At 35.3% G+C, this 230,686-nt stretch carries 193 protein-coding genes, 1 tRNA gene, 26 pseudogenes and 1 riboswitch (2 of these 221 cut by a window edge); of the genes and pseudogenes, 107 read left to right on the top strand and 113 right to left on the bottom strand.

Annotation, left to right across the window (positions count from 1 at the left end; translation table 11 throughout):
• The 19 genes and pseudogenes from AAGD74_RS04970 to AAGD74_RS04880 form a co-directional block, all read right to left on the bottom strand.
• Positions 1–359: the start of an IS66-like element ISWen3 family transposase gene (locus tag AAGD74_RS04970; RefSeq protein WP_341810574.1), read on the bottom strand. 1,024 nt of this gene lie to the left of the window's left edge; only the first 359 of its 1,383 coding nucleotides appear in the window; it begins with the start codon at positions 357–359; its stop codon lies beyond the left edge, outside the window.
• A gap of 77 nt (positions 360–436) precedes the next feature.
• Positions 437–970: pseudogene (locus AAGD74_RS04965) on the bottom strand (baseplate J/gp47 family protein); the annotation flags it as partial.
• 2 nt (positions 971–972) lie between these two features.
• Complete coding sequence (locus AAGD74_RS04960) at positions 973–1,308, bottom strand: GPW/gp25 family protein (RefSeq protein WP_338482368.1); 336 nt, start codon at positions 1,306–1,308, stop codon at positions 973–975.
• A gap of 7 nt (positions 1,309–1,315) precedes the next feature.
• A complete protein-coding gene (locus tag AAGD74_RS04955; protein ID WP_338482369.1) occupies positions 1,316–2,353 on the bottom strand; it encodes a YhcG family protein in 1,038 nt (345 codons plus the stop codon).
• A 29-nt stretch (positions 2,354–2,382) separates the two neighbouring features.
• Positions 2,383–2,637 (bottom strand): PAAR domain-containing protein, encoded by a 255-nt coding sequence (locus AAGD74_RS04950; RefSeq protein ID WP_019236415.1) that lies wholly within the window; start codon positions 2,635–2,637, stop codon positions 2,383–2,385.
• A complete protein-coding gene (locus tag AAGD74_RS04945; RefSeq protein ID WP_338482370.1) occupies positions 2,638–3,102 on the bottom strand; it encodes a phage baseplate assembly protein V in 465 nt (154 codons plus the stop codon).
• Positions 3,089–3,568: a hypothetical protein gene (locus tag AAGD74_RS04940; RefSeq protein ID WP_264377062.1), complete on the bottom strand. Its 480-nt coding sequence runs from the start codon at positions 3,566–3,568 to the stop codon at positions 3,089–3,091. The genes AAGD74_RS04945 and AAGD74_RS04940 overlap by 14 nt, the downstream gene beginning before the upstream one ends.
• Complete coding sequence (locus tag AAGD74_RS04935) at positions 3,565–4,056, bottom strand: phage tail protein (RefSeq protein WP_410529911.1); 492 nt, start codon at positions 4,054–4,056, stop codon at positions 3,565–3,567. The genes AAGD74_RS04940 and AAGD74_RS04935 overlap by 4 nt, the downstream gene beginning before the upstream one ends.
• A 19-nt stretch (positions 4,057–4,075) precedes the next feature.
• Positions 4,076–4,387: a hypothetical protein gene (locus AAGD74_RS04930; RefSeq protein WP_264377060.1), complete on the bottom strand. Its 312-nt coding sequence runs from the start codon at positions 4,385–4,387 to the stop codon at positions 4,076–4,078.
• On the bottom strand, positions 4,387–5,391 hold the full coding sequence (locus AAGD74_RS04925; protein WP_338482372.1) for a major capsid protein: 1,005 nt from the start codon (positions 5,389–5,391) through the stop codon (positions 4,387–4,389). Before AAGD74_RS04925 ends, AAGD74_RS04930 begins: the two co-directional genes overlap by 1 nt.
• A gap of 44 nt (positions 5,392–5,435) precedes the next feature.
• Entirely contained in the window at positions 5,436–5,795 is a 360-nt protein-coding gene (locus tag AAGD74_RS04920; protein ID WP_264377324.1) for a head decoration protein, read from the bottom strand.
• A gap of 69 nt (positions 5,796–5,864) precedes the next feature.
• Positions 5,865–6,890, bottom strand: a complete 1,026-nt coding sequence (locus AAGD74_RS04915) for a S49 family peptidase (RefSeq protein WP_341810573.1) — start codon at positions 6,888–6,890, stop codon at positions 5,865–5,867.
• A 23-nt stretch (positions 6,891–6,913) separates the two neighbouring features.
• Entirely contained in the window at positions 6,914–8,311 is a 1,398-nt protein-coding gene (locus tag AAGD74_RS04910) for a phage portal protein (protein ID WP_341810572.1), read from the bottom strand.
• A complete protein-coding gene (locus tag AAGD74_RS04905) occupies positions 8,308–9,012 on the bottom strand; it encodes a glycoside hydrolase family 25 protein (RefSeq protein ID WP_338976667.1) in 705 nt (234 codons plus the stop codon). Before AAGD74_RS04905 ends, AAGD74_RS04910 begins: the two co-directional genes overlap by 4 nt.
• Positions 9,009–9,233, bottom strand: coding sequence for a gpW family head-tail joining protein (locus tag AAGD74_RS04900; RefSeq protein WP_338977196.1), 225 nt, complete (start codon positions 9,231–9,233; stop codon positions 9,009–9,011). The genes AAGD74_RS04905 and AAGD74_RS04900 overlap by 4 nt, the downstream gene beginning before the upstream one ends.
• A 1-nt stretch (position 9,234) precedes the next feature.
• Entirely contained in the window at positions 9,235–11,058 is a 1,824-nt protein-coding gene (locus AAGD74_RS04895) for a phage terminase large subunit family protein (protein ID WP_341810571.1), read from the bottom strand.
• Positions 11,055–12,536, bottom strand: a complete 1,482-nt coding sequence (locus tag AAGD74_RS04890) for an ankyrin repeat domain-containing protein (RefSeq protein ID WP_010082188.1) — start codon at positions 12,534–12,536, stop codon at positions 11,055–11,057. The genes AAGD74_RS04895 and AAGD74_RS04890 overlap by 4 nt, the downstream gene beginning before the upstream one ends.
• Positions 12,537–12,539: 3 nt before the next feature.
• Complete coding sequence (locus AAGD74_RS04885) at positions 12,540–13,019, bottom strand: hypothetical protein (protein WP_264378236.1); 480 nt, start codon at positions 13,017–13,019, stop codon at positions 12,540–12,542.
• A 32-nt stretch (positions 13,020–13,051) separates the two neighbouring features.
• Positions 13,052–13,732, bottom strand: a pseudogene (locus AAGD74_RS04880) (DNA-methyltransferase); the annotation flags it as partial.
• A gap of 56 nt (positions 13,733–13,788) precedes the next feature.
• Between AAGD74_RS04880 and AAGD74_RS04875 the strand changes: the two are divergent.
• The 3 genes and pseudogenes from AAGD74_RS04875 to AAGD74_RS04865 form a co-directional block, all read left to right on the top strand.
• Positions 13,789–14,621, top strand: a protein-coding gene (locus AAGD74_RS04875) for an IS5-like element ISWpi1 family transposase (RefSeq protein ID WP_236514306.1) whose coding sequence is annotated in 2 segments (ribosomal slippage) — positions 13,789–14,158 and positions 14,158–14,621 — 834 coding nt in all. Because the reading frame shifts where the segments join, the coding sequence is not laid out codon by codon here.
• Between the two features lie 109 nt (positions 14,622–14,730).
• A protein-coding gene (locus tag AAGD74_RS04870) for an IS630 family transposase (protein WP_265029767.1) occupies positions 14,731–15,742 on the top strand; the annotation gives its coding sequence in 2 pieces (ribosomal slippage) (positions 14,731–15,192 and positions 15,194–15,742; 1,011 coding nt in all).
• Between the two features lie 8 nt (positions 15,743–15,750).
• A pseudogene (locus AAGD74_RS04865) lies at positions 15,751–15,981 on the top strand (transposase); the annotation flags it as partial.
• Here AAGD74_RS04865 and AAGD74_RS04860 read toward each other — a convergent pair.
• Positions 15,961–16,530, bottom strand: a complete 570-nt coding sequence (locus tag AAGD74_RS04860) for a pyrimidine dimer DNA glycosylase/endonuclease V (protein ID WP_338482350.1) — start codon at positions 16,528–16,530, stop codon at positions 15,961–15,963. The pseudogene AAGD74_RS04865 and the gene AAGD74_RS04860 sit on opposite strands and share 21 nt — an antisense overlap.
• A 20-nt stretch (positions 16,531–16,550) precedes the next feature.
• Entirely contained in the window at positions 16,551–17,495 is a 945-nt protein-coding gene (locus AAGD74_RS04855) for an Rpn family recombination-promoting nuclease/putative transposase (protein ID WP_338482349.1), read from the bottom strand.
• Between the two features lie 129 nt (positions 17,496–17,624).
• Here AAGD74_RS04855 and AAGD74_RS04850 point away from each other — a divergent pair, with 129 nt between their 5' ends.
• From AAGD74_RS04850 to AAGD74_RS04810, 9 genes are all read left to right on the top strand, one after another.
• Entirely contained in the window at positions 17,625–18,530 is a 906-nt protein-coding gene (locus tag AAGD74_RS04850) for a helix-turn-helix transcriptional regulator (protein WP_341810570.1), read from the top strand.
• Between the two features lie 185 nt (positions 18,531–18,715).
• A complete protein-coding gene (locus tag AAGD74_RS04845) occupies positions 18,716–19,384 on the top strand; it encodes a RadC family protein (protein ID WP_341810531.1) in 669 nt (222 codons plus the stop codon).
• 201 nt (positions 19,385–19,585) lie between these two features.
• On the top strand, positions 19,586–20,536 hold the full coding sequence (locus tag AAGD74_RS04840) for an IS481 family transposase (protein WP_338482200.1): 951 nt from the start codon (positions 19,586–19,588) through the stop codon (positions 20,534–20,536).
• A gap of 850 nt (positions 20,537–21,386) precedes the next feature.
• The gene (gene coxB, locus AAGD74_RS04835) at positions 21,387–22,151 is read left to right on the top strand and encodes a cytochrome c oxidase subunit II (RefSeq protein WP_338482201.1); all 765 of its coding nucleotides are present in this window, start codon (positions 21,387–21,389) and stop codon (positions 22,149–22,151) included.
• Between the two features lie 15 nt (positions 22,152–22,166).
• Positions 22,167–23,717, top strand: coding sequence for a cytochrome c oxidase subunit I (gene ctaD / locus AAGD74_RS04830; RefSeq protein ID WP_236514833.1), 1,551 nt, complete (start codon positions 22,167–22,169; stop codon positions 23,715–23,717).
• A gap of 1 nt (position 23,718) precedes the next feature.
• Positions 23,719–24,606 (top strand): heme o synthase, encoded by an 888-nt coding sequence (locus AAGD74_RS04825; protein WP_077188168.1) that lies wholly within the window; start codon positions 23,719–23,721, stop codon positions 24,604–24,606.
• Positions 24,607–24,781: 175 nt separating this feature from the next.
• On the top strand, positions 24,782–25,219 hold the full coding sequence (gene rnhA, locus AAGD74_RS04820) for a ribonuclease HI (protein ID WP_077188167.1): 438 nt from the start codon (positions 24,782–24,784) through the stop codon (positions 25,217–25,219).
• Entirely contained in the window at positions 25,212–28,361 is a 3,150-nt protein-coding gene (locus tag AAGD74_RS04815; RefSeq protein WP_341810569.1) for an AsmA-like C-terminal domain-containing protein, read from the top strand. The genes rnhA and AAGD74_RS04815 overlap by 8 nt, the downstream gene beginning before the upstream one ends.
• A gap of 214 nt (positions 28,362–28,575) precedes the next feature.
• Positions 28,576–28,698 carry a hypothetical protein gene (locus AAGD74_RS04810; RefSeq protein ID WP_255703183.1) on the top strand — a complete coding sequence of 41 codons (123 nt, stop codon included), beginning with the start codon at positions 28,576–28,578 and terminating at the stop codon, positions 28,696–28,698.
• Between the two features lie 100 nt (positions 28,699–28,798).
• Here AAGD74_RS04810 and AAGD74_RS04805 read toward each other — a convergent pair whose 3' ends face one another.
• The 3 genes from AAGD74_RS04805 to AAGD74_RS04795 all read right to left on the bottom strand — a co-directional run bounded on the left by AAGD74_RS04805 (position 28,799) and on the right by AAGD74_RS04795 (position 32,443).
• Entirely contained in the window at positions 28,799–30,181 is a 1,383-nt protein-coding gene (locus AAGD74_RS04805) for an IS66-like element ISWen3 family transposase (RefSeq protein ID WP_007548562.1), read from the bottom strand.
• A 230-nt stretch (positions 30,182–30,411) separates the two neighbouring features.
• Positions 30,412–32,061, bottom strand: coding sequence for a chaperonin GroEL (gene groL, locus AAGD74_RS04800; RefSeq protein WP_010962503.1), 1,650 nt, complete (start codon positions 32,059–32,061; stop codon positions 30,412–30,414).
• A gap of 100 nt (positions 32,062–32,161) precedes the next feature.
• Entirely contained in the window at positions 32,162–32,443 is a 282-nt protein-coding gene (locus AAGD74_RS04795) for a co-chaperone GroES (protein WP_338482810.1), read from the bottom strand.
• 167 nt (positions 32,444–32,610) lie between these two features.
• On the opposite strand from AAGD74_RS04795, the gene AAGD74_RS04790 reads away from it, so the two are divergent.
• The 3 genes and pseudogenes from AAGD74_RS04790 to AAGD74_RS04780 all read left to right on the top strand — a co-directional run.
• On the top strand, positions 32,611–33,417 hold the full coding sequence (locus AAGD74_RS04790; RefSeq protein ID WP_341810568.1) for a folate-binding protein: 807 nt from the start codon (positions 32,611–32,613) through the stop codon (positions 33,415–33,417).
• A 259-nt stretch (positions 33,418–33,676) separates the two neighbouring features.
• Positions 33,677–34,987: an IS4 family transposase gene (locus AAGD74_RS04785; protein ID WP_341810567.1), complete on the top strand. Its 1,311-nt coding sequence runs from the start codon at positions 33,677–33,679 to the stop codon at positions 34,985–34,987.
• Between the two features lie 79 nt (positions 34,988–35,066).
• Positions 35,067–35,324 (top strand): annotated as a pseudogene (locus AAGD74_RS04780) (IS256 family transposase); the annotation flags it as partial.
• A 54-nt stretch (positions 35,325–35,378) separates the two neighbouring features.
• Here the strand turns inward: AAGD74_RS04780 and recJ are convergent.
• On the bottom strand, positions 35,379–37,118 hold the full coding sequence (gene recJ, locus AAGD74_RS04775) for a single-stranded-DNA-specific exonuclease RecJ (RefSeq protein ID WP_338482205.1): 1,740 nt from the start codon (positions 37,116–37,118) through the stop codon (positions 35,379–35,381).
• Positions 37,119–37,178: 60 nt separating this feature from the next.
• Positions 37,179–37,412 carry a hypothetical protein gene (locus AAGD74_RS04770; protein WP_010962507.1) on the bottom strand — a complete coding sequence of 78 codons (234 nt, stop codon included), beginning with the start codon at positions 37,410–37,412 and terminating at the stop codon, positions 37,179–37,181.
• A gap of 176 nt (positions 37,413–37,588) precedes the next feature.
• On the opposite strand from AAGD74_RS04770, the gene AAGD74_RS04765 reads away from it, so the two are divergent.
• Positions 37,589–37,918: a transposase gene (locus AAGD74_RS04765; RefSeq protein ID WP_007548762.1), complete on the top strand. Its 330-nt coding sequence runs from the start codon at positions 37,589–37,591 to the stop codon at positions 37,916–37,918.
• Positions 37,902–38,537, top strand: coding sequence for a transposase (locus tag AAGD74_RS04760; protein ID WP_341810566.1), 636 nt, complete (start codon positions 37,902–37,904; stop codon positions 38,535–38,537). Before AAGD74_RS04765 ends, AAGD74_RS04760 begins: the two co-directional genes overlap by 17 nt.
• A gap of 734 nt (positions 38,538–39,271) precedes the next feature.
• Here AAGD74_RS04760 and AAGD74_RS04755 read toward each other — a convergent pair.
• The 7 genes from AAGD74_RS04755 to AAGD74_RS04725 form a co-directional block, all read right to left on the bottom strand.
• Positions 39,272–40,531 (bottom strand): cbb3-type cytochrome c oxidase subunit I, encoded by a 1,260-nt coding sequence (locus tag AAGD74_RS04755; RefSeq protein WP_338482811.1) that lies wholly within the window; start codon positions 40,529–40,531, stop codon positions 39,272–39,274.
• A 34-nt stretch (positions 40,532–40,565) separates the two neighbouring features.
• Positions 40,566–41,861, bottom strand: coding sequence for a Na+/H+ antiporter NhaC family protein (locus tag AAGD74_RS04750; protein ID WP_077188578.1), 1,296 nt, complete (start codon positions 41,859–41,861; stop codon positions 40,566–40,568).
• A 289-nt stretch (positions 41,862–42,150) separates the two neighbouring features.
• A complete protein-coding gene (lon, locus tag AAGD74_RS04745) occupies positions 42,151–44,604 on the bottom strand; it encodes an endopeptidase La (RefSeq protein ID WP_341810565.1) in 2,454 nt (817 codons plus the stop codon).
• A 15-nt stretch (positions 44,605–44,619) separates the two neighbouring features.
• Positions 44,620–45,897: an ATP-dependent Clp protease ATP-binding subunit ClpX gene (gene clpX / locus AAGD74_RS04740; RefSeq protein WP_338482209.1), complete on the bottom strand. Its 1,278-nt coding sequence runs from the start codon at positions 45,895–45,897 to the stop codon at positions 44,620–44,622.
• Positions 45,897–46,523 (bottom strand): ATP-dependent Clp endopeptidase proteolytic subunit ClpP, encoded by a 627-nt coding sequence (clpP, locus tag AAGD74_RS04735; RefSeq protein ID WP_006280254.1) that lies wholly within the window; start codon positions 46,521–46,523, stop codon positions 45,897–45,899. Before clpP ends, clpX begins: the two co-directional genes overlap by 1 nt.
• 11 nt (positions 46,524–46,534) lie before the next feature.
• Entirely contained in the window at positions 46,535–47,869 is a 1,335-nt protein-coding gene (gene tig / locus AAGD74_RS04730) for a trigger factor (protein WP_338482812.1), read from the bottom strand.
• Positions 47,870–48,027: 158 nt separating this feature from the next.
• Positions 48,028–48,109: transfer RNA gene (locus AAGD74_RS04725), tRNA-Leu, on the bottom strand.
• Between the two features lie 140 nt (positions 48,110–48,249).
• On the opposite strand from AAGD74_RS04725, the gene AAGD74_RS04720 reads away from it, so the two are divergent.
• Together AAGD74_RS04720 and gshB are read left to right on the top strand one after the other, a co-directional pair.
• Complete coding sequence (locus tag AAGD74_RS04720; RefSeq protein WP_006279461.1) at positions 48,250–48,846, top strand: BON domain-containing protein; 597 nt, start codon at positions 48,250–48,252, stop codon at positions 48,844–48,846.
• 60 nt (positions 48,847–48,906) lie between these two features.
• Complete coding sequence (gene gshB, locus AAGD74_RS04715; protein WP_015589118.1) at positions 48,907–49,836, top strand: glutathione synthase; 930 nt, start codon at positions 48,907–48,909, stop codon at positions 49,834–49,836.
• Here the strand turns inward: gshB and murG are convergent.
• Positions 49,821–50,852 carry an undecaprenyldiphospho-muramoylpentapeptide beta-N-acetylglucosaminyltransferase gene (gene murG / locus AAGD74_RS04710; protein WP_338482211.1) on the bottom strand — a complete coding sequence of 344 codons (1,032 nt, stop codon included), beginning with the start codon at positions 50,850–50,852 and terminating at the stop codon, positions 49,821–49,823. The two genes, gshB and murG, sit on opposite strands and share 16 nt — an antisense overlap.
• 69 nt (positions 50,853–50,921) lie before the next feature.
• Here murG and AAGD74_RS04705 point away from each other — a divergent pair, with 69 nt between their 5' ends.
• On the top strand, positions 50,922–51,314 hold the full coding sequence (locus tag AAGD74_RS04705; RefSeq protein ID WP_006279962.1) for a hypothetical protein: 393 nt from the start codon (positions 50,922–50,924) through the stop codon (positions 51,312–51,314).
• Positions 51,315–51,319: 5 nt separating this feature from the next.
• Here AAGD74_RS04705 and lpdA read toward each other — a convergent pair whose 3' ends face one another.
• The 5 genes from lpdA to AAGD74_RS04680 all read right to left on the bottom strand — a co-directional run bounded on the left by lpdA (position 51,320) and on the right by AAGD74_RS04680 (position 54,888).
• Complete coding sequence (lpdA, locus tag AAGD74_RS04700) at positions 51,320–52,693, bottom strand: dihydrolipoyl dehydrogenase (protein ID WP_077188576.1); 1,374 nt, start codon at positions 52,691–52,693, stop codon at positions 51,320–51,322.
• A gap of 75 nt (positions 52,694–52,768) precedes the next feature.
• The gene (locus AAGD74_RS04695; RefSeq protein ID WP_338482212.1) at positions 52,769–53,428 is read right to left on the bottom strand and encodes a transposase; all 660 of its coding nucleotides are present in this window, start codon (positions 53,426–53,428) and stop codon (positions 52,769–52,771) included.
• 6 nt (positions 53,429–53,434) lie between these two features.
• Positions 53,435–54,267 (bottom strand): IS5-like element ISWpi1 family transposase gene (locus tag AAGD74_RS04690; RefSeq protein ID WP_338482219.1). Its coding sequence is split into 2 segments (ribosomal slippage): positions 53,435–53,898 and positions 53,898–54,267, totalling 834 coding nucleotides; the frame shifts between segments, so codons are not numbered across the junction.
• Between the two features lie 27 nt (positions 54,268–54,294).
• Positions 54,295–54,456 carry a transposase gene (locus AAGD74_RS04685; RefSeq protein WP_341810774.1) on the bottom strand — a complete coding sequence of 54 codons (162 nt, stop codon included), beginning with the start codon at positions 54,454–54,456 and terminating at the stop codon, positions 54,295–54,297.
• 147 nt (positions 54,457–54,603) lie between these two features.
• Positions 54,604–54,888, bottom strand: a complete 285-nt coding sequence (locus AAGD74_RS04680) for a transposase (protein WP_038198869.1) — start codon at positions 54,886–54,888, stop codon at positions 54,604–54,606.
• An 85-nt stretch (positions 54,889–54,973) separates the two neighbouring features.
• On the opposite strand from AAGD74_RS04680, the gene AAGD74_RS04675 reads away from it, so the two are divergent.
• On the top strand, positions 54,974–55,567 hold the full coding sequence (locus AAGD74_RS04675) for a hypothetical protein (protein WP_231115873.1): 594 nt from the start codon (positions 54,974–54,976) through the stop codon (positions 55,565–55,567).
• Positions 55,568–55,747: 180 nt separating this feature from the next.
• Here AAGD74_RS04675 and gatA read toward each other — a convergent pair whose 3' ends face one another.
• Positions 55,748–57,217, bottom strand: a complete 1,470-nt coding sequence (gatA, locus tag AAGD74_RS04670) for an Asp-tRNA(Asn)/Glu-tRNA(Gln) amidotransferase subunit GatA (RefSeq protein WP_044471200.1) — start codon at positions 57,215–57,217, stop codon at positions 55,748–55,750.
• A gap of 255 nt (positions 57,218–57,472) precedes the next feature.
• A protein-coding gene (locus tag AAGD74_RS04665; protein ID WP_265029767.1) for an IS630 family transposase occupies positions 57,473–58,484 on the bottom strand; the annotation gives its coding sequence in 2 pieces (ribosomal slippage) (positions 57,473–58,021 and positions 58,023–58,484; 1,011 coding nt in all).
• A gap of 144 nt (positions 58,485–58,628) precedes the next feature.
• Between AAGD74_RS04665 and AAGD74_RS04660 the strand changes: the two genes are divergently transcribed.
• A protein-coding gene (locus AAGD74_RS04660) for an IS5-like element ISWpi1 family transposase (RefSeq protein ID WP_236514306.1) occupies positions 58,629–59,461 on the top strand; the annotation gives its coding sequence in 2 pieces (ribosomal slippage) (positions 58,629–58,998 and positions 58,998–59,461; 834 coding nt in all).
• 348 nt (positions 59,462–59,809) lie between these two features.
• Here AAGD74_RS04660 and bioA read toward each other — a convergent pair.
• The 5 genes from bioA to AAGD74_RS04635 are packed head-to-tail and all read right to left on the bottom strand — an operon-like array spanning position 59,810 to position 64,208.
• Positions 59,810–61,093 carry an adenosylmethionine--8-amino-7-oxononanoate transaminase gene (gene bioA / locus AAGD74_RS04655; RefSeq protein WP_341810564.1) on the bottom strand — a complete coding sequence of 428 codons (1,284 nt, stop codon included), beginning with the start codon at positions 61,091–61,093 and terminating at the stop codon, positions 59,810–59,812.
• A complete protein-coding gene (gene bioD, locus AAGD74_RS04650; RefSeq protein WP_338482353.1) occupies positions 61,090–61,701 on the bottom strand; it encodes a dethiobiotin synthase in 612 nt (203 codons plus the stop codon). Before bioD ends, bioA begins: the two co-directional genes overlap by 4 nt.
• Positions 61,686–62,444 (bottom strand): methyltransferase domain-containing protein, encoded by a 759-nt coding sequence (locus tag AAGD74_RS04645; protein WP_338482354.1) that lies wholly within the window; start codon positions 62,442–62,444, stop codon positions 61,686–61,688. The genes bioD and AAGD74_RS04645 overlap by 16 nt, the downstream gene beginning before the upstream one ends.
• A complete protein-coding gene (locus tag AAGD74_RS04640; RefSeq protein ID WP_338482355.1) occupies positions 62,413–63,069 on the bottom strand; it encodes a hypothetical protein in 657 nt (218 codons plus the stop codon). The genes AAGD74_RS04645 and AAGD74_RS04640 overlap by 32 nt, the downstream gene beginning before the upstream one ends.
• A complete protein-coding gene (locus AAGD74_RS04635; protein WP_341810563.1) occupies positions 63,066–64,208 on the bottom strand; it encodes an 8-amino-7-oxononanoate synthase in 1,143 nt (380 codons plus the stop codon). The genes AAGD74_RS04640 and AAGD74_RS04635 overlap by 4 nt, the downstream gene beginning before the upstream one ends.
• A 12-nt stretch (positions 64,209–64,220) precedes the next feature.
• Here AAGD74_RS04635 and bioB point away from each other — a divergent pair, with 12 nt between their 5' ends.
• Positions 64,221–65,171, top strand: a complete 951-nt coding sequence (gene bioB / locus AAGD74_RS04630; RefSeq protein ID WP_353285964.1) for a biotin synthase BioB — start codon at positions 64,221–64,223, stop codon at positions 65,169–65,171.
• A gap of 324 nt (positions 65,172–65,495) precedes the next feature.
• Here bioB and AAGD74_RS04625 read toward each other — a convergent pair whose 3' ends face one another.
• Both AAGD74_RS04625 and AAGD74_RS04620 read right to left on the bottom strand, forming a co-directional pair.
• Positions 65,496–66,497 carry an IS481 family transposase gene (locus AAGD74_RS04625; RefSeq protein ID WP_341810562.1) on the bottom strand — a complete coding sequence of 334 codons (1,002 nt, stop codon included), beginning with the start codon at positions 66,495–66,497 and terminating at the stop codon, positions 65,496–65,498.
• Between the two features lie 403 nt (positions 66,498–66,900).
• Positions 66,901–68,244, bottom strand: coding sequence for an alanine:cation symporter family protein (locus AAGD74_RS04620; RefSeq protein ID WP_038198671.1), 1,344 nt, complete (start codon positions 68,242–68,244; stop codon positions 66,901–66,903).
• 711 nt (positions 68,245–68,955) lie between these two features.
• On the opposite strand from AAGD74_RS04620, the gene AAGD74_RS04615 reads away from it, so the two are divergent.
• Together AAGD74_RS04615 and AAGD74_RS04610 are read left to right on the top strand one after the other, a co-directional pair.
• The gene (locus AAGD74_RS04615; protein WP_007548762.1) at positions 68,956–69,285 is read left to right on the top strand and encodes a transposase; all 330 of its coding nucleotides are present in this window, start codon (positions 68,956–68,958) and stop codon (positions 69,283–69,285) included.
• The gene (locus tag AAGD74_RS04610) at positions 69,269–69,904 is read left to right on the top strand and encodes a transposase (protein ID WP_341810561.1); all 636 of its coding nucleotides are present in this window, start codon (positions 69,269–69,271) and stop codon (positions 69,902–69,904) included. The genes AAGD74_RS04615 and AAGD74_RS04610 overlap by 17 nt, the downstream gene beginning before the upstream one ends.
• A gap of 265 nt (positions 69,905–70,169) precedes the next feature.
• Here AAGD74_RS04610 and AAGD74_RS04605 read toward each other — a convergent pair whose 3' ends face one another.
• From AAGD74_RS04605 to AAGD74_RS04575, 7 genes and pseudogenes are all read right to left on the bottom strand, one after another.
• The gene (locus AAGD74_RS04605) at positions 70,170–70,541 is read right to left on the bottom strand and encodes a protein-disulfide reductase DsbD domain-containing protein (protein WP_341810773.1); all 372 of its coding nucleotides are present in this window, start codon (positions 70,539–70,541) and stop codon (positions 70,170–70,172) included.
• 82 nt (positions 70,542–70,623) lie between these two features.
• Positions 70,624–71,635, bottom strand: a protein-coding gene (locus tag AAGD74_RS04600) for an IS630 family transposase (protein ID WP_265029767.1) whose coding sequence is annotated in 2 segments (ribosomal slippage) — positions 70,624–71,172 and positions 71,174–71,635 — 1,011 coding nt in all. Because the reading frame shifts where the segments join, the coding sequence is not laid out codon by codon here.
• A 448-nt stretch (positions 71,636–72,083) separates the two neighbouring features.
• On the bottom strand, positions 72,084–72,272 hold the full coding sequence (locus AAGD74_RS04595; RefSeq protein ID WP_341810560.1) for a hypothetical protein: 189 nt from the start codon (positions 72,270–72,272) through the stop codon (positions 72,084–72,086).
• A pseudogene (locus AAGD74_RS04590) lies at positions 72,265–73,097 on the bottom strand (IS5 family transposase). The gene AAGD74_RS04595 and the pseudogene AAGD74_RS04590 overlap by 8 nt, the downstream one beginning before the upstream one ends.
• Positions 73,098–73,155: 58 nt before the next feature.
• On the bottom strand, positions 73,156–73,491 hold the full coding sequence (locus tag AAGD74_RS04585; RefSeq protein WP_341810559.1) for a hypothetical protein: 336 nt from the start codon (positions 73,489–73,491) through the stop codon (positions 73,156–73,158).
• 122 nt (positions 73,492–73,613) lie between these two features.
• A complete protein-coding gene (locus AAGD74_RS04580) occupies positions 73,614–73,943 on the bottom strand; it encodes a transposase (protein WP_338482297.1) in 330 nt (109 codons plus the stop codon).
• Between the two features lie 585 nt (positions 73,944–74,528).
• The gene (locus AAGD74_RS04575) at positions 74,529–75,743 is read right to left on the bottom strand and encodes a hypothetical protein (RefSeq protein WP_341810558.1); all 1,215 of its coding nucleotides are present in this window, start codon (positions 75,741–75,743) and stop codon (positions 74,529–74,531) included.
• A gap of 80 nt (positions 75,744–75,823) precedes the next feature.
• Between AAGD74_RS04575 and AAGD74_RS04570 the strand changes: the two are divergent.
• Positions 75,824–76,768, top strand: a pseudogene (locus AAGD74_RS04570) (IS481 family transposase); the annotation flags it as partial.
• Between the two features lie 360 nt (positions 76,769–77,128).
• On the opposite strand, the gene AAGD74_RS04565 reads toward AAGD74_RS04570, so the two are convergent.
• From AAGD74_RS04565 to AAGD74_RS04555, 3 genes are all read right to left on the bottom strand, one after another.
• Positions 77,129–78,550 carry a hypothetical protein gene (locus tag AAGD74_RS04565; RefSeq protein ID WP_341810535.1) on the bottom strand — a complete coding sequence of 474 codons (1,422 nt, stop codon included), beginning with the start codon at positions 78,548–78,550 and terminating at the stop codon, positions 77,129–77,131.
• Between the two features lie 66 nt (positions 78,551–78,616).
• Entirely contained in the window at positions 78,617–81,097 is a 2,481-nt protein-coding gene (locus AAGD74_RS04560) for a valine--tRNA ligase (protein WP_236514798.1), read from the bottom strand.
• 247 nt (positions 81,098–81,344) lie between these two features.
• A protein-coding gene (locus AAGD74_RS04555; RefSeq protein WP_338482219.1) for an IS5-like element ISWpi1 family transposase occupies positions 81,345–82,177 on the bottom strand; the annotation gives its coding sequence in 2 pieces (ribosomal slippage) (positions 81,345–81,808 and positions 81,808–82,177; 834 coding nt in all).
• A gap of 144 nt (positions 82,178–82,321) precedes the next feature.
• Here AAGD74_RS04555 and AAGD74_RS04550 point away from each other — a divergent pair.
• Together AAGD74_RS04550 and AAGD74_RS04545 are read left to right on the top strand one after the other, a co-directional pair.
• Positions 82,322–82,486 (top strand): annotated as a pseudogene (locus AAGD74_RS04550) (IS630 family transposase); the annotation flags it as partial.
• An 80-nt stretch (positions 82,487–82,566) separates the two neighbouring features.
• Positions 82,567–83,076, top strand: a pseudogene (locus tag AAGD74_RS04545) (DUF6444 domain-containing protein); the annotation flags it as partial.
• A gap of 63 nt (positions 83,077–83,139) precedes the next feature.
• Here AAGD74_RS04545 and tnpA (AAGD74_RS04540) read toward each other — a convergent pair.
• Complete coding sequence (tnpA, locus tag AAGD74_RS04540) at positions 83,140–83,577, bottom strand: IS200/IS605 family transposase (protein WP_265024376.1); 438 nt, start codon at positions 83,575–83,577, stop codon at positions 83,140–83,142.
• Between the two features lie 85 nt (positions 83,578–83,662).
• Between tnpA (AAGD74_RS04540) and AAGD74_RS04535 the strand changes: the two are divergent.
• From AAGD74_RS04535 to AAGD74_RS04525, 3 genes and pseudogenes are all read left to right on the top strand, one after another.
• A pseudogene (locus AAGD74_RS04535) lies at positions 83,663–84,541 on the top strand (IS66-like element ISWen3 family transposase); the annotation flags it as partial.
• Between the two features lie 21 nt (positions 84,542–84,562).
• Positions 84,563–85,415: pseudogene (locus AAGD74_RS04530) on the top strand (IS630 family transposase); the annotation flags it as partial.
• Positions 85,416–85,418: 3 nt separating this feature from the next.
• The gene (locus AAGD74_RS04525; RefSeq protein ID WP_341810557.1) at positions 85,419–85,697 is read left to right on the top strand and encodes a hypothetical protein; all 279 of its coding nucleotides are present in this window, start codon (positions 85,419–85,421) and stop codon (positions 85,695–85,697) included.
• Here the strand turns inward: AAGD74_RS04525 and AAGD74_RS04520 are convergent.
• The 3 genes from AAGD74_RS04520 to AAGD74_RS04510 form a co-directional block, all read right to left on the bottom strand.
• Positions 85,689–86,285, bottom strand: a complete 597-nt coding sequence (locus AAGD74_RS04520; protein ID WP_007550161.1) for a Maf family nucleotide pyrophosphatase — start codon at positions 86,283–86,285, stop codon at positions 85,689–85,691. The genes AAGD74_RS04525 and AAGD74_RS04520 overlap by 9 nt on opposite strands.
• Positions 86,263–86,526: a translation initiation factor IF-1 gene (gene infA, locus AAGD74_RS04515; protein ID WP_007550159.1), complete on the bottom strand. Its 264-nt coding sequence runs from the start codon at positions 86,524–86,526 to the stop codon at positions 86,263–86,265. The genes AAGD74_RS04520 and infA overlap by 23 nt, the downstream gene beginning before the upstream one ends.
• Before the next feature lie 112 nt (positions 86,527–86,638).
• A complete protein-coding gene (locus tag AAGD74_RS04510; RefSeq protein WP_341810556.1) occupies positions 86,639–87,841 on the bottom strand; it encodes a hypothetical protein in 1,203 nt (400 codons plus the stop codon).
• A 60-nt stretch (positions 87,842–87,901) separates the two neighbouring features.
• On the opposite strand from AAGD74_RS04510, the gene tnpA (AAGD74_RS04505) reads away from it, so the two are divergent.
• On the top strand, positions 87,902–88,339 hold the full coding sequence (tnpA, locus tag AAGD74_RS04505; protein ID WP_265024376.1) for an IS200/IS605 family transposase: 438 nt from the start codon (positions 87,902–87,904) through the stop codon (positions 88,337–88,339).
• Between the two features lie 10 nt (positions 88,340–88,349).
• On the opposite strand, the gene AAGD74_RS04500 is transcribed toward tnpA (AAGD74_RS04505), so the two are convergent.
• The 3 genes and pseudogenes from AAGD74_RS04500 to AAGD74_RS04490 form a co-directional block, all read right to left on the bottom strand.
• Positions 88,350–89,669: a hypothetical protein gene (locus AAGD74_RS04500; protein ID WP_341810555.1), complete on the bottom strand. Its 1,320-nt coding sequence runs from the start codon at positions 89,667–89,669 to the stop codon at positions 88,350–88,352.
• 186 nt (positions 89,670–89,855) lie between these two features.
• Positions 89,856–90,688, bottom strand: a pseudogene (locus AAGD74_RS04495) (IS5 family transposase).
• A 59-nt stretch (positions 90,689–90,747) separates the two neighbouring features.
• A pseudogene (locus AAGD74_RS04490) lies at positions 90,748–91,641 on the bottom strand (MFS transporter); the annotation flags it as partial.
• Positions 91,642–92,104: 463 nt separating this feature from the next.
• Here AAGD74_RS04490 and AAGD74_RS04485 point away from each other — a divergent pair.
• The 5 genes and pseudogenes from AAGD74_RS04485 to AAGD74_RS04470 form a co-directional block, all read left to right on the top strand.
• On the top strand, positions 92,105–93,034 hold the full coding sequence (locus AAGD74_RS04485; RefSeq protein ID WP_006279391.1) for an AEC family transporter: 930 nt from the start codon (positions 92,105–92,107) through the stop codon (positions 93,032–93,034).
• 209 nt (positions 93,035–93,243) lie between these two features.
• A complete protein-coding gene (locus AAGD74_RS04480; RefSeq protein WP_007548354.1) occupies positions 93,244–93,378 on the top strand; it encodes an IS3 family transposase in 135 nt (44 codons plus the stop codon).
• Positions 93,379–93,970: 592 nt separating this feature from the next.
• Positions 93,971–94,141 (top strand): DDE-type integrase/transposase/recombinase, encoded by a 171-nt coding sequence (locus tag AAGD74_RS07315; RefSeq protein ID WP_080717647.1) that lies wholly within the window; start codon positions 93,971–93,973, stop codon positions 94,139–94,141.
• 256 nt (positions 94,142–94,397) lie between these two features.
• Entirely contained in the window at positions 94,398–95,729 is a 1,332-nt protein-coding gene (rmuC, locus tag AAGD74_RS04475; RefSeq protein WP_077188164.1) for a DNA recombination protein RmuC, read from the top strand.
• Between the two features lie 83 nt (positions 95,730–95,812).
• Positions 95,813–96,007, top strand: a pseudogene (locus AAGD74_RS04470) (IS256 family transposase); the annotation flags it as partial.
• A gap of 760 nt (positions 96,008–96,767) precedes the next feature.
• On the opposite strand, the gene AAGD74_RS04465 reads toward AAGD74_RS04470, so the two are convergent.
• Positions 96,768–97,940: an NADH-quinone oxidoreductase subunit D gene (locus AAGD74_RS04465; protein ID WP_077188163.1), complete on the bottom strand. Its 1,173-nt coding sequence runs from the start codon at positions 97,938–97,940 to the stop codon at positions 96,768–96,770.
• Between the two features lie 275 nt (positions 97,941–98,215).
• Between AAGD74_RS04465 and AAGD74_RS04460 the strand changes: the two genes are divergently transcribed.
• From AAGD74_RS04460 to folD, 5 genes are all read left to right on the top strand, one after another.
• Positions 98,216–99,394 (top strand): aspartate aminotransferase family protein, encoded by a 1,179-nt coding sequence (locus AAGD74_RS04460; protein WP_038249924.1) that lies wholly within the window; start codon positions 98,216–98,218, stop codon positions 99,392–99,394.
• Between the two features lie 88 nt (positions 99,395–99,482).
• Positions 99,483–100,808 (top strand): HlyC/CorC family transporter, encoded by a 1,326-nt coding sequence (locus tag AAGD74_RS04455; RefSeq protein ID WP_338482285.1) that lies wholly within the window; start codon positions 99,483–99,485, stop codon positions 100,806–100,808.
• Positions 100,780–101,046, top strand: coding sequence for a DUF2312 domain-containing protein (locus tag AAGD74_RS04450; protein ID WP_010082293.1), 267 nt, complete (start codon positions 100,780–100,782; stop codon positions 101,044–101,046). The genes AAGD74_RS04455 and AAGD74_RS04450 overlap by 29 nt, the downstream gene beginning before the upstream one ends.
• Positions 101,039–101,614, top strand: coding sequence for a UbiX family flavin prenyltransferase (locus AAGD74_RS04445; RefSeq protein WP_006280027.1), 576 nt, complete (start codon positions 101,039–101,041; stop codon positions 101,612–101,614). Before AAGD74_RS04450 ends, AAGD74_RS04445 begins: the two co-directional genes overlap by 8 nt.
• Positions 101,598–102,476, top strand: coding sequence for a bifunctional methylenetetrahydrofolate dehydrogenase/methenyltetrahydrofolate cyclohydrolase FolD (gene folD / locus AAGD74_RS04440; RefSeq protein ID WP_338482283.1), 879 nt, complete (start codon positions 101,598–101,600; stop codon positions 102,474–102,476). Before AAGD74_RS04445 ends, folD begins: the two co-directional genes overlap by 17 nt.
• A 399-nt stretch (positions 102,477–102,875) precedes the next feature.
• Here the strand turns inward: folD and AAGD74_RS04435 are convergent.
• The 5 genes from AAGD74_RS04435 to AAGD74_RS04415 all read right to left on the bottom strand — a co-directional run bounded on the left by AAGD74_RS04435 (position 102,876) and on the right by AAGD74_RS04415 (position 105,165).
• Positions 102,876–103,887 (bottom strand): IS630 family transposase gene (locus AAGD74_RS04435; RefSeq protein ID WP_265029767.1). Its coding sequence is split into 2 segments (ribosomal slippage): positions 102,876–103,424 and positions 103,426–103,887, totalling 1,011 coding nucleotides; the frame shifts between segments, so codons are not numbered across the junction.
• Positions 103,888–104,105: 218 nt separating this feature from the next.
• Positions 104,106–104,270 carry an IS3 family transposase gene (locus AAGD74_RS04430; protein ID WP_010082072.1) on the bottom strand — a complete coding sequence of 55 codons (165 nt, stop codon included), beginning with the start codon at positions 104,268–104,270 and terminating at the stop codon, positions 104,106–104,108.
• A complete protein-coding gene (locus AAGD74_RS04425; RefSeq protein ID WP_010082071.1) occupies positions 104,263–104,424 on the bottom strand; it encodes a DDE-type integrase/transposase/recombinase in 162 nt (53 codons plus the stop codon). Before AAGD74_RS04425 ends, AAGD74_RS04430 begins: the two co-directional genes overlap by 8 nt.
• 3 nt (positions 104,425–104,427) lie before the next feature.
• Positions 104,428–104,724, bottom strand: coding sequence for an IS3 family transposase (locus AAGD74_RS04420; RefSeq protein ID WP_094189604.1), 297 nt, complete (start codon positions 104,722–104,724; stop codon positions 104,428–104,430).
• Positions 104,725–104,901: 177 nt separating this feature from the next.
• Positions 104,902–105,165, bottom strand: a complete 264-nt coding sequence (locus tag AAGD74_RS04415; protein WP_338482282.1) for a transposase — start codon at positions 105,163–105,165, stop codon at positions 104,902–104,904.
• 104 nt (positions 105,166–105,269) lie between these two features.
• Here AAGD74_RS04415 and AAGD74_RS04410 point away from each other — a divergent pair, with 104 nt between their 5' ends.
• From AAGD74_RS04410 to AAGD74_RS04380, 7 genes are all read left to right on the top strand, one after another.
• The gene (locus AAGD74_RS04410; protein WP_006280029.1) at positions 105,270–105,455 is read left to right on the top strand and encodes a hypothetical protein; all 186 of its coding nucleotides are present in this window, start codon (positions 105,270–105,272) and stop codon (positions 105,453–105,455) included.
• Positions 105,436–105,777: a hypothetical protein gene (locus AAGD74_RS04405; RefSeq protein ID WP_065095098.1), complete on the top strand. Its 342-nt coding sequence runs from the start codon at positions 105,436–105,438 to the stop codon at positions 105,775–105,777. Before AAGD74_RS04410 ends, AAGD74_RS04405 begins: the two co-directional genes overlap by 20 nt.
• 39 nt (positions 105,778–105,816) lie before the next feature.
• Complete coding sequence (fsa, locus tag AAGD74_RS04400; RefSeq protein ID WP_236515101.1) at positions 105,817–106,458, top strand: fructose-6-phosphate aldolase; 642 nt, start codon at positions 105,817–105,819, stop codon at positions 106,456–106,458.
• Between the two features lie 336 nt (positions 106,459–106,794).
• On the top strand, positions 106,795–106,935 hold the full coding sequence (locus AAGD74_RS04395; protein ID WP_265040557.1) for a hypothetical protein: 141 nt from the start codon (positions 106,795–106,797) through the stop codon (positions 106,933–106,935).
• The gene (locus tag AAGD74_RS04390; RefSeq protein WP_341810554.1) at positions 106,911–107,336 is read left to right on the top strand and encodes an ankyrin repeat domain-containing protein; all 426 of its coding nucleotides are present in this window, start codon (positions 106,911–106,913) and stop codon (positions 107,334–107,336) included. The genes AAGD74_RS04395 and AAGD74_RS04390 overlap by 25 nt, the downstream gene beginning before the upstream one ends.
• On the top strand, positions 107,311–107,694 hold the full coding sequence (locus tag AAGD74_RS04385) for an ankyrin repeat domain-containing protein (RefSeq protein WP_341810553.1): 384 nt from the start codon (positions 107,311–107,313) through the stop codon (positions 107,692–107,694). The genes AAGD74_RS04390 and AAGD74_RS04385 overlap by 26 nt, the downstream gene beginning before the upstream one ends.
• A 45-nt stretch (positions 107,695–107,739) precedes the next feature.
• Positions 107,740–109,122: an IS66-like element ISWen3 family transposase gene (locus tag AAGD74_RS04380; RefSeq protein ID WP_341810549.1), complete on the top strand. Its 1,383-nt coding sequence runs from the start codon at positions 107,740–107,742 to the stop codon at positions 109,120–109,122.
• Between the two features lie 141 nt (positions 109,123–109,263).
• On the opposite strand, the gene secA is transcribed toward AAGD74_RS04380, so the two are convergent.
• Positions 109,264–111,924 (bottom strand): preprotein translocase subunit SecA, encoded by a 2,661-nt coding sequence (gene secA, locus AAGD74_RS04375; protein WP_341810552.1) that lies wholly within the window; start codon positions 111,922–111,924, stop codon positions 109,264–109,266.
• 219 nt (positions 111,925–112,143) lie between these two features.
• On the opposite strand from secA, the gene AAGD74_RS04370 reads away from it, so the two are divergent.
• The 3 genes and pseudogenes from AAGD74_RS04370 (at position 112,144) to AAGD74_RS04360 (ending at position 115,596) form a co-directional block, all read left to right on the top strand.
• The gene (locus AAGD74_RS04370) at positions 112,144–114,840 is read left to right on the top strand and encodes a tetratricopeptide repeat protein (RefSeq protein WP_341810551.1); all 2,697 of its coding nucleotides are present in this window, start codon (positions 112,144–112,146) and stop codon (positions 114,838–114,840) included.
• A pseudogene (locus AAGD74_RS04365) lies at positions 114,761–115,414 on the top strand (tetratricopeptide repeat protein); the annotation flags it as partial. The gene AAGD74_RS04370 and the pseudogene AAGD74_RS04365, both read left to right, overlap by 80 nt.
• A 62-nt stretch (positions 115,415–115,476) precedes the next feature.
• Entirely contained in the window at positions 115,477–115,596 is a 120-nt protein-coding gene (locus AAGD74_RS04360) for a tetratricopeptide repeat protein (RefSeq protein ID WP_338482275.1), read from the top strand.
• A 38-nt stretch (positions 115,597–115,634) separates the two neighbouring features.
• Here the strand turns inward: AAGD74_RS04360 and odhB are convergent, their stop codons facing one another.
• Positions 115,635–116,807 carry a 2-oxoglutarate dehydrogenase complex dihydrolipoyllysine-residue succinyltransferase gene (gene odhB, locus AAGD74_RS04355; RefSeq protein ID WP_077188159.1) on the bottom strand — a complete coding sequence of 391 codons (1,173 nt, stop codon included), beginning with the start codon at positions 116,805–116,807 and terminating at the stop codon, positions 115,635–115,637.
• 1,038 nt (positions 116,808–117,845) lie between these two features.
• Between odhB and hemC the strand changes: the two genes are divergently transcribed.
• Both hemC and murB read left to right on the top strand, forming a co-directional pair.
• Positions 117,846–118,724, top strand: coding sequence for a hydroxymethylbilane synthase (gene hemC, locus AAGD74_RS04350; protein WP_341810550.1), 879 nt, complete (start codon positions 117,846–117,848; stop codon positions 118,722–118,724).
• On the top strand, positions 118,715–119,602 hold the full coding sequence (gene murB, locus AAGD74_RS04345; protein ID WP_236515092.1) for a UDP-N-acetylmuramate dehydrogenase: 888 nt from the start codon (positions 118,715–118,717) through the stop codon (positions 119,600–119,602). The genes hemC and murB overlap by 10 nt, the downstream gene beginning before the upstream one ends.
• Positions 119,603–119,776: 174 nt before the next feature.
• On the opposite strand, the gene AAGD74_RS04340 is transcribed toward murB, so the two are convergent.
• Positions 119,777–120,609, bottom strand: a protein-coding gene (locus tag AAGD74_RS04340; protein ID WP_338482219.1) for an IS5-like element ISWpi1 family transposase whose coding sequence is annotated in 2 segments (ribosomal slippage) — positions 119,777–120,240 and positions 120,240–120,609 — 834 coding nt in all. Because the reading frame shifts where the segments join, the coding sequence is not laid out codon by codon here.
• A gap of 212 nt (positions 120,610–120,821) precedes the next feature.
• Between AAGD74_RS04340 and mtaB the strand changes: the two genes are divergently transcribed.
• Together mtaB and AAGD74_RS04330 are read left to right on the top strand one after the other, a co-directional pair.
• Entirely contained in the window at positions 120,822–122,048 is a 1,227-nt protein-coding gene (mtaB, locus tag AAGD74_RS04335; RefSeq protein WP_338482272.1) for a tRNA (N(6)-L-threonylcarbamoyladenosine(37)-C(2))-methylthiotransferase MtaB, read from the top strand.
• A 66-nt stretch (positions 122,049–122,114) separates the two neighbouring features.
• On the top strand, positions 122,115–123,053 hold the full coding sequence (locus AAGD74_RS04330) for a P44/Msp2 family outer membrane protein (RefSeq protein ID WP_049973647.1): 939 nt from the start codon (positions 122,115–122,117) through the stop codon (positions 123,051–123,053).
• Positions 123,054–123,060: 7 nt separating this feature from the next.
• Here AAGD74_RS04330 and AAGD74_RS04325 read toward each other — a convergent pair whose 3' ends face one another.
• Entirely contained in the window at positions 123,061–124,548 is a 1,488-nt protein-coding gene (locus AAGD74_RS04325) for a type II secretion system protein GspD (protein WP_077188083.1), read from the bottom strand.
• Between the two features lie 142 nt (positions 124,549–124,690).
• Here AAGD74_RS04325 and AAGD74_RS04320 point away from each other — a divergent pair, with 142 nt between their 5' ends.
• Positions 124,691–126,073: an IS66-like element ISWen3 family transposase gene (locus AAGD74_RS04320; protein ID WP_341810549.1), complete on the top strand. Its 1,383-nt coding sequence runs from the start codon at positions 124,691–124,693 to the stop codon at positions 126,071–126,073.
• 99 nt (positions 126,074–126,172) lie between these two features.
• Here the strand turns inward: AAGD74_RS04320 and AAGD74_RS04315 are convergent, their stop codons facing one another.
• Positions 126,173–127,537, bottom strand: a complete 1,365-nt coding sequence (locus AAGD74_RS04315; RefSeq protein ID WP_338482271.1) for an ankyrin repeat domain-containing protein — start codon at positions 127,535–127,537, stop codon at positions 126,173–126,175.
• 766 nt (positions 127,538–128,303) lie between these two features.
• A complete protein-coding gene (locus AAGD74_RS04310) occupies positions 128,304–128,978 on the bottom strand; it encodes a septal ring lytic transglycosylase RlpA family protein (protein WP_341810548.1) in 675 nt (224 codons plus the stop codon).
• A gap of 26 nt (positions 128,979–129,004) precedes the next feature.
• Between AAGD74_RS04310 and murC the strand changes: the two genes are divergently transcribed.
• From murC to fumC, 5 genes and pseudogenes are all read left to right on the top strand, one after another.
• A complete protein-coding gene (gene murC / locus AAGD74_RS04305) occupies positions 129,005–130,519 on the top strand; it encodes a UDP-N-acetylmuramate--L-alanine ligase (RefSeq protein WP_236514979.1) in 1,515 nt (504 codons plus the stop codon).
• 193 nt (positions 130,520–130,712) lie between these two features.
• A pseudogene (locus tag AAGD74_RS07310) lies at positions 130,713–130,829 on the top strand (WPE palindromic element domain-containing protein); the annotation flags it as partial.
• 128 nt (positions 130,830–130,957) lie between these two features.
• Positions 130,958–132,232, top strand: a complete 1,275-nt coding sequence (eno, locus tag AAGD74_RS04295) for a phosphopyruvate hydratase (RefSeq protein ID WP_341810546.1) — start codon at positions 130,958–130,960, stop codon at positions 132,230–132,232.
• A complete protein-coding gene (gene cgtA, locus AAGD74_RS04290; RefSeq protein WP_006280016.1) occupies positions 132,220–133,242 on the top strand; it encodes an Obg family GTPase CgtA in 1,023 nt (340 codons plus the stop codon). Before eno ends, cgtA begins: the two co-directional genes overlap by 13 nt.
• 392 nt (positions 133,243–133,634) lie before the next feature.
• The gene (gene fumC / locus AAGD74_RS04285; protein WP_077188081.1) at positions 133,635–135,029 is read left to right on the top strand and encodes a class II fumarate hydratase; all 1,395 of its coding nucleotides are present in this window, start codon (positions 133,635–133,637) and stop codon (positions 135,027–135,029) included.
• A gap of 194 nt (positions 135,030–135,223) precedes the next feature.
• Here the strand turns inward: fumC and grxD are convergent, their stop codons facing one another.
• Positions 135,224–135,547, bottom strand: coding sequence for a Grx4 family monothiol glutaredoxin (gene grxD, locus AAGD74_RS04280; RefSeq protein ID WP_006280013.1), 324 nt, complete (start codon positions 135,545–135,547; stop codon positions 135,224–135,226).
• Between the two features lie 15 nt (positions 135,548–135,562).
• On the bottom strand, positions 135,563–135,781 hold the full coding sequence (locus AAGD74_RS04275; protein WP_006280012.1) for a BolA/IbaG family iron-sulfur metabolism protein: 219 nt from the start codon (positions 135,779–135,781) through the stop codon (positions 135,563–135,565).
• Positions 135,782–135,910: 129 nt separating this feature from the next.
• On the opposite strand from AAGD74_RS04275, the gene AAGD74_RS04270 reads away from it, so the two are divergent.
• On the top strand, positions 135,911–136,819 hold the full coding sequence (locus AAGD74_RS04270; protein ID WP_341810545.1) for a P44/Msp2 family outer membrane protein: 909 nt from the start codon (positions 135,911–135,913) through the stop codon (positions 136,817–136,819).
• Between the two features lie 14 nt (positions 136,820–136,833).
• Here AAGD74_RS04270 and AAGD74_RS04265 read toward each other — a convergent pair whose 3' ends face one another.
• Positions 136,834–138,156 carry a malic enzyme-like NAD(P)-binding protein gene (locus tag AAGD74_RS04265; RefSeq protein WP_077188090.1) on the bottom strand — a complete coding sequence of 441 codons (1,323 nt, stop codon included), beginning with the start codon at positions 138,154–138,156 and terminating at the stop codon, positions 136,834–136,836.
• Between the two features lie 134 nt (positions 138,157–138,290).
• Between AAGD74_RS04265 and pgsA the strand changes: the two genes are divergently transcribed.
• From pgsA to lepA, 11 genes are all read left to right on the top strand, one after another.
• Positions 138,291–138,833, top strand: coding sequence for a CDP-diacylglycerol--glycerol-3-phosphate 3-phosphatidyltransferase (gene pgsA / locus AAGD74_RS04260; RefSeq protein WP_077188089.1), 543 nt, complete (start codon positions 138,291–138,293; stop codon positions 138,831–138,833).
• A 111-nt stretch (positions 138,834–138,944) separates the two neighbouring features.
• Positions 138,945–139,127 carry a hypothetical protein gene (locus AAGD74_RS04255; RefSeq protein WP_242049539.1) on the top strand — a complete coding sequence of 61 codons (183 nt, stop codon included), beginning with the start codon at positions 138,945–138,947 and terminating at the stop codon, positions 139,125–139,127.
• Between the two features lie 22 nt (positions 139,128–139,149).
• The gene (locus AAGD74_RS04250) at positions 139,150–139,887 is read left to right on the top strand and encodes a hypothetical protein (protein WP_341810544.1); all 738 of its coding nucleotides are present in this window, start codon (positions 139,150–139,152) and stop codon (positions 139,885–139,887) included.
• 60 nt (positions 139,888–139,947) lie between these two features.
• Positions 139,948–140,655 (top strand): outer membrane protein assembly factor BamD, encoded by a 708-nt coding sequence (locus tag AAGD74_RS04245; RefSeq protein WP_236514973.1) that lies wholly within the window; start codon positions 139,948–139,950, stop codon positions 140,653–140,655.
• A gap of 59 nt (positions 140,656–140,714) precedes the next feature.
• Positions 140,715–141,449, top strand: coding sequence for a YebC/PmpR family DNA-binding transcriptional regulator (locus AAGD74_RS04240; protein WP_006280005.1), 735 nt, complete (start codon positions 140,715–140,717; stop codon positions 141,447–141,449).
• A 3-nt stretch (positions 141,450–141,452) separates the two neighbouring features.
• The gene (locus tag AAGD74_RS04235; protein WP_006280004.1) at positions 141,453–142,349 is read left to right on the top strand and encodes a M23 family metallopeptidase; all 897 of its coding nucleotides are present in this window, start codon (positions 141,453–141,455) and stop codon (positions 142,347–142,349) included.
• Positions 142,350–142,356: 7 nt separating this feature from the next.
• Complete coding sequence (locus AAGD74_RS04230; protein ID WP_077188091.1) at positions 142,357–143,202, top strand: SPFH domain-containing protein; 846 nt, start codon at positions 142,357–142,359, stop codon at positions 143,200–143,202.
• Positions 143,203–143,278: 76 nt separating this feature from the next.
• A riboswitch (TPP riboswitch) is annotated at positions 143,279–143,381 on the top strand.
• Positions 143,370–143,645 carry a SemiSWEET family sugar transporter gene (locus AAGD74_RS04225; RefSeq protein ID WP_006280002.1) on the top strand — a complete coding sequence of 92 codons (276 nt, stop codon included), beginning with the start codon at positions 143,370–143,372 and terminating at the stop codon, positions 143,643–143,645. It overlaps the preceding riboswitch by 12 nt.
• Positions 143,626–144,318 (top strand): thiamine diphosphokinase, encoded by a 693-nt coding sequence (locus tag AAGD74_RS04220; protein ID WP_006280001.1) that lies wholly within the window; start codon positions 143,626–143,628, stop codon positions 144,316–144,318. The genes AAGD74_RS04225 and AAGD74_RS04220 overlap by 20 nt, the downstream gene beginning before the upstream one ends.
• Before the next feature lie 917 nt (positions 144,319–145,235).
• Positions 145,236–146,639 carry a malonyl-CoA decarboxylase gene (locus AAGD74_RS04215; RefSeq protein ID WP_236514865.1) on the top strand — a complete coding sequence of 468 codons (1,404 nt, stop codon included), beginning with the start codon at positions 145,236–145,238 and terminating at the stop codon, positions 146,637–146,639.
• Positions 146,640–146,714: 75 nt separating this feature from the next.
• A complete protein-coding gene (gene lepA / locus AAGD74_RS04210; protein WP_236514878.1) occupies positions 146,715–148,511 on the top strand; it encodes a translation elongation factor 4 in 1,797 nt (598 codons plus the stop codon).
• 107 nt (positions 148,512–148,618) lie between these two features.
• Here lepA and AAGD74_RS04205 read toward each other — a convergent pair.
• Positions 148,619–149,451 (bottom strand): IS5-like element ISWpi1 family transposase gene (locus AAGD74_RS04205; protein WP_338482219.1). Its coding sequence is split into 2 segments (ribosomal slippage): positions 148,619–149,082 and positions 149,082–149,451, totalling 834 coding nucleotides; the frame shifts between segments, so codons are not numbered across the junction.
• 546 nt (positions 149,452–149,997) lie between these two features.
• On the opposite strand from AAGD74_RS04205, the gene AAGD74_RS04200 reads away from it, so the two are divergent.
• Positions 149,998–150,372 (top strand): TrbC/VirB2 family protein, encoded by a 375-nt coding sequence (locus AAGD74_RS04200; RefSeq protein ID WP_341810543.1) that lies wholly within the window; start codon positions 149,998–150,000, stop codon positions 150,370–150,372.
• Here the strand turns inward: AAGD74_RS04200 and AAGD74_RS04195 are convergent.
• Positions 150,348–151,346: a pyruvate dehydrogenase complex E1 component subunit beta gene (locus AAGD74_RS04195; RefSeq protein ID WP_006279663.1), complete on the bottom strand. Its 999-nt coding sequence runs from the start codon at positions 151,344–151,346 to the stop codon at positions 150,348–150,350. The two genes, AAGD74_RS04200 and AAGD74_RS04195, sit on opposite strands and share 25 nt — an antisense overlap.
• A 240-nt stretch (positions 151,347–151,586) precedes the next feature.
• The gene (locus AAGD74_RS04190) at positions 151,587–152,684 is read right to left on the bottom strand and encodes an ATP-binding protein (RefSeq protein WP_265040839.1); all 1,098 of its coding nucleotides are present in this window, start codon (positions 152,682–152,684) and stop codon (positions 151,587–151,589) included.
• 1,191 nt (positions 152,685–153,875) lie between these two features.
• On the opposite strand from AAGD74_RS04190, the gene AAGD74_RS04185 reads away from it, so the two are divergent.
• Positions 153,876–155,081, top strand: a complete 1,206-nt coding sequence (locus tag AAGD74_RS04185) for an MFS transporter (RefSeq protein WP_410529910.1) — start codon at positions 153,876–153,878, stop codon at positions 155,079–155,081.
• A gap of 285 nt (positions 155,082–155,366) precedes the next feature.
• Here AAGD74_RS04185 and AAGD74_RS07305 read toward each other — a convergent pair whose 3' ends face one another.
• The 5 genes from AAGD74_RS07305 to secG all read right to left on the bottom strand — a co-directional run bounded on the left by AAGD74_RS07305 (position 155,367) and on the right by secG (position 159,105).
• Positions 155,367–155,543 (bottom strand): hypothetical protein, encoded by a 177-nt coding sequence (locus AAGD74_RS07305; RefSeq protein WP_265041098.1) that lies wholly within the window; start codon positions 155,541–155,543, stop codon positions 155,367–155,369.
• A 22-nt stretch (positions 155,544–155,565) separates the two neighbouring features.
• Positions 155,566–156,336, bottom strand: coding sequence for a transposase (locus tag AAGD74_RS04180; protein ID WP_341810541.1), 771 nt, complete (start codon positions 156,334–156,336; stop codon positions 155,566–155,568).
• Between the two features lie 408 nt (positions 156,337–156,744).
• Positions 156,745–157,155, bottom strand: coding sequence for a nucleoside deaminase (locus tag AAGD74_RS04175; RefSeq protein WP_338482254.1), 411 nt, complete (start codon positions 157,153–157,155; stop codon positions 156,745–156,747).
• Positions 157,156–157,180: 25 nt separating this feature from the next.
• Positions 157,181–158,785 (bottom strand): CTP synthase, encoded by a 1,605-nt coding sequence (locus tag AAGD74_RS04170; RefSeq protein WP_341810540.1) that lies wholly within the window; start codon positions 158,783–158,785, stop codon positions 157,181–157,183.
• Positions 158,785–159,105: a preprotein translocase subunit SecG gene (gene secG / locus AAGD74_RS04165; RefSeq protein ID WP_010962615.1), complete on the bottom strand. Its 321-nt coding sequence runs from the start codon at positions 159,103–159,105 to the stop codon at positions 158,785–158,787. The genes AAGD74_RS04170 and secG overlap by 1 nt, the downstream gene beginning before the upstream one ends.
• 144 nt (positions 159,106–159,249) lie before the next feature.
• Between secG and AAGD74_RS04160 the strand changes: the two are divergent.
• Positions 159,250–159,624: pseudogene (locus AAGD74_RS04160) on the top strand (IS5-like element ISWpi1 family transposase); the annotation flags it as partial.
• A 22-nt stretch (positions 159,625–159,646) separates the two neighbouring features.
• On the opposite strand, the pseudogene AAGD74_RS04155 reads toward AAGD74_RS04160, so the two are convergent.
• Positions 159,647–160,063 (bottom strand): annotated as a pseudogene (locus AAGD74_RS04155) (IS5-like element ISWpi1 family transposase); the annotation flags it as partial.
• Positions 160,064–160,120: 57 nt separating this feature from the next.
• On the opposite strand from AAGD74_RS04155, the pseudogene AAGD74_RS04150 reads away from it, so the two are divergent.
• The 3 genes and pseudogenes from AAGD74_RS04150 to AAGD74_RS04140 form a co-directional block, all read left to right on the top strand.
• Positions 160,121–161,065, top strand: a pseudogene (locus AAGD74_RS04150) (IS481 family transposase); the annotation flags it as partial.
• 999 nt (positions 161,066–162,064) lie between these two features.
• Complete coding sequence (gene pyrF / locus AAGD74_RS04145; RefSeq protein WP_006279404.1) at positions 162,065–162,739, top strand: orotidine-5'-phosphate decarboxylase; 675 nt, start codon at positions 162,065–162,067, stop codon at positions 162,737–162,739.
• A 49-nt stretch (positions 162,740–162,788) separates the two neighbouring features.
• A complete protein-coding gene (locus AAGD74_RS04140; protein ID WP_341810539.1) occupies positions 162,789–163,454 on the top strand; it encodes a hypothetical protein in 666 nt (221 codons plus the stop codon).
• Here AAGD74_RS04140 and AAGD74_RS04135 read toward each other — a convergent pair.
• The 4 genes from AAGD74_RS04135 to AAGD74_RS04120 form a co-directional block, all read right to left on the bottom strand.
• On the bottom strand, positions 163,409–164,380 hold the full coding sequence (locus AAGD74_RS04135) for an IS481 family transposase (protein ID WP_341810538.1): 972 nt from the start codon (positions 164,378–164,380) through the stop codon (positions 163,409–163,411). The genes AAGD74_RS04140 and AAGD74_RS04135 overlap by 46 nt on opposite strands.
• A gap of 131 nt (positions 164,381–164,511) precedes the next feature.
• Complete coding sequence (locus tag AAGD74_RS04130) at positions 164,512–165,807, bottom strand: Na+/H+ antiporter NhaC family protein (protein WP_236514769.1); 1,296 nt, start codon at positions 165,805–165,807, stop codon at positions 164,512–164,514.
• 1,123 nt (positions 165,808–166,930) lie between these two features.
• Complete coding sequence (ccmA, locus tag AAGD74_RS04125; protein WP_006279892.1) at positions 166,931–167,554, bottom strand: heme ABC exporter ATP-binding protein CcmA; 624 nt, start codon at positions 167,552–167,554, stop codon at positions 166,931–166,933.
• Between the two features lie 3 nt (positions 167,555–167,557).
• Positions 167,558–167,989, bottom strand: a complete 432-nt coding sequence (locus tag AAGD74_RS04120; RefSeq protein WP_341810537.1) for a hypothetical protein — start codon at positions 167,987–167,989, stop codon at positions 167,558–167,560.
• Positions 167,990–168,185: 196 nt separating this feature from the next.
• On the opposite strand from AAGD74_RS04120, the gene aspS reads away from it, so the two are divergent.
• On the top strand, positions 168,186–169,988 hold the full coding sequence (aspS, locus tag AAGD74_RS04115; protein WP_006279890.1) for an aspartate--tRNA ligase: 1,803 nt from the start codon (positions 168,186–168,188) through the stop codon (positions 169,986–169,988).
• 61 nt (positions 169,989–170,049) lie between these two features.
• Positions 170,050–171,312 (top strand): MFS transporter, encoded by a 1,263-nt coding sequence (locus tag AAGD74_RS04110; protein WP_236514771.1) that lies wholly within the window; start codon positions 170,050–170,052, stop codon positions 171,310–171,312.
• A gap of 7 nt (positions 171,313–171,319) precedes the next feature.
• On the opposite strand, the gene AAGD74_RS04105 is transcribed toward AAGD74_RS04110, so the two are convergent.
• Positions 171,320–172,243: an RluA family pseudouridine synthase gene (locus AAGD74_RS04105; RefSeq protein WP_006279888.1), complete on the bottom strand. Its 924-nt coding sequence runs from the start codon at positions 172,241–172,243 to the stop codon at positions 171,320–171,322.
• A 408-nt stretch (positions 172,244–172,651) separates the two neighbouring features.
• Positions 172,652–173,632, bottom strand: coding sequence for a pyruvate dehydrogenase (acetyl-transferring) E1 component subunit alpha (gene pdhA / locus AAGD74_RS04100; RefSeq protein WP_006279887.1), 981 nt, complete (start codon positions 173,630–173,632; stop codon positions 172,652–172,654).
• Positions 173,633–173,687: 55 nt separating this feature from the next.
• On the opposite strand from pdhA, the gene hemJ reads away from it, so the two are divergent.
• Entirely contained in the window at positions 173,688–174,116 is a 429-nt protein-coding gene (gene hemJ / locus AAGD74_RS04095) for a protoporphyrinogen oxidase HemJ (protein WP_006279885.1), read from the top strand.
• Between the two features lie 196 nt (positions 174,117–174,312).
• Here the strand turns inward: hemJ and AAGD74_RS04090 are convergent, their stop codons facing one another.
• The gene (locus AAGD74_RS04090) at positions 174,313–174,912 is read right to left on the bottom strand and encodes a transposase (protein ID WP_341810536.1); all 600 of its coding nucleotides are present in this window, start codon (positions 174,910–174,912) and stop codon (positions 174,313–174,315) included.
• Complete coding sequence (locus AAGD74_RS04085; RefSeq protein ID WP_007548762.1) at positions 174,896–175,225, bottom strand: transposase; 330 nt, start codon at positions 175,223–175,225, stop codon at positions 174,896–174,898. Before AAGD74_RS04085 ends, AAGD74_RS04090 begins: the two co-directional genes overlap by 17 nt.
• Before the next feature lie 142 nt (positions 175,226–175,367).
• Here AAGD74_RS04085 and miaB point away from each other — a divergent pair, with 142 nt between their 5' ends.
• On the top strand, positions 175,368–176,687 hold the full coding sequence (gene miaB, locus AAGD74_RS04080) for a tRNA (N6-isopentenyl adenosine(37)-C2)-methylthiotransferase MiaB (RefSeq protein WP_006279599.1): 1,320 nt from the start codon (positions 175,368–175,370) through the stop codon (positions 176,685–176,687).
• A 56-nt stretch (positions 176,688–176,743) separates the two neighbouring features.
• Here the strand turns inward: miaB and AAGD74_RS04075 are convergent, their stop codons facing one another.
• Together AAGD74_RS04075 and prfB are read right to left on the bottom strand one after the other, a co-directional pair.
• The gene (locus AAGD74_RS04075) at positions 176,744–178,126 is read right to left on the bottom strand and encodes an IS66-like element ISWen3 family transposase (protein WP_007548562.1); all 1,383 of its coding nucleotides are present in this window, start codon (positions 178,124–178,126) and stop codon (positions 176,744–176,746) included.
• A gap of 188 nt (positions 178,127–178,314) precedes the next feature.
• Positions 178,315–179,419, bottom strand: a protein-coding gene (prfB, locus tag AAGD74_RS04070) for a peptide chain release factor 2 (RefSeq protein WP_141456981.1) whose coding sequence is annotated in 2 segments (ribosomal slippage) — positions 178,315–179,343 and positions 179,345–179,419 — 1,104 coding nt in all. Because the reading frame shifts where the segments join, the coding sequence is not laid out codon by codon here.
• A gap of 153 nt (positions 179,420–179,572) precedes the next feature.
• On the opposite strand from prfB, the gene mgtE reads away from it, so the two are divergent.
• Positions 179,573–180,943, top strand: coding sequence for a magnesium transporter (mgtE, locus tag AAGD74_RS04065; RefSeq protein WP_006280192.1), 1,371 nt, complete (start codon positions 179,573–179,575; stop codon positions 180,941–180,943).
• Between the two features lie 202 nt (positions 180,944–181,145).
• On the opposite strand, the pseudogene AAGD74_RS04060 reads toward mgtE, so the two are convergent.
• Positions 181,146–181,556, bottom strand: a pseudogene (locus AAGD74_RS04060) (IS66 family transposase); the annotation flags it as partial.
• Positions 181,557–181,581: 25 nt separating this feature from the next.
• A protein-coding gene (locus AAGD74_RS04055) for an IS5-like element ISWpi1 family transposase (protein WP_338482219.1) occupies positions 181,582–182,414 on the bottom strand; the annotation gives its coding sequence in 2 pieces (ribosomal slippage) (positions 181,582–182,045 and positions 182,045–182,414; 834 coding nt in all).
• Between the two features lie 144 nt (positions 182,415–182,558).
• Here AAGD74_RS04055 and AAGD74_RS04050 point away from each other — a divergent pair.
• From AAGD74_RS04050 to AAGD74_RS04035, 4 genes are all read left to right on the top strand, one after another.
• A protein-coding gene (locus AAGD74_RS04050) for an IS630 family transposase (RefSeq protein ID WP_265029767.1) occupies positions 182,559–183,570 on the top strand; the annotation gives its coding sequence in 2 pieces (ribosomal slippage) (positions 182,559–183,020 and positions 183,022–183,570; 1,011 coding nt in all).
• Positions 183,571–183,641: 71 nt separating this feature from the next.
• Positions 183,642–184,474, top strand: a protein-coding gene (locus tag AAGD74_RS04045; protein ID WP_338482219.1) for an IS5-like element ISWpi1 family transposase whose coding sequence is annotated in 2 segments (ribosomal slippage) — positions 183,642–184,011 and positions 184,011–184,474 — 834 coding nt in all. Because the reading frame shifts where the segments join, the coding sequence is not laid out codon by codon here.
• Positions 184,475–184,721: 247 nt separating this feature from the next.
• On the top strand, positions 184,722–187,202 hold the full coding sequence (locus AAGD74_RS04040; RefSeq protein ID WP_236514798.1) for a valine--tRNA ligase: 2,481 nt from the start codon (positions 184,722–184,724) through the stop codon (positions 187,200–187,202).
• A 66-nt stretch (positions 187,203–187,268) separates the two neighbouring features.
• Positions 187,269–188,690 carry a hypothetical protein gene (locus tag AAGD74_RS04035; RefSeq protein ID WP_341810535.1) on the top strand — a complete coding sequence of 474 codons (1,422 nt, stop codon included), beginning with the start codon at positions 187,269–187,271 and terminating at the stop codon, positions 188,688–188,690.
• Between the two features lie 210 nt (positions 188,691–188,900).
• Here AAGD74_RS04035 and AAGD74_RS04030 read toward each other — a convergent pair whose 3' ends face one another.
• On the bottom strand, positions 188,901–189,065 hold the full coding sequence (locus AAGD74_RS04030; protein WP_338482251.1) for a hypothetical protein: 165 nt from the start codon (positions 189,063–189,065) through the stop codon (positions 188,901–188,903).
• Between the two features lie 41 nt (positions 189,066–189,106).
• Between AAGD74_RS04030 and AAGD74_RS04025 the strand changes: the two genes are divergently transcribed.
• A protein-coding gene (locus AAGD74_RS04025) for an IS5-like element ISWpi1 family transposase (RefSeq protein ID WP_338482219.1) occupies positions 189,107–189,939 on the top strand; the annotation gives its coding sequence in 2 pieces (ribosomal slippage) (positions 189,107–189,476 and positions 189,476–189,939; 834 coding nt in all).
• Positions 189,940–190,189: 250 nt separating this feature from the next.
• Complete coding sequence (locus AAGD74_RS04020) at positions 190,190–190,693, top strand: hypothetical protein (protein ID WP_341810534.1); 504 nt, start codon at positions 190,190–190,192, stop codon at positions 190,691–190,693.
• Between the two features lie 41 nt (positions 190,694–190,734).
• Here the strand turns inward: AAGD74_RS04020 and AAGD74_RS07300 are convergent.
• Positions 190,735–190,779, bottom strand: a pseudogene (locus AAGD74_RS07300) (hypothetical protein); the annotation flags it as partial.
• A gap of 121 nt (positions 190,780–190,900) precedes the next feature.
• Here AAGD74_RS07300 and AAGD74_RS04010 point away from each other — a divergent pair.
• Positions 190,901–192,132 (top strand): annotated as a pseudogene (locus tag AAGD74_RS04010) (IS256 family transposase).
• A gap of 159 nt (positions 192,133–192,291) precedes the next feature.
• A complete protein-coding gene (locus AAGD74_RS04005) occupies positions 192,292–193,674 on the top strand; it encodes an IS66-like element ISWen3 family transposase (protein ID WP_007548562.1) in 1,383 nt (460 codons plus the stop codon).
• Positions 193,675–193,801: 127 nt separating this feature from the next.
• On the opposite strand, the gene AAGD74_RS04000 is transcribed toward AAGD74_RS04005, so the two are convergent.
• Complete coding sequence (locus tag AAGD74_RS04000) at positions 193,802–195,892, bottom strand: hypothetical protein (RefSeq protein WP_338482757.1); 2,091 nt, start codon at positions 195,890–195,892, stop codon at positions 193,802–193,804.
• A 734-nt stretch (positions 195,893–196,626) separates the two neighbouring features.
• Positions 196,627–196,956 (bottom strand): transposase, encoded by a 330-nt coding sequence (locus AAGD74_RS03995; protein ID WP_341810772.1) that lies wholly within the window; start codon positions 196,954–196,956, stop codon positions 196,627–196,629.
• Positions 196,957–197,077: 121 nt separating this feature from the next.
• Here AAGD74_RS03995 and AAGD74_RS03990 point away from each other — a divergent pair.
• Both AAGD74_RS03990 and AAGD74_RS03985 read left to right on the top strand, forming a co-directional pair.
• Positions 197,078–198,309: pseudogene (locus tag AAGD74_RS03990) on the top strand (IS256 family transposase).
• A 159-nt stretch (positions 198,310–198,468) separates the two neighbouring features.
• Positions 198,469–199,851: an IS66-like element ISWen3 family transposase gene (locus AAGD74_RS03985; protein WP_007548562.1), complete on the top strand. Its 1,383-nt coding sequence runs from the start codon at positions 198,469–198,471 to the stop codon at positions 199,849–199,851.
• Between the two features lie 127 nt (positions 199,852–199,978).
• Here the strand turns inward: AAGD74_RS03985 and AAGD74_RS03980 are convergent, their stop codons facing one another.
• Positions 199,979–202,069: a hypothetical protein gene (locus tag AAGD74_RS03980; RefSeq protein WP_338482757.1), complete on the bottom strand. Its 2,091-nt coding sequence runs from the start codon at positions 202,067–202,069 to the stop codon at positions 199,979–199,981.
• A 734-nt stretch (positions 202,070–202,803) separates the two neighbouring features.
• The gene (locus tag AAGD74_RS03975; RefSeq protein WP_341810772.1) at positions 202,804–203,133 is read right to left on the bottom strand and encodes a transposase; all 330 of its coding nucleotides are present in this window, start codon (positions 203,131–203,133) and stop codon (positions 202,804–202,806) included.
• Between the two features lie 121 nt (positions 203,134–203,254).
• Between AAGD74_RS03975 and AAGD74_RS03970 the strand changes: the two are divergent.
• Together AAGD74_RS03970 and AAGD74_RS03965 are read left to right on the top strand one after the other, a co-directional pair.
• Positions 203,255–204,486, top strand: a pseudogene (locus tag AAGD74_RS03970) (IS256 family transposase).
• Between the two features lie 159 nt (positions 204,487–204,645).
• The gene (locus AAGD74_RS03965) at positions 204,646–206,028 is read left to right on the top strand and encodes an IS66-like element ISWen3 family transposase (RefSeq protein WP_007548562.1); all 1,383 of its coding nucleotides are present in this window, start codon (positions 204,646–204,648) and stop codon (positions 206,026–206,028) included.
• Positions 206,029–206,155: 127 nt separating this feature from the next.
• Here AAGD74_RS03965 and AAGD74_RS03960 read toward each other — a convergent pair whose 3' ends face one another.
• Positions 206,156–208,246, bottom strand: a complete 2,091-nt coding sequence (locus tag AAGD74_RS03960; protein WP_338482757.1) for a hypothetical protein — start codon at positions 208,244–208,246, stop codon at positions 206,156–206,158.
• Positions 208,247–208,980: 734 nt separating this feature from the next.
• On the bottom strand, positions 208,981–209,310 hold the full coding sequence (locus tag AAGD74_RS03955; RefSeq protein WP_341810772.1) for a transposase: 330 nt from the start codon (positions 209,308–209,310) through the stop codon (positions 208,981–208,983).
• Positions 209,311–209,431: 121 nt separating this feature from the next.
• Between AAGD74_RS03955 and AAGD74_RS03950 the strand changes: the two are divergent.
• Together AAGD74_RS03950 and AAGD74_RS03945 are read left to right on the top strand one after the other, a co-directional pair.
• Positions 209,432–210,663: pseudogene (locus AAGD74_RS03950) on the top strand (IS256 family transposase).
• 159 nt (positions 210,664–210,822) lie between these two features.
• Entirely contained in the window at positions 210,823–212,205 is a 1,383-nt protein-coding gene (locus AAGD74_RS03945) for an IS66-like element ISWen3 family transposase (RefSeq protein ID WP_007548562.1), read from the top strand.
• Between the two features lie 127 nt (positions 212,206–212,332).
• Here AAGD74_RS03945 and AAGD74_RS03940 read toward each other — a convergent pair whose 3' ends face one another.
• Positions 212,333–214,423 (bottom strand): hypothetical protein, encoded by a 2,091-nt coding sequence (locus AAGD74_RS03940; RefSeq protein ID WP_338482757.1) that lies wholly within the window; start codon positions 214,421–214,423, stop codon positions 212,333–212,335.
• 734 nt (positions 214,424–215,157) lie between these two features.
• A complete protein-coding gene (locus AAGD74_RS03935; protein ID WP_341810772.1) occupies positions 215,158–215,487 on the bottom strand; it encodes a transposase in 330 nt (109 codons plus the stop codon).
• A 119-nt stretch (positions 215,488–215,606) separates the two neighbouring features.
• Here AAGD74_RS03935 and AAGD74_RS03930 point away from each other — a divergent pair.
• The 4 genes and pseudogenes from AAGD74_RS03930 to AAGD74_RS03915 all read left to right on the top strand — a co-directional run.
• Positions 215,607–216,661, top strand: a pseudogene (locus AAGD74_RS03930) (IS256 family transposase); the annotation flags it as partial.
• A gap of 76 nt (positions 216,662–216,737) precedes the next feature.
• Positions 216,738–217,570 (top strand): annotated as a pseudogene (locus AAGD74_RS03925) (transposase family protein).
• Between the two features lie 133 nt (positions 217,571–217,703).
• The gene (locus tag AAGD74_RS03920) at positions 217,704–223,661 is read left to right on the top strand and encodes an ankyrin repeat domain-containing protein (RefSeq protein WP_341810533.1); all 5,958 of its coding nucleotides are present in this window, start codon (positions 217,704–217,706) and stop codon (positions 223,659–223,661) included.
• Positions 223,662–223,812: 151 nt separating this feature from the next.
• A complete protein-coding gene (locus tag AAGD74_RS03915; protein ID WP_338482314.1) occupies positions 223,813–224,772 on the top strand; it encodes an IS5 family transposase in 960 nt (319 codons plus the stop codon).
• 114 nt (positions 224,773–224,886) lie between these two features.
• On the opposite strand, the gene AAGD74_RS03910 is transcribed toward AAGD74_RS03915, so the two are convergent.
• Complete coding sequence (locus AAGD74_RS03910; RefSeq protein WP_338977051.1) at positions 224,887–225,804, bottom strand: Rpn family recombination-promoting nuclease/putative transposase; 918 nt, start codon at positions 225,802–225,804, stop codon at positions 224,887–224,889.
• A gap of 160 nt (positions 225,805–225,964) precedes the next feature.
• Between AAGD74_RS03910 and AAGD74_RS03905 the strand changes: the two genes are divergently transcribed.
• The 3 genes from AAGD74_RS03905 (at position 225,965) to AAGD74_RS03895 (ending at position 228,911) form a co-directional block, all read left to right on the top strand.
• The gene (locus AAGD74_RS03905) at positions 225,965–226,816 is read left to right on the top strand and encodes a helix-turn-helix transcriptional regulator (protein ID WP_341810532.1); all 852 of its coding nucleotides are present in this window, start codon (positions 225,965–225,967) and stop codon (positions 226,814–226,816) included.
• Between the two features lie 186 nt (positions 226,817–227,002).
• Entirely contained in the window at positions 227,003–227,671 is a 669-nt protein-coding gene (locus AAGD74_RS03900; RefSeq protein ID WP_341810531.1) for a RadC family protein, read from the top strand.
• Between the two features lie 331 nt (positions 227,672–228,002).
• On the top strand, positions 228,003–228,911 hold the full coding sequence (locus AAGD74_RS03895; RefSeq protein WP_338977056.1) for a hypothetical protein: 909 nt from the start codon (positions 228,003–228,005) through the stop codon (positions 228,909–228,911).
• On the opposite strand, the gene tnpC is transcribed toward AAGD74_RS03895, so the two are convergent.
• Positions 228,799–230,163, bottom strand: a complete 1,365-nt coding sequence (tnpC, locus tag AAGD74_RS03890; RefSeq protein ID WP_338977059.1) for an IS66 family transposase — start codon at positions 230,161–230,163, stop codon at positions 228,799–228,801. The two genes, AAGD74_RS03895 and tnpC, sit on opposite strands and share 113 nt — an antisense overlap.
• Positions 230,164–230,456: 293 nt before the next feature.
• Here tnpC and AAGD74_RS03885 point away from each other — a divergent pair, with 293 nt between their 5' ends.
• On the top strand, positions 230,457–230,686 hold the 5' portion of the coding sequence (locus AAGD74_RS03885) for a hypothetical protein (RefSeq protein WP_341810530.1). Its footprint extends 13 nt past the window's final position; 230 of the gene's 243 nt are visible here — the first part of the coding sequence; the start codon lies at positions 230,457–230,459; its stop codon lies beyond the right edge, outside the window.

Below are 230,686 nucleotides of genomic sequence, written 5' to 3'. Positions count from 1 at the left end.
TATGGTTTTTCACATATTGCAATTTCTCCTCCGAATTCGCAAGTATTAGGCAACTCTATCTTTACTACTTTATCTGCATCCATGTTGGCGCGAAAACTTCCTTTATGACCAACCTGACCGCCAATATTCCTTTCGCTTTTCGGCTTATTCTTTTTTATTTTATACAACTCTTTGGAACTTGGTATTGATGAATTTTTTGAGCTTAAACCGAGTCTTTCTCTTAACTCAGCATTTTCTATCTTTAAAGCCTTATTTTCTGCTTTTAAACTTTCATTCTCTTTTTCCAATCTTTCTATTTTTGCTTCTAACCTTTCTATTTTTTGCTGTAAATTTTTGCAAAGTTCTAAAAGGTTTACCATATTATTTCACTTTTGCTCTATGATTATCTTTTTAGATCACCTTGTCTACCTTATTCTGCCACTCCGCTGAACGGATACCCTATCACTGTTACTGTATCTGTTAAAACCCTTATATCATCTCTAGTAACTTGCTTTCTTACAATTTCAAGTAGCTCTTCTAACACTATGCCAGTTTGTGTTGATAAGATTGAAATTTGTACTTTTCCTGGTATAGGTGATTCTACTAGTGCATCTTTTACTCTACTATCTGCTGACAGTGCATGATATTTATAATATTCCTTACTTCCTCCTGTTGACCAACCTGCTATTTTTGCTTTTACCCTCTTTCTAAATCTTTCATCCTCTTCTTCTTTTTCTCTCTCTACTCCATAAAATTCAGCCAAATTATCAAGATCTTCTCCCCTTGCAAATTTCAGTAAATTACTCTTTACTGCTTCGTTCATCCTTTGTCTGAGCAAAAGTTCTCGCCATGCTGCTACCTCCAGAATCTTTATTGCTGGATCGGATTCTACTAACGCTGAAAAGGTTTCATCTCTACACACTAACTCCTCCTTCATTCTGGAAAAGATTTCCTCATAGCTTAGTTTTTCAATAATATTAGATGTCTGCATTTCTAAACAACTATTCCACTAATACCTATGAATTTGCCTTCTGAAAGATACATACCTTCAAGTACAAGAGTCATTTTTCCTTCTTTAGCTTCAGCAATCTTTACTTTTTCTAACTTAAATCTCTTCTCAAATTTCCCCAGTGCTTCTGCTGTTGCTGCATAGATTTCCAAAGTTAAATCTCTATTTATTGGCTTATCTACTAATTCAAATAGTCTTGACCCATAATCTCTCCTCATTATTCTACTGTTAATAGGAGTGGTCAGTATATCAATTATCGATTGCTTTAAGTGCTCTATTCCCTCTAATTCTTTCCCTGTTTTAGCATCCATTCCTTTCATATATTTTTCATGGATTTGACTTAATACTTGCATGTTTTTCACGTGCTATAGAAATAGCCTTTCTCAACTTCTTTTCAAGAATTTCTTTAGAAGGAAGCTGTGTTAAATACTGTGCAACATGAATATTAGAGCCTTCGAGTTCAAGATATTCTATATCCTCTTGATCCTTATCAGCACATAAAATAATCCCTAACGGTTTTTCTTCACCTGCTTTTCGTTCATTTTTATCTAACCAATTTAAATACCATTCCATCTGTCCTTTATAAGCTGGTTCAAAGCGACCTATTTTTAGTTCTATTGCTATAAGGCGTTTTAATCCTCTGTGAAAAAATAGCAGGTCCAAATACCTGTCAGTTGTTTTAGTACTCATCCTTTTTTGACGTGTTACAAAACAAAAATCATTTCCAAACTCTTGTAAAAATTTTGTCAATTCATCCAAGATTGTATTTTCTAGATCAGTCTCACTATAACTTGATGGCAATTCCATGAAGCTAAGGAAGTATGGGTCATGAAAAATGAATTCTGGTGCTAACATATTTTCTTCACGTAAATTTTTTATACTCCTTCTTATAAACTCTTCAGTTTTTTTTGCTAGCGCTGTACGTTCATACAACATAGTATCGATTTTACTACGTAGTGCCCTAACACTCCACCTTTCAATACGACACATTTCTATATAATAATTACGCTTCAGCTCATCAGAAATTGCAATAATTTCTACAAAATGTGACCAACTCAATTGTTGTGACAGTGTCGCGACAATTTCTTGATCAGAAAAGAATTTAGAAAATTGCACCATACGAAATAATGACGCTCTATCAAAACCACGTCCATATTTAATCTGAAGTTCTTTTGCAAGTTGGGAGATGATTTGCTTCCCATAATCTGCACGTTTGTGCTTTAGGATATCTTGATCAATTCTAGAGCCAATTTCCCAGTTTAACAATACTAGAGTAGAATTGAATTGAACAGAAAGATGATTTTTTGCTCTATCTATTAAATTACTAATGTCTCCTAATAGGCTAGTAGTTATATCCATATTCATAACTTTATTTTTGATAAGTATAGCATATTTTATCCTGAAAAAATGTTACTGCTACCACTGATCACCTTGGAACCACAAGAAACCATATCACCAACTCTTCCCACTCCAAACCCATTTGCAAACACTGTTTTTGATCCTTCAGTTAATACTCTACCTTCTGTAAAATTATCTCCTTTTCGGCAAACTGGCTTACCATTTACAAAAACATTGTTACTGCCACTAACGCAAAAATGTAGTGTTGCTTCTGCACAATGATCTCCTACTCGCACAACCGATTTATTCATTTAATTAAGGTTTATTTTATCTGCCTTCAATTTTATTCCACTTTTTGTCATTTCTATTCTCGATCCCCCAGCTTTCAGTGTTATTTTGTCTACTACTTCAATCTCTAAATGATGCTTACCTTTATCATATGTAAACTTCGTCCCATCTTGAAATTTTATACTATTTATTTCTTTTTTATTCTCTGGTGCAGGATATTTTTCCTGATATATTCCTGCTAACACCACTCCTAATGATAGTTCACCAAGAGGAGAAAATACCATAACCTGTTCATCGATATCTGGCGGAGACCAATCTCTATCTTTTCCTGCTTTACTTGTTATCCACGGTAAATAATCTGTTAAAAATTCTCCTATTTTCACTCTTACTTTTGCTTTTTCATAATCTATTTCTTTTACAATTCCTATACGAATAACGTTTGCTAGCTTCCTATTCAGCTCTGAAATCGCAAAACTATGATCCAACATTTATATTTTCTACGTTTATTGTATGTGGTTTAATTTTCCCCTCTTCCCATACTGATTTACCTAAATGAAGCTGATGACTCCAATCAACCATCCACACCAAATATGCATCTAATTCGGGTCTAAATCCATCAGGCTCTGCAGAAAGAAATTCAGCCGGAGATACATTCTTTTCCCAGGTATTCTTGTTCACTACTCTTGCAACCTCAGCAGCTAATGTTCTGACAATAATAGGGGCATTTTCTATAGTACTATCAACTACTATTCTTGCCTCAAATCTTACCCTCAGAGCTAGTTCACCTGTTCCTGGATCACTTCCTTTTTCAAGACTACTAAGTTCTACTAATACCGCTGGTGCTAACAGTTCTTTTCTTATCGTCGGGTATACTTCGCATGTTTGTATAGTTAGGATTTCTTTCTTCAGTGTAGTACAAATTGCTTGATGTAAATCTATCCAGAACTTTGTCATACCTTTAAAATATAGTTTAGCTCATGCTTAAAGTATTTCTCAAACTCTCTCTCACTCTCATAATTAACAAGGTCTTTTATTATTCTTGAGCCTTCAGGTTCCAGTGGTAGCTTTACTTCTTGTATTGGCAATGCTGCTCTTCCTTCACGTTTAAACATACCGCTATTTCCTTTTGGCATAACTGCTGCAAATCCTCCTATAAACTCATGCTTTCCTACTTTCGACCCTCTTCTTGTTTTTTGTATTTTGCCAATTGCCGATGCTCTAATGTCATAGAGATTTGCTCTAATTAACACTTTTAATCTGCTAGTTTTCGCCTTAAAAATTCTTAATCTCTTTCTTATCAAACTTAATTTTATCTTCTTTTCCTCACTGATTTCCTTAGCTGCTTGCGCTTTTAACCATAGTGCTGTTCTATTTAGTGCTTTTATAGCTGCCAGTTTTACTTTCTGCTCTTTTCTGTCAATATTGGAGATTATTTCATTAATATTGTTACTAACTTTAATATTAAACACTTTCTATTGCCTCAATTTTCCATACTTCACCCGAAGAATCTTTTAACGGTGGTTCAAAAATCTTATAGAATCTTTTTTCAATCTTGATATAATCACCTATGCTAAAGGAAGTAACGTCCTTACTGCGTATCTCTATTGAGGCAATTTGCTGAGTTAATGCTCCATCTGCACCTAGAGAGTACGTAGTCTCAGGACGTTTTATTAGCACTTTTATTTTACGAATACTCTCCTTATTTTTATTACAATATATGGCTTCCACTCCTAAATGCTCAAAACAATCTTCCAATAATTTTCCTATATTCATCAACTAGAACTAATTTTTACCAAAACTGCCGGACGATGGCACATTGGCAGAGGGTTTGACTGCGTATGCAAATCAGTCCCTCTATCAAATCTTCTTGGCTCTTGTTTTGCATATAGTGGCTGTCCAAGAGTATTTACTGTTTCATTAAAATCTGCTGGTGCAAAATATGTTGTAAATGTGCTTGCTGTTCCTAGTGGAAAACAGTGTCCTGTATCTCTTTCTATAAACCTTCTTACGGTTCCTTCAGGATCAGTTGCTTGCCCTCTATATTCCTCAAACGTGATTCCACAAAACGTAAATCCTGATCTCATATCATTCCTTAGCGCTGCTCCTTCTTGCCATCTCTCGTATGCTTCTTTCACTTTACTATGCGAAGTTAATGCATCAAAAAACTCAGGGCTTACCAAGGCATGAACTCCTGTCATATATTCACCACTTAGATTATCTTCTATATGCCGGAGTACTTCCAGACACTTACGTTTTATATCTGTTGTTGCTGTTCCTAGTGCAAAATTTACTACTTTTGGTGTTATCTCAAATTCGTTGTACAGATTTAATAGTTCTGACCCGTCAGCATCTAAAATTATTCCTTTCAGCGCTCCCATTCGCAAATGTTCTAATGTTATCGCATGTTTGTTTCTCATTAGCTGCAAATGATCAGTTATTACATCTGCCAGCGCTTTAAGTTCACTCTCTGATCCAAATGCCCTTATTCCCTGTACTTCCTCTGGTAACACTACATCATCATGTGGAATATGTGGAATCGTAAATGTTCTTACTTTCCTCTTTCCACGTTTTCCCACTGTTGCTGGTGCTCCAGGTAACTGCGTTGGTAGTAAACTTAATACTCCATTTTGCTCTTCTATGGTAATATGTCTAAATCTTACTGACCTACTTGGAAATAAATTTAAATTTTCAACGCGACCGTAATTTATCGGCAATATATTCATCGCATTCGTTAGTGCCGTCATGCTAAATGCTGGATTTGTAAATGGATTTTGCATTTTTTCTTTTCCCCCTTTGTGTTTTTTTATTGTTTAATATAGCCTTAGACTGCTTTACGGATAATGATCCCTCGTCCTTCAAGTTGCTTTATTGCTGCAGCTTTTTGCTCTTCAGTGATACCTGCTGGCCATACAACTGCATGATCTGCTAGCATTGCTATACGTGTAATGATTACTGCTTTGGCATTTTCTGTCGCATTTACATCACTTGTTATTACACCTATTGCTCCATCTGTTGCAGTTGGATCTATTATCTTAATCATGTTATCTTTATCGAGAGCCACTACTGTACCAAGTTTAAGATTTTGTCCCTTTGCTACTGTTATCTGATCTCTTGAATATAGACTTGACACCTCATACTTTAATAGGTCACCCAGATTATTTTGTTCGCTTATACAACTCATAAATTTCTCTCTCCTTAACTGCTTACCGCCGCTTTTATCAATGCTATATACGGCGGTTATAAAAATACTTTAACCCCTACGACTTCTTGCTACCTGTATCATTAAATCTTCTCCTGAATTCTGTGGTATTGCACTCAGTATCTCTGTCTTTTTCGTTCTCTCTGCAAGTAATTCCATTAAAACTTCCCTGGCTTGCTCAACACTTACGCCCTGCTCAATAAATTCTCCTATCTTTTCTGGCATCTTTGATACATTACATAATCTTATTATCTCTAAAATTTCTCTACGACAGTTCTCGTAGCCTTCCTCAGTTAACTCATTAGTTGTCATACTAACACTCCTATGATTATTGATAAATTCAAAAAATGTTGTAACTCCATCTGCAAGACCTATTTCTACTGCTTTCTCCCCAAAATATAGACCTGCTTCTGTTGATCGAATCTTTTCAATTGAAAGACCTCTGTTCCTTGCTATTAGCTGCACAAACATTTCATATAGTCGACCTACTTCTTTTTGTAAGCTTTCTAAACTTTCAGACGTCATTGGCTCATGCGGATTTAAATCATTCTTTCGACTGCCAGCAAAGATTGTGGTGTATTTTATTCCCTGTTTTTCATCAAAACCACTTTGATCTATATGACTTGCTATTACTCCTATACTCCCAACTCCTGAAGTGCGGGTGAGAAAAATCTTTTCAGCGCTAGAGGCTATAGCGTACGCAGCAGAATATGCATCATCATTTGCTATTGCTATTATCCTCTTTTTTCCTCTTGCACTATAGATAAAATCAGCTAGGTCAAATACACCGTTTACTTCCCCTCCTGGACTGTCTATGTCAAGTAGAATCGTCTCTATGCTTTTATCTTCTAAAGCACTCTCTATCTCTTCATGAATATTTTCATACGAAGTCATGTCTAAAATATGATCAAAAGCTTCTGTTTTTTTTGTCAAAACTCCATAAATACGTATTATTGCTATTCCTTTTGGGTTTATATGAAAATACTTTAAATTCTTAAAGACAGGTTGTTTGCTGTTATATAATGATAGTAGTTCAAAGCTTCTTCTCTCTACCATTATTGGTTTATTTATCCACATCACCTTCCTCCCCTTATTGTATTTTATGGCACATTAACGTCACAATCGAAACAAAGTCCAAAAGAATTAGCACGCTTTTGATCTTCTGCTATTTCTTGGTCAATTTCTTCTACATCATAACCCATTTCTGATACTACTTCCGATCGACTCTTAAATCCATTCCTTACTGCCATTTGCTGTGCTTGCTGGTCTTTCAGTGGATCCACCCAATCAAATCCCTGCGGTACCCATTTTACATCTTTAAATATTTGATTATCTGTTGTAGAAAGCTCTCCAGATAAAGTGGCAAGTTCTAGCCATCTATCCCATACTGGTCTGCAAAATTGAAATACCATAATGTTATGTTGCAGCATAGCGCATCTACGACGAAACTCTATTAATCCTGCTCTGATTGATGAATAATTAACGCCGGTTAAATCTCCTGTTAGTTGCTCGTATGTTATCCCTGTGCCTATTGCTATTGCCCTCAGTTGCTGTCTTATAAACGCTTCATAACTTCCTCCAACATCTGACGGTTCTGAAAATTTTATATCTTCTCCTGGGTCTAAAAGCTGCATTGTTCCTGGCTCTAAACCTGATAGTGCTACTCCTTGCTCATTTGCTTCGCCTTCTCCTAAAATATTTGCCTCAGGATCGAGTCTCGTAATAAACCCTGCAAACATCGCTGCTGTCTTTTTTCTCACTAATTCTGCATCATCGTATTGATCAAGCTCATAAAGTTTCAGAAGTATACTCGAAAGCCATGGCTCTCCCCTAATTTGCCCAGGTCTTAATGGTCTATAAATATGTAAAACATCATTTGCTGGTACTCTCACTGATTCTCCAAATGAGCCTTCTCCTGGATGTTCTCTAAATAAGTAATATGCTTCTCTTTGCCCAAGTCTATTGAACTCAATCCCGTTTCTTATTACATTACCATTTCCTAAAGTTTGATTTGTTTTATTATCTAAATGTTCAGACTCAAGTACTTGCAGTTGTAATGGTACAGAAAATCTATCTTCCATCTTTCTCGTTCTTAAACGTACAAAACACTCTCCTCCCTCTATCATACTTCTGCATACTAGACCTTGTAATCCATAAAAATCACTTATTCCACAGCTATCTGCTTCATCTGTCCATTTTAGCCATAATTCTTGTACTTTCTTTCGAAATTCTCCATCTCTTGCTTTTGATTGCGGCTTTATTCCTGTTCCAATAGAATTACTCACTATGGTATCAATGATATTTGCTGCATATGGGTTTTTTCTCACCATATCACGTGATCTACTACGTAAAGTTTCAAGGTTTTGAGACAGCAAATTGTTTATACTTCCTAACTCTGGTTGAAAGTGAAAAAATCTTCTTCCTGAACCTGCTGCATCCCACGCTGAGCTTTTGATTTTTGGCTTGCTAAATAGTTGTTTGAAATTTTTCAGCATCATACTAACCAAAATTCTCTTAATTCTTTTAATGTGCCGTTAAATTTATTTCTGTCACATTTTCCGATTCCTTCTACTTCATGTGGCTCTGGACCATTTTTACCTTCGGTGTATTGCCATAAAATCCACTTATTCCAGCCTTGCGGTAAAACAGGTTGATCTCCATATCTTGCTATCCATAATGGACATTTCGTCAAAATTGGTGTGGCAAAATCTTTCAAAAAATTAGCACCTCCATACACTAAAGGTAAACGCCCTGTTTCTTCTTGAACTTTTTTTATAAAATCTTCTGCTTGTCTTGGTTCTATATTTTTTCCACTTTCGTTCTCTTCAATATCAAGAGCAACAATTGTATTTTTAGTTTTACCCACTGTATTCAAAAAGTGATTTGCTTGATCCTTTCCATCTTCCCCTACACCGAAATGATATGAACCCCATAATAGACCCAAGTCTTCAGCTTCTTTTCTTCTTTCTTTGTATTTTGTATCTATGTACCCTGTTCCTTGCGTTGCCTTATGAATTACTCCAACTATACCATTCTCTTTAGCTAACTCAAAATCCACATTTTCTTGCCAATGTGACAAATCTATTATTCCATTTACTGAACTCTCTCTATTCTCCCATAGTTTTATGAAAGTTTTTAATTGCTCTAAAAATTCAGAATATTCCTCTTTTACAACTTTTCTCAGAAAATTTTCCCTCATATAACTCCTTTATTTGTTGCAAAAACAATTTTCCTCTTTGGCTTCATGTCTGCAATCTTGAGTTCAGCTTTAATTCGTTGTCTTAAGCTTAGTAAATCATTTATATCTACTTCAGCATATCTTACAACATGGTCACCATATGCAATTGATACTACTCGCTCTCCATTTTGCAGTTTCTTTATCGCTTCTTCGACTTGAATTAAATATTCTTGATTGTACATTTTACTTCTCATTCAACCATTGACTTCTTCTTACTTTTTTTACCCTTTTAGCTTTTTTATCTGCTAAATTTTCCCATTTACTCTCTGGCCAACGATCAATCCCAAGTGCAATAGATGCTGCTCTTGCGTAAACTCGGCAATCTAGTACTTCATTTCTTTCTCTTACCTTTTGCCACTCTTGTTTGGTGTATCCTTTCACCACTTTGCTGACTAATTGCTCTGCCGTTAACTGCTTAAAATATTCAGGCGCATACTCGGGAAAATGACAGTATCCTGCTGGAGCTTCTTCACCGTCCTTTAAAACATTAAGTAATTGAAAAAGTTCTGACTTTAAAATCGATACTCCCACTGGCCAGAGCTTTATTCCTCTCTTTAGCTTTTGACCACCGACTGTTATATCTACTCTACTTGGGCTGCTCAGTGGCACTAGGGCTTTATTTACACCTTTGACTGCCATTACTCTTCCAGATCCTTGATGACCTCTTACCCAGTTGTATACTTCTTGCGTTGCATATCCAGCATCTACTGCCATCATACTTATCATATATTCAAGATCATTTTCACCGATAAAATGATGATTGAGTAACTCTGAAAGCTTTCCCCATACTTCTCCTCCTCCAGTATCACCTTCAAATACTCGGTAGTCTATTGACCAACTTTCACGGCTTTTTCCCCATGCTACAACTTCTACTTCTAAACGATCTTTTTGGACATCAACACCTGCTGTGAGAACTACTTCGCCTTTTGGTACTGTGCCAATCTGAAAAAATTCTCTCCTGTTAAATAATTGCTTCCAGTCTGGTACTTCTCCTTTATCTACCCAAGTTTCTCCTAAAGTGGTATTTATCCAAACTTTCAGTAATTGTTCACTTTCCTTTGCATGGAGAAAGTCCTCTACTGCTTGTTGCCAACTATACCAACCAACTGGACTATAAAGACTTGAAAGATGAAATCCTTTTTTCTCACCTTTTACTCTATTAGTAGGTCTCCATTCTCCACGCTCAAGCATCTCTGTCTTTTGATGATTTTCTATTTTGCCGCTACATTCAGTACAGACATAATGTGCTGTTCTTGAGTCATTGTTTTCCCATTTTATTTGTGACCATTTTAAAACTTGATAGTAATTACAATGCGGACATGGAACAAAAAAGTATCTCTTATCTGTTGCTTCAAATTCTTTCTCAATTCTGCTTATTCCATGAATTGTTGGTGTTGATACTAAAAAAATCTTTCGCTGTGCAAATGTATTAGTTCGAGCAATACTAAGCAGTACTGGATCTCCTTCTCCTCCTGAATCTCCTGGGTAGGCATCTATTTCATCAAGAAAGAGATATTTTACTGGCATAGATCTCAGTGCTACACTGCTATTTGCTCCGGTTATTACTACTATTCCACCTGGAAATTCCTTACTTTGCACAGTATTGCCCGAATCTCTTGACCTTGGGTCTTTTACTTTATTTTTTAAACATGGCGTACTCTCTATTAACGGTGCAAATCTTCCCTTCGACCAACGCTTTCCCATTTCAACTGTTGGCTGCACAACTAACATTGGACCAGGAGTCTGATCTATAATATAGCCTATCCAATTGTTACCAGCTTCTGTTCCTCCAATCTGCGCTCCTTTCATGAATACTACTTTTTCTGCTGGTGAGGACGGAGAAAGTGAATCCATGATTTCTTTTAAATAAGGAGTTCTTTCTGTTCTCCATTTACCTGGCTCTGATGCTGCAGTTGGCGCTAAAACTCGATACTCATTCGCCCACTCTGACACTTTAAGTAGTGGATCTGGCTTTAAACCTTCAGAAAAAGATGTAGCATATATCATATCGCTAGCTCTTCACCATCATTAGATGATACCTCAACATCACTTAAAATAGAACTGCACTCACTTGTTTTCTCACTTTCAAGTTCAATAAACATTTTCTTTTCAAGTGCTTCTTCTATGTACTTCTGAGTTAAATTACTCATTGCTATTGCAGCTATGAGCGCAACTATTCCCACCATTACCGCAGCTATAATGTTAGGGTAAATTCCCACTATCACTATTGCACATACTGTTATAGAAACACAGACGATATTGATATATTTCTTTATTTTTTTGTCTGCTATTTTCCTTTCTTCAAAATATTTATTGCTCAATAAATGAAATGTTGGAAAGTTCTTCTGTCTTCCAAATAACACTATTTCCTTCTCTTTGCTCAGTAATTTTATTAATTTTGCGTTGTTCGTTATTATTGCATACTGAAAAACATCCGTGGCATCTGCTCCTCTCTTTAGCAACAACTTTACTACGTTAAAGTGACCATGCTTTACAGCAACATAAATTCCCGTTTTTCCACTCTCATCTACAGCATCTATTTCAACTCCTTCACCAAGAATACCGTCTATTAGGTCTTCATATCCTTTTCTGGCAGCTAAATGAAGCAAACTGTTTTTATCAGCTCCGTATCTATTACTTGCTAAAATCTTTACTATATCTAATCTATTTGCTTCTTTTGCATAACAAAATGGTGTCTTGCCATTATCATCCTTAATTAAAGGATCTATATCTTCTCGCGTTAGTAAAACTTCTATTGTTTTCAGCCTTTCAGCATAATGTAGTGGCGTTTTATTTTCATAATCTTGTAAGTTAACCCCAGCATTAGGAACATTTATTAAGCATCTTACAATATCTAAACATAAGTCCCTTTCGTCGTAATTACTACTACTTATAGCTACGTGCAAAGAAGATAATTTCATTGCATTTCTGCCGCTGCCAACTACATTAACATTCGCACCAAGATTTGAAAGTAATTTTACTACTCCTAGCTTCTTGTTGTTTACTGCATAATGAATTGCTGCATGATTTCTCGCATCAAGAACATCTTTGTCCGCATTTCCTTCTCTAATTAAAATTTCTACTATTTGTTCATGCCCAGCTCCTGCCGCTAAGTGTAACGGTGTATGTAGTAAAGCATTCTGCTCATTAACATTAGTCCCTTTGTCGAGTAAAAACCTTACAGCATTTGCTTCATTCAACATCGCAGCTAAGTGAAGTAAGCTATCTTTCTCCAATCCATATTTGTGATTGATTAGTGCTTGTAATATCTCTTCTCTTGCACAATCCAGGGCACTTTTACCATTATCATCAGTGATCAGTGGATTAATATTTTTCCTATTTAGTAAGAGAGCAACCATACTAAGCTCGTTAATTTCTACTGCATAATGTAGTGGGGTTTTCCCATTTAATCCTCTAACATTTACATCCACTCCTGGTTGATTAATAAGACACTTTATTAATTCTAAACTTAAGTTAGCAGACATTATTTAAAACTTAATATTAGATAATTCTTGTAATGAGTTTGTAATCTCTTCGGTTAGCGCCATATGAATCTTTTCAGTGTCACTCAGTGATGCAAGCAGTGCTGAAACTCTATTTGGAATATTAAGCAAATTATTACGTACAACTCTTGCTACATTAAATGCATCGCGCTTTACTTCCTCTACTGCTACAAGTTCACCAATCTCAGCCTTAGCTTTCGCCTCAAGAAGTTTACCTCGTTCCATTTCATTTTTTATTCGAGTTTTTAGCAACATCGTGGAAAGGTTACTTGTATTTTCGTTTTCTGGATTTTTCCTCCTAAGTGGCTGACTTGGATCTCTTATTGCCGCTACTGCTTCATTTGCTTGTTCTCTATTGATCAAACCATCCTCCAACTCAACTATCCCTTTCTTTACTAAATAACAGACATATTGCTTTGATACTCCTATCTCTCTTGCCCATTCTGTTTGTGTTATTTTTTTCACTTTTTTTTTCTTCTCTCTTTTTTGCCTATTTTTTACGAATTTTCTTCTTGAGTCTCTGAAAAGGTTTTACCAGTACCGGCTAAAATGGCATCTCTTCCCGTGTATACTTGCCAACGTTTTATCGTTACATCTACAAACTTTGAATCTAGCTCTATTGTTCTGCAAATTCTTCCTGTTCTCTCACATGCAATCAATGTGCTACCAGAACCACTAAATGGATCAAGTACTATGTCTCCTGATCTGCTGCTGTTTACTATTGCTCTCTCCATTAGCTCTACTGGCTTCATCGTTGGATGTAATGAGTTATGTGTTGGCTTATCATAAAACCACAGATCACTTTGATTTCTACCGCCATGCCACTCACGTTTATTGCCATTTTTCCAACCGTAGAGCATTGCTTCGTATTGTCTTTGATAATCAGATCTGCCTAGTGTAAAATGACTCTTTGCCCAAATGATAAATGTCGACCAACGACCACCTGCTTCTTCAAATGCTTTTTGCAACGTCGAAAACTCTGATGATGATACGCAGATGTAAATTGCACCTTTGGTGTATGCTAAAATATGAGTGCAAATATCATAGAGAAAAAGTTCGTACCTTTCACCTTGATTATCGTTTAGTATTTTTTTATCTTCTCTTTCCTGACTGCTACCGTAATCAACGTTATATGGAGGATCACAAACAGTAATGTCTGCCATTTTATCATCTAAGAGGTTGTCCGGAAACAAGTAAAAGGCTATAATATCTGAAATTTTAGTACGGGGTAAAGATGAGAAAAAAGTATCCAACAGATCTAAGCGAAAGGGAATGGGCAAGAATAGAAAAACACTTCAGAGTATCATACAAGAAAGGAGGAAGGCCGCCAAAGTATAGCAAAAGAGAAATATTAGAAGCAATTTTCTATGTATTGCGTACAGGGTGTCAATGGCGGTATTTACCAAATGATTTTCCGCTATGGAAGACTGTGTATGAGCAGTTCAGGCAATGGAAGAAGCAGGGAATTTTTGAGAAAATGAATTATGAAATTACAAAATATAGTAGAAGAAAAATAGGAAGGAATGAGCAGCCGAGTGCCTGTATAGTAGATAGTCAATCTGTAAAGACTACAGAAAAGGGGGGATCAAAGGCTATGATGGAAGTAAAAAAGTAAAGGGTAGAAAAAGGCATATAATTACAGACACTCAGGGTTTTATACTAGGTTGTTACGTAGGCGCTGCTAACGAAAATGATAGAGATGGTATTAAAATAGCATTAAACAATATGAGAACAAAATATACTAAAGTTAAAAAAATGTGGGCTGACATGGGATACCAAGGAAGAAATTTAAAGAATCACATAAAGGAAGAATATGACATAGATATTGAAATTGTTACAAGGCCTCCATGTAGATTTTGGGTGCACAAAGATACGCCACCTGAGCTACTACCAACAAGAGAACAAGGGTTTAAAGTACAGCCAAGAAGATGGGTTGTAGAAAGGACTTTTGCTTGGGTTAATAGGAATAGAAGGCTATCGAAGGAGTATGATTTACTCACAACATCCACTGAGAATTTCATATACCTAGCTATGAGTAGGGTTATGTTAAAGAGGGAATATGCTTGAATTTACTAGTTTCCGGACAACCTCTTATACCAATTCCCATTACAGGGCAAACAGATGGACAATGATGGAAGAAAAGCCATACTGAAGTAAGTAAAATAGCGAGGTTTAAATGGCATTAAGATCAAAATTATTGGATGAAAAAGTAGTAGAATCAGCAAAAGAAATGCTGAAGAAAGTAAGGAATAATGCATATGTTTCAAAAAAACTAAATGCTGTAATTGCAGCAAAAAAGTACAGTATAACGGCTGTAGCAAAAATATATTGCATTTCAAGAAGCGCACTAACTTCGTGGGTAAAACTCTTGAAAATTGGCAGAGAAGAAAAACTGTTTGCTCCTTCACAACGTCGTAGAAAAACTAAATTAAATCAGGCTCAACTACAGCAAATTGAAGAGTGGATAGAAGAAAATCCTAATATCACCATTAAAGAAATGAGAATAAGAATCCAGGAAAAGTTCGGATTAAATATCAGCAAATCTACAGTACACCGCCATATGCAAAAGATGAAATTCTCATATATTACACCAAGACCAGTTCATAATGGACAAGATAAAAGCAAACAAGAGGAATTCAAAAAAAAATCTCAATGGAGCTATTAGCAAGTATCCAGAAAAAGAGCTATTTTTCTTTGATGAATCACGGTTTGGCACACATTCAAAAGTTGGACATGGGTGGTTTAAAAAGGGGATTAGAACACAGGTTAAAACAAAATTAGGTAGGCAAAATTTCTATCTCTATAGTGCAGTTAATCCTAGAAATGGAGAGAGTTCTAGCTTATTTGCACCAAATGTCAACACTGATTGCATGAACATATTTCTTGAGCAAATTTCGCAATATCTAGAAACACGAGAGGCTTTTCTCGTTATGGACTGTGCTAGTTGGCATAGGTCAAAAAATTTAAAGGTACCTAAAAATATCGACATTATATACCTACCTCCATACTCACCTGAGCTAAATCCTGTTGAGAGGCTTTGGTTATATATAAAACAGAACATTTTGCGCAATAAAATATACGATACAATTGCTCTACTTGAGGGTGCTTTGTGCAAATTTATTACTTCTCTTGCCAGCTCCACAATTAAACAACTCTGCAATGTTTCCTATTTGACTGGACAACAATGAGAATTGGTATTAGAAAGCTGATTTACACTACCAATCCAATTGAGGGATTGCATAGACAAATTAGGAAATTTACTAAAACTAAGGGCTCATTTACTAGTACAAATGCCTTGTACAAACAGGTATATTGTGCTATAAAAAAGGTAGAGCAAAAATGGACTACAGCTTTGCCTAATTGGGCTTTAACTATGTCTCAACTTGATATCTTTTTTCCTGGTAGGTTAAAAATTGAGTTGAATTAAAAATGTGGTTTGACACACTTCTTTGAACGTTCCCGGATTTCCTACTATCCAACCTGGTGCTTCTCTTCCATTTTCCCACTTAGCGAATCTCATCTTTTCCTGTAGGTAATACTCCCTATAAGCTTTTACAGGATTAGTACATTTATACCGATCGGGCAGTGCTTGTATAAAAGCTTGCATATCAGCTGATCGAAAAATGAGTAAATCCTTATTACTATCACACCAATCTATTACTTCTTCTGATTTATGCTTTCTTTTGTATCGCCAAGTGTACTCTTTACATAATTCTTTTCCGTACTCTATCAACCAACAAAAGTTCCCTTTCGATTGCCTAGCCCACAAAGAACAAGGATGATTGCTGTGAGTGAGTTTATATGGAACTGCTATATTCTGATCTGTGGTACTGACAAAAGGATTTGGCGCTTTTAATGCTATTGAAAAAACATTACTTAATAACTGAGCAGTTTCTAATGGCATTTTTACTATATGCTTATCACATAACATTTGTGCTGCAATTACTGGGTTTTCATCTAGTACAAAGATGTTCATCTAGGTGTCAAAAGATAGAATCAGCTTAAGTCTTTAACTTCATCAGCTGTAAGACCAGTAGTTTGAGCTATAATATCAATAGAAACACCTGCTTTTAGTAGATTCTTTGCAACTGTTATCTTAGCTTGTTTTTCACCCTTCTCCGAGCCAATTTGAATACCTTCGGCTCTGCCTTTTTCATGTCCGATTTGGATGCCTTCTTCTTTACCTTCTTCTCTACCTTTTTCAGTAGCATCATCAAGTTTTTGAGCGAGGACAGCCTGTTCATCAAGAATACGTTTTATTTCCTGTTCATAGGCAATAAATTCTTTTTCTGACCAGTTAAATCTATTTAGCTCTTCATAGGCCTTTTTAATTATTACATCACTACCTATTATTTTTTCCAGCTCTTCTTCACTAGTCTCATCTGCATATTTAAAGAAGTAGATCCATTTTTCAACTATATTTGAAAGCTGATCCTCTTTGGTTTTTGGAAATTTTGGCAATTCAATAAATATGAAGTAAAAATCTTTTAGATCGTGTTCATTAGTATCTTCATCCCGAATAGTATGCTTTGATTTATACTCAGACTTGTCCGGAAACAGTATACAATCTGCTATAGCAATAAAGATAATTTCCTTAAGGTCATGGTATTGATCACCTTTATCCGCTTGTCTTGAATAGGCTTTAGCAGCGTAGTATTGGGCACGTTTTTCAAAGCCTTTAGTTTTAGCGACCTGCATTTCAACTATCACTTGCAGCCCATTTTCATCTCTACAAAGAACATCAACAATGCTTTGTTTTTTAGAAGCAATATCAGGGTCTTGAATAGTACTTAAAAACTCTATATCCCGTATTGCATTTTTTCCGGAAAAGCCGAGAATATCATTAAGGAAGTGAATAAGAATATCCTTATTTTTTTCAGTACCAAAGATGCGCTTAAATGATATATCATTCTTGGGATCGAGAAACTTAGAAAGAGCCATGACGAATTAACCTAAAAAGCATTGATAATTATACACAATTGTGAAGAAATATTCAACTAAAATTCAAACATAGAAAGAAGCATCCCTTTTGTATATCTTTATTTGGTAGTATTAAACTGTATAATATTTATGGCAAATATCTCGATAAGGTACCAGATAGCACAAAAAGTAAGGAGCTGGAGGTTAAAACAAAAATATACTCTGAAAAACTTAGCAAACAAGGCAGGCATAAACTATCATACACTGATAAGATACGAGCAAGGAACATGTGGCATTCCAACTGAAAAGCTAAAAGTTATAGCTGAAGCGTTATCAATCCCTATTAGAAATCTCTTTCCTAGACGAAAGGTGCTAAGAGAAGATAGTTGTTTTGACAAAGCTAAGACCCAAGAAATGTATAATTTCATAGAAAAAACAGGAGGACACAAAGCAATTTATGCATTAACCAAATCTGTCCGAGCTGAAGAAGAAAGTAATATAAAAGCAGCAAGAATAAGAATTGCAAAGAATCTAGTTAAAGCTGGGTTTGATACTGAGATTATCTATCGAGCAACGGGCTTATCAACTGAAGAATATGCCGATAAAGAGAGATACGAGCCAAACGGAGGACAAGAGATAAAAAAGTGGAGAATAATAAGGGGATATACTCAAGAAGAATTAGCAAAAAAGCTAGATGTAGGACCCTCGCAGGTACACCATTATGAACAAGGTAGTGTTACTCTTTTAAGTGAAAGGTTATGGGAAATAGCAAAAGAATTATCAGTGAATGCTGAAGATCTGATAAAGGAAGAAGATAATTATGAAGATGGTGAAGCAGAAAATGAGTTATTAAGTTGGGCGAGGGAATATAGAAAAATTGACAATCAAGAATCACGAGATGAGCTAAATATATGGGTAGAATTTTTATTGCAAAGAAAGCAAATTTACAAAGAGAAGATTGATAAAATAGAGGGAATGAAAGTTGCAAATAATTTACTCAAGTTAGGTTTTTCTACTGATGTTATTTCTAAAATAGTAACAACTTCTTTTACATAAAGAATTAATTTTCAATTAGATAAAATAAGCATCTGCTAATATCTTAACTTCTTAATGAAAAAATAAGTAAAAAAGATTGAAAAATTGATTTGACTTCACTCGAAAGCTATGGCTTTATGCCAATGCTGATAAAAAACAGCAGTAAATAATTAAAAACAATTTGTTATTAACGAGGAGTATATTTTATGAATAATAGTGAAAAACTTACAGAAGAAATAGAGAGAGTACTACAAAGCGGAGGAGGAAGTGCTCTATTTGATCGCGAAATAGTGGCAGTGCTTCTAGGAGCAGTTCATGACAGAAAGCAAGCACAAAATGTTACTAAAACTTTAATGGATAATTGCCCAGGAATAGGAGAAATTTTAGGGCGAGAAATCGATGACCTGAAAATGATAGACGGAATGACTGAACATGCAGCCGCAGCAATTGAATGTGTTAAAGAAGCCTACAAGAGGGCACTAAGAGAAGGGTTAAAGAGAGGCCCTGTAATGGATAGCCAAGAAAAGCTCATAGAATATGTAAGGGTAAGTATAGGCTTTTCAGCAAAAGAAGCTGTCCAGATAATATATTTGGATACACAGTACCGTTTGATAAGAGACGAAGTGTATTTTGGTACAATAGATGAGGTGCACCTATCTGAAAGGAAAGTGGTAAAAAAGGCATTATCAATGGAGGCAGCATCGATAATATTAGCTCACAACCATCCAGGAGGGAGTTTAGAACCATCAGAAGATGATAAAGTTATGACTAGAGAATTAGTGTCAGCATGTCAAGGGGTGGGAATTGAGCTAGAGGATCACATTATTGTGACGGACAAAGGATATTGCAGCTTTAAGGAAAGAGAGCTGTTATAAAGATGGATGCCAAATTTTTCAGGTTTGGGAAGTTTGGCTACCACTGCTAACCCGAATTCTGGATTAGAGATTAAAAAAAGCAAGAATATCAATAATTTTTAATTTGAGCATTTACGATAAAAAAGTTAATGAGCACCTGGATCTAAGATGTATGGTCCCAGAGAGTGATGGTATACTATCATCATCATTTAAGGAGTCATTATGGGACAGATATTACATGGGTGCGCCAAAACAACACAGACGATTCGTAGAGCAATACAAAATAGAAAAGAGAGCATAGCAAAACTCTCCAAGCATTATAACCTTAATCCAAAAACTATTATTAAGTGGAGAAAACGTTCATTTACGAAAGATGCTGATATGGGTCCAAAGCATCCAAGATCAACTGTTTTAACGCTAGAAGAGGAAGCTATAATAGTTACATTTCGCAAGTATACACTACTGCCACTAGATGATTGCCTTTACGCTCTGCAGTCTACAATTCCGCATTTGACTCGCTCTAGCTTGCATCGTTGTTTACAAAGACACAACATTAGCAGATTACCAACTGTTGATGGAGAAGTTAAGTCAAAAAAGAAATTCAAACAATATCCTATCGGTTACTTTCATATTGATATTGCTGAAGTTAGAACTGAGGAGGGCAAATTACATTTGTTTGTTGCTATTGATAGGACATCCAAATTTACCTATGTTGAGTTGTGTAACAGTGCTACAAAACCCATAGCTGCTGAGTTCTTACGTAATTTGATTAGAATTTTACCGTATAAAATCCATACTATTTTGACAGATAACGGTATACAATTTACAAACCAGAAGCGTCATAAGTATGCTTTCCAACATATATTTGATAGAGTTTGCGAAGAGAATGTTATTGAACATCGTTTGACAAAAGTTAGCCATCCTTGGACGAATGGGCAAGTCGAGCGTATGAATAAAACTTTAAAGGATGCTACAGTTAAGAAGTATTACTATCAATCGCACCAGCAACTTAAAGAACACCTTTATAACTTTGTTATGGCTTATAATTATGCAAAGAGACTCAAAACTCTTAAGGGTCTTACTCCTTATGAATTTATATGTTATCAGTGGACACAGTCTCCAGAATTATTTATACTAAATCCACACCATCACACTCTGGGACCATACATCTAACTATTGCATTCCTGAGCATTTTGATTCATCATTCTCTTTGTGAAAAACATTCCAAACTTTCTCTCCACTTTTTCTGGGTAAGGTCAAAAAAAACGCCGATATTTTAGTACATGGTAAATAGCCAACTACCACGGGGCTTCTTTTGCCTTTTTTTTTATTTGGTAGATTTCTTAATGTTTATGGCTAAACGACAATCGTCATCCCGCCACGTGTTAGCGGGATCTATGCTTTGAGATACTGCGAATGAATCGCGGTATGACGGTTAAGTAAGGGATCTATGCTAAGAGATGCCAAAGACCTTCATGAAACTTTGCCCATTTGGCTTCTCTAAAGATTTCGTTTACAGAATCTAGTAACTCAGCTATGCAGAATGAAAAAAGTTTGTATGGTATATAAATAGTGTGTTTTTTTTGTAATTATTTTCTATAATACGCAAACCTTTGGTTCAGTAAATGCTACCATAGGCATTAAAAGTTAATTAACAAACTGCAATGTATAATGAAATAAAGACACTTGCAAGATTTTGATCTTGCAAATCATAAACTTATCATAAAGTTTAATAGTGTCTGTTACTGCTTTTAGGTGTGAGGCTAGAGGGTTATTAGCAGTAACAGACACTATTAAACTTATTATAGAATTTACTTAAAGTAAATACTTAATTTAAAATATTATAATACTTTTACTTACAATAGATTTATGTAAATGCTTTTTTCCTCAAATTAGTATTGTACTATTATACTTGTTGAATGCTAAAAAATTATTAACCATCACTAATCTCTATTTGCATAGTAAGTTTATATATACTATTATACAGTATATCACTTAGTTTTATAGCAAACAAACAAAAGATATGGTGAAGTTATTTGCACTATTGATAATATTTTACTCAAATATATCTGTTGCCTCTGCTCCTACTTCCTGGCAATTTGGATTTCCTGCTCCTGCAACTGAAGTAATGGAGGCTGTAGTTAGGTCACATTCGTTTGTGATGCTTGTGATGGTTACAATAATGCTTTTTGTGTGGGCGCTGCTTGCTTATATAGCGTTTCGCTTTCGTAAAAGCAAAGTAACAAACATAAGTAAAACTACCCATAGTGTTCCTTTAGAAATTATTTGGTTTGTTATACCAACTATCATTGTTGGAATATTAGCCTTTGAAAACGCTAAATTACTGAAGCTACAGGGAGAAATACCGAAAGCTGACATAACACTAAAAGTTATTGGCCATCAATGGTATTGGAGCTACCAATATCCAGAATATCAAGGTGTGTCATTTGATAGTTATATTAAGGGAAAAGAAGACTTTATCGAAGGAGATTTAAAGCTATTCTCTGTTGATAACAACATCATTTTACCCGTTAATACTAACGTTCGTTTACAAGTTACAGCAGGAGATGTGATACACAGTTGGGGAGTACCGGCTTTTGGTGTAAAAATTGATGCGATACCAGGTAGGCTGAATGAGGCGTGGTTTAATATCAAAAAGCCTGGTGTTTATTATGGGCAGTGCTACGAATTGTGTGGTCAAGGCCATGGATTTATGCCAATTGTTGTTGAAGCAGTAAGCAAAGAAGATTTTAATAAGTGGATTGAAAATAGAAAATTAGTGAGTTAAATTTGGAGTATAGATATGAGTGACGTACCAAAGGGCATAAAGCGTTGGTTGTTTTCCACCAATCATAAAGATATAGGGACACTGTACATTATTTTTTCCATATTAGCTGGAATTATTGGTGGATTATTATCGGTGATTATTCGCACTCAGCTAATGCACATTAATATACTTAACAATAACTATCAATTATATAACGTAATGGTTACAGGGCATGCGTTGATAATGGTGTTTTTTATGATAATGCCAGCCCTCATGGGAGGATTTGGTAACTGGTTTGTACCTCTCATGATTGGCGCACCAGATATGGCGTTTCCTCGTATGAATAATTTGAGTTTCTGGTTATTAGTGTCATCTTTTATTTTGCTCATTCTCTCAGTGTTTATTGGTGAAGGTCCAGGTACAGGTTGGACTTTATATCCACCTTTATCACAGGTAATGTCCCATCCAAGTGCAGGAGTTGACATTGCTATACTTGCACTTCATGTTGCTGGTATGTCGTCAATTGTTGGGGCGATCAACTTTATAGTTACTATATTTAACATGCGCACAAAAGGAATGTCATTAACTAAGATGCCACTGTTTGTTTGGTCTGTCTTGCTAACAGCATTTATGTTGATTGTTGCCTTACCAGTGCTTGCCGGTGCTATAACTATGCTTCTTACTGATCGCAATATTGGTACTTCCTTTTTTGATCCTGCAGGTGGTGGTGACCCTGTGTTATTTCAACATTTATTTTGGTTTTTTGGTCATCCAGAAGTTTACGTAATTATTTTTCCTGCATTTGGCATCATAAGTCAGGTTGTATCAACTTTTTCTCACAGACCTGTATTTGGTTACATAGGGATGGTTTATGCAATGATAGGTATAGCAGTATTTGGCTTTATGGTTTGGGCTCACCATATGTTCACTGTTGGGCTTAGTGCTGACGCTGCTGCATTTTTTAGCACCACCACAATTTTTATCGGTGTTATAACTGGTGTAAAAGTCTTTAGTTGGATTGCAACTATGTGGGGCGGAGCAATTGAGTTTAAGACCCCTATGCTATTTGCACTAGGTTTTATTTTTATGTTTGTTGGCGGTGGCATAACGGGAATAATTCTTTCTCATGGTGGAATAGATAAGCTCCTGCACGACACCTATTATGTTGTTGCTCACTTCCATTATGTCATGTCACTTGCTGCATTATTTGGAGCTTTTGCTGGCTTTTATTATTGGATTGGTAAAATGTCGGGTAAACAATATAATGAGCGCTTAGGTCAAATCCACTTTTGGCTTACTTTTATTAGCACCAATATCACTTTTTTACCTCAACATTTCTTAGGATTAGCTGGTATGCCAAGGCGTATACCTGATTATCCTGATGCGTTTATCCCTTGGAATTATATATCCTCAATTGGTTCGTATATGTCCTTTGTTTCAGTTATGTTTTTTGTGTTTATAGTTATACATCTTTTTAAATGGGGCAAGAAAGCTGGAGATAATCCTTGGGGAGGTGACACCTTGGAATGGACGGTATCTTCACCACCGCCTTTTCATACTTTCGAAAAACCACCAGTGGTAAAATAGAATGTACACAAGTGTTTTGCTAAATGTTGAATCAACAATACTGGATTTTTGGCGTTTGCTGAAGCCAAGGATAATGTATCTTGTGGTATTTACTGCAGTTGCTGGTATGGTTACTGCACCAGGTAGTATGCACCCTTTTCTAGTACTAATATCTCTTATATGTGTTGCTCTTGGCTCAGGATCTGCAGGTGCTATAAATATGTGGTATGACAGAGACATAGATCTGCTCATGGAAAGGACAAAAAACCGCCCTATACCTTCAGGTAGAGTTTCTGCAGAAAGCGCGCTTGAATTTGGTATAACTCTTGGAATATTGTCAGTATTTATCATGGCAATAGCAGTAAATTATATTTCTGCTGCTTTGCTTGCAGTTAGCATATTATTTTACGTTTTCGTATATACAATTTGGCTAAAAAGGCGTACTCCGCAGAATATCGTTATCGGTGGTGCAGCAGGTGCTTTTCCTCCAATGATTGGCTGGGCAGCTGTAACTAATTCTGTCAGTTGGGAAAGTTTCATTTTATTTTTAGTAATTTTTATGTGGACTCCGCCACACTTTTGGGCCCTATCTTTAAATAAGTCTGAAGACTATGCAAAGGCATCGATTCCAATGTTCAATATTGTTTATGGTCCGGAAAAAACAAGAAAATATATATTAATTTATAGTGTCTTGCTGGTGCTAACTAGCTTGCTTCCAGCTCTATTCTTGAAAAAGGCTTTACTTTATCTAAGCATGGCAATTTTTGCAGGTTGCATCTTTATTTGGTACGCTATATCAATTCTCAGATTCAAGAACCACAACTCACAGAAACAAATGTTTTCTTACTCAATTTCTTATCTATTTTCCCTATTTGCCAGTATTATTTTTTGTTCTATTGATTTATTTTAGTTATGAAAGAACGGCAGAAACATAAAAACTATTTTTTCCTTTTCCTTTTGGTAATGCTCGTTGTCACACTTTTTTTTGTTTCTATAATAAAATTTAAAGGTGCAGCTTAAACTACCTTTAGAAATTGTGCTTTCATAAAAGCAACTATATACTTTGTTAACCGATATAAACAAAGATGAGTAAAAAAGAAGTGACAATATATACGGATGGGGCGTGTTCTGGTAATCCTGGAGCGGGAGGATGGGCAGCTATCATATTATTTCAAGATTACAGAAAAGACATTTATGGTAGAGAAGAAAATACCACAAACAATAAAATGGAGTTAACAGCGGTGATCAATGGGCTGAAAGTATTGAAATTTTCTTGTAATATTAATTTATATATGGATAGTCTTTATGTTAAACATGGCATAACAGAGTGGATAAATAAGTGGAAAATGAATGGCTGGAAAACAAGTAATAAAAAATCAGTAAAAAATATGGAATTGTGGAAAGAGCTAGACAACGTTGCTTCACAACACGAAATTGATTGGAAGTGGGTTAAAGCACACAGTGGCGATAAGTATAATGAGGAGGCTGATAGTTTAGCAAGAAAAGCAATAATCGATGCTTAAAAAAATCACTATATCACTTTCCATAGTTCTATTGTTTGTATTCTGCTTATTTGTCTTTTTTAAGGGTGAGAGTCCTTTAGAAATCAATATTAATTATATTAATTTTTATGTTAAACATAAAATATCAAAGATATTTGTTGGCTCAAGCGTTAATATGGAGAATACCTCAGTTGTTTGGCAGAAAGGTAGTAAAGATCCGTATTTAGTCATTACAGATTTGGCAATAGCAAATCCTAATTCTACTATAAAAGTTCCTGAGCTTTTTGTACATTTTAAGTTAAGTTCCTTATTTAAAGCTAGCACAAATCTCTCTCAGGTTTCAGCTGATAATGTGCATGTATATATCAAGAGAGAAGAAACTAATGTTAATCCGCAAAACTCATTAGACCTTTTGGATAATCATTATTTAAGTAATAACCGCCTTCCTTCGGTGTCATTCCAGCGCGTGACGCTGGAATCTAGAAAAAAAGAAACCTGGATCCCAGTGTCAAGCACTGGGATGACAGGAAAAAAAGATACTGGGATGACAGGAAAAAAAGATACTGGGATGACAGGGAAGAATTTCAAGATGACAGAAAGCAGTGCAAAAAATCTATTAAAAACAATAAGGGAATTTTTTTTTGACTTAAATGCGGATTCAAAAATTGAATTTACTAACATCGCTATTGATAAAAGCACAGAAGATGAATTTTTTATTGATAAATTATATATAGGGAAGGGGGAAGATTTTAATGTTTTAGATATTCATGTGAATACAAAAGATGGAAAGGGATTTTTGGATGATTTATCAATTACGATAAAAAATCGCAACAATTTGCTAAATGTGTACGGGACATTTTATGATCTAAAATTGGGACTATTGAGCAAGTTTTCTACATTAGTTAAAAGCTACAATTTGGACAAAAATATAGGATTCAAAGGAAGCTTCTCAGTGAAAATTAATAAAAAGGATGAAATTGTAGATGGAAATATATACGTATTAAATACAGAAAATTATTTGAACAAAAATTTGGCCTTAACTAATGTAAATATAAATTTAACATATAGTAATGGAATTATTAGTGTAAAAAACTTCCATTTTAAGTTAAATGACACGTATCTCTCTTTAATAGGCAAAATGAACTTTAGTACAAGTCATGCTTTGCTTAGAATTAATATTAGTAAGTTTGCTGCAAAGGATTTATGTACTTATATACCAGATAGTGTAGTAAATAGTAAATTTAAAAGCTGGTATTGTGATAATATCGAAGGGGATGTTTTAAATACCATTGTAAGTTTCAATGGCAAAATTAACAATTTGGTTGATGACGATCTGTCAGACATTGTAATTGTTGCTGATATAGAAAACGGTAGCGTAAAATTTGATGAAGATTTTGAGCAAGTAAAGGAATTAAAGGGTGATTTGATCATCAAGAATAACGATCTTGAAATTACTGTAAATAGCGCTAAGTTTCAGAATTTCACTGTTAATGGTGGTGATATTGAAATGAAATCTCTAAATAAGGAAGATTCAGTTCTAACCATTAATGGCAAAGCTGTAAGTGATGCGTATGGTTTATATGAGCCTATAAGATTTAAGCTGGATGATGTGGTGAAGGTTGAAAGGGATAAAGTAAGTGGAATGGCAAAATCCGTATTTAATTTTCGCATTTTTAATCTAAATGCTGATGACAAAAAAGTAGACTTCTCAGCAAATTTTCATTCTGAAATTGACAATTTGGCCGTCTATAATGCAAGTCTTGGTAAATATGATATTAAGCTTAGTTTTGGCAGTGACTTTATAGATTTAAATGGTAGTGGTATGGTGAATAACACACAGCTATTATTTGACCTGAAAAGTAGCAATAGGAATGAAAGTTTCGCCTGGAATTTGACCGGAGATTTACCCGCTCAAATACTTAATTTTGATGAAAATATAGGTGGCTATGTCAATACAAATATAGAATCGGTGATAAATCAAGATAAGACGGGGCATGTTAATGGTAATATGGATTTATCAGAGCTTGAATCACGTTCAAGTTATTTAGGATGGAAAAATCGTTTTGAAGATCACAATAAAATTTTGTTTTCTACAAGGTTAAAAGGAGCAGGTGAATTGTTAATAGACAAATTAGATGTTGTAGGAAATGACCTAGATATAAAATTCAGCGGAAGAGTAGAAAATGGAAATTTATATTTAAATTCTAGTAGTTTTAAATTGCCTGATAATGATTTTAGTATAGAAATTGAATCAGGTAAGGAAAAAAATGCCATAACTATTTATGGTGAGGAAATTAACTTAAGTGATATTTTAGGCTTGCTTGGCAAAAACAGTAATGGATTAAACAAAGATATAGAGATTAGTATGAATGTTGACAATGTAATCATGAAAGAAGGCATCGTTATCAAAAATGCTAAGCTGAATGTAACCTGTACTAAAGGTAATTGCGATGGAAGTCAATTTACAGGACAGTTTCTAGAAGATAGCAGCAACATACTAGCGGAATACAGTGGAATAGGGCTCGAAATATATGCGGATAATGCAGGTATACTTTCGCGTTCCTTAGGCATTAGTAAATCAATTAAAAACGGCAAATTGTCTTTTTATATCTCTCCTCAGAGAGAAAGTGGAGAACATTATGGTACGTTATCCATTAGCAATTTCTACATCAAAGATGCTCCACTACTTACTACTTTATTGTCGATGTCTTCATTGCTTGGTATCGTAAATGCCATAAAGAACGAAGGTGTATACTTTTATAAATGTAATGCACCTTTCTCATACAAAGATGGCACTATTGAAATTGAAGAATCTTGGCTTGAAGGGGCGGAGTTAGGTATTAGCACTGGTGGTAAGCTCGATATTAAAGATTATAAATTCCAGGTTGCAGGACAAGTAATACCAGCATATTCAATTAATAAATCTTTGTTAAAAATTCCTATAATTGGAAAACTTCTTACTGGTGGGAAAAGTAGGGGAATCGTTTCAATAGACTATAAAGCAAGTGGTGATGACAAAAACAATAACGTATCTGTTGATCTTATCTCTTCGCTAACTCCAAACCTATTAAAGAGGTTATTGGGAGTGTTTGATCGCATTATGACAAAAACTAACGAAAGTGGCTTAAAAGGTGGTGTGAAAAAGAAATTTGGTTCGATATGACCAAAAGGGAAGTTATTTAACAAAATTATGGACAAAAATGCAAGAATTTCAGAATGATCTACCTGGTTTTTTATTTAGTTGTTTAAGTAATACCACTCCCTTTAACCTCTCTATATTTGCTGAACAACTAAAAAGGGTAGGGGGTGGTTGTAAATTGTACTGTTCAGCAGAGTGGCAAAATAAGGTAGACGAGAAAAGACAACTATAGGAACAAATGGGTGTCATGCCAGTGCGTGACACTGGTTTCCATCCAAAAGGGTGTCATTCCAGTGTCAGCTACTTTCATGACATCGTTTACTATGTGCCATATTGTAATGTTCGTACAGTTGTGGAATGAATCGCGGTATGACGTGTTGCTTGGGTCAGCTATAGTATAAATATACTAGGGGTTATAGTTTTCTTATGCTGCCTTTTTGGTATCCGTTCAGGAGAGTGGTTTAAGAAACAATAGATAGGAGATTTTGGAAAGGATTGAGACCCCTTTGTTTCCAAGTTAAGTATAATGAAATTATCCGCTCAAGGAATGTATTTCCCCGCTTTGATTGTGTAAAATATGAGTTTTTGCGATAAACGACATAATGCCGAATTTGCCGTTCAGCGTGGTTATTTGTCAGCGGAATATTTTCTGGGTCATCTAAAAATTTCCACATCATTCTTTCAGATCTCAGAACATTTTTTGCAACTCGAGAGGCTCCAATTGCTTCAGGTAAACGAGATATCTCCTTCAAGTAATACTTTGTACGTTTTCTTAATTTTCTGGCACGTCTGACAAACCTCAAAACATCTATCTCACTTTTTAGTAAAGCTTTTTTTAGTGCAAATAATTCAGTGGCCACGTTTCTCAAGTAACAACCCAGAACTTTAACTTCAATATTCCAACTATGTGCTAATCTTTCAAAATCTCTTGATAAATGTGCCCAACAGATTTGCCTGTTTTTATCGGCAAAATAATTGTATGCTGCATACCTGTCAGTTATTACCAAGCTATTGCGATTGCAGAATTTACTATTTTGTAAAACTTTCATTCCTCTTGACTCTGTAAATTTTACAAAACTTGCCGTATTGCTTGCAAACATCCAACACCAAGCGAGTTTACCTTTGTTATAATGGCTCGTTTCATCAATATGTAGAACTTTACTCCTACTTATCTCTTGTTCGATCTGCTCATACATTTTTTTGCATTTTGAAGCAACTCTATGTTCACTATTTGATATGCTACCGACGCTTATGTTCAAATTGAAGATATCATTTACGACACTCGCTATTTCGCGTTTTGAATTTTTGTAGAATCCGCTGAACGCTGCAATTATTGACTTAACCCTTGGACCAAATGTATCTGGCGTAACACCTTCCGGTAACTTGCTACTTCTTCTCTTTCCGCATCTCCGACAACGGCCATGTTCTAACTGATATTCCACTACATAAGGCTTGATTTCTGGAAGATCAACTTTCTGATGAATATATGGTTTTTCACATATTGCAATTTCTCCTCCGCATTCGCAAGTATTAGGCAACTCTATCTTTACTACTTTATCTGCATCCATGTTGGCGCGAAAACTTCCTTTATGACCAACCTGACCGCCAATATTCCTTTCGCTTTTCGGCTTATTCTTTTTTATTTTATACAACTCTTTGGAACTTGGTATTGATGAATTTTTTGAGCTTAAACCGAGTCTTTCTCTTAACTCAGCATTTTCTATCTTTAAAGCCTTATTTTCTGCTTTTAAACTTTCATTCTCTTTTTCCAATCTTTCTATTTTTGCTTCTAACCTTTCTATTTTTTGCTGTAAATTTTTGCAAAGTTCTAAAAGGTTTACCATATTATTTCACTTTTGCTCTATGATTATCTTTTTAGATCACCTTGTCTACCTTATTCTGCCACTCCGCTGAACGGATACCCTTTTTGTTATTAGACAACCACAATATAAAGGAGTGAAACGGATGCAAACAGTAGTGCATTTCTGCACCAAACGTATTACCTTTAACGAATAGTAAAATGTGAGATTTTTTGGAACTACCGTGGAGCAATTGCTCCACGGTTTCATTCTACTTAGAATCCACCCATGCCACTCATTTCTCCTGCACCCATAGGAGATGAAGCATTTTCTTTGCTTGGTACATCAACTATCATAGATTCAGTAGTTATCAGCACACTCGCAACAGATACCGCTGTTTCAAAAGCAATACGCACCACTTTTGCTGGATCAATCACACCAGCTGTAAACGCATTAGCATAATTCATAGCCTCAACGTTGTATATAAGCTCTTTATCATTCTGCTTAATCAAATAGTCAATTATAACAGCAGATTCAAGACCAGCATTTTTGACTAACCTTCTAATTGGAGCACTGAGAACTTTCTTGATAATGTTTATGCCTATTTGTTCCTCGTCACTTGCACCTTTTAATTTGTCGAGAACAGATGAAGCATAAAGAAGCGCAACCCCACCACCTGGAACTATACCTTCCTCAATTGCAGCTCTTGTTGCATGCAGCGCATCTTCGACTCTATCTCTACGTTCTTTAACTTCCACTTCAGTTGCTCCACCAACTTTGAGCACAGCAACGCCACCTGATAATTTCGCTAAACGTTCTCTTAGCTTTTCTTTATCATAATCAGAAGTTGAAGTTTCAATTTGAGATTTAATCTGCTCGATTCTAGCTTTCACACTGTCAGAATCGCTATTTTCGCTGACAACTGTGGTATTATCTTTAGTAATTTTAACATTTTTAGCCGTACCAAGATCATCAAGCGTGAGATCTTCCATCTTGATTCCAAGTTCATCTTTTATGACGTACTTAGCACCAGTTAAAGTTGCTATGTCTTCGAGCATCTCCTTTCTTCTGTCACCAAAACCTGGAGCTTTTACTGCAGCAACTTTTAAACCACCACGCAATTTATTGATAACTAAAGTGCTTAATGCTTCACCTTCGATATCCTCTGCAATAATAACCAAAGGTTTACCAGATTTAACAATAGCTTCAAGAATAGGAAGTAAAGGTTGAATAATATTTAATTTTTTCTCTGTAATTAATAGATAAGGATTATCAAGCTCCACGATCATTTTTTCATTATTTGTAATAAAATACGGAGAGAGATAACCGCGATCAAATTGCATGCCAGTAGTCAGCTCAACTTCTAACTCTTTTGAACCTTTACTCTCTTCAACAGTTATTACACCCTCTTTTCCAACTTTTTTCACGGAATCAGCGATACTGTTACCTATATCCTTATCACCATTTGCAGAGATTATTGCAACTTGTGCCACTTCGTCTATTTTCTCTAGAGAAATTGTACGAGACATTGACGCAATTTCCTTTAATATTACATCTTTTGCCTTCTGTATTCCGTTTTTAATACCAACACGATCGTTTCCAGCAGCAATTGACTTTGAAGCTTCCATTATCATGTTGCTAGTTAGTATTGAGCACGTTGTTGTACCATCACCAACTTTATCGTTACATTGAGAACAACTTTGTGCAAAGATGCTTGCTATCGCAGCGTTTAATGGTTTTTCAGGCTTGATACCCTTCATCACCTTATAACCATCTTTTGTAATTTCTGGTGCTCCATAGGGCTTATTAATCCCTACTGTTTTTCCTCTAGGTCCTGCAGTTATTGCTACCGTTGAATCCACTATTGCTGCAACTTCACGAAAGGCTTCTTGCAACTGCTCACCTGATACTACTACATTAGTCATTTTTATCACCTCTTGTTAATAAAAAATTTAGAAAACTATAATAAAATCATTTACAATGCGCTATGTTGCGCTTTGTTTCAGTTTAGTAAAATAAAGACTGCTACTTAATGACAGCAAGTATATCGGACTCTTTCATCACGATAAGCTTCTCATTATTATGTTCTATTTCTGTACCAGACCATTGGCGATAGAACACTTTATCACCAGCTTTCACAGTTAAAGTTACGCGTTCGCCACTTGAATTGCGTGAACCTTCACCAATTGCTATAACTTCACCTTTAGTAGGTTTCTTTTCAGCACTTGATGGAAGCACAATTCCACCTCGCTTTTCTTCGCTAATAGGCTTGACCAGCACGCTATCATCTAATACATTTAAACTTATACTTGACATTTGTTTTTCCTCATCAACAAATTAACTTATAAGTTTATATATATATACTCGTAAGTTAGATTTCAAGGGCTGGAGCTTGTAAAATATGCACGCTAAAAGCAGTTTCTAAAAGAGCCTAATGTTATATAATAAAATTTAGATTTATTTATAGAGATTTCATGAGTTATATACCATTTTTAAGTCGTGGTGTGATAGTGCTATATGGGCCTGAAACTAGAGATTTTCTGCAGGGTATTATAACCAATGATATTAATAAGTTGGATAGCCAAAAAGCCGTTTACTCTTTATTGCTTAGCCCTCAGGGAAAATATCTATATGATTTTTTTCTTATTGAATATGGTAAATACACCCTCTTAGAGTGCGAAAACATACACTTGCAGCAAATAATCGAGAAACTAGATTTACTTAAAACTTATTTGAGGGTAAAGATTAAAGACGTTAGTGCACTATATAAGGTTGGGGTTTTGTTTAATACTAATTTGGCGGAGTGTAGTAGTAAGTCACAAGTTATTTTTCAAGATCCAAGGCACAAGCTGCTAGGAATGAGGATCATACATAAAGATGAAATAAAAGAGCCGGTTGGGGATTTTACTCAGTATGAAAAAGTCAGAATTCAAAATCTCGTTCCAGATGGAGCGAAAGATATGGTGCAGAATTCATCGTTTCCGCTGCAATTTTTAATCGATAAGGTAAACGGTATAAGCTTTAATAAGGGGTGTTATATAGGTCAGGAAGTTGTAAATCGAATGAGCAGACAAGAAATATTCAGAAGAAAACTTTACCTTGTTGAGGGGGATAACGCACTTCCAGATATTGGCACTAAAGTGACAAATGAAAACAATGAGGAAATAGGGGAACTGCGCTCTAGTGTAGACAACATTGGATTTGCATTGCTTAATACTGGAAAGAGCCATGCAAATTTATATGCAGATGGAGTTAGGTGCGTTAAGACGTTGAAGTCTTAAGGTAGCACATATAGAAACGAAAAACTTGCTTGACACCCTTCGCCAGCGCCCTTATCATAACAGTGAAGCTATTTCATTTAACTTCGCAATCTGTGCAGATTAAAACGACAAGGACTCCTGATATAATGTTGAACATTTTTTTCTGCATTTCCGGGAATGTTCAAAAAAGCATACGCGTCAAGTTAAGGAAATAAAGGTATGAAAGAGATAGAATAATGAGGTATAAGTTCTCCCAGATATACTTTTAGTGAGAGAACCAATGAATAAAATAACTTGCTTATCAAAAAAGCTCAAAGAATTTTTTAATGAAAAAGCAGAGAAAATCTCAATTACAACAAGGTTTATAAAAAGAAAGAGAAAGCTAAAAGGTTCATCATTCGTAAAAGCCATGGTCTTGGGTAATATAGGAGTTGATAATTGTAGCGTAGAAACAATGTGTCAATTACTAAACGAGGACTCGATAGATATAACAAAACAAGGTTTGGATTTTAGATTTACTGAAGAAGCAGTGGAATTTATGAAAAGGATGTATAATGAATCTGTGGTTCTCTTTAAAAATATCTTGCAAGTTGATTGCAAAATCTTACAGCAATTTAATAGTGTTAAATTATTGGACAGTAGCTATATTACTCTACCTAACAGTATGGAAGAGATGTATAAAGGTTATGGTACTAGCTACAGTGGCTATGAAAGCAATACTAAGTCTGGAATAAAGTTACAATTAGTTTTCGATTACATGAATCAGATAATAGACCAACTTAATTTAACGGAGGGAATAAGATCAGACCAGGGATATAGGAAACATTTAAGTAATATATCAAGCAATGATTTGCTAATATTTGACTTGGGCTACTTTGTGCCTAGTTCTTTTAAACAGATTGATGAAGCAGGTGCATATTTTGTTAGTCGTTATAAGTCTGATACCAATATATATGATATAGAAACAAATCAAAAAATAGAGCTATTGGAGTATTTGGAAGGTCAATTATCTTCAGAAAAAGAAGTATTATTAGGAAAGGAAGTAAAAATTAAGGTAAGAATTATATGTCAAAAGCTAACTGAAGAACAGTCTATGGCTAGAAGAAGAAAGGCTAATAAATTAGCAAAGTCACATGGATATACATCTTCTCAAAAGAATCAAAAGTTATTAGATTGGTCAATATTTATAACTAATGTTCCAGAGAGTAAAATTAATGCTGAACAAATATTGACGGTTTATAGAGTAAGATGGCAAATCGAATTACTATTTAAACTATATAAAAGTCATATCAATCTTGATAAACTAAAAGGAAAGACAAATCCATTTAGAGTATTGTGCGCAATTCTTATATTTTACGGCATAGTTGGTTGCACAGAAGTGAAAAAGAATACAGAACTTAGCTTAACAAAGGCATTTATTGAGCTAAAAAGACGGGTTAGAGAGTTATTTTTAGTATTAACCAAGATTAATAGTTTAAAAGCATTTCTTAAAAAACTCACTATAACTTGGTCGCGATTTTCATTAAAAGACAAACGTAGAAGGGCTAGAGTATCCACTTTAACCTCTCTAAATTTGCTCACAATCTCTTAACTTGACGCGTATGGTTCAAAAAAGTGTGTCAAACCGAAAAAAAAGTAATAAATTGATATAAAAAAATGGAGGTTTGACAATGAGTCAGAAAGTAGTAAACAGAACTACCGGTTTGGTAGATTACAAAGAACTGGAAGCAAATATACTGTCATCAATAAGGGAAGGCAGACCATTAACAGGAAGGGATGGAGCATTTACACCATTTATAAAAAAGCTGCTGGAGGCAAGTTTGGAAGGTGAAATAGAAAATCACTTATTAGCTGAAAGTGAAGAGAATAATCGAAGAAATGGGAGAAATGGAAAGACTTTACGGACAAGTGCACACTCACTTCTTCTTGATTTTTTGGTTTATCTTGTCTACCTATTTTGCCACTCTGCTGAACAGATACACTCAACTAATGGTCAATACATCTTCTATTAAAAATTGTACAAATTCATTGCCATTCCAGTAATTCATAGAGATTTTACCCAAAATAGCTTTAACATTACCCTGCATGATAGCAGAGCCAAGATGAGTATTTGCAGAACGAAATGCAATAGCTCTTACCATAACATTATCATCAGCAATAAAACATTTTATATGGTCAACTCCTATAACTTCAGGCTTTCTTATCTTTGCTCCTTGGATAATAAACCTTGGTTCAGGATTTCCAACTCCAAATGGTCCCAAGCGTTGCAATTGATTCCATAAAGACAAATTTATTGCTTTAGCAGTTACTATACTATCAGCTTTTAAAGTTTTCTCATTTATAGAATTTGAAAATCTTTCAGTAAAAAAATCATGCAAATCATTTATTTTGTCTTCTTTAATTGAAAATCCTGCCGCCATACTATGGCCACCACCTTCAATAATCAAATTTATAAACTTTGCGGAAAGGACTGCAGCACCGATATCAACTCCCAAAATTGATCTACAGCTTGCTTTTCCTATTCCATTATTTAAAGATATCACTACTGTTGGCAAGTGAAACTGCTCCTTTAGCCTTGATGCAATTATACCAATTATTCCCTGGTGCCAATTGCCACTTATCATTATAAAATTCGCACCTGATTGGGCAGACTTTTCCGCTTGTGCTGTAGCTTCCAAGAGAGCCTCATTTTCTAACACTTTTCTTGCATTATTCAAATCTATTAATTTTAGCGCGATTGAATGTGCCTCTTCATCATCATCGGTGGAAAGCAACCTTGCACCAAGCGATGCTTCTCCAATTCTTCCTCCAGCATTTATGCATGGCCCAATACTAAACCCTAATCGAGAAACACTTGGTTTTTCAAGGATTCCCAAAGCATCAAATAAAACACGCAAGCCAACGTTTTTTCTTGTTGACATAACTTTTAATCCTTGTGAGACAAGTGCTCTATTGAGGCTTGTGATCTGTATAACATCACAGACAGTTCCCAGGGCAACCAAATCCAACAGATCAAATAAATCTGGTTCTTTTTTGTTGGTAAAAAATCCTTGCTCACGTAGGCTTTTATTAAGAGCAACAATTAGCAGAAATGACACTCCAACTGCTGCTAGGTTATTATAAGGAGAGCTCTCATCAAGGCGGTTTGGATTCACAACTGCTACGGCGCTTGGTAATTTTTCCGTACCAAGGTGATGGTCAACAACTATAATATCAAGACCAAAAGCCTTTGCATCTTCTATTGGTTGATATGCAAGCGTACCACAATCAACGGAAATACATAAATCAATTCCATTCTTTTTAAGTTGTAATAAAGCATCTGTGTTTAATCCATAACCCTCATCAACACGATCTGGAATGTAGATTATAGAGTGTATATCGATTGCTCTCAGGTACCTGTTAATCAATGCTGACGACGTTGCACCATCAACATCATAGTCACCAAATATTGCAAGGTTTTCATCATTTTTTATTGCCCATATTATACGAGAAACAGCTTTATCCATATCAAGAAGGTGAAAGGGATCTGGTAATAGCGATCTGATTAGTGGATATAAGAAGTCGCTTGCATTTTCTATGTTAACACCACGAGTAACCAATATTCTTGCTAATATTTCTGGTAACTCAAATCTCTGTGTAAGAGTTAAGATTTGCCTTTGATCTGCTTCTTGCAACTTCCACAATGCATTTGTTATGCTGCGCTTTTCAATTTCAAGTAGCATATTCTTTCTTTGTAAATAAAACTACTTTACCAGAATTTTTAAGCTTGTTCTATAATTGTATTAGACTTCTGCATAACCTAAACTAAGTAGAAAAAAGGTATCATCTAAGTAGCTGACACTGGTCTCCATCCAAGAGGGCAGTAGCCCCTTCGGTGTCATTCCAGCGCGTGACCAGGTCTTTTTAGCTATCATAGGATGACAGAAGCAGACACTCCACTTTGTCGTTCCAGTGCCTCCTTTTTTTGTCATTCCAGTGCCTTGACTATTTGGATCCAGGAAAAAGAATGGTGTCATCCCAGTGCCCCTATGATGTCATCCAAGTAGCCTCCCTCTCCTGTCATCCCAGTGCTCCTTTTTTTGTCATCCGAGTAGCTGACACTGGGATGGCTTTGTTGCATAGCAACTGAAAAATCTGGTGGCTACTGACAAAATTCATTATAAAATAGCCATTTAACCTTGAAAGAAAAAATATGCCACAAAAAATGAGGGTCAGTAACCATAGCGAATATAACAAATTTCTAGAAAAAAGAGGAAATATTTTTCATTATATCAACGAAGCCATAGAAAAGTGGTACGAGAATGGTCCAAAAATACCAGGTGGCAACAATATTTATAGCGATAAAGTTGTAATTTTGGTGCACATAATAACTTGTTTATTTAGAATAGGCCTGAGGCAAACAGTTGGGTTTATAGCAGGATACCTTGAGCAAATTGGGAAAAATTTGCAAGTTATCAGCTATTCACAATCATCAAGAAGGTTTAAGAAACTCAATATTAAGATCAATGATTGCAGAAAATAATATGGAAGATATCGAAATTGCTATAGACAGTACAGGAATTAGTATATACAACAACACTCCTGGTCATAGCAAAGAAAATAGCGAAGATAGAAAGTATCGCAGCTATGAACAGACAAGAAAATTGCATGTAATGTTGAATACAAACAGCAAAAAAGCCATAGCTGTAAAATACAGTAACGGTATCTACTCTGATCACTATGGAGCTTGTGATTTGCTAAAAGAAGTCGATTTTCAGTATGTCATAAAAGTACTATATGCAGATAGGGCATATGACAGAGAAAAGCTCTATAAGCTGTGTAATCAATATGGTATAAAAACGAAAATTCCTCCGAAAAACAACGCAGCAGAGCATCCAAAATTGGATTATATGCTTGATAGAAATGCCGCTATTCAGTTAATGAAATTACATGGTGAGAATGGTATAAAAAGATGGAAAGAAGAAGTAAATTACGGAAAAAGATCGTATATTGAAGGATTTTTCTCAAGGTTGAAGCGAATATTTGGGTTTAGTTTTAGGAGCAAATCTGAAATTAATCGTGAGAAGGAACTGCTACTCAAGTGTTATTTGCTTAACAAATTTATTGAAATAGGCATGGCTAAGTTTGAGATAGCTTCATGAATTTATTGTACGTTACCTACTATCCGAAGAGCGATGCAACAAAGCCCACTGGGATCCAGGAATTTTATTAAGTTGGTAAGCATAAAAGTGTTATGTAAAATACAACGTTCTTGATGGGATTGCGTGAAATGCTGGATCCCAGTGTCTGGGCACTGGGATGACAAAGGAGGACAGTGTCAGCTACTCGGATGACAAAAAAAGGAGCACTGGGATGACATCATCCTTTTTTGGGGGTTCCAGCGTCACGCGCTACCTTCCGTATAAATATTAAAAAATTTACCAAATGAAAAAAAAGGCAAAAGAAGCCCCGTGGTTGGCTAATTACTTACATTATACTTTCAAGTATGGCGTTTTTTTATTCTAAACGCTTAATAACCGCGATTTAGTTGCTTTTAAGCCGCAACTAATCTAAATTATAAACATTAAGAAATTTACTAAACAGAAAAAAAGGCAAAAGAAACCCTAGGGTAGCTAGTTATTCACTATCCATTTTTTAAGTTGGCGTTTTTTTATGTTTTAAATGCTTTATAAGCGTATTTCAGCTTGTGTAGGTAAAAACCTAGAAATTTGATAAAGACATAAGGTGCACATAGTGCAAAAAATTAAACATGAGACGCCAAATACGTTGAGTTTTTCTGTCATTTAATCTGTACAGAGAAGATAAATAAATAGCTTCAGTTTCATGATAAGGGCGCTAGCGGAGTTTGTCAAGTAAGTTTTTTCGTTTCTATGGGTCAGTTGGTACGCGCTTTGCCTTTTAACAGATGTAAAAGCACAATTATTACGAACAACATTCCACCAACAACTGATATAGCGCCACCTATAATGAAGCACGTGCGTGCTAACATTGATGAAATACTTGGCAGATCTGCAACCTTCCTTAAAGCACCATACCCACCAAGCCAAACAAGGCCAGTAATATGGAGAAAATGCCCTACACTGTAGGCATAAATCTGTAATCTTACCATGGAGTTTTTTACCTCTTTAAAGTTTAATTTGGGTAACAGCCAATAAATGAAATTCATAAAAGCTATAGTGATCCCAACTACAGAACCGTGATAATGAGCGGGAATGGTGACATTCCCTTCAATAGTCAACACTCCGAGCACATCTCCATAAGTGAACAACAAAAATGAATGTAATAAATAGTTGCTTTTATCATTAATAAAAGTTCTGATGTTGTAGCACACTAATATTATCAAAAAGCACGGCAAAACTGCTCCAGCAATCCTCATATGCCAAGTAAAAAACTGTATTAACTTGGCACTATCAACTGGATAAACAAAATATACAAACGGTGCTCCTACAGCTAAAATCGTGTTTATAAATAGTGGTAAAATAGTAATTTTATTGTTTGAAGCTAAACTAATATCATTGGAACTTAGCATTATTAAATAGACTAAAAACATTCCTTGAGTAAAAGCAAACTGCAATAAATGTCCGCCTCCCCAAAAGAGATATTCGTAAAATAAATTATTATCTGAGTGATATAGACCTGGAGGCATATTATTATATGCTAAAACAAAGCAAAGAAATGACGATACAAGTATAATAACTAGCCCAATGTGTCCAACAGAGAGAAATGAAACCTCTTTTTTTGATGTGTATGCTAGCATTGTATTTACTAATATACTGGCAATAAATAAACTGAGTCCAAGTAAAAATAATTTGTTTTGTAATACGGGAATATAGTTACTTTTGATAACTTCAGTGTTTGGAACGAATGCAGATATAAACATGAGCAGCATCGAAAGGGTTGATAGAACCCATGAAAAGTTAAACCAACTATTGGTATTTTGTAGGTTTATGATAAAGAGCAGAGATATTATAGAGCACATCCACACTAAAATTGACAAGTTCACGTGTATTACCAGCGCATTATCAAAAATATATTGTGCAGAAGGAACAAGAGAGGAGATAAAAGGCAATCGTAGAAAAATAACAATTATTGACAGTAACCCAGAGCAAGCAAGAGCACATACTGCCAAGAACATCCATTTTCTACAGAGCGGAGCGTTGTCTTGTATATTAAGCACAATCTTTTTTCTCAATTTTGTTCAATACAATATATAACACTGCAATAATACCTAAAACATAGCAATAGTATACGTGTGGCACGACTGCCAAAGGTGAAACTCCAGCAATAGTGCTAGCCAAAAGCAATTGAGCGCCATACGGTATTAATCCTTGAAATACACAAGAAAATATGCCTAGCCATGCTGCACTATAGTGAGGCGGTATTTCATATTTCTTAGCAATATCTCTAGCAATTTCACCACTAAAAATTATAGCGATGGTGTTATTTGCAAGTAAAATATCAAATATGCTGACTATTTTTGCAATAAATAATTGCGCAGTTTTTTGTCCACCACGTTGTATCATAACCCAAGATGAAAGTTTATCTGCAAACTCCTTAGAATTTTTACCTACCAGTCCTGAAAGCCCGCCAACCATCAATGACAGTAGCATAATTTCATGCATACTCATAAACCCCTTAGTGATGTTTTGGCTTAAAAACAATAAACCATAATTGTTGTTATTTATAAATCCAATGATTCCAGCAAAAGTTATGCTTAAAACCAATGCCGTAAATACATTTATTCCAAAGTTTGCAAGCAATATAAGTATGATGTAAGGAGCCACAAGCAATAAAGAATACTCCTTAACTGAAATAGCAGCACTATTGCTTGAGCTATAAAATAATATAATTATTGTGAATATAGAAGCAATTAGTGCCACTTTTGCATTCAGTTTTAATTTTTTCTTTATATCAGCCTTTTGAGACATCACAGATGCAATTGTAGTATCAGAGATAATAGATAAATTGTCGCCAAACATTGCTCCTCCTACAACGGTTGCCACTCCTAAGGAAGGAGAAATCCCAGCTTGTGTCAGTTCAACTGCAACAGGAGCAATTGTTGCAATGGTGCCCATTGATGTACCAATAGCAGTGGAGATGAAAGCTGCTACAAAAAATAATCCTATGAGTAAAAATTGTGTTGGTATAAATGAAAGAGCCAAATTAACTGTGGCATCAGCACTACCGATTGCTTTAGTTACTTCACTGAATGCACCTGCAAGTAAGAAAATGATACACATAGTGATAATATTACGATCTCTTACCCCATCTAGAAAGGCATACATTTTTTCTTCAGTATTGCCCTTGTATAAAATCCAGCCCAGAGCTATGGCAGGAGCAATGGCTACCAGTGGAGATAACTGATAAAAAGCATTTGACACGCCAAGAACAGTAAAATATATACCACTTCCTACAAAAAGAAATAGGAACAGTAAAATAGGCAAAAAATTTGTAAGATAAAACATACCTCTACTCCAGCTCTGATAAACGCAAATCAACTATGATATGATTTATATTATTATAAACCACAGTTAGCACCTTGACCAAGGTTTTTCTAGAAAGCAATCTACCAGAAAAGGTTTCCATGAAAAGGACTATTATAATATATCATCTACTTGAATAAAACTGGGAGATAGAATAAGTAAAAAATATGAATGACATAACAACAAAGCAAGTCATATCCTTATGGGACACACAAGTTGGTGGGTTTTTGCCGGATAAAAGAGAAATGGAGATTGATAATATTTTTTTAATCTAATGCTTCAATGTTTCCGACATAGGAAAAGTATCATCTTTATTTTCTATAGAGGAAGGCACACTATTTTGATTATCATCACCATTAATTGGAGTAGTAGGGTGCATTAAAGCAACTTTCATAACTTCATCAATATTCTTAGCAAAAACTACGTTGATCCCTTCTTTGATGCTTGCCGGAATTTCTTGCATATCTTTCTCATTTTCACTTGGTATAATCACAGTTTTGATTGATCCTCTGAGCGCTGCAAGCAATTTTTCTCTCAAGCCCCCGATAGCTAAAACTCTACCACGCAATGTCACTTCGCCTGTCATAGCAACATTTTTGTTAACTGGTATATTTGTCATAAGAGAAACAATAGACGTACATACCGCGCCGCCAGCAGAAGGGCCATCTTTTGGTACTGCACCCTCAGGTACATGTAAATGTATATCATTATTTTGGAATTTTTCGGGCTTTATACCAAAAAACAAACAATTTGATCGAATATAACTATACGCAGCTTTTATAGATTCTTGCATAACCTCTCCAAGCTTTCCTGTGTATTTTATTTCTCCCTTGCCCGGAATTAGGACTGATTCTATCATCAAAATATCACCACCTGTTTCAGTATAGGCGAGCCCAGTTACTATTCCTACTAAACTCTCATTTTCCGCAATGCCAAAGGTATATTTACGTACCCCTAAATAATCTTGTAAATTGTCAACCCCTACGGATATTTTCTTATTTTTATCAGTCAACATTTCTTTAACTGCCTTTCTCATGAGCTTTGCAAGCTCCCTTTCCATACTCCGCACACCACTTTCACGTGTATATAAACGTATCAACTCGTATAACGCCTCATTAGTTATGTCCCATTCCTTCTGATACAAACCATGCTCCTTCTTTAACTTCGGAATAAGGTGGTGTGTAGCAATACTGATTTTTTCATCTTCAGTATACCCGGACAATTGTATAATTTCCATCCTATCACGCAAAGGATGTGGTAAATTTAAGCTGTTTGCCGTAGCTACAAACATTACACTTGAAAGATCAAACTCAACTTCCAAGTAATGATCCGTAAAGTGTTTATTGTGCTCAGTATCTAAAACCTCAAGTAATGCAGATGCAGGATCGCCACGCGAATCAGAACCCATCTTATCTATTTCATCAAGCAGAAAAAGCGGGTTGCATGAATTAGCTTTTTTCATGTGTTGAATGATTTTACCAGGCATTGAGCCAATATAAGTTTTCCTATGCCCTCGTATCTCAGACTCATCACGCACACCACCAAGAGCTATGCGAACAAAATCTCTTCCTACTGCTCTTGCCATAGACTTAGCTAAAGAAGTTTTACCAACACCTGGCGGTCCAACTAAGCAAAGTATAGGACCTTTTATCTCTTTTACTCTTTTTAATACCGCTAAAAATTCTATTATTCTATCTTTTACTTTCTCTATGCCATAATGATTTTCATCTAAGATTTTCTTAGCTGCATTTAAGTTAATTTTTGCATCTTTGTACTTTCCCCATGGCAACTCAAGCAACCAATGCAAGTAACTAGATATAACTGTAGCTTCAGGAGAAATGGGATTCATTTTCTTGTATCTCTTCAAATCAGTTATAGCTTTCTCTCTTGCTTCCTGAGAAAGCTTTGTTTCATTTATCTTTTTTTCAAATTCATTGAGTATATTCCCTTCATCACCATTCTCAAATTCGCCTAATTCTTTCTGTATAGCTTTCAATTGTTCGTTAAGGTAGTAAACTTTCTGAGTGCTTTCAACTTGCGATTTAATTGTCTTATATAAACGGTTTTGTGCGTTCAAAATACTCATTTCTCTCTCAATAAAAGCAAAAGCTTTTTTTAAACGCTCTTCTGGGTCATAAGCCTCAAGTATGCTTTGTTTATCTGATACTTTTATATTTAAATGTGAAGCTACCGTGTCTACAAGTTGATCAACTTCTTTGATTTGATCAATGGAGTTAATGGCAACCTCGGGCTGATTTTTCTTGTTTAGCTTACACCAGCTATCGAACGCGTCTACAACAGACCGCCTTAAAGCTTCTAAATCAATATTGTCTTTATCTTCTTTATAATGATTGTCTAACTCTACCCTGGCTTGTAATAAAGTATGAGAGCTAATATATTCTACAACTCTTCCCCTTCTTATCCCCCGGATTATAACTTTTACTGCATTGTCAGGTAATTTTATTAACGGTTGTACAATGCTTGCTAACACACCTACTTCATAAAGATCTTCAGGCTCTGGATTATCAACAGAGCCATCTTTCTGTGCTACAAGAAAAATCTCATTTTGGTGATTACTACTACTTATTGCATACTCTAGTGCATTAACAGATTTTTCTCTGCCTATGAATAAAGGCACCATTATATTTGGAAAAATTACTACATCTCTTAAAGGTAATACTGGCAATGCAGTAAAACTAGAGCTTACAGCACGTTCAATGTTCATAATATATGCCTCAAATTAATCATTACCCGTTATAACATTGCCATTGTTATTATGATTAACCGTTGCTTTTCCTAATTCTACCATTTTCTTAGTGATTACTATAGTGCTACCTTCAAAGCCTCCGTTTCCAGATGTATACATAATGTCAAGCAAAAGTGACTCCAAGATAGCACGTAACATTCTTGCACCTGTTTTGTAGCTTATAGCCTTTTTAGCAATAGCTGATATTGCTTCATCTGAAAACTCAAGGTTTACTTTGCTAAACGCAAGCAATGCTTTGTACTGTTTTATTAGTGCATTCCTTGGCTCTGTCAACACATGTATTAAATCTTCATGATCCAGCTCATCTAAAACAGCAGTTATTGGAACCCGCCCTACAAATTCGGGTATTAAACCGAATTTGATTAAATCTTCAGGTTGAACATCATGTAAAGCATTCTTTTTCTTTTGCTCTTTAGACTGACTTATATCTGCTCCAAAGCCAACTGACGTTCCCTTTTTTCTCGCTTCAATAATTTTATCGAGGCCTTCAAAAGCTCCTCCACAAATAAACAGTATGTTACTAGTATCCACTTGTATAAACTCTTGTTGTGGGTGTTTTCGCCCTCCTTGTGGCGGAACATAAGCAACTGTACCCTCCATAATCTTAAGCAGAGCTTGCTGGACCCCTTCACCTGAAACGTCACGGGTTATTGAAGTGCTTTCAGATTTTCTTGTAATCTTGTCTATTTCATCTATAAACACTATACCACGCTGTGCTTTTACAACGTCATAATTTGCAGCTTGTAATAAACGCGACAACACGCTTTCTACATCATCACCCACATAACCTGCCTCAGTTAAAGTTGTCGCATCAGCCATAGCAAATGGCACATCTGAAACTTTAGCAAGTGTTTTGGCTAGCAAAGTCTTACCAGAACCAGTGGGACCAATAAGCATTATATTTGACTTCTCGATTTCAATATCACTTATAGCATGAAATTGTACCATGGATTGACAATGGTTATACATAGCTACAGATAAAACGTGTTGCGCGTGTTCTTGACCTACAACATGCTTGCTGAGAAAGTTTTTTATATCCTCAGGTTTCTTTAGTAATAGCTTCATATCAGATATACGATCTGAATTAAAAGATCTATCTTTCTTTTGACTTATTGCTTTATGAGATAATTCTATGCACTCATTACAAATAAACACCTTTAAACCATCCGAAGAGTTAGTAATCAATTTATCTACTTCATCTTGCGCCTTGTTGCAAAAAGAACAGTAGTGTAAATCATTATTGTTATCCATTAACCCACCTTTTGTTTAACTTTAATATTTTCAATTTCAATATCTGTACGCTCAGCTATCACCCTGTCAATTAAGCCAATTTTCCTTGCTTCTTCAGGATCCATGAATTTATCTCTTTCCATCATTCCTTCAATTTTCTTCAGTGAATTTCCAGTATGTTTTTCATAAATTTGATTTAGTTTTTTCTTAACCCGCAAAATTTCATTAGCATGTATTTCTATATCAGTTGCTTGACCATGATAACCACCAGATGGCTGATGTATCATAATTCTTGAATGAGGTAGAGAGTAGCGCTTACCTTTTGTACCAGCTGCAAGCAATAAAGAACCCATAGACGCAGCTTGACCTATACATAAAGTTGAAACGTCTGGGTTTATATACTGCATTGTATCGTAGATCGACAAACCAGCAGTTACAACACCACCTGGTGAGTTGATGTACATACAAATGTCTTTATCGGGATTTTCCGATTCTAAAAATAAAAGCTGTGCTACTATTACACTGGCCATATTGTCTTCAATAGGACCTGTTACAAAAATTATTCTTTCTTTCACTAGTCTTGAATATATGTCATAAGCGCGCTCACCGCGACTAGTTTGTTCAACTACAATTGGTATAAGAGTCATACCTTTTCCTATTAAATATTATCAAATAATTCCTTTAATTCTTTCACAGAAACAATCTGCTCCTCTTTACTAACTTTTTCTATTATATAATCTGTCACTTTATACTCAAGCGCTTGCCCTCTAACTAATTCTTGAAATTGTTTATTTGATTCAAAATGCTTAAGTACTCTGTCAAATTGCACATCTTTACTGACATATTGATTTACAATAACACTCAAAACATCATTTTGAGTTAATGATATTTTATGTTCTGCACTAAATTTCATAAATAACATAGCAAGCTTTACACGTTTTTCAGCTTCTTTACGAGAATCATTTTGAGCACCCAATTCCCCTTCCATTCTTTGTTGCTCCTGTTTTACTATGTCTGTGGGTAAATCAAAACTATAATTAGCATCCAAATAATCAAACAGCTCCTTTTTAATTAAGAGATTTCTCATTTCGGTGCACTGATCACCAATCATTTTTTTTGCATGATTTATTAGCAAAGAATAATCTTTAAACCCAATACTCTTAGCTATTTCATCATCATTTTCAAAATCTTTGGCAATTTGAATCTCATTAACTCGCACAGAAAAATCAGCTTCCTGTCCTGCAAGGGAAATGGCTCGGTAATTTTCAGGAAATTTCAACTTAAAGTTCTTTGTTTCTCCCTTTTTCATACCAGTTAATTGATCTTCAAAACCATTAATAAATGTGCCAGACCCTAAATTAACGGCAAAATTTTTGCTACTTCCACCTTGAAAGAGCTTATTCCTAATCCGCCCTTCAAAATCAATTATCAATTTATCCCCATCTTTCGCTTGATAAGAAGCATCATCAACAGAGGCGAAATTGGGGAACTTTGTTTTAATAGAATCAATAAATTCTTTTATATCTTCCTCTTCAATCTTTGCTTCAATTTTCTTTAAGTTTATTTTGTCAAGATCTATCACTGGTACTTCAGGCATCGACTCAAAAGATAGCTTGTATACAAAATTGCCCTCCTCATTTTCTTTGCCCAGATCTGGTAATGATATAACATCAACCTTAGGATAAATGTGAGACTTGACTTCAATTTTTTTCATCAAATCACTTGAGCAATAATCAATTGTATTATTTATCACATATTCCAAAGCCTCGTTTTTATAATTTGCAACAACAAGGTCATAGGGCATCTTTCCAGCCCTAAACCCAGGTGATTTTGCATTTTCTGCTATCTCTTGCAACCTGGAATTTACCTTTTGTTTTATATAATCACTACCAACTGTGATTTCATACTCATACTTTAGTTTATCTATACTAAGCTCTTTGTAGGTATATACGCTACTTACTTCGACTGTATTTTGAGGTATATTATTAGACATCATAATTCATTTATTAACATTTTAATTCATATCTTAATAGAGTCATTTTACCAGAATTTAAGTTAAACACAATCCTTAAGAACAGGTTTTTACACAAACAAAAGTGTATTTAGTGATTATAAATTTTCCCTTAAAACCTAAGTTACATGACTTTAAAGTGCGGATAGAGGGACTTGAACCCCCACGAGCAAGCTCACCAGGACCTAAACCTGGCACGTCTACCAATTCCGCCATATCCGCAAGAAATTTTCAGTACCCTATTATAGGTATTCCATTAAAAATATTCAAGGTTTAAAGTCTTACTTAATTTATGGTATTTACACAATCAAAAAAGCTTATTAACATTTCTTAATGAAAGCTCTAAACCATGAAAATCAATAATGAGATTAATAACAAGCTTCTTACTCGCAATTTTTTTGATTACACAAAGTGGTTGCACAACCCTTATAATAGGTGGTGTGGTGGCTACAGCGACAGCAACAGCAATAACAATGCAGGACAAATCCTTGGGAAATATCATTGATGATACGACTATGGTCATCAGAATTAATAAGGGGCTCTTAAAACATGGGCTATTTTCATCCATAAAGGTTAAAGTAAGTGAAGGAAGAGTATTGCTCATTGGAAGTGTTGACACTCCTGAAAAACAACTTACAGCAGAAAAAATAGCTTGGCAGCAAAAAGAAATTAAAGAAGTGATAAATGAAATAAGAGTAATACCAATTCAAATGGCTTCCATGCTAGACACCACTGTAGATGGCATGATAACAGCGGAAATAAGAACAAGACTCCTGGGAAAAAGAAATATTAAGTCAATTAATTATAGCGTTAATACGGTTGATAGAGTTGTTTATTTGATGGGTATAGCCCAAAATAAAGCGGAATTAAAAGCTGTAATAGCAATTGCAAGAAAAGTAAAGGGAGTAAAACAAGTTGTAAGTTATGTACGATACAGGTACAGTAAGTTACGCCATTAGGCAAAAATCGCTTTCAAATTATAACATTTGTACAGTTGTGACAATAGGTAGAGAACATAAATGAAAATTGCCTTTCAGATGGATGAAAATATAAATTTTGAAACTGACACTACATTCGTGCTAATAAAGGAAGCACAAAGGAGGAAGCACGAAGTTTTTGTCTATGCTCCTAACAATTTAGCACTAAAGCTAAACCATCCAATTGCTCTGGCTCAGAAAGTCAGCGTTGATGATTTTAGTTTTATCTCTAAAGAGGATGTAGCAATCAACTTGAATGAAATGGACATCATATTTATCAGACAGGATCCACCCTTTGATATGCGTTATATTACAACAACATATATCTTAGAAAAAACCAGCGCATTGGTAATTAACAATCCAACAGAAATAAGAAATTGTCCTGAAAAATTGATAACTTCATTATTTCCAGAGCTAATTCCGCCAACTTTGATTACTGAAAATATATCAATGATTAGAGATTTCTACTACAACTATCAAGATATTATTCTGAAGCCATTGTATAGTTATGGAGGAAACGATGTGATAAGAATACAAGATGAGAATAGTATTCAAGTAGTAGTGGATCTCATGATAGCAAAATACGAATGCCCTGTGATTGCACAATCATTTTGTAAAAACATAGATAAAGATAAAAGAATATTGCTACTTTATGGCCAACCAATTGGTGTAATGAAACGAATTCCAAAAATCAGTGGAGAGATCAGAACAAACATGCGACTTGGAGCAAGTTTTGAGCCCGCTCAAATGAACGATAGAAACAATGAAATATGTAACAAAATTGGTCCTGAATTAAAGAAAAGAGGGCTAATATTTGTTGGTATTGATATTATAGATGACTTCCTGCTCGAAATTAACACAACTTCACCCACGGGAGTAGTTTATATCAATAAATTGTATAATATATCGCTAGAAAAGGATCTTTGGGACGTGTTTGAAGAAAAAGCAAGCAGCCATCAACTAAACCTGTGAACAATCACCTTAACAAACTCAGTAGTCCCATTCTTTATCCCTGTTTTTTCTGTACTATTGGTCATATCACGCAATTTTTGAGAATTATTTAATAGATCAAATAGTACCTCTGGTAGATTTTTTTTTGCTTCACTATTCTGCTCAACTATTATAGCTGCTCTCGAGTCTTCAATATATTTTGCGTTATAAAATTGGTGATTATCTTTTGAGTAAGGGTAAGGAATATATATAGCAGAACGCCTAGCAAGAGTGATCTCTGCTATTGAAGTTGCTCCTGCTCTGCTAATTACCAAGTGAGCATTGGCCAGTCTATTCTCCATATCATCAAAAAATTCACTCAATTCACAATCGATCTTTTCACTTTTGTATAGACTTTTGACCTTGTTTACATTTTTCTTCGTACATTGCTGCGTCACTCTAATTTTCTTTTTCATTTTAATAGGTAAATCACAAATTACGCTGCTTACTACATCATCAAAAAAATTTGCACCTTGGCTGCCTGCTATGACCAATATATTTAGGATTTTCTCAGTGCTAGAATGGCTCTGTGCTTTTATATCAACAAAATTTCCTGTAAAAATACATTTATTGCCCTCTGCATATTTAGTCTCCGGAAAGCTGGTTGCAATTAATTTTGCACTCTTGAAAAAGAATCTATTTACTCTCCCTAAAACTGTGTTTTGTTCATGTAAAATTATAGGTATAGAAAGAACTCTTGCTGCAAGAAGAGTTGGAAAAGAAGCATAGCTACCAAAACCAATGACCGATTTTGGTTTTAATTTTCTTACTTGATACAGTGCTAACATAGAGCTGTATATCAAGAAAAGGAAAAACTTAAATTTGTTGCTGCTTGGTCTACGTAATGGTAAGGTGTAGCTTTCTATGTCGGTATTTTTATTTGTTTTTTTATCAGTGAATAATATGCAATTGTATCCTTGTGTCTTTAGTGCTTTTGCTAAAGCTATGGCCGGAAAGATATGCCCACCTGTGCCACCTGTTGCTAAAATAATATCCATCTGTAAATAATAAATCCTAGATTGTTAACTGTTATTTAACAATTTGCACGTAGAATTTTATTAAGCGTTATGATAGTTGAGTTAAAAATGCCTAAAAGTAATAGTAAAAAAGAACCTAATGAGAAAAATAAACCTCAAGAACAAAGAGAAGGCAGAAGCGGAGGTTTTTTAGAACTGCTAAAAAATATAATAAAAATTCTTTTCAATTCGGTCGTTGACCTACCTGAGCACGAGCAGCATAATAAAATGAAAAGCACTAATCTACAACAAGGTTTGGATACTAAAGGAAAAGGCCCAGAAGATCTTCATCCAAAGGCAAAGCTTGAAGTTAAAGAAGCAGCTAAGGGATTGAAAGAAGAGTTACAGAATTCTGATGCTGGTGGTAATCAATCTATTGAAACTAAAGTGCCTAATCAAACTACTACTCAAGACATTGACAACTCTAAAACGATGGAACGTTAGTTCAACTATTTAACATCTGCAGCAAGCACTGATTCATGTATCATCTCTGAAATGGTTGGATGAGGAAAAATCGTAGATTTTATGTCGAAGTCTGTTCCTTCTAGTTGCTTTGCAAGAGCAAAATTGCTAATTAACTCCGTTACTTCTGCACCTATCATGTGGCTACCCAGAATTTCTCCGGTTTTTTTATCTATAATCGTTTTCACTAACCCTTCAGTTTCACTGAGTGCAACAGACTTACCATTAAAGTTAGAATGAAATTTTCCTATTTTTATATCATACCCACCTTTTATTGCCTGTTCCTCAGTAAGGCCGATGCTCGCTATTTGTGGATGAGAATAAGTGCAATTTGGTATGCACTCTTTTTTTAACGCATGAGTACCTTTACCAGCAATCTTTTCAATGCAGATCACGGCTTCATGGCTCGCTTTATGTGCTAAACATGGTGGGCCAGCTACATCACCTATTGCATACACATTTGATTCACTAGTTTCATACCATTCATTTATTTCAATAAAACCAGAAGGGCTTAATTTAATTTTTGTATTTTCTAAACCTATATTTTCAGTATTTGCCTGAATGCCAACCGCAACAATCACCCTATCAAATTCTTTGCTCTCACCACTACTTAGTAGCACTTGAGCAGAGTCTTTATTTTTAGTCAAAGCTTTTACGCTACTATTTGTATATATTTTTATCCCCTGTTTTGTGAATATTTCTTGTGCTAAATCTGAAATGTCTTTATCCTCCAGCGGCAAAATAGTGCTCTTTATCTCTATGATTGTTACATCAACCCCCAAAGTACTATAAAAACTTGCAAATTCTATTCCAATTGCACCAGACCCTATAATTAGTAGTGATTTTGGTAATTTGCCCGGCATCATAGCATGCTGCGCATTCCATATTAAATCTCCATCTGCCTCTATTCCAGGCAGATTCCGTGCCCTCACGCCTGTTGCTAAAATGATATGCTTGGAAACAATTTCTTGTTCTTCCTTATCGCCAGCAACTTTTATAGTACCATTGCCTGCAAGTTTACCAAAACCTTGATGAACTTTGATATTATTTTTTTTCATCAAATATGCAACACCGCTTGACAATTTATCAACAACGTTTCTTGAGTATTTCACTATTGATTGTATATCAAAATTCGCTCCCTTTACTTCTATACCAAACTCTTTTGATCTTTTTATTAGCCTATAAACCTCAGATGCTCTAAGCAGTGATTTTGTTGGTATACATCCCCAATTTAAGCATATACCGCCTAAATTTTTTTCTTTTTCCACAATTGCAGTTTTAAACCCAAGCTGTGCCGCCCTAATTGCCGCTATATAACCACCAGGACCGCTACCTATAACCGTAATATCATACTCATTCATCAGTTTTCTTCGTATTCAAAAAGATTATATATAACAGATGGAACCCATACAATCAATGGTCTGTCATCTACCGTCTTAAGAGTCAAGATAAAAGTTGTTATTTTTTATCATGGCATTTAAACAAACGATAATTTTTCTCATGACAGCAACTAATGCAACCTTAGCAGCTTTGCCAGAATCAACCAAACGCTGATAAAACGCTTTCATTTTTCTGTTGTGGCGCATAGCAACAAGAGCTGACATGTATAGTGCTTTCCTTGCATAAAACCTGCCTCCTTTGATTTGAGCTTTGCCAACTTTTCTTCCACTTTCACTAGTTTTAGGTGCAACTCCAACTAAGCATGCAATTTCTCTATTCTCTAATCTACCAAGCTCAGGCACCTCTGTCAGTAGAACGCTCGCCGTCTTTGATCCAATACCTTTATAGCTGATTAAAAGCTCATTTTTTCCTTTCAATTCAGCTATTGCGTCTTCTATGTCTTGCCTAATTTCTTTCAATTGTTTTTCAGCAAACCCTATCTGTCTTTCTATGTATTCTCTAGCTTTTCCCGTCGCACTTTGCAGGCGACACTTGTTTGCATGAATTGCATCATTTAAATTACGCTCAACTGCCCCCAGCTCCTTTAATTCCTCTTGCTTTTGTGAAATTATACATCCTTTTACTTCACCGTCTTTACTGACAAATTCAGCGTATTTTTCCAGTAATTTAGCATCTAAGAGGTTGTCCGGAAACAAGTAAATTCAAGCATATTCCCTCTTTAACATAACCCTACTCATAGCTAGGTATATGAAATTCTCAGTGGATGTTGTGAGTAAATCATACTCCTTCGATAGCCTTCTATTCCTATTAACCCAAGCAAAAGTCCTTTCTACAACCCATCTTCTTGGCTGTACTTTAAACCCTTGTTCTCTTGTTGGTAGTAGCTCAGGTGGCGTATCTTTGTGCACCCAAAATCTACATGGAGGCCTTGTAACAATTTCAATATCTATGTCATATTCTTCCTTTGTGTGATTCTTTAAATTTCTTCCTTGGTATCCCATGTCAGCCCACATTTTTTTAACTTTAGTATATTTTGTTCTCATATTGTTTAATGCTATTTTAATACCATCTCTATCATTTTCGTTAGCAGCGCCTACGTAACAACCTAGTATAAAACCCTGAGTGTCTGTAATTATATGCCTTTTTCTACCCTTTACTTTTTTACTTCCATCATAGCCTTTGATCCCCCCTTTTCTGTAGTCTTTACAGATTGACTATCTACTATACAGGCACTCGGCTGCTCATTCCTTCCTATTTTTCTTCTACTATATTTTGTAATTTCATAATTCATTTTCTCAAAAATTCCCTGCTTCTTCCATTGCCTGAACTGCTCATACACAGTCTTCCATAGCGGAAAATCATTTGGTAAATACCGCCATTGACACCCTGTACGCAATACATAGAAAATTGCTTCTAATATTTCTCTTTTGCTATACTTTGGCGGCCTTCCTCCTTTCTTGTATGATACTCTGAAGTGTTTTTCTATTCTTGCCCATTCCCTTTCGCTTAGATCTGTTGGATACTTTTTTCTCATCTTTACCCCGTACTAAAATTTCAGATATTATAGCCTTTTACTTGTTTCCGGACAACCTCTCAGTATAGCCCTGATGTCATTTTTCTGCATAATACTTTGCACTGTTTTTAAGTTGCAACTTTTACCCAAAGCCTTTAATTCAGAATGAATTTTAGGAGCTCCATATCTACATTTAGAAGCTTGATATATTTTTTGAATATCTGCTAATAACTCTTTATTTGCTGATTCTCTACTGCTTATTTTCCTTGTAGTCCACTTATAGTAGCCACTAGCAGAAAACCCTACATAATTCCTGCACTTTATAGTGTTTACTATGCTCTTTTATGAAAAAATATTTTACTCTTTTTGACTGGCCAGGGCTTTTTTTAAAATGTCTCTTTCTCTTGTTACTTTTGCTAACTCTTTCTGTAAATCAAATCTCTCTTTGTCATAAGGTGCTACATCTGGAAATGCATTTGCCGCTGACTTTTTTTCGTTATATTTCTTCATCCATTTTCCTAATACACTATCCCTTATTCCTAGATCTCTTGCTACTTTTGCAACTGGTTGACCTACCTTTCTTTGTTCATTTGCCAGCTTAACAGCTTCCAATTTGAATTCTGCCGTATATTCTCTTGCCATTTCTAATCCTCCAAAATTTTATTTTACCCGAAAAAACTCCTTTCTTTCTCTCCACTTTTTCTGGGTAAGGTCAGTATGGGAAAAGGTGAAAGATGTACTAAAAAACCCAGAGATGATAAAAAAGGAATACCAACGTAGAGTATTAGAAAATAAAAATGATGAATCATCAGAGAAAAAGTTTGCAAGAAGAGAAAATCAAATAAAAGAAGGTATCGAAAAATTAATGGAAGATTATTATAGTCAAGAAAATGCAGGAGAGAAAGGATATATAAGCGAGGAAGAATTTAAACAGACAATGAGAAAAATGAAAGAACGCTTACAAGGGATAGAAGAAGAGAAAAAAAAGGTAGTTGATCAGAAGGCAGTAGAAAAAGGAATAAGTCTTATTATAAATAGCATAAAGAATTTTTATTCTAGTGTAAAATCGAACCTGGAACAGCTAGATTGGCAAACTAAGCGCGGCATTATTAAAGCATTAATAGGACAAATTAACATTGGTTGTGATCAGGTAGAAGTAGGATTTCAGATCGAAGAACCAGCACAGGATGGGGGAATTCTTAATTTGTATCATTGTACTACACATCGTAATAAGGGGGTTGGCAAAATGTGTCAAGCAAGTTTTTTCGTTTCTATAAATCTGGATTTCAGCGTTATGCGCTGGAATGACAACGTGAGGTAAATTTTTCAACATCCCAAAATTACAGAATTCAGTCTGTTTAATTAAGTGTGAACTGTTACACGAAAATTTTGTAAACAGATTAATATACCCTGTTTTTGCTATTCATCTAAAAATGGAACCATAGAGTACGTTGAGGAGCGTAAGCAAATTTTAATGCAAAAATTACTATCAAAAAATAGATTATGCAAGAGGTCTAATTATTCTGCCGCAATTTTGCTCTATCACACTTGCCACATTTAATATTCCAGCTTCATCATAATAATTTCCAATCACTTGCAAGGCAAGTGGTAAACCCTCATTGGAGAGCCCAACAGGAACAGAAATAGCAGGCAATCCTGCCAGACTTGCCGGCACAGTAAACACATCATTGATGCACATAATTAGCGGATCTGGCTTTTCATTTAAGCCAAAAGCTTCTGTTGGAGCAGATGGCACAAGTATGTAATCTATTTTTTCAAACGCTTTTATAAAATCATTTCTGATTAATGCCCTAATGCACTGCGCTTTTTCGTAATATTCATTATAATGACCTGAAGAAAGCGCATAAGCGCCAATTAAAATTCTTCTTTTCACCTCTTTACCAAAACCTTCTGCTCTTGTTAGTGAATACATTTCTTCAAGGGTATCAGCATCAACCCTTAATCCATAACGCACACCATCGTAACGAGCAAGATTGGATGAAGTTTCAGCAGAACAGATTAAATAATAGACTGGTATTGCATATTTAGTATGTGGCAGAGTAATGTCAACAACTTCAGCGCCATTTTCTTTTAAATAGGAAGCAACTCTTTCCCAATTATGAACTATTTCCTCTGAAATTCCATCCATCCTATATTCTTTTGGTATACCAATACACTTACCCTTGACATCACCATTTATAAAGCTAGAAAATTTAGGCACTGGCTTTTCGCTCGATATTGAATCTTTTGTATCATAGCCACAAATTGCTTCCAGCATTAATGCTGAATCAGAGACAGAACGAGTAATGACTCCTGCTTGATCCAGAGAACTCGCAAATGCAATCATACCAAAACGCGAGCATCTTCCATAAGTTGGCTTTATTCCAACTACTCCACAATAAGCTGCTGGTTGGCGTACAGATCCACCGGTGTCGCTCCCTAACGCTCCAGCGCATAAAAATCCAGCAACCGATGCTGCAGATCCACCAGATGATCCACCAGGAACAACTTTTTCCCCATCGCTTTTTCTAATCCACACATTTTCAACAGGGCCAAAATAGCTATTTGTGTTCGCAGAACCCATAGCAAATTCATCCATATTAAGCTTACCGAGCATGGCTGCTCCACTTTTTAAAAGCAAGTCAGACACCGTAGATTCGTAAGTCGGAACGAAATTTTCCAGCATTTTTGAGCATGCTGTTGTTTTTATTCCTTTTGTACAGAATAGATCTTTGATGCCAACTGGTACACCCATGAGCGGCGAGATTAAATCATCCTTTTGCCTAGAGAAATGTTCATCTGCAGCTTTAGCAGCTTTCATTGCTATCTCTGGGGTTTTTGTTATAAATGCATTTAATTTCTCATTTTCAACCGCACTGATGTGCGCCTCTACGAGTTCAACGGCAGAAAAACTCTTTTTTTTGAGCCCGTCATGCATTTGTGTAATACTTAACTTTCTTAGTTCATTCATCAATATTTAATTTTTAGCAAGACGTTAATTATAACATGGCACGATAAAAAATCCATACATTTATAGTTACAGCTAGAAATGTAGCTAAGGTAACTTAGATTCACCGACAATCGTCATCCCGCTACTTGTTAGCGGCTAAGAGATACCGCAGCGGTATGACGTAGAAGCTATACTTTTATACTCACCAACTCAGTATCCAATCCGGATTGTATCTTAAAAAGGTCAAAGGTCAAAAGACTATAATAATACCAATTCTCATTGTTGTCCAGTCAAATAGGAAACATTGCAGAGTTGTTTAATTGTGGAGCTGGCAAGAGAAGTAATAAATTTGCACAAAGCACCCTCAAGTAGAGCAATTGTATCGTATATTTTATTGCGCAAAATGTTCTGTTTTATATATAACCAAAGCCTCTCAACAGGATTTAGCTCAGGTGAGTATGGAGGTAGGTATATAATGTCGATATTTTTAGGTACCTTTAAATTTTTTGACCTATGCCAACTAGCACAGTCCATAACGAGAAAAGCCTCTCGTGTTTCTAGATATTGCGAAATTTGCTCAAGAAATATGTTCATGCAATCAGTGTTGACATTTGGTGCAAATAAGCTAGAACTCTCTCCATTTCTAGGATTAACTGCACTATAGAGATAGAAATTTTGCCTACCTAATTTTGTTTTAACCTGTGTTCTAATCCCCTTTTTAAACCACCCATGTCCGACTTTTGAATGTGTGCCAAACCGTGATTCATCAAAGAAAAATAGCTCTTTTTCTGGATACTTGCTAATAGCTCCATTGAGATTTTTTTTTGAATTCCTCTTGTTTGCTTTTATCTTGTCCATTATGAACTGGTCTTGGTGTAATATATGAGAATTTCATCTTTTGCATATGGCGGTGTACTGTAGATTTGCTGATATTTAATCCGAACTTTTCCTGGATTCTTATTCTCATTTCTTTAATGGTGATATTAGGATTTTCTTCTATCCACTCTTCAATTTGCTGTAGTTGAGCCTGATTTAATTTAGTTTTTCTACGACGTTGTGAAGGAGCAAACAGTTTTTCTTCTCTGCCAATTTTCAAGAGTTTTACCCACGAAGTTAGTGCGCTTCTTGAAATGCAATATATTTTTGCTACAGCCGTTATACTGTACTTTTTTGCTGCAATTACAGCATTTAGTTTTTTTGAAACATATGCATTATTCCTTACTTTCTTCAGCATTTCTTTTGCTGATTCTACTACTTTTTCATCCAATAATTTTGATCTTAATGCCATTTAAACCTCGCTATTTTACTTACTTCAGTATGGCTTTTCTTCCATCATTGTCCATCTGTTTGCCCTGTAATGGGAATTGGTATGAGAGGTTGTCCGGAAACAAGTAAAAGGCTATAATATCTGAAATTTTAGTACGGGGTAAGGATGAGAAAAAAGTATCCAACAGATCTAAGCGAAAGGGAATGGGCAAGAATAGAAAAACACTTCAGAGTATCATACAAGAAAGGAGGAAGGCCGCCAAAGTATAGCAAAAGAGAAATATTAGAAGCAATTTTCTATGTATTGCGTACAGGGTGTCAATGGCGGTATTTACCAAATGATTTTCCGCTATGGAAGACTGTGTATGAGCAGTTCAGGCAATGGAAGAAGCAGGGAATTTTTGAGAAAATGAATTATGAAATTACAAAATATAGTAGAAGAAAAATAGGAAGGAATGAGCAGCCGAGTGCCTGTATAGTAGATAGTCAATCTGTAAAGACTACAGAAAAGGGGGGATCAAAGGCTATGATGGAAGTAAAAAAGTAAAGGGTAGAAAAAGGCATATAATTACAGACACTCAGGGTTTTATACTAGGTTGTTACGTAGGCGCTGCTAACGAAAATGATAGAGATGGTATTAAAATAGCATTAAACAATATGAGAACAAAATATACTAAAGTTAAAAAAATGTGGGCTGACATGGGATACCAAGGAAGAAATTTAAAGAATCACATAAAGGAAGAATATGACATAGATATTGAAATTGTTACAAGGCCTCCATGTAGATTTTGGGTGCACAAAGATACGCCACCTGAGCTACTACCAACAAGAGAACAAGGGTTTAAAGTACAGCCAAGAAGATGGGTTGTAGAAAGGACTTTTGCTTGGGTTAATAGGAATAGAAGGCTATCGAAGGAGTATGATTTACTCACAACATCCACTGAGAATTTCATATACCTAGCTATGAGTAGGGTTATGTTAAAGAGGGAATATGCTTGAATTTACTAGTTTCCGGACAACCTCTGACTACTAAGATCTTGGGAATAAACATACTCTGAGTACTGCTGACTGAACATAAACTTTATAAAATTAGATTAACAAACTATAATAAGAAACCAATGGTCTGAGCAAGTGTTATATACCCCACCAGAAAAATTGTCTTACTTTAGATAAAAACTTCCTGAAAAATAAATATAATGAGTAGTTTTCTAAATTCCTTCTAGTCTCAAAAATTATTACTAAATTACAACATTTATTGCTAAAAACTTAAGTAATATGACCATTTCCAGCGCTCAAAACCAACAACTGTGAGAATCTTTCGTTTTTGAATACATTGGTCTGGTAAAGTCAATATGAAAAAATCCTAATAACATTTCTGATCTTGTTATAAGCTTCCTCAAGCTCTGAAGTACTTATTGAATAGGGTGGTAATAAATAAACTGAATTGTTAATTGGTCTGATTAAAAGTCCTTGCTCTAAAAATTTTATCTTTAATGTTTGTGCCCCGTGAACATCAAAAGCTGCTATTGTACCAGTAACGCGTGTATGCTTAACACTCTCACAAGCTTCAGATAAATTTACTAATTCCTTTTTATGTATACTATGAATCCTCTTAATTGACTCCATGGTATCAGGCTTAATTAATAATTCTAAAGAAGCAATTGCGGCCGCACAACCTAAAGGATTGGCAGTATAGGAATGACCATGAGCAAACGCTTTAGTAAAATGTTCACTTAAAAATACTGAGTAGACTTCTTCGGTAACAACTGTGAGAGCAAGTGGAAGAAAACCTCCTGTTAATCCTTTGGAGATACATAAAAAATCTGGTATAATTTGACTTTGCTCAAAAGCAAAATAAGTACCAGTACGTCCAAAACCGGTCATAACTTCATCACAGATTATCAAAATCCCATGCTGGCGTACTAAATTAACAACTTTTCTAATGAACTCTGGACGGCACATCCTCATACCACTGGCTCCTTGTACTAAAGGCTCTAGAATTAATGCGGCAATTTTGTAAGAACCAACACATAAGTAACCTTCTAACACTTCTAGAGAATGTTTTTCTTTGTTTTCTATTTCTTCATCTTCATCCTGGATTTCCGGGAAAGGTATTGTTAAAATAGAAAATAATAGGTTTGAAAATGTATCATGAAAGCCGGACTTAGCACCTACACTCATCGCGCCAAATGTATCTCCATGATACCCTCCTTCAAAACTCAGGAAAGTAGTTCTTTCACGGTTACCCTGATTCCACCAGTACTGATAGGCCATTTTTAGTGATACCTCAACAGCAGTTGAACCATTGTCTGAAAAGAAAAATCTGGATAATTTGTCTGGTAGTAGAGTTTTTAACTTTTCGCAAAGCGTTACTGCAGGCTCATGAGTAAAGCCTGCAAAAATTACATGTTCTAAAGTCATGCTTTGCTCATATATAGCCTGAGCAATCTTAGGATGAGCGTGACCGTGCAGATTTACCCACCAACTGGAAATCAGATCGAGGTATGGTTTATTACTCTCATCATAAAGATATGACCCATGAGCTTTCTTAATTGCAATTGGAAGTTTGGCTACTTTCTCTTGCGTAAAAGGATGCCATATGATTTTTCTGTCACGTTCGCTTAAATTCATTGTTCCAAGATAGCTTTTAATCGATTTGAGAGTGGTATTTGCATTAGATGTTCTCTATCAACTTTTTGCAGTCTGGGTACTGATGCTAAGACCTGTACCCTACCATAAAATTCTATTGCTTCAAGATTATCTTGATTAGGTAGTCCGTTTAAGATTACTCCCAAAATAGGAATATTTCTGGCACGCAGTACTTCTAGACTTAGCAATGTGTGATTAATAGTACCAACTGTAGATCTAACAACTAAAATTGTTGGAATGGCAAGTTTTTTGATTAAATCAACCATTAATGTGGTTTGATTAATTGGAACCAAAACTCCTCCAGCACCTTCTATAATTAAGTTATGCACTTTAGGTAAATCGATCTTATTAATATCAATACTGCCATTCTCCAGCGATGCTGCCAAGTGAGGAGATAAAGGTTCTTTATAAACAAAATTTTCTTTACAAACATTGGTGTTAGTCAAACTACTTATTTGATGACCATCTGTACCTAAAATACTTCCAGTCTGAATAGGCTTAAAATACGAGTATCCAGTGTGGAGACAAAGCCAGCTACTTATAGTAGTCTTACCAACGTCGGTATCTGTTCCTGTTATAAAGATCTGCATTGACTTAAAATTCCAAAAAATACTTCATAAGTGATGTTAATCTTGTCTGTATAGCTCTTAACTATCCTCTTCAGATCAGGTAGAAAAATTTTCTGGCTACCTTGATTTGCCCCTAAATTTCCAAGATACCTGATAAATTCACTTGCACTTGGAAAACACAGTGTAAATTCTTGTGAACTGAAAAAATATTTTTTTGGTTTTAGGTAAAGTAGATAATTTTCCAATTCCTGCTTAGATGGGTAACAATAAGTTGGTACAGGTAGTAAATATTTCGTAAAAATACTGGACCATTCATTAAACGTACCATCCAGTAAACATGAAAAAGCAAAAATATCTGAATTATTGTATGACTTCTTTATCATCTTTTTTAAATTTCTCACCCATTGAAGTGCTAGATTTGAAATGATAAGGTCTTGAAAACCGAAGTCTAGTATTTCCATATCACCTAAGATGAATTCAATCTCCTTATACCCTGCTAATTTTTCTCTTGTTTTTTCTAGCATATCAGGCGATATATCGTTTAAAGTAAATTTGCTTTCTGGAAAAAAACCAAACAAAATTTCTGGAATGTAGCCTGTACCTGTACCCAAATCTAAAATAGATTGTGGATGAAATTCAGGAAAACAACTTTTTAATAGATTTACTAGTTTTGCAGCACATTCTTTTTGAACAAAAGCTACATTATCATAAGACGAGCTTGCTCTACTAAAATTATCCTGTATGTATCTCTCTTCTAATTCCATCACAAAAACTTATAATTTGCTCCTGCACAAAATGATGCTCACATAGACCTAGACTGTGGTACCCCTTATTGTGCATACTAACTTTAGTACCTTTTTTGAAATTATCATAGATAAGTTTTTGTGGCACAATCGTATCATTCGTTGCACCTAATATTAATAGTGGTGTATGCGGCAACTGATGTACTATAGTCAATAGTTCTAAATCTTCCATTAATTTTGCTTTATTCAGATAATTAAAAGAGTTGTGGTCTATCAAATTAACACCACAACTTTTATAAAAGGATATCAGGGTATTTATTGGATCCATTTGAAAATGCTGTATAATCCTTTTCAACTCTAACTTGCGTTTTTTGTGTAATCGTAAATCAAATCCTAAAAAATTGACAAAAGCTTGTACACCAATAATTCCATTAAACTTTACATTTAAGGAAGCTAGTTTTATTAGTCCAAGAGAATGTCCAATACCAATAAGTACACCATCTTCTGGTAAGTTTAGGTTTTCTTCTCCAAAATAACCAAGATCTAAACAATAGTAAGGAATTTTAGAGAAATATTTATTTATAAGAGGTTGAAAGAACTTATAATCAAACCCCCAACCGTGACAAAATACAAAGTGATAGTTCATATTTGCTGAAGAACATGCACTAAACAGTCTAGGTTGCTTTCAGTATGATTCACATTGAGTGCAATACGTAATCTTGATGTTCCAGGAGGAACAGTAGGTGGACGTATAGCAGAAACAACCAACCCTTGTTTCAAAAGCTTTTCTTTTGTACTCATTACAGTATCCTCATCACCTAGAATTATTGGTATAACGTGTGTAACTGAATCACCTGTGTTAAATCCAAGATTTTGCAGGTTGTTTCTCAAATTTGCAGCCTTAAAGAATAAAGCCTGACGTTGATCAGTAAGATGTTGTACTAAATCCCAACTTTTAGCTGCTGCGCCAATTATCATTGGAGAAAGAGAGGTTGAATAGATAAACCCTGGACATTTGTTGATTAGGTAATTCTTTATAATATTGGAACAAGCAACATACGCACCAAAGCACCCTAGGGCTTTACTAAAAGTTCCTAAGATTAAATGTGGAGTTTCCTGAAGATTAATGCTGGTAGATAATCCATACCCATTGTGACCAATAATACCTGTTGCATGTGCTTCATCTAAATATAGAAAAGCTTCATGTTCTTTGCTCAGGGCAAAAATTTTCTCTATTGGTGCGATGTCTCCATCCATACCAAAAATTGTTTCAGTAACAATGAACTTTGGTCTTAAATCATTTTTGAATTTTGTAAGTAAATTGCTTAAGTGATCTGTATCGTTGTGTTGATATCGTACAAGTTCAGCGTTGCTCAAAAATACAGCTTGATATAAGCTTGCATGATTTAACTTATCAAAAAAAACAATAGGTTTGTCACCAAGCACTGATTGATCGAGTAGGCTTGCAAGAACCGTTACATTGGCCTGAAAACCTGAATTGAAGATAAGAGCTGACTCAGTTCTTTTGTCTTGGGCAATTCTCTTCTCAAAGTCTTCAAATATTTTTTTATTACCTGAGAGCAAACGAGAACCAGTGGATCCTACTCCAAACTGTGCTCCAGAGAGCTTTGCTGCATCAAACAATACTTCCGACTGACTTAGGCCAAGGTAATCGTTGGTAGAAAAATCGATGAAGCTTCCCAAGATATCTTTCGGCAACTGTCGATATTTCCCTTTACTTTGTAGTGTATTACAATACTTATTATATAACAATCTATTTACCAAGAAGGAGCTTAGATCATGACAGAAGAATGGACTTTTGCCAAGGCAGACCAAACCTTTAATCTTCCGTTTCCTGAGCTAATTTATATAGCACAAACAGAACATAGAAAGCAGTTTAATCCTAGTGAAGTGCAAATTAGTACGCTTTTGAGTATTAAAACAGGTAGCTGCCCGGAAAATTGTTCCTACTGTCCCCAGTCAGCACACTATAACACTGGTTTGCAGAAAAAGCCTTTGTTAGAAATTGCCGAGGTAATTGAAGCAGCAAAATGTGCAAAAGAGGCTGGAAGTAGTCGTTTCTGTATGGGAGCAGCTTGGCGTGGTCCACGTGATCAAGATTTAACAATTGTTTGCGAAATGGTCAAAGAGGTGAAAAAATTGGGCCTTGAAACGTGTGTGACTCTTGGGTTGTTAAAATATTACCAAGCAAATATGCTAAAGGAAGCTGGCTTAGATTTTTATAACCATAATATTGATACATCTGAGGAATATTATCATAAAGTCATAACTACACGTATTCTCCAAGATCGCTTAAAAACGTTAGAACACGTACGTGCATCTGGGATTAAGGTCTGTTGTGGTGGTATTCTTGGTATGGGTGAGACTAATGAGGATCGAATAAAAATGCTAGTTCTCCTTGCTAATTTGGGTAATCCTCCAGAATCAGTACCAATTAATATGCTGATAAAAATTCCTGGAACTCCACTTGAGGATGTGGCCGACGTTGATCCGTTTGATTTTGTTCGTACTATCGCAATAGCAAGAATTATGATGCCAAAATCTTATGTACGTTTATCAGCTGGGCGAGAAAAAATGTCAGATGAATTGCAAGCATTGTGTTTCCTTGCAGGTGCTAATTCAATTTTTTACGGTGAAAAGCTACTTACAGCTCAAAATCCAGTACCTGAGCAAGACAATCACCTATTTCAAAGATTGGGGCTACGAAAACTTCATATAGGAAATTAAAGGAATTTCTGCATTGACAGAAAAAAGATCTATTCCTTATTACAATTTTGCCTTAATTTTTTTTCATCCTCGGATAGATTACTGTTAATTTAGCATTATATAATATTAAAATCTCAAGTAAAATAACCATTTCCAGCACTCAAAATCAAGAGACGTGAGAACTGTTTTTCTTGGGATGGATTGGACTACTAAGTGTACCATACGAACTTTTTTATATGATAATTTCACTATACGCTAAAACTAGCTAGATTTGCTCGCTTTCGCTAAATTTACATACGAACTAACTCGCCTAACTTTGTTGCAGATAATTTCAAGCTTTTATTTTCACAACCTTATTTTTATGCTGCTTGTTCTCACAAATATACGACCTTTTTTGAAGGTGTATGGTCCCAGAGTGTGATGGTGTGGATTTAGTATAAATAATTCTGGAGACTGTGTCCACTGATAACATATAAATTCATAAGGAGTAAGACCCTTAAGAGTTTTGAGTCTCTTTGCATAATTATAAGCCATAACAAAGTTATAAAGGTGTTCTTTAAGTTGCTGGTGCGATTGATAGTAATACTTCTTAACTGTAGCATCCTTTAAAGTTTTATTCATACGCTCGACTTGCCCATTCGTCCAAGGATGGCTAACTTTTGTCAAACGATGTTCAATAACATTCTCTTCGCAAACTCTATCAAATATATGTTGGAAAGCATACTTATGACGCTTCTGGTTTGTAAATTGTATACCGTTATCTGTCAAAATAGTATGGATTTTATACGGTAAAATTCTAATCAAATTACGTAAGAACTCAGCAGCTATGGGTTTTGTAGCACTGTTACACAACTCAACATAGGTAAATTTGGATGTCCTATCAATAGCAACAAACAAATGTAATTTGCCCTCCTCAGTTCTAACTTCAGCAATATCAATATGAAAGTAACCGATAGGATATTGTTTGAATTTCTTTTTTGACTTAACTTCTCCATCAACAGTTGGTAATCTGCTAATGTTGTGTCTTTGTAAACAACGATGCAAGCTAGAGCGAGTCAAATGCGGAATTGTAGACTGCAGAGCGTAAAGGCAATCATCTAGTGGCAGTAGTGTATACTTGCGAAATGTAACTATTATAGCTTCCTCTTCTAGCGTTAAAACAGTTGATCTTGGATGCTTTGGACCCATATCAGCATCTTTCGTAAATGAACGTTTTCTCCACTTAATAATAGTTTTTGGATTAAGGTTATAATGCTTGGAGAGTTTTGCTATGCTCTCTTTTCTATTTTGTATTGCTCTACGAATCGTCTGTGTTGTTTTGGCGCACCCATGTAATATCTGTCCCATAATGACTCCTTAAATGATGATGATAGTATACCATCACTCTCTGGGACCATACATCTAAAAGGTTTACCATATTATTTCACTTTTGCTCTATGATTATCTTTTTAGATCACCTTGTCTACCTTATTCTGCCACTCCGCTGAACGGATACGGTTGTGTTACTAATGTGATGACACAAGCTATTTTATGGTAACATCAAACGATTTAAGTTGTCATTCCAGTCTGGAATCCAGCCTTTCACGAACCCCATCAAAAATGTTGTGTTTTAACATAAGATTAGCTACTTTTATGCTCACTAACTTAGTGCCAATCAAGATTCCTGGATCCCAGTGTCTGGGCACTGGGATGACATCCTTCTTGGCGGAAATCACTCTTATATCACAACAGCTGCATAGCCTAAATTGCTTTAGCTATAGCTCTGTTTTTGCAACTTCAAATATCTGCTACTCATAGTAAACACTTCTGGATCTTGAGAGGTTAGCTTGAGTATAGCGAGTATGTTGATAAACAACAAAGCAGCAATCGAGATATCAGCAACATCCCATAGCAACCGGACTTTACCTATCGCACCAAGCGGAATGATCATGGTAAAAATTACAATCCAGATTTTAGTGTATTTATTATCCATAGACACATAGCGTATTGTCTGTTTTGAGCAAAAAAACCAAGTAAAAATAGTAGTAAAAGCAAAACAAAACATTATGGCCATAATTAAATAGTCAATATAAGGCCAATTCATTGCCTTTCTAAAAGCAAATATGCACATGTTAGTGCTCTCTAAATCAGTGACCCAAGAATCTGTGACAAGCAGTACCATTGTTGTAATAAACACTATAAACGCAACTATAAAAGGCGATATTATCGTAATTAGACTCTGCTCAATAATAAATTTATTATTATTTTTCTTAGGAACAATTGAAGAATGTACGATTCCTTCAAGGCCAAGCCCTATATCTGTTGCAAAAATACCTCGCAAAGTTCCGACTTGAATAATAGTCAACATTTCTAGAATCAAACCTAGAGATAAACCAGAGTTAAAGCTACTGGTTGTAAAAAAACTGCTTGTTATTAGTTTTAGAGAAGGAAGAATATTTTCACTAAATTTAAATAATATGATACCGCAAAGTGTGAGGTAACTTACCGTCATTATCGGTATCATAGCCGATATAAAAATTTTAATTTTTTTTAAGCTGAGAGCTGCAACAACAAAAAATATTATGGCCATTACAATGCCACCAACAACTACAGGCACATCTATCATATTAAGTGGTATTGATAGAGAATTTACCTGAACAAGGTTACCAACTGTTATTGAAACCATCATCATGATAACTAGAAAGACAATTGTGGCCTTCCTAGAGTTAAACGCATCAGTCATGTAGGCTACAGGGCCACCTATAAACCTTTCGTTCTTTTCCTTTCTGGTTTTTATACTTAGATAACAAGTGACATATTTTATCACAGAAGTGATAACAATAATTATTGCCATCCATAAAATAGAGCCCGGTCCTCCGGTTTTTAGAGCAACAGCAGTTCCTGAAATATTTCCTACTCCTAAATTTCCCCCTAAAATTGTAAACAGAGCGGCTATAGAAGAAAATTTATTTTCTCCTTTTTTAGCTCCAAGGAGTGAAAGGGCGTATGGTAATCTAAATACCTGTAGCCATTTTAGTTTAATCGATAGGTAAACACCAGCAACTAGCATGAGTAATATTGTTGGCAGTAATAAAACAAACTTTACTGTATCCATCTGTAAAAGTGAGACTTTTATTTGAGTATACAACAAAAATTGAAAATACCTAACCTATTTTCTATGTATGACTTCGTTTCCGTCATTCTAGAAACCTTTTCTTGTCATCCAAGTAGCGTGACACATAACTGTACGAACATTGTAATATGGTACAATGTTAAGACGATGTCATTCCAGTGCTTGACACTGGAATGGCTTTGTTGCATCGCTACTTATGAAAGGCTAACTATAGTTAGGATTATAAGTAACCTATTGAAAATCTTGTTTTTTTGCAATCAATCTGATCAAATTTAAGAATAGTAATTTGTTATTTATATTAATAAATTTAATTCTATTGAAAATAGCTAAAGCATTGAAATTCTTGAATTTTAGCCGGATTGGTAAATGGTAGTGAAATTTCTTTTACTCAAATTTAGGTATTCATTGACCGTTCTTGTTATAAATACCAGAATAATAAGCTACTGATATTCCCTATCTTTTTTATCTTTAATCCATCATAGCTAGCGATGCAACAAAGCCCACTGGAATCCAGCTTTTAATGCAACCCCTCACCAAAAATATTGTGTTTTAACATAAGGTTAGCTACTTTTATACTCACCAACTTAGTGTCCAATCTGGATCCCAGTGGGCTTTGTTGCATAGCAGCAGAAAAATTAGTGATTACTGACAAAATTCATTATAAAATAGCCATTTAACCTTGAAAGAAAAAATATGCCACAAAAAATGAGGGTCAGTAACCATAGCGAATATAACAAATTTCTAGAAAAAAGAGGAAATATTTTTCATTATATCAACGAAGCCATAGAAAAGTGGTACGAGAATGGTCCAAAAATACCAGGTGGCAACAATATTTATAGCGATAAAGTTGTAATTTTGGTGCACATAATAACTTGTTTATTTAGAATAGGCCTGAGGCAAACAGTTGGGTTTATAGCAGGATACCTTGAGCAAATTGGGAAAAATTTGCAAGTTATCAGCTATTCACAATCATCAAGAAGGTTTAAGAAACTCAATATTAAGATCAATGATTGCAGAAAATAATATGGAAGATATCGAAATTGCTATAGACAGTACAGGAATTAGTATATACAACAACACTCCTGGTCATAGCAAAGAAAATAGCGAAGATAGAAAGTATCGCAGCTATGAACAGACAAGAAAATTGCATGTAATGTTGAATACAAACAGCAAAAAAGCCATAGCTGTAAAATACAGTAACGGTATCTACTCTGATCACTATGGAGCTTGTGATTTGCTAAAAGAAGTCGATTTTCAGTATGTCATAAAAGTACTATATGCAGATAGGGCATATGACAGAGAAAAGCTCTATAAGCTGTGTAATCAATATGGTATAAAAACGAAAATTCCTCCGAAAAACAACGCAGCAGAGCATCCAAAGTTAGACTATATGGCTGAGAGAAATTCTGCAGTCAAGCTCATAAAGTCATATGATGAAGATGGTATAAAGAAGTGGAAAAAAGAGATGAGTTATGGAAAAAGATCTTATATAGAAAGTTTTTTCTCGCGACTGAAACAAACATTCGGGTTTAGTTTTAGGAATAAATCTGAGACAAATAGAGAGAAGGAACTACTTGTTAAATGCTATTTGCTCAATAAGTTCACTGATATTGGTATGGCTAAATTTGAGATAGCTTCATAAATTTATTGTGCGTTACCTACTATCCGAAGAGCGATGCAACAAAGCCATCCCAGTGTCAAGCACTGGGATGACATCTTTTTTCTTGGTACAAATTACTCTTATATCTCAATGTTCGTACAGTTAGTGCGTGACACTGGGATCTAAATTTTTTATGCGAAACCATTATGTTTATATACTTGTAGGCCCAAGTTCCTCACATAGTGAACAAAAAAGTAAATGAGATTCCAGTGTCACGCGCTGGAATGACACCTACCCCATGAGAACTCTATTTTTCATACCACTCATTTATAAGTTTATTGATATCAGAATCTATAAAATCCTTTAATGGTTGCCTGATTTTTATCTCAACATTTTTAGGGATGCACCTATCTTTACATATCGCATAATTTATATGGAAGTTAAGGTCAATATACCCTTGATTTAAAAATATATTCATCTTAAAGGGAAATAATACCATATCCTCATATACGTTACTTACAAACGTCTCTCTCCCTACTTTATCTTTATGTTCCTTTGGAATAGGCCAGTGAATATTTATATCTGATGCATTACCTTTGTAACTAATAGACGTGGGAAGGCCAAAATCTCCAGGATCTTTATAATATATGTGCCAGCCTGGTTCTACTGTAACCTTTATTGCACCTTTAAGAGTGAAGCTTGCTTCATTTATCTCGCCAATAAGTAAATCAAATTTTGCAATTTCCTCGTCATACCAATTCTCATTGTTGTCCAGTCAAATAGGAAACATTGCAGAGTTGTTTAATTGTGGAGCTGGCAAGAGAAGTAATAAATTTGCACAAAGCACCCTCAAGTAGAGCAATTGTATCGTATATTTTATTGCGCAAAATGTTCTGTTTTATATATAACCAAAGCCTCTCAACAGGATTTAGCTCAGGTGAGTATGGAGGTAGGTATATAATGTCGATATTTTTAGGTACCTTTAAATTTTTTGACCTATGCCAACTAGCACAGTCCATAACGAGAAAAGCCTCTCGTGTTTCTAGATATTGCGAAATTTGCTCAAGAAATATGTTCATGCAATCAGTGTTGACATTTGGTGCAAATAAGCTAGAACTCTCTCCATTTCTAGGATTAACTGCACTATAGAGATAGAAATTTTGCCTACCTAATTTTGTTTTAACCTGTGTTCTAATCCCCTTTTTAAACCACCCATGTCCAACTTTTGAATGTGTGCCAAACCGTGATTCATCAAAGAAAAATAGCTCTTTTTCTGGATACTTGCTAATAGCTCCATTGAGATTTTTTTTTGAATTCCTCTTGTTTGCTTTTATCTTGTCCATTATGAACTGGTCTTGGTGTAATATATGAGAATTTCATCTTTTGCATATGGCGGTGTACTGTAGATTTGCTGATATTTAATCCGAACTTTTCCTGGATTCTTATTCTCATTTCTTTAATGGTGATATTAGGATTTTCTTCTATCCACTCTTCAATTTGCTGTAGTTGAGCCTGATTTAATTTAGTTTTTCTACGACGTTGTGAAGGAGCAAACAGTTTTTCTTCTCTGCCAATTTTCAAGAGTTTTACCCACGAAGTTAGTGCGCTTCTTGAAATGCAATATATTTTTGCTACAGCCGTTATACTGTACTTTTTTGCTGCAATTACAGCATTTAGTTTTTTTGAAACATATGCATTATTCCTTACTTTCTTCAGCATTTCTTTTGCTGATTCTACTACTTTTTCATCCAATAATTTTGATCTTAATGCCATTTAAACCTCGCTATTTTACTTACTTCAGTATGGCTTTTCTTCCATCATTGTCCATCTGTTTGCCCTGTAATGGGAATTGGTATCAGCATATAGTTGAGCGCAAGAAAAAAATAAAAATAATATTAAATATATATATATTTTCATTAAGGTAAATTTCTCCTTTTATAGAGAAAGTGATTTAGATTTTAATTATTACATTTAATAGCATTATATAGATTATTTATTAATATAGCATTATGCTATAGCTAAACTGACTTACAACAATCTAAAAAACAACAAATTCGTCATTCCGCTACTTGTTAGCGGAATCTATGCCGAGATACCGCGAATGAATCCACAACTGTACGAACATTGTGATTTTGGCCCATAAGGAGGGTGTCATCCCAGTGCTTGACACTGGGATGGCTTTGTTGCATCACACTTTATGAGATGGTGATTTATGGTAAATTCATATAACTATCTCAAATTTAGCCATACCAATATCAGTGAATTTATTAAGCAAATAGCATTTGATTAGCAGTTCTTTTTCTCGATTTATCTCAGATTTATTCCTAAAACTAAATCCGAATATTTGCTTTAATCTTGAGAAAAACCCTTCAATATAAGAGGTTGTCCGGAAACTAGTAAATTCAAGCATATTCCCTCTTTAACATAACCCTACTCATAGCTAGGTATATGAAATTCTCAGTGGATGTTGTGAGTAAATCATACTCCTTCGATAGCCTTCTATTCCTATTAACCCAAGCAAAAGTCCTTTCTACAACCCATCTTCTTGGCTGTACTTTAAACCCTTGTTCTCTTGTTGGTAGTAGCTCAGGTGGCGTATCTTTGTGCACCCAAAATCTACATGGAGGCCTTGTAACAATTTCAATATCTATGTCATATTCTTCCTTTATGTGATTCTTTAAATTTCTTCCTTGGTATCCCATGTCAGCCCACATTTTTTTAACTTTAGTATATTTTGTTCTCATATTGTTTAATGCTATTTTAATACCATCTCTATCATTTTCGTTAGCAGCGCCTACGTAACAACCTAGTATAAAACCCTGAGTGTCTGTAATTATATGCCTTTTTCTACCCTTTACTTTTTTACTTCCATCATAGCCTTTGATCCCCCCTTTTCTGTAGTCTTTACAGATTGACTATCTACTATACAGGCACTCGGCTGCTCATTCCTTCCTATTTTTCTTCTACTATATTTTGTAATTTCATAATTCATTTTCTCAAAAATTCCCTGCTTCTTCCATTGCCTGAACTGCTCATACACAGTCTTCCATAGCGGAAAATCATTTGGTAAATACCGCCATTGACACCCTGTACGCAATACATAGAAAATTGCTTCTAATATTTCTCTTTTGCTATACTTTGGCGGCCTTCCTCCTTTCTTGTATGATACTCTGAAGTGTTTTTCTATTCTTGCCCATTCCCTTTCGCTTAGATCTGTTGGATACTTTTTTCTCATCCTTACCCCGTACTAAAATTTCAGATATTATAGCCTTTTACTTGTTTCCGGACAACCTCTAAGATCTTTTCCCATAATTTACTTCTTTTTTCCATTCTTTCATGCCATCTTCACCGTATAATTTTATTAACCTAATAGCAGCATTCCTGTCAGACATATAATCTATTTCTGGATGTTCTGCCGCATTGTTTATTGGTGGAATTTTTGTCTTTATATCATATTCGTTACACAACTTATAAAACTTGTGCCTATCACATGCTCTATCTGCATATAGTGCTTTTATGGCATGCTGAAAATCAACTTCTTTTAGCAAATCACAAGCTCCATAGTGATCAGAGTAGACACCGTTACTGTATTTTACAGCTATGGCTTTTTTGTTGTTTATATTCAACATTACGTGCAATTTTCTCGTTTGCTCATAGCCACGATATTTTCTGTCAGTGCTATTTTCCTTGCTGTGTGTTGTTGTATATACTAATTCCTGTACTGTCTATAGCAATTTCGATATCTTCCATATTATTTTCTGCAATCATTTATCTTAATATTAAGTTTCTTAAACCTTCTTGATGCTTGTGAATAGCTGATAACTGCCAAATCTCTTCCTATTTGTTGCAAATACCCTTTTATAAACCCGACTGTTTGTCTTAAACCAATTCTAAAGAAACTGACGATTATATGCACCAAAATCACAACTTTATCACTATAAATATAGTTGCCGCCCTGCATTTTTGGACAATTCTCGTACCAATTTTCTATGGCGTCATTGGTATAACAAAAAATGCTTCCTCTTTCTTGGAGAAATTTGTTATATTCATGGCAGTTACTGACTCTCATTTTTTGTGGCATATTTTTTCTTCAACAGTTAAATGGCTATTTATAATGAATTTTGTCAGTAACTGCCAGTTCTTTTCACTTGAGCGATGCAACAAAGCCCACTGGGATCCAGAAAAATTGATTGTGCACTATACAACATTTTCGATTAAAAGCTGGATTCCAGTGGGCTTTGTTGCATCGCTACTTATGAAAGGCTAACTATAATTAGGATTATAAGCAACTTATTGAAAATCTTGTTTTTTTTGCAATCAATCTGATCAAATTTAAGAATAGTAACTTGTTATTTATATTAATAAATTTAATTCTATTGAAAATAGCTAAAGCATTGAAATTCTTGAATTTTAGCCGGATTAGTGAGTGGTAGTGAAATTTCTTTTACTCAAATTTAGGTATTCACTGACCGTTCTTGTTATAAATACCAGAATAATAAGCTACTGATATTCTCCACCTTTTTTATCTTTAATCCATCATAGCTAGCGATGCAACAAAGCCATTCCAGTGTCAAGCACTGGAATGACATCACAGGGGCACTGGAATTTTTGTTTCAATATTTGTACACTAGCCATGCATCTGAACAGATACTGTAAATTAGCTATATTACATTAGCCCATCAGATGAGTTGTAATGGTTATAATTGTCTGATAAGTGATCTCTAACATCGTGACCTAACTCATTGGCATCAGGCTTAACTTCGTGATCTAACTCATTAGCATCGAGCTTAAACAAAGAAGGATTATCATCAGATTGTTGATTAGACTCTTTCTCTTTCGACCCAAATAACCATGAAAAGAGTGATGAGATAGAATCAATAATGGATTTAATTGCTGAAAAAATATTGGATAAGAAATTACTGGGTTGCTGAGTGTCTTGCTGGCTACTTTTTTCTTCTTCTACATTACTTTGTTCTACTTCATTTGATTTTTCCACATCTTGTTCAGGTTTACTTCTGCTTATAAATGTCTTATCTAGCTGTTTGAATATATTTTTGTCGGAGTTTTGAAAATACATTCGACTTATCTCCTTATTTTCATCAATGTAAATCACTAAAGTTGTATTATCGTTCCCCAATCCATCACATTCACTAACGAGCGATTCATGAGAGTTCTTAATGTCTTTGATAAATTGAAATTTTTCTTCTTCTGAAAAGTCCTTGCATCTTACGTTATAAGTGGTGCCTTTGTATTTAAAACTAAATATCCATCCACGGTCTTCATATTCATCTAGTCCAGAATTCTTGACACGTTGTATAATTTGAAATTTCTCTGCTTCTGAAAGATCCTTGAGGTATATACTACTAGTTGTATCTTTATATTTAAATTTAAACATCGATCCACGATCTTCATATTCATCTAGTCCAGAATTCTTGACACGTTGTATAATTTGAAATTTCTCTGCTTCTGAAAGATCTTTGCGGTATATACTACCAGTTGTGTCCTTATATTTAAATTGAAACATCCATCCACGGTCTTTATATTCATCTACACCCATCTGCTTGCAAATAGCTTTATAATTTTTTTCTTCTACCTCAAGTCCAATTGCATTTGCCATCAGCTGACTATTTTTATAGTCCAATTCTCTTACTTTTGTTGGGGAAAACTTGAATTGAAATACGTGACCAAATTCATGGGCTAAAACGTTGTCCGTATAAGCGTTTTTATAGAGCAATACGCTTTCTCCATTTGTCATCCCACCAGAAATATTGAGCGAAGATTGATTCCATGAAAACCCAGGAACCAAAGTGCCATATCCCTTATAATCATATTTATTATTAAAAACATAGGTATGCACAGTCACTTGAGTATCACTATCCATACAAAACTTTGTTTTATATGCCTCAGATGTATGGTCCCAGAGAGTGATGGTATACTATCATCATCATTTAAGGAGTCATTATGGGACAGATATTACATGGGTGCGCCAAAACAACACAGACGATTCGTAGAGCAATACAAAATAGAAAAGAGAGCATAGCAAAACTCTCCAAGCATTATAACCTTAATCCAAAAACTATTATTAAGTGGAGAAAACGTTCATTTACGAAAGATGCTGATATGGGTCCAAAGCATCCAAGATCAACTGTTTTAACGCTAGAAGAGGAAGCTATAATAGTTACATTTCGCAAGTATACACTACTGCCACTAGATGATTGCCTTTACGCTCTGCAGTCTACAATTCCGCATTTGACTCGCTCTAGCTTGCATCGTTGTTTACAAAGACACAACATTAGCAGATTACCAACTGTTGATGGAGAAGTTAAGTCAAAAAAGAAATTCAAACAATATCCTATCGGTTACTTTCATATTGATATTGCTGAAGTTAGAACTGAGGAGGGCAAATTACATTTGTTTGTTGCTATTGATAGGACATCCAAATTTACCTATGTTGAGTTGTGTAACAGTGCTACAAAACCCATAGCTGCTGAGTTCTTACGTAATTTGATTAGAATTTTACCGTATAAAATCCATACTATTTTGACAGATAACGGTATACAATTTACAAACCAGAAGCGTCATAAGTATGCTTTCCAACATATATTTGATAGAGTTTGCGAAGAGAATGTTATTGAACATCGTTTGACAAAAGTTAGCCATCCTTGGACGAATGGGCAAGTCGAGCGTATGAATAAAACTTTAAAGGATGCTACAGTTAAGAAGTATTACTATCAATCGCACCAGCAACTTAAAGAACACCTTTATAACTTTGTTATGGCTTATAATTATGCAAAGAGACTCAAAACTCTTAAGGGTCTTACTCCTTATGAATTTATATGTTATCAGTGGACACAGTCTCCAGAATTATTTATACTAAATCCACACCATCACACTCTGGGACCATACATCTTACTAATTATTTTATACGAAAGTGCAAGCACCAAAATAGATAATGTAGCTAAAGCAAGAATTAGAGGAAGAGGCACATTAGAAGTTACAATAAGCGCTAAAGATGTAAGTAACGTAAGAGTAGCTAAGGAACTAGCTACAAAATAAAATGCATTAGCCTCACTAAGCAAATTGCTCATTACTCCCCTCCCACCACGGACAAAACTCCAGCAGTCTTGTATATATTTATTAAAATTCTCTTATCTGTGGAGGAATTATAGTGCTGCACCTACAACAAACTTTCCTTTTTCAGCCTGCTAGCTAAAAAATGACTTAGACCTTGTGTATCGAGTGTACCATTGTACTTATAATGTCTAGTTAGCTATTGATCGGGGTAGAACATATACTGGTATATCTAGAATCACGTGAAGCATCATTCAGCTTTTTACATGGCGATCTTATTGGAGTGGATATATAAGGTGGTTTTGGTTTCGGGAACTGTTTATTAACAGACTCATTTTCACCTATTCCTTCAAGTTCTGATAAATGTTCACTGCTTATATCTGAAGAAATGGAATGACTTTGCTCGTCTTCCTGCTCAATTACTGCTTGCAGACGTTTAACTTTTCTTTTCAAATCAGAATTACGTATTCTTAATTTACTGCATTCGTCATCCAAATCTTTTTCGCTACTTTTCAACTGACTGTTATTATCGCGCAACTTTTCATTAAGTTTTTTTAACTCTCTGATCTTATCAAGATTTTTAGTTTTTTCCTCTTCTAATTCCTTGCATAGTTTTTCTTTTCGTTCTAAATCTTTAGCTAGCTGGATCGTTTCTTGCACTTTTTTACTTAACTTTTCTTTCAATCGTATTTCTCTTTTTACTACTTCCCCTAATTCAGATTTTAAACAAGAAGTTTTGTCTTTTTCTAACTGCACTGCTAATTCTCCTACTTTTTTCCTTCTCTTTTCTAAACATGTTTCCAATTCTGTTATTCTTTCTTTTAATAAAAGAGCTAAAATTCCTTCATATTTTAATTCATCTAACTGCCTTTTTAAGGAATCTATTTCTTTTTGAGGTTGAGATAATTCCTCCATTAAAGAATCCACTCTTTCATTCAATCTTACATTTTCATCATGTAACTCTTGGTATTCAAGAGAAAGCATCTCCTCCTTATGTTTTAACTGACCTTTTACTTTTGCACTCAATTCTGTATTTTCATCGTGTAAATCTTTGTTCTTATTATTAAGGGCACCTATCTTACCCTCTAATTCTCGGATTTGATTACCTTTATTATTTAACTCTTTTGTAGCATCATCTAATTTTTGCTGTGCATCATCTTGTTGTTTCTTTAACTGCTCTATTTCCTTATTTAACCCTGCAATTTCGCTTTCCAAATCTTGCTTTTCTCGAGTTAATTGATCTTTTAATTCCTTCACTTCTTTATTTACAGCTTCTTTAGCTTTTTCTCCCAGAGCTATTTTACTTTCTAACTCTTGTACCCTACTCTCTGATTGTTGTTTTACGCTTTCTAACTCTTGCTCTTTTTCAGCAAATTTATTTTTCTCAACCTCTATTTTCTTATTATTACTAATTATTTTACATGAAAGTACAAGCACCAGAACAGAAAGTATAGACAAACTCAAAGCAACAGGAAGAGCTACATTAAAGGCTGCAACTGAAGACAAGAACTTAACATAAGGGGCAACAGCAAGTGTCCCAGACGCAAGCAATACCAAAGTAGCAAGAGCACCAGCTATAAGATAAGGTGGATTGGCTTTATTATATAAATCCCCCATTATTATTCCTTCATACTAATAATGATTACAATAGCATGGATATTAAAGGAAGTAAAGCTATAAAAATCAGTATAAGTCTATATTCACTATGTATTTTCCGTCTTCAGTTTCAAGCTCAGACTGCATCCACTCTATCGTTTCCGCATTGCAAACTGCCTGCAAATCATCCTGTGCAGATTGATTCAATTTATCCTCTCGTAGATCTGCTTTTATCATCAACTTTTTTATCAGATGCTTAACTGATACATTATTATCTGCCTTTATCTTTCTGATAATGTTTAATATCTGAATAACATTATCTCCCATTTCCTCTGAATATTTATCGTAGATAAGTTCTTCTTTGCTCGGCCAATTACTTTGATTGTGTACAGAATTATAACTATACAACTGGTGGTATATCTCTTCTGTAATGTAAGGCAAGAAAGGTGCAAATAACCGCAAAATAATATTCAGTACATATGCCAAACTTTGCTTTGCACTTAAGTTTGTTTCGCTGTCTACTTTATCTCCATATGCGCGCTTTTTTGCTAGTTCCAAGTAGTTATCACAAAAATCCTTCCAAAAAAATTCTTCTACTGCACTCAAAGCTTCGCAGTATTCAAACTGTAATAGGTTGTTCGTTGCTCTTTCTATAACTTTGTATAACTTAGACAATATCCACTTATCCATTGTCTCGTGAGCAGAATTTATGCTCATCACTTGATGCTTTTCCATGAACATGGAAACGAACTTGCTAGCGTTCCAAAGTTTTGTAACGAGGCGCTTGCCAATTTTGAATGTATTTTCAGAGTAGACTGTATCAACTCCAAGCCTTGAGTTCGCTGCCCAATAGCGCACTACATCAGCTCCATAAGTTTCAAGTATTACATGAGGAGTGATGATGTTACCCTTTGATTTACTCATCTTTTTCTTATCATCGGTTAAACACCAACCGCTGATCATAATGTTTTTCCAAGGTAAAGAATTTGCATGATAATGTGCCTTTAAAATAGTATAAAAAGCCCAAGTTCTGATTATCTCATGGCTCTGGCTGCGCAGATCTGCAGGAAATATCGTATCATAGCGATGATTTGGTAAACTAAACTCACTGTTTACTGCCAGTGCACTCAGTTGAGGAGTAATTGAACTTGTGGCCCAAGTATCCATTACATCTTGATCTGGGATAATCTCTTCTTTGCTATACCCTTTTGGCAAATCTTTGAGTGGATCAATAGGTAGGGCCTTTACTTCAGCTAGAATAATTTTACCTTCTTCTCCCTTACGTTTAGAATACCACGCTGGAAATGGCACACCAAAATAGCGCTGCCTTGAGATGCACCAGTCCCAATTTAGCCCTTCTATCCACACTTCCATACGTTTACGCATAGTAGCTGGATGCCAATTGCATTCTTTTACTTTATCTAATACTTGAGCTTTTTGCTCTAAGGTCTTGATAAACCATTGATAAGTAGGTAATATCTCAAGTGGTGCACCAGATCTTTCTGCGCACTTAACAGAATGAGAAATGTTAGTGCTTTCTATCAAAAGTCCTTTTCCACTCGAGATTTCAATCATCCTCTTTCTTGCTGCTGTAACTTTCAATCCATTTATTTCATCGTAGATTCCAGTGTCAGCTACTTTCATGACGCCGGGGTGTGGTGGAATGACATCATCTAGGTTCATCCTCCCATCCTGATCGATGATAATTTTCATCGGCAGGTTATGCTTTTGCTGCCAATATATGTCGAGTTCATCACCGAATGTACAACACATAACAAGCCCGGTGCCTTTATCTATTTTAACCTTATCATCTGCTATTATTGGAACTTTCTCCTCTGTTATTGGCACTACCGCTGTTTTTCCGATCAGATGAGTGTAGCGCGTATCCTCTGGATGACAAAAAACTGCAACGCATGCTGGAAGTAGTTCAGGTCGCGTAGTTGCAATATTGATCTGCTCATTTTCTTGAGTAGAGAAAACTATCGTGTTTAAGGATGACTCAAAAACTTTATCTTCTATTTCTGCTTGCGCAATTGCTGTTTTATCAACCGGGTCCCAAAGGATAGGCTGCATTTTTCTATATGCATATCCCTTGTTATATAGATCAATAAACGACATCTGTGAAAGCGTCACAGTTTCCTTGCTGATCGTGTGATATTCCAAATCCCAGTCATAACTAATGCCGACCGATTTAAATAGTTCCTTGAATTCTTGCTTTGATTTTTCAATAACCTCATGGCACATCTCTATAAATTTTTCTCTGCCAACTTCTTTTGCACGGGTTTTATAGGTTTGTTCAACCAATCTTTCAGTGGGAAGCCCATTATCATCAAACCCAATTGGATAAAACACATCTTTTCCCAGCATGCGCTGAAACCTTGCAATAAAGTCTGTATGGCAATAGCTGAATATATGGCCAATATGGAGTTTTCCCGATATTGTCGGTGGAGGCGTGTCTATAGTGAAAGTGTTATCCTTTTCACCATTCCATTTATAAACTTTACTGCCTTCCCATAATATGTTGCATTTGTCTTCAATTTCTTTAAAGCCGTATTTTTCTTTTAACATAAATATTTCTCAATTTTAAACCTTAAGCTAGCAACGTCATACCGCGATTCATTCGCGGTATAGATCCCGCTAACAAGCAGCGGGATGACGATGGTCGGTAAACCTAAATTACTTTAGCTATAGCACAATTAAGCAAATACGGCAATTTTACGCCAAAATTTTTTGTTTACGAACATAAATTTTCTATGCTATGATAAAAATATTACTTGACCTTAGGTTCTAAGAGGTTGTCCGGAAACAAGTAAATTCAAGCATATTCCCTCTTTAACATAACCCTACTCATAGCTAGGTATATGAAATTCTCAGTGGATGTTGTGAGTAAATCATACTCCTTCGATAGCCTTCTATTCCTATTAACCCAAGCAAAAGTCCTTTCTACAACCCATCTTCTTGGCTGTACTTTAAACCCTTGTTCTCTTGTTGGTAGTAGCTCAGGTGGCGTATCTTTGTGCACCCAAAATCTACATGGAGGCCTTGTAACAATTTCAATATCTATGTCATATTCTTCCTTTGTGTGATTCTTTAAATTTCTTCCTTGGTATCCCATGTCAGCCCACATTTTTTTAACTTTAGTATATTTTGTTCTCATATTGTTTAATGCTATTTTAATACCATCTCTATCATTTTCGTTAGCAGCGCCTACGTAACAACCTAGTATAAAACCCTGAGTGTCTGTAATTATATGCCTTTTTCTACCCTTTACTTTTTTACTTCCATCATAGCCTTTGATCCCCCCTTTTCTGTAGTCTTTACAGATTGACTATCTACTATACAGGCACTCGGCTGCTCATTCCTTCCTATTTTTCTTCTACTATATTTTGTAATTTCATAATTCATTTTCTCAAAAATTCCCTGCTTCTTCCATTGCCTGAACTGCTCATACACAGTCTTCCATAGCGGAAAATCATTTGGTAAATACCGCCATTGACACCCTGTACGCAATACATAGAAAATTGCTTCTAATATTTCTCTTTTGCTATACTTTGGCGGCCTTCCTCCTTTCTTGTATGATACTCTGAAGTGTTTTTCTATTCTTGCCCATTCCCTTTCGCTTAGATCTGTTGGATACTTTTTTCTCATCTTTACCCCGTACTAAAATTTCAGATATTATAGCCTTTTACTTGTTTCCGGACAACCTCTAATACCAATTCCCATTACAGGGCAAACAGATGGACAATGATGGAAGAAAAGCCATACTGAAGTAAGTAAAATAGCGAGGTTTAAATGGCATTAAGATCAAAATTATTGGATGAAAAAGTAGTAGAATCAGCAAAAGAAATGCTGAAGAAAGTAAGGAATAATGCATATGTTTCAAAAAAACTAAATGCTGTAATTGCAGCAAAAAAGTACAGTATAACGGCTGTAGCAAAAATATATTGCATTTCAAGAAGGTATCCGTTCAGCGGAGTGGCAGAATAAGGTAGACAAGGTGATCTAAGAAGATAATCATAGAGCAAAAGTGAAGTAATATGGTAAACCTTTTAGAACTTTGCAAAAATTTACAGCAAAAAATAGAAAGGTTAGAAGCAAAAATAGAAAGATTGGAAAAAGAGAATGAAAGTTTAAAAGCAGAAAATAAGGCTTTAAAGATAGAAAATGCTGAGTTAAGAGAAAGACTCGGTTTAAGCTCAAAAAATTCATCAATACCAAGTTCCAAAGAGTTGTATAAAATAAAAAAGAATAAGCCGAAAAGCGAAAGGAATATTGGCGGTCAGGTTGGTCATAAAGGAAGTTTTCGCGCCAACATGGATGCAGATAAAGTAGTAAAGATAGAGTTGCCTAATACTTGCGAATGCGGAGGAGAAATTGCAATATGTGAAAAACCATATATTCATCAGAAAGTTGATCTTCCAGAAATCAAGCCTTATGTAGTGGAATATCAGTTAGAACATGGCCGTTGTCGGAGATGCGGAAAGAGAAGAAGTAGCAAGTTACCGGAAGGTGTTACGCCAGATACATTTGGTCCAAGGGTTAACTCAACCACTATCGGCTGAGAGCCGAAAGGTTCGATATAGCGCTGGAAGCGCGGTGAGAAGCTAAAGCTACTCCAATCTTATACTAGATATAGAATGAGGCTGATGTGCATCTGTATGTTTATTGATGTACTCATTAATGACTTCATCTGTGATATGTCCGCTGGTAGCACTAAAGTATCCTCTTCCCCAAAAACGCTTTCCCCAGTACATTTTATTTAGCTCTGGAAATTCTTGTTGAATTTTGCGTGAAGACCTGCCTTTGGCTCTTTGAACAAAATCACTCACAGCTATATGAGGAGGTATTACTACGAATAAATGTAAATGATCTGATGATATTACTCCGTTTTCTATCTTAATCCCCATTTCTTCAGATACTTCTGCTATGATTGTTCGTATTCTCTCCTTCATAGCCTTAGTTAATACTCTGTACCGATATTTTGTAATCCAGACTATATGGTACCTATGATAAAATACAGTGTGTTTTCCTTTGTCATATTCCGTCATAACTATACTTTATAAAGTACAGTTATGACATTGACAAACTAAAGTTTCTCCACCTAGAAGGTGGAGGCTTGTACCATCTTATGGAAAGTCAATAATTGCAGCGTTCAGCGGATTCTACAAAAATTCAAAACGCGAAATAGCGAGTGTCGTAAATGATATCTTCAATTTGAACATAAGCGTCGGTAGCATATCAAATAGTGAACATAGAGTTGCTTCAAAATGCAAAAAAATGTATGAGCAGATCGAACAAGAGATAAGTAGGAGTAAAGTTCTACATATTGATGAAACGAGCCATTATAACAAAGGTAAACTCGCTTGGTGTTGGATGTTTGCAAGCAATACGGCAAGTTTTGTAAAATTTACAGAGTCAAGAGGAATGAAAGTTTTACAAAATAGTAAATTCTGCAATCGCAATAGCTTGGTAATAACTGACAGGTATGCAGCATACAATTATTTTGCCGATAAAAACAGGCAAATCTGTTGGGCACATTTATCAAGAGATTTTGAAAGATTAGCACATAGTTGGAATATTGAAGTTAAAGTTCTGGGTTGTTACTTGAGAAACGTGGCCACTGAATTATTTGCACTAAAAAAAGCTTTACTAAAAAGTGAGATAGATGTTTTGAGGTTTGTCAGACGTGCCAGAAAATTAAGAAAACGTACAAAGTATTACTTGAAGGAGATATCTCGTTTACCTGAAGCAATTGGAGCCTCTCGAGTTGCAAAAAATGTTCTGAGATCTGAAAGAATGATGTGGAAATTTTTAGATGACCCAGAAAATATTCCGCTGACAAATAACCACGCTGAACGGCAAATTCGGCATTATGTCGTTTATCGCAAAAACTCATATTTTACACAATCAAAGCGGGGAAATACATTCCTTGAGCGGATAATTTCATTATACTTAACTTGGAAACAAAGGGGTCTCAATCCTTTCCAAAATCTCCTATCTATTGTTTCTTAAACCACTCTCCTGAACGGATACTCAAGAAGCGCACTAACTTCGTGGGTAAAACTCTTGAAAATTGGCAGAGAAGAAAAACTGTTTGCTCCTTCACAACGTCGTAGAAAAACTAAATTAAATCAGGCTCAACTACAGCAAATTGAAGAGTGGATAGAAGAAAATCCTAATATCACCATTAAAGAAATGAGAATAAGAATCCAGGAAAAGTTCGGATTAAATATCAGCAAATCTACAGTACACCGCCATATGCAAAAGATGAAATTCTCATATATTACACCAAGACCAGTTCATAATGGACAAGATAAAAGCAAACAAGAGGAATTCAAAAAAAAATCTCAATGGAGCTATTAGCAAGTATCCAGAAAAAGAGCTATTTTTCTTTGATGAATCACGGTTTGGCACACATTCAAAAGTTGGACATGGGTGGTTTAAAAAGGGGATTAGAACACAGGTTAAAACAAAATTAGGTAGGCAAAATTTCTATCTCTATAGTGCAGTTAATCCTAGAAATGGAGAGAGTTCTAGCTTATTTGCACCAAATGTCAACACTGATTGCATGAACATATTTCTTGAGCAAATTTCGCAATATCTAGAAACACGAGAGGCTTTTCTCGTTATGGACTGTGCTAGTTGGCATAGGTCAAAAAATTTAAAGGTACCTAAAAATATCGACATTATATACCTACCTCCATACTCACCTGAGCTAAATCCTGTTGAGAGGCTTTGGTTATATATAAAACAGAACATTTTGCGCAATAAAATATACGATACAATTGCTCTACTTGAGGGTGCTTTGTGCAAATTTATTACTTCTCTTGCCAGCTCCACAATTAAACAACTCTGCAATGTTTCCTATTTGACTGGACAACAATGAGAATTGGTATTAGAAAAAACAGTGGCAGAACGAGAAAATAATGACACTAATCCAACTGTAGATAAAAATAGCGAACTATATAAATTACTAGAGAAAGATGAAGCACAACTGAAAGCTGGAGTAATAGAAGAAGAAAGAGGAGATACTTTAACAGAACACACTGATGGTTATGATCGCAATAGAATTGCATTAGCTAACAGAAATAAAAGACCACTAGATTGGGCTAAACAGGTTGCTGAGTCACAACAAAAAAAAGATACTAATAAAGGTATTTCAATATAAATTGAAGTTAAAATAATTGCTTAGCAAACAATAGGTTTCATGTAATGGTAACCCTATAACGGAAGAGTAGGAGCCGCGTAAGAACAATACGAACACTCCAGCTAGGCCTTGTATATTGCATCCCCCCGCCCTATTTTTCCACTCTTCTGATGCTAAATAATACTTAATTTCTTGTTCACTGAGACGTTTAAATTTCACTATTGTAACCACAGTCCTGATATGTTGTTTAGATTGATCGGGAGTTAATAGACATACACTGGTGTATACTCTATGCCTTCTTCCTGATAACAAGCGGATACATTTTTCTGCTTGCTCAACGTTTTCAGCTTTGAGCAATATCCTTCTACCACAAGCAACAACTGTATCAACACCAAGCACAAAGTAATTTGGATTTGAGCTTTGTATTTTTTCCGCTTTACTTTTTGCCATACGGATTGAGTAATCCTTCGGAAGTTCCTTTTTTAAAGGGGCTTCATCTATATCTGCTGGCAAAATTAAACCTGGCTCAATGTTTATTTGTTTTAGTAAAGCTATACGCCTTTTCGATGATGAAGCAAGAATAAGATTATTTAGAGATCGTTCTGTCACTTGTACCTTTAAGCCTTCTAATGATCCTACCCTTTCTCGCATTCCTATCGTAAATGCTCATCTCAACTAACACCCTATCCCCTATAATGATGCGTATTTTACTTCTTCTCACTTTCCCTGATACATGACAGATAATCTCATGTTCATTGTCCAGTTTCACTCTAAATTCTGCTGCAGGTAGTAAAGCAGTTACTGCCCCTTCCACTTCAAAAATTGTTTTCGATTTCTCGTCTTTTATCATATGTTATATTATAATTTAATAATCTTTTTTAGTCTACTATAGATTTTAAATTATTATCAACACAAAAGACCTTTTGCGCCCCACTTAAGTTGCAACTTAACCCCAACCATCTTCACAATGATACCCTACCTACGTTTCTACTCTCTGCCACCTTCTCAATAGAACTTATAGGACTTATGTTGAAAGATAAATCATTATCACAATTTTCTTCATCGCTATCAAGTCCACTATCAACGCTTAAAGATCTGAGTAATGTTGTCTTCTCTCTCAGTGGAACATAAGACTCATTATCAACGCTTGAAGATTTGGATAACCTTTTCTTCTGTCGTGGAGCATTACCAGACTCATTAGAAATTTCTCCCGTTAATTGATTGTTGAAGCTCCTTTGTTCATCAGCACGAATTTTTTCTTCCAGTCCATCAAGCATTCCTACCAATTCATCACCCCATTCATTTTCTTCTTCTAATAATTGTTTACACTTTTCTTTCTCACGCTCTAGCTCGTTTCTTAACTCTTCGACTTTATCTTCATCTTTAGTGAGTTCAAGTGTAAGCACCTTATCTCCTGGAAATTCCTCGTACTCGTTTTCTAGCTCTTCAATGTTGAGTTTTAGTCTCTCTTCTCCAAGTGTATCTTGTAAATTGCTATCCTGCCTATCTGATTCTTTAATCTTTTGCCCAATTTCTACTTGTACCTTATATTCCTGATCTAATTCTCTTAGCTGATCTTTCAAGCGCTCTTTCTGCTGGCGTCGTTCAACCATTATCTGTTCCGCATCTTCTCGTGCTTGATTTAGCTCTTTTTCCAAATTCTTCTTTCCTGCATTAACAATTTTCAGCTCTTCCTTTAGCTTTCTTTTTTCTTCATATACACCTTTAAGTTCTTGTGCTTTCCTTTGTAGCTCTTTTAACACACCTGCTAATTCTTCATTTTTTTGTGCCAGTTCAGTTTGCAATTCCGTGTTTTTTTGCTCCTCTTTTTCAAACCTGTCTTGTAAATTGCTATTCTGCTTCTCTAACTTTACAATTGTTTGATTAGCTTCTGCTTGGGTTGTTTCTAGTTTCTCCTGTAGTCGCTGATTTTCTTGTATTAATTCATGGTGCTTTTTATTTATCACTTGCAACCCTGCTTCTATTTCTTGCTTCAATTCAACAGCTTCTTTTTTCAAATTTGACATTTCTTGCTTCAATTCAACGTTTTTTTCGGACAGCATCTGATTATTTAAAATCAATTCATCCATTTGTTGTGAAGCAAATTCTGTCTGAGTTCCAGTGTGCTGTAAATTGACTTTCCATAAGATGGTACAAGCCTCCACCTTCTAGGTGGAGAAACTTTAGTTTGTCAATGTCATAACTGTACTTTATAAAGTATAGTTATGACGGAATATGACAAAGGAAAACACACTGTATTTTATCATAGGTACCATATAGTCTGGATTACAAAATATCGGTACAGAGTATTAACTAAGGCTATGAAGGAGAGAATACGAACAATCATAGCAGAAGTATCTGAAGAAATGGGGATTAAGATAGAAAACGGAGTAATATCATCAGATCATTTACATTTATTCGTAGTAATACCTCCTCATATAGCTGTGAGTGATTTTGTTCAAAGAGCCAAAGGCAGGTCTTCACGCAAAATTCAACAAGAATTTCCAGAGCTAAATAAAATGTACTGGGGAAAGCGTTTTTGGGGAAGAGGATACTTTAGTGCTACCAGCGGACATATCACAGATGAAGTCATTAATGAGTACATCAATAAACATACAGATGCACATCAGCCTCATTCTATATCTAGTATAAGATTGGAGTAGCTTTAGCTTCTCACCGCGCTTCCAGCGCTATATCGAACCTTTCGGCTCTCAGCCGATAGTGGTTGAGTTCCGTTTTAGTTTCAATTTGTTGTGAAGCAACTTCTGTTTGAGTTTCAGTGTGTTGTAAATTGACTTCCGTTTGAGTTGATGCATTGCTATTAATAGAAGGAGGAAGGCTATTGTCAGCATCAACTTTAGGGTCTAATTCCCCCTCTGGTTCCTCGCGATAGGCCGCTATAGACTCATTTTGAAAATTATTATTAGCAGTAGGTACAACATCAGCAGCCTTACCTTTTTCTAGTACAGCATCATATAAGGAGAGACCTTGAATATATAATTCATCGTTTTGCTTTATTAATTCTAAGATCTCATCCGATAGCACAAAATCTTCATCATTAAATTTTAGTACTTCAGTTATGCCATCGCTACTCACATTCATAATCATGGTACACATTTCGGATCCATCCTTTACAGGCCAAGTGCTTTTCATTTCATAATATGCGCCCTCTTTAAATTCATAATATCTTTCCTTACCTTTCCGATGAGCGTGTATTTCATGTTTTTTATTGCAATAGATATTCAGCTCTTTAATATCTTTCTCTTGCTGTAAAATGTCACTAATCCTGGTTGGCTCACTTCTATTGTAATTAATAGAGTTGATATTCAAAACTCTATAAGCGTTATCAGTTTCTGTGTAATAAGCTTGAAGCTCTACGCCTTTCCTTCCAAGATATTTACTTGCAGCTTTTTTTCCCTGCTCTGCCAACTTTATGCATTTATCTATATCTTTCTTAAAGCTCTTATTAGCAGACTCTGTTACTGCTTTATCTATGTACGTTTTTTTAAAATCTCTATCATTTATTAGGTCATAAAAACTCCACTCATCTCTATAAGCCTTCTGTATAGCAGTGAAGTCACTTTCTTCTTTCAAAAGCATTAAGAAGCTTACCTTGTCTTCTAGGTCTTTTAGTTTAAAGCCTGTTATTATCTTCTCTAATTGAGAAAAATTTTCAGCAGGATTATTTAAATTTTTTAACTCTTTGTATAATTTATTATTTTCTGCAATTGAGCGGCAGAACTTTATTATAGCAGAGTCCTTAGTGAAAGAATTGTCTTTTTCCATTTTATTGATACAGTCCTTGAGGGATGTAAAATGCGATTCAAGCCATGACGAATATAGATCGTATTCATAAGATGCCAACAAGCAATGTATTGCATTCCAAGCACATGATGCTACCCTTATAACTGATTCAACATCATAATTCTCTGACTGATTACTTGTTTTTCCTGCCTCTGCTGTTTTTTCTTCCTTAGCCAAACTTCCAGTCATAGTACGCCTCCTTAACTATATTTATATTATACCAATTAACATATATTAAAAGAAATCAAACTGTATAACCTCGTCCTACACTAACTTTTATGATTACTTAATTGTGTAAAAATAACTACAAGTGTTAAACTTGAGCTTTTATTTTTCATTATACATTTCTTAGAGGTTGTCCGGAAACAAGTAAATTCAAGCATATTCCCTCTTTAACATAACCCTACTCATAGCTAGGTATATGAAATTCTCAGTGGATGTTGTGAGTAAATCATACTCCTTCGATAGCCTTCTATTCCTATTAACCCAAGCAAAAGTCCTTTCTACAACCCATCTTCTTGGCTGTACTTTAAACCCTTGTTCTCTTGTTGGTAGTAGCTCAGGTGGCGTATCTTTGTGCACCCAAAATCTACATGGAGGCCTTGTAACAATTTCAATATCTATGTCATATTCTTCCTTTATGTGATTCTTTAAATTTCTTCCTTGGTATCCCATGTCAGCCCACATTTTTTTAACTTTAGTATATTTTGTTCTCATATTGTTTAATGCTATTTTAATACCATCTCTATCATTTTCGTTAGCAGCGCCTACGTAACAACCTAGTATAAAACCCTGAGTGTCTGTAATTATATGCCTTTTTCTACCCTTTACTTTTTTACTTCCATCATAGCCTTTGATCCCCCCTTTTCTGTAGTCTTTACAGATTGACTATCTACTATACAGGCACTCGGCTGCTCATTCCTTCCTATTTTTCTTCTACTATATTTTGTAATTTCATAATTCATTTTCTCAAAAATTCCCTGCTTCTTCCATTGCCTGAACTGCTCATACACAGTCTTCCATAGCGGAAAATCATTTGGTAAATACCGCCATTGACACCCTGTACGCAATACATAGAAAATTGCTTCTAATATTTCTCTTTTGCTATACTTTGGCGGCCTTCCTCCTTTCTTGTATGATACTCTGAAGTGTTTTTCTATTCTTGCCCATTCCCTTTCGCTTAGATCTGTTGGATACTTTTTTCTCATCTTTACCCCGTACTAAAATTTCAGATATTATAGCCTTTTACTTGTTTCCGGACAACCTCTAAGTAGAAAGAGTGGGGTACAATTATACTGAATATTACAAGCAATAGAGACCCAATAGCACCCACGCTCGTACCAGAAATTACACACTTTATTGCTCCAAGTTTCTGCAAGATTTTGCCAGCAAATAGACTGATGAGTGAGAAGCACCCAACTATTGCACCTTGATGTAGTGCATAAATAGTGCTAGATAAACCAAAAGTCTTCATATACAGAAAAGGTCCACAAGTAATGAATGACATATACGCAGCAGAAAAGAGGCTTGACATCAAAGACAACGTAACAAACCTCGGACTAGATAGTAGTTTTCTGTAATCTTTCATCATTTTTTTCAAACTGAAAATATCGCGGTCCTTTTTTGTTTCTGGTAACGCTAAAAGCAGCAAAACCCAAGAGATTAAACAAAGTATTGCAACAGTTGCATAATTACCACGCCATCCTACAATTTCATTGATGAAACTGCCTAACACTGGCGCAATTGCCATGACAACTGTAAGAACAGAATTCATGATTCCAATAAATTTCACCGCTTCGTCGCCTTTGTAGCTGTCTGCAACGATTGCAAACACAACTACAGATGTGCTAACACCAATGCCCTGAACAAAGCGAGAGATTAAAAGCCAAAAAATCGACGGTGCAAAAACACAACCAACAGCGCCGATTAATAACAAAGTGTTACCTATGATCATAATTCTCCTTCTGCCATAGCATTCAGACAATGGACCAAAAAACAACCCTCCTATGCAAAAGCCTAGGAAATTATAAGCAATAGTTAATTGAATTATGCCTTCCGGTACGTTAAAATAGTGCACCATATAAGGAAAACTAGGTACGGAAATGTCAATTTCAATGAACTTGGCAATGAGAGACAGGATTAACAGAAATGGTAGTAACATTTGAGATTTTTAATTAATGAATAAAAATATCACATTTAAAGCGTTGAAAGAAAACATTTTTTACTGTTATTAAAATGGTTAGAAACACCTCATGTGAAGGAATGGTGGATAAATTGGACACTAGGGTTAATTAAAGAAAAATATGACAACTATGTTAAAGCTCTTACTCTCTGTCCTAACTTTACTTATTTCCTCTTACTTTTTCAACAGTCCGTCTAAATTACTACAAGCAGTTTAATTTTTAGTAAATATGTCATTATTCAAAAATATGCAAGAAGCTTTACAGAAACTTAACATAATTTTATCATACAAATGTCATTCTTAAGTCCTATGTAAAAACAAATTTTGGCACTAATTTAATTAACTATGAGCTGGATAAATTGGAAAATAAATTTTGTTTACTTTTACAACACCTTAAGATCTAATGTCACTTTATCAATCAAAAATATTACAATAGGCTAGTATGTTCCTTACTCTTTTTCTCAAAATATTACCTATTTATATTACAATATTTATTGGTTACTTAGCAGGAAAATATCTTAAAATTGATAGAAACACTATATCTCAAATACTTTTTTATATAGCTAATCCAATAGTGATTTTATATGGAGTCTCTCATACAGAAGTTAACTTAAAAGTAATTTCTCTGCCGATTTTGATATGGTTTATAGGTAGCACTATGTCCTTATCAGTGTATTATCTTTCTTCTTTTTTATTTAAGGATAACACAAGAAACATATTAGCATTTAGCTCGGGCAGCACAAGTATGGGTTATTTTGGCCTGCCGATTGCCATGGCTTTATTTGATGAAGATTCAGTATCTGTATATGTTGTTTGTTATATAGGAATGGCGCTATTTGAAAACAGCTTAGGATTTTACATAGCTGCAAATGGTATTTATACCGCAAAAGAATGCATATTAAAGTTGTTCAAACTTCCTTCGCTTTATGCGATGGTTCTGGGCTTCTTTTTAAGTATATACGATATACAAATACCTACTTTTTTAACAGATGTTATGATGAATATTAGAAGTACATTTGTCACATTAGGAATGGTGCTACTTGGAGTGAGCATTGCGAATATTGCAAGCTTTAAAATAGATTGGAAGCTTGCTTTGATCACTATTACAGCAAAGTACGTATTCTGGCCACTGTTTGTTTTAGGAATTGTCCTTTTAGACAAGCATGTTATAGGTATATACGATGAGAGCATATATAAAGCACTGATGTTGCTAGCTATTATTCCAGTTTCTGGGTCCAGTATAATACTTGCTAATATTTTGAATTATCAACCAGATAAAGCTACTCTATTGCTTCTAATCAGTACTGCAGTGGGACTGTTTTATGTTCCACTAATAATATCATTATTTTTTACTAAACTTGTTCCTTTTTGATCAAAAAATTAAGCGCTTGCACAACCATTATTTGGGTAACAACACAAGACATTGATAAAACTTGAATTTATAGCTAAAGCAACTTCTACAATTTGGTAACCCGTCATCCCGCTACTAGTTAACGCCGCGGCGGTAAATTGACCTTACCCAGAAAAAGTAGAGAGAAAGTTAAGACGTTTTTGGAGTAAAATAAAACGTTTTTTCAAAATATGACAAATAGAAGAGAATATACAGCAGAATTCAAATTAGAAGCTGTTAAGCTGGTTAAAGAAACAGGTCAAGCAAGTACAAAAATAGCAAAAGATCTAGGTATAGATGGCAGTATGTTAAGTAAGAAAATATGATGGAAAAATGTCTGGAGCATACGCATTTCCAGGCAAAGGCTCCTTATGACAAAGAAAGATTTGATCTAAAAAAGAGCTAATAAGAGAAAGAGACATCTTAAAAAAAGCCCTGGGCAAAGAAAAAGAGTAAAGTATTCTTTTATATAGAAATTGCTATAAAACACAGGAACTATGTAGGGTTTTGTACTGGTGGTATGGGTTGCTAAGGAAAAAAGCAGTAAAGAATTAGCAAAAGAAGGGCTTCTAGCAGATATTCAAAAAATACATCAAGCATTCTAAATGCAGATATGGAGCCCCTAAAATTCACGCTGAATTAAAAGCTTTAGGCAAAAATTAAAACAGTACAAAGTGTTATGCAAGAAAATGGCATTAAAACCAAGCTTAGACGAAGGTTCAAAAATAAAAAACAGCAAATAAGCAACCGAGTTGTGGCTCCGAACACATTGGATCAAAATTTTACTACTGATCAGCCAAATAAAGTTTGGGATTACCTACATAAAAACTAAAGAAGGTTGTTGGCGGCAATAATTGACCTATATTCACGCATGGTGGTTAATGAGTAACATGATAATTAGTTATAGATTCTTTATTGATGGCCGTTGATAAACGCAAACCCGATAAAAATCTGCTGTTACATAGCGATCAAGGGTCACAGTATACCTCTCAAAATTACCAATTTCTATTGAATACAAAAAACATCATTTCCAGCATGAGCCATAAGGGCTGTTGTTACGATAACTCTGTTGCAGAAAAGTTCACTTAAAAGGGAGCTGCTTATTGATACTTCTCGCTCAACAAACCAGAACTGCCATATTTGAATACATAGAAATCTTTTATAACAAATAACGTAGACATTCTACTATTAACTATTGCATTCCTGCACAATTTATTCTCATGATAAAAACGTCTTAACTTTCTCTCTGCTTTTTCTGGGTAAGGTCACCTCTTTAGGTGCTCCTTTTTTCTTTCTTATACACACAAAAATCATATAGAATTGTAAATACAGCTTTTTTATTCTGATGCTTTTCAATTCTATAGCTCTGGTTGTCTCTCTATTACTATTTTTCTACATTATCGTAAAAAAACTGAGCGAAAAGAAAGCAAACCTTGAGGGTAATTTATGTAAATTAGAGCAAGAACTTCAAGAAACAAAGCAAACTTTGCTTACGAAGAATGAAGAAATAGTTGATTTAAGGGTCAAAAGAGCAGAACTTGAAGTAACTCTGCAAAAAGAACGTGAGGAAAAGAAAAAGGAAATAGAATTACTAACAAAAGCAGAGGAGAGATTAACAAACACTTTTAAAGCGCTCTCTCTTGATGCTTTGCAAACAAATAACAATAATTTTCTGAACTTAGCAAAGGAAGTAATCGATAGTAAATTAAAAGAAACGGAAAGCGATTTCAAAAAAAGACAAGCAACGATCAACGAAGTTGTAACTCCAATAAAAGAAAAATTAGAAAAATTCGATAATGAAATACGTGAGCTAGAAAAGGAGAGGGTAGGGGCCTATGAAGGTTTAAAGGAGCAAATTGGAGCGCTGATGAACCAAACTTCCAACCTTGCTAATGCCCTGAGGAAACCTCACATTAGGGGCAAATGGGGTGAAATGCAACTCAAAAGAGTGGTAGAAATGGCAGGAATGATTGAGTATTGCGATTTTTTTACTCAGCCGTCAGTGATTGATAAAAACGAGGATAATTTATTGCGTCCTGATTTAATAATCAAAATGCCATCTGGAAAGCAAATAATAATAGATGCTAAAGTGCCGCTTGATTCTTACATGGATGCTATATCACAAAATGATTTGCAAATACAAAAGGAGAAATTAAAGAACCATTCCCTGGCAATAAAAAAACACATAAATGACTTGGGTAAAAAAGAGTATTGGAATCAATTTGAAAATACGCCAGAACTTGTGGTGCTTTTCTTAACAGGGGAGGGGGTTTTTAGCGCAGCACTGGAATATGAGCCTGCTTTGATAGAGATTGGAGTGGAAAAAAAAGTGATCATTGCAACACCGATCACTCTAATTGCGTTGCTGAGAGCAATAGCGTATGGATGGAAGCAAGAGATGATAGCTGAAAACGCAAAGAAAATCAGTGAACTAGGTCATATTTTATATGAGCGCATTTGCACAATGGGTGAAAACTTTGATAATTTGCGCAGGAGCTTAAAAAGTGCTGTTGATCATTATAATAAAACTGCTGGCTCTCTTGAAGCAAGGGTGTTTCCTGCTGCTCGAGAATTCAATAAGCTTGGTATACATGCAAAAAATAAAAGTTTAAGTGCTGCAAAGGAATTAGAGTCTTTACCACGCAGTTTACATACTGAGGAGCTGAAAGTAGATTAGGCATCTTAACAGGGAATGTTCAAAAAAGTGTGTCAAACCAAAAAAAAGTAATAAATTGATATAAAAAAAATGGAGGTTTGACAATGAGTCAGAAAGTAGTAAACAGAACTACCGGTTTGGTAGATTACAAAGAACTGGAAGCAAATATACTGTCATCAATAAGGGAAGGCAGACCATTAACAGGAAGGGATGGAGCATTTACACCATTTATAAAAAAGCTGCTGGAGGCAAGTTTGGAAGGTGAAATAGAAAATCACTTATTAGCTGAAAGTGAAGAGAGGGTTTGGTTGGAAGAAGTGGAGTAGCGAATGGATATACAAAACGCTGGGTCTATATTCAGACTACAGAATAAGGTATTACAAACCGAAAGCATCACCAGCACAATATGTTATAAACTTTGGTAAAGAATCTGCTAGGAAAGCGTAGTGCGGATGCTGCGTTTGACGAGGCGGGAGCTGGAAACGTTAACATGGGAATTTGGATTGAGGCCTATTGTGAAAACAATGGATCAGCCACCAAACCCTAAAGTAGGCGCGCCAGTTCTTGACCCTACATATTTTTTTGAAGGTTAAATCCAGCTTAGGGTCGAGAAACTTAGATAAAGCCATAGCCAAAGTGCTTAAAAATATTAATAATTATACACACAATTATTCAACCATATTTTTGAAGATAGCTATGCCGCCGCGGTATCTCTTAGCCGCTAACAAGTAGCGGGATGAAGATTGTTGGTAAATCTAAGTCAGTTTAGCTATAGGCAGCAATTTTCTGTATTTATTTTAAATTGAAGGAAGCTCAAATGAAAGATCATGTTTTGCTAAAAATCACAGAATGCAGTCTAACAGTGAACGGTTACGCTTTTGATCAAAAATGTTGTATAGTACACAATCAATTTTTCTGGATCCAAGTAGTCAAGGCACTGCCTTTGTGTTTGAGGCAAAATCGGCTATAACACTTAACATACTGCCTTTGCAAACAAATGTTCGTACAGTTATGTGTCAGCTACTTGCATGACGCCATTGCCTGAACGGGTACCAATGATTACCTATCAATCTCACCAAAAACTATATCGAGTGAGCCAATAATTGCTGCAACGTCAGCAAGCATGTGTCCTTTTGCCATAAAGTCTAAGGCTTGTAAATGCGCAAAGCCAGGTGCTCTTATTCGGCACCTATAAGGTCTATTGGTACCATCTGAAACTATATACACTCCAAACTCACCTTTTGGTGCCTCAACAACTGCGTAAGCCTCACCTTCTGGTACGTGATATCCTTCTGAATAGAGCTTAAAATGGTGAATCAGAGCTTCCATAGATTTTTTCATCTCTGCTCTTGACGGTGGAGAAATTTTTCTATCTTCAGTTTTTATTTGCCCTTCAGGCATTTTCTCTATGCACTGCTTCACCAAACTGATAGATTGCCTAATCTCTGCCATTCTAACTAGATAACGGTCATAACAGTCGCCATTTTGGCCGATCGGTATATCAAAATCTAGTTGATCATATATCTCATATGGCTGGCTTTTTCGCAAATCCCAAGCAAGCCCAGCAGCGCGCAACATTGGGCCACTAAAGCCCCAATCAAGTGCCTGTTTAATTGATATTGCACTAATTCCTACAGTGCGTTGCTTCCATATCCTATTTTCTGTTAAAAGTTCATCAACATCGTCTATATATTTTGGAAATTGCTCTATAAACTTTGCAATATCCTCAATCAAATCTTCTGGAACATCTGCTGCAATTCCACCTGGCCTGATGTAAGCTGCGTGAAACCTTGCACCTGAAGCTCTTTCGTAAAATTCCAGTATTTTTTCTCTTTCTTCAAAGAGCCATAAAAGAGGGGTCATTGCTCCAACATCAAGTGCTTGAGAAGAAACGTTCAGTAAATGATTTAGTATTCTCGTCAGTTCACAAAACAAGACACGTAAATACTTTGCCCTAATTGGCACTTCACATTGCAACAATTTCTCCACACAAAGTGAATATGCATGCTCTTGTGACATTGGTGATACGTAATCAAGGCGATCAAAATAAGGCAAAGCTTGAAGATACGTTTTATGTTCTATTAATTTTTCAGTACCGCGGTGCAAAAGCCCAATATGGGGATCTGCCCTCTCGATCACTTCACCATCCATCTCTAAAACAAGACGCAACACTCCATGTGCAGCTGGGTGCTGAGGTCCAAAATTTAACATCATTGTCTTTAGATCGGGCATGTCCAGTAGTTTAAGATATTAAAATTGTATAGGCTAAAGTGCGCTCAAAGTCAATAAACTTCTTGCATAGGCTACAACTATCATTCAATAGAAACAAAAACTTTTACAATGGCTAATAAGTGTTGGTAAAACCAAGTCACTTTAGCTATAGAATGACAAAAAAGGTTTGCATTAGCCAAATTTTTAGTTGAAGTAGCATAAGAGGTTAAAGGAAAAGCTTTGTGTTAATGGATTCATTTCAGGTATAGTATAGATAATACCACAATACTTATAAAATGGATCATGTTGTTAATGCGTATAATAGACTTGACACTCCTATAGTCAGGGGAGAAGGGGCATATCTTTTTGATAAAGATGGTAAAAAATATTTAGATTTTGCTGCAGGTATTTCTACAACTTCTTTAGGGCATTGTCATCCATACATTACAGATAAGCTGAAAGAGCAATCGAGCTCATTATGGCACTGCTCTAACATTTTCACTATTCCCGAGCAAGAAAGGCTTGCCGAGCGTTTAACAACCCTTACTTTTGCAGATAAAGTTTTTTTCTGCTCAAGTGGGCTTGAAGCAACAGAAGCTGCAATTAAGTTTATTCGTCGTTACTTTTATTCAAAAGGGCAAGCAAAACGTAATCGTATTATTACAATTGAAGGAGGCTTTCATGGCCGCAGTATTGCTGCAATTTCTGCTGGAGGCAATGAAAAATCACGCGAAGGTTTTGCTCCGCTCCTTTCTGGTTTTGATAAAGTGCCAAGAAATGACATTAAAGCATTAGAAGAAAAAATCAACAATGAAATAGCTGCTGTATTTTTAGAGCCCATACAAAGCGAAGGTGGAGTATATCCACTAGACGTAGAATATCTTCAAAAAGTAAGGGAAATAACAAAAGCTCAAGGAATAATTTTGTGCTTTGATGAAGTGCAGTGCGGATATGGACGCATCGGTTCTTTATTTCATTATCAAAATGTCGGCATTGAACCTGATATGCTAACCTGTGCAAAAGCTATGGGTAACGGTTTTCCTTTAGCTGCATGTTTAGTGAAAGATTATATAGCAGAAGCAATCACTCCAGGAACTCATGGATCAACCTATGGTGGCAATCCACTTGCCATGACTGTTGGTAATGCAGTGCTCGATATAATGCTAAAAGAAGGCTTTTTTGATCATGTTAAAAAAATTAGTAAAGATTTAAAAGAAAAGCTGTTGCTTTTAGCTAAAGAATTTCCTGAGATGATTTTAGAAGTTCGTGGAGAAGGGTTACTAATGGGAATAGAACTAGCAACTCCTGTAGCTGATAAAATTATTAGTCGATCTCTTGATAAAGGTTTAATAATAACTAGGGTTTTAAACAACAAAGTAGTAAGGGTAACCCCACCACTTATCATTGAGGATGAGCATGTGAACGCAGCGTGTAATATGCTTTATGATTTGTTTTTTAAGATTAAAGGTATATAAAATTCGGCAATATAAATTCAGGCTTGCAAATGCCTCTCATAACATGTAAAATTAATTTTATTTTTTATCACAATAACATCGTACTTTAATGGATTGGTTATTGGTCTTAGTATCATCAGCAATTTTTGTTTTGTTAGTTTTATCGTTTTTGTTCTCAGGAGCAGAAATAGGCTTAACCTCAATTAGCCGTTCTCGAGTTAATAAGCTAAAGCTAGACGGTAACAAAAAAGCCAGGGTAATAGATCGCTTATTAAATAGGAAAGAATTGACAATAGGAACGGTATTGCTCGGCAATACAATTATTAATATTACTTGCTCTGCTTTATTTACAGCAATATTTATCAATCTTTTTGGAAATGAGGGCATTCTCCTATCAACAATTATAATGACATTTTGTATTTTATTGTTCTGCGAAGTTCTACCAAAAACTTATGCTATTCAAAATCCTGAAAAATTTGCATCATTTTCTGCTTATTTTGTATTGTTTTTTGTAAAGATTTTTTCTCCATTGACACTAGGTATTCAATTTATTGTTAACCTCATCCTAAAATTATGTGGGCTGCATAAAGATAAGGAGGTGATATCTGCAGCGGATGCAATGCGTAATATGATTACTCTTCACCGCAGTGAAGGAACTATGTTGCAACAGGATTTAGATATGCTAAGCAGCATACTTGATTTGGCTGAGACAGAGATATCACAAATTATGACCCATAGAAGAAACCTATTTTCTCTTGATATAGATCGGAATAAAGAAGAGTTAATAAGAGAGATTTTAACCAGCAGTCACAGTAGAGTACCTTTATGGCAGAAGGAACCAGATAACATTGTAGGTGTAATTCACGTGAAAGCTCTAATAAATGCTTTGCGTGAAAAGAATAATAAAGCGGAAGAAGTTGACATTACCCAAGTTATGTCAAGGCCTTGGTTCATACCAGAAAGTACACCGCTCAGCGTGCAACTTCACAACTTCCGTAAGAACAGGAAACACCTTGCATTTGTTATTGATGAGTATGGAGCACTGCAGGGAATTGTAACTCTTGAGGATATACTGGAAGAAATAGTTGGAGAAATTTCGGATGAACATGATTTGATTACGGAGAATTTTATAAAGAAAATATCTGATAATATGTATCACATAGAAGGAAAATCTACTATTAGGGACATTAACAGGCAGTTATACTGGAATCTCCCTGATGAAGAAGCTACAACTCTAGCAGGTATGATTGTAAATGAAATAGAGCGCATTCCTGACGAAGGCGAGGAGTTTTCCATGTATGGGTTTCGCTTTAAGATTTTAAAAAAAGATAAAAATATTATTACTGTTGTTGAAGTGCAAGTAAAAACTGGTAATACTAGTAGCAGCAATCAATTAGTGGAGTTTCATGGAAGATACAGTAAAAATAACGGCTGAAGAGTTAAAGGGTTACATAGAGAGAATCGAAAAACTTGAACAAGAAAAGAGGGATGTGCAAGATCACATTCGTGATGTATATGCAAAAGCCGCAGATGAAGGTTGGGATATAAAAGTGATGAAACAAATTATTAGGCTGAGGAAGATGGATGATGATGACAGAGAGGAACAAGAAATATTGCTTGATACCTATAAACGTGCATTGGGAATGAGCTACGAAGAAGAGTTAAGTGAATAGCAGAATTGTAATTGGAATAAGTGGAGCATCTGGTTCTATTTACGGTGTGCGTATTTTAGAAGCGTTGAAAGACGTCGATTATGAAACTCATTTAGTGATAAGTCGTGCTGGGAAAATAACTTTAGCTCACGAGATTAAAGAAAAACTTGAAGATATTACATCACTTGCAGATTTTTACTATTCTGAAGAAAAGATTGGAGAAAAAATAGCAAGCGGCTCATTTAAAACCTCAGGGATGATTGTAGCACCATGCTCTATGAAGACAATGTCTGAAATCGCATCAGGTGTTACTTCCAATCTATTGACAAGGGCTGCAGATGTAACGCTAAAAGAAAGAAGAAAGTTAGTTCTTATGGTGCGAGAGTCACCACTGCATCTTGGGCATTTACAAAATATGTTAAAATTAACGGAGATGGGAGCAATTATTGCTCCACCAGTGCCTGCTTTTTATATTAAACCGAAATCGTTGGATGATATTATTAATCATTCTGTTGGCAAAGTATTGGATTTATTTGATATCAAATTACCCGACTTTAAGGAGTGGCAAGGAAGTGACAATTATTATTGATGGTAAAAAAATAGCAAACGACCTATGTGAGAGGCTATCACAAAAAATTGATATTTTAAAGAGAGAGTATAACATTTTTCCTTGCCTGAAAGTAATTCTCGTGGGCAGCAATCCAGCAAGTCAGGTTTATGTTCGCAACAAACAGAAAAAAGCAGAATCAATAGGCATAAGTTCTGAGACCATTGTTTTGCCTGATAATATTTCAGAAGATGAATTAATTGAAAAAATCAATGAATTAAATGAAGATCCATCTGTGCATGGCATTTTAGTGCAATTGCCTTTACCAAATCATATTAGTGCAAGCAGAGTAATTAACACAGTAAGTGTTGAAAAAGATGTAGATGGCTTTCATGATGAAAACGTTGGCAAATTAGTTAAAGGTGAAAAAAACTGCCTTATACCTTGCACTCCTAAAGGTTCTTTGCATTTAATTAAGTCAGTTGAAGAGAACCTTTCCGGTAAAAACGCAGTGGTAATTGGTAGGTCAAATATCGTGGGCAAGCCAATGTTTTACCTGCTATTGCAAGAAAACTGCACTGTCACCATCTTGCATTCACAAAGCAAGGATTTAGCTGAATATTGCTCTAAAGCGGATATAGTAGTTGCAGCAGTCGGAAAGCCAAATTTTGTTCAAGCAGACTGGATAAAGAAAGGTGCAATAGTGATCGATGTTGGCATAAATAGCGTTAACGTAGGAAAGCTTGTAGGTGATGTTGACTTTGAAGGAATAAAAGGGAAAGCCAAAGCTATGACCCCAGTACCCGGGGGCGTTGGCCCAATGACCATTGCATTTCTAATGATGAACACTGTTATTGCTGCTTGCTTGCAAAAGGGAGTTGATGCTTCTGATTTCATTAGTTGAGGTATGAAGAGGAAAGCTATATGAAGATAGAATGTACCATATCACAATTAATAAAAAATTGAGATTTTTGAAATTCCTCAGTAGTCAAATTTATTAAATATTTAGGATCATCATCTATTCTTTTTTCTCTACAAGTATAGCTAAAGTGGCTTAGGTTTACCTACAATTTGAAAAACAACAAATTCGTCATTCCGCTACTCGTTAGCGGAATCTATGCTGAGATACCGCGGCGGTATGACGTAGGGAAACCTTTCTTGGGTTAGCTATAGTTAGTGGAATTGCAAAGTTTCTAGGCATAAAAAGCTTTGAACCTAATATATGAGCCAAACTTGATTTTCCAACCGTAGATACACCTGTAATAAAAATAATAGTCTTCATTTTGTGAATTTATACCAATTCTCATTGTTGTCCAGTCAAATAGGAAACATTGCAGAGTTGTTTAATTGTGGAGCTGGCAAGAGAAGTAATAAATTTGCACAAAGCACCCTCAAGTAGAGCAATTGTATCGTATATTTTATTGCGCAAAATGTTCTGTTTTATATATAACCAAAGCCTCTCAACAGGATTTAGCTCAGGTGAGTATGGAGGTAGGTATATAATGTCGATATTTTTAGGTACCTTTAAATTTTTTGACCTATGCCAACTAGCACAGTCCATAACGAGAAAAGCCTCTCGTGTTTCTAGATATTGCGAAATTTGCTCAAGAAATATGTTCATGCAATCAGTGTTGACATTTGGTGCAAATAAGCTAGAACTCTCTCCATTTCTAGGATTAACTGCACTATAGAGATAGAAATTTTGCCTACCTAATTTTGTTTTAACCTGTGTTCTAATCCCCTTTTTAAACCACCCATGTCCAACTTTTGAATGTGTGCCAAACCGTGATTCATCAAAGAAAAATAGCTCTTTTTCTGGATACTTGCTAATAGCTCCATTGAGATTTTTTTTTGAATTCCTCTTGTTTGCTTTTATCTTGTCCATTATGAACTGGTCTTGGTGTAATATATGAGAATTTCATCTTTTGCATATGGCGGTGTACTGTAGATTTGCTGATATTTAATCCGAACTTTTCCTGGATTCTTATTCTCATTTCTTTAATGGTGATATTAGGATTTTCTTCTATCCACTCTTCAATTTGCTGTAGTTGAGCCTGATTTAATTTAGTTTTTCTACGACGTTGTGAAGGAGCAAACAGTTTTTCTTCTCTGCCAATTTTCAAGAGTTTTACCCACGAAGTTAGTGCGCTTCTTGAAATGCAATATATTTTTGCTACAGCCGTTATACTGTACTTTTTTGCTGCAATTACAGCATTTAGTTTTTTTGAAACATATGCATTATTCCTTACTTTCTTCAGCATTTCTTTTGCTGATTCTACTACTTTTTCATCCAATAATTTTGATCTTAATGCCATTTAAACCTCGCTATTTTACTTACTTCAGTATGGCTTTTCTTCCATCATTGTCCATCTGTTTGCCCTGTAATGGGAATTGGTATTACTTGCTATATGAACTATCGGAGAAATTTTTTTATAGTTTATAGCATCTGACCTTACCCAGAAAAAGTGGAGAGAAAGTGTGGAATGTTTTTTACAAAAAGAATGATGCATCAAATTGTTCTGGAATGCAATAGTTAATAGTGACGTTGTTTGTTATAAAAAATTTCTATGTATTCAAATATTGCAGTTCTAGTTTGTTGAGCAGAGTGTTGTGAAGTATCAATAAGTATTTCTCTTTTCAATGAGCTAAAGAAGCTTTCTGCAACAGAATTGTCGTAACAACAGCCTTTATTACTCATCTATATTCTTTACAGCTAAGAGATATTGATACCCTTGCGCAGTATATTGTGAACCTTGGTCACTGTGCAGCAGTAGATTTTTAACAGGTTTACGCCTATTAATGGCCATTAATAAAGAGTTCATAACCAATTGTTTATTTATTGCACTACTCATTAACTACCATACGTGAGAATTATTGCTGCCAAATATAGCCATCCCTCCTTGGTTTTGATGTAAGTAATCCCATACTTTATTTGGTTGATCAACAATAAAGTTTTGATCTAGTATATTGGGAGCTACAGCTCTATTATCTGTTTGTTGTTTTTTAATTTTAAACTTTCTTCTCAGTATAGCCCTGATGTCATTTTTCTGCATAATACTTTGCACCGTTTTCAAATTGCAACTTTTACCCAAAGCCTTCAATTCAGCATGAATTTTAGGAGCTCCATATCTACATTTAGAAACTTGATATATTTTTTGAATAGCTTCGAGTAGCTCTTTATTTGCTGATTCTCTACTGCTTATTTTTCTTGTGGTCCACTTATAGTAGCCACTAGCAGAAAATCCTACATAATTCCTGTACTTTATAGCAGTTACTATGCTCTTTTATAAAAAAATATTTTACTCTTTTTGACTGGCCAGGGCTTTTTTTTAAATGTCTCTTTCCCTTGTTACTCTTGCTAACTCTCTTTGTAAATCAAACCTCTCTTTGTTGTAAGGAGCCATGTTACCTCTACCTGGAAATGCATTTGCCGCTGACTTTTTTTCGTTATATTTCTTCATCCATTTTCCTAATACACTATCTCTTATTCCTAGATCTCTTGCTACTTTTGCAACTGGTTGACCTACCTTTCTTTGTTCATTTGCCAGCTTAACAGCTTCCAATTTGAATTCTGCCGTATATTCTCTTACCATTTCTAATCCTCCAAAATTTTATTTTACCCAAAAAAACTCTTTTCTTTCTCTCCACTTTTTCTGGGTAAGGTCAATATACCAGTGCCGAAAATAGTTGACAAAGATTGTGTATACTTATTACAATTGTTTGGGTACCAGAAGTTTTTACGGCAACAAAGTATGCACTAACTATAAGTAAGGAAGACTTTAAGCAGGCAATAAAAAAAATGAAGGAACGTTTAAAAGAGATTAAAGGAGAGAAGAAAAAGGTAAAAGGGAATACGGCAGAAAATGAATCTTATTACAAATAGCATAAAGGGCTTTTATTCTAGTGTTAAATCGGACCTAGATTGGCAAGCCAAACGTAGTCTTATTAGGACATTAGTAAAAGAAGTCAACATTGATCTTGATAAAGTAGATGTAGTATTTAAGATCAAAGAACTTGAAAACCCCGCCCAGAATGGACAAAATCAAAAGATGGTACATTGTCTAAGGGGTCTGGGCACTGGGATGACATCTTTTTTCTTGGTACAAATTACTCTTATGTCTCAATATTTGTACAGTTGTGTTATCGGCCGTTTGATGTTTACAACGCAGGAAGTTCATACGGTTGTAAGTCAAGCGGTAGGATGACAAGATTTTGCAAGGGTATTTTTTTTATAGGAGATTAATATGGAAATTTTTCTTGATAGCGTTGATTTAAATGAAATTAAAGAACTAAAGGAGTTCATTGACGGCATAACAACTAATCCTTCTTTAATAGCAAAGTCCGGGCGTAAAGATAAATACGAGGATTTAGTGCGTGAGATATGCTCTATTATAAAAGGGCCTGTTAGTGTTGAAGTTGTTGCAGATAGCCATGAAGAGATGATCACAGAAGGTCTGAATTTAGCAAAAATTGCTGATAATGTTGTGATCAAATTACCTCTTACACATGAAGGATTAATTTCTTGTAAAAAGTTATGGACAGAGCATAAAATACCTGTTAACATCACATTATGTTTTTCTCCTGGACAAGCACTGCTTGCCGCTAAGGTCGGTGCTTGTTTTATTTCCCCCTTTATTGGTCGCCTTGATGATATAAGCTATGATGGCTTATCGCTAATAGAAGATATATGTACTATATATTCTAATTACGGTTTTGATACTAAAGTTCTTGTTGCATCAGTGAGAAGCCCAGCGCATGTAATAGAAGCTGCAAGGCTTGGTGCTGATTCAATTACTGTGCCAGCAAAAGTACTTAGACAATTAATTAATCACCCACTTACTGACCAAGGACTAGCAATATTTGAAAAAGACTGGGGTGTAAAATAATAAACGGTTACAAATGAACATAAAAATTGGCGTATCCGTTCAGGCAATGGCGTCAACTTAAGAGCCTTCATTAGCAAACTCTCCTAAAGACATGATGGCGTTTGCTACCTTATTGCGGCTGCCCTGGTCGAATTTTAACTTTATAGCTAACCCAAGAAAGGTTTCCCTACATCATACCGCCGAGGCGCTAACGAGTAGCGGAATGACGAATTTGTTGTTTTTCAAATTGTAGGTAAACCTAAAGCTATAGAAAAAAAGAAGAACCAGTTTCTTAGTTTTTCATTGACATAATCCACTCCATATGCCATAATAAAATTTTATATCTTGGAGAAGGAAATGACATTAAGGTTAACACTACAAGAAGTCAACAGTAGTCCAGATCTGAGTAAGGAAAATTTAATTGATAGAATTAAAGATAAGCTGCAGCAGGAAAATCAACTTACATATGATGAGTGGAAAAAAACGAATTTGATATAAATTACACGTTTATAGTGCTCAAGTGCAATTTATTACTTATAGCAGCTGAAAATGGCTATGAAAAAGTAGTAAGATACTTAACAAAAAACGGAGCTAATGTTAATGTACAAGATGAATGGGAAAAAACCTCCTTACATTATTCTGCTCAGCATGGGCATGCACAAGTAGTAGAAGTTTTGCTAGAAGAAGGAGCAGACGTTAATGCACAAAATGAAGATAAAGGGACTCCTTTGCATTATGCTGCTTATAGTGGTCATATAGAAGTAGTAAAACATCTTATAAAAAAAGAGGCAGATGTTAATGTAGTGGACAGATATGGAAGAAGTCCTTTACATTATGCTGCTGAGAATGGATACACACAAGTAGTAGGAAGTTTTGCTAGAAGAGGGAGCAGACGTTAATGCACAAGATAAAGACGGAAGAACTCCTTTATATTATGCTGTTTATTACACTCATGGTGAACATCCAAGACTAAATTATCAACATCCAAAAGTAGCGAAACTTCTGCTAAATTATGGTGCAGATCCATCATTTATTCATAGACCTGAAGCTATAACAGCAGGAATTACTGTAGGTATATTAGCTGCCATTGTTGCTCCATTAGCACTCATTTATGCTACTGCATTACCTGCACTAGCAATAGTTGGAATTACTGTGGCATCTGCACTGATCGTTGGTGGAATTTCCTATGGGGTTGCATATAAGTCATCAGAGCATTCATTAAACGTATCCGTTCAGCGGAGTGGCAGAATAAGGTAGACAAGGTGATCTAAGAAGATAATCATAGAGCAAAAGTGAAATAATATGGTAAACCTTTTAGAACTTTGCAAAAATTTACAGCAAAAAATAGAAAGGTTAGAAGCAAAAATAGAAAGATTGGAAAAAGAGAATGAAAGTTTAAAAGCAGAAAATAAGGCTTTAAAGATAGAAAATGCTGAGTTAAGAGAAAGACTCGGTTTAAGCTCAAAAAATTCATCAATACCAAGTTCCAAAGAGTTGTATAAAATAAAAAAGAATAAGCCGAAAAGCGAAAGGAATATTGGCGGTCAGGTTGGTCATAAAGGAAGTTTTCGCGCCAACATGGATGCAGATAAAGTAGTAAAGATAGAGTTGCCTAATACTTGCGAATGCGGAGGAGAAATTGCAATACGTGAAAAACCATATATTCATCAGAAAGTTGATCTTCCAGAAATCAAGCCTTATGTAGTGGAATATCAGTTAGAACATGGCCGTTGTCGGAGATGCGGAAAGAGAAGAAGTAGCAAGTTACCAGAAGGTGTTACGCCAGATACATTTGGTCCAAGGGTTAAGTCAATAATTGCAGCGTTCAGCGGATTCTACAAAAATTCAAAACGCGAAATAGCGAGTGTCGTAAATGATATCTTCAATTTGAACATAAGCGTCGGTAGCATATCAAATAGTGAACATAGAGTTGCTTCAAAATGCAAAAAAATGTATGAGCAGATCGAACAAGAGATAAGTAGGAGTAAAGTTCTACATATTGATGAAACGAGCCATTATAACAAAGGTAAACTCGCTTGGTGTTGGATGTTTGCAAGCAATACGGCAAGTTTTGTAAAATTTACAGAGTCAAGAGGAATGAAAGTTTTACAAAATAGTAAATTCTGCAATCGCAATAGCTTGGTAATAACTGACAGGTATGCAGCATACAATTATTTTGCCGATAAAAACAGGCAAATCTGTTGGGCACATTTATCAAGAGATTTTGAAAGATTAGCACATAGTTGGAATATTGAAGTTAAAGTTCTGGGTTGTTACTTGAGAAACGTGGCCACTGAATTATTTGCACTAAAAAAAGCTTTACTAAAAAGTGAGATAGATGTTTTGAGGTTTGTCAGACGTGCCAGAAAATTAAGAAAACGTACAAAGTATTACTTGAAGGAGATATCTCGTTTACCTGAAGCAATTGGAGCCTCTCGAGTTGCAAAAAATGTTCTGAGATCTGAAAGAATGATGTGGAAATTTTTAGATGACCCAGAAAATATTCCGCTGACAAATAACCACGCTGAACGGCAAATTCGGCATTATGTCGTTTATCGCAAAAACTCATATTTTACACAATCAAAGCGGGGAAATACATTCCTTGAGCGGATAATTTCATTATACTTAACTTGGAAACAAAGGGGTCTCAATCCTTTCCAAAATCTCCTATCTATTGTTTCTTAAACCACTCTCCTGAACGGATACAAATCTCCTATCTATTGTTTCTTAAACCACTCTCCTGAACGGATACCATTAAACAGTAAGCTAAGTGAGGTTAGCTGCAGTAATGTTGATGGAAATAAACAAACTGTACAACCATAATTATTAATTCACCACAGTAACCGCGCCGTGGCAGTGTTTGTACTTCTTTCCAGAATTACAAGGGCACTTGTCGTTTCTTGAGACTTTGGGAAGTCTGCTATTTCTAGCAGAATGTAACCTATTGCCTATCTCTTGGTTATCTGCCAACTTAAAGTGCGCTAGGCGGTGAATGGTGAGTTCCTTCCATTTTTCAAGCATTGACTCAAACATCAAGAAAGCTTCGCGTTTAAATTCATTCAGTGGATCTTTCTGCCCCATGGCACGTAGGCTTATGCTTTGTCTTAGGCTCTCTAGAACTGAAAGGTGTTCCCTCCATAAATGATCAAGTGTCATTATCATCATTTGCTTCACGATCGTATTCCACAAATCTGTAGTGTGCTGACTGTTGAAATATTTTTCTTTCTCAGTAAAAAATTCTTGTATCTTATCATTTATATAATCCAAAGCTTCTTGTTTGTTTAAAAACTTTGCTAAATCTTCTTTATCAAGCGTTATTCCATACCTTGTATGGAATTCTTTGACTATATCTTCAATATAATCCTCATAATAGCCACTTTGGACTATACCTTCTATTACGCTCTCATTTACTTCGCTATATACTTCAAGTAAATCATTAATTTCGTTGCCTAAGATATTGTTTCTCTGCTTAAAAATAACTTTACGTTGGTTGTTGATTACGTCATCAAACTTAAGTAGAGATTTCCGCACGTCATAGTTTCTAGCTTCAACTTTCTTTTGTGCTTTCTCGAGTGCCTTATTGATCCATGGATGATGAATAGCTTCGTTATTCTTTAGCCCTACTTTTTGTAAAAAACTTCTCATTCTATCAGAGCCAAATATTCTCATTAGGTCATCTTCGAGCGATAAAAAGAACTTAGAAAGTCCAGGATCCCCCTGACGACCAGAACGGCCGCGTAATTGATCATCTATTCTCCTGCTTTCATGTCTTTCGGTTCCAACCACACATAAACCACCAGCTTTTATAGCAATTTCCTTATCTTTTTTTACTCTTTCAACTATTTCTTGGTATTTTTTTTCTCTTTCATCAGCATTTTTTATCTTCTTTAGCTCCACCTTTGCAATCATTTCAGCATTTCCACCAAGCTGAATATCAGTTCCACGTCCTGCCATGTTAGTTGCTATAGTGATACTACCTGGCACTCCAGCTTGCGCTATTATGTACGCCTCTTGTTCATGATAACGAGCATTTAATACTGAATGCTTAAGAGAATGGCTTTGCAAAAGCGCAGAAAGCTTCTCAGAGTTTTCGATGCTCACCGTGCCAACAAGGACCGGTTGAAGGCGTTTGTAGCATTCTTCTATAAACTTCAACACAGCATTAAATTTTTCCTTTTCTGTACCGTAAATTTCATCATCAATATCAACTCTTTTTACAGGTACATTGGTTGGAATTTTTACTACATTTAATCTGTATATATCACGAAACTCTTCTGCCTCTGTTGCTGCTGTTCCCGTCATTCCGGAAAGTTTATTGTACATACGAAAGTAATTCTGAAATGTGACCGATGCTAAAGTTTGGTTTTCATGCTGAATTTCAAGATTCTCCTTCGCTTCAAGTGCCTGATGAAGACCATCGGAATATCTCCTGCCCTCCATCATACGCCCAGTAAATTCATCAATAATCACTACCTTGCCATCCTTTACTATATAATCTTTATCAGCAGTAAACAGCTTATATGCACGTAATGCTTGGTCTATATAATGAGTCATTATCATGCTGTCAGTATCATAGAGCGAGGAATTTTCAGGAATGAGATTGTATGACCTTAGTAGTTCCTCCACTCGTGAAATACCATCTTCAGTCAAGAATACCGTTCTACCTTTTTCATCTACTTCATAATCGGAGTCAATTAATTTGGTTACTATTTTATTGATATGCTTATATATCTGATTGTTTTCCTCAACCGGGCCAGAAATAATAAGCGGAGTGCGAGCTTCATCAATGAGTATTGAGTCCACTTCATCAACTATTCCGTAGTGAAAGCCTCTCTGAACCATGTCTTCTTGAGAAAATTTCATATTGTCTCGCAGGTAATCAAAGGCAAGCTCGTTATTTGTGGAATACACGATATCTGCACTGTAAGCCTCTTTCCTCTCTTCGTCTGTCAAGTTATTCGTAATAAACGCAACAGAAACCCCAAGAGAATTATATAATTTGCTCATCCACTCTGTGTCTCGTTTTGCAAGATAGTCGTTAACAGTTACGACATGTACGCCTTTCCCTTCTAAGGAATTTAGATATGCTGCTAAAGTTGCAACGAGTGTCTTTCCCTCTCCTGTTTTCATTTCTGATATCATGCCATTGTGGAGCACCATTCCACCAATCAGTTGAACATCAAAGTGCCTCATGTTAAGAAACCTTCGAGAGGCTTCACGCACAACTGCAAATGCAGGTACGAGAAGATCATTTAACGTTTTCCCATTTTTCAATTCTCGATTGAATTCTTCAGTTTTACCAGCAAGCTCCTCATCAGATAAGCTCTGCATTTCTGTTTCTAATGCATTTATTTGCTGAACAATTTTCCTAAAGGATTTTATTATCTTCTTGTTTGTTGATCCAAATATCTTTCTTATAAAAAAGAATGACAACGTAAAAATAAAAAATATAAGAATGGCTGTCAAAATTAGCGGAGAATCTAGCATAAACTTAAGTAAAGTCTTATTTAATATGAGATTATATTACTAAATGCAGCCTACAGCAATGACATATTAGATTCGGGGAATCTTTATGCTTAAGACAGCAAACAAAATTGACCCTGTTCGGCACTGTTATTACAATGTTAAAGAATCTGTTGCATTATCTTAGGCACTTGGTGACTTTAATTTTTTATAGAAAGAAGTTATTCGTAGGTTTAGTAGGGTATGAATGTAGAAAACAAACAGTCTGAAGTACTTAGTAATCGTACATTTAAGAAGAGAGATGGCACATCAACAGGTGATCATGGTCGCAAGTATGAAGTAAAATTATTAATGCTGTATCTACTTCATGGGTTAAGTAGTAAAATTGACTTTTGGTTAGCATCAAACATAGAAGGTTTTGGAGCCTTTGATGATATTTTTTTTGAGTATAAAGATCAGAAGAACAAATCGAGAATTATCTTGGTTCAAGCTAAGCACTGCAATACACATCGCTCTTCGAAGAATATTACTTTTGAAGATTTGTTTATTGATGGAAATGATAGAAAGCAACAGAAAGAAGATTTCGGGTTAAACAAATATTTTGAATCTCATCCTGAGATTAAGCAAAACCCTGAGTGTAAGAACAGTGATATTACGCTTGTCATTCATACTAATGTCAATGTGAACCTAAAAAAAGGTACAGAGAAGCAAGGAAGCGTAGAAACATTAGAGAAGTATCTGGAAGAGTCAAAGTTAACAAATGATAACACTTTAAATATTTATGAAGGTCAAAAAGGAACGTGCTACAAAATAAAAAATCATACTGAACTGAAAAAATACTTCAGTTGTGGTAGTGACGATGAAATAGAAGATTTTTTACTTAGAATAAGGTTTGTAGTTGATCAACCTAATCATTCAAAATTAGATGATATTATTAAGAAAGAAATAGGGAATATATACAAAATATCAGGGGAAGAAGATATTGATACGGTTTTTGTCCGTGTATTTGACAAGGTAGAGAAATGGTGGGCACAAAAGGGTAGCAAAGTTTCTTATCTAACAAGAAAAGACGATTATTTTAGGGAAGCTATAGAACATCTTTATAGTCTCAAACCTAGAGAAGATCTATTTGAACGGTGGAACATTCCACCTAAAATAGCTAGTGGAAATTTCATTGAACGAGAATATCTCAATGAAGAAATAGTAAATCATCTAAAGACAAAAAATGAGCCAGTTATATTAACTGCTTTGTACGGGTTAGGTGGAGTAGGTAAAACACAGTCAGTGCTAGATTTTATTCAAAAACATGGGAAAGAATACAAGGCAATATGTTGGTTTAATGCAAAAGATGAAGATCAACTACTCAGTGAATATGTTAATTTAGGAAGAAAATTAAATATTATTCACGATGAAGACAACATTTCTATTGCACAGCGAGCTTATTATGTGAAAAACTGGCTAGAAGATTCTAAACGTGAAGGCTGGTTGTTGATTTATGATAATGTATCAAATTATGAAGTCATTTCTAAGCTCAGACCTACAAAAGGCGGCAAAATAATAGTTACGTCTCGTAATACTGAATGGCCACAAGGGAGTATAGGTGTAGACGTTTTTACTCCTCCAGAATCAGAATTATATGTTAAGAAAATTCTAGGCCAGGTTTCAGAAAGCGATAGGCCAAATATAGGTATATTGGCAGAAAAGTTAGTTAGATTACCTTTGGCATTAGCTCAGGCTTGCGCTTACATCAAAGAAAACAAAATGACTATCTCACGTTACTTAGAAATTTATGCAGAAAGGAAGCTTTATTTATTATCTCATAAAACACTACCTAAGGATTCTAACCATGAGCCTGTGTTTATTACTTGGGATATTACAATGGACGCAATTCGTAATGAGTCTAAACTAGCAAGCAAGTTGTTAGTAGCTTGTGCATATTTAGACAATGATATTCCTAAAGATTTGTTAAGAATATTTCCTGAGATTGTAGAGAACAATTCTGAAGAAAAACCTTTTGAAGAAGTATTAGGTATATTATTGAGATATTCGATGCTAGTGTCCAATGAGCAGAGTAGTAGTGTTTCTATTCACTGTTTAGTACAAGATGTAATTAGGCTAAAGTCAAAGGAAAGTGGAAAAATTAAAAAAGATATAAAAACCGTTTTTCAATTATTAAAAGAAAGCTTCCCTGACGACAGTGACAAATTAGAAGATTATGCTAAGAAACGACAGTTGTTACCACATTTAGAAACGTTCTTATCACATATAGATGATTGGCTAGGAAAAAATCCTTTAGAAAAGCAAACAATAGAGAAGGATTATCTTGTGGATTTGTTAATACGAATGAGTGATGGATATTATTACTTGGGTAATCCTAGAAGACAAAAGGAGTCGCTTGAACGGGTTTTACCTATCTTTAGAAAACATTATGGATCTGATCATTTTATAGTCGCCACGGCACTGACAAACCTCGGTATCGCTTGCGGGGATTTAGGTGATCACAAGAAAAAAAAGACGTTGCTTGAACGGGCTTTACCTATTTCTGAGAAACATTATGGCCCTGACCATTTCGAAGTTGCTGCCATACTGACAAACCTAAGTAGTTCCTACGGGACTTTAGGCAATCATGATAAACAAAAGGAGCTTCTTGAACGGACTTTAACAATTAAAGAGAAACATTATGGCCCTGACCATTTCGAAGTTGCTAGGACACTGGCAAACCTTGGTAACTCTTATAGGGCTTTAGGTACTCCTCAAAAAGCAAAAGAGTTGCTTGAACGGGCTTTACCCGTCCTTAAGAAACACTACAGTCCTGATCATCCTGAAGTTGCTATACCACTTGCAAATCTTGGTATTGCCTATGGTGCGTCAGGTAATCATGAAAAAAAAGGAGTTGCTTGTGCGGGCTTTAATAATTCAAGAGAAACATTATGGCCCTGATCATTTTATAGTTGCTAAACTACTGACAAACTTAGGTGGCGTTTACATAGTTTTAGGCGATCCCAAGAAAGCAAAAACGCTGCTTGCACGAGCTTTAATAATTCAAGAGAAACATTATAGCTTTGGTCATTCTGGAGTTGTTAAAACACTGATAAATCTAGGTAATGCTTATGGAGATTTAGGTGATCACAAGAAAAAAAAGGAGTTGCTTGAACGGGCTTTACCTATTTCTGAGAAACATTATGGCCCCGATCATTTCACAATTGCTATAGCACTAACAAACCTCGGTATCGCTTATGGGGATTTGGGTGATCATAAGAAACAAAAGGAATTGCTTGAACGGGCTTTAGCAATTAATGAAAAACGTTATGGCCCTGACCATTTCGAAGTTACTGCCATACTAACAAATCTCGGCACCGCTCATTATGCTTTAGGTAATCCTCAGAAAGCAAAAGAGTTGCTTGAACGAGCCTTAGTAATTCAAGAGAAACATTATGGCCCCGATTATTTTGAAGTCGCTATTACTCTGACAAACCTTGGTATCTCTCATGTGGATTTAGGTGACTATAAAAAACAAAAGGAGTTACTTGAACGGGCTTTAGCAATCAAAAAGAAACAGGTATTGCCTATGGCGCTTTGGGCGATCACAAGAAACAAGAGAAATTGCTTGAACAGGCCTTGCCTATTTTTGAGAAACATTATGGCCCTGATCATCCGGAAGTTGCTAAACTGCTGGCAGAACTAGATGACATTTAGGTTTTTAGCAATACTGGATTAACAACAATTCATTTGAGCTACACTTCCAAAACTAATCTATTTGGATCTTCTATATAATTTTTTATTTTAACGAGGAAAGTTACTGCTCCTTTGCCGTCAACTATTCTGTGATCGTAAGAGAGAGCAATGTACATCATAGGTCTGATTTCTACTGCATTACCAACAGCAACTGGCCTGTTTTGTATTGAATGCATTCCAAGTATTCCAGATTGCGGAGGGTTTATTATCGGAGTAGAAAGAAGCGAACCGTATACTCCGCCGTTTGAGATAGTGAATGTTGCACCTTCCATTTCTGATACTTGTAATTTACCTTCGCGAGCTTTTTTGCCAAGAGCAACCAAAGTCAACTCAATTTCTGCAAATGACATCTGATCGGCACCCCGAATAACTGGTACAACAAGACCTTTATCGGTGCCAACAGCAACACCTACGTCATAGTAATGTTTATATATGATTTCATCGCCTGAGATTTCAGCGTTAATTTCAGCAATTTCTTTCAATGCTTGCACCGTTGCCTTTATAAAAAACGACATAAAACCAAGTTTTATTCCATATTTTTTTTCAAAGGCGTCCTTATATTTTGCTCTTAGATCCATGACATTTTTCATGTCAATTTCATTGAACGTGGTCAGTATTGCAGCAGTATTTTGCGATGCTTTCAAACGAGCGGCAATTACTTGCCTTATTTTGCTCATTTTTACTCGTTCCTCTCTTTGCTCTCCATTTACTACACTTTTTGGCAATTCATATTGTTTTATTGCAGGTTGTTCAGCTTTGTTCATATGGCCTATCACATCTGCTTTTGTTATTCTGCCTCCCATGCCAGTTCCTTTGACGCTTTCTGCACTGATTGCATTTTCTTCCATAATTTTACGAGCTGATGGAGCATCTTTTTTAGCAGCACTTTCGCTTTTATCTTCTTTTCTCGCTTCCTCTTTTACTTCTCCCATGGAAAGCTTTGCTAACAATTGATCAGGACTTATTACATCATCTTCTTTTATAAGAAATTCAGTTATTTGCCCTGAAGCTTCTGCAGTTAATTCGAGTGCTGTTTTGTCAGTTTCAATTTCAAAGATCAAGTCATCTACTTTTACTGCTTCTCCAATACCCTTCTTTATTTTTACTATACCTTCTGTAACTGATTCACCACCAAGAGTTTTTGGTGCTCTGATTTCTATAATTTTGCTCATAAAACAACTTCCGTATAAAACTTTCTATAGATTTATACATGAAAAGAGACATGTAATAAACTAATAAATTCATTGAGGCTCTTATCATTTAGAAGTGACAAACGGATAACATATTCCCAAATGTCATTCCAGCACGTGACGCTAGGCCATAAAAATTCCTTGACAAGCTTTGTCAGCCCCCCTATCATGGTACTGAAGCTATTTATTTATCTTCGCAATCTGTGCAGGTTAATGACAAAAAACTTAGGGTATTTGGCGTCTCATGTTTAATTTTTCGCACTGCGTGCATCGCATGTCTTTAAAAATTTTTAGGTTTTTACCTATATAAGCCGAAACGCGCTTACAAAGCGTTTAAGACAGCAAAAAACGTCAAATTGACAAGGGAGAATTTGAATGCTAGCTACTACGGGGTTTCTTTGCCTTTTTTCCTGTTTAGTAAATTTCTTAAACACTTGCGGTGTAGGTTAGTTGCAAGTTAAAAGCAGCTAAATCGCTCTTAATCAAGCGTTTTAGAATAAAAAAAACGCCGATATTTTAGTACATAGTAAATAGCCAACCACCACGGGGCTTCTTTTGCCTTTTTTTTCGCTTGGTAAATTTTTTAATATTTATAGCTAAACGACAACCGTCATCCCGCTGCTTGTTAGCGGGATCTAGAGATACCGCGAATGAATCGCGGTATGACGGTTAAATAATTCGTCATCCCGCTACGTGTTAGCGGGATCTAGAGATACCGTGACGGTATGACGGTTCGCGGTGGTATGACGATAAGGTTTATACCTTGTCATGCAAGTAGCTTGACACTAGAATCCAGTAAGCTTATTTATGCATATAAAAGGTTATTATTTTGTAAAGGCAAAGTTGCTTTTGGTTTTAAGTTAAAGTACAATAAATGCAAAGGCTCATATAAACTGGATCCAAGTAATCAGCTACTCGGATGACATCAGAGAGAGGCTAACCGAAGTTCATGCGATACACGTTACCAAAGTGTTTAAATAATTAATTAGGTTAAGGTTTGGTATTCAAACAGTCGTACATATGCTAGTCAAAATAGGTACCAGAGGAAGCAAGCTTGCAGTTGCCCAGGCTTTGGAAGCAAAACAAAAGTTGCTGGACTCTTTTCCTAACTTATCTATTGAAATTGTTAAGATAAAAACTTCTGGAGATAAGTATGCAAACGCAAATCTTGCTGAAATAGGAGGTAAAGGATTATTCATTAAAGAAATTGAGGCTGAATTGCTCGAAAATAATATAGATATGGCAGTTCATTCGTTAAAGGATGTGCCTGCGTTTTTCTCAGGGGGCTTAACAATTCCTTGTGTTTTAGAAAGGCTAAGTCCACGCGATGCGTTTATTTCTCATAAACACAATAGCCTTGAGTCTTTGCCACAACAGGCTATTATTGCCACTTCTGCAATAAGAAGAAAAGTTCAGTTACTAAATTTTAGACCAGATTTAAATATAGTACCGTTACGTGGAAATGTAACAACTAGATTGCAAAATCAAAGTTTTGATGGAATAATTTTAGCTGAAGCAGGGCTCATAAGATTAGAAAAACATCACTTAATTACAGAGGTATTGCCACCAAAAGTTATGTTAAGTGCAGTGGGACAGGGAGCGATTTGTATTCAATGTAGAAGGAATGATGTAAAAATTATCGATCTTTTAGAGAAAATTAATAATAATATGTCTTTTATAAGAGTGAAATCAGAGCGCAGTTTTATGAAGACAGTGAATGGTTCATGTTTTAAACCACTTGCAGCTTTGGCTGAATATGTGAGCGAAAATATGCTACATCTTCGTTGTATGTTGGCAGATGAAAAAAATATATACTTCACTGAGCGCACTTCATTTATAGAAGATGCGGAGAAAATGGGTATGGATGCAGGGTTAGAGTTGAAATCAAAATGCTTATAAGCTTACCTAAAGTACGTGGAGTCTATCGTTATGACATCTTAATGTCTAAAGCAACGTGGTTAAATGTCGGTGGACGAGCTGATATATTATTTAAACCACGTGATATTGAAGATTTAACATGCTTGATTAAAAACACTGAGTTGCCAATCAACGTTATCGGTGCAACATCCAACATAATAGTGCGGGATAGTGGCATTCGAGGAATAATAGTAAAATTGGGTAAGGAATTTTCATATATAAAAAGTAAAGGTAACAACTCCATTGTTGCAGGTGGTGCTGCGCTGCTCAGGAACCTTGCTTACTTTGCAGGAGAGCAACAAATTAGTGGACTTGAGTTTCTAGTTGGAATTCCAGGAACAGTTGGTGGCGGAATAGAAATGAATGCAGGTGCGTATGGTAGTGACATCGCAAGCGTTGTACAATCCATAAAAGCAGTGAATCTAGAGGATGGAAACCTATATGAGTTCTCCAGCGAAGAAATGGGGTATTTTTACCGTGGACATAGCCTAAAAGGAAATTGGATTTTTGTTGAAGCTGAGTTTAAAGGAGTAAACTCAGAGTATGAGCTTATACTGCAAAGGTTAAAGGAAGTTATTGAGAGGAAAAATAAAAGCCAGCCAATAAGAGGAAAAACTGCTGGGTGCATATTCAAAAATCCAAAAAACTACCGAGCATGGGAGTTAATTGATAAATCTGGCTGCCTAGGGTTAAATATTGGTGGAGCTAGAATCTCTAAGAAACATTGTAACTTCTTGCTCAATTACGATAATGCAACTGCATCTGACTTGGAAAACCTTGGCAACAAAGTAAAAGATGCAGTAAAGGATAAATTTAATGTTGAACTTGAGTGGGAAATAAGGGTTTTGGGTAGCTATTAGATAGTTTTTATAGCTTATGTATATTCGTTCAGGAGAACGGCAAATAAGGTAGACAAGTAATCTAAAAAAATAATCATAGAGAAAACGTGAGGTAATGTGGTTAATCTTGTAGAACTTTGCAAGAATCTAGAGAGAAAAATAGCAAAGTTAGAGGTTGTCCGGAAACAAGTAAATTCAAGCATATTCCCTCTTTAACATAACCCTACTCATAGCTAGGTATATGAAATTCTCAGTGGATGTTGTGAGTAAATCATACTCCTTCGATAGCCTTCTATTCCTATTAACCCAAGCAAAAGTCCTTTCTACAACCCATCTTCTTGGCTGTACTTTAAACCCTTGTTCTCTTGTTGGTAGTAGCTCAGGTGGCGTATCTTTGTGCACCCAAAATCTACATGGAGGCCTTGTAACAATTTCAATATCTATGTCATATTCTTCCTTTGTGTGATTCTTTAAATTTCTTCCTTGGTATCCCATGTCAGCCCACATTTTTTTAACTTTAGTATATTTTGTTCTCATATTGTTTAATGCTATTTTAATACCATCTCTATCATTTTCGTTAGCAGCGCCTACGTAACAACCTAGTATAAAACCCTGAGTGTCTGTAATTATATGCCTTTTTCTACCCTTTACTTTTTTACTTCCATCATAGCCTTTGATCCCCCCTTTTCTGTAGTCTTTACAGATTGACTATCTACTATACAGGCACTCGGCTGCTCATTCCTTCCTATTTTTCTTCTACTATATTTTGTAATTTCATAATTCATTTTCTCAAAAATTCCCTGCTTCTTCCATTGCCTGAACTGCTCATACACAGTCTTCCATAGCGGAAAATCATTTGGTAAATACCGCCATTGACACCCTGTACGCAATACATAGAAAATTGCTTCTAATATTTCTCTTTTGCTATACTTTGGCGGCCTTCCTCCTTTCTTGTATGATACTCTGAAGTGTTTTTCTATTCTTGCCCATTCCCTTTCGCTTAGATCTGTTGGATACTTTTTTCTCATCTTTACCCCGTACTAAAATTTCAGATATTATAGCCTTTTACTTGTTTCCGGACAACCTCTCAGCAAAGGAGTGATACTGTGTCTGAGTGAAAATCGTTGAGATCCCAGTGTCTGCTGCTTGCATAGCATTTATTTACAAAAAAATAGTCATGCAAGAGACTTTGCTTGGATATTTGATATAATTTAGGTCTATTAAAGCAAAAAATACTAACATGAATGAAGTGATAACATTTGGTTGTCGTCTAAATTTTTACGAGAGCGAGTTAATCAAAGAAGCATTAAAAAAAGCAAAGAGAGAAAATGTTGTTGTGGTGCATAGCTGTGCAGTGACAAACGAAGCAGAACGTCAGGTAAAGCAAAAGATACGTAAGATTTACAAAAATGATCCAAATAAAGAAATTATCGTAGTTGGTTGTGCTGTTCAGTTGGATCCAGAAGTTTACAGTAGCATTCCTGGTGTAAGTAAAGTGCTCGGTAATCAAGATAAGCTAAAAGCTGAAAATTACTTACTAAATGACGATAAAATCTTGGTCAGTGATAACCAAGTAGAACCTGTTCTAATTAATGGATTTGAAGATAAGTCAAGGGCATTTATTGAAATTCAAAATGGTTGTAATCATAGCTGCACATTTTGTTCAATTACTGAGGCAAGAGGGAATAATCGATCTGTGCCAATAAACAGTATTATAGAGCAAATCAGGATCTTTGTAGAAAATGGATATCAAGAAGTAGTGTTTACAGGGGTTGATATTACTGACTTTGGTACAGATTTGTTGGGTAAGCCATCACTTGGTTCAATGATTAGGAGAGTTTTAAAGGATATACCAGAGTTGAAGAGGCTAAGACTTTCCTCTATCGATGTTGCTGAAGTTGACGACGAATTAATGGATTTAATAGCTAATGAGTCAAGACTTATGCCTCATTTACATTTGAGTTTACAATCTGGTAATAATTTAATACTAAAGAGAATGAAGCGTCGTCACAACAGAGAACAAGTGATAGAATTTTGTCATAAAATGAAGAGCTTGAGGCCTAATATAGCATTTGGCGCTGATATTATTGCTGGATTTCCAACAGAAACTGATGAAATGTTTCGGGATACAGTTGATTTACTGAAAAAAACAAATATAGTTTACCTACATGCTTTTCCATATTCAGAGCGGAAAAATACACCTGCTGCACGAATGCCACAAGTACCAGAGAATGTGCGTAAAGAACGAGTAAAAAATTTAAGAGAAGTAAATAAAGAAATTATGAGCAGTTTTTGTCAATCCTTGATCAACACTAAGCAAAGTGTTCTGGTTGAGCAAAATAATGTCGGTAGAGCAGAAAATTTTGCATTAATAAAGCTTGAATCAAGAGCGCAAGCTAAAAGTATTGTGAAAGTTAATGTTACAGGCGTAGAGAATAATTATTTAATTGGAAATACTCTTTCTTAATTTTTGTACATTAAAGAAATATATGATATGATGGTTATACTATAAATGATAATTATGGGTTCATTTGTGATAACTAAAAGATCTATTACTTTATTTTTGATTTTAATTTCATGTGTCTATTTTTTTATTACTTATATCGGTAATTATGTACACGTTGAACAAGTTATTGGAACACAACTCTTAAAACTAGAAACGGACAATAATGAAGATGTAATGCATTCTAAAGAGGTTACTGAAAAAGAAGTACTAACAGAGGATTTAAAATATCAAGAACCTGAAAATAGTCCTATTGAACAACCTTCTATTCTCCAAGTAGCTGATCAGAAAAATATGTGGTCACGTATTGCAGATCAAGCTGAGCCTACAAAAGAAAAATCAAAAAAACTTGATTTTTATGTTAGCGCTAACGGTGGTAAGGTATACCATGATAATTCAGAAACATTTGTAAAGGGTATAAAGGCAATAGGGGAGAGAGTCCTAACTTTAGTTGAAAGTCATTATGGTTTTATAATAAAAAATATAGTGGCAGATGAAATTAAAAGTATACAGCAATTTGATGGTAAAATTGATTTCCAGTGGTTTAGCAGCATGTCTTTAGGTTACTATGCTGGAGAAAATGGTAAAATTGATTTTGAAGCCGCGTATTCTATAGCCAATATTGAAGATAGTAATTCTCCTCCGGTATTTGATAAATCAGCAAGTATATTTGCGTTTTTGTTAAACTTCTATTACAATCCCAGCGTTCAGGATACACAATTTGCTCCGTACATCGGTCTTGGTATAGGACCAACAGTTTTTAGATTAAAAAGGATTAATGGGTCACCCCAAAATTCAATGCCACTGAATGTTCCTTGGTTTGCTTATCAAATAAAACTTGGTGTTGATTATTCAATAATCCCAGAAATCAAAACCTTTCTCGGCTATCGTTACTTTAGCGTTCCGATACCTGTTGCAGATGACATATCTACTCACAATATTGAAGTTGGTTTGATATTTAATTTTTAGTGATAATTTAATATATATATAAATTCTTATCTTTTCTATCTAACAAACCAAATGTTGGTACGATTGTTGCTTTTAAAAAAATGACAGTTTCTACTGTTCTAATATTATTCGCTAGCCTTTTTGATTTCTGATGCAATAAGCTTTGCTTATCTTCTCTATGTTCTATAAGCCCGCCGATTACCATAATTTCACCGCTCTTAATTTTTAACATAGAGTTCATTTCTCTGATTTCAACAATTGGAATGTCGCTATTTAATTTCATTTTACTCTGCTGTGCGACGTACTCTATATCTGGATCTTTAGTGTAGCCGTTAATTCTTGATAAAGTTGGATGTATATCCATGAATATTTCACTAGTATCAATGTTAATGCTTGGGTGGATTATTAGCACAACACCTATTGGGACGCTATTCATCTTCGTAATTAAGGTCTGATTAGAGTTTCTAGTATCTTTTTGTATATCGGAGGTAAAATAAATATGGTTTTTAGTAAATGAAATCATCGCTTGCTGATTATTTATAGCATGTACTCTGGGGCTTGAAATTACAGTTGAAGTGCCAAATTTGTCTAAATTTTTTACTAAATCTCCTAGATCATTTGCACCAAAGTTCATTGCTAGGTTAATAATGGAGTTATCTTGATTTATTATAGACTTAGTTCCATCTTGTAAGTCATTTAAGTTCATACCAGAAAGGTATTTGTCATCTAGCACAACTTCAACTATTTTTGCCTCTATCATTACTTGAGAAGACGCTAACTTCTTAACCTTATTAATATATTCTTCAACAGCTTTGTGGACATCTTTTCTAGCATTCAAAATAATAACACCAGCTTCTCTGTTGGATGAAAGGAATTCGCCATCATCCACCCCGTTAACATCCATTATTGCATTCAAGCCTTTTTCTAATGAATTCCATAAGTCACTACTGTATTGAGACTTCATAACATTGTTATAGTCCCTATCAACGTTACTTCCATCACTGTTAGTAATATTGTTATTAATAACGAAACTGCTTTGAGCAGAATGTTGAATATTGATGAAGTCTACGTAATAATTTTGTGCGTATGGCAAGTCCTGCTCAATTCTAATTACACCATTACTTGTTGAGTAACGCAGTTTGGCGCTATTTGCTATACTCTGAATTACTTCGTTTATATCCTTATCTTTTAGCTTTAAAATAATATTACCTGATATTTTTGGGTCCATATCCAAGTTAACGTCAGAAAGTTTTCCTATCTCAATCAGCAAATCCTTTACTGATACTTCTTCACTAACATTAATAGAAATAAGCTGATTACTGATTGTGAGATCGGGAAACTCTATTGGTAAAGGCATAATTTCTGGTATTGCCGGTTCATTAATCTCCAAAGAGGTGTTATATTGTTGCAACGGATAATCGTGCTTATAATTGTCTATGTTAATAGGATATTGCTTGGTAGGTAGATGTGTGCAAGAAATAATGAAGAGGAGTATTAAGCATTTAAAAATAGCCATTAGAACAGCATACAAAATCTATACTAATAGATTTCTATAAAAATATTAAAAATGTATTTAATCTGTATCCGTTCAGCGGAGTGGCAGAATAAGGTAGACAAGGTGATCTAAGAAGATAATCATAGAGCAAAAGTGAAATAATATGGTAAACCTTTTAGAACTTTGCAAAAATTTACAGCAAAAAATAGAAAGGTTAGAAGCAAAAATAGAAAGATTGGAAAAAGAGAATGAAAGTTTAAAAGCAGAAAATAAGGCTTTAAAGATAGAAAATGCTGAGTTAAGAGAAAGACTCGGTTTAAGCTCAAAAAATTCATCAATACCAAGTTCCAAAGAGTTGTATAAAATAAAAAAGAATAAGCCGAAAAGCGAAAGGAATATTGGCGGTCAGGTTGGTCATAAAGGAAGTTTTCGCGCCAACATGGATGCAGATAAAGTAGTAAAGATAGAGTTGCCTAATACTTGCGAATGCGGAGGAGAAATTGCAATACGTGAAAAACCATATATTCATCAGAAAGTTGATCTTCCAGAAATCAAGCCTTATGTAGTGGAATATCAGTTAGAACATGGCCGTTGTCGGAGATGCGGAAAGAGAAGAAGTAGCAAGTTACCAGAAGGTGTTACGCCAGATACATTTGGTCCAAGGGTTAAGTCAATAATTGCAGCGTTCAGCGGATTCTACAAAAATTCAAAACGCGAAATAGCGAGTGTCGTAAATGATATCTTCAATTTGAACATAAGCGTCGGTAGCATATCAAATAGTGAACATAGAGTTGCTTCAAAATGCAAAAAAATGTATGAGCAGATCGAACAAGAGATAAGTAGGAGTAAAGTTCTACATATTGATGAAACGAGCCATTATAACAAAGGTAAACTCGCTTGGTGTTGGATGTTTGCAAGCAATACGGCAAGTTTTGTAAAATTTACAGAGTCAAGAGGAATGAAAGTTTTACAAAATAGTAAATTCTGCAATCGCAATAGCTTGGTAATAACTGACAGGTATGCAGCATACAATTATTTTGCCGATAAAAACAGGCAAATCTGTTGGGCACATTTATCAAGAGATTTTGAAAGATTAGCACATAGTTGGAATATTGAAGTTAAAGTTCTGGGTTGTTACTTGAGAAACGTGGCCACTGAATTATTTGCACTAAAAAAAGCTTTACTAAAAAGTGAGATAGATGTTTTGAGGTTTGTCAGACGTGCCAGAAAATTAAGAAAACGTACAAAGTATTACTTGAAGGAGATATCTCGTTTACCTGAAGCAATTGGAGCCTCTCGAGTTGCAAAAAATGTTCTGAGATCTGAAAGAATGATGTGGAAATTTTTAGATGACCCAGAAAATATTCCGCTGACAAATAACCACGCTGAACGGCAAATTCGGCATTATGTCGTTTATCGCAAAAACTCATATTTTACACAATCAAAGCGGGGAAATACATTCCTTGAGCGGATAATTTCATTATACTTAACTTGGAAACAAAGGGGTCTCAATCCTTTCCAAAATCTCCTATCTATTGTTTCTTAAACCACTCTCCTGAACGGATACTTTAATCTCATTTTCATCGAGCAGATAATTGTCGTGTATTAGCTTTGGCTATTTATTTTTTGTATACTCTTCTTGTACTTAAATGTAGACCAGCATAGCCCTAATTTTTTTATATATTTTACTTCTTTCTCTGTATTTAATAATAGGCTTGAAAATAAATGGTAAGCCTATAATTGTTAAGCTTAGAGCTAGGGTTGAAAGTATACAACAGGCTTTGTGTTTACTATGTAGCTCTTTCAGGTAAAGCATCAAAAATCTACAAAATTTTTTGTAATTTTCTTCGATGTTTTTTTTGCTATGAGCCTTGCTAATGAACATATCTATTGCGGTATGACCGTTATTGCACTTAATGTTAAGGTCTGCACCTTTTTCTGTTAACAACTGAGCTATATCAAAATAATCCTTTTGAACAGCAAGATGTAGAGGTGCAAAACCTTGTTGCTCACAAATGTTCATATTGGCTCTAACTTCCAATAACATTTTCACAATTTGTGTATGGCCTTTTTTAACTGCGAGTAGCAAGGGAGTTCTGTTGCATTTAGTAACAGCATTAATGTTTACCTTAAGCCTCAATAAGAGCTTAACTGTTTTAGTGTTACCATTATGGCTAGCTTTATGCAGCCTGGCGTTGCCATTAAAATCTTGATCATTTGCATCTATTCCTTTTGATACAAGAAATGTTACCATTTTTCTATTATTATGCTCAATAGCGCAATCTAATGCATCAAAACCATGGTTATTTTTTGTGCAAAAAAACTCTTTAAGTTTAATTTTATCGTTACTTGCTTGCTGTTTTTTTGCAATAAGCTTTACTATTTGCATTTTGTTGTTATACGCTGCTAGGAAAAGCGTAGTGTTATTTTCTGCATCTTTGGCTTCTATATTTGCACCTTTCTTTATCAGATATTCTATAATTTCTGCTCTGCTGTCATAATGTGCGGTGCATTGATAAATGGTTAAAAACAAAGGAGTACGAAAATTGTTATCTTCACATTCGAGATTTGCTCCGCTATCAATTAAAATTTGAACACTTTTTTTAGAACCGTATAGTGAAGCTATATGAAGAGGAGTATAGCCCTCTTTGACATCTTTTTCATTAATTTTTGCGCCTTTTATTATCAAAAAATCTATTAATTCCGTGTCATCTTGTAGTGCAGCAAGGTGCAGTGGAGTGAATCCATTTTTATCCTTGGAATTAATTGTCAGTTGGTTAACAAAAAGTTTAGCAACTTTCTTGTGTCCATGCATAATGGCGTAATGCAGAGGGTTTCTATTTTCGTTGTCTACGACATTGAAATCAGCTTCGTGCTCTAGTAATGACTTTACTCCAACTAAATTGCCTTCTTTTGTGAACTTATGCAAGAGAGTGATTCCACTTGCATCTTTTGAGTTAATATCAAATCCATTTTCTACTAATTGGTTTATATCTTCCTCACGCGCCATATCACTTAAATCTCTAATTAAACTCTTTTCGCGTTAATAATACTCCTACTTGATTAAGTTTAAATGAATCTGTGAGAAATGGCTAGTGCATTCTTGCATAACAAACTTTTGGCAGCGCATTGGATGAAACGAAAAACTTACTTGACAAACTCCGCCAGCCCTCTTATCATGAAACTGAAGCTATTTATTTATCTTCGCAATCTCTGCAGTGGATTAATGACAAAAAACTTAATGTATTTGGCGTAAGTCATGCTTAATTTTTTGCACTATGTGCACCTCATGTCTTTATAAAACTTTTAGGTTTCTACCTATACAAGCCGAAACGCGCTTATAAAGTGTTTAAGACAGTAAAAGACGTCAAATAGACAAGGGAGAATTTGAATACTAGCTACCCTAGGGTTTCTTTGCCTTTTTTTTTATTTGGTAAATTTCTTAACATTTGCAGCTAAACGACAACTGTCATCCCTGTAAAGGTCAAGTATCCCGCTACTTGTTAGCGGGATCTAGAGATACCGTGACGGTATGACGTAGGATTGCTGTCATTTCGCTACTTGTTAGCGGCTGAGATACCGCGAATAAATCGCGGTATGACGGTTAGCGGTGGCGTGACGATAAGCTCGTCATTCCGCTACGTGTTAGCGGCTAAGAGATATCGCGGTGGTATAGCTATAAATTGTTGATATCTTTTTTATATCACATTTTTAACTTACAATAGTTAGCCAGCGTTCCTTACATTAACCAAATCTTTCAAATTCTGCACTCACCACTACCTATAACTCACTTTCACGCAATATTGATCGTTCTTAAAAAGCAATCTAACATTTTTTATTCCTTGATTGCGAAGCTTTGATGCAGATGACTTAGCAGCCTGAGCACTTTTAAAAAATGCAACATATCCCTTACTTTCTGCATTTTCTTGTTTTGGGTGACGTTTCTGTATTTCTTTTTCATACTGCTTTCTATAATGAGGAGTATTTTGTATCAATTGTTCTGACATCTTTCTTAGGTATTGAACTTTTACTTTTGCAAGCCCAGATTTATGAAATCCTAAGACTTGAGCTGCTTTTTCTGATAAGTCTATTATTCTGCCTTCAATAAAAGGCCCTCTATCGTTAACCCTTGTAACAAGCTTTCTTCCATTTTCTAAATTAGTGACAAGAACAAAGCAGGGTAAGGGCAAAGTCTTATGCGCTGCAGAGATCAAGTGACGGTTAAACGCTTCACCATTTGCTGTAAGTGTGCCATGATCTTCTATTCCATACCACGATGCTATCCCTATCTCTTCATAGTGTTTACAGTTTTTTGGATAATAAGTTATACCATTTATTGTGTAGCTGCTGCCAATTTTATAATGACCTGCAGTGCAGTTAAACCTGTTGCTAACACTGCAGCTACTTATCAAAACAAATATTAGGCATAGAAAGGTTAGGTTTTTTATCATTGTATTCGGTAAGAGGGTTCGATACTATGAGGATTTTAAATTATACTATAATAAATTTAGTAATGAGTAAACATCTACTGCTAAATATTAACAAAACTCAAAAAGGAATAATACATATTATTGGTATAGGTGGAATCGGAATGAGCGCTATTGCTGAAATTCTTCACAATTCCAATTACAAAGTTCAAGGCAGTGATGCACAATCAAACGACAATATAAATAAGTTACAAAAGCTAGGTATAGAGGTTTATATTGGTCACAATGCTAATAATATAAGCCAAGCTCAAATAGTTGTACATTCTTCTGCAATAGAATCTGATAATGTGGAGTTAATTGCGGCAAAAAATAACAATAAAACCGTTTTGCATAGATCAGACATACTTGCTGAAATTATGAAAGGTAAATATGTGATAGCGGTTTCAGGTTCAAGCGGAAAGACAACAACAACGGCTATGATTGCTTCCATTTTTGATCATTCTAATATTGATGCAACTGTAATTGTAGGAGGAATACTAAATTCGTATCAGAGTAATTCAAAACTTGGAAAGAGTGACACTTTTCTGATCGAGGCTGATGAGTCTGATGGAACTATGCTAAAAATCCCTGCAAAGATTGCTGTCATAACAAGTATCAACAATGACCACATAGATTATTACGGCACATTTGATAATATCAAAAATGCATTTTCCCAATTCGTGAATAATGCAGGTTCTGCAGTTTTACCTGATTCTGTAGACATCGATTATGATGCGAGTAATTCTATAACGTTTGGGTTTGAGAATGGTAGCATAAGAGCCAGCAACATTAAACAGCATGCTAACAGCATAGAATTTGACGTGTTGAACAACTGGATTCCAGCATCAGCTACTTGCATGACAAAAAAGCAGGTGTCATCCCATCACCCTCTGTCATCCCAGTGCGTGACACTGGGATCCAGCCCTTTAAAAAACATAGTACTATCAAACGCAATAGGTATTCACAAAGTAAGCAACGCCTTGGCTGCAATATCAGTTGCGATAAAACTCGGGATTAGCGATGCAGATATTAAAAAAGGCCTTTTGGAATTTCAAGGAGTAGCAAGAAGATTCTCTTTGATTGCCAATATTAAAGGTGTTAAGTTAATTGAGGATTATGCCCATCATCCAAATGAAATATATGCAACTTTAACGGCTGCACGTTCGATTACTAAAGGAAAAGTAATAGGAATTATCGAACCACTTCGTTTTGCTCGCATTCGTAATTTTTTTGATGAATTCATACGAATTTTCATGATGTTTGATTATGTCATCCTTACTCCTGTTCATCCTCCAGAAGATAAGCCCATTCCTGGTTGTGGAATTGATGATATACAAAAAGCTTTAATCAGTAATGGATTTAATAACACAAAAATTATGAATGATGCTTTGCTCATTTCACATTTTATTAGTGATTCGACAAGTCCAGGTGATATAGTATTATTTATTGGTGCTGGTAGTAATATAGCTAAATTGGCAAAGGAAGCTGCAAAGCTCATAGCAGAAACTATACAAACATCTAGTTAAACGATAGAATAAATGCAAGTACTGGTGTCATGCAAACTGGAATCTAGTCAATTATATATATGGAAAATGAATTTAATTGAGAAAAAGAATCCGGACTGGGAGGATTTATATGATAAAATTGTGTAATAAGGCTGGATCCCAGTGTCGAAGCACACAACTGTACGAACGTTGTGATATGGGGGTAACTTCCACTAAGAATGATGTCATCCCAGTGCCCAGACACTGGGATCCAGAAAACTTAATCGTAAATGAGCACACCAGGTGGCTGTATAGTAAAAGCTGGATTCCAGTGTCAGCTACTTGCATGACACCATCCGCTACTCAAATTACCTGTATATTGCAATGTTCATACACTGAAATGTTACAGCGCTGGGATAACATCTTCCGAGACAGAACGCTCCGTGCACACAATTGTGAATCTAGTAAAGGGTTAATGTAATGAATAAGATAATCAACAATGTATTTGCAAGAGAAATTTTAGATAGCAGGGGTTACCCTACTGTTGAGGTGGAAATTGAACTCTGTGATGGAGTAATAGGTAGAGCATCTGTACCTTCTGGAGCTTCAACTGGTAAATTAGAAGCCTTGGAACTCAGGGACCAAGATGAGAAAAGGTATTGTGGTAAGGGAGTGCTGAAAGCTGTTCAAGCTGTAAATGGGATAATAGCAGATGAAATCTTTGGAATGAATGCAGCGGACCAAAATGCAATTGATAAAGCATTAATTGAACTGGATGGAACAAAAAATAAATCTAAACTTGGAGCAAATGCAACTTTGGGTGTGTCTCTTGCGGTTGCAAAAGCAGCAGCAAACAGCTTCAATATGCCGCTCTACAGATATTTGGGAGGAGAGCAGATGAGTGTTATGCCGGTTCCACTCATTAACATAATTAATGGTGGAGTACATGCAGACAATAAGCTCGATTTCCAAGAATTCATGATTCTTCCGGTCGGGGCTGAGACTTTCAGTGAAGCAATCAGAATGTCTGCGGAGGTGTTCCACAACTTACGTAGCATTCTTAAGAAAAAAGGTTATAGCACAAACGTAGGAGATGAAGGTGGTTTTGCACCAAATATTGAAAGTACTGAAGAAGCACTTGACTTGATCATATACGCTATAGAATCAGCAGGTTATTCAGCGCAAAGTGATTTTGCACTAGGCCTTGATGTTGCTTCATCTACTTTTTATGAAGATGGAATTTACAAATTTGAACACAGAGATCTTACTTCAGAAGAGTTGACTGAATATTATTGTAATCTTGTGGAAAGATATCCAATAATGTCTATAGAAGATGCAATGAGTGAAGACGACTATGAAGGTTGGAAATTACTTACTGCAAAATTGGGGAGTAAAATTCAATTGGTTGGGGATGATTTGTTTGTTACACGTTGTGAACTGATATGCAAAGGAATAGAGGAAAAAATGGCAAATGCTGTACTGATCAAGCCAAATCAAATAGGGACGTTAACAGAAACTTTTGCTGCTATTGAAATGGCAAAATCAAATGGCTATAAAGCTGTTATTTCTCATCGCTCAGGTGAAACAGAAGACACAACAATATCCCACATAGCAGTTGCATCAAATTGCGGGCAAATAAAAACCGGGTCGCTATCGCGTTCTGATAGACTCGCGAAGTATAACGAGCTAATCAGAATAGAAAGCGCATTAGGAAAGGATGCTAAATATTATCGTGGGTTAGCATGGGTTTTATAGACGAAGTAAAATTGTGTTTAAAAGCTGGTGACGGTGGTGATGGCTGTGCAAGTTTTCGTCGAGAAAAGTTCGTTGAATTTGGTGGTCCAAATGGTGGTAATGGAGGAAAGGGCGGAAACATAGTTTTCATCAGCGACGCTAATCTCAACACTTTGCTTCATTTTCGTTATAGAAGACACATTAAAGCAGATAGTGGAAAAAATGGTGCAGGCAGGGATAGATCTGGCACAGCAGGGAAAGACGTTATACTTAAAGTTCCAGTCGGTGCACAAATAATTGATGAAGAAAGTGAAGAGATAATAGTAGACCTTGACAAGCCTGGTATGGAATTTCAAGTAGCACAGGGTGGAAAAGGTGGACTTGGAAATACTAATTTTAAATCTTCTACTAATAAGGCACCAAGACATTTTACTTACGGTCAGCCTGGCGAAGAAAAACATGTATTATTAAAACTAAAAGTTTTATCAGATGTTGGAATTATTGGCATGCCAAACGCAGGTAAATCAAAATTTTTGACTCGCTGCTCAAATTCCGATACAAAAGTAGGCGATTATCCATTTACCACCGTAAGACCTCATTTAGGCATGGTAAAAGTGGATGATAGCGAAGTTGTAATAGCAGATATTCCTGGAATAATTACTGATGCTCACCTTGGAGTTGGGCTCGGGCATAAATTTTTAAAGCACATAGAAAGGTGTCAAATTTTACTTCATTTAATCGATGTAACTCACGATGACGTTGTTTCGGCTTATAGTTGTATCCATAATGAATTGGAACTTTACAATAGTGATCTTGTTGAAAAAGAAGAGATTGTAGTATTAAACAAATGCGACTTATTGAGGGAAGCAGAAATTCTGGAAAAGAAGAATCACCTAGCTAATTATCTCAATAAAGAAGTGCTGTGCTTATCAATTAATGGTGATTTACAGCCTATTTTAAGATTATTAAGTGAAAAATTGAAAAAGAGTAATTCTAAGGAAATCGATGTATATGATCCTTTTAAAGCGTAAATTTTCTATTTATGGATGTACAAGAATGGTAGCGTGCAACCAGAACTAAGCGTACAGCTGTGCAAACATCGTGATTTGAGTCCACCAGAAGGGTGTCATCCCAGTGCCCAGACACTGGGATCCAGGAATTTTATTAAGTTGGTAAGCATAAAAGTAGCCGTTTTATGTTAAAATACAACGTTTTGATGATTATGAAAAGGCTGGATTCCAGACTGGAATGACACCATCATAAAGTGAATCAGTGTCAGCTACTTGCATCTACCATGCAAGTTACCTGAAAATTGCAATGTTCGTACACTTGACTACTTGGATCTAGTATGATTTAATTAACCAAGAAGTAGGCATGAAAAAATTATGTAGTGAACCAGTTTGCATAACACCAGGAGGAAAATATGGATAGAAAGACGAGAATAGAATCAGACAGCTTAGGGGAAGTAAAAGTACCAAGTGAACATTACTGGGGAGCGCAGACTCAGCGTTCTTTAGAAAATTTTAAGATTGGCACAGAAAAAATGCCAGAGCCTCTGATTAAAGCATTAGCAATAGTAAAACTTGCAGCAGCGCGTGTTAATATGAAACATGGTGTTATAGATGATAGGGTAGGGGACGCAATTTGCACAGCCGCGAGGGAAGTAATAGATGGCAAATTTAATAATGAATTTCCGCTTGTTGTTTGGCAAACCGGATCCGGAACGCAGACTAATATGAATATGAATGAAGTGATCAGCAATCGTGCAATAGAGATTTTAGGTGGTAATTTGGGTAGTAAATCTCCAATACATCCAAATGATCATGTGAATTATGGTCAGTCGTCAAATGACACCTTTCCAACAGCAATGCATATAGCAGCAGCAGACCAGATAAACCGCTTGCTTATTCCAAATCTTGAAAAATTGCATAAGGTGCTGGATAATAAGGTTCAGGAATTTAAAGATATAATAAAAGTAGGACGTACTCATCTGCAAGATGCAACCCCCCTAACACTAGGACAGGAGTTCTCTGGCTATGCAGTCCAGATTAAAAAGGGGATAGAGAGAGTAAAATCAACTTTAAGTGATATATATGAGCTTGCACAAGGTGGCACTGCAGTTGGCACGGGACTCAATACTAAAAAGGGTTTTGCTGAAGATTTTTCAAGCCAAGTTGCAGAAATTACTAACCTTCCATTTACTTCAGCAGGCAATAAATTTGAAGCGCTAGCAGCAAATGATGCTTTAGTTGAGCTCAGTGGAACACTCAATACAGTAGCAGTCAGTTTAATGAAAATTGCAAATGATATAAGGTTGCTTGGTTCTGGTCCAAGATGCGGAATTGGGGAAATAATGTTACCGGAAAATGAGCCTGGTTCTTCAATTATGCCAGGTAAAGTGAATCCAACTCAGTGTGAAGCGGTGACTATGGTATGCACTCAAGTTATGGGAAATCATGTTGCTGTAACCATTAGTGGTTCAAACGGTCATTTTGAATTGAATGTGTTTAAGCCAGTGATAATTTACAATGTTTTGCAGTCTATAAGACTTTTAGCTGACGCAAGTTTAAATTTTACAGAAAAATGTGTAGTTGGTATTAAAGCAAATGAAGAGAGGATAAAAGATTTACTGAATCAGTCGTTGATGTTGGTCACTATATTAAATACGCATATAGGGTACGACAATGCAGCAAAAATAGCGAAGCTTGCTTATAAAGAAAATATCACTCTAAAAGAAGCAGCAGCAAAACTTCAACTGCTCACTGAGGAAGAGTTTGAAAGGATAGTGAAACCAGAAGAAATGGTAAATTATTTGTAACCGCTCACACTTAATTCTTCAATCTCACTAATAGAAAGGCCAGTAAACTTGACAATAGTGTTAACATCAACATTATTATCTTGCTTTGTCTACCTTATTTTGCCGCTCCCCTGAACGGATACGGTTTAAGACATAAGATCCTTTTTCATAGCTATACTACGTTATCCAGCGTCTGGGCACTGGTTTCTTGGTACTTATTCCGCAATAATTTTTTTTTCCTTCAATAAACTTTGCAGTTCGCCTTTTTCGTACATCTCGCGAGTGATGTCGCAACCACCAATAAACTCTTCCTTTATATATAATTGTGGAATTGTTGGCCAATCAGAAAACTTTTTTATAGATTCACGTATTTCATCATTCTCCAACACGTTAATATACTTAAACTTCACGTTCAATTTTTTTAGGATTGACACGACGAGTCCAGAGAATCCGCATTGAGGAAAATCAGAAGTGCCTTTCATATACAATACCACATCATTTTCTGTTATATCTTTTTTTATTTGTTCAAAATTGCTCATAAATTCACCTTATTTTTAAGTATTAGTTTCCAGTTGCAAGGCGTGTATAGACTGACCTTCCAGAGCTTTATATACCATTTTATGCTGTTCTATTTTTGTCTTTCCAAGAAAACACTTGGAGTTTATTTTTAAATGATAATGGTCATCATCTCCAGCAAGATCATGAATCTTTATATCAGCGTCGGGGAACGATTGTTTGATGATTCTCTCTAATTCGTGAATTGCAATAGTCATTGATTTGCTTTAAATTACAATACTTTCATTATAAATCTAAAACGATTGAGCGCAATAAAAAGTTGCTATCATAAAAAATAGAAGCATACTATAATAATGGAATGACAAGTTATGCAGGGAGGCTTTGTGGTGGGCGAAAGATTTAAATTCATATATCTATTGGTTTTGCTAACTTTTTCATTTAGGTGCTTATCTTACGATGATAAAATAAATAACTTAGAGAATGTTTACATCAAAGCTAACTATTTTGGAGCATTCTTCAATGCAATAGGTTCTCTAGAAGGAAAAGAAGATGCAGGTGACAATATAACAGAGGGGGTTTTTAGTTTTAATAAGAAGGAGCGAATTGAAGCTGGATACAGTCCTAAATATGTTCCAGGGTTTGCCGGTAGTGCTGCAATAGGGTATTTATTCAAAAATATGAGAGTTGAGTTTGAAGGCTTATATTCTCAGACTAACTTATATGATGAAGATTATTCAGATAAGAAAAAAGCAAGATATATTGAACTTCTTCGTCACAATGATGCGTCTACTGGAGCGGAATGCAATTCACCTTGGAGAAGTGGAAAGGTTGATATTCACATTCAAGAAAATTGTAGTGTTGAAGCAGAGTTCAGAGCTGCATTTAAGATGAAAAATGAAGGTTTTAATAACTTAGCTGGAATGGTCAATGTATATCGTGATTTTAATATAGCAAAAATGCCATTCACCCCATATGTTGGTATTGGTGCAGGTGTAACTAGGGTTAAATTTCTAGGAAAAACCAGATATGCCTTGGCTTACCAAGCAAAACTTGGTATCAATCACCAACTTACAGCACAAACTCAAGCATTTGCTGGTTTACGCTATTTTGGTATCCTTGATAACCAATTTAAAGATATTGTACCAGGAATAAAGATACTAGCTGGTGAAGGATATATTCCTGCCGGTGGAGGAAGTAAAGTTGATGAAACTGCACGTGTTGAATCAACAACTGCAACCATTACCAATAGGTTTGGCATATATGGCTTAGAGTTTGGGTTGGTTTATCACTTTTAACTTTATCCAATAAATTACATATGTGAAGATAGTAAATTCAGCGTGCTGAGAACATTAGAAAGACGAGATTTTAATTGATTTTCATATTTACTCCAATCTTGTATTGCCTTTCTTGCAACACCTGAATCAACTGCGGCTTTTGCAACAGCAGGAGCTACTATAGAAATTAATCTTGGGTCAAATGGAGTAGGTATTATATATTCACGTCCATAGCCCATTTTACGACCGCCATAGACTGCAGATATCTCACCTGGTACTGGCTCACGGGCAAGCTTTGCTATTGCATCTGCAGCTGCAATTTTCATTTCATCATTTATTGTTGTTGCATGTACATCAAGTGCCCCTCTAAATATATAAGGAAAACCCATTACGTTGTTGACTTGGTTGTTGTAATCTGACCTACCAGTTGCAATTATTGCATCTGGCCTCACAGATTTTGCAAACTCAGGCCTTACTTCTGGATCGGGATTGGCAAGAGCAAAAATAATCGGGTCTTTGCCCATACTCTTTAACATCTCTTCATTTAACACATCTTTTGCAGATAGTCCGATGAATACATCAGCGCCTTTTATTGTATCAAGTAGAGAACGTTCGGAAGTATCAATTGCATACTTTTCCTTCCACTCATTCATATCCTCGTTTCTACCTTTGTATATTACTCCTTGCTTATCACACAGCACTATATTTTTAGCGCCCATGGACTTTAGTATTTCTAAACATGCAATACCGGCTGCTCCAGCACCATTCATAATGATCTTAACGTCCTCTAATTTCTTTTCAACAATATCAAGAGCATTTTCTATGCCAGCTGCAACAACCACCGCAGTTCCATGCTGGTCATCATGGAACACTGGAATATCCATCAGTTCATTCAGGCGTTTCTCTATTATAAAACAATCGGGAGATCTTATATCTTCTAAATTTATCCCCCCCCAACTTGGCCCAAGATACCTTACTGCATTGATGAAATCTTCTATATTTTCTGTACCAACTTCTATATCAACTGCATCAATATCAGCAAAACGCTTAAATAAAACAGCTTTGCCTTCCATGACAGGTTTTGCAGCAAGAGGACCGATATTACCAAGTCCAAGCACTGCAGTGCCATTTGAAATGACAGCAACACAGTTGCTTTTTGCTGTATAATCATAAACAACCTCAGGATTTTTAGCTATTTCAAGGCACGGAGCTGCAACACCAGGGGAATAAGCAAGTGACAAATCATACTGGGTAGATAAAGGTTTTGTTGGCATGATTGAAATTTTACCAGGGTTACCACCTCTGCTGTGATACTTAAGCGCTTCTTGTTTTGTGGTACTATCTAAATCATCGTTCATCATTACATCCTTATATTTTAAGCTTGTATTTTTTAAGTATATGGAGTTTTTATAAATGTTCAATTGTAAACTATTAACTTGTGAACTCTGTTGTACTTCTGTATAAGTTTACCTATTACGTAAGATGATATTACATGCTTAAAAAAAACGTGCCTAATTTGCTTACAATTTCTCGTGCACTTGCAATACCAGCAATAATATTAAGTTTTTATATAGAAAATAAATATGCAGGCCTGATAACAATATCAATCTTTGTGTTTGCGTGCATTACGGATTTTTTTGATGGTTACCTGGCGCGTGCGTGGAAAGTCCAATCAAAGTTTGGCAAGCTATTTGATCCAATTGCTGACAAATTAATAGTGGTTTCAACGATAATTATGCTAGTTTATAAGCATAAGATAAATGATTTTACAATAGTACCATCGATTATCATCATCTGTCGGGAGATATTAGTCTCGGGTTTACGGGAGTTTCTGATAGCTACAAATGTTAGTCTACCTGTAAGCAAAGCTGGAAAAATTAAAACATTTTTGCAGATGGTTGCTGTAGTAGCGCTAATAATGAACGATTATTATATGATTCAATATACAGGTGCGATTTGTTTATGGGTTGCAGCTATTATAACTATGTGGTCAGGCTATAATTATATCCTAGCCGGCATCAAACAGATTGGTTAAATCTCCTAGGAAATAGTTAATAGACAAGAGTAGTTAATATCTTAGTGATATTGACTCAGAAAGCAAAAAGGTGTATAATTGTATTAACTTACAACTAATTAGGTTAATATTATGAAAATACCTAGTGGCAAATTTTCTTCTACTAAAAAGGTTCCAGGAAAGAATAAGAAAAAAAGAGATTTTGAACCATTAGAAGAGTTTTTTTGGGATTTTTGGCCAACAGTTGATAAAGAAGTCAAAAGAGAAAGGCTAGAACAAGAACTATTAGCACTAAAAAAAAAGAGAGCTATATAGAAAATGTGCATCATTGGCAACAATGGTCCCATTTACATTGCTGATGGCGATTGAACTGGAAAAAACATATAGCGATCAGGTATTACTTGGCGTGATAAGTGGCGCGCTAAGCCACACTATATTACCTTTTACAGTCTTATCTCTTATTTGTACGCTATATTTAATTTACAATAATAGGAAGATAGCACAAAAAGAACGAGAGTTGGAGATTATTGAAAATGGAGAGGAAGTAAAGGAAAAAGAGCACAATATTTCTGATATAGGTCAGTGTTTGATCTATATTGAGGCTATAACAACTGCACTGGTTATTGTAGGTATGATAATGGGTGAAACATCTTCACTTGAAGCAGCAGAGGATGCAATTTTATTTCTTGCCAATGCAATTGCTTTTCTTGCAACTCTTGTTTCTTATATTGATAAGCATGAAAAAAATAAGAAAAAGGAAACAGAAAAGTCTGATCTTGATGAGAAATCTAGCAAGAAAACTAGCAATATATCTGTAGCCGGATTGGCGCTTGCTGGTTCTTCTGTATTTTTAATAAGAAGGATAATGTTAATAGCATTAGCATCGTCCTTAAATCCTGCTGTTGGACCTACTTTAGGCTTGATAGGTATTGCAATTTTTATGGCTGTACAGGTCTTAACTATACATTCCTACAGTAAGACGCTGAAAGATCCAAAAGTGGAAGGACGAGGTGAATCAAGAAATGCAGGTAGTTCTGACCGTAGTTATAAAGAAGAAGGGCCGGCTATTGCCTAAGAAATTTATTTATTTAAGTAATATTTAGGTCTATACTTTATTTTGATCGAAAAAAATCTTATGTATAAGACTTTAATCACGTGCTTTATTTTCCTAATTTGCTCCTTTACACAATCGTATGCGGATGATCTTGAAAAAACTGAAACTGAACTATATGAAGAAGCAGTTGAACTTTTTGACCAGAAAAAATATAAACAAGCTATTAGGGCATTTCATAAGATAGAGGATTTGTATCCTTTTTCTTATTGGGCAATGAAAGCAAAATTATTATCTGGGGTCTCTCACTATAATATGGGTAACTATAGCAGTGCTGCAAGTGATATGGCTGATTATATATATGTTTATTCAAATGGTGAAGATTTACCATATGTATACTACTTAAGAGTATTATCTTATTACATGCAAATTAATAAAGTGCAACTTGGACAGCAAACTGCATATAAAACTTTAGAGCTGGCTACAGAATACATTAATCTCTTTCCAGGCAGCGAATATGTAGGCGAGATAAAGGAAAAAGCAAAGCTAATCACAGAACATATATCAACAAAAGAGTATTCTATCGGTAAATTTTACTTGAAGCGTGGTGAATATTTAGCAGCAATTAAGCGTTTCCAGAATATAGCAAGCTATAAAGATTCTAAATATTTTTCTAAGTCTATTAACTATTTAATAGCAGCCCATTCAGCTCTTGGCCTTGACTTAGAAGTTGAGCAGTATGAAAGTATGTTATTAGCAGAAAACCTGCAAGATGCCAAGCCAGAGGCTTGAAAATTTGCTTTAGCTTTTTCTATGCTTTGATATATAATTAGGTTTTTAACTATTTGAATATGGCTGGTCATTCACAATTTTCAAATATAAAACATCGGAAAGGCGCTCAGGATGCAAAGCGCTCTCAAAAATTTACGAAGCTGATCAGAGAAATAGCAGTTGCTGCAAAGCAAGGGCTACCCGAACTCAACCCGCGCCTTCGCTCTGCTATATTTGCTGCACGCAAGGAAAATCTACCAAAAGATAAAATAGAAACAGCAATAAAAAATGCAACTGGTAACGTTGCTGGAGAAAATTACGAGGAAATACAATATGAAGGTCATGGGCCTTCTGGCACTGCACTCATTGTCCATGCCTTGACTAATAACCGCAACCGTACTGCTTCTGAGGTACGTTATATATTTTCTCGCAAGGGTGGAAACTTGGGAGAAACAGGAAGTGTTAGTTACCTTTTTGATCATGTAGGTTTAATTGTCTATAAAGCAGAGGGTGTGAATTTTGATGATTTATTCAGTCATGGAATCGAATTAGAAGTATTGAATGTTGAGGAAAATGACAAAGAAGGATTACACGTTATAACTTGTGAAATAAAAGATTTTGGTAAAGTACGCGATGCCTTTTATGCAAAATTCGGAGAACCAGAACTTGCTCGTCTTTCACGGCAGCCAAAAGATCTGATTGAAATTAGCGATAAAGAGTTAATTGATAAATTATCTGCATTGGTTGAAGAACTAGAAGATAACGACGATGTACAGTATGTGGAAGGTAATTTTACTTTTGTTGATGCTGTTTAAATGATGAAGCTGTTTATATTTATACTGTTTTATATTTTACCAATATTTAATATACACGCCCTTAAGACTCCAGATAACAGTAAAGAGACTTTTTTAATATCCAGTACCATAAAATCTTCCTTTTTTGCCACGGGAATTGAGCAAGGGTTGGCGCCAAATACAGTGGTGAAATTGATCAACATATATAAAGATTTCGGTGTTGATTTTAAAAAAGACATTGTGCCGAAGAGTAAATTGGAAGTTCTTTTTGAGAGATTGCCTAATAATCAGAAGACTGAAGAAAAAATTTTATATGCTTCACTGACAATAAACAAGAAAGCTATTAGTTTATATCATTATAAATCCCAAGACGGCAAAGAAAGGTATTTTAATAAAGAAGGAATAAGCTTAAAAAATGGCGAAATTTTTGCAAATCCTTTAAATGGAGATTATCGCATATCCTCAAAATTTGGCAATAGAAAGCATCCTGTTCGCGGTAAAATTGCTTTTCACAAAGGAGTGGATTATGCAGCTAAACTTGGCACTCCCATATACGCTGCTGCAGAGGGTGTGATAGAATATATAGGAAAGAATGGTGGCTATGGAAATTACATCAAAATAAAACACAAAAATGAATATTCAACCTGTTACGCGCATATAAGTAGATTTAGTGGCGATATAAAGTTAGGCTCTAAAGTAAAGCAGGGGCAGATCATCGCTTATGTTGGTAGCACTGGTGTTGCAACAGGACCTCATTTACATTACGAAGTTATATATAACGGCAAACACATCGATCCGCTTACGATAGCGCATAAAACTGAAGTAAAATTGCCTGATCATGAATTAAGAGAGTTTAAACTATTTGTAAATAAGATAAATAAAACGATCAACAGAGAGGGTTCAAGTGAAAAAGAAGTTTAAAGACAATATGGATAAGAATACGATAAACGATAGAAATTTAAGTCAACTCCGGTTTTTTCCTGTACTAATAGCGCTAGGATTAATTTTATCGCTGCTTTTTTTGGCATATGACAGCACAATTGCACTTGGAGTTGCTGCCGTTTCAATTTTGACTTTTCTTCAAGGATTTTTTATTAATGACCCTAATGAAGCAAGAGTGATAGAATTTTTTGGTCATTATATTGGAACTTATTTTAAGTCTGGAATATGTGTAACGCTTCCCTTTTCAAGCAAATATATAGTTTCCCTAAAATTTCAGAATATTAACACAGAAAAAATAAAAGTTAATGATGCAAATGGAAGTCCAATAGAGATTTCTGCAGTAATTGTTTGGAGAGTGAGCAGTCCTGCAAAGGCGTATTATAATGTTAACAACTATCACGAATTTGTTTTTGTACAAAGTGACTCGGTAATTAGAGAATTGGCGAGCAATTATCCGTATGATAGCGAAAGCGATGAGGAATCTTTACGTAAAAATTCTGATAAAATTTCAGATGAATTGCGGTCAATGTTACAACAAAGATTAGATATTGCAGGAATTGAGATTACAGAAGCAAGAATATCGCATTTGGCGTATTCGTCCGAGATTGCACAAGCAATGTTAAGGCGTCAACAAGCACATGCTATCACTTCGGCAAGAAGGCATATAGTGCAAAATGCAATAGGAATTGTCGAGGAAGTAATAGCTCATTTTGAAAAAAACAAAAGCTTACAATTAGATGGCAAGCAAAAGGTTCAATTGATAAATAATTTGTTGGTTGCCCTAATCTCTGAGCAAGATGCACAACCGACGATTAGTTTAGATAATAATTAGCATAGAAGCCGATTGGGTTTCATAAATGCAAGTCACTATTAATTTCTTGATTAATAGACTAAATGATGTTATAAATTACACGCATTAGGGGTGCTCTAGAAAAGCTGAGAGTACATAAAGTACAACCCTTTGAACCTGATATTGTTAAAGCAAGCGTAGGAAAATGTATGTATATAAATATTGAAGAATGCTTCGGCTTCATTGCGTTAATTGCATCTCTAATTGGATTATCACCTCAAGTATATAAAGCATATATCACTAAAGTTACTCGTGATGTATCGATGTTAATGTTAGTAAACTATCTTATTTGTTCATTGTCTTGGATTGGCTATGGTCTTTACCAGAGCTCAATTTTTGTGGTGCTTAGCAATATTGCTGGATTAGTGATTAGCATAATATCAATTATTCAAAAATGTTACTACGATGCAAAACCTGCACCATGATCATGTGCTGCACTGCAGTACACAACAACAATATCGTTCTATTGTAGTGCTAAATGGAAAAATACCGAGCTCATCGTTTTTTAAACGAGATATACCTATTATTGCTGTAGATGGAGGAGCAAACAAGCTTCTATCAATTGGCGTAAAACCTGATCTTGTAGTAGGAGATTTGGATAGCGTAAATCTGGATTTACGTGCTAATTTGAATACGATATATCTACCTGATCAAGATTATTGCGACTTTTCTAAAGCAATGGCTCACTTAAAAACAGTAAAGTTATTGCCATCAATAGTAACGGGTATTACTGGAGGAGCAATTGATCACATACTACAGAATATTAACATTTTTCTAAGTACGGGCAGTATCTTTTACACACCTTCACCTCCCATGGTAGGTTACACTTTACGAAAAGGTATTACCCATTTTTTTTCTTTGCCAAAAAATACTAAAATATCTTTACTTGGTATACCGAGAGCTCAAATATCAACCAAAGGATTAAAATGGGAACTGCATCTTAGCAACCTTGCCTTTCCAGGAAAGAATTCTTGCTTTAATCGAAGCCTGAGCAATGAGGCATATATAGAAGTACACAGTGGTATATGTTTGGTGATGGTTTATTTAGAAGCAGTAGATGATGCTGCAAGACATCATGTGCGTCAAGTTAAGAAGTAAATAGACTTCTTGCATAACCCAAACTAAGTAGAAAAAAGGTATCATCCAAGTAGCTGACACTGGTTCCTTTATGACGTGTCATTCCAGTGTTAAACACTGGAATGACAGCAGTCCTACGTCATACCGCCGCGAACCGTCATACCGCGATTCATTCGCGGTATCTCGGCAATAGATCCCGCTAACACGTAGCGGGATGACGGTTGTCGTTTAGCCATAAATGTTTAAGAAATTTACCAAATAAAAAAAAAGGCAAAAGAAGCCCTAGTCATTGTCTATTTTCAGTATTGGCGTTTTTTAAGTCTTAAACACTGCAATTTAGCTGCTTTTAAAAGCAACTAACCTTAGTTTAAATGTTTAAGGAATTTACTAGGCAGAAAAAAAAGGCAAAGAAAACCCGTGGTAGCTAGTTATTACACTCTCTATTTTAAAATTTGACGTTGGGTGATGTCTTGAACGCTTTATAAGCGCGTTTCAGCTTATGTAGGTAAAAACCTAGAAATTTGATAAAGACATAAGGTGCACATAGTGCAAAAAATTAAACAATAGTACGCCAAATACAAGTTTTCTTGTCATTTTAATCTGCTGCAGAGATTGCGAAGTTAAATAAAATAGCTTCACTTCAGTGATAAGAGGGCTGGCGGAGTTTGTCAAGCAAGTTTTTTTGTTTCTACTGAATGACAGTTGTGGCTTGGGAGGTAGTGCAAGAAGTCTATTGTATTACTGAATTATTAATAATCTAGTAATAGTGCCTGCTATGTAGCTAAAATTTTCCTTTAACTTAAGCTATATGTAGCTAAAATAACTTGGGTTTACCGACGATTTGACAAACGATAAATTCGTCATCCCGCTGCTTGTTAGCGGGATACCGCGGCGGTATGACCCTGACTTGCATTAGCCATGTATAATAAAGGGAATCTATGACAAAAGAATCATTGGTAAAAACTGATATAGTGAAAGTTGAAGACAAAAAAGCGGTAAGAAGCTTTTTTAAAATACTAGGTGGAGTGGCAGATGCTGTAAGATCGTGGATTGGTAACATCAGTCCTGATTTAAGCAACAGTCGCGATATCGATAGTTTAGTCTTGAAGATGAACGAGTGCTTAAATCCAAAGGGAGGGGAGGTTTCAGCACGTAAAAACGCTGTATCTCTTGGTAACTTGTACTTAAGCTTATCAGAGAAAGGTAAAATAAAATTTCTACAAACCCTGGCAGAAAAATTTAATCCGAATAAAGCGGAAATAGATGAGAAAATTAGAGAGTATAAGAAAAACCAAGATCCCGAGTTAAACTATAAATTTGAACAGGATTTAATAAAAATTCTTGAATCACCACGTTCTAAAATATTGAAGCAATTTATTTCTTTACCAGAAGGCCTTAAGTTTATTGTTGATATGCGTTCTGATGTGCTTAAGCTAAAGAACCAATATAGAAGCTTGAATCCACTAGAGAGGGAATTAAAAAATATACTCTATACTTGGGTTGATGTTGATCTACTCGATCTTCGTCAAATCACTTGGGATTCACCTGCATCATTGCTAGAAAAACTTATAAAATATGAAGCTGTGCATAAAATTTCCTCTTGGGGCGACCTAAAAAACAGACTAGATTCTGATCGTCTCTGTTTTGCTTTTTTTCATTACAAGATACCAAACGAACCTCTAATTTTTGTAGAGGTTGCATTGGTGGATAAGATTGCAGATAGCATTCAACACCTTTTAGATGAGTCAGTACCTTCAAATGATCCGAGTAATGCAAGCACTGCTATATTCTATTCAATATCAAACACTCAAGCAGGGTTATCTGGAATCAGCCTTGGTAATTTTTTGATCAAAAGGGTTGTAGAAAAGCTATCACAGGAGTTTAAAAGTATAAAAACATATGCAACTCTTTCTCCAATACCTGGCTTTACGAAATGGCTAAAAAACAATCTAAACCAAGATGTCACTTTATTGGGCAAACTAAATATAAAACAATCTAGTGCAGAAATTTTAGAAAGTGCAGAGCAATTAAAAACTAATGTTGAATGTACAAATGAAACTAAACAATGCATGCTTAAACTATGTGCATATTATTTACTAAAAGTTAAGAACAATAGTGGCGATGCTTATGACCCGGTGGCGCATTTTCATTTAAGCAATGGTGCATCGATAAAACAATTAAACTGGATGGCGGATACTTCTGAAAAGGGTATTAGTCAGTCAGCCGGGATGATGGTAAATTATCTATATGAGTTGCCTAAAATAGATAATAATCATGAAAACTATATGGTTAATAAAGTGATTTCCTGCTCGAAAAAAGTGTCGTCTATGTTGAAGGAGTAAATAGTCTCTTAATAAAGGATTGCCCTCACAACACTTAAAATGTAAAATGGTTCTACTTAAGTAAAATAGCCATAAATGAACAACATAAGAAATTTTGCAATAATAGCGCATATAGACCACGGTAAGTCAACGCTTGCTGACCGTTTAATAGAGGAATGTAACGGCCTTGAAGCAAGAGAAATGACCAATCAAATACTCGATTCAATGGATATAGAACGCGAACGTGGGATTACAATTAAGGCACAGACGGTAAAACTCAATTATACGGCAAACGACGGTAATCAATATTGCCTAAATCTCATGGACACCCCAGGTCACGTTGACTTTTCTTACGAGGTAAGTCGAAGCTTAGCAGCGTGCGAAGGTTCACTTTTAGTGGTGGATAGTAGCCAGGGCGTTGAAGCACAAACCCTTGCAAATGTATATAAAGCTATTGACAACAATCATGAAATAATAGTTGTGCTCAATAAAGTTGATCTTCCTGCTGCAGATCCAGAAGGGGTAAAACTCCAGGTTGAGGAAATAATCGGTATTGACGCAAGTGAGTCAGTTTTAATATCAGCAAAAACTGGACTTGGAATAAAAGATGTACTTGAAGCAATAGTGGCAAAACTTCCAGCTCCTCAAGGTGATGTAAATGCTCCACTGCAAGCAATTTTAGTTGATAGTTGGTATGACACTTACTTAGGAGTGGTAATTTTAGTGCGAGTTAAAAATGGAGTGCTAAAAAAAGGCATGAGAATTGTTATGATGTCTAATAATGCTACATACCAGATAGATAATATCGGTATTTTCACCCCTAAAAAAGTGATGACGGGTGAACTTTCAGCGGGTGAAGTTGGTTTTATAACTGCTTCAATGAAGGAAGTAGCAGACTGCAAGGTAGGGGACACTATCACTGAGGAAAAGAGACCTTGTAGTGAAGCACTTCCTGGATTTAAAGAAGTGCATCCTGTGGTATTTTGTAGCATTTTCCCTCACAAAACGGATGATTTTAAATATCTAAGGGAAGCTCTAGAGAAGTTACATTTAAATGATGCAAGTTTTACCTTCGAAGCTGAAACTTCAAATGCACTAGGCTATGGATTTCGTTGTGGTTTTTTGGGAATGTTGCATCTTGAAGTTATTCAAGAAAGGCTCGAGAGAGAATTTGATTTAGACCTAACAGCAACTGCGCCAAGTGTTATATATAGGGTTACAACACGAAGTGGTGAAATTTTGAATATTCATAACCCAAGTGATATGCCAGATCCAACGAAAATTGAAATTGTGGAAGAACCATGGATTACCGCAACCATAATGGTTCCTGATCAATACTTGGGAGAGATTCTATCTCTATGTGAAGAAAGGAGGGGAGAACAGGAGGATTTATCTTACATTGGTAACACAACAACAGCATTGTTAAGATATAAATTACCACTGTCTGAAGTTGTTTTTGACTTTTATGATCGATTAAAATCAATTTCCAAAGGATATGCAAGCTTAGATTGGGAAATTTCCAGCTATCTGGTAAGCCAAATAGATAAATTAAGCTTTTTAATTAATGGAGAGCCCGTAGATGCACTGGCTTGTATCGTTCACAAAAGTAGGGCAGAAAAAAGGGGGCGTGAAATATGTGCACGCTTGAAGGATTTAATACCACGTCAGCAATACAAAATCGCGATTCAAGCGGCAGTGGGCGGAAAAATTATTGCCAGAGAAACGATTAACCCATACAGAAAAGATGTAACAGCTAAACTCTATGGTGGAGATGTAACGCGAAGAATGAAACTACTTGAAAAGCAAAAGAAGGGTAAAAAAAGGTTACATTCTATAGGGAACGTAAATATTCCACAGAATGCTTTTATTCAAGCCTTGAAGATAAGTGATTGATCTTAAAAGACTTCTTGTATAGTTTTTGGCAACAACCGTTAGAAACGAAAAAACTTACTTGACAAACTCCGCCAGCCCCCTTAGAGGTTGTCCGGAAACAAGTAAATTCAAGCATATTCCCTCTTTAACATAACCCTACTCATAGCTAGGTATATGAAATTCTCAGTGGATGTTGTGAGTAAATCATACTCCTTCGATAGCCTTCTATTCCTATTAACCCAAGCAAAAGTCCTTTCTACAACCCATCTTCTTGGCTGTACTTTAAACCCTTGTTCTCTTGTTGGTAGTAGCTCAGGTGGCGTATCTTTGTGCACCCAAAATCTACATGGAGGCCTTGTAACAATTTCAATATCTATGTCATATTCTTCCTTTGTGTGATTCTTTAAATTTCTTCCTTGGTATCCCATGTCAGCCCACATTTTTTTAACTTTAGTATATTTTGTTCTCATATTGTTTAATGCTATTTTAATACCATCTCTATCATTTTCGTTAGCAGCGCCTACGTAACAACCTAGTATAAAACCCTGAGTGTCTGTAATTATATGCCTTTTTCTACCCTTTACTTTTTTACTTCCATCATAGCCTTTGATCCCCCCTTTTCTGTAGTCTTTACAGATTGACTATCTACTATACAGGCACTCGGCTGCTCATTCCTTCCTATTTTTCTTCTACTATATTTTGTAATTTCATAATTCATTTTCTCAAAAATTCCCTGCTTCTTCCATTGCCTGAACTGCTCATACACAGTCTTCCATAGCGGAAAATCATTTGGTAAATACCGCCATTGACACCCTGTACGCAATACATAGAAAATTGCTTCTAATATTTCTCTTTTGCTATACTTTGGCGGCCTTCCTCCTTTCTTGTATGATACTCTGAAGTGTTTTTCTATTCTTGCCCATTCCCTTTCGCTTAGATCTGTTGGATACTTTTTTCTCATCTTTACCCCGTACTAAAATTTCAGATATTATAGCCTTTTACTTGTTTCCGGACAACCTCTAAATTACGGAAAAAGATCGTATATTGAAGGATTTTTCTCAAGGTTGAAGCGAATATTTGGGTTTAGTTTTAGGAGCAAATCTGAAATTAATCGTGAGAAGGAACTGCTACTCAAGTGTTATTTGCTTAACAAATTTACTGAAATAGGCATGGCTAAGTTTGAGATAGCTTCATGAATTTATTGTACGTTACCTACTATCCGAAGAGCGATGCAACAAAGCCCACTGGGATCCAGTTGAGCTATTTCAACAAAAATACTGCATTTGAGATGAACGTTCCAGACTTATTTACAAATATAACAATTAAAGTCTGGATTCCAGCGTCAAGCACTGGAATAATATCGTTTACTATGTCTATATTACAATATTTGTGCAGTTGTGTATCAACTACTTTTGTGGCACTGTTTGTTATTCAATCTTTATGCTAGTTTTACTAAAAATTATAGTATTTTAGGTATAATTGCAATATCTAAATTTAAGGTATAGAGATGAACCCTAGGAAAGTTTTTAATATTCTTTTTATAGTATTATTTATTTCTTTTTCTCATGTTGGGAGTGCTGCCGCTGACACTAATACTGATACAACTGCTCAAGTAATATGTAACATTATTGGCTACGTTTGGGGAATAGGCGGACCGCTTATGACCGTAGTGATAATAGGTGCAGCTTTGCTTGCGATATTTGGTAGAATGCCATGGCCAGCTCTTTTTGCACTCGGTATATTTTGTGCTGTATTTTTCAGTGCTAAAACTATCGTCATAAAAGTAATGGGTGGTATAGGCGGCACTGGAAATACTTCTTTGATGGACCAATGTGGAACGGGAGACACAAAAAAGAACTATTTTTTTCTAAAACAGACCTGATGTACGGCTTTAACTATATCTTCCACTTGTGGTAATGCTTTTTTTTCTAGATTTGCAGCGTAAGGTAAGGGGATGTCCTTGCCAGTTACGCGTACAACTGGAGCATCAAGGTAGTCAAATCCTTGTTCCATAACAACGGCTGACAGCTCTGCTCCTATTCCTGCAAATGGCCATCCTTCTTCTACACTAACTAACCTATTAGTCTTCTGAATAGAGTTAATAACAGTTTGAGTGTCAAGTGGTCTTAAGGTTCTGAGGTCAATAACTTCAGCTTCTATACCTTCACTCGAAAGTAAATCTGCTGCATTTAAGGCATCCATTAATTTTAATGAAAAAGCAGTGATAGTTACATCCTTTCCTTCCCGTATAACAGCAGCTTTGCCTATTTCAAGTAGATAATCTTTGTTTGATAGCTCAGAGTCAGAAACTTCATGCTCATGTCCATAAGCTATTTCGTTTTCTAGAAATATTACCGGATTAGGGTCACGAATTGCAGCTTTAAGCAGACCTCTGCAATCGGAGGCAAAATAGGGTGCTATTACTTTTAACCCCGGTATATGCGAATACCAAGCTGCAAAGCATTGAGAATGTTGTGCAGCAACTCTTGCTGCAGCGCCATTTGGTCCACGAAATACTATAGGGCATCCAAGTTGTCCGCCTGACATATAATTTGTTTTTGCTGCGGAATTCACAATTTGGTCAATAGCTTGCATAGAAAAATTAAAAGTCATAAACTCGACTATTGGCTTTAATCCAGCAAATGCCGCTCCAACAGCAAGGCCAGCAAATCCATGTTCGGTAATAGGCGTATCAACTACTCTGTTTTCTCCAAACTCTTTCAGTAATCCTTTCGTTACTTTATAAGCACCATCATACTCTGCAACTTCTTCACCCATGATAAGCACATCAGAGTCGTTTTGCATTTCTTCTCTAATTGCTGTGCATAAAGCTTCTCTTACACTTAAGGTTGCCATTTATAAACTTTTATAGACTTTAACTAAAGTAACTATATCAGAATTACTGGGGGTAAGTAAAGTGTACAAATTAAGTTTTACAAACATCATGACCAACTCATTCCAAAAAAAAATCTTCTCACGCTTGCTGTTTTTTGTTGCTGGAAATGGCTGGATTATTTAAGCTTTTAGTAATGTATGTTGTTAAATTAATAGCAATTTATTTGGAAATAACAGAAAAATTTATGATAGTTTTATACTCTAAATAGAATAAGATACTTCTGTCTGTGTCTCCACGTTTGAAACTAACCTTATTCTATCTCTTTCTTGTTCTGGACTTAACCTGTGAAGCGCGTAACTGAAATCTTCCTCACTCACTATAAGCCTTCTTTGCGCACCAGCGCTAATTTTTGCTTCATTCACTAATTGCTCTAATTCAGCACCAGAATAGCCTTCAGTCTTGTCTGCAATGTCTTGGAGGTTTAGCTTTTCATCAGTTTTTGTACCTCGCATATAAAGTTCCAATATCCTTTGTCTCACCTCTATGTTTGGATTAGGGACATAAACCTTCTGACCTAAACGTCCAGGTCTAATAAGTGCTGGATCTATACCACCGATAAGGTTAGTTGCACCAATTACTATTATATCTTTTCTGCTCTTAAATCCATCTATTTCAGTTAACAACTGTGTTAAACTCTCTCGACAATGGTAAGCTGAGTTATTAGCGGTACTTCTTTTTTGAGCAACTGCATCTATTTCATCTATAAAGACTATACAAGGAGAATATTTTTTTGCTATTTTAAAAAGCTCGCGTACAGCATGTGCACCATGACCAATATATACTCCAATAAGTTCAGGACCTGAGATGCTTATGAAATTCATATTTGATTCACCTGCAATTGCACGAGCGATAAGTGTTTTACCATTTCCAGGAGGGCCATGTAATATGTAACCTCTTAGTGAATTAATACTTTTATTTCCAAACAGCTTGCGCATTTCTTCTGTCATTTGGTCACAGCAAATCATCTGCAACCGTTGTTTTAAGGAGTCATCAATTATAGCATCAGCAAATGTTATTCTTTTATCATCTGAATCAGCTAATTCTATCGATATAGGCAGCTCTACTTCCTTTAGTTTGCTGAATATTTGATCATATATAAACCAAGCAATAAAAAAGAAAACGACAAGTAACACAAAAGGCATAGCTTCACTAACATAATGTGCAGCTAACTCATACCCTTTACTGAGCAACGTTGTATGCATATAGGCAAACAAAAAAGCGATAGAGATAATAGTTGCCACGCATAGTAAACAGATTGAAATTCTTTTTAGTAATTCTGAAATTTCAATTTTTTTCATCTTAATACCTTATACCAATTTTAAACTAAGAATAATTTTATCTAGCCTACCTATTTTAGCTTGATTAGAGCGTTCCGAAAAATTATCAAGTACGTACTTTAACTTATTAAATACTAAAAACAATATATCCCCATGTTGTCACATACATCTTTAAAGTTTACCAAATTCATTTTCAAAAAACAAGATTTTATTATTAACCCGAATTCTGGATTAGATTTTAGGTAAATTATTGAAAGTCTTGAATTTTACTAAATTAGTAACTAGTCTTAAAATGCTTACTGCTTTATCGTAAATGCTAAAACAATAAGCTATTGATATTCTTGTTTTTTTTAATCTCCAATCCAGAATTCGGGTTAAAAACGCTAACTTGTATCTTCAAGAAGTAAGACATAATAGCTCTAAAATGTCTTGCAAGGAAAGGTAAAGCTGAACGCTAACTTATGCCAGAAAAATACCGTCTTGTTTGCCTTTTTGAGTAGTATCATCTTATTTTTCCTGTAAATTTTGTTTATAACGCCTAAGATTTACGATATTTTAATCCCGGTAGAATATCTTATAAAATCAGATTATATGTTATACCTATGGAAATAGATAACTTTCAGCAATATTACAACCAAGAAGAAATGAAGACAGTAACATTAGCTCAAATTTATAAAGACTTGGTAATAAAGATATCCGATATAGCCACAAGCAAAATGTAAGCTACTATTAATGGTATTATGGAAATAGCACCAACGATACCACCTACTATACCTACTACCAGAGGTGACGGAGTAGTAAGGCTTAATATAATAAGTGGGAGAGATATAATTGATAGTATTATAGAAATTACACCTACTGTTTTCAGAAGAGATAGAAATCCTTTTGAATCTAAGTGTTCTTTTTCCCTTAAATAATATAAAGAAAATGCTTATACACATTATAGCACAAAGTATTACTGCTGCTATTTTTATTATAGCTGCTGCTATAAGTGCTGCTAAATAAGCTATATTCATTATAACTTTACCACTAAACTTAATAACACTGCAATTATCACACACCATAATAAAAAAGTCAACTCCATATGTTTAGGTTGTAAAATCCCAAAAAGCAGCCAGAATAGAATAAGCAAACATTTACGAATTGAATTTAGTGCAAACAAGGGTGTTGATATCAACCATACTCTGCAGAATCGCAATATGGTATGACTACATGCTTTTTATTGATTTGATTAACATAATCAGCAGAGAGTTTTGTTTTGCAAAAGATGTCTACAGTAACATACTGCAATTATTTGGAATTGTAGGGCTAGGTGCAATTGTAAGGCCACTTGGTGCATTCATATTTGGTCACGTTGGTGACAGGTATGGAAGGAGGATAGCATTAATAATTACTATCTTGCTAATATCGATACCATCAAGTCTCATTGCATTTATTCCAAGTCACAATCAAGTAGGTATAATTTCTACTATATTGCTTCTTGCAATCCATATAACACAAGGAATTGCACTTGGTGGTGAACAAGGAAGTTCTGTTTATCTTATAGAGCATTTATCCAGTAGGAAAGAGAACTTAGGGATGTATTTTGGAATGATGGGTTTTGGTCGCTCCATTGGCGTCTTGCTTTCTGCGGTGATAGTGATTATCTGCAAAAAAACTACTGATTTTTGTACCTGGGGTTGGAGATTGCCATTTATTTTCTCAGCTATTTTAGGATTAATTAGCGCGTATAGCATATACACATTGGGAGAAACTCCAGCATATGAAAAAAATCGAAAACAAAGAAATTTACCTGATTTGCCAATAATAGAGCTTATAAAACGCCACAAGAGAGCTCTTATACTTGCTATTTTAATATCTGTACCTGTTAATGTTGCTGTTGGATTTACCATATTTCTTCGAACTCTCGCAAAGGAAATAGCATCAGTGGATGTTTATGTAACAACATATATCAACGAAATTGTATTGATTATAACCAGTGTATTAATGCCGATATCTTCAATAGCGTTTGGAATGTTGGCTGATAAAGTTGGAAAAGAGCGCACTGCAATCTTATTTATAGCAATTACAATGGCACTGTGTTGTCCTGCGTTATCTATTGCATATTACTATAAAAATTATCTTGTGATTGCGTTGAGCGTAATGGTTCTCTCTATAATAGAAAGGGGTATAGTTCCCATAGGAATAGTTGCATCTGAACTCTTTCCTACCAATGTTAGATTTAGTGGTGTGAGCTTATCACGCAATATCTCTTATGCGTTACATGGAGGATTTACTCCTATGGTTTGTATTTGGTTGACTGTAACATTTCCTCAAACAAACCTTGCTGCTGGGCTTTATATGGTCTTCTGCTTGTTGATCAGTGTGGTAGCAATATTGCAAATAAAACCGCAAGATAAGAAATTTGATTGGTCTTAGTTTTCTCCTATGTGATTTGATAGACCGGGAAAGGGTTTCATCTAAGTAGCTGACACCCTGACAACCGTCATCCCGCTGCTTGTTAGCGGGATCTAGAGATACCGTGACGGTATGACGTAGGACTGCTGTCATTCCAGTCTGAAATCCAGAGAAAAGGATGATGTCATCCCAGTGTCCCTGTAATGTCATTCCAGTGCTTGACACTGGAATCCAGCCTTTATTATGCAGCCACTTGGTTAAAATTAAGTTTCTGGATCCCAGATACTGTCTCTGCTGTCAAACAAATTATCCAACAAAATTACAATTAAATGGTTGATTATTTTTAAGAATACCAAAAAAGACATGCATTAATTTTCGCATTAACGCAAGAACTATGACTTTTGGACATTTGCCTTTACTTGCTAGACGCTGACAAAACTTTTGAAAATGATTATTATGGTTTTTGACTACTATAGCTGGCATATAAAGAGCTTTTCGAATACGCTCAGATCCTATTTTGCATATTGCAACTTCTCTTACTTACTGACGATCCCGATTGATAATGTCCTGGATTTAGACCAGCAAAAGCTGTAAATTGTTTAGCATTGTCAAAGTTATCAACTGATGGCATTTCTGCGACAACAGCAACAGCAGTAAGATATCCTATACCTTTTATAGTCTTAAGGTTTTCCACCATATTTTTTAGATGTGGATAGTTATTTATATGCTCATTAATTTCTTTTTCGAGAACAATAATTTGCTCCTCTATTGCCAAAATTACTTTAGATATAGCTTCTTTGCAACTGGAATGCATATTTTTGTTTTCCAAGCGATTTGTCTGTTGCACCTTATCATCTTTTAGCGATTGCATGCAACGGTAAAGCTCCCTCAAATGCCTCATTTCAGGTGCAATGGGCTTCCAAAGAGCAGGTTTGTTGGCGATACAAAATCTAGCTATCATAGCTGCATCTGATTTATCTGTCTTATTTCTGAGCAGCTCACTTTTGCCAAAAGCTTTGATTTGGGCTGGGTTTACTATACTGACATTATGTCCTAAATCGTGCATAAAAGTAGCCAAATCTTCTCCATACCAACTAGTTGCTTCAAGACATAAATGAGTAAGATTTGCTCCATGGCCATTGCACCAAACTACAAGTTTTGCAAAACCATCTTGATTATTTTGAAAGACTTTGTGTCGTTTTTTACTGTCCACTAACAAACAAACATCAAATTTCTTTTTTGAAATATCCACACCCAAAATAGCATTTACTTGCATAAAATTGCCTCCAAGACTATAAATAAACTGAGAGTTTAGACTAACCTTGTAATACGGGATATAATTCCAAAAGATACTGTTCAGTCTTTAACTCTATGGGAGGGAAGCAAAATCTGGCTTAATGGCATTAGTGTCGCATCAGCTTCACCCTCCCTGTGAGGTATTTTAGCTCTAATGCCTCACATCATAAAGATACAAGTGTCTAGGGCACTGGGATGACAAAGGAGGGCAGTGTCAGCTACTCGGATGACACCCTGCTGGTGGACAATGTTTGTATAGTTGTGCGTCACGCGCTGGAATGACGAATTACTTAACCGCCATACCGTCACGGTATCTCCTAGCATAGATCCCGCTAACACGTAGCGGGATGACGATTTTGTATCGGAAAACAAGTAGCATGACGATTTATCAAATGTTCCTTAGTTTCTCAAAAAAATCCTTTAACAAAAAAGAGCATTCTGTTTCTAATATTCCACCATAAACTTCAGGTATATGGCTGCAAAATTGAAATATCTTAGCACCATTTTCAATTCCTCCACCTTTTGGATTATAAGCTCCAAAGTACAATCGTTTAATTCTGGCAAAGGAAATAGCTTGAGCACACATCGGACATGGTTCTAATGTTACGTACATATCAGCATCACAAAGCGTGGAAGTTGAAAATGCTTGTCTGATCGCTAACATCTCTGCATGTGCAGTTGGATCGTTAGATATATTGTGTGCAGAAGAAATGATATTGTCTCCACTCACTATTACAGCACCTATGGGCACCTCATCACTTTTTTGAGCGAGTTTGGCTTGCTCTATGGCAAGCTCCATATATTGATACTTAAACACTAGGCACTTATTTCTTATCAATTGCTGCTTTAACGAACGACACGAAAAGAGAATGAGGAGAAAACGGCTTTGATTGAAATTCTGGATGAAACTGCACACCAATAAACCACGGATGACTCTCTAACTCCACTGCCTCTATGCACGTTCCATCTTCTGATATGCCACTGCATAGCAGCCCATTTTTTTCCAAATCATCTTTATAATCTGAATTGATTATGTATCTATGCCTGTGTCTTTCTGAAATAGTAGTGTTACTATATGCATCCATCATTTTAGAGTTTGCATTTATATTACATTTGTATGCCCCAAGTCTCATGGTTCCACCAAGATCGTCATCTTGATCGCCAGCTAACTTAACGATTGGATGTTTACAGTTACGAAATTCTTCAGAGTGTGCATCTTCAAGCTTAACAACATTACGAGCAAATTCAATAATTGCAAGCTGCATACCAAGGCAAATTCCGAAAAATGGGATATTATTTGTACGGGCATAATTTATTGCTAATATTTTACCCTCTACTCCGTCATCACCAAACCCCCCTGGAACAAGGATTGCATGAGAATTCTGTAATTTCTCTCCTATAAGTTTTTCATTTATAGGTTTTTCTTCCTTCTCTCTTGAGTTAACCCAATTTATCTTTACTTTGACTTTATTACTAATCGCACCATGATTTAATGCTTCAATCAGTGATTTGTATGCATCAGGGAATTCGGTGTATTTTCCCACTATAGATACAGTAACTTCCTGTGTTGGGTGCCTTATGGAATGCACTATTTGATCCCATTCAGTCAAGCTTGGTTTTGGCTTACTTAAATGAAAGTGCTCCAAAATTTGCGTATCAAGCCCACATTGGCTATACAACACCGGTAACTCATATATATGACTCACATCAGGGGCAGGTATTACATTGGATAAAGAAACATTGCAAAGCTTAGCTATTTTCTCTCTTTGATTATCGAAAATTTCTTTCTCACTGCGGCATAATACAATATCTGGTTGTAACCCCGCGGAATTTAACTCTCGAACTGAATGCTGCGTTGGTTTTGTCTTTAATTCTTGCGCTGCGGTAAGATATGGTATTAAAGTTAAGTGAATCAGGATAACTCTTTGTTTTCCTAATGTGTAGTTAACTTGGCGTATAGCCTCCAAAAATGGTTGGCTTTCAATGTCACCTACAGTTCCGCCTATTTCACATATTACAAAATCTAAACCTTCCGTACCATTAAAAATGAACGATTTGATCAAATCTGTCACATGAGGAATGACTTGCACAGTTTTGCCCAGATAATCACCACGCCTCTCTTTCTTCAATAACTCATGATATATCTTACCAGTTGTTATATTGTCATCTTTTGTTGCTTTAATTCCAGTAAAACGCTCATAATGCCCAAGATCCAAATCAGTTTCAGCACCATCTTCGGTAACAAATACCTCTCCGTGCTGAGTTGGGTTCATTGTCCCAGGATCAATGTTGAGATACGGGTCAAGTTTTCTGATACGGATCTTAAAACCGTGAGCTTGAAGAAGCGCACCAACGCTTGAAGCAACTAAGCCTTTACCAAGCGACGATACAACTCCACCTGTAACAAAGATAAATTTAGCTTCCTTCATTAATTTTCAAATGGAACAGAAGTAGGTTCACTTTCTTGCTTTTTTTCTAATATAATTTTCTCTGCAATCGATTTTTTATGTACGTCTTTTGAATATAATCCTGACAATAGCAATGTGTTTATAATAAACAATCCAGCAACAATAGCCGTTATTCTGCTGAGCGGGTTTTCAGAAGATTTCACCGGAATCATCGAATTGACCCCCTGTTGTGTATTACTAAAACCACTTAATGAACTACTCCCAGGTGGCTGCAAGAGCACTAAAATTACTAACACAACAACCAATATTATTTGAAATATACTTAATACCGCTACTGACATTATAGATAGGGCTGAAAATAAAAATCTTAGCAGTACAAAGCACGTAAGTCAAGAACATCTGTCACCCAAATAACTTGAAATCTAAGAGGTTGTCCGGAAACAAGTAAAAGGCTATAATATCTGAAATTTTAGTACGGGGTAAAGATGAGAAAAAAGTATCCAACAGATCTAAGCGAAAGGGAATGGGCAAGAATAGAAAAACACTTCAGAGTATCATACAAGAAAGGAGGAAGGCCGCCAAAGTATAGCAAAAGAGAAATATTAGAAGCAATTTTCTATGTATTGCGTACAGGGTGTCAATGGCGGTATTTACCAAATGATTTTCCGCTATGGAAGACTGTGTATGAGCAGTTCAGGCAATGGAAGAAGCAGGGAATTTTTGAGAAAATGAATTATGAAATTACAAAATATAGTAGAAGAAAAATAGGAAGGAATGAGCAGCCGAGTGCCTGTATAGTAGATAGTCAATCTGTAAAGACTACAGAAAAGGGGGGATCAAAGGCTATGATGGAAGTAAGAGGTTGTCCGGAAACTAGTAAATTCAAGCATATTCCCTCTTTAACATAACCCTACTCATAGCTAGGTATATGAAATTCTCAGTGGATGTTGTGAGTAAATCATACTCCTTCGATAGCCTTCTATTCCTATTAACCCAAGCAAAAGTCCTTTCTACAACCCATCTTCTTGGCTGTACTTTAAACCCTTGTTCTCTTGTTGGTAGTAGCTCAGGTGGCGTATCTTTGTGCACCCAAAATCTACATGGAGGCCTTGTAACAATTTCAATATCTATGTCATATTCTTCCTTTATGTGATTCTTTAAATTTCTTCCTTGGTATCCCATGTCAGCCCACATTTTTTTAACTTTAGTATATTTTGTTCTCATATTGTTTAATGCTATTTTAATACCATCTCTATCATTTTCGTTAGCAGCGCCTACGTAACAACCTAGTATAAAACCCCCTTGTATGGTCCCAGAGAGTGATGGTATACTATCATCATCATTTAAGGAGTCATTATGGGACAGATATTACATGGGTGCGCCAAAACAACACAGACGATTCGTAGAGCAATACAAAATAGAAAAGAGAGCATAGCAAAACTCTCCAAGCATTATAACCTTAATCCAAAAACTATTATTAAGTGGAGAAAACGTTCATTTACGAAAGATGCTGATATGGGTCCAAAGCATCCAAGATCAACTGTTTTAACGCTAGAAGAGGAAGCTATAATAGTTACATTTCGCAAGTATACACTACTGCCACTAGATGATTGCCTTTACGCTCTGCAGTCTACAATTCCGCATTTGACTCGCTCTAGCTTGCATCGTTGTTTACAAAGACACAACATTAGCAGATTACCAACTGTTGATGGAGAAGTTAAGTCAAAAAAGAAATTCAAACAATATCCTATCGGTTACTTTCATATTGATATTGCTGAAGTTAGAACTGAGGAGGGCAAATTACATTTGTTTGTTGCTATTGATAGGACATCCAAATTTACCTATGTTGAGTTGTGTAACAGTGCTACAAAACCCATAGCTGCTGAGTTCTTACGTAATTTGATTAGAATTTTACCGTATAAAATCCATACTATTTTGACAGATAACGGTATACAATTTACAAACCAGAAGCGTCATAAGTATGCTTTCCAACATATATTTGATAGAGTTTGCGAAGAGAATGTTATTGAACATCGTTTGACAAAAGTTAGCCATCCTTGGACGAATGGGCAAGTCGAGCGTATGAATAAAACTTTAAAGGATGCTACAGTTAAGAAGTATTACTATCAATCGCACCAGCAACTTAAAGAACACCTTTATAACTTTGTTATGGCTTATAATTATGCAAAGAGACTCAAAACTCTTAAGGGTCTTACTCCTTATGAATTTATATGTTATCAGTGGACACAGTCTCCAGAATTATTTATACTAAATCCACACCATCACACTCTGGGACCATACAGAGCAAAAAGATTGGATCAGAAAGTAAATGAGTCAGAAGCTGAGAGAGAATCTCTTCTTGAAGAAAAAAAATCTTTAGAGAAAAAATTAGAAACAGCAAAGAATCGTACGTTTGAAATAGACAATGAATTGGACAAAACAAGAAATGAGCAGGAAGAGAAATTAAAACTTGAAATCTTATGTTTGAAGAAACAGTTGGAAGAAAGAAGTAGATTTATTGCAAAGCTGAAGATGGAAGTGGATGATAATAAACATTTAGAGCTAGAGAATAAGGGGTTGAATGATAGAATAGAAACGTTACGTGAAGTACAAAAGGCACTACGTGAGAAAAAACATGAACTTAGTGAAAAAGTAGAGGCATTGAATAAGGAAAAAAATAAACTTTCTAAAGAAGTAGAGGAATTACGTGAAGAACAAGAAAGGCTGCATGCAAACTTAGATAAGCTACAATGTAAAATTAAAGAGGTCAACAAAGAAAAGAAAAATTTATCTAAAGAATTAAAAGAGAAATTTGAAGAGTTAGATGAAGCAAATGGTTTAATTAAAAATCAATCTTTTGAGTTAGATGGGATAAGAAAAGATTGTAATAATGAAGTAAAAAGTTTAAGAAATTCACTTTTAGAACGAGACAGTCAAATAGAAGATTTTTTGAAAGAGAAAGAAAAACAAGTGAATTTTGCGCAACTGTTGATAAGATGCGTAACAGACAATATAGAAGAACCAATAAGAAATAATGATGGAAAAGCAATATTAGATACGATTCAAATATTAAAGTCTGCGTTACAAGGAGAAATTGCACGGCTTTTGCCAGACGAAACGCCTTCTTCTTCGCTGGAAGATCTTGGATATGAATCATTATTTGTCAGTCGCTCATCCACCCCGACCAAGTTGCCAAATTCACTATTGACAGAATCTTATGAACGCAGTCAGTTCAATCAGAGTGAAAGTATTTGCAAAACACAACAATGAGTCTTATTATAAGATAAATCATGCAAGATAATGAACCCAATAATATGCGCACTGGATACACAAGACTTAAATAAGGCTATTTCTCTAGCTAATGCTCTGCGTGGTAAAGTTGGCATGGTAAAGCTGGGATTAGAATTTTTTGCTGCTCAAGGTCTTTCTGGAGTGCAAGAAGTTGCAAAATGCAATGTACCAATTTTTTTAGATCTGAAATTGCATGACATTCCAAACACTGTAGCCAAAACAGTTGAAGTAATAAAAGTTCTGAACGTTGAAATGTTAACTCTGCACATCAGCGGTGGGACAAAAATGCTTGAAGAAGCGCTAAGTGTAGTGCAAGGCACAAAAATAAAGCTGATTGGAGTGACAGTGCTAACTAGTATGAGCAATGAGGATTTAAACGAGCTTGGAGTAGCAAGAGAGGCAAAATCACAGGTAATTTTGCTTGCAAAGCTTGCAAAAAAGATTGGACTCCATGGAATAGTCTGTTCTGCACTAGAAGCTCAAGAAGTGCGCCGAGAGTGCGGTGAAGACTTTAAAATTATTACTCCAGGAATTCGTATAGATCCAGGTCATGACGACCAAAAAAGAACAGCAACGCCAAAAGAAGCAATAAATTCAGGAGCTGATTATATCGTCATTGGCAGACCCATTACAAAAACTACAAGTAGTGCGGAGCTAATATTGAAATCCATGAAAGAATTTTAATATAATAACTTAATTTATAAAAATACTAACATATTAATTAGGAATAAGCATGAGTAATATCAATAGAATAATACGCGAAGTAATCAAGGAATTCCGCTCAAAATTACCAGATAAGGAAATAGAGGAATATTCTGGCAAATTGAATAAGCTACATATCTACCAGTGCAATAAGCATATAATAGAAAATAAGAAGCTATATCATTATACAATAAATGGGAAAACCCATGCTATGGATCAGCATGGGCATAATTTTGTCAAGAGTTTAGAAGTTATCTTGAGGAATAAGCCACAAATTTCCTTAGAAGAGGTAATTGATTTTATGGAAAAAATAATTAATTTTGGTCTTGATAGTTGTTATGGAGCATTTGAGATGATATTTGAATCTCGCTCTGGTGTTACAATAGATGATGCAGTTAATTTTGTAAAAGATAGCTTATCTAGTAAATTTTATAGATTCCATGGCAGTGGGATTTTCAAAGTAATATTAGAACTTAATCCAGAGAGCTCTCTTGAAGAGATAGAGAAACAATTTAGCAAAGTAGTAGATCCTTACTTTCTTAATGCTTGGAGTCGAGAAAGTGAAAGGGCTTTTGCTAAGATATGTAGGTTATGTAGAGAAGGACATGTGGAGAATATGCAGAAATTTGATTTTAGCAATTTTAATTTAGATCAAGATAGTGCTGGAGCATTAAGAGTGTATGGTCCCAGAGTGTGATGGTGTGGATTTAGTATAAATAATTCTGGAGACTGTGTCCACTGATAACATATAAATTCATAAGGAGTAAGACCCTTAAGAGTTTTGAGTCTCTTTGCATAATTATAAGCCATAACAAAGTTATAAAGGTGTTCTTTAAGTTGCTGGTGCGATTGATAGTAATACTTCTTAACTGTAGCATCCTTTAAAGTTTTATTCATACGCTCGACTTGCCCATTCGTCCAAGGATGGCTAACTTTTGTCAAACGATGTTCAATAACATTCTCTTCGCAAACTCTATCAAATATATGTTGGAAAGCATACTTATGACGCTTCTGGTTTGTAAATTGTATACCGTTATCTGTCAAAATAGTATGGATTTTATACGGTAAAATTCTAATCAAATTACGTAAGAACTCAGCAGCTATGGGTTTTGTAGCACTGTTACACAACTCAACATAGGTAAATTTGGATGTCCTATCAATAGCAACAAACAAATGTAATTTGCCCTCCTCAGTTCTAACTTCAGCAATATCAATATGAAAGTAACCGATAGGATATTGTTTGAATTTCTTTTTTGACTTAACTTCTCCATCAACAGTTGGTAATCTGCTAATGTTGTGTCTTTGTAAACAACGATGCAAGCTAGAGCGAGTCAAATGCGGAATTGTAGACTGCAGAGCGTAAAGGCAATCATCTAGTGGCAGTAGTGTATACTTGCGAAATGTAACTATTATAGCTTCCTCTTCTAGCGTTAAAACAGTTGATCTTGGATGCTTTGGACCCATATCAGCATCTTTCGTAAATGAACGTTTTCTCCACTTAATAATAGTTTTTGGATTAAGGTTATAATGCTTGGAGAGTTTTGCTATGCTCTCTTTTCTATTTTGTATTGCTCTACGAATCGTCTGTGTTGTTTTGGCGCACCCATGTAATATCTGTCCCATAATGACTCCTTAAATGATGATGATAGTATACCATCACTCTCTGGGACCATACATAGCTTCAGTTTCATGATAAGGGGGTTGGCGAAGGGTGTCAAGTAATTCCGTTCCTTATGGGTAAAAAAAGAGAAACTCTAAGTTGCAGCCGCACAATGTTTCTCTTTTCTGCTGTTGATGATTATTTCGCCTATTGTAACTGCCGCTAGAATAAAGCAATAATATACCTGTGTTAATAAAGAAATAGGTGATACAAAAGCTATACTCCCTGCTAGCAATAGTTGGGAACCATAAGGTAAGATACCTTTTGTAGCACAAGCAAAAACATCTAATAAGTATGCGCTGCGATGTGGCGCAATACTGTGTTTTTGTGCAAGCCTTTTTGCAATGCCACCACTTAGTAAAATAGCAATGGTATTATTGGCAACTAAGGTAGTAAACATAGACGCAATTCCTGCTATCACAAATTCAGCTTTAGTTTTTGTGATATTGCTTTCATCGATGAGTTTATGCAACGCTTTTTGACCTTGCTTGTACATTATATGGCTCAATCCACCGATAAATAGAGCAAATATCACTATTTCGTTTACTTTTTTGAAACCGTCATACACGTCATGAGGAAATTGAATGATAGCATAGTCAAAAAAAGTTATTCCTAGCACACCAGCAATAATTATGTTTATAGTTATTGTTACTAAAGTGGCGACTTCAAGCAGCCCCATGATTATTAAAGAAATGTAAGGAATAATTTTTATTATAGAATAATAATCTAAATTTGATATAGAAATAATTTTTGTACTATTTGAGGCAACTGCTAGGTAGATGAGTGTTATAATGCTGGCAATAAGTGCAACTTTAGAGTTCATTTTAAGTTTATCTTTTGCTGAAGCTTCCTGTGAAGAAACAGATGCAATGGTGGTATCAGATATCATCGAAAGGTTATCGCCAAACACGGCACCACCTACTACAGTTGCAGTTCCTATTTCGAGACCAAAAGCTCCACTTTTTGCCAGATTAACAGCTATAGGTACCATCAGCGCAACAACTCCCATAGATGTGCCAATTGCAGTTGAAATAAAAGCAGAAGCCAAAAATACTCCAGGCAGCAGTAATCTTGCTGGAAGGAAATTAAGAATTAAATTAGCAACAGTGTCTGCGCTACCGATTGATTGAGTCACCGCAGAAAATGCTCCAGAAAATAAAAAAATTAAACACATAGTAAGGGTGTTTTTGTCACCCATGCCCTTGATAACAGTATCGATGTTATGCTGAATTTTATTTGTACCACGTGAGACAGCAAAAAATAGTGCTGGTAATAAGCAGATTACTGGTGAAACCTGATGAAGTGGATTATCAGTTCCGATAAAAGAAAAATAAGCACCACTTCCAAGATACAAGATTAAAAAAATAATCAAGGGGACAAAAGCTGTCATTTTACTGTACCTAAACTTATAACTATAACTAATTAAGTGGTTTTAAGCAAGTTTGGTTTTCACTAGTTCTACAGGAAGTCAATAGCAGAGTTTTAAACTTCATATTTAATCTACTAAATAAATAGCACATGTAGCTTATTGCTTGACAATAGGATCTAATTGTTGTCTAGATTCCAGCATCACGCGCACAACTGTACGAACATTTGTTTGCGAAGAAATGTTATAGCTGGTTTTGCTTCAAACACAAAGATATCATCCGAGTAGCTGAATACTTGGATCCAGAAAATTTTGCTGCGAGTAAGCAAATTTTTTTGGTGAGCATAGAAAGTGGAATGTGTAAGCGCAGCCTCAACAGGTTGTCATCCAAGTAGCTGACTACTTGGATCCAGCTGAGTTGGTGAGTATAAAAGTATAGCTAACGCGAGCTCTACGTCATACCGCCGCAGAATAATTAACCGTCATACCGCGATTCATTCGCAGTATCCCTTCGCGGTATCCCTTAGCCGCTAACAAGCAGCGGGATGACGAGCTTATCGTCATGCCACCGCGAACCGTCATACCGCGATTCATTCGCGGTATCTCAGCCGCTAACAAGAGATCCCGCTAACACGTAGCGGGATGACGGTTGTCGTTTAGCCATAAACATTAAGGAATTTACCAAATGAAAAAAAAGGCAAAAGAAGCCCCGTGGTTGGCTAATTACTTACATTATACTTTCAAGTATGGCGTTTTTTTATTCTAAACGCTTAATAACCGCGATTTAGCTGCTTTTTAATGCAACTAACCTTTAGTCATAAATGTTTAAGAAATTTACTAAACAGAAAAAAAGGCAAAAGAAACCCTAGGGTAGCTAATTATTCACTATCCATTTTTTAAGTTGGCGTTTTTTGATGTTTTAAATGCTTTATAAGCGCATTTCAGCTTGTATAGGTAAAAACCTAGAAATTTGATAAAGACATAGAGTGCACATAGTGCAAAAAATTAAACATGAGACGCCAGATACGTGAGTTTTTTTGTCATTTAATCTGTACAGAGAAGATAAATAAATAGCTTCAGTTTCATGATAAGGAGGCTGGCGGAGTTTGTCAAGTAAGTTTTTATTTCTAGCGGTTGTTGCCAAAAACTATACAAGAAGTCTATTGAAATCGCGTATATCAATCGTTGTAAAATCACACAATTGCTCTGTAGAGCTATGCCCTGTAATAATTACTATACCATTTTGCTCAGAGCGTATTGAGATTAGGTTCAGCACTAATTCACACGTTGCACTATCAAGATTACAAAATGGTTCATCTATCAGCCAAACGCTTGCATTAGAAATCAAGAGGCGAGCAAGTGCAACTCTTCTTCTCCAGCCTGCAGAAAGTTCGCCATATCTAATATTAAGTACAGGCTGCAACTGCAAACAACAAATAGCTGCCACAATCAGTTCTCTAGTATTTCGTATTCCTGCCCAGAATTCTACGTTTTGAGCAACAGTTAAGCTGTCCTTGCAGGCATTCTTATGGCCTATATAGACCATAGAAGATATATAGGATTTTGGATCATCATATATATCTTTTCCGCAGTGCCTTATATTGCCTGATACCGGCGGTAAAAGTCCAGATAAACTTCTAATTAAGCTGGTTTTACCACTACCATTTGGACCAGTGATTAGAATCTTTGATTTTAGCTCAGCTTTAAAACTGAGATTTTTAAATAATACTTTGTTATTACGAGCGCAGGATAAATTTTCACATTCAAGCATGGATTATCTGCCCTCCCCCTTATGTTTACCTTGAGTTGAAGCCTGAGCTTTAACAAACAGCTCCCAAAATCCTTTCTGTCCGCCTTCTCTATGTATCAATTGTGCAAAACGCTGCATTAAACCATTACCCATCATAACCATCTTTGTCCATTTACCTACCGGTTTTGCTATGTCAACTATTTCTGGATCTTCTTTATAAACTTGCACATCTTTTTGTTTCTCGCGTAGCGTTTCTTGTTGTTTCAGCAACTCTTTTTGCTTATTTTTTTGATATAATTCATTGAATTTTCTGTCTTCTTCCCACTCTTCTTTAAAAACTTTTCTAGGAAATATGATTTTTCTAATGCGATTTTTGTATATTTTTCTCAAAAAGAGAAATACTGCAGCTACAGCAAGTAATGTTACGCTATATAATATGATCTGTGTAAGTGGCATTTCCTGTATCTAATTCATTAAAAACACCCTTGCTATTATACCATAATTATAGAAATTGTGCAATTTTTTTGCGGGTAAAGACAATATAAAAGCAGTACTGCTCTATTTCGAAAATTGCGCAAATATCTGACGAACGGGCTTGTATGTAATAAGGTTTATTTCTATACTTCTTAAAGAATTTAGAAGTAAAACAAATATGAACTGCTGTAAAACTCATACGTGCAATGAACTGAGGAAGAACGACGTAGAAAAGGAAGTTACCCTTTCTGGATGGTTATATCGTAAGCGCGACCATGGTAACCTAATTTTTGTTGATTTAAGGGACTTCTACGGAATCACTCAGCTAGTATTTAATAATGACAAAGACTTTTTTGATGAGATATCAAATTTAAAATTGGAGAGTGTAATTACTGTTACAGGAATAGTTGAAGCTAGAACTGAAGATACGGTAAACAGCTCTATTTCTACCGGAGAAATCGAGGTGATAGTCAACAATTTGCGCGTTGAGTCGGAAGTTGAGTTCCACTTTGATGAAGAAATAGCAAAAGAAGAAAGAAGTATATTGGCAAGCATTACCGGCGAGCAAGAATACCCAGAAAACATGAGATTTAAATATCGATTTCTTGACTTAAGACGTGAAAAAGTCCGCAACAATATTATTTTGCGCTCACAAATTATTGCAGAGCTCCGCAAGCTCATGATAGAGCGAGGATTTTTAGAGATTCAAACTCCAATACTCACTGCTTCCTCTCCTGAAGGAGCACGCGACTACCTAGTGCCAAGCAGGCTAAATCCTGGCAAGTTCTATGCATTGCCACAAGCTCCGCAGATTTTCAAACAGTTGCTCATGGTCTCAGGGTTTGATAAATATTTCCAAATCGCACCGTGTTTTCGTGATGAAGATGCAAGGGCTGACCGCTCTCCTGGGGAATTTTACCAGCTAGACCTTGAAATGTCTTTTGTGACTCAAGAGGACATATTTGACGTTATTGAATCTGCTTTATATAAAGTGTTCGCCAAATTTTCTCGCAAGTCTGTCGATAAAGATTTTCCACGCATTACATACAAAGAGGCAATGCTTAAGTATGGTTCTGACAAGCCAGATTTGCGTAATCCACTATTAATCAGCGATGTTACAGAAATTTTCCGTGATTCAGGGTTCAATATTTTCAAAAGCAATATTGAGCGTGGTATGGTAGTGAGAGCCATCCCTGCACCTAAAACAGCAGAGGAACCACGCAGCTTCTTTGATAAAAAGATAGAACATGCGCAAAAAGAATTCGGTGCTAAGGGTCTCGGATATATAACGTTTGATAAAGATGGAACTGCGAAAGGCCCAATTGCTAAATTTCTTGATGAAAATAGGCTAAACCACATAAGAGAAGCAACAAACATAGAGCCAGGAGATAGTGTATTTTTTGCTTCTGACAAAGAGAATGAGGCGGCAAACATTGCAGGAAAAGTACGCACTCTTTTAGGGTCAGAACTCAGTCTTATAGATGATAATATCTTCAAGTTTTGTTGGATCATTGATTTTCCATATTTTGTATATGACGATAAAAGTAAAAAAATAGATTTCTTTCATAACCCATTTTCTATGCCACACGGTGGTCTGAAAGATTTAGAGGAAAAGAATCCACTCGATATCCTTGCTTACCAGTATGATCTTGTTTGCAATGGAATAGAACTATCAAGTGGGGCAATTCGCAATAACAAACTGGATATCATGTATAAAGCTTTCGCCATTGCAGGCTATAGTAAAGAAGAAGTTGATACAAAATTCGGTGCACTTGTACGTGCATTCAGATTTGGTGTTCCTCCTCATGGTGGAATAGCACCAGGGGTTGATAGAATAGTTATGCTGCTTGCTGATGAGCCAAATATTCGTGAAGTAATCTGTTTTCCTATGAACCAGCAAGGTGAAGATGTTCTAATGGGTGCTCCTTCCAAGGTGGAGGATAAGCATTTACGTGAATTATCCTTGAAGGTTATTGAATGAAAAATTTTATAGCAAGGAGCACCGGTTAATGATATATTAGGTTATGTTAAATTGAAAGACCATGAATAATATCCAAAAAGCAATACTATCGGGCATGATCTGTAACATGATTGTGTGGTATGAACTCACTCTTTTTGGAGTATTAACAGATACAATCATCAACGTTTTTTTCCCATCAGAAGATCATTATTTGAGTACACTCAAATTCCTTGGTGTTTTTGCAATTGGTTTTGCGTTTAGACCAATTGGTGCAGTAATTTTTGGTTATATGGGAGATAAGTATGGCAGAAGAAAGACTTTACTTACTTCAGTAATATTAATTTCAATATCATCCACAATTATGGGAATTATACCTGGGTATAAAGAAATAGGGTTGCTTTCACCTGTATTGCTTGTGTTTTGTAGAATAGTGCAAGGAATAACTGCAGGAGGTGAAACAAGCATTAATACAGCATTTACGATAGAGCATTCAAAAGATAAAAAAAATCTAGGTTTCTTAGGAAGTATGAAGCCCTTTAGCGGAGCCCTTGGAACGCTCTTATGCATAACAATGATATTTATCTGCAAAAGAGTTACAGGTGAGAACTATGAAATATGGGGATGGAAGTTGCTTTTTTATTTTTGCTTTTTTTTGGGGACAATAGGTTTTTTAACTAGGTACATATTAAAAGAAAGCTTAGCATATAAAACTAATAAGTACGCTAATAATTTAGCACATTCACCATTGTTAGAACTAGTAAGAAACTATAAAAGACCGCTTATTATTTCAATCAATCTCGGAATTGCTCAGAATGCAATTGTCTACGCAGCAATAATGTTTTATAATATATCAATAAAAGAGCTAGTTATTTTATCTATTAGTGTTAAAGATTTAATGAGGATAGTAGTACAGGTTGTATTTGCAGCATCTGCGGTACTTTTTGCAATTTTATCTGATAAAGTTGGAAGAAAACGCGTAATGATTCCTGTACTGATTATGCTATCTCTGATTGGTACATGTGTATTACCATTATTATCTTCCGTTAACCACTATGTCGTAATAATAACTTACTTATTGATTACTATACCAGTAGGTGCATCTTTTGGAATATATGGCTCTGTTATTTGTGAACTGTTTCCAACAAAAGTAAGATGCACTGGCGTAAGCTTAGCAAATAATATATCTGCAGGAATTTTTGGTGGCCTTTCTCCATACATATGCATGTGGCTTATAGAAAAAACCGAAACAAAACTTGCAGCAGGCATTTATCTTACTGCCTGCGCATTAATTAGCCTAATATCTGTGCTTCAAATTAAAGCCAAAGACAGAAAAGTTGATTGGTGAAATCGTTTCAGTCGAAAAATAGCGCTTCAATGGATTTTTCGATGTGTTTAGTGATAGGAGCGGTGATAGTGATTTCTTTATTGTTTGGCAGTTTTAAAGATAAAGAATGCGAATGAAGGTGAATTTTATTTGCTATCCCATCAATAAAAGCTTTTTTACCACCATATTTACCGTCACCAAGAATAGGGCAATTTATATGAGCTAAATGTGCACGTAACTGATGGGTTCTGCCGGTAATTGGTTGTAATTTTAAATAAGCAACATTGTGTTTGGATTTTGCTATAATTGAAAAATGCGTAGTGGCATTCTGAGGTGAATTTTCATCAACGACCACTTTTTCTTGACCTGAAACATATTTTTTCACCAATGGATAGTCTATTGTTCCACTATCCTTGCTCGGTATGCCAGAAGTTAATGCTAAATAAGTTTTTTTTACTCTTCGTCCTTTAAATTCTTCCATAAGGTATCTGGCAACATTAGCGTTGCGTGCGAATATTATCACTCCACTCGTATCTCTATCTAGCCTATGGACAATTTTAAATGTTTCTCCCTCTCTTATTTGGTCAAGCAAATCACTCATGCTAATCTTTACTTTTACGCCACCTTGAACGATGACCCCTGCGGGTTTGTTTATAGCTAGTATATATTCGTCTTCATATAATATGTTCTCTCTTAGTAGATTCACTAACTTTTCATTATATTTGCGATCAGAATTAGCGTTTTCAATATAATTCAAGTGCTTCAGCGTTATAGTTTGCCCAGAATTTACTCTATCACTGGACTTTGCTTTGCAATCATCAACTTTGATTAATCCTTTCCTTAAAGATTTTTCAATTACAGATTGCTTTAGATCAGGAAAGATTCTTCTGATGTACCTATCCAGCCTAACGTTATCGTCTTCTATTAATATGGTTTTTATACTTTGTAGCATTCCATTATTTATAATGAATATCTAGTGAAATGTCAATTATTGGTGTCATTCCAGTGTCAAGCACTGGAATGACACCGAAGGGGCTACTGCCGTCATAAAGGAACCAGTGTCAGCTACTCGGATGACAGGAGAAGGAGACTACTGAGATGACAGCTAGCCTGACAACCGTCATCCCGCTGCTTGTTAGCGGGATCTAGAGATACCGCGAATGAATCGCGGTATGACGGTTCGCGGCGGCATGACGTAGAGCTTGCGTTAGCTATACTTTTATACTCACCAACTCAGCTGGATCCAAGTAGTCGGAGCACTGGGATGACAAAAAAAGGAGGGCACTTGGATGACGGGAGAAGGAGCTATTTGGATGACATCGTTTACTATACAATGTTTGTACAGTTCTGGATAAAAAAATTAGCTAACAAATTTATAAACATCAGTATACAGCTCATCAACGCTTGGTTCTTTACTATTTTTGGCAAAATCTTCCGACTTTTTTACTAAATCACGTATTTCCTTATCAATTACTTTGCACTCTTCTTCTGAAGCCATTTTATTATCTGTCATGTATTTCTTTAAAGTGCTTATAGGGTCATGATTTTGCTTCATATCTTCAACTTCTTCTTTTAAGCGATAAGTAGCAGGATCTGACATTGAGTGACCGCGATATCGATATGTCTTCATTTCAAGCAGGATAGGCCCTTTTCCGCTGCGTGTGTGTTCCGCTGCTTCGCTTGTAGCCTCATAAACAGAGAAAAAATCCATTCCATCAACTTGTTTTCCAGGAATACCAAAACTTTCTCCTCTTTTATATAACTCTGTTACTAAAGTTGATCTTTGCACGGAGGTTCCCATTGCGTATTCATTATTTTCTATGATGTAAACCACAGGCAACTCCCACAAAGATGCCATATTAAACGATTCATATACTTGTCCTTGATTTGCAGCACCGTCGCCAAAATATGTAAATACCACATTATCTTTTTTCTTATATTTATTAGCAAATGCTATTCCTGTGCCAATTGGAACTTGTGCTCCCACTATTCCATGCCCGCCGAAGAATTTTTTTTCAACGTCAAATACGTGCATCGAACCACCTTTACCTTTCGAGCATCCTGTTTCTTTGCCGGTAAGCTCTGCCATTACAACATTTGGATCAGAATCACATGCGAGCATTAAGCCATGGTCTCTATAACTTGTGATAAAAGCGTCACCTAATTTTGATGCAGCTTGAGTTCCAACTGCAACTGCTTCTTGTCCTATTGATAGGTGACAGAACCCGCCTATTAATCCCATCCCATATAATTGTCCTGCTTTTTCCTCAAATCTGCGTATGAGTAGCATTTTCCTGTAGAATCCAATTATCTGTTCTTTAGTGAAATTTTCTGCTTTCATATCGATTTCTTTTTCATTAAACTAACACAATACTAGGAATTTTAAATTTTTGCTAATGAACTATTACCACTGGCTTGAGGCTTTTCATGTTATCTCTGTTATCATGTGGATGGCAGGTATGCTTTATTTACCCAGGCTTTATGTCTACCATGCAACTGTAAAACCGGGATCGGAAAATGATAGCTTGCTTCAAACAATGGAAAAGAGGCTACTTAGACATATCATAAACCCTGCAATGCTTTTCTCACTTGGTCTTGGAATTACACTAATGGTTATTAGGGAAGCATATCGTGAAGGATGGTTTCATGTAAAAGCATTTGCAATACTTTTGATGTTAATTATTCATATGCTACTTGCAAAATATAGGAAAAATTTTGCAATGGGTTCGAATAAGAAGTCACATATTTATTTTCGCGTTTTAAATGAAGCAGTTACAGTATTGATAATAGTTATAGTTATTATGGTTGTTGTAAAACCTTTTTGACTGACCTTACCCAAAAAAAAGCAGAAAGCTCGTATCTGTTCAGATGCATGGCTAATGTACAATACTGAAATAAAAATTCCAGTGCTCCCTTTCTTGTCATCCCAGTGCTTGACACTGGGATGGCTTTGTTGCATCGCTCTTCGGATAGTAGGTAACGTACAATAAATTCATGAAGCTATCTCAAACTTAGCCATGCCTATTTCAGTAAATTTGTTAAGCAAATAACATTTAGTTCCCTCTCACGATTCATTTCAGATTTGTTCCTAAAACTAAATCCAAATGTCTTTTTTAATCGCGAGAAAAAACCTTCTATATAAGATCTTTTTCCATAACTCATCTCTTTTTTCCACTTCTTTATACCATCTTCATCATATGACTTTATGAGCTTGACTGCAGAATTTCTCTCAGCCATATAGTCTAACTTTGGATGCTCTGCTGCGTTGTTTTTCGGAGGAATTTTCGTTTTTATACCATATTGATTACACAGCTTATAGAGCTTTTCTCTGTCATATGCCCTATCTGCATATAGTACTTTTATGACATACTGAAAATCGACTTCTTTTAGCAAATCACAAGCTCCATAGTGATCAGAGTAGACACCGTTACTGTATTTTACAGCTATGGCTTTTTTGCTGTTTGTATTCAACATTACATGCAATTTTCTTGTCTGTTCATAGCTGCGATACTTTCTATCTTCGCTATTTTCTTTGCTATGACCAGGAGTGTTGTTGTATATACTAATTCCTGTACTGTCTATAGCAATTTCGATATCTTCCATATTATTTTCTGCAATCATTGATCTTAATATTGAGTTTCTTAAACCTTCTTGATGATTGTGAATAGCTGATAACTTGCAAATTTTTCCCAATTTGCTCAAGGTATCCTGCTATAAACCCAACTGTTTGCCTCAGGCCTATTCTAAATAAACAAGTTATTATGTGCACCAAAATTACAACTTTATCGCTATAAATATTGTTGCCACCTGGTATTTTTGGACCATTCTCGTACCACTTTTCTATGGCTTCGTTGATATAATGAAAAATATTTCCTCTTTTTTCTAGAAATTTGTTATATTCGCTATGGTTACTGACCCTCATTTTTTGTGGCATATTTTTTCTTCAACAGTTAAATCGCTATTTTATAATGAATTTTGTCAAAATCTATTGTGCTAGCAAGTTCACTAGCGTCACGCGCTGGTCTGTTAGACATTTACGTGTAGGGTGAAGAAATTTTGAAAAAGACATACCAAATATGAAAGGCCTATATATTAAAACTTACGGCTGTCAGATGAACGTTTATGACTCCGTTTTAATGGAAAATGTAATTAAACCTTTGGGGTTCAACGTTGTTAGTGATGCAGGGAAAGCCGATTTAGTGATACTGAATACTTGTCACATTAGAGAGAAGGCAGCAGAAAAACTTTACTCAGAGCTTGGGAAGATTCATTCGTTACGAAAAGAAATGACTATAGTGGTGGCTGGGTGTGTAGCGCAAGCAGAGGGAGAAGAAGTGTTCAGAAGGGCTCCTTTTGTTGATATTGTTGTTGGTCCGCAGAGTATCGCTACCTTACCGGAGCTGATAGTCAAAGCAAGCAGAAGTAAAGGTCATGTAATAAACACTGATTTTCCTGAAGTTGCAAAGTTTGATAAATTGCCAGATGAATGCTATGGCAATAGCCAGGGGTCTTCTGCGTTTCTTGCCATACAAGAGGGTTGTGATAAATTTTGTACGTTTTGTGTAGTGCCCTATACTCGTGGAGCTGAGTATTCACGGCCAGTGAATGAAATATTTCATGAAGCATTGAAATTAGTTGCAAATGGGGCAAATGAGATCAATTTGCTTGGTCAGAACGTCAATGCTTACCATGGGGAGTGCGAAGGGGAAGTGTGGGATTTAGGAAAATTAATTAGTCATATTGCTAAAATTGAAAAGCTAGAGAGGATTCGTTATACAACTTCTCATCCAAGAGATATGCATGAATCTCTCTACTTGGCACATGCGGAAGAGCCAAAGCTCATGCCGTTTGTTCACCTACCTGTGCAGTCTGGTTCGAATAAAATATTGCACGCGATGAACAGGAAACACACTGCAGAGGAGTATTTGGAAATAATAGACAGATTTCGCAAATTGAAACCTGAAATCGAATTTTCTTCTGATTTTATTGTTGGTTTTCCTGGAGAAACCGAAAAAGATTTTGAAGAAACTATGAAATTAGTAGAAAAAGTTAGATATGCTCAGGCTTATAGTTTTAAATACAGCCCAAGACCAGGCACACCGGGAGCGGAAAGAAAAGATCAAGTACCAGAAGAGGTTAAAACAGAGCGCCTTCTTCGTTTACAGAAATTAATTAGTAAGCAACAACTTGAGTTTAACCAGAGTATGGTAGGTAAAACTATACCTGTTCTGTTTAGCGATAAAAAAGGTAAACACCAAAACCAAATTATTGGTAAAAGCCCATATATGCAATCAGTGTGCATTGATGATTCTGAAGATAAATACAGGGACAAAATAGTAAATGTGAAAGTGTTGGAAGCTCGGCAGAGTAGTTTGCTGGGGTGTGCATTTCACTGATTTTAAGCAGCGTTAAATATAAATCTTAAGCAAAGGTATCCGTTCAGGAGAGTGGTTTAAGAAACAATAGATAGGAGATTTTGGAAAGGATTGAGACCCCTTTGTTTCCAAGTTAAGTATAATGAAATTATCCGCTCAAGGAATGTATTTCCCCGCTTTGATTGTGTAAAATATGAGTTTTTGCGATAAACGACATAATGCCGAATTTGCCGTTCAGCGTGGTTATTTGTCAGCGGAATATTTTCTGGGTCATCTAAAAATTTCCACATCATTCTTTCAGATCTCAGAACATTTTTTGCAACTCGAGAGGCTCCAATTGCTTCAGGTAAACGAGATATCTCCTTCAAGTAATACTTTGTACGTTTTCTTAATTTTCTGGCACGTCTGACAAACCTCAAAACATCTATCTCACTTTTTAGTAAAGCTTTTTTTAGTGCAAATAATTCAGTGGCCACGTTTCTCAAGTAACAACCCAGAACTTTAACTTCAATATTCCAACTATGTGCTAATCTTTCAAAATCTCTTGATAAATGTGCCCAACAGATTTGCCTGTTTTTATCGGCAAAATAATTGTATGCTGCATACCTGTCAGTTATTACCAAGCTATTGCGATTGCAGAATTTACTATTTTGTAAAACTTTCATTCCTCTTGACTCTGTAAATTTTACAAAACTTGCCGTATTGCTTGCAAACATCCAACACCAAGCGAGTTTACCTTTGTTATAATGGCTCGTTTCATCAATATGTAGAACTTTACTCCTACTTATCTCTTGTTCGATCTGCTCATACATTTTTTTGCATTTTGAAGCAACTCTATGTTCACTATTTGATATGCTACCGACGCTTATGTTCAAATTGAAGATATCATTTACGACACTCGCTATTTCGCGTTTTGAATTTTTGTAGAATCCGCTGAACGCTGCAATTATTGACTTAACCCTTGGACCAAATGTATCTGGCGTAACACCTTCTGGTAACTTGCTACTTCTTCTCTTTCCGCATCTCCGACAACGGCCATGTTCTAACTGATATTCCACTACATAAGGCTTGATTTCTGGAAGATCAACTTTCTGATGAATATATGGTTTTTCACATATTGCAATTTCTCCTCCGCATTCGCAAGTATTAGGCAACTCTATCTTTACTACTTTATCTGCATCCATGTTGGCGCGAAAACTTCCTTTATGACCAACCTGACCGCCAATATTCCTTTCGCTTTTCGGCTTATTCTTTTTTATTTTATACAACTCTTTGGAACTTGGTATTGATGAATTTTTTGAGCTTAAACCGAGTCTTTCTCTTAACTCAGCATTTTCTATCTTTAAAGCCTTATTTTCTGCTTTTAAACTTTCATTCTCTTTTTCCAATCTTTCTATTTTTGCTTCTAACCTTTCTATTTTTTGCTGTAAATTTTTGCAAAGTTCTAAAAGGTTTACCATATTACTTCACTTTTGCTCTATGATTATCTTTTTAGATCACCTTGTCTACCTTATTCTGCCACTCCGCTGAACGGATACATATTTCTTCCCATTGCTTATAGTTCATTGCAATAACTTTACCTCTAATTTTAAATAGTATTTTTAATTATCACCTATCACAGCAAGTAAAGTCAACTCCAAATGAATTCTTAATTTTGCTTAGTAAGCACACTAACTATGAAACAATCTATATTACCATCAAAAACAGAATTTATATTGCCCACTTCATGTCCGGTTCTTAAATCCTTCACCATTTGATATGGATGCATAACGTACGATCTGATCTGATTGCCCCAGCCTATATCGCATTTTTTACCATATTCTTCAGCCATCTTTTGTTCTTTCTTTTCCAGTTCAATTTGGTATAAACGTCCTTTAAGTAATTTCAATGCCTCATCTTTATTTCTGTGTTGAGAACGACCATTTTGGCATTGAACTACAACACCAGTTGGAATATGCGTAATGCGTACTGCACTTTCAGTTTTGTTCACATGCTGACCGCCTGCTCCGGAAGCACGATAGGTGTCGATCTTTAGATCCTTTTCATCCACAGCAATATCAATTGAATCTTCTATCACTGGAGTTACTCCTACACTTGCAAAACTGGTATGACGTTTACCATTTGCATCAAATGGCGATATTCTAACCAGCCTGTGAATTCCACTTTCACTTTTTGCCCACCCATAAGCTTTTTCTCCAACGATTTTTATCATTGCAGACTTTATACCAACTGACTCTCCTTCTAATTTTTCTACAACTTCAACTTTAAAGTTGTGATAAATTTCTGCCCACCTTATATACATGCGCATCAGCATTTCAGCCCAATCATTGCTCTCGGTTCCGCCAGCTCCTGAGTGGATTTCTAAAAAGCAGTTATTATTATCTGCTTCACCAGTAAATAAGGACTCTGTTTCTTTATACTTGATTAATTTCTCTAGCTTAGCTAATTCATTTTCAACTTCAGAGAAAAATTCCTCATCATTTTCATCAATAGCAGACTTCATTAAGCTGATGGCATCGTTGTAATCGCTTTCCAGCTTTAAAAACGACTCTACGTCATTCTTAATTTTAGAACGTTCTTTTAAAACTTCTTGTGCTTTTTGGTTATCTTGCCATAGGTCATCATTCGACGCTTGGGAGTCAAGCTCTTCAAGACGCAACTTTAATTTTTCTATGTCAAAGACACCTCCTGATAAGAGAAATACTTTTATTTAAGCTTTGAAAGTGTTCAAGAATTTCTGGATAAGTTTTCATTATACTTTAGATTTTAATATATTTACTATCAATAACAATAACAGTAAACAAAATAGAAATTTAACCATATGATAGTTAATTTAAATAATTTCATTATACTTTAATGTTTAAGGAAATCAAGCGCGTATATTTATTAAAAAACAAGGTAAAGTAATGAATATTGAAATAAGTTCCCATTATGGTTTAGACAAAAAGGCTATTGATGACTTAATAGAGTCACTTGATAACGAGGAGCTAGAGAATGTTCGTAATATTGTAAAAACGATAGACAGTGTTCAGTTAGCTTATTTTTTATCTACTTCGATCAGTGATCACAGGGAGAAATTAGTTAATATCCTCGATCAACATTTGTTAAGTGATGCCCTAGTGCATGTAGTGCCAGATTTACAAATAGAGATCATAGAAACATTGGGAATAGAAAATACAGCAAAGTTACTAATGCTCCTTGATGTAGAAGATATAGTAACCATAGTGAAAGATTTAGATAGAAAGTCTGTAGAAAATATACTTTACTATTTGCCCAGCAAAACTCAGAAATCGGTAGAGGAGTTGCTATCATATCCAGAAGAAAGTGCAGGAAGGTTAATACATAAAGATATGGTTATAGCTCCATATTATTGGACAATAAATCAACTGACAGAATTTGTGTGCAACTATAAAAAAATACCAGAAAAATTTCACCAGATATTCATTATCAACTCAAAATTAGAGCCTATAGGCAGTGTTAATTTAAATAAGGTAATATCTCACTCAGGAGACACAATAATAAAAGAGATAATGGATCATGACATAAAAATCATTAAAACTGGAATAGACCAAGAGGAAGTAGCAAGAATATTTAAAGATTACTCTCTATTATCGGCTCCGGTAGTAAATAAGAATGGTAAAATTATTGGTGTGATCTTAATTGAAGATGTGATAAAAGTTGTTCAACAAGAAACAGAAGAGGATGTACTCAAAATAAGCGGTGTATCTTCTAAAGCCGATATAAATGCCCCTATACATAAAACTATAATTAAAAGGCTACCTTGGTTACTGTTTAACCTCTTAGCTGCAACAATGTGTTCCATAGTAGTTGGCTTTTTCGATGATGTAATAAAAAGTTTTATAGTGCTGCCAATAATCATGCCGATAATTGCATCAATGAGCGGAAATGCAGGATCCCAAACAGTAACGCTAACCATCCGGGCAATCGCAACAAAATATCTAACTGAGCAAAATGCAAAAAGAATACTGATGAAAGAATTTTTAATAGGTCTTATAAACGGGGTGATCTTATCTACTATTTCATTAGTAGTGTTAGCAATAAGGTTTCACAACTTCAAAGTGGAGATGATTTTTGTGGTCTCCATGATTATGATGTCAATTATTGCAACGTTCATCGGAACTTTCATTCCTATAATGCTTCATCGCTTAAAGTCTGACCCTGCCGTTTCTTCTTCAATCCTAACATCGGCAACAACTGATATTCTCTCAGCTTTTATATTTCTTGGTTTAGCTACGATCTTTTTATTAAATAGCTAATACTATCTATAGCTATACCGCCGCGAACCGTCATGCCGCGATTCATTCGCGGTATCTCTTAGCATAGATCCCGCTAACAAGTAGCGGGATGACGAGAAAGGGGCTACTTGGATGACATTCTTCCTGGTGTGCCCAAATCACAATGTTCGTACATCTGTGGATTTATTCGCGGTATAGATATGTATCCGTTCAGGAGAGTGGTTTAAGAAACAATAGATAGGAGATTTTGGAAAGGATTGAGACCCCTTTGTTTCCAAGTTAAGTATAATGAAATTATCCGCTCAAGGAATGTATTTCCCCGCTTTGATTGTGTAAAATATGAGTTTTTGCGATAAACGACATAATGCCGAATTTGCCGTTCAGCGTGGTTATTTGTCAGCGGAATATTTTCTGGGTCATCTAAAAATTTCCACATCATTCTTTCAGATCTCAGAACATTTTTTGCAACTCGAGAGGCTCCAATTGCTTCAGGTAAACGAGATATCTCCTTCAAGTAATACTTTGTACGTTTTCTTAATTTTCTGGCACGTCTGACAAACCTCAAAACATCTATCTCACTTTTTAGTAAAGCTTTTTTTAGTGCAAATAATTCAGTGGCCACGTTTCTCAAGTAAGAGGTTGTCCGGAAACTAGTAAATTCAAGCATATTCCCTCTTTAACATAACCCTACTCATAGCTAGGTATATGAAATTCTCAGTGGATGTTGTGAGTAAATCATACTCCTTCGATAGCCTTCTATTCCTATTAACCCAAGCAAAAGTCCTTTCTACAACCCATCTTCTTGGCTGTACTTTAAACCCTTGTTCTCTTGTTGGTAGTAGCTCAGGTGGCGTATCTTTGTGCACCCAAAATCTACATGGAGGCCTTGTAACAATTTCAATATCTATGTCATATTCTTCCTTTGTGTGATTCTTTAAATTTCTTCCTTGGTATCCCATGTCAGCCCACATTTTTTTAACTTTAGTATATTTTGTTCTCATATTGTTTAATGCTATTTTAATACCATCTCTATCATTTTCGTTAGCAGCGCCTACGTAACAACCTAGTATAAAACCCTGAGTGTCTGTAATTATATGCCTTTTTCTACCCTTTACTTTTTTACTTCCATCATAGCCTTTGATCCCCCCTTTTCTGTAGTCTTTACAGATTGACTATCTACTATACAGGCACTCGGCTGCTCATTCCTTCCTATTTTTCTTCTACTATATTTTGTAATTTCATAATTCATTTTCTCAAAAATTCCCTGCTTCTTCCATTGCCTGAACTGCTCATACACAGTCTTCCATAGCGGAAAATCATTTGGTAAATACCGCCATTGACACCCTGTACGCAATACATAGAAAATTGCTTCTAATATTTCTCTTTTGCTATACTTTGGCGGCCTTCCTCCTTTCTTGTATGATACTCTGAAGTGTTTTTCTATTCTTGCCCATTCCCTTTCGCTTAGATCTGTTGGATACTTTTTTCTCATCTTTACCCCGTACTAAAATTTCAGATATTATAGCCTTTTACTTGTTTCCGGACAACCTCTTATACCAATTCCCATTACAGGGCAAACAGATGGACAATGATGGAAGAAAAGCCATACTGAAGTAAGTAAAATAGCGAGGTTTAAATGGCATTAAGATCAAAATTATTGGATGAAAAAGTAGTAGAATCAGCAAAAGAAATGCTGAAGAAAGTAAGGAATAATGCATATGTTTCAAAAAAACTAAATGCTGTAATTGCAGCAAAAAAGTACAGTATAACGGCTGTAGCAAAAATATATTGCATTTCAAGAAGCGCACTAACTTCGTGGGTAAAACTCTTGAAAATTGGCAGAGAAGAAAAACTGTTTGCTCCTTCACAACGTCGTAGAAAAACTAAATTAAATCAGGCTCAACTACAGCAAATTGAAGAGTGGATAGAAGAAAATCCTAATATCACCATTAAAGAAATGAGAATAAGAATCCAGGAAAAGTTCGGATTAAATATCAGCAAATCTACAGTACACCGCCATATGCAAAAGATGAAATTCTCATATATTACACCAAGACCAGTTCATAATGGACAAGATAAAAGCAAACAAGAGGAATTCAAAAAAAAATCTCAATGGAGCTATTAGCAAGTATCCAGAAAAAGAGCTATTTTTCTTTGATGAATCACGGTTTGGCACACATTCAAAAGTCGGACATGGGTGGTTTAAAAAGGGGATTAGAACACAGGTTAAAACAAAATTAGGTAGGCAAAATTTCTATCTCTATAGTGCAGTTAATCCTAGAAATGGAGAGAGTTCTAGCTTATTTGCACCAAATGTCAACACTGATTGCATGAACATATTTCTTGAGCAAATTTCGCAATATCTAGAAACACGAGAGGCTTTTCTCGTTATGGACTGTGCTAGTTGGCATAGGTCAAAAAATTTAAAGGTACCTAAAAATATCGACATTATATACCTACCTCCATACTCACCTGAGCTAAATCCTGTTGAGAGGCTTTGGTTATATATAAAACAGAACATTTTGCGCAATAAAATATACGATACAATTGCTCTACTTGAGGGTGCTTTGTGCAAATTTATTACTTCTCTTGCCAGCTCCACAATTAAACAACTCTGCAATGTTTCCTATTTGACTGGACAACAATGAGAATTGGTATAAGAGGTTGTCCGGAAACAAGTAAAAGGCTATAATATCTGAAATTTTAGTACGGGGTAAAGATGAGAAAAAAGTATCCAACAGATCTAAGCGAAAGGGAATGGGCAAGAATAGAAAAACACTTCAGAGTATCATACAAGAAAGGAGGAAGGCCGCCAAAGTATAGCAAAAGAGAAATATTAGAAGCAATTTTCTATGTATTGCGTACAGGGTGTCAATGGCGGTATTTACCAAATGATTTTCCGCTATGGAAGACTGTGTATGAGCAGTTCAGGCAATGGAAGAAGCAGGGAATTTTTGAGAAAATGAATTATGAAATTACAAAATATAGTAGAAGAAAAATAGGAAGGAATGAGCAGCCGAGTGCCTGTATAGTAGATAGTCAATCTGTAAAGACTACAGAAAAGGGGGGATCAAAGGCTATGATGGAAGTAAAAAAGTAAAGGGTAGAAAAAGGCATATAATTACAGACACTCAGGGTTTTATACTAGGTTGTTACGTAGGCGCTGCTAACGAAAATGATAGAGATGGTATTAAAATAGCATTAAACAATATGAGAACAAAATATACTAAAGTTAAAAAAATGTGGGCTGACATGGGATACCAAGGAAGAAATTTAAAGAATCACACAAAGGAAGAATATGACATAGATATTGAAATTGTTACAAGGCCTCCATGTAGATTTTGGGTGCACAAAGATACGCCACCTGAGCTACTACCAACAAGAGAACAAGGGTTTAAAGTACAGCCAAGAAGATGGGTTGTAGAAAGGACTTTTGCTTGGGTTAATAGGAATAGAAGGCTATCGAAGGAGTATGATTTACTCACAACATCCACTGAGAATTTCATATACCTAGCTATGAGTAGGGTTATGTTAAAGAGGGAATATGCTTGAATTTACTTGTTTCCGGACAACCTCTTAGAACCTAAGGTCAAGTAATATTTTTATCATAGCATAGAAAATTTATGTTCGTAAACAAAAAATTTTGGCGTAAAATTGCCGTATTTGCTTAATTGTGCTATAGCTAAAGTAATTTAGGTTTACCGACCATCGTCATCCCGCTGCTTGTTAGCGGGATCTATACCGCGAATGAATCGCGGTATGACGTTGCTAGCTTAAGGTTTAAAATTGAGAAATATTTATGTTAAAAGAAAAATACGGCTTTAAAGAAATTGAAGACAAATGCAACATATTATGGGAAGGCAGTAAAGTTTATAAATGGAATGGTGAAAAGGATAACACTTTCACTATAGACACGCCTCCACCGACAATATCGGGAAAACTCCATATTGGCCATATATTCAGCTATTGCCATACAGACTTTATTGCAAGGTTTCAGCGCATGCTGGGAAAAGATGTGTTTTATCCAATTGGGTTTGATGATAATGGGCTTCCCACTGAAAGATTGGTTGAACAAACCTATAAAACCCGTGCAAAAGAAGTTGGCAGAGAAAAATTTATAGAGATGTGCCATGAGGTTATTGAAAAATCAAAGCAAGAATTCAAGGAACTATTTAAATCGGTCGGCATTAGTTATGACTGGGATTTGGAATATCACACGATCAGCAAGGAAACTGTGACGCTTTCACAGATGTCGTTTATTGATCTATATAACAAGGGATATGCATATAGAAAAATGCAGCCTATCCTTTGGGACCCGGTTGATAAAACAGCAATTGCGCAAGCAGAAATAGAAGATAAAGTTTTTGAGTCATCCTTAAACACGATAGTTTTCTCTACTCAAGAAAATGAGCAGATCAATATTGCAACTACGCGACCTGAACTACTTCCAGCATGCGTTGCAGTTTTTTGTCATCCAGAGGATACGCGCTACACTCATCTGATCGGAAAAACAGCGGTAGTGCCAATAACAGAGGAGAAAGTTCCAATAATAGCAGATGATAAGGTTAAAATAGATAAAGGCACCGGGCTTGTTATGTGTTGTACATTCGGTGATGAACTCGACATATATTGGCAGCAAAAGCATAACCTGCCGATGAAAATTATCATCGATCAGGATGGGAGGATGAACCTAGATGATGTCATTCCACCACACCCCGGCGTCATGAAAGTAGCTGACACTGGAATCTACGATGAAATAAATGGATTGAAAGTTACAGCAGCAAGAAAGAGGATGATTGAAATCTCGAGTGGAAAAGGACTTTTGATAGAAAGCACTAACATTTCTCATTCTGTTAAGTGCGCAGAAAGATCTGGTGCACCACTTGAGATATTACCTACTTATCAATGGTTTATCAAGACCTTAGAGCAAAAAGCTCAAGTATTAGATAAAGTAAAAGAATGCAATTGGCATCCAGCTACTATGCGTAAACGTATGGAAGTGTGGATAGAAGGGCTAAATTGGGACTGGTGCATCTCAAGGCAGCGCTATTTTGGTGTGCCATTTCCAGCGTGGTATTCTAAACGTAAGGGAGAAGAAGGTAAAATTATTCTAGCTGAAGTAAAGGCCCTACCTATTGATCCACTCAAAGATTTGCCAAAAGGGTATAGCAAAGAAGAGATTATCCCAGATCAAGATGTAATGGATACTTGGGCCACAAGTTCAATTACTCCTCAACTGAGTGCACTGGCAGTAAACAGTGAGTTTAGTTTACCAAATCATCGCTATGATACGATATTTCCTGCAGATCTGCGCAGCCAGAGCCATGAGATAATCAGAACTTGGGCTTTTTATACTATTTTAAAGGCACATTATCATGCAAATTCTTTACCTTGGAAAAACATTATGATCAGCGGTTGGTGTTTAACCGATGATAAGAAAAAGATGAGTAAATCAAAGGGTAACATCATCACTCCTCATGTAATACTTGAAACTTATGGAGCTGATGTAGTGCGCTATTGGGCAGCGAACTCAAGGCTTGGAGTTGATACAGTCTACTCTGAAAATACATTCAAAATTGGCAAGCGCCTCGTTACAAAACTTTGGAACGCTAGCAAGTTCGTTTCCATGTTCATGGAAAAGCATCAAGTGATGAGCATAAATTCTGCTCACGAGACAATGGATAAGTGGATATTGTCTAAGTTATACAAAGTTATAGAAAGAGCAACGAACAACCTATTACAGTTTGAATACTGCGAAGCTTTGAGTGCAGTAGAAGAATTTTTTTGGAAGGATTTTTGTGATAACTACTTGGAACTAGCAAAAAAGCGCGCATATGGAGATAAAGTAGACAGCGAAACAAACTTAAGTGCAAAGCAAAGTTTGGCATATGTACTGAATATTATTTTGCGGTTATTTGCACCTTTCTTGCCTTACATTACAGAAGAGATATACCACCAGTTGTATAGTTATAATTCTGTACACAATCAAAGTAATTGGCCGAGCAAAGAAGAACTTATCTACGATAAATATTCAGAGGAAATGGGAGATAATGTTATTCAGATATTAAACATTATCAGAAAGATAAAGGCAGATAATAATGTATCAGTTAAGCATCTGATAAAAAAGTTGATGATAAAAGCAGATCTACGAGAGGATAAATTGAATCAATCTGCACAGGATGATTTGCAGGCAGTTTGCAATGCGGAAACGATAGAGTGGATGCAGTCTGAGCTTGAAACTGAAGACGGAAAATACATAGTGAATATAGACTTATACTGATTTTTATAGCTTTACTTCCTTTAATATCCATGCTATTGTAATCATTATTAGTATGAAGGAATAATAATGGGGGATTTATATAATAAAGCCAATCCACCTTATCTTATAGCTGGTGCTCTTGCTACTTTGGTATTGCTTGCGTCTGGGACACTTGCTGTTGCCCCTTATGTTAAGTTCTTGTCTTCAGTTGCAGCCTTTAATGTAGCTCTTCCTGTTGCTTTGAGTTTGTCTATACTTTCTGTTCTGGTGCTTGTACTTTCATGTAAAATAATTAGTAATAATAAGAAAATAGAGGTTGAGAAAAATAAATTTGCTGAAAAAGAGCAAGAGTTAGAAAGCGTAAAACAACAATCAGAGAGTAGGGTACAAGAGTTAGAAAGTAAAATAGCTCTGGGAGAAAAAGCTAAAGAAGCTGTAAATAAAGAAGTGAAGGAATTAAAAGATCAATTAACTCGAGAAAAGCAAGATTTGGAAAGCGAAATTGCAGGGTTAAATAAGGAAATAGAGCAGTTAAAGAAACAACAAGATGATGCACAGCAAAAATTAGATGATGCTACAAAAGAGTTAAATAATAAAGGTAATCAAATCCGAGAATTAGAGGGTAAGATAGGTGCCCTTAATAATAAGAACAAAGATTTACACGATGAAAATACAGAATTGAGTGCAAAAGTAAAAGGTCAGTTAAAACATAAGGAGGAGATGCTTTCTCTTGAATACCAAGAGTTACATGATGAAAATGTAAGATTGAATGAAAGAGTGGATTCTTTAATGGAGGAATTATCTCAACCTCAAAAAGAAATAGATTCCTTAAAAAGGCAGTTAGATGAATTAAAATATGAAGGAATTTTAGCTCTTTTATTAAAAGAAAGAATAACAGAATTGGAAACATGTTTAGAAAAGAGAAGGAAAAAAGTAGGAGAATTAGCAGTGCAGTTAGAAAAAGACAAAACTTCTTGTTTAAAATCTGAATTAGGGGAAGTAGTAAAAAGAGAAATACGATTGAAAGAAAAGTTAAGTAAAAAAGTGCAAGAAACGATCCAGCTAGCTAAAGATTTAGAACGAAAAGAAAAACTATGCAAGGAATTAGAAGAGGAAAAAACTAAAAATCTTGATAAGATCAGAGAGTTAAAAAAACTTAATGAAAAGTTGCGCGATAATAACAGTCAGTTGAAAAGTAGCGAAAAAGATTTGGATGACGAATGCAGTAAATTAAGAATACGTAATTCTGATTTGAAAAGAAAAGTTAAACGTCTGCAAGCAGTAATTGAGCAGGAAGACGAGCAAAGTCATTCCATTTCTTCAGATATAAGCAGTGAACATTTATCAGAACTTGAAGGAATAGGTGAAAATGAGTCTGTTAATAAACAGTTCCCGAAACCAAAACCACCTTATATATCCACTCCAATAAGATCGCCATGTAAAAAGCTGAATGATGCTTCACGTGATTCTAGATATACCAGTATATGTTCTACCCCGATCAATAGCTAACTAGACATTATAAGTACAATGGTACACTCGATACACAAGGTCTAAGTCATTTTTTAGCTAGCAGGCTGAAAAAGGAAAGTTTGTTGTAGGTGCAGCACTATAATTCCTCCACAGATAAGAGAATTTTAATAAATATATACAAGACTGCTGGAGTTTTGTCCGTGGTGGGAGGGGAGTAATGAGCAATTTGCTTAGTGAGGCTAATGCATTTTATTTTGTAGCTAGTTCCTTAGCTACTCTTACGTTACTTACATCTTTAGCGCTTATTGTAACTTCTAATGTGCCTCTTCCTCTAATTCTTGCTTTAGCTACATTATCTATTTTGGTGCTTGCACTTTCGTATAAAATAATTAGTAAGAGGTTGTCCGGAAACAAGTAAAAGGCTATAATATCTGAAATTTTAGTACGGGGTAAAGATGAGAAAAAAGTATCCAACAGATCTAAGCGAAAGGGAATGGGCAAGAATAGAAAAACACTTCAGAGTATCATACAAGAAAGGAGGAAGGCCGCCAAAGTATAGCAAAAGAGAAATATTAGAAGCAATTTTCTATGTATTGCGTACAGGGTGTCAATGGCGGTATTTACCAAATGATTTTCCGCTATGGAAGACTGTGTATGAGCAGTTCAGGCAATGGAAGAAGCAGGGAATTTTTGAGAAAATGAATTATGAAATTACAAAATATAGTAGAAGAAAAATAGGAAGGAATGAGCAGCCGAGTGCCTGTATAGTAGATAGTCAATCTGTAAAGACTACAGAAAAGGGGGGATCAAAGGCTATGATGGAAGTAAAAAAGTAAAGGGTAGAAAAAGGCATATAATTACAGACACTCAGGGTTTTATACTAGGTTGTTACGTAGGCGCTGCTAACGAAAATGATAGAGATGGTATTAAAATAGCATTAAACAATATGAGAACAAAATATACTAAAGTTAAAAAAATGTGGGCTGACATGGGATACCAAGGAAGAAATTTAAAGAATCACACAAAGGAAGAATATGACATAGATATTGAAATTGTTACAAGGCCTCCATGTAGATTTTGGGTGCACAAAGATACGCCACCTGAGCTACTACCAACAAGAGAACAAGGGTTTAAAGTACAGCCAAGAAGATGGGTTGTAGAAAGGACTTTTGCTTGGGTTAATAGGAATAGAAGGCTATCGAAGGAGTATGATTTACTCACAACATCCACTGAGAATTTCATATACCTAGCTATGAGTAGGGTTATGTTAAAGAGGGAATATGCTTGAATTTACTAGTTTCCGGACAACCTCTTACAACTTTTGGTTGGTAATACCATAATGGAAATTTATCATTCATTTTAGAAAATACTATAGATGTGAAGATGTCAATAAAGACTATGAAATACATGAATCTAGGATTGTAAGCAGTGAAGAAGCTCGAAATATTTTAGATGAGCAAGAGCTAAACGCTTCTGACAACCTATTTCCCAAACTATGTTGTGACATCGATGCTGCAGGCAAAGAGAAAGAACCATTAATGATTGCAAAACAGCAAAAGGAGGCAATTCTAATTGATTTAGAATCAAAAGAGAAGCTTATGCGTGACTTAGTATATGAGGAAGAATGTAAAGATAATCTGAATACATCGACTATAGAGCATAAAAGTGCTGTTGACTTTGTACCTTTAATAGGAGATTATGAAGATGACAATCAATCAATATACGAAAAAAGTGCCACTGCTTCAACAGAAACTGTTGCACAGGGTCTAAATGCCTCTGATAGCCTTTCTTCTTCCAAACCATATTTTTATAGTGAATTTGGCAAAGGAAATACTGCAGATGAAAAAGAAAAACTGCTAATACAACAAAGACAGGCAATCGTGGTCGGTAGTGCTGGTGTAGTGTTACTGGTAAGCAGCATTGCATTGTATATCATGAAAATGCCTGTAGTAGTAGCAGTTGTGGGAATAGCTGGATCAGCGTGTATAGGTTTTGCGCTGTATAATGCCATAAAGCCCGGCACAAAGCTAGTGCTATCGTAGCCCTTGTCACCTACTACAGTAGAGTTATAGATACTTTCAGTCAACACTTGTGCCTGCGTAATTTCATTTCTTTGACCAGGAGTCAGAGTAAATTTAAGTGGATTTCCAAGTGCATCGACAAGCGCATGTATTTTAGGGAACGTTCAAAGAAGTGTGTCAAACCGAAAAAAAAGTAATAAATTGATATAAAAAAATGGAGGTTTGACAATGAGTCAGAAAGTAGTAAACAGAACTACCGGATTGGTAGATTATAAAGAATTAGAAACAAATATCCTGTCGTCTGTACGAGAAGGAAGACCGTTGACAGGAAGAGATGGAGCATTAACACCGTTTATAAAAAAGTTGCTGGAGGTAAGCCTGGAAGGTGAAATAGAAAACCACTTGTCGGCTAAAAGCGAAGAGAATAATCTAAGAAATGGGAGGAATGCAAAGACTTTACGTACAAGCGCAGGGTCATTTGAGCTTTTGACGCCAAGAGATAGGGAAGGAAGTTTCGAACCACAAATAGTCAAAAAAAGGCAAACAAACCAGAGCTTGAAACGAAGATTTTGAGCACATTTGCCAGTGGTATGGGCTATAGAGATATAATGTCACATGTTGAGGAAATTTATGATCACAAAATATTGGCGGCAGAGATATCAAGTATTACTGACAAATTGCTACCAGTAATCAACGAATGGCGTAGTCGCCCGCTGCAGTCTGTATATCCGATAGTTTTTATGGATGGCATGTTTTTTAAAGTCAAAGAGGACGGGCATTGCGTAAGTAAATGCATGTATAACATATTAGGAATAGATCAAAATGGCAAAAAAGAAGTATTAGGTTTTTATTTGGCTGAAAGTGAAGGAGCTAACTTCTGGTTGGGAGTGCTAAATGACCTCAAAGAAAGAGGAGTAGAAGATATCCTTATTGCCTGCGTTGATGGGCTGAAAAGCTTTCCTGCAGCTATAAACAGTGTCTTTCCTAATGCGGAAGTGCAGATGTGTATAGTGCATCAGATACGCAACTCACTGAAGTATGTGGCCAGTAAAGATGCGAAGAGTTTTTTGAGCGATTTAAAGAAGGTATATCAAGCTTCAAGCAAGGAAATTGCCGAGAATTATCTGTTGGAATTGGATGAAAAATGGGGCACAAAGTACCCTATGGTTATAAAATCTTGGCAGAATAATTGGGAAAACTTGTCTGGTTATTTTAAGTATTCTGGTCCAGTTAGGAGGATAATCTACACCACCAATCCCATAGAGGAGCTACATAGGCAAATTAGGAAATTCACTAAGACCAAAGGCTCATTTACCAGCATAAATGCCTTGTATAAGCAGGTATATTGTGCTATAAAGAAGACAGAGGAAAAGTGGACGATGCCTGTACATGATTGGGCATTAACTATCTCTCAACTTGATGTTTTCTTTCCTGGCAGATTGAAAATTGAGTTGAACTAAAAATGCAGTTTGACACAGTTTATTTAACACTCCCTAAAAAGACAAAATATCGGAGCTAATGATAATGTTTCTACTTTTGAGGTATCCGTTCAGCGGAGTGGCAGAATAAGGTAGACAAGGTGATCTAAGAAGATAATCATAGAGCAAAAGTGAAATAATATGGTAAACCTTTTAGAACTTTGCAAAAATTTACAGCAAAAAATAGAAAGGTTAGAAGCAAAAATAGAAAGATTGGAAAAAGAGAATGAAAGTTTAAAAGCAGAAAATAAGGCTTTAAAGATAGAAAATGCTGAGTTAAGAGAAAGACTCGGTTTAAGCTCAAAAAATTCATCAATACCAAGTTCCAAAGAGTTGTATAAAATAAAAAAGAATAAGCCGAAAAGCGAAAGGAATATTGGCGGTCAGGTTGGTCATAAAGGAAGTTTTCGCGCCAACATGGATGCAGATAAAGTAGTAAAGATAGAGTTGCCTAATACTTGCGAATGCGGAGGAGAAATTGCAATATGTGAAAAACCATATATTCATCAGAAAGTTGATCTTCCAGAAATCAAGCCTTATGTAGTGGAATATCAGTTAGAACATGGCCGTTGTCGGAGATGCGGAAAGAGAAGAAGTAGCAAGTTACCAGAAGGTGTTACGCCAGATACATTTGGTCCAAGGGTTAAGTCAATAATTGCAGCGTTCAGCGGATTCTACAAAAATTCAAAACGCGAAATAGCGAGTGTCGTAAATGATATCTTCAATTTGAACATAAGCGTCGGTAGCATATCAAATAGTGAACATAGAGTTGCTTCAAAATGCAAAAAAATGTATGAGCAGATCGAACAAGAGATAAGTAGGAGTAAAGTTCTACATATTGATGAAACGAGCCATTATAACAAAGGTAAACTCGCTTGGTGTTGGATGTTTGCAAGCAATACGGCAAGTTTTGTAAAATTTACAGAGTCAAGAGGAATGAAAGTTTTACAAAATAGTAAATTCTGCAATCGCAATAGCTTGGTAATAACTGACAGGTATGCAGCATACAATTATTTTGCCGATAAAAACAGGCAAATCTGTTGGGCACATTTATCAAGAGATTTTGAAAGATTAGCACATAGTTGGAATATTGAAGTTAAAGTTCTGGGTTGTTACTTGAGAAACGTGGCCACTGAATTATTTGCACTAAAAAAAGCTTTACTAAAAAGTGAGATAGATGTTTTGAGGTTTGTCAGACGTGCCAGAAAATTAAGAAAACGTACAAAGTATTACTTGAAGGAGATATCTCGTTTACCTGAAGCAATTGGAGCCTCTCGAGTTGCAAAAAATGTTCTGAGATCTGAAAGAATGATGTGGAAATTTTTAGATGACCCAGAAAATATTCCGCTGACAAATAACCACGCTGAACGGCAAATTCGGCATTATGTCGTTTATCGCAAAAACTCATATTTTACACAATCAAAGCGGGGAAATACATTCCTTGAGCGGATAATTTCATTATACTTAACTTGGAAACAAAGGGGTCTCAATCCTTTCCAAAATCTCCTATCTATTGTTTCTTAAACCACTCTCCTGAACGGATACCTTTTGAGAATTTCACTATGCTAATTGTTCTATAATTCCATAATCTCAGTTTTAACGATCTCCTTCTACCACAATTTACAGATGCAACAGAACCTAATTTGTATCATCAAAGTCCCCGACCACACGTTCTTGCATTTACTTTTAGTAGCTGATTTTTATTAACCTCCTCTATAAAGCTAGATGGATTTTCTATTGTATAATCCGACTGTTTAATAGTCTTATCTAACTCTTCAAATACGCTGCTATTTCTTTTAAAACATCCATCTTCTATAGCTGTTAAAACACTTTTTCCCCCTAAAAGACAATTCTGTCCTAAACTTGATTTATTCTCTAATTTGTTAAATCTTACTTCATCGACAAGCCTCACATCTATTTTATTACTATTTTCCTTATTAGGGAATAGATAGATACTTATCTTTCCTACTTCAGTGGTAAAAGACATCTCAATTCTATCTTCTGAAAGGTCCGTATAATTTCTACTTCCTCCTATATTTTCAACTCTAATTATACTTTTTCCAACGTGAAGTACACCAATGTTTAGTTTTAAATCTTTAGCTTTTTGGTTATTTAATACCCTTGCAACTTCAATAGTACTATTTTGTGGATAACCTATGTAAAAATGTCCATTGTCTATTTCTAAATCAAAGTTATGTTTATTGATTTGCTCACTTTTTTTGATAATACTTTCAAGTGCTAACTCTTTCAGCCTTGAAAGGTTTGCGTCTCGTTTACTCAAAGTGTCTCTATCTGAACAAATTACGTTGACGAAATCTTCATGCTCTTTTTCACTAAATCGATTTAAAGGTGCACCTTCTGATATTGTCTGAAATATTTTTTTCTTGTCCAAAAACTCATGAATTCGAGTAGTGTCAGCAGATAAATATAGCTTTGGGAATATGTCAGCTATACTATCTATCAAGGACATATCAGATTTATATGGAAAAGTGAACATTATCCCTTGTTCCAGTGCTTCGCTTATAACTTTATCAAGTTCTTTATCGCACTCCTCATAATCTTCTTCGCTACCAGAGTAACCTAAATTGTCCAGACAATCATGGATCTTATTTATTTTTTGCCAAATACTTTCATACTTTTTTATTTCTACTGCATTTAATTTTATTTTTGCTAAAGAAAAAGAATCTTCTTTGCGCATTATGTTTGCATCGTAGAATAGTTGACTGTAACGCCTACCAAAACTTTCATCATAATCAGGGCAAGGGCTAACATTGTCACTTCCACTATCCGTTCCATTCCACACTTCAATCTTGTAGTCAGTATTTTCATGGTCTTTATCTTCACTTGTTCGATAATATTGATTGTTCTCTATTCCTTCGTATATCCTGGTTGATCCTTGATCATCATTGTCATTAACATGCCTAGTTTCTACTTCAGGTATAAATTGAGGTTCTGCTATTTCTTCTCTTACGTTTTCTCTGTTTATTTCATCTGCAAGAGACACTTCATTACTAATATAGAAATTTTTCTGTTTTAAACTCTCGTCTTCCTTCTGCGGTCTTTTAAATTCTGCAAATAGTTCTTCATACTTTGATAAATAAATACAAAATTGATCTCTTACGTCATTAAGTTCCATCTCTTTTTCTAATATCTGATTTTCATAATCACCTTTTAAATTCTCTATGCTGTTTATCAGCACTGTACTTTCTTTTCCTACTCTATTTAACTCATCTTCAGTAAAATCCAGTTTTTGCCGTAACTCTTCATTTATTTTGTCTGTTAACTGAATTTCACTCTTTGCCTCTTTTAATTGATTATTTAAGTTCTTAATTATATCACTTTTGTTCTGAGTTTCTAATAATAATATTTCTACTTTCTGTTTTAGCTGTTCGATGTCTTGATCATTTTCAGTTAAATTTCTCGTCCTTCTTTGTAATTCAACTTCAAGCCTTTTAATTTTCCCTTCTAGGGTTTGCATTTCTCTGGTAAGTTCACTTACTTCTTCGTAATACTCTTCTACTCTTTTCTTATAGTGTTTTTGTAACTCTACATTTTTTTTAAGATCAAAATTTTCTTGTTGTAGATTTTCTATTTTACTTTTCAAACTATCTATTGCTTGATTTTCTTCATTGCTAATCTCAAATACCTCTTCAGGAAAATCTTCAAATTCACAAGATGAATTGCCTTCAAGGTCGTTACTACCAAATAAATTATATTGTACTACCTGCTTTAAACTAAACATACCTATACCCCCTACTAAAATAAACAAGTAATATATTGTATGCACTATATATCATAAATAAAATCAATTTGAATATAATCTATTTACTAATTCGTATTGTGAATTTTTATAGAGTAAGTTTAGGTGTAAAATATTATAATACTATTAAAGCAGGTGAATAAAGCACAGTCTTTTTGAAAGGATAAATTTAATGAAAAGACCATACTAATTAGTGTTATAAGGAATTGAATTATTTACTCCCTCAAAAAAGGTCATATATTTGTGAGAACAAGTTGCGTAAAATAAGATTGTAAAAATAAAAACGTAAGGTTATTGCAACGAAGTTAGGCAAGTAAGTTCGTATATAAATATGGCTGAAGCAGGCCAATATGGCTGATTTTAGCGTATGGTAAAGTTGCTATATAAAAAAGTTCGTATGTATCGATTGGTAGACCAACGCATCCCAAAACGAACTCTTCTCACGCTCCTTGATTTCGAGCACTGAAAATAACTATATTATTTAGATTTTTGTAATCTACACTAATGAGTTAATAATTAATCTGCTTAAAAAGGCAAAAGACAAAATAGAGCGAACCTACAGTAAAAAGAGAATAAAAAAAACTCTGACAATAAATTATACAAACTTTATGAAGTTAATTTGAACTTAAGAAAACACAAATCTAATTTTTTTGCTCGAAGAATTTGCTTTTTTTCCAATCTTACCCAAACGCACTCTAGGCTCTGTGGACAAAATTTTAGAGAAGCCATACAAGAGATCCAACAAGATTGAGAAAACCCATAAAAACCTCAGCAGTTTTATCAAATCCGGAAAAAATGCGCCTAAAATTTTTAATTTTACCAAAAAAACACTCAATCAAATGACGTTCTTTGTAGATATGCTCATCGTAATACCTTTGCACTTTTCGATTCCTTTTTGGCGGAATAACTACTGTACATCCCTTGTCTTCAAGACTTGTAACAAAGGCATTGCTATCGTAGCCCTTGTCACCTACTACAGTAGAGTTATAGATACTTTCAGTCAACACTTGTGCCTGCGTAATTTCATTTCTTTGACCAGGAGTCAGAGTAAATTTAAGTGGATTTCCAAGTGCATCGACAAGCGCATGTATTTTAGGGAACGTTCAAAGAAGTGTGTCAAACCGAAAAAAAAGTAATAAATTGATATAAAAAAATGGAGGTTTGACAATGAGTCAGAAAGTAGTAAACAGAACTACCGGATTGGTAGATTATAAAGAATTAGAAACAAATATCCTGTCGTCTGTACGAGAAGGAAGACCGTTGACAGGAAGAGATGGAGCATTAACACCGTTTATAAAAAAGTTGCTGGAGGTAAGCCTGGAAGGTGAAATAGAAAACCACTTGTCGGCTAAAAGCGAAGAGAATAATCTAAGAAATGGGAGGAATGCAAAGACTTTACGTACAAGCGCAGGGTCATTTGAGCTTTTGACGCCAAGAGATAGGGAAGGAAGTTTCGAACCACAAATAGTCAAAAAAAGGCAAACAAACCAGAGCTTGAAACGAAGATTTTGAGCACATTTGCCAGTGGTATGGGCTATAGAGATATAATGTCACATGTTGAGGAAATTTATGATCACAAAATATTGGCGGCAGAGATATCAAGTATTACTGACAAATTGCTACCAGTAATCAACGAATGGCGTAGTCGCCCGCTGCAGTCTGTATATCCGATAGTTTTTATGGATGGCATGTTTTTTAAAGTCAAAGAGGACGGGCATTGCGTAAGTAAATGCATGTATAACATATTAGGAATAGATCAAAATGGCAAAAAAGAAGTATTAGGTTTTTATTTGGCTGAAAGTGAAGGAGCTAACTTCTGGTTGGGAGTGCTAAATGACCTCAAAGAAAGAGGAGTAGAAGATATCCTTATTGCCTGCGTTGATGGGCTGAAAAGCTTTCCTGCAGCTATAAACAGTGTCTTTCCTAATGCGGAAGTGCAGATGTGTATAGTGCATCAGATACGCAACTCACTGAAGTATGTGGCCAGTAAAGATGCGAAGAGTTTTTTGAGCGATTTAAAGAAGGTATATCAAGCTTCAAGCAAGGAAATTGCCGAGAATTATCTGTTGGAATTGGATGAAAAATGGGGCACAAAGTACCCTATGGTTATAAAATCTTGGCAGAATAATTGGGAAAACTTGTCTGGTTATTTTAAGTATTCTGGTCCAGTTAGGAGGATAATCTACACCACCAATCCCATAGAGGAGCTACATAGGCAAATTAGGAAATTCACTAAGACCAAAGGCTCATTTACCAGCATAAATGCCTTGTATAAGCAGGTATATTGTGCTATAAAGAAGACAGAGGAAAAGTGGACGATGCCTGTACATGATTGGGCATTAACTATCTCTCAACTTGATGTTTTCTTTCCTGGCAGATTGAAAATTGAGTTGAACTAAAAATGCAGTTTGACACAGTTTATTTAACACTCCCTAAAAAGACAAAATATCGGAGCTAATGATAATGTTTCTACTTTTGAGGTATCCGTTCAGCGGAGTGGCAGAATAAGGTAGACAAGGTGATCTAAGAAGATAATCATAGAGCAAAAGTGAAATAATATGGTAAACCTTTTAGAACTTTGCAAAAATTTACAGCAAAAAATAGAAAGGTTAGAAGCAAAAATAGAAAGATTGGAAAAAGAGAATGAAAGTTTAAAAGCAGAAAATAAGGCTTTAAAGATAGAAAATGCTGAGTTAAGAGAAAGACTCGGTTTAAGCTCAAAAAATTCATCAATACCAAGTTCCAAAGAGTTGTATAAAATAAAAAAGAATAAGCCGAAAAGCGAAAGGAATATTGGCGGTCAGGTTGGTCATAAAGGAAGTTTTCGCGCCAACATGGATGCAGATAAAGTAGTAAAGATAGAGTTGCCTAATACTTGCGAATGCGGAGGAGAAATTGCAATATGTGAAAAACCATATATTCATCAGAAAGTTGATCTTCCAGAAATCAAGCCTTATGTAGTGGAATATCAGTTAGAACATGGCCGTTGTCGGAGATGCGGAAAGAGAAGAAGTAGCAAGTTACCAGAAGGTGTTACGCCAGATACATTTGGTCCAAGGGTTAAGTCAATAATTGCAGCGTTCAGCGGATTCTACAAAAATTCAAAACGCGAAATAGCGAGTGTCGTAAATGATATCTTCAATTTGAACATAAGCGTCGGTAGCATATCAAATAGTGAACATAGAGTTGCTTCAAAATGCAAAAAAATGTATGAGCAGATCGAACAAGAGATAAGTAGGAGTAAAGTTCTACATATTGATGAAACGAGCCATTATAACAAAGGTAAACTCGCTTGGTGTTGGATGTTTGCAAGCAATACGGCAAGTTTTGTAAAATTTACAGAGTCAAGAGGAATGAAAGTTTTACAAAATAGTAAATTCTGCAATCGCAATAGCTTGGTAATAACTGACAGGTATGCAGCATACAATTATTTTGCCGATAAAAACAGGCAAATCTGTTGGGCACATTTATCAAGAGATTTTGAAAGATTAGCACATAGTTGGAATATTGAAGTTAAAGTTCTGGGTTGTTACTTGAGAAACGTGGCCACTGAATTATTTGCACTAAAAAAAGCTTTACTAAAAAGTGAGATAGATGTTTTGAGGTTTGTCAGACGTGCCAGAAAATTAAGAAAACGTACAAAGTATTACTTGAAGGAGATATCTCGTTTACCTGAAGCAATTGGAGCCTCTCGAGTTGCAAAAAATGTTCTGAGATCTGAAAGAATGATGTGGAAATTTTTAGATGACCCAGAAAATATTCCGCTGACAAATAACCACGCTGAACGGCAAATTCGGCATTATGTCGTTTATCGCAAAAACTCATATTTTACACAATCAAAGCGGGGAAATACATTCCTTGAGCGGATAATTTCATTATACTTAACTTGGAAACAAAGGGGTCTCAATCCTTTCCAAAATCTCCTATCTATTGTTTCTTAAACCACTCTCCTGAACGGATACCTTTTGAGAATTTCACTATGCTAATTGTTCTATAATTCCATAATCTCAGTTTTAACGATCTCCTTCTACCACAATTTACAGATGCAACAGAACCTAATTTGTATCATCAAAGTCCCCGACCACACGTTCTTGCATTTACTTTTAGTAGCTGATTTTTATTAACCTCCTCTATAAAGCTAGATGGATTTTCTATTGTATAATCCGACTGTTTAATAGTCTTATCTAACTCTTCAAATACGCTGCTATTTCTTTTAAAACATCCATCTTCTATAGCTGTTAAAACACTTTTTCCCCCTAAAAGACAATTCTGTCCTAAACTTGATTTATTCTCTAATTTGTTAAATCTTACTTCATCGACAAGCCTCACATCTATTTTATTACTATTTTCCTTATTAGGGAATAGATAGATACTTATCTTTCCTACTTCAGTGGTAAAAGACATCTCAATTCTATCTTCTGAAAGGTCCGTATAATTTCTACTTCCTCCTATATTTTCAACTCTAATTATACTTTTTCCAACGTGAAGTACACCAATGTTTAGTTTTAAATCTTTAGCTTTTTGGTTATTTAATACCCTTGCAACTTCAATAGTACTATTTTGTGGATAACCTATGTAAAAATGTCCATTGTCTATTTCTAAATCAAAGTTATGTTTATTGATTTGCTCACTTTTTTTGATAATACTTTCAAGTGCTAACTCTTTCAGCCTTGAAAGGTTTGCGTCTCGTTTACTCAAAGTGTCTCTATCTGAACAAATTACGTTGACGAAATCTTCATGCTCTTTTTCACTAAATCGATTTAAAGGTGCACCTTCTGATATTGTCTGAAATATTTTTTTCTTGTCCAAAAACTCATGAATTCGAGTAGTGTCAGCAGATAAATATAGCTTTGGGAATATGTCAGCTATACTATCTATCAAGGACATATCAGATTTATATGGAAAAGTGAACATTATCCCTTGTTCCAGTGCTTCGCTTATAACTTTATCAAGTTCTTTATCGCACTCCTCATAATCTTCTTCGCTACCAGAGTAACCTAAATTGTCCAGACAATCATGGATCTTATTTATTTTTTGCCAAATACTTTCATACTTTTTTATTTCTACTGCATTTAATTTTATTTTTGCTAAAGAAAAAGAATCTTCTTTGCGCATTATGTTTGCATCGTAGAATAGTTGACTGTAACGCCTACCAAAACTTTCATCATAATCAGGGCAAGGGCTAACATTGTCACTTCCACTATCCGTTCCATTCCACACTTCAATCTTGTAGTCAGTATTTTCATGGTCTTTATCTTCACTTGTTCGATAATATTGATTGTTCTCTATTCCTTCGTATATCCTGGTTGATCCTTGATCATCATTGTCATTAACATGCCTAGTTTCTACTTCAGGTATAAATTGAGGTTCTGCTATTTCTTCTCTTACGTTTTCTCTGTTTATTTCATCTGCAAGAGACACTTCATTACTAATATAGAAATTTTTCTGTTTTAAACTCTCGTCTTCCTTCTGCGGTCTTTTAAATTCTGCAAATAGTTCTTCATACTTTGATAAATAAATACAAAATTGATCTCTTACGTCATTAAGTTCCATCTCTTTTTCTAATATCTGATTTTCATAATCACCTTTTAAATTCTCTATGCTGTTTATCAGCACTGTACTTTCTTTTCCTACTCTATTTAACTCATCTTCAGTAAAATCCAGTTTTTGCCGTAACTCTTCATTTATTTTGTCTGTTAACTGAATTTCACTCTTTGCCTCTTTTAATTGATTATTTAAGTTCTTAATTATATCACTTTTGTTCTGAGTTTCTAATAATAATATTTCTACTTTCTGTTTTAGCTGTTCGATGTCTTGATCATTTTCAGTTAAATTTCTCGTCCTTCTTTGTAATTCAACTTCAAGCCTTTTAATTTTCCCTTCTAGGGTTTGCATTTCTCTGGTAAGTTCACTTACTTCTTCGTAATACTCTTCTACTCTTTTCTTATAGTGTTTTTGTAACTCTACATTTTTTTTAAGATCAAAATTTTCTTGTTGTAGATTTTCTATTTTACTTTTCAAACTATCTATTGCTTGATTTTCTTCATTGCTAATCTCAAATACCTCTTCAGGAAAATCTTCAAATTCACAAGATGAATTGCCTTCAAGGTCGTTACTACCAAATAAATTATATTGTACTACCTGCTTTAAACTAAACATACCTATACCCCCTACTAAAATAAACAAGTAATATATTGTATGCACTATATATCATAAATAAAATCAATTTGAATATAATCTATTTACTAATTCGTATTGTGAATTTTTATAGAGTAAGTTTAGGTGTAAAATATTATAATACTATTAAAGCAGGTGAATAAAGCACAGTCTTTTTGAAAGGATAAATTTAATGAAAAGACCATACTAATTAGTGTTATAAGGAATTGAATTATTTACTCCCTCAAAAAAGGTCATATATTTGTGAGAACAAGTTGCGTAAAATAAGATTGTAAAAATAAAAACGTAAGGTTATTGCAACGAAGTTAGGCAAGTAAGTTCGTATATAAATATGGCTGAAGCAGGCCAATATGGCTGATTTTAGCGTATGGTAAAGTTGCTATATAAAAAAGTTCGTATGTATCGATTGGTAGACCAACGCATCCCAAAACGAACTCTTCTCACGCTCCTTGATTTCGAGCACTGAAAATAACTATATTATTTAGATTTTTGTAATCTACACTAATGAGTTAATAATTAATCTGCTTAAAAAGGCAAAAGACAAAATAGAGCGAACCTACAGTAAAAAGAGAATAAAAAAAACTCTGACAATAAATTATACAAACTTTATGAAGTTAATTTGAACTTAAGAAAACACAAATCTAATTTTTTTGCTCGAAGAATTTGCTTTTTTTCCAATCTTACCCAAACGCACTCTAGGCTCTGTGGACAAAATTTTAGAGAAGCCATACAAGAGATCCAACAAGATTGAGAAAACCCATAAAAACCTCAGCAGTTTTATCAAATCCGGAAAAAATGCGCCTAAAATTTTTAATTTTACCAAAAAAACACTCAATCAAATGACGTTCTTTGTAGATATGCTCATCGTAATACCTTTGCACTTTTCGATTCCTTTTTGGCGGAATAACTACTGTACATCCCTTGTCTTCAAGACTTGTAACAAAGGCATTGCTATCGTAGCCCTTGTCACCTACTACAGTAGAGTTATAGATACTTTCAGTCAACACTTGTGCCTGCGTAATTTCATTTCTTTGACCAGGAGTCAGAGTAAATTTAAGTGGATTTCCAAGTGCATCGACAAGCGCATGTATTTTAGGGAACGTTCAAAGAAGTGTGTCAAACCGAAAAAAAAGTAATAAATTGATATAAAAAAATGGAGGTTTGACAATGAGTCAGAAAGTAGTAAACAGAACTACCGGATTGGTAGATTATAAAGAATTAGAAACAAATATCCTGTCGTCTGTACGAGAAGGAAGACCGTTGACAGGAAGAGATGGAGCATTAACACCGTTTATAAAAAAGTTGCTGGAGGTAAGCCTGGAAGGTGAAATAGAAAACCACTTGTCGGCTAAAAGCGAAGAGAATAATCTAAGAAATGGGAGGAATGCAAAGACTTTACGTACAAGCGCAGGGTCATTTGAGCTTTTGACGCCAAGAGATAGGGAAGGAAGTTTCGAACCACAAATAGTCAAAAAAAGGCAAACAAACCAGAGCTTGAAACGAAGATTTTGAGCACATTTGCCAGTGGTATGGGCTATAGAGATATAATGTCACATGTTGAGGAAATTTATGATCACAAAATATTGGCGGCAGAGATATCAAGTATTACTGACAAATTGCTACCAGTAATCAACGAATGGCGTAGTCGCCCGCTGCAGTCTGTATATCCGATAGTTTTTATGGATGGCATGTTTTTTAAAGTCAAAGAGGACGGGCATTGCGTAAGTAAATGCATGTATAACATATTAGGAATAGATCAAAATGGCAAAAAAGAAGTATTAGGTTTTTATTTGGCTGAAAGTGAAGGAGCTAACTTCTGGTTGGGAGTGCTAAATGACCTCAAAGAAAGAGGAGTAGAAGATATCCTTATTGCCTGCGTTGATGGGCTGAAAAGCTTTCCTGCAGCTATAAACAGTGTCTTTCCTAATGCGGAAGTGCAGATGTGTATAGTGCATCAGATACGCAACTCACTGAAGTATGTGGCCAGTAAAGATGCGAAGAGTTTTTTGAGCGATTTAAAGAAGGTATATCAAGCTTCAAGCAAGGAAATTGCCGAGAATTATCTGTTGGAATTGGATGAAAAATGGGGCACAAAGTACCCTATGGTTATAAAATCTTGGCAGAATAATTGGGAAAACTTGTCTGGTTATTTTAAGTATTCTGGTCCAGTTAGGAGGATAATCTACACCACCAATCCCATAGAGGAGCTACATAGGCAAATTAGGAAATTCACTAAGACCAAAGGCTCATTTACCAGCATAAATGCCTTGTATAAGCAGGTATATTGTGCTATAAAGAAGACAGAGGAAAAGTGGACGATGCCTGTACATGATTGGGCATTAACTATCTCTCAACTTGATGTTTTCTTTCCTGGCAGATTGAAAATTGAGTTGAACTAAAAATGCAGTTTGACACAGTTTATTTAACACTCCCTAAAAAGACAAAATATCGGAGCTAATGATAATGTTTCTACTTTTGAGGTATCCGTTCAGCGGAGTGGCAGAATAAGGTAGACAAGGTGATCTAAGAAGATAATCATAGAGCAAAAGTGAAATAATATGGTAAACCTTTTAGAACTTTGCAAAAATTTACAGCAAAAAATAGAAAGGTTAGAAGCAAAAATAGAAAGATTGGAAAAAGAGAATGAAAGTTTAAAAGCAGAAAATAAGGCTTTAAAGATAGAAAATGCTGAGTTAAGAGAAAGACTCGGTTTAAGCTCAAAAAATTCATCAATACCAAGTTCCAAAGAGTTGTATAAAATAAAAAAGAATAAGCCGAAAAGCGAAAGGAATATTGGCGGTCAGGTTGGTCATAAAGGAAGTTTTCGCGCCAACATGGATGCAGATAAAGTAGTAAAGATAGAGTTGCCTAATACTTGCGAATGCGGAGGAGAAATTGCAATATGTGAAAAACCATATATTCATCAGAAAGTTGATCTTCCAGAAATCAAGCCTTATGTAGTGGAATATCAGTTAGAACATGGCCGTTGTCGGAGATGCGGAAAGAGAAGAAGTAGCAAGTTACCAGAAGGTGTTACGCCAGATACATTTGGTCCAAGGGTTAAGTCAATAATTGCAGCGTTCAGCGGATTCTACAAAAATTCAAAACGCGAAATAGCGAGTGTCGTAAATGATATCTTCAATTTGAACATAAGCGTCGGTAGCATATCAAATAGTGAACATAGAGTTGCTTCAAAATGCAAAAAAATGTATGAGCAGATCGAACAAGAGATAAGTAGGAGTAAAGTTCTACATATTGATGAAACGAGCCATTATAACAAAGGTAAACTCGCTTGGTGTTGGATGTTTGCAAGCAATACGGCAAGTTTTGTAAAATTTACAGAGTCAAGAGGAATGAAAGTTTTACAAAATAGTAAATTCTGCAATCGCAATAGCTTGGTAATAACTGACAGGTATGCAGCATACAATTATTTTGCCGATAAAAACAGGCAAATCTGTTGGGCACATTTATCAAGAGATTTTGAAAGATTAGCACATAGTTGGAATATTGAAGTTAAAGTTCTGGGTTGTTACTTGAGAAACGTGGCCACTGAATTATTTGCACTAAAAAAAGCTTTACTAAAAAGTGAGATAGATGTTTTGAGGTTTGTCAGACGTGCCAGAAAATTAAGAAAACGTACAAAGTATTACTTGAAGGAGATATCTCGTTTACCTGAAGCAATTGGAGCCTCTCGAGTTGCAAAAAATGTTCTGAGATCTGAAAGAATGATGTGGAAATTTTTAGATGACCCAGAAAATATTCCGCTGACAAATAACCACGCTGAACGGCAAATTCGGCATTATGTCGTTTATCGCAAAAACTCATATTTTACACAATCAAAGCGGGGAAATACATTCCTTGAGCGGATAATTTCATTATACTTAACTTGGAAACAAAGGGGTCTCAATCCTTTCCAAAATCTCCTATCTATTGTTTCTTAAACCACTCTCCTGAACGGATACCTTTTGAGAATTTCACTATGCTAATTGTTCTATAATTCCATAATCTCAGTTTTAACGATCTCCTTCTACCACAATTTACAGATGCAACAGAACCTAATTTGTATCATCAAAGTCCCCGACCACACGTTCTTGCATTTACTTTTAGTAGCTGATTTTTATTAACCTCCTCTATAAAGCTAGATGGATTTTCTATTGTATAATCCGACTGTTTAATAGTCTTATCTAACTCTTCAAATACGCTGCTATTTCTTTTAAAACATCCATCTTCTATAGCTGTTAAAACACTTTTTCCCCCTAAAAGACAATTCTGTCCTAAACTTGATTTATTCTCTAATTTGTTAAATCTTACTTCATCGACAAGCCTCACATCTATTTTATTACTATTTTCCTTATTAGGGAATAGATAGATACTTATCTTTCCTACTTCAGTGGTAAAAGACATCTCAATTCTATCTTCTGAAAGGTCCGTATAATTTCTACTTCCTCCTATATTTTCAACTCTAATTATACTTTTTCCAACGTGAAGTACACCAATGTTTAGTTTTAAATCTTTAGCTTTTTGGTTATTTAATACCCTTGCAACTTCAATAGTACTATTTTGTGGATAACCTATGTAAAAATGTCCATTGTCTATTTCTAAATCAAAGTTATGTTTATTGATTTGCTCACTTTTTTTGATAATACTTTCAAGTGCTAACTCTTTCAGCCTTGAAAGGTTTGCGTCTCGTTTACTCAAAGTGTCTCTATCTGAACAAATTACGTTGACGAAATCTTCATGCTCTTTTTCACTAAATCGATTTAAAGGTGCACCTTCTGATATTGTCTGAAATATTTTTTTCTTGTCCAAAAACTCATGAATTCGAGTAGTGTCAGCAGATAAATATAGCTTTGGGAATATGTCAGCTATACTATCTATCAAGGACATATCAGATTTATATGGAAAAGTGAACATTATCCCTTGTTCCAGTGCTTCGCTTATAACTTTATCAAGTTCTTTATCGCACTCCTCATAATCTTCTTCGCTACCAGAGTAACCTAAATTGTCCAGACAATCATGGATCTTATTTATTTTTTGCCAAATACTTTCATACTTTTTTATTTCTACTGCATTTAATTTTATTTTTGCTAAAGAAAAAGAATCTTCTTTGCGCATTATGTTTGCATCGTAGAATAGTTGACTGTAACGCCTACCAAAACTTTCATCATAATCAGGGCAAGGGCTAACATTGTCACTTCCACTATCCGTTCCATTCCACACTTCAATCTTGTAGTCAGTATTTTCATGGTCTTTATCTTCACTTGTTCGATAATATTGATTGTTCTCTATTCCTTCGTATATCCTGGTTGATCCTTGATCATCATTGTCATTAACATGCCTAGTTTCTACTTCAGGTATAAATTGAGGTTCTGCTATTTCTTCTCTTACGTTTTCTCTGTTTATTTCATCTGCAAGAGACACTTCATTACTAATATAGAAATTTTTCTGTTTTAAACTCTCGTCTTCCTTCTGCGGTCTTTTAAATTCTGCAAATAGTTCTTCATACTTTGATAAATAAATACAAAATTGATCTCTTACGTCATTAAGTTCCATCTCTTTTTCTAATATCTGATTTTCATAATCACCTTTTAAATTCTCTATGCTGTTTATCAGCACTGTACTTTCTTTTCCTACTCTATTTAACTCATCTTCAGTAAAATCCAGTTTTTGCCGTAACTCTTCATTTATTTTGTCTGTTAACTGAATTTCACTCTTTGCCTCTTTTAATTGATTATTTAAGTTCTTAATTATATCACTTTTGTTCTGAGTTTCTAATAATAATATTTCTACTTTCTGTTTTAGCTGTTCGATGTCTTGATCATTTTCAGTTAAATTTCTCGTCCTTCTTTGTAATTCAACTTCAAGCCTTTTAATTTTCCCTTCTAGGGTTTGCATTTCTCTGGTAAGTTCACTTACTTCTTCGTAATACTCTTCTACTCTTTTCTTATAGTGTTTTTGTAACTCTACATTTTTTTTAAGATCAAAATTTTCTTGTTGTAGATTTTCTATTTTACTTTTCAAACTATCTATTGCTTGATTTTCTTCATTGCTAATCTCAAATACCTCTTCAGGAAAATCTTCAAATTCACAAGATGAATTGCCTTCAAGGTCGTTACTACCAAATAAATTATATTGTACTACCTGCTTTAAACTAAACATACCTATACCCCCTACTAAAATAAACAAGTAATATATTGTATGCACTATATATCATAAATAAAATCAATTTGAATATAATCTATTTACTAATTCGTATTGTGAATTTTTATAGAGTAAGTTTAGGTGTAAAATATTATAATACTATTAAAGCAGGTGAATAAAGCACAGTCTTTTTGAAAGGATAAATTTAATGAAAAGACCATACTAATTAGTGTTATAAGGAATTGAATTATTTACTCCCTCAAAAAAGGTCATATATTTGTGAGAACAAGTTGCGTAAAATAAGATTGTAAAAATAAAAACGTAAGGTTATTGCAACGAAGTTAGGCAAGTAAGTTCGTATATAAATATGGCTGAAGCAGGCCAATATGGCTGATTTTAGCGTATGGTAAAGTTGCTATATAAAAAAGTTCGTATGTATCGATTGGTAGACCAACGCATCCCAAAACGAACTCTTCTCACGCTCCTTGATTTCGAGCACTGAAAATAACTATATTATTTAGATTTTTGTAATCTACACTAATGAGTTAATAATTAATCTGCTTAAAAAGGCAAAAGACAAAATAGAGCGAACCTACAGTAAAAAGAGAATAAAAAAAACTCTGACAATAAATTATACAAACTTTATGAAGTTAATTTGAACTTAAGAAAACACAAATCTAATTTTTTTGCTCGAAGAATTTGCTTTTTTTCCAATCTTACCCAAACGCACTCTAGGCTCTGTGGACAAAATTTTAGAGAAGCCATACAAGAGATCCAACAAGATTGAGAAAACCCATAAAAACCTCAGCAGTTTTATCAAATCCGGAAAAAATGCGCCTAAAATTTTTAATTTTACCAAAAAAACACTCAATCAAATGACGTTCTTTGTAGATATGCTCATCGTAATACCTTTGCACTTTTCGATTCCTTTTTGGCGGAATAACTACTGTACATCCCTTGTCTTCAAGACTTGTAACAAAGGCATTGCTATCGTAGCCCTTGTCACCTACTACAGTAGAGTTATAGATACTTTCAGTCAACACTTGTGCCTGCGTAATTTCATTTCTTTGACCAGGAGTCAGAGTAAATTTAAGTGGATTTCCAAGTGCATCGACAAGCGCATGTATTTTAGGGAACGTTCAAAGAAGTGTGTCAAACCGAAAAAAAAGTAATAAATTGATATAAAAAAATGGAGGTTTGACAATGAGTCAGAAAGTAGTAAACAGAACTACCGGATTGGTAGATTATAAAGAATTAGAAACAAATATCCTGTCGTCTGTACGAGAAGGAAGACCGTTGACAGGAAGAGATGGAGCATTAACACCGTTTATAAAAAAGTTGCTGGAGGTAAGCCTGGAAGGTGAAATAGAAAACCACTTGTCGGCTAAAAGCGAAGAGAATAATCTAAGAAATGGGAGGAATGCAAAGACTTTACGTACAAGCGCAGGGTCATTTGAGCTTTTGACGCCAAGAGATAGGGAAGGAAGTTTCGAACCACAAATAGTCAAAAAAAGGCAAACAAACCAGAGCTTGAAACGAAGATTTTGAGCACATTTGCCAGTGGTATGGGCTATAGAGATATAATGTCACATGTTGAGGAAATTTATGATCACAAAATATTGGCGGCAGAGATATCAAGTATTACTGACAAATTGCTACCAGTAATCAACGAATGGCGTAGTCGCCCGCTGCAGTCTGTATATCCGATAGTTTTTATGGATGGCATGTTTTTTAAAGTCAAAGAGGACGGGCATTGCGTAAGTAAATGCATGTATAACATATTAGGAATAGATCAAAATGGCAAAAAAGAAGTATTAGGTTTTTATTTGGCTGAAAGTGAAGGAGCTAACTTCTGGTTGGGAGTGCTAAATGACCTCAAAGAAAGAGGAGTAGAAGATATCCTTATTGCCTGCGTTGATGGGCTGAAAAGCTTTCCTGCAGCTATAAACAGTGTCTTTCCTAATGCGGAAGTGCAGATGTGTATAGTGCATCAGATACGCAACTCACTGAAGTATGTGGCCAGTAAAGATGCGAAGAGTTTTTTGAGCGATTTAAAGAAGGTATATCAAGCTTCAAGCAAGGAAATTGCCGAGAATTATCTGTTGGAATTGGATGAAAAATGGGGCACAAAGTACCCTATGGTTATAAAATCTTGGCAGAATAATTGGGAAAACTTGTCTGGTTATTTTAAGTATTCTGGTCCAGTTAGGAGGATAATCTACACCACCAATCCCATAGAGGAGCTACATAGGCAAATTAGGAAATTCACTAAGACCAAAGGCTCATTTACCAGCATAAATGCCTTGTATAAGCAGGTATATTGTGCTATAAAGAAGACAGAGGAAAAGTGGACGATGCCTGTACATGATTGGGCATTAACTATCTCTCAACTTGATGTTTTCTTTCCTGGCAGATTGAAAATTGAGTTGAACTAAAAATGCAGTTTGACACAGTTTATTTAACACTCCCTAAAAAGACAAAATATCGGAGCTAATGATAATGTTTCTACTTTTGAGGTATCCGTTCAGCGGAGTGGCAGAATAAGGTAGACAAGGTGATCTAAGAAGATAATCATAGAGCAAAAGTGAAATAATATGGTAAACCTTTTAGAACTTTGCAAAAATTTACAGCAAAAAATAGAAAGGTTAGAAGCAAAAATAGAAAGATTGGAAAAAGAGAATGAAAGTTTAAAAGCAGAAAATAAGGCTTTAAAGATAGAAAATGCTGAGTTAAGAGAAAGACTCGGTTTAAGCTCAAAAAATTCATCAATACCAAGTTCCAAAGAGTTGTATAAAATAAAAAAGAATAAGCCGAAAAGCGAAAGGAATATTGGCGGTCAGGTTGGTCATAAAGGAAGTTTTCGCGCCAACATGGATGCAGATAAAGTAGTAAAGATAGAGTTGCCTAATACTTGCGAATGCGGAGGAGAAATTGCAATATGTGAAAAACCATATATTCATCAGAAAGTTGATCTTCCAGAAATCAAGCCTTATGTAGTGGAATATCAGTTAGAACATGGCCGTTGTCGGAGATGCGGAAAGAGAAGAAGTAGCAAGTTACCAGAAGGTGTTACGCCAGATACATTTGGTCCAAGGGTTAAGTCAATAATTGCAGCGTTCAGCGGATTCTACAAAAATTCAAAACGCGAAATAGCGAGTGTCGTAAATGATATCTTCAATTTGAACATAAGCGTCGGTAGCATATCAAATAGTGAACATAGAGTTGCTTCAAAATGCAAAAAAATGTATGAGCAGATCGAACAAGAGATAAGTAGGAGTAAAGTTCTACATATTGATGAAACGAGCCATTATAACAAAGGTAAACTCGCTTGGTGTTGGATGTTTGCAAGCAATACGGCAAGTTTTGTAAAATTTACAGAGTCAAGAGGAATGAAAGTTTTACAAAATAGTAAATTCTGCAATCGCAATAGCTTGGTAATAACTGACAGGTATGCAGCATACAATTATTTTGCCGATAAAAACAGGCAAATCTGTTGGGCACATTTATCAAGAGATTTTGAAAGATTAGCACATAGTTGGAATATTGAAGTTAAAGTTCTGGGTTGTTACTTGAGAAACGTGGCCACTGAATTATTTGCACTAAAAAAAGCTTTACTAAAAAGTGAGATAGATGTTTTGAGGTTTGTCAGACGTGCCAGAAAATTAAGAAAACGTACAAAGTATTACTTGAAGGAGATATCTCGTTTACCTGAAGCAATTGGAGCCTCTCGAGTTGCAAAAAATGTTCTGAGATCTGAAAGAATGATGTGGAAATTTTTAGATGACCCAGAAAATATTCCGCTGACAAATAACCACGCTGAACGGCAAATTCGGCATTATGTCGTTTATCGCAAAAACTCATATTTTACACAATCAAAGCGGGGAAATACATTCCTTGAGCGGATAATTTCATTATACTTAACTTGGAAACAAAGGGGTCTCAATCCTTTCCAAAATCTCCTATCTATTGTTTCTTAAACCACTCTCCTGAACGGATACCTTTTGAGAATTTCACTATGCTAATTGTTCTATAATTCCATAATCTCAGTTTTAACGATCTCCTTCTACCACAATTTACAGATGCAACAGAACCTAATTTGTATCATCAAAGTCCCCGACCACACGTTCTTGCATTTACTTTTAGTAGCTGATTTTTATTAACCTCCTCTATAAAGCTAGATGGATTTTCTATTGTATAATCCGACTGTTTAATAGTCTTATCTAACTCTTCAAATACGCTGCTATTTCTTTTAAAACATCCATCTTCTATAGCTGTTAAAACACTTTTTCCCCCTAAAAGACAATTCTGTCCTAAACTTGATTTATTCTCTAATTTGTTAAATCTTACTTCATCGACAAGCCTCACATCTATTTTATTACTATTTTCCTTATTAGGGAATAGATAGATACTTATCTTTCCTACTTCAGTGGTAAAAGACATCTCAATTCTATCTTCTGAAAGGTCCGTATAATTTCTACTTCCTCCTATATTTTCAACTCTAATTATACTTTTTCCAACGTGAAGTACACCAATGTTTAGTTTTAAATCTTTAGCTTTTTGGTTATTTAATACCCTTGCAACTTCAATAGTACTATTTTGTGGATAACCTATGTAAAAATGTCCATTGTCTATTTCTAAATCAAAGTTATGTTTATTGATTTGCTCACTTTTTTTGATAATACTTTCAAGTGCTAACTCTTTCAGCCTTGAAAGGTTTGCGTCTCGTTTACTCAAAGTGTCTCTATCTGAACAAATTACGTTGACGAAATCTTCATGCTCTTTTTCACTAAATCGATTTAAAGGTGCACCTTCTGATATTGTCTGAAATATTTTTTTCTTGTCCAAAAACTCATGAATTCGAGTAGTGTCAGCAGATAAATATAGCTTTGGGAATATGTCAGCTATACTATCTATCAAGGACATATCAGATTTATATGGAAAAGTGAACATTATCCCTTGTTCCAGTGCTTCGCTTATAACTTTATCAAGTTCTTTATCGCACTCCTCATAATCTTCTTCGCTACCAGAGTAACCTAAATTGTCCAGACAATCATGGATCTTATTTATTTTTTGCCAAATACTTTCATACTTTTTTATTTCTACTGCATTTAATTTTATTTTTGCTAAAGAAAAAGAATCTTCTTTGCGCATTATGTTTGCATCGTAGAATAGTTGACTGTAACGCCTACCAAAACTTTCATCATAATCAGGGCAAGGGCTAACATTGTCACTTCCACTATCCGTTCCATTCCACACTTCAATCTTGTAGTCAGTATTTTCATGGTCTTTATCTTCACTTGTTCGATAATATTGATTGTTCTCTATTCCTTCGTATATCCTGGTTGATCCTTGATCATCATTGTCATTAACATGCCTAGTTTCTACTTCAGGTATAAATTGAGGTTCTGCTATTTCTTCTCTTACGTTTTCTCTGTTTATTTCATCTGCAAGAGACACTTCATTACTAATATAGAAATTTTTCTGTTTTAAACTCTCGTCTTCCTTCTGCGGTCTTTTAAATTCTGCAAATAGTTCTTCATACTTTGATAAATAAATACAAAATTGATCTCTTACGTCATTAAGTTCCATCTCTTTTTCTAATATCTGATTTTCATAATCACCTTTTAAATTCTCTATGCTGTTTATCAGCACTGTACTTTCTTTTCCTACTCTATTTAACTCATCTTCAGTAAAATCCAGTTTTTGCCGTAACTCTTCATTTATTTTGTCTGTTAACTGAATTTCACTCTTTGCCTCTTTTAATTGATTATTTAAGTTCTTAATTATATCACTTTTGTTCTGAGTTTCTAATAATAATATTTCTACTTTCTGTTTTAGCTGTTCGATGTCTTGATCATTTTCAGTTAAATTTCTCGTCCTTCTTTGTAATTCAACTTCAAGCCTTTTAATTTTCCCTTCTAGGGTTTGCATTTCTCTGGTAAGTTCACTTACTTCTTCGTAATACTCTTCTACTCTTTTCTTATAGTGTTTTTGTAACTCTACATTTTTTTTAAGATCAAAATTTTCTTGTTGTAGATTTTCTATTTTACTTTTCAAACTATCTATTGCTTGATTTTCTTCATTGCTAATCTCAAATACCTCTTCAGGAAAATCTTCAAATTCACAAGATGAATTGCCTTCAAGGTCGTTACTACCAAATAAATTATATTGTACTACCTGCTTTAAACTAAACATACCTATACCCCCTACTAAAATAAACAAGTAATATATTGTATGCACTATATATCATAAATAAAATCAATTTGAATATAATCTATTTACTAATTCGTATTGTGAATTTTTATAGAGTAAGTTTAGGTGTAAAATATTATAATACTATTAAAGCAGGTGAATAAAGCACAGTCTTTTTGAAAGGATAAATTTAATGAAAAGACCATACTAATTAGTGTTATAAGGAATTGAATTATTTACTCCCTCAAAAAAGGTCATATATTTGTGAGAACAAGTTGCGTAAAATAAGATTGTAAAAATAAAAACGTAAGGTTATTGCAACGAAGTTAGGCAAGTAAGTTCGTATATAAATATGGCTGAAGCAGGCCAATATGGCTGATTTTAGCGTATGGTAAAGTTGCTATATAAAAAAGTTCGTATGTATCGATTGGTAGACCAACGCATCCCAAAACGAACTCTTCTCACGCTCCTTGATTTCGAGCACTGAAAATAACTATATTATTTAGATTTTTGTAATCTACACTAATGAGTTAATAATTAATCTGCTTAAAAAGGCAAAAGACAAAATAGAGCGAACCTACAGTAAAAAGAGAATAAAAAAAACTCTGACAATAAATTATACAAACTTTATGAAGTTAATTTGAACTTAAGAAAACACAAATCTAATTTTTTTGCTCGAAGAATTTGCTTTTTTTCCAATCTTACCCAAACGCACTCTAGGCTCTGTGGACAAAATTTTAGAGAAGCCATACAAGAGATCCAACAAGATTGAGAAAACCCATAAAAACCTCAGCAGTTTTATCAAATCCGGAAAAAATGCGCCTAAAATTTTTAATTTTACCAAAAAAACACTCAATCAAATGACGTTCTTTGTAGATATGCTCATCGTAATACCTTTGCACTTTTCGATTCCTTTTTGGCGGAATAACTACTGTACATCCCTTGTCTTCAAGACTTGTAACAAAGGCATTGCTATCGTAGCCCTTGTCACCTACTACAGTAGAGTTATAGATACTTTCAGTCAACACTTGTGCCTGCGTAATTTCATTTCTTTGACCAGGAGTCAGAGTAAATTTAAGTGGATTTCCAAGTGCATCGACAAGCGCATGTATTTTAGGGAACGTTCAAAGAAGTGTGTCAAACCGAAAAAAAGTAATAAATTGATATAAAAAATGGAGGTTTGACAATGAGTCAGAAAGTAGTAAACAGAACTACCGGTTTGGTAGATTATAAAGAATTAGAAACAAATATCCTGTCATCTATACGAGAAGGAAGACCATTGAAAGGAAGAGATGGAGCATTAACACCGTTTATAAAAAGGCTGCTAGAGGCAAGTCTGGAAGGTGAAATAGAAAGCCACATGTCAGCTAAAAGTGAAGAAAATAACCGAAGAAATGGGAGAAACGCAAAAACTTTACGCACGAGTGGAGGCTCATTTGAGCTGCTAACACCAAGAGATAGGGAGGGAAGTTTTGAGCCGCAAATAGTCAAAAAAGGCAAACAAGCCTACATCCAGAACTTGAAGCAAAGGTCTTAAGCACATATGCCAGCGGCATGGGGTATAGAGATATAGTATCACATATAGAAGAAATCTATGATCATAAAATATCGCTAGCAGAAATATCAAACATTACTGACAAGTTACTGCCAGTAATCAATGAATGGCGTAGTCGTCCGCTGCAATCTGTATATCCAATAGTGTTTATGGATGGCATGTTTTTTAAGGTCAAGGAGGACGGGCATTGCGTAAGTAAATGCATGTATAATATATTAGGTATAGATCAAAATGGTAGAAAAGAAGTTTTGGGTTTTTATTTGGCTGAAAGCGAAGGAGCTAACTTTTGGTTGGGAGTGCTAAATGACCTTAAAGAGAGAGGAGTGGAGGATATTTTGATTGCATGTATTGATGGACTAAAAAGCTTTCCTACAGCTATAAATAGTGTATTTCCTAAAGCAGAAGTACAGCTATGTATAGTGCATCAGATAAGGAATTCACTGAAATATGTATCTAGCAAAGATGTAAAAGTTTTCATGAATGATTTGAAAAAAATATATCGTGCTTCAAGTAAAGAGATTGCTGAGAGTTATTTGCTTGAGCTGGAAGAAAAATGGAGTGAAAAATATCCCTTGGTTACAAAATCGTGGCAAAACAATTGGGAAAATTTATCTGGTTATTTTAAGTATTCTGGGCCAGTTAGAAAGCTGATTTACACTACCAATCCAATTGAGGGATTGCATAAGACCCGCTGCAAAAGGTGATGACAAAATGATGTGAGAGAGGTAAAAGAAGAATAAGCAGATTGAGTAAGGTAAAAAAATGAGCTTTAGTTACTATAACATAAAGAAACACCCAAGAAACTTTCGTAATATAACAGGTTTAACTATAGAGGAGTTCGAAAAGGTGGTGGAAAAAGTGAGGTCTGAGTGGGAAAAACTTGAAAAACAGAAAAAGTGCCATGGCAGAAGATCACAACTACCAACTCTGGAAGATAAGTTATTTTGCGTAATTTTGTACTATCGCACTTACATAACACATAGATTTTTAGGGTGCCTGTTCAATGTGCACAACGCAAATGTATGTAGGTTACTGAAGAAAATAGAGCCATTACTTGCCAAAAAAGTTACTATAACAAAAGATAGAAGTATGACACCAGAAAAAATACTAAAGATTCTGGCTGATGTTACAGAACAGCAAATACAGAGACCAGAAGATAGTAAAAAACGGAAGAAATCATATTCAGGAAAAAAAGAACCAACACTATGAAAACTGAAATTATTGTTGAGGAGAATGGAAAAATTTTGTCAGTGTCAAGGTCACATCGCGGTAAAATTCATGATTTTCGTATAAGGAAACAAGAAAAATATTTACCAATGAACAGCATAAAATATGCCGATTCTGGATATCAAGGTTGGCAAAAATTGCAAAGCAATGTTGTAATTCCACACAAGAAGTATCGTAAGAAGCCATTAACCCTGGAGCAGAAGGAATATAATAGAAGACTAGCATCGTTCAGAATGAGAGTAGAAAATAAGATCCGTGAGATAAAGATATTTAAGATTATGTCGCATGTTTACCGCAATTTTCAGAAGAAATACAACTTGAGATTTAATATTATTGCTGGTATTGTAAATCTTAAGCACGCCTTTTAGTTAATCTTGATTTTAGTCATCCTCCTTTCCTTCTTTTTATCGCTTGATTCGCAGTAGGTCTTTAGAAAAATATCTTGCTTTAATAAGCTTTTCAACTATCATATTAAAAGTTTGATATGATTAGGGTAGTATAGTGTTTCAAAGTAATAATACCAGAGTAAAGAGAGACCCTATCTCTATCTTTAAACAGATAGCTCAGAAAGAAGACCAGCAAAAAAAACAAAATTTTGAAGATTTGTTGAATCAACTAAGAATGTTTTACCCTAATGAACTAAAAATAGGCGTGGCACTTAAAACAGGAGATTGTTTTTTTGACTCTGTGGCCCAAGGATTAAATGAGCTAAATATAAAACCAGGTTTTCATTTCACTGCAAAATCATTAAGAAAAGATTGCGCAGATTACGCTGGAGCAAACAAAAATCCAGATCAGTGGGTTTATAATGTAATAATAGGAGATGCTGAAGAGTATTTCGTACCTCAAAAAGATCCGGATGGAGAAGTGATAAGCGAAAATGGATATAATAAACAAGACGATATTAAGTCCTTTTTTAAATACTTAGAAGCCATTAAGAATATGGCTACAGAATCTAGTTCTCCACCAATATGGGGTAGACTGGATATTGAAGGAAGAATGATATGTGCGAAATACAAAGTGAAAATTGAAGTGATAGAACTGCTGGAAGAGCCTATAAAAGGGTCCACAGAAAATCAATACTTTATTCAAAGTGAACAAGGTGAAGGGGATAATGTTGTTCGCGTAGTAAATTACAAGATGCATTTTGTACCACTTCTTAAGAACCTAGAAAAAGATATTGAAGAAGCTGTAGAAGTTTCTAGGGAAGAGGTTTATGGGTTAATAAATTGTAATATTCCTTTTTCGGTTAAAGATGTAGGAAATTGTGATCTTCAGGAAGGAATAGAAGAGAGTTTGCAAGTACCAGTTCAATTTAATCAAGATTTTTTCGTTGCAAGTGATATTTACCATAGACTAAATCAAGTAATATTCGATAGTGATGATTCAGGTAATTCATGTGTATGGTCAGATATTGATAATATAAACCGTTTTATGAATCAGGCAGTAAATGATAATCAGCTTGCCTATTATATTTCTCCTATTAACTTTGGATACGACACAGAAGAAGCTACCAGAGATTTACTTAAACATGTCTGTAAAAGGCAAACTAGGGATGGTTCTATACTAAACTCTCATTATAGCACTGAGTTAGATAAGCCTTTTATTTTTGTGGCTAACACCAAATCAGTTTTTGCTAAAGATTCTAAAGGTAGTGATAAAGAAAGTGGAGGTCTTCATTGGGTTAGCTGTGTTTTGCTACCTAAAAAATATACAAGTGTAACTGGTAAAGAAATATCCTCTGATAAGAATAGGTTTTTCTTTTTTGATTCTTTCGCTCAAAAAGGAATTCCTAAAACAATCAAGGAAGGCTTGATTAATGGTATAGAGTTTATGGAAGTTGATATTCCTCTCAAGTTATTACCTTTTTGTACAGGAGATGAAATAGCTTTTAATTATACCAATCATCTGACTGGGCAACAAATAAATGGTAACGATTGTGGTTGGTGGGCAGTATATTATGCGTTAATGACCGTTTATACCGGAGGAATAGAGTTTCTTGAGCCATTGAAAGGAAGAAAGTTATCTGCAAAGCCTTTACGGAGTATAATGAATTTGCACGAATCCAGTGAACTTTTTGATGTAGGTAAACATGTTACTGAACAAAAATCACAAATCGCAGCGGAAGAATTGATTAAAAGTTACGATAATAGGGTTCGTCTTGGAAGTAAAGCGCATGTAACATGGGATCGAAAATTTGATATTTCTGAGATGAATAGAGAATTTTTTCGATCCTCAGCACCTGAACTACCACTAACAATCTTGAAAGGAATACCCCAGCTCATGACTATTTTTTGCGCACAATTTGTTAAGACTTTTGAAAGGGCTATTGGAATATACTCTGAGAGGTTGTGGGATCGAAATTATGGCATAGGTAAGTATGCTCAGACTTCTAATCGCCTTATCGATTTTATCGATGGATCAGAACCGTCCCAGGCGGTATGGTGTAAACCTTTCGCTAAAGTACTGAAATGTTTATCTAGCACTATTGGAAGATTCACTCAAAAGCAAAGGGTTGAAAAATTAAGTTCTCTGTTACACGCCTATGATTGCGATACGAAAAAAGCTAGGGGTGTTTTAATTAAATCTGCTATGGGTATTTTTCTAGTTTTCGAAGAACAATTTTCGCTTCTTGCTGATAAAGAACCAAATCAACTCTATAATGCAATTGATGATATAGCGGAAGATATGGTAGAAAGGATAATCGACTATTGCGTGCGATATAAAAAACTTGTATTCTCAGTTGAAAACAATCAATATGGGGTTCTCCTTGGTCATCCAAAAAAGCACATCTCTTCTTCTACTTTGCTTCCTAATCTCTCTTCTGGACACAAAACATATGTTAATACTATAAAATTCGTTGGAGATACAGGAATTAAAGTTGGTGACGATTATTATATTCCTCAACCTACCTTTATTACAAAACGTGGGTTTCAAGACCATGACTACTCTTACCGCCTTCTTTTTGATTGGGAGAAAGGTCTTAAGAAGATAGAAGGCGATAAGTTGTATCTCCCATATCTTGGCAACGCATGTTACAGAAAGGTAGAACTTTGTGAGGAAAAAAAGTATAAACACTCTATCACAGAAGCGATCTGTATGGAATACTCGTCGGATATTTACTCCACAATAAACAGCTCTAATTGGGAACTTACTGGAGATTTGCAGAGGTTAATAAAAGGCTTCTCAAGTCTTTCTATCGAAGGACTTTCTCATTGTAGTAGGACTTTAGCTGATCTACAAGAGGTTTATGAAGTTGATCATGTTCTTTTGCAGGATTTACATCAGAAAACAGATAAAGTTTATGAATTTCTTTTTCATCCTTTCAGTGAACAGAGGCAAAAAATTTCTCTAGCCAAGTTATTTCCCTTTAGGAGGGCATTAACTTTATTTACTGTTCAGTTGCTCTCAATGGATATAGATTCGCTAGAAAAAAAGATGAGTTATTTCACGCGGGAATTTTTATCAAGTTTTTTGTCGTCTACAGAGTCCATTTTCACTATACTTCAACCGTTATTATTCTTACTGAATGGATTTTCTAAAGATTTTAAAGGTTTATCTACTCCTGAAATAGCAAAACTCAAGAATTTTTACAGACTCGTTCAATCTAACCCTCCTGGTTATTTAGAAGGTTTGCTCTTAGAGTCTGGGATTAGGATTTTTCAGGCCTTCGAAAAACAATTCCAGTTGGTCACAGAATGCAAATCAAACGCTAAAATAATAGCAACTTTATCCTCTTGTGCCGCTTTCAGGGTGTTGGACTATATTTGTAAAAAGGACGACGTTCAATGTCTATCATGTGATTTGATGATAAAAGGAGTTGTTTTTGGTAGTTCTGATGAATCATCTTCTTTATTTAAATACAATGGGAAAGATGTGAGCGCTAATGAAATATATGATAGAACAGCTGTATTTGTATCAGAAAAGGAAATATTTTCTTATTATAAGGATCTTATTACCGAGTACGGCATCAGATTGCCTTTTAGTTTTGAGAAAGGGGGGAGTAAATCTTTACCTAAGTTTTGTAACGTTTTTACGTTATCTGTGGATGAGTCTTTCTTGCAGCAGGATTATAAGGGTAGTTATCACTTAGCAGAAATCAATTTTGCAGACGAAATCAAGTTAATAATAGGAGAAATCGAAGCTGCCAAATCATCAGAGAGGGGTGATATAGAAAATTTGCGAAAAGTAGTATCCGCGGGTTTCAAGGAAGTAAAGGATTGCATTAAGGGAATGCGTTATGATGGTGAAGGAAGACATGATGATGGCGGAGGGGGGCCTGGTGGCACAGGAGGACATGATGATGGCGGAGGGGGGCCTGGTGGCACAGGAGGACATGATGATGGCGGAGGGGGGCCTGGTGGCACAGGAGGACATGATGATGGCGGAGGGGGGCCTGGTGGCACAGGAGGACATGATGATGGCGGAGGGGGGCCTGGTGGCACAGGAGGACATGATGATGGCGGAGGGGGGCCTGGTGATGATATCGATTCTACCCTAAGCTTGTCAGGTAATGGTGTACTTGGACCTGATAAACGAAAATCTCCCACCACATTAAAGAGAAAGCTAGTAAATGATTTGCCTACAGTATACAGTAAAAAGAGGTTGCGCTACACCTCGCAAAAGGATAGAAAAATACTCCAAGATTTATTTGGCGTAGATCCATACGATGAAATTGAATCTCTACTCAGAGGTGAAACACGTAAAGATCTTCCTACCCTTTTTCTTAGTAACGATGGTAAAAACCCTGCTCATTGGGCTGTTTTACTTCAAGATGCCCAAGTTCTATCGGAAATACTGCAACGACATCCATTCTTGGCCCGCTTAGCTGATCAGGATGGTCTAAATCCCACTTATCTTGCTGCTGAAGTAGATGACCCGGTGCTGTTGAATTTGCTACTAGAGAGTCAAACAGATATTCATACTAAAGATATTGACAGTAATGAAATCCTTGCAGATATCTTTTTTCATAGTATTTCGTTTGGTTCATTAAAAACATTAAGATTTTTAGTCAATAAATTCCCTGGTTTGATTAATATCACTGATAAAGATGGTATGGGCCCTGTTCATCGTGCTGCTGTTCTTAGTGATCCGCTTGAATGTGAGTTTGATCCCATCGATTTCCTAATCAAAGAGGGTGCTGATTACAAGAAAGCTGATAAACGTGGCGCAACTCCTCTCCATTATGCTGCAAACTGCAGAAGCTTGCGTGTAGTAGAATTGCTGGTTGATAATTTTGCTAGTCTTAACATATCTGATAAAAATGGTAAGACTCCTCTGCATTACGCTGCGGAAGGTAATAAACTTGATGTGGTAAAGTTTCTAGTCGAACAAGGGGCTAAAATCGATGCTGTTTGTAGAGATGGCAAGACTCCTCTGCATTACACTGTGGAAGGTAATAAAATTGATGTGGTAAAGTTTCTAGTCGAACAAGGGGCTAAAATCGATGCTGTTTGTAGAGATGGCAAGACTCCTCTGCATTACGCTGTGGAAGATAATGAACTTTGTATCGTGAAATTTCTAATCAAAAGGGGTGCTAGAGTCAGCACATTTGATAGGTATAGCTTAAATCCTCTTCATTTGTCTATTGCAAGTGATTCATTTGAAGTATCAGTGTTTCTACACAATATCTATTCCGGCTCATATCATGATGAGCACGGTTTTACTTCTCTTCATCTTTCTGTTATATTTAAGAGGTATGAATTGATCGTGTACCTAATGTCAAAGTGTCCCATGTTGGTAGCTACACCTGACAAATATGGTTCTACACCTTTTTCTCTATTCGTTACTCTACACGGTAATGGAAGATTTTTGGCAGATTTGGCTACAATTGCTTATGGCGGGGGAACTGTGGTTTCTTCTCTAGATTATGCAGCTATGTCTGGTGAGTTAGATGCGATGTTTCTGCTATGTAAAAGTAAGGATGATCAAAAATTATCTGATTGGTGTGACATATCTCCTCTTCACCACGCTGCTGTTGCTGGTAGATTGGATATAATAAAATTTATGCAAAAAAAAGGGTTCTGTCTTGATCTGCCCAGTAGAGATTCTAATACTGCTCTTCATTTTGCCTCAGCATCTGGTCATCTTGATGTGGTAAAGTTTCTAGTACAAAAAGGATGTAGTCTCAATGTAGCTAATATATATGGTCTAGTTCCCCTTGATTCTGCTGCCATTAATGGTGAGTGGAATATAGTAAAATTTCTAGTAGAAGTAGGGGCTAGTTTGAATGTGGTTGACTCAATTGGTTATACTCCCTATGATGATGCTAGCATTACTGGTAAAGTTAAAGTGGGGGAATTTCTGCATAAGCGGAGTGTGACGCCTCATCCTATACAAGAAAACCCCGATAGCAGAAGCAGTTCCAAAGCACAAGAGGCGTGTTATCGACCTGGGAGTTCCTTCAATGATCCAAAGATATCTCAGCCTATCAATAACAGATATTATACCACAAGCTAATCTGATAGTTGCTGTAACCCGTACTATTGACCCCAACTATGGATGGCTTTGTTGCATAGCTAGTGTTGGTTGAGGTTATTGTAAGGAGAAAAGGTTATGGTTACTAACGCATTTTGTTGTAAAATAGGCATTTTTCAAACAAGTATAACTTATGCCGCAAAAAATGAGAGTAAGTAACCAAAGAGAATATAATGAGTTTCTAAAAAAAAGAGGAAATGTTTTTCATTTTGTTAATCAAGCCATAGAAAATTGGTATGAAAATAGTTCAAAAGTTGCAGGTGGCAATAACACTTATAGTGATAAAGTTGTAATTTTAATACATATAATAGTTCATCTTTTTAGAATTGGCTTGAGACAAGCTGTAGGTTTTGTAAAAGGTTATATGGTACAAATAGGCAAAAAACTTAAGATTATCAGCTATACACAAGCTTCCAGAAGATTTAAAAAGCTTAATTTGAAGATTGATGACCATAGAAGCAATAAAGATGATCTGGAAAATGTTGAAATTGCCGTAGATAGCACTAGAGTTAGTATCTACAATAATAACGGTGGGCATAGTAATCTTAATATTCGAAAAAGAAAATACAGTGGTTATGGTCAAGTAAGAAAATTACATGTTGTTTTAAACATAAATGATAAGAAAGCAATAAGCATGAACTACACTAGTGGTGTTGCTGTAGACTATTTGCCGGTCTGCGATATGTTAGAAGAAGTCAGTGATAAATATAACATTTGTTCTATTCGAGCAGATGCGGCTTATGATATAAAAAGTGTGTATAAAGAATGCAGAAAATACAATATTGTGCTTATTATTCGCCCTAGGAAGGATACTAAAATTTGTTTAGCTGACTACTTATCAGAAAGAAACAAGTATATTAGTAGAATTAGGTCATATGAGAATTATGAAGATGGTATTAATGAATGGAAGAAAAAAGTTAAGTATGGAGCACGGTCTTATATTGAAGTCTTTTTCTATAGGTTGAAGCAAATATTTGGGTTTGGCTTGAAAAATAAATCAGAGGTAAATCGTGAAAAAGAGCTGTTAATTAAGTGCTACTTATTGAACAAATTTACTGATATAGGTATGGCTAAATTTAAATTAGCTGCGTAAATTCACTGTGATTTACATGCCTATCAGTGCTATGCAACAAAGCCATTCTTAATTAGGGGATATTTCTAACTTAGAGAAGGTTTTCATAAATGTTGAAGTGAATAAGTAGGAATATTATGTTTTTTCCCTGAGTTGTAAAATTTCAGAATGAGAGAGACCGGTAATTTGAGCTATAACATCTATAGAGACACCTGCCTTGAGTGAGTTTTTTGCAACTTCAATTTTACCTTCAATTTTACCTTTTTCACGGCCAATTTGGATGCCTTCTTGTCTACCTTTTTCTTGACCTACCTTAAGACCCTCATCAAATTTTTGAGCAAAAGCAGCAATCTCATCCATTATGCGTTTTTTCATTTGCTCATATGCTAGTAACTCTTCTTCTGACCAATTAAACTTATTCATCTCTTCATAAGCTCGTTTTATTATTACGTCACTACCAACTATCTTATCTAGATCCTCTTCCCTTGTTTCTGCTGCATAACGAAAAAAATAACACCATTTTTCTACTATATTTTCTAATTGATCTTCTTTTGTCTTTGTAAATTTTGGTAATTCTATGAATACAAAGTAAAAATCCTTTAAGTCATGTTCAAAGCTATTTTGATCTAAAATGACATGATTAGATTTGTACTCAGCCTTATCTGGAAAAATAATACAATCAGCAACAGCAATAAAGATAATTTCTTTAAGGTTATGATAATCATCACCTTGATCAGCTTGACTTGAGTAGGCTTTAGCAGCATAATATTGAGCACGTTTTTCGAAGCCCTTAGTCTTAGTGAACTGCATCTCTATAATATATCTTGAACCTTGAGAGTCTCTACAAAGAACATCGACAATACTTTGCTTTTTAGCGGCAATCTCAGGATCCAAGATGGTAGCTAAGAATTCAACATCGTGAATAGCAGCTAAGCCAGTAAAGCCTAAAATATCGTTTAAGAAATGAATGAGAATATCTTTATTCTTTTCGGTGCCAAATATTCTTTTGAAGGCATAATCGTTGCGTGCGTCAAGAAACTTGGAAAGAGCCATGAGAAATTAAGATAAAAAGCATTAATAATTATACACAATTTTGAAGAAATGTTCAACAATCTTGATTTATGTTAACCTGTATAATATTTATTTCTGTATGGCAAAGTATACTACTGTTTCCATAAGGTACCAAATAGCACAAAAAGTAAGGAGCTGGAGGTTGAAGCAAAAATATACTCTGAAAGATTTAGCAGGCAAAGCAGAAATAAACTATCATACGCTGCTAAGATATGAACAAGGAACATGTGGCATTCCAATTGAAAAGTTAAAAATATTAGCAGAGTCATTATCAATTCCTATTAGAAATCTCTTTCCAAGACGAAAAGTGCTAAAAGAAAGTAGTTGTTTTGACGAAGCTAAGACCCAGGAAATGTATAATTTCATAGAAAAAGCAGGAGGACACAAAGCAATTTATGCATTAACCAAATCTGTCCGAGCTGAAGAGGAAAGTGATGTAAAAACAGCAAGAATAAGAATGGCAAAGAATATGCTAAAAGCAGGATTTGATACTGAGATTATCTATCGAGCAACGGGCTTATCAACTGAAGAATATGCCGATAAAGAGAGATACGAGCCAAACGGAGGACAAGAGATAAAAAAGTGGAGAATAATAAGGGGATATACTCAAGAAGAATTAGCAAAAAAGCTAGATGTAGGACCCTCGCAGGTACACCATTATGAACAAGGTAGTGTTACTCTTTTAAGTGAAAGGTTATGGGAAATAGCAAAAGAATTATCAGTGAATGCTGAAGATCTGATAAAGGAAGAAGATAATTATGAAGATGGTGAAGCAGAAAATGAGTTATTAAGTTGGGCGAGGGAATATAGAAAAATTGACAATCAAGAATCACGAGATGAGCTAAATATATGGGTAGAATTTTTATTGCAAAGAAAGCAAATTTACAAAGAGAAGATTGATAAAATAGAGGGAATGAAAGTTGCAAATAATTTACTCAAGTTAGGTTTTTCTACTGATGTTATTTCTAAAATAGTAACAACTTCTTTTACATAAAGAATTAATTTTCAATTAGATAAAATAAGCATCTGCTAATATCTTAACTTCTTAATGAAAAAATAAGTAAAAAAGATTGAAAAATTGATTTGACTTCACTCGGAAGCTATGGCTTTATGCCAAGACTGCTAAAAAAGTAGCAGTAAACAATTAAAAACAATTTGTTATTAACGAGGAGTATATTTTATGAATAATAGTGAAAAACTTACAGAAGAAATAGAGAGAGTACTACAAAGCGGAGGAGGAAGTGCTCTATTTGATCGCGAAATAGTGGCAGTGCTTCTAGGAGCAGTTCATGACAGAAAGCAAGCACAAAATGTTACTAAAACTTTAATGGATAATTGCCCAGGAATAGGAGAAATTTTAGGGCGAGAAATCGATGACCTGAAAATGATAGACGGAATGACTGAACATGCAGCCGCAGCAATTGAATGTGTTAAAGAAGCCTACAAGAGGGCACTAAGAGAAGGGTTAAAGAGAGGCCCTGTAATGGATAGCCAAGAAAAGCTCATAGAATATGTAAGGGTAAGTATAGGCTTTTCAGCAAAAGAAGCTGTCCAGATAATATATTTGGATACACAGTACCGTTTGATAAGAGACGAAGTGTATTTTGGTACAATAGATGAGGTGCACCTATCTGAAAGGAAAGTGGTAAAAAAGGCATTATCAATGGAGGCAGCATCGATAATATTAGCTCACAACCATCCAGGAGGGAGTTTAGAACCATCAGAAGATGATAAAGTTATGACTAGAGAATTAGTGTCAGCATGTCAAGGGGTGGGAATTGAGCTAGAGGATCACATTATTGTGACGGACAAAGGATATTGCAGCTTTAAGGAAAGAGAGCTGTTATAAAGATGGATGCCAAATTTTTCAGGTTTGGGAAGTTTGGCTACCACTGCTAGTGGAAACAATACGAAATATGAATATAAGTGCTTTAAGAAAAGCGTATCTCTATAGCTGAGATTTGGAAAAAGACATCACAAAAGTTGCAAAGTATACAAGATCTTTGTATAACTTGCATGTTAAGTTATAATAAACGAATAAAAGCCCAAAAAGCTCTATTCTTTTGTTATAAATAGTTGCAAACTATACAAGATCTTTCTAATATTTGTATATTAAGTTAATAGTAAAGCAATAAATTGCGCTATAGACTTAGATAATATGCTTAATATAGGAGGCTTATATGGCTAGTAAAAAAATTACAATGGTTCGAAAAGACCCAAATAAAAAAAATCGTAAATTCAATATTAACCGCAAGTTATTGGGCAAAATATTTAGTGCTCTTGAGGGCATTGATATACAACCGTCTAACTTTGTGAGCAAAATTAATAACCAAAATCCTGGAGGTACAATGCCTTCCCCTAGTAGAGATGGTCGCGAAAACCAAATAAACTTCGAAGAAGGACTTGACCATATTTATGGTACAAAACCAGCAAGTAATCAAGAAGATTATCCAGAAAATTTAAATCCATTTACTTCAGGCTTGCAAAAAATAAAGCTAAGTGCAAGGGAAAATAAAAAGTTGAGCTGGTTTAAAAGTGCAGTGGTAAAAGCAGGCAGCCCAAAAGAGATGCATAAGGTTGTGGATCAAGCTCTATCTGCTGGAATAAGGATAAATGCATGTCATGAAGGAGAATGGAGTTTTTCCGAGTATGTGATATTAGGCACACATTTTCACAAAGTCAAAAAAGGTGAACTTAAAAAAATAATGCGTGAATTAATGCTGAAGGGTGCAGAGTTTCATAACAGGCTATTGCAGAATGAGCTGGTAGGTGAAACTTATAACGAACTGCAAAAAGAGGTGCAGCCACAGCTAGACAAGCAACTTGAAGAACTGAGGAAAGTCGGTGAAAGTGCTGTTCAAAAAGGAGCTGTAATAGATGTGGAAATAGACAATACAACATCGTATACGGAATTTTCTGAGGGTAGCACAGTAGAGCCTGCAAAAGTAATAGAAGGTATCCGTTCAGGGGTGTGGTTTAAGAAACAACAGCTAGCAGGTTTTGAAAAGGGTTTAGTTCCTTTTGTCTCCAAGTCAGATACAACGAAATTATCCGCTCAAGAAATCTATTCCCTCGCTCTGACTGTGTAAAATATGAATTCTTACGATAGACAACATAATGCCGTATTTGTCGCTCAACATGGTTATTCGTTAATGGAATGTTCCATGGGTCATCCAAAAATGTCCACATCATTGGCTCGGATTTTATAATACCCTTTACCGTTCGTGAAGCTCCTTTTGCTTCAAGTATATAAGATATTTTTATCAGGCAGTACTGTATGTATCTTCGTAATTCTTTGGCTTGCTTAGTGAACTTTAAAATACTAATTTCATTTTCTGACAAAGCTTTTTTTAATGCAAACAATCCATTAGCTGCATCTTTTAAACAATGGCCAAGTCTCATTACTTCACTATTCCAACTATGAGATAACCTCTCGAAATTTCTCAATAAGTGAGCCCAACAAATTTGTCGCTTTTCATCACTGAAGTGGTTGTAAACTGCATATCTGTCGGTAATTACCAGGTTTTTGTAATCACAAAATGCACGATTCTTTAAAAATTTCATTCCTCTTGTATCTGCTAACTTGATAAGACTTGCTTTATTGTTGGCAAACATCCAGCACCATCCCAATTTGTCTTTGTTGTAGTGACTGGTTTCATCAATATGCAAAATTTCGCTTGCTTTTATTTCTTCCTCTATTTGTTCATAGGCTTCTTTACATTTTGATGAAACCCTTGCTTCACTATTGGACACACTACCAACACTTATACTCATGTTAAAGATGTCTTTCATAATATTTGTTATTTCTCGCTTTGAGTTCTTGTAAAACCCACTCAATGCTGCAATTACTGACTTAACTCTAGGACCAAAGGTATCAGGTGTGACTCCTTCTGGTAATTTGCTGCTCTTTCTTTTTCCACACTTACAACAGCGACCGTGCTCTAGTTGGTATTCAACAACATAAGGCTTAATCTCTGGCAGATCAACTTTTTGATAAATGTAAGGCTTCTCTGATACTGCAATTTCTCCACCACACTCGCATCTATTTTTTAACTCCGCTTTCACTACCTCATCTGCTTCCATTTTAGATCGATAATTTCCTTTATGTCCGATCTGACCACCTATCTTTCTATTACTTTCTGACTTATCTTCGGATGTATCTTTTTTTATTTTATATAGCTCTTTAGAAGTTGGTATTGATGAATTTCTTGAATTTAGACCAAGTCTTTCTCTTAGCTCAGCATTCTCTATTTTTAAGATCTTATTTTTTTCTTCAAGTCTTGTTAACTTTTGCTCCAAGTTCCTACATAGCTCTACAAGATTAACGAATAGTTGAAGCATCTAACACTACATTGCTACTAATATCTTGTCTTGCTATCATCTTAATATGTTTTGTCAATTATTTTTTTTCTTTGCCACACCCCTGAACGGATACAATAGAAGGCTTAGGTCTAAACAGATGTAACATCATAAAAATAGGCAATAGAGAATTTGAAGTCAAAAACGAGAAAGGAGGTGAGAGAAATTACACTGATATACCGGACAATAGCGTTTTTGAGGTAACATTTCCAACAAGCATTGGTGGACTAAGAGTTATACTGTACCACAAAGCAGAAAACGACCACCAAGTACAGGTGAGAGTAGCAGATACAGAAATGTGGTCTGAACTACAAAAAAGAGGTGAAATAATAGGAAAAGGTTGCCTCTTTGGTGGAACGACAGTCAAAGAAGCTGTAGAAAGAGGAAGTTTCACAAGAAGTGGCATGTGGAGTAAAGAGCAGGCCAAAGAGGAGATAAGGGCGGATCACTCAAGTGAAACACTGTCGTGGGTAAATAGGGCATGTGGAGGTAGCCAAGAAGCATT

It is taken from the genome of Wolbachia endosymbiont (group A) of Campoletis raptor, assembly GCF_964026755.1.
GTDB classification, from domain to species: domain Bacteria; phylum Pseudomonadota; class Alphaproteobacteria; order Rickettsiales; family Anaplasmataceae; genus Wolbachia; species Wolbachia pipientis.
This window is presented reverse-complemented; position numbering and strand designations above follow the sequence as displayed.

Bases quoted from the DNA above. Each gene is read 5' to 3' on its own strand.
- AAGD74_RS04960 (WP_338482368.1), bottom strand. From the start codon at position 1,308: ATGAAAGGAATGGATGCTAAAACAGGGAAAGAATTAGAGGGAATAGAG.
- AAGD74_RS04955 (WP_338482369.1), bottom strand. From the start codon at position 2,353: ATGAATATGGATATAACTACTAGCCTATTAGGAGACATTAGTAATTTA.
- AAGD74_RS04950 (WP_019236415.1), bottom strand. From the start codon at position 2,637: ATGAATAAATCGGTTGTGCGAGTAGGAGATCATTGTGCAGAAGCAACA.
- AAGD74_RS04945 (WP_338482370.1), bottom strand. From the start codon at position 3,102: ATGTTGGATCATAGTTTTGCGATTTCAGAGCTGAATAGGAAGCTAGCA.
- AAGD74_RS04940 (WP_264377062.1), bottom strand. From the start codon at position 3,568: ATGACAAAGTTCTGGATAGATTTACATCAAGCAATTTGTACTACACTG.
- AAGD74_RS04930 (WP_264377060.1), bottom strand. From the start codon at position 4,387: ATGAATATAGGAAAATTATTGGAAGATTGTTTTGAGCATTTAGGAGTG.
- AAGD74_RS04925 (WP_338482372.1), bottom strand. From the start codon at position 5,391: ATGCAAAATCCATTTACAAATCCAGCATTTAGCATGACGGCACTAACG.
- AAGD74_RS04920 (WP_264377324.1), bottom strand. From the start codon at position 5,795: ATGAGTTGTATAAGCGAACAAAATAATCTGGGTGACCTATTAAAGTAT.
- AAGD74_RS04915 (WP_341810573.1), bottom strand. From the start codon at position 6,890: ATGTGGATAAATAAACCAATAATGGTAGAGAGAAGAAGCTTTGAACTA.
- AAGD74_RS04910 (WP_341810572.1), bottom strand. From the start codon at position 8,311: ATGATGCTGAAAAATTTCAAACAACTATTTAGCAAGCCAAAAATCAAA.
- AAGD74_RS04905 (WP_338976667.1), bottom strand. From the start codon at position 9,012: ATGAGGGAAAATTTTCTGAGAAAAGTTGTAAAAGAGGAATATTCTGAA.
- AAGD74_RS04900 (WP_338977196.1), bottom strand. From the start codon at position 9,233: ATGTACAATCAAGAATATTTAATTCAAGTCGAAGAAGCGATAAAGAAA.
- AAGD74_RS04895 (WP_341810571.1), bottom strand. From the start codon at position 11,058: ATGATATATGCTACATCTTTTTCTGAAGGTTTAAAGCCAGATCCACTA.
- AAGD74_RS04890 (WP_010082188.1), bottom strand. From the start codon at position 12,536: ATGTCTGCTAACTTAAGTTTAGAATTAATAAAGTGTCTTATTAATCAA.
- AAGD74_RS04860 (WP_338482350.1), bottom strand. From the start codon at position 16,530: ATGAACATCTTTGTACTAGATGAAAACCCAGTAATTGCAGCACAAATG.
- AAGD74_RS04855 (WP_338482349.1), bottom strand. From the start codon at position 17,495: ATGGCTCTTTCTAAGTTTCTCGATCCCAAGAATGATATATCATTTAAG.
- AAGD74_RS04850 (WP_341810570.1), top strand. From the start codon at position 17,625: ATGGCAAATATCTCGATAAGGTACCAGATAGCACAAAAAGTAAGGAGC.
- AAGD74_RS04845 (WP_341810531.1), top strand. From the start codon at position 18,716: ATGAATAATAGTGAAAAACTTACAGAAGAAATAGAGAGAGTACTACAA.
- AAGD74_RS04840 (WP_338482200.1), top strand. From the start codon at position 19,586: ATGGGACAGATATTACATGGGTGCGCCAAAACAACACAGACGATTCGT.
- coxB (WP_338482201.1), top strand. From the start codon at position 21,387: ATGGTGAAGTTATTTGCACTATTGATAATATTTTACTCAAATATATCT.
- ctaD (WP_236514833.1), top strand. From the start codon at position 22,167: ATGAGTGACGTACCAAAGGGCATAAAGCGTTGGTTGTTTTCCACCAAT.
- AAGD74_RS04825 (WP_077188168.1), top strand. From the start codon at position 23,719: ATGTACACAAGTGTTTTGCTAAATGTTGAATCAACAATACTGGATTTT.
- rnhA (WP_077188167.1), top strand. From the start codon at position 24,782: ATGAGTAAAAAAGAAGTGACAATATATACGGATGGGGCGTGTTCTGGT.
- AAGD74_RS04815 (WP_341810569.1), top strand. From the start codon at position 25,212: ATGCTTAAAAAAATCACTATATCACTTTCCATAGTTCTATTGTTTGTA.
- AAGD74_RS04810 (WP_255703183.1), top strand. From the start codon at position 28,576: ATGGGTGTCATGCCAGTGCGTGACACTGGTTTCCATCCAAAAGGGTGT.
- AAGD74_RS04805 (WP_007548562.1), bottom strand. From the start codon at position 30,181: ATGGTAAACCTTTTAGAACTTTGCAAAAATTTACAGCAAAAAATAGAA.
- groL (WP_010962503.1), bottom strand. From the start codon at position 32,061: ATGACTAATGTAGTAGTATCAGGTGAGCAGTTGCAAGAAGCCTTTCGT.
- AAGD74_RS04790 (WP_341810568.1), top strand. From the start codon at position 32,611: ATGAGTTATATACCATTTTTAAGTCGTGGTGTGATAGTGCTATATGGG.
- AAGD74_RS04785 (WP_341810567.1), top strand. From the start codon at position 33,677: ATGAATAAAATAACTTGCTTATCAAAAAAGCTCAAAGAATTTTTTAAT.
- recJ (WP_338482205.1), bottom strand. From the start codon at position 37,118: ATGCTACTTGAAATTGAAAAGCGCAGCATAACAAATGCATTGTGGAAG.
- AAGD74_RS04770 (WP_010962507.1), bottom strand. From the start codon at position 37,412: ATGACACCATTCTTTTTCCTGGATCCAAATAGTCAAGGCACTGGAATG.
- AAGD74_RS04765 (WP_007548762.1), top strand. From the start codon at position 37,589: ATGCCACAAAAAATGAGGGTCAGTAACCATAGCGAATATAACAAATTT.
- AAGD74_RS04760 (WP_341810566.1), top strand. From the start codon at position 37,902: ATGATTGCAGAAAATAATATGGAAGATATCGAAATTGCTATAGACAGT.
- AAGD74_RS04755 (WP_338482811.1), bottom strand. From the start codon at position 40,531: ATGTTCTTGGCAGTATGTGCTCTTGCTTGCTCTGGGTTACTGTCAATA.
- AAGD74_RS04750 (WP_077188578.1), bottom strand. From the start codon at position 41,861: ATGTTTTATCTTACAAATTTTTTGCCTATTTTACTGTTCCTATTTCTT.
- lon (WP_341810565.1), bottom strand. From the start codon at position 44,604: ATGAACATTGAACGTGCTGTAAGCTCTAGTTTTACTGCATTGCCAGTA.
- clpX (WP_338482209.1), bottom strand. From the start codon at position 45,897: ATGGATAACAATAATGATTTACACTACTGTTCTTTTTGCAACAAGGCG.
- clpP (WP_006280254.1), bottom strand. From the start codon at position 46,523: ATGACTCTTATACCAATTGTAGTTGAACAAACTAGTCGCGGTGAGCGC.
- tig (WP_338482812.1), bottom strand. From the start codon at position 47,869: ATGTCTAATAATATACCTCAAAATACAGTCGAAGTAAGTAGCGTATAT.
- AAGD74_RS04720 (WP_006279461.1), top strand. From the start codon at position 48,250: ATGAGATTAATAACAAGCTTCTTACTCGCAATTTTTTTGATTACACAA.
- gshB (WP_015589118.1), top strand. From the start codon at position 48,907: ATGAAAATTGCCTTTCAGATGGATGAAAATATAAATTTTGAAACTGAC.
- murG (WP_338482211.1), bottom strand. From the start codon at position 50,852: ATGGATATTATTTTAGCAACAGGTGGCACAGGTGGGCATATCTTTCCG.
- AAGD74_RS04705 (WP_006279962.1), top strand. From the start codon at position 50,922: ATGATAGTTGAGTTAAAAATGCCTAAAAGTAATAGTAAAAAAGAACCT.
- lpdA (WP_077188576.1), bottom strand. From the start codon at position 52,693: ATGAATGAGTATGATATTACGGTTATAGGTAGCGGTCCTGGTGGTTAT.
- AAGD74_RS04680 (WP_038198869.1), bottom strand. From the start codon at position 54,888: ATGGCAAGAGAATATACGGCAGAATTCAAATTGGAAGCTGTTAAGCTG.
- gatA (WP_044471200.1), bottom strand. From the start codon at position 57,217: ATGAATGAACTAAGAAAGTTAAGTATTACACAAATGCATGACGGGCTC.
- bioA (WP_341810564.1), bottom strand. From the start codon at position 61,093: ATGAATTTAAGCGAACGTGACAGAAAAATCATATGGCATCCTTTTACG.
- bioD (WP_338482353.1), bottom strand. From the start codon at position 61,701: ATGCAGATCTTTATAACAGGAACAGATACCGACGTTGGTAAGACTACT.
- AAGD74_RS04645 (WP_338482354.1), bottom strand. From the start codon at position 62,444: ATGGAATTAGAAGAGAGATACATACAGGATAATTTTAGTAGAGCAAGC.
- AAGD74_RS04640 (WP_338482355.1), bottom strand. From the start codon at position 63,069: ATGAACTATCACTTTGTATTTTGTCACGGTTGGGGGTTTGATTATAAG.
- AAGD74_RS04625 (WP_341810562.1), bottom strand. From the start codon at position 66,497: ATGGGACAGATATTACATGGGTGCGCCAAAACAACACAGACGATTCGT.
- AAGD74_RS04620 (WP_038198671.1), bottom strand. From the start codon at position 68,244: ATGGATACAGTAAAGTTTGTTTTATTACTGCCAACAATATTACTCATG.
- AAGD74_RS04615 (WP_007548762.1), top strand. From the start codon at position 68,956: ATGCCACAAAAAATGAGGGTCAGTAACCATAGCGAATATAACAAATTT.
- AAGD74_RS04610 (WP_341810561.1), top strand. From the start codon at position 69,269: ATGATTGCAGAAAATAATATGGAAGATATCGAAATTGCTATAGACAGT.
- AAGD74_RS04595 (WP_341810560.1), bottom strand. From the start codon at position 72,272: ATGCTTGAATTTACTAGTTTCCGGACAACCTCTTATATTGAAGGGTTT.
- AAGD74_RS04585 (WP_341810559.1), bottom strand. From the start codon at position 73,491: ATGTTGAATATAAACAACAAAAAAGCCATAGCTGTAAAATACAGTAAC.
- AAGD74_RS04580 (WP_338482297.1), bottom strand. From the start codon at position 73,943: ATGCCACAAAAAATGAGAGTCAGTAACTGCCATGAATATAACAAATTT.
- AAGD74_RS04575 (WP_341810558.1), bottom strand. From the start codon at position 75,743: ATGGATAGTGATACTCAAGTGACTGTGCATACCTATGTTTTTAATAAT.
- AAGD74_RS04565 (WP_341810535.1), bottom strand. From the start codon at position 78,550: ATGGGGGATTTATATAATAAAGCCAATCCACCTTATCTTATAGCTGGT.
- AAGD74_RS04560 (WP_236514798.1), bottom strand. From the start codon at position 81,097: ATGTTAAAAGAAAAATACGGCTTTAAAGAAATTGAAGACAAATGCAAC.
- tnpA (WP_265024376.1), bottom strand. From the start codon at position 83,577: ATGACGGAATATGACAAAGGAAAACACACTGTATTTTATCATAGGTAC.
- infA (WP_007550159.1), bottom strand. From the start codon at position 86,526: ATGATAAAAGACGAGAAATCGAAAACAATTTTTGAAGTGGAAGGGGCA.
- tnpA (WP_265024376.1), top strand. From the start codon at position 87,902: ATGACGGAATATGACAAAGGAAAACACACTGTATTTTATCATAGGTAC.
- AAGD74_RS04500 (WP_341810555.1), bottom strand. From the start codon at position 89,669: ATGACTGGAAGTTTGGCTAAGGAAGAAAAAACAGCAGAGGCAGGAAAA.
- AAGD74_RS04485 (WP_006279391.1), top strand. From the start codon at position 92,105: ATGTTCCTTACTCTTTTTCTCAAAATATTACCTATTTATATTACAATA.
- AAGD74_RS04480 (WP_007548354.1), top strand. From the start codon at position 93,244: ATGACAAATAGAAGAGAATATACAGCAGAATTCAAATTAGAAGCTGTT.
- AAGD74_RS07315 (WP_080717647.1), top strand. From the start codon at position 93,971: ATGGCCGTTGATAAACGCAAACCCGATAAAAATCTGCTGTTACATAGC.
- rmuC (WP_077188164.1), top strand. From the start codon at position 94,398: ATGCTTTTCAATTCTATAGCTCTGGTTGTCTCTCTATTACTATTTTTC.
- AAGD74_RS04465 (WP_077188163.1), bottom strand. From the start codon at position 97,940: ATGCCCGATCTAAAGACAATGATGTTAAATTTTGGACCTCAGCACCCA.
- AAGD74_RS04460 (WP_038249924.1), top strand. From the start codon at position 98,216: ATGGATCATGTTGTTAATGCGTATAATAGACTTGACACTCCTATAGTC.
- AAGD74_RS04455 (WP_338482285.1), top strand. From the start codon at position 99,483: ATGGATTGGTTATTGGTCTTAGTATCATCAGCAATTTTTGTTTTGTTA.
- AAGD74_RS04450 (WP_010082293.1), top strand. From the start codon at position 100,780: ATGGAAGATACAGTAAAAATAACGGCTGAAGAGTTAAAGGGTTACATA.
- AAGD74_RS04430 (WP_010082072.1), bottom strand. From the start codon at position 104,270: ATGAGTAATAAAGGCTGTTGTTACGACAATTCTGTTGCAGAAAGCTTC.
- AAGD74_RS04425 (WP_010082071.1), bottom strand. From the start codon at position 104,424: ATGAGTAGTGCAATAAATAAACAATTGGTTATGAACTCTTTATTAATG.
- AAGD74_RS04415 (WP_338482282.1), bottom strand. From the start codon at position 105,165: ATGGTAAGAGAATATACGGCAGAATTCAAATTGGAAGCTGTTAAGCTG.
- AAGD74_RS04405 (WP_065095098.1), top strand. From the start codon at position 105,436: ATGAATCTTATTACAAATAGCATAAAGGGCTTTTATTCTAGTGTTAAA.
- fsa (WP_236515101.1), top strand. From the start codon at position 105,817: ATGGAAATTTTTCTTGATAGCGTTGATTTAAATGAAATTAAAGAACTA.
- AAGD74_RS04395 (WP_265040557.1), top strand. From the start codon at position 106,795: ATGACATTAAGGTTAACACTACAAGAAGTCAACAGTAGTCCAGATCTG.
- AAGD74_RS04380 (WP_341810549.1), top strand. From the start codon at position 107,740: ATGGTAAACCTTTTAGAACTTTGCAAAAATTTACAGCAAAAAATAGAA.
- secA (WP_341810552.1), bottom strand. From the start codon at position 111,924: ATGCTAGATTCTCCGCTAATTTTGACAGCCATTCTTATATTTTTTATT.
- AAGD74_RS04370 (WP_341810551.1), top strand. From the start codon at position 112,144: ATGAATGTAGAAAACAAACAGTCTGAAGTACTTAGTAATCGTACATTT.
- odhB (WP_077188159.1), bottom strand. From the start codon at position 116,807: ATGAGCAAAATTATAGAAATCAGAGCACCAAAAACTCTTGGTGGTGAA.
- hemC (WP_341810550.1), top strand. From the start codon at position 117,846: ATGCTAGTCAAAATAGGTACCAGAGGAAGCAAGCTTGCAGTTGCCCAG.
- murB (WP_236515092.1), top strand. From the start codon at position 118,715: ATGCTTATAAGCTTACCTAAAGTACGTGGAGTCTATCGTTATGACATC.
- mtaB (WP_338482272.1), top strand. From the start codon at position 120,822: ATGAATGAAGTGATAACATTTGGTTGTCGTCTAAATTTTTACGAGAGC.
- AAGD74_RS04325 (WP_077188083.1), bottom strand. From the start codon at position 124,548: ATGGCTATTTTTAAATGCTTAATACTCCTCTTCATTATTTCTTGCACA.
- AAGD74_RS04320 (WP_341810549.1), top strand. From the start codon at position 124,691: ATGGTAAACCTTTTAGAACTTTGCAAAAATTTACAGCAAAAAATAGAA.
- AAGD74_RS04315 (WP_338482271.1), bottom strand. From the start codon at position 127,537: ATGGCGCGTGAGGAAGATATAAACCAATTAGTAGAAAATGGATTTGAT.
- AAGD74_RS04310 (WP_341810548.1), bottom strand. From the start codon at position 128,978: ATGATAAAAAACCTAACCTTTCTATGCCTAATATTTGTTTTGATAAGT.
- murC (WP_236514979.1), top strand. From the start codon at position 129,005: ATGAGGATTTTAAATTATACTATAATAAATTTAGTAATGAGTAAACAT.
- eno (WP_341810546.1), top strand. From the start codon at position 130,958: ATGAATAAGATAATCAACAATGTATTTGCAAGAGAAATTTTAGATAGC.
- cgtA (WP_006280016.1), top strand. From the start codon at position 132,220: ATGGGTTTTATAGACGAAGTAAAATTGTGTTTAAAAGCTGGTGACGGT.
- fumC (WP_077188081.1), top strand. From the start codon at position 133,635: ATGGATAGAAAGACGAGAATAGAATCAGACAGCTTAGGGGAAGTAAAA.
- grxD (WP_006280013.1), bottom strand. From the start codon at position 135,547: ATGAGCAATTTTGAACAAATAAAAAAAGATATAACAGAAAATGATGTG.
- AAGD74_RS04275 (WP_006280012.1), bottom strand. From the start codon at position 135,781: ATGACTATTGCAATTCACGAATTAGAGAGAATCATCAAACAATCGTTC.
- AAGD74_RS04265 (WP_077188090.1), bottom strand. From the start codon at position 138,156: ATGAACGATGATTTAGATAGTACCACAAAACAAGAAGCGCTTAAGTAT.
- pgsA (WP_077188089.1), top strand. From the start codon at position 138,291: ATGCTTAAAAAAAACGTGCCTAATTTGCTTACAATTTCTCGTGCACTT.
- AAGD74_RS04255 (WP_242049539.1), top strand. From the start codon at position 138,945: ATGAAAATACCTAGTGGCAAATTTTCTTCTACTAAAAAGGTTCCAGGA.
- AAGD74_RS04250 (WP_341810544.1), top strand. From the start codon at position 139,150: ATGGTCCCATTTACATTGCTGATGGCGATTGAACTGGAAAAAACATAT.
- AAGD74_RS04245 (WP_236514973.1), top strand. From the start codon at position 139,948: ATGTATAAGACTTTAATCACGTGCTTTATTTTCCTAATTTGCTCCTTT.
- AAGD74_RS04240 (WP_006280005.1), top strand. From the start codon at position 140,715: ATGGCTGGTCATTCACAATTTTCAAATATAAAACATCGGAAAGGCGCT.
- AAGD74_RS04235 (WP_006280004.1), top strand. From the start codon at position 141,453: ATGAAGCTGTTTATATTTATACTGTTTTATATTTTACCAATATTTAAT.
- AAGD74_RS04230 (WP_077188091.1), top strand. From the start codon at position 142,357: ATGGATAAGAATACGATAAACGATAGAAATTTAAGTCAACTCCGGTTT.
- AAGD74_RS04225 (WP_006280002.1), top strand. From the start codon at position 143,370: ATGTATATAAATATTGAAGAATGCTTCGGCTTCATTGCGTTAATTGCA.
- AAGD74_RS04220 (WP_006280001.1), top strand. From the start codon at position 143,626: ATGCAAAACCTGCACCATGATCATGTGCTGCACTGCAGTACACAACAA.
- AAGD74_RS04215 (WP_236514865.1), top strand. From the start codon at position 145,236: ATGACAAAAGAATCATTGGTAAAAACTGATATAGTGAAAGTTGAAGAC.
- lepA (WP_236514878.1), top strand. From the start codon at position 146,715: ATGAACAACATAAGAAATTTTGCAATAATAGCGCATATAGACCACGGT.
- AAGD74_RS04200 (WP_341810543.1), top strand. From the start codon at position 149,998: ATGAACCCTAGGAAAGTTTTTAATATTCTTTTTATAGTATTATTTATT.
- AAGD74_RS04195 (WP_006279663.1), bottom strand. From the start codon at position 151,346: ATGGCAACCTTAAGTGTAAGAGAAGCTTTATGCACAGCAATTAGAGAA.
- AAGD74_RS04190 (WP_265040839.1), bottom strand. From the start codon at position 152,684: ATGAAAAAAATTGAAATTTCAGAATTACTAAAAAGAATTTCAATCTGT.
- AAGD74_RS04185 (WP_410529910.1), top strand. From the start codon at position 153,876: ATGCTTTTTATTGATTTGATTAACATAATCAGCAGAGAGTTTTGTTTT.
- AAGD74_RS07305 (WP_265041098.1), bottom strand. From the start codon at position 155,543: ATGCCAGCTATAGTAGTCAAAAACCATAATAATCATTTTCAAAAGTTT.
- AAGD74_RS04180 (WP_341810541.1), bottom strand. From the start codon at position 156,336: ATGCAAGTAAATGCTATTTTGGGTGTGGATATTTCAAAAAAGAAATTT.
- AAGD74_RS04175 (WP_338482254.1), bottom strand. From the start codon at position 157,155: ATGGAGCTTGCCATAGAGCAAGCCAAACTCGCTCAAAAAAGTGATGAG.
- AAGD74_RS04170 (WP_341810540.1), bottom strand. From the start codon at position 158,785: ATGAAGGAAGCTAAATTTATCTTTGTTACAGGTGGAGTTGTATCGTCG.
- secG (WP_010962615.1), bottom strand. From the start codon at position 159,105: ATGTCAGTAGCGGTATTAAGTATATTTCAAATAATATTGGTTGTTGTG.
- pyrF (WP_006279404.1), top strand. From the start codon at position 162,065: ATGAACCCAATAATATGCGCACTGGATACACAAGACTTAAATAAGGCT.
- AAGD74_RS04140 (WP_341810539.1), top strand. From the start codon at position 162,789: ATGAGTAATATCAATAGAATAATACGCGAAGTAATCAAGGAATTCCGC.
- AAGD74_RS04135 (WP_341810538.1), bottom strand. From the start codon at position 164,380: ATGGGACAGATATTACATGGGTGCGCCAAAACAACACAGACGATTCGT.
- AAGD74_RS04130 (WP_236514769.1), bottom strand. From the start codon at position 165,807: ATGACAGCTTTTGTCCCCTTGATTATTTTTTTAATCTTGTATCTTGGA.
- ccmA (WP_006279892.1), bottom strand. From the start codon at position 167,554: ATGCTTGAATGTGAAAATTTATCCTGCGCTCGTAATAACAAAGTATTA.
- AAGD74_RS04120 (WP_341810537.1), bottom strand. From the start codon at position 167,989: ATGCCACTTACACAGATCATATTATATAGCGTAACATTACTTGCTGTA.
- aspS (WP_006279890.1), top strand. From the start codon at position 168,186: ATGAACTGCTGTAAAACTCATACGTGCAATGAACTGAGGAAGAACGAC.
- AAGD74_RS04110 (WP_236514771.1), top strand. From the start codon at position 170,050: ATGAATAATATCCAAAAAGCAATACTATCGGGCATGATCTGTAACATG.
- AAGD74_RS04105 (WP_006279888.1), bottom strand. From the start codon at position 172,243: ATGCTACAAAGTATAAAAACCATATTAATAGAAGACGATAACGTTAGG.
- pdhA (WP_006279887.1), bottom strand. From the start codon at position 173,632: ATGAAAGCAGAAAATTTCACTAAAGAACAGATAATTGGATTCTACAGG.
- hemJ (WP_006279885.1), top strand. From the start codon at position 173,688: ATGAACTATTACCACTGGCTTGAGGCTTTTCATGTTATCTCTGTTATC.
- AAGD74_RS04090 (WP_341810536.1), bottom strand. From the start codon at position 174,912: ATGATTGCAGAAAATAATATGGAAGATATCGAAATTGCTATAGACAGT.
- AAGD74_RS04085 (WP_007548762.1), bottom strand. From the start codon at position 175,225: ATGCCACAAAAAATGAGGGTCAGTAACCATAGCGAATATAACAAATTT.
- miaB (WP_006279599.1), top strand. From the start codon at position 175,368: ATGAAAGGCCTATATATTAAAACTTACGGCTGTCAGATGAACGTTTAT.
- AAGD74_RS04075 (WP_007548562.1), bottom strand. From the start codon at position 178,126: ATGGTAAACCTTTTAGAACTTTGCAAAAATTTACAGCAAAAAATAGAA.
- mgtE (WP_006280192.1), top strand. From the start codon at position 179,573: ATGAATATTGAAATAAGTTCCCATTATGGTTTAGACAAAAAGGCTATT.
- AAGD74_RS04040 (WP_236514798.1), top strand. From the start codon at position 184,722: ATGTTAAAAGAAAAATACGGCTTTAAAGAAATTGAAGACAAATGCAAC.
- AAGD74_RS04035 (WP_341810535.1), top strand. From the start codon at position 187,269: ATGGGGGATTTATATAATAAAGCCAATCCACCTTATCTTATAGCTGGT.
- AAGD74_RS04020 (WP_341810534.1), top strand. From the start codon at position 190,190: ATGATTGCAAAACAGCAAAAGGAGGCAATTCTAATTGATTTAGAATCA.
- AAGD74_RS04005 (WP_007548562.1), top strand. From the start codon at position 192,292: ATGGTAAACCTTTTAGAACTTTGCAAAAATTTACAGCAAAAAATAGAA.
- AAGD74_RS04000 (WP_338482757.1), bottom strand. From the start codon at position 195,892: ATGTTTAGTTTAAAGCAGGTAGTACAATATAATTTATTTGGTAGTAAC.
- AAGD74_RS03985 (WP_007548562.1), top strand. From the start codon at position 198,469: ATGGTAAACCTTTTAGAACTTTGCAAAAATTTACAGCAAAAAATAGAA.
- AAGD74_RS03980 (WP_338482757.1), bottom strand. From the start codon at position 202,069: ATGTTTAGTTTAAAGCAGGTAGTACAATATAATTTATTTGGTAGTAAC.
- AAGD74_RS03965 (WP_007548562.1), top strand. From the start codon at position 204,646: ATGGTAAACCTTTTAGAACTTTGCAAAAATTTACAGCAAAAAATAGAA.
- AAGD74_RS03960 (WP_338482757.1), bottom strand. From the start codon at position 208,246: ATGTTTAGTTTAAAGCAGGTAGTACAATATAATTTATTTGGTAGTAAC.
- AAGD74_RS03945 (WP_007548562.1), top strand. From the start codon at position 210,823: ATGGTAAACCTTTTAGAACTTTGCAAAAATTTACAGCAAAAAATAGAA.
- AAGD74_RS03940 (WP_338482757.1), bottom strand. From the start codon at position 214,423: ATGTTTAGTTTAAAGCAGGTAGTACAATATAATTTATTTGGTAGTAAC.
- AAGD74_RS03915 (WP_338482314.1), top strand. From the start codon at position 223,813: ATGCCGCAAAAAATGAGAGTAAGTAACCAAAGAGAATATAATGAGTTT.
- AAGD74_RS03910 (WP_338977051.1), bottom strand. From the start codon at position 225,804: ATGGCTCTTTCCAAGTTTCTTGACGCACGCAACGATTATGCCTTCAAA.
- AAGD74_RS03900 (WP_341810531.1), top strand. From the start codon at position 227,003: ATGAATAATAGTGAAAAACTTACAGAAGAAATAGAGAGAGTACTACAA.
- AAGD74_RS03895 (WP_338977056.1), top strand. From the start codon at position 228,003: ATGGCTAGTAAAAAAATTACAATGGTTCGAAAAGACCCAAATAAAAAA.
- tnpC (WP_338977059.1), bottom strand. From the start codon at position 230,163: ATGCTTCAACTATTCGTTAATCTTGTAGAGCTATGTAGGAACTTGGAG.